Source organism: Serratia silvae (genome assembly GCF_023282985.1).
GTDB classification, from domain to species: domain Bacteria; phylum Pseudomonadota; class Gammaproteobacteria; order Enterobacterales; family Enterobacteriaceae; genus Chania; species Chania silvae.
Genome location: NZ_JAGQDC010000010.1, coordinates 1 through 168135, shown reverse-complemented (window position 1 = coordinate 168135; position 168135 = coordinate 1). Strand labels below are relative to the sequence as shown.

Annotated in this window: 144 protein-coding genes, 5 pseudogenes and 1 riboswitch; of the genes and pseudogenes, 71 read left to right on the top strand and 78 right to left on the bottom strand. The window is 53.8% G+C overall.

The window, feature by feature from the left end:
• From KAJ71_RS14095 to fes, 10 genes are all read right to left on the bottom strand, one after another.
• Positions 1 to 500, bottom strand: a 500-nt coding sequence (locus KAJ71_RS14095; protein ID WP_248946304.1) for a response regulator transcription factor, incomplete at its 3' end; no start/stop codon positions are given.
• A 348-nt stretch (positions 501 to 848) separates the two neighbouring features.
• Complete coding sequence (locus KAJ71_RS14090; RefSeq protein ID WP_248946303.1) at positions 849 to 1391, bottom strand: fimbrial protein; 543 nt, start codon at positions 1389 to 1391, stop codon at positions 849 to 851.
• 75 nt (positions 1392 to 1466) lie between these two features.
• Positions 1467 to 2642, bottom strand: a complete 1176-nt coding sequence (locus KAJ71_RS14085; RefSeq protein WP_248946302.1) for a fimbrial protein — start codon at positions 2640 to 2642, stop codon at positions 1467 to 1469.
• Between the two features lie 10 nt (positions 2643 to 2652).
• Positions 2653 to 5211 (bottom strand): fimbria/pilus outer membrane usher protein, encoded by a 2559-nt coding sequence (locus tag KAJ71_RS14080; protein ID WP_248946301.1) that lies wholly within the window; start codon positions 5209 to 5211, stop codon positions 2653 to 2655.
• A gap of 107 nt (positions 5212 to 5318) precedes the next feature.
• On the bottom strand, positions 5319 to 5996 hold the full coding sequence (locus KAJ71_RS14075; protein WP_248946300.1) for a fimbrial biogenesis chaperone: 678 nt from the start codon (positions 5994 to 5996) through the stop codon (positions 5319 to 5321).
• Positions 5997 to 6095: 99 nt separating this feature from the next.
• Positions 6096 to 6641, bottom strand: coding sequence for a fimbrial protein (locus KAJ71_RS14070; protein WP_248946299.1), 546 nt, complete (start codon positions 6639 to 6641; stop codon positions 6096 to 6098).
• Positions 6642 to 7137: 496 nt separating this feature from the next.
• Positions 7138 to 7686 (bottom strand): tyrosine-type DNA invertase, encoded by a 549-nt coding sequence (locus KAJ71_RS14065; protein WP_248946298.1) that lies wholly within the window; start codon positions 7684 to 7686, stop codon positions 7138 to 7140.
• A 358-nt stretch (positions 7687 to 8044) separates the two neighbouring features.
• Positions 8045 to 11992, bottom strand: coding sequence for an enterobactin synthase subunit F (locus KAJ71_RS14060; protein WP_248946297.1), 3948 nt, complete (start codon positions 11990 to 11992; stop codon positions 8045 to 8047).
• A 38-nt stretch (positions 11993 to 12030) separates the two neighbouring features.
• Positions 12031 to 12237, bottom strand: coding sequence for an MbtH family protein (locus KAJ71_RS14055; RefSeq protein ID WP_021178678.1), 207 nt, complete (start codon positions 12235 to 12237; stop codon positions 12031 to 12033).
• 10 nt (positions 12238 to 12247) lie between these two features.
• Positions 12248 to 13600 (bottom strand): enterochelin esterase, encoded by a 1353-nt coding sequence (fes, locus tag KAJ71_RS14050; RefSeq protein ID WP_248946296.1) that lies wholly within the window; start codon positions 13598 to 13600, stop codon positions 12248 to 12250.
• Between the two features lie 307 nt (positions 13601 to 13907).
• Between fes and KAJ71_RS14045 the strand changes: the two genes are divergently transcribed.
• From KAJ71_RS14045 to KAJ71_RS14035, 3 genes are all read left to right on the top strand, one after another.
• Positions 13908 to 16205 (top strand): TonB-dependent siderophore receptor, encoded by a 2298-nt coding sequence (locus tag KAJ71_RS14045; RefSeq protein ID WP_248946295.1) that lies wholly within the window; start codon positions 13908 to 13910, stop codon positions 16203 to 16205.
• A gap of 125 nt (positions 16206 to 16330) precedes the next feature.
• A complete protein-coding gene (locus KAJ71_RS14040) occupies positions 16331 to 16879 on the top strand; it encodes a nucleotidyltransferase family protein (protein WP_248946316.1) in 549 nt (182 codons plus the stop codon).
• A gap of 51 nt (positions 16880 to 16930) precedes the next feature.
• The gene (locus KAJ71_RS14035; protein ID WP_248946294.1) at positions 16931 to 17380 is read left to right on the top strand and encodes a FlxA-like family protein; all 450 of its coding nucleotides are present in this window, start codon (positions 16931 to 16933) and stop codon (positions 17378 to 17380) included.
• Positions 17381 to 17417: 37 nt separating this feature from the next.
• On the opposite strand, the gene KAJ71_RS14030 is transcribed toward KAJ71_RS14035, so the two are convergent.
• From KAJ71_RS14030 to zipA, 3 genes are all read right to left on the bottom strand, one after another.
• Positions 17418 to 17633: a DUF3820 family protein gene (locus KAJ71_RS14030; RefSeq protein ID WP_021178683.1), complete on the bottom strand. Its 216-nt coding sequence runs from the start codon at positions 17631 to 17633 to the stop codon at positions 17418 to 17420.
• The gene (ligA, locus tag KAJ71_RS14025; RefSeq protein WP_248946293.1) at positions 17633 to 19654 is read right to left on the bottom strand and encodes an NAD-dependent DNA ligase LigA; all 2022 of its coding nucleotides are present in this window, start codon (positions 19652 to 19654) and stop codon (positions 17633 to 17635) included. The genes KAJ71_RS14030 and ligA overlap by 1 nt, the downstream gene beginning before the upstream one ends.
• A gap of 77 nt (positions 19655 to 19731) precedes the next feature.
• The gene (gene zipA, locus KAJ71_RS14020; protein ID WP_248946292.1) at positions 19732 to 20688 is read right to left on the bottom strand and encodes a cell division protein ZipA; all 957 of its coding nucleotides are present in this window, start codon (positions 20686 to 20688) and stop codon (positions 19732 to 19734) included.
• Positions 20689 to 20910: 222 nt separating this feature from the next.
• Here zipA and cysZ point away from each other — a divergent pair, with 222 nt between their 5' ends.
• The 5 genes from cysZ (at position 20911) to crr (ending at position 25850) form a co-directional block, all read left to right on the top strand.
• On the top strand, positions 20911 to 21672 hold the full coding sequence (gene cysZ, locus KAJ71_RS14015) for a sulfate transporter CysZ (RefSeq protein ID WP_248946291.1): 762 nt from the start codon (positions 20911 to 20913) through the stop codon (positions 21670 to 21672).
• Between the two features lie 217 nt (positions 21673 to 21889).
• Complete coding sequence (gene cysK / locus KAJ71_RS14010) at positions 21890 to 22858, top strand: cysteine synthase A (protein ID WP_248946290.1); 969 nt, start codon at positions 21890 to 21892, stop codon at positions 22856 to 22858.
• A 401-nt stretch (positions 22859 to 23259) separates the two neighbouring features.
• Positions 23260 to 23517: a phosphocarrier protein Hpr gene (gene ptsH, locus KAJ71_RS14005; protein WP_024484477.1), complete on the top strand. Its 258-nt coding sequence runs from the start codon at positions 23260 to 23262 to the stop codon at positions 23515 to 23517.
• A 46-nt stretch (positions 23518 to 23563) separates the two neighbouring features.
• Entirely contained in the window at positions 23564 to 25291 is a 1728-nt protein-coding gene (gene ptsI, locus KAJ71_RS14000; protein ID WP_248946289.1) for a phosphoenolpyruvate-protein phosphotransferase PtsI, read from the top strand.
• Positions 25292 to 25340: 49 nt separating this feature from the next.
• A complete protein-coding gene (gene crr, locus KAJ71_RS13995) occupies positions 25341 to 25850 on the top strand; it encodes a PTS glucose transporter subunit IIA (protein ID WP_021178690.1) in 510 nt (169 codons plus the stop codon).
• A gap of 86 nt (positions 25851 to 25936) precedes the next feature.
• On the opposite strand, the gene pgtP is transcribed toward crr, so the two are convergent.
• On the bottom strand, positions 25937 to 27319 hold the full coding sequence (gene pgtP, locus KAJ71_RS13990; protein WP_248946288.1) for a phosphoglycerate transporter PgtP: 1383 nt from the start codon (positions 27317 to 27319) through the stop codon (positions 25937 to 25939).
• A 460-nt stretch (positions 27320 to 27779) separates the two neighbouring features.
• On the opposite strand from pgtP, the gene KAJ71_RS13985 reads away from it, so the two are divergent.
• From KAJ71_RS13985 to pgtA, 3 genes are read left to right on the top strand one after another with little or no spacing between them, the layout of a single operon-like run.
• Positions 27780 to 29015, top strand: coding sequence for an ABC transporter substrate-binding protein (locus KAJ71_RS13985; protein ID WP_283106770.1), 1236 nt, complete (start codon positions 27780 to 27782; stop codon positions 29013 to 29015).
• The gene (gene pgtB / locus KAJ71_RS13980; protein WP_248946287.1) at positions 29012 to 31015 is read left to right on the top strand and encodes a two-component system sensor histidine kinase PgtB; all 2004 of its coding nucleotides are present in this window, start codon (positions 29012 to 29014) and stop codon (positions 31013 to 31015) included. The genes KAJ71_RS13985 and pgtB overlap by 4 nt, the downstream gene beginning before the upstream one ends.
• Positions 31009 to 32253 (top strand): two-component system response regulator PgtA, encoded by a 1245-nt coding sequence (gene pgtA, locus KAJ71_RS13975; protein WP_248946286.1) that lies wholly within the window; start codon positions 31009 to 31011, stop codon positions 32251 to 32253. The genes pgtB and pgtA overlap by 7 nt, the downstream gene beginning before the upstream one ends.
• Positions 32254 to 32364: 111 nt before the next feature.
• Here the strand turns inward: pgtA and KAJ71_RS13970 are convergent, their stop codons facing one another.
• The 10 genes from KAJ71_RS13970 to KAJ71_RS13925 all read right to left on the bottom strand — a co-directional run bounded on the left by KAJ71_RS13970 (position 32365) and on the right by KAJ71_RS13925 (position 41835).
• Entirely contained in the window at positions 32365 to 33684 is a 1320-nt protein-coding gene (locus tag KAJ71_RS13970; RefSeq protein ID WP_248946285.1) for an ATP-binding protein, read from the bottom strand.
• A gap of 5 nt (positions 33685 to 33689) precedes the next feature.
• A complete protein-coding gene (locus KAJ71_RS13965; protein ID WP_248946284.1) occupies positions 33690 to 34370 on the bottom strand; it encodes a response regulator transcription factor in 681 nt (226 codons plus the stop codon).
• A gap of 225 nt (positions 34371 to 34595) precedes the next feature.
• Positions 34596 to 35477 carry a cysteine synthase CysM gene (gene cysM / locus KAJ71_RS13960; RefSeq protein ID WP_248946283.1) on the bottom strand — a complete coding sequence of 294 codons (882 nt, stop codon included), beginning with the start codon at positions 35475 to 35477 and terminating at the stop codon, positions 34596 to 34598.
• 118 nt (positions 35478 to 35595) lie between these two features.
• Complete coding sequence (gene cysA / locus KAJ71_RS13955) at positions 35596 to 36684, bottom strand: sulfate/thiosulfate ABC transporter ATP-binding protein CysA (RefSeq protein WP_248946282.1); 1089 nt, start codon at positions 36682 to 36684, stop codon at positions 35596 to 35598.
• Positions 36674 to 37549 (bottom strand): sulfate/thiosulfate ABC transporter permease CysW, encoded by an 876-nt coding sequence (gene cysW / locus KAJ71_RS13950; RefSeq protein ID WP_248946281.1) that lies wholly within the window; start codon positions 37547 to 37549, stop codon positions 36674 to 36676. The genes cysA and cysW overlap by 11 nt, the downstream gene beginning before the upstream one ends.
• Positions 37549 to 38382: a sulfate/thiosulfate ABC transporter permease CysT gene (gene cysT / locus KAJ71_RS13945; protein ID WP_248946280.1), complete on the bottom strand. Its 834-nt coding sequence runs from the start codon at positions 38380 to 38382 to the stop codon at positions 37549 to 37551. Before cysT ends, cysW begins: the two co-directional genes overlap by 1 nt.
• Positions 38382 to 39404, bottom strand: coding sequence for a sulfate ABC transporter substrate-binding protein (locus KAJ71_RS13940; RefSeq protein ID WP_248946279.1), 1023 nt, complete (start codon positions 39402 to 39404; stop codon positions 38382 to 38384). Before KAJ71_RS13940 ends, cysT begins: the two co-directional genes overlap by 1 nt.
• Positions 39405 to 39605: 201 nt before the next feature.
• A complete protein-coding gene (locus KAJ71_RS13935; protein ID WP_248946278.1) occupies positions 39606 to 40505 on the bottom strand; it encodes a Dyp-type peroxidase in 900 nt (299 codons plus the stop codon).
• 160 nt (positions 40506 to 40665) lie between these two features.
• A complete protein-coding gene (locus KAJ71_RS13930; RefSeq protein WP_248946277.1) occupies positions 40666 to 41250 on the bottom strand; it encodes an RpoE-regulated lipoprotein in 585 nt (194 codons plus the stop codon).
• Between the two features lie 120 nt (positions 41251 to 41370).
• Entirely contained in the window at positions 41371 to 41835 is a 465-nt protein-coding gene (locus KAJ71_RS13925; protein WP_248946276.1) for a DUF2919 domain-containing protein, read from the bottom strand.
• 158 nt (positions 41836 to 41993) lie between these two features.
• On the opposite strand from KAJ71_RS13925, the gene KAJ71_RS13920 reads away from it, so the two are divergent.
• Positions 41994 to 42392: a YgiW/YdeI family stress tolerance OB fold protein gene (locus KAJ71_RS13920; RefSeq protein ID WP_248946275.1), complete on the top strand. Its 399-nt coding sequence runs from the start codon at positions 41994 to 41996 to the stop codon at positions 42390 to 42392.
• 37 nt (positions 42393 to 42429) lie between these two features.
• On the opposite strand, the gene KAJ71_RS13915 is transcribed toward KAJ71_RS13920, so the two are convergent.
• Positions 42430 to 42855, bottom strand: a complete 426-nt coding sequence (locus KAJ71_RS13915) for a GNAT family acetyltransferase (protein ID WP_024527108.1) — start codon at positions 42853 to 42855, stop codon at positions 42430 to 42432.
• 226 nt (positions 42856 to 43081) lie between these two features.
• Here KAJ71_RS13915 and amiA point away from each other — a divergent pair, with 226 nt between their 5' ends.
• From amiA to mmuM, 5 genes and pseudogenes are all read left to right on the top strand, one after another.
• A complete protein-coding gene (gene amiA, locus KAJ71_RS13910) occupies positions 43082 to 43966 on the top strand; it encodes an N-acetylmuramoyl-L-alanine amidase AmiA (RefSeq protein ID WP_248946274.1) in 885 nt (294 codons plus the stop codon).
• Positions 43967 to 44034: 68 nt separating this feature from the next.
• Positions 44035 to 44955: an oxygen-dependent coproporphyrinogen oxidase gene (gene hemF, locus KAJ71_RS13905; protein ID WP_248946273.1), complete on the top strand. Its 921-nt coding sequence runs from the start codon at positions 44035 to 44037 to the stop codon at positions 44953 to 44955.
• Complete coding sequence (locus tag KAJ71_RS13900) at positions 44955 to 45410, top strand: YaiI/YqxD family protein (protein ID WP_248946272.1); 456 nt, start codon at positions 44955 to 44957, stop codon at positions 45408 to 45410. Before hemF ends, KAJ71_RS13900 begins: the two co-directional genes overlap by 1 nt.
• Positions 45411 to 45546: 136 nt before the next feature.
• Positions 45547 to 46850, top strand: a pseudogene (locus tag KAJ71_RS13895) (amino acid permease).
• Positions 46840 to 47778, top strand: coding sequence for a homocysteine S-methyltransferase (gene mmuM / locus KAJ71_RS13890; RefSeq protein WP_248946271.1), 939 nt, complete (start codon positions 46840 to 46842; stop codon positions 47776 to 47778). Before KAJ71_RS13895 ends, mmuM begins: the two are co-directional and overlap by 11 nt.
• 46 nt (positions 47779 to 47824) lie before the next feature.
• Here mmuM and maeB read toward each other — a convergent pair whose 3' ends face one another.
• The 9 genes from maeB to KAJ71_RS13845 form a co-directional block, all read right to left on the bottom strand.
• Positions 47825 to 50104 (bottom strand): NADP-dependent oxaloacetate-decarboxylating malate dehydrogenase, encoded by a 2280-nt coding sequence (gene maeB / locus KAJ71_RS13885; RefSeq protein WP_248946270.1) that lies wholly within the window; start codon positions 50102 to 50104, stop codon positions 47825 to 47827.
• Between the two features lie 190 nt (positions 50105 to 50294).
• Positions 50295 to 50696 (bottom strand): L-Ala D-Glu endopeptidase ChiX, encoded by a 402-nt coding sequence (gene chiX / locus KAJ71_RS13880; protein WP_248946269.1) that lies wholly within the window; start codon positions 50694 to 50696, stop codon positions 50295 to 50297.
• A complete protein-coding gene (locus KAJ71_RS13875; RefSeq protein WP_248946268.1) occupies positions 50686 to 51012 on the bottom strand; it encodes a phage holin, lambda family in 327 nt (108 codons plus the stop codon). Before KAJ71_RS13875 ends, chiX begins: the two co-directional genes overlap by 11 nt.
• 280 nt (positions 51013 to 51292) lie before the next feature.
• On the bottom strand, positions 51293 to 52255 hold the full coding sequence (locus KAJ71_RS13870) for a sugar-binding transcriptional regulator (RefSeq protein ID WP_021178715.1): 963 nt from the start codon (positions 52253 to 52255) through the stop codon (positions 51293 to 51295).
• Positions 52256 to 52354: 99 nt separating this feature from the next.
• On the bottom strand, positions 52355 to 53011 hold the full coding sequence (dhaL, locus tag KAJ71_RS13865; RefSeq protein ID WP_248946267.1) for a dihydroxyacetone kinase subunit DhaL: 657 nt from the start codon (positions 53009 to 53011) through the stop codon (positions 52355 to 52357).
• Positions 53012 to 53014: 3 nt separating this feature from the next.
• Positions 53015 to 54016 (bottom strand): dihydroxyacetone kinase subunit DhaK, encoded by a 1002-nt coding sequence (locus tag KAJ71_RS13860; protein WP_248946314.1) that lies wholly within the window; start codon positions 54014 to 54016, stop codon positions 53015 to 53017.
• 29 nt (positions 54017 to 54045) lie between these two features.
• The gene (locus KAJ71_RS13855) at positions 54046 to 54804 is read right to left on the bottom strand and encodes an SDR family oxidoreductase (RefSeq protein WP_248946266.1); all 759 of its coding nucleotides are present in this window, start codon (positions 54802 to 54804) and stop codon (positions 54046 to 54048) included.
• A gap of 22 nt (positions 54805 to 54826) precedes the next feature.
• Complete coding sequence (locus KAJ71_RS13850; RefSeq protein ID WP_248946265.1) at positions 54827 to 56086, bottom strand: MFS transporter; 1260 nt, start codon at positions 56084 to 56086, stop codon at positions 54827 to 54829.
• Between the two features lie 66 nt (positions 56087 to 56152).
• Positions 56153 to 57265 carry an MDR/zinc-dependent alcohol dehydrogenase-like family protein gene (locus KAJ71_RS13845; RefSeq protein ID WP_283106768.1) on the bottom strand — a complete coding sequence of 371 codons (1113 nt, stop codon included), beginning with the start codon at positions 57263 to 57265 and terminating at the stop codon, positions 56153 to 56155.
• 320 nt (positions 57266 to 57585) lie between these two features.
• Here KAJ71_RS13845 and rpiB point away from each other — a divergent pair, with 320 nt between their 5' ends.
• The 3 genes from rpiB (at position 57586) to tal (ending at position 59369) form a co-directional block, all read left to right on the top strand.
• A complete protein-coding gene (gene rpiB, locus KAJ71_RS13840) occupies positions 57586 to 58044 on the top strand; it encodes a ribose 5-phosphate isomerase B (protein WP_248946264.1) in 459 nt (152 codons plus the stop codon).
• The gene (locus tag KAJ71_RS13835; protein ID WP_248946263.1) at positions 58031 to 58294 is read left to right on the top strand and encodes a hypothetical protein; all 264 of its coding nucleotides are present in this window, start codon (positions 58031 to 58033) and stop codon (positions 58292 to 58294) included. Before rpiB ends, KAJ71_RS13835 begins: the two co-directional genes overlap by 14 nt.
• Before the next feature lie 124 nt (positions 58295 to 58418).
• Complete coding sequence (gene tal / locus KAJ71_RS13830; protein ID WP_248946262.1) at positions 58419 to 59369, top strand: transaldolase; 951 nt, start codon at positions 58419 to 58421, stop codon at positions 59367 to 59369.
• Between the two features lie 251 nt (positions 59370 to 59620).
• Here the strand turns inward: tal and nudK are convergent, their stop codons facing one another.
• The 8 genes from nudK to napF form a co-directional block, all read right to left on the bottom strand.
• Positions 59621 to 60196 (bottom strand): GDP-mannose pyrophosphatase NudK, encoded by a 576-nt coding sequence (gene nudK / locus KAJ71_RS13825; protein ID WP_248946261.1) that lies wholly within the window; start codon positions 60194 to 60196, stop codon positions 59621 to 59623.
• Positions 60197 to 60319: 123 nt separating this feature from the next.
• Positions 60320 to 60937, bottom strand: a complete 618-nt coding sequence (napC, locus tag KAJ71_RS13820; RefSeq protein ID WP_248946260.1) for a cytochrome c-type protein NapC — start codon at positions 60935 to 60937, stop codon at positions 60320 to 60322.
• 11 nt (positions 60938 to 60948) lie between these two features.
• Positions 60949 to 61398 (bottom strand): nitrate reductase cytochrome c-type subunit, encoded by a 450-nt coding sequence (gene napB / locus KAJ71_RS13815; protein WP_021178725.1) that lies wholly within the window; start codon positions 61396 to 61398, stop codon positions 60949 to 60951.
• The gene (napH, locus tag KAJ71_RS13810; RefSeq protein ID WP_248946312.1) at positions 61395 to 62303 is read right to left on the bottom strand and encodes a quinol dehydrogenase ferredoxin subunit NapH; all 909 of its coding nucleotides are present in this window, start codon (positions 62301 to 62303) and stop codon (positions 61395 to 61397) included. Before napH ends, napB begins: the two co-directional genes overlap by 4 nt.
• Complete coding sequence (gene napG / locus KAJ71_RS13805) at positions 62303 to 63055, bottom strand: ferredoxin-type protein NapG (RefSeq protein ID WP_161739004.1); 753 nt, start codon at positions 63053 to 63055, stop codon at positions 62303 to 62305. Before napG ends, napH begins: the two co-directional genes overlap by 1 nt.
• Before the next feature lie 10 nt (positions 63056 to 63065).
• Entirely contained in the window at positions 63066 to 65552 is a 2487-nt protein-coding gene (gene napA / locus KAJ71_RS13800; protein WP_248946259.1) for a nitrate reductase catalytic subunit NapA, read from the bottom strand.
• A complete protein-coding gene (gene napD, locus KAJ71_RS13795) occupies positions 65549 to 65815 on the bottom strand; it encodes a chaperone NapD (protein WP_024484511.1) in 267 nt (88 codons plus the stop codon). Before napD ends, napA begins: the two co-directional genes overlap by 4 nt.
• Entirely contained in the window at positions 65802 to 66299 is a 498-nt protein-coding gene (gene napF, locus KAJ71_RS13790; RefSeq protein WP_248946258.1) for a ferredoxin-type protein NapF, read from the bottom strand. Before napF ends, napD begins: the two co-directional genes overlap by 14 nt.
• A gap of 373 nt (positions 66300 to 66672) precedes the next feature.
• Here napF and narQ point away from each other — a divergent pair, with 373 nt between their 5' ends.
• Together narQ and narP are read left to right on the top strand one after the other, a co-directional pair.
• Entirely contained in the window at positions 66673 to 68355 is a 1683-nt protein-coding gene (gene narQ / locus KAJ71_RS13785) for a nitrate/nitrite two-component system sensor histidine kinase NarQ (RefSeq protein ID WP_248946257.1), read from the top strand.
• A gap of 125 nt (positions 68356 to 68480) precedes the next feature.
• On the top strand, positions 68481 to 69113 hold the full coding sequence (narP, locus tag KAJ71_RS13780) for a nitrate/nitrite response regulator protein NarP (protein ID WP_248946311.1): 633 nt from the start codon (positions 68481 to 68483) through the stop codon (positions 69111 to 69113).
• Between the two features lie 26 nt (positions 69114 to 69139).
• Here narP and KAJ71_RS13775 read toward each other — a convergent pair whose 3' ends face one another.
• Positions 69140 to 69418, bottom strand: coding sequence for a winged helix-turn-helix domain-containing protein (locus tag KAJ71_RS13775; protein ID WP_024484514.1), 279 nt, complete (start codon positions 69416 to 69418; stop codon positions 69140 to 69142).
• A gap of 287 nt (positions 69419 to 69705) precedes the next feature.
• Between KAJ71_RS13775 and acrD the strand changes: the two genes are divergently transcribed.
• A complete protein-coding gene (gene acrD, locus KAJ71_RS13770; RefSeq protein WP_248946256.1) occupies positions 69706 to 72834 on the top strand; it encodes a multidrug efflux RND transporter permease AcrD in 3129 nt (1042 codons plus the stop codon).
• Positions 72835 to 72959: 125 nt separating this feature from the next.
• On the opposite strand, the gene ypfM is transcribed toward acrD, so the two are convergent.
• The gene (gene ypfM, locus KAJ71_RS23650) at positions 72960 to 73019 is read right to left on the bottom strand and encodes a protein YpfM (RefSeq protein ID WP_138106377.1); all 60 of its coding nucleotides are present in this window, start codon (positions 73017 to 73019) and stop codon (positions 72960 to 72962) included.
• Between the two features lie 371 nt (positions 73020 to 73390).
• Between ypfM and KAJ71_RS13765 the strand changes: the two genes are divergently transcribed.
• Both KAJ71_RS13765 and KAJ71_RS13760 read left to right on the top strand, forming a co-directional pair.
• Positions 73391 to 73603, top strand: a complete 213-nt coding sequence (locus KAJ71_RS13765) for a hypothetical protein (RefSeq protein ID WP_248946255.1) — start codon at positions 73391 to 73393, stop codon at positions 73601 to 73603.
• Between the two features lie 127 nt (positions 73604 to 73730).
• Positions 73731 to 73952 (top strand): annotated as a pseudogene (locus KAJ71_RS13760) (transposase); the annotation flags it as partial.
• A 286-nt stretch (positions 73953 to 74238) separates the two neighbouring features.
• Here the strand turns inward: KAJ71_RS13760 and KAJ71_RS13755 are convergent.
• The 7 genes from KAJ71_RS13755 to KAJ71_RS13725 are packed head-to-tail and all read right to left on the bottom strand — an operon-like array spanning position 74239 to position 81243.
• The gene (locus tag KAJ71_RS13755) at positions 74239 to 75459 is read right to left on the bottom strand and encodes an MFS transporter (protein ID WP_248946254.1); all 1221 of its coding nucleotides are present in this window, start codon (positions 75457 to 75459) and stop codon (positions 74239 to 74241) included.
• Positions 75460 to 75492: 33 nt separating this feature from the next.
• Positions 75493 to 76662: an ATP-grasp domain-containing protein gene (locus tag KAJ71_RS13750; protein ID WP_248946253.1), complete on the bottom strand. Its 1170-nt coding sequence runs from the start codon at positions 76660 to 76662 to the stop codon at positions 75493 to 75495.
• A 31-nt stretch (positions 76663 to 76693) separates the two neighbouring features.
• Positions 76694 to 77935 (bottom strand): ATP-grasp domain-containing protein, encoded by a 1242-nt coding sequence (locus KAJ71_RS13745; RefSeq protein ID WP_248946252.1) that lies wholly within the window; start codon positions 77933 to 77935, stop codon positions 76694 to 76696.
• A 9-nt stretch (positions 77936 to 77944) separates the two neighbouring features.
• The gene (locus tag KAJ71_RS13740; protein WP_248946251.1) at positions 77945 to 79318 is read right to left on the bottom strand and encodes a pyridoxal phosphate-dependent aminotransferase; all 1374 of its coding nucleotides are present in this window, start codon (positions 79316 to 79318) and stop codon (positions 77945 to 77947) included.
• A complete protein-coding gene (locus KAJ71_RS13735) occupies positions 79311 to 80432 on the bottom strand; it encodes a hypothetical protein (RefSeq protein ID WP_248946250.1) in 1122 nt (373 codons plus the stop codon). The genes KAJ71_RS13740 and KAJ71_RS13735 overlap by 8 nt, the downstream gene beginning before the upstream one ends.
• A gap of 2 nt (positions 80433 to 80434) precedes the next feature.
• Positions 80435 to 80770 carry an HAD hydrolase-like protein gene (locus tag KAJ71_RS13730; protein WP_248946249.1) on the bottom strand — a complete coding sequence of 112 codons (336 nt, stop codon included), beginning with the start codon at positions 80768 to 80770 and terminating at the stop codon, positions 80435 to 80437.
• Positions 80767 to 81243, bottom strand: coding sequence for an HAD family hydrolase (locus tag KAJ71_RS13725; RefSeq protein ID WP_248946248.1), 477 nt, complete (start codon positions 81241 to 81243; stop codon positions 80767 to 80769). The genes KAJ71_RS13730 and KAJ71_RS13725 overlap by 4 nt, the downstream gene beginning before the upstream one ends.
• Before the next feature lie 324 nt (positions 81244 to 81567).
• On the opposite strand from KAJ71_RS13725, the pseudogene KAJ71_RS13720 reads away from it, so the two are divergent.
• The 5 genes and pseudogenes from KAJ71_RS13720 (at position 81568) to KAJ71_RS13700 (ending at position 85054) form a co-directional block, all read left to right on the top strand.
• Positions 81568 to 82399 (top strand): annotated as a pseudogene (locus tag KAJ71_RS13720) (IS5 family transposase).
• Between the two features lie 294 nt (positions 82400 to 82693).
• Entirely contained in the window at positions 82694 to 83071 is a 378-nt protein-coding gene (locus KAJ71_RS13715; protein WP_141132719.1) for an ArsC family reductase, read from the top strand.
• Positions 83068 to 84195 carry a succinyl-diaminopimelate desuccinylase gene (gene dapE, locus KAJ71_RS13710; protein WP_248946247.1) on the top strand — a complete coding sequence of 376 codons (1128 nt, stop codon included), beginning with the start codon at positions 83068 to 83070 and terminating at the stop codon, positions 84193 to 84195. The genes KAJ71_RS13715 and dapE overlap by 4 nt, the downstream gene beginning before the upstream one ends.
• On the top strand, positions 84192 to 84866 hold the full coding sequence (locus KAJ71_RS13705) for a M15 family metallopeptidase (RefSeq protein ID WP_248946246.1): 675 nt from the start codon (positions 84192 to 84194) through the stop codon (positions 84864 to 84866). Before dapE ends, KAJ71_RS13705 begins: the two co-directional genes overlap by 4 nt.
• 2 nt (positions 84867 to 84868) lie before the next feature.
• Positions 84869 to 85054: a YpfN family protein gene (locus tag KAJ71_RS13700; protein ID WP_021178743.1), complete on the top strand. Its 186-nt coding sequence runs from the start codon at positions 84869 to 84871 to the stop codon at positions 85052 to 85054.
• Between the two features lie 29 nt (positions 85055 to 85083).
• Here KAJ71_RS13700 and ypfH read toward each other — a convergent pair whose 3' ends face one another.
• From ypfH to dapA, 6 genes are all read right to left on the bottom strand, one after another.
• Positions 85084 to 85773: an esterase gene (gene ypfH, locus KAJ71_RS13695; RefSeq protein WP_248946245.1), complete on the bottom strand. Its 690-nt coding sequence runs from the start codon at positions 85771 to 85773 to the stop codon at positions 85084 to 85086.
• 107 nt (positions 85774 to 85880) lie between these two features.
• A complete protein-coding gene (locus KAJ71_RS13690; protein WP_248946244.1) occupies positions 85881 to 87890 on the bottom strand; it encodes a tRNA(Met) cytidine acetyltransferase TmcA in 2010 nt (669 codons plus the stop codon).
• A 56-nt stretch (positions 87891 to 87946) separates the two neighbouring features.
• Positions 87947 to 88816, bottom strand: a complete 870-nt coding sequence (gene ypfJ, locus KAJ71_RS13685) for a KPN_02809 family neutral zinc metallopeptidase (protein WP_248946243.1) — start codon at positions 88814 to 88816, stop codon at positions 87947 to 87949.
• Between the two features lie 199 nt (positions 88817 to 89015).
• A complete protein-coding gene (purC, locus tag KAJ71_RS13680) occupies positions 89016 to 89729 on the bottom strand; it encodes a phosphoribosylaminoimidazolesuccinocarboxamide synthase (RefSeq protein WP_248946242.1) in 714 nt (237 codons plus the stop codon).
• Positions 89730 to 89895: 166 nt separating this feature from the next.
• The gene (gene bamC, locus KAJ71_RS13675) at positions 89896 to 90948 is read right to left on the bottom strand and encodes an outer membrane protein assembly factor BamC (RefSeq protein ID WP_248946241.1); all 1053 of its coding nucleotides are present in this window, start codon (positions 90946 to 90948) and stop codon (positions 89896 to 89898) included.
• Between the two features lie 16 nt (positions 90949 to 90964).
• Entirely contained in the window at positions 90965 to 91846 is an 882-nt protein-coding gene (dapA, locus tag KAJ71_RS13670; protein WP_248946240.1) for a 4-hydroxy-tetrahydrodipicolinate synthase, read from the bottom strand.
• Between the two features lie 108 nt (positions 91847 to 91954).
• Here dapA and KAJ71_RS13665 point away from each other — a divergent pair, with 108 nt between their 5' ends.
• Both KAJ71_RS13665 and bcp read left to right on the top strand, forming a co-directional pair.
• On the top strand, positions 91955 to 92560 hold the full coding sequence (locus KAJ71_RS13665; protein ID WP_248946310.1) for a glycine cleavage system transcriptional repressor: 606 nt from the start codon (positions 91955 to 91957) through the stop codon (positions 92558 to 92560).
• Positions 92561 to 92562: 2 nt separating this feature from the next.
• On the top strand, positions 92563 to 93027 hold the full coding sequence (gene bcp / locus KAJ71_RS13660; protein ID WP_248946239.1) for a thioredoxin-dependent thiol peroxidase: 465 nt from the start codon (positions 92563 to 92565) through the stop codon (positions 93025 to 93027).
• A 182-nt stretch (positions 93028 to 93209) separates the two neighbouring features.
• Here bcp and KAJ71_RS13655 read toward each other — a convergent pair whose 3' ends face one another.
• Complete coding sequence (locus KAJ71_RS13655) at positions 93210 to 94286, bottom strand: AI-2E family transporter (protein ID WP_248946238.1); 1077 nt, start codon at positions 94284 to 94286, stop codon at positions 93210 to 93212.
• A gap of 475 nt (positions 94287 to 94761) precedes the next feature.
• Between KAJ71_RS13655 and bepA the strand changes: the two genes are divergently transcribed.
• On the top strand, positions 94762 to 96231 hold the full coding sequence (gene bepA, locus KAJ71_RS13650; protein ID WP_248946237.1) for a beta-barrel assembly-enhancing protease: 1470 nt from the start codon (positions 94762 to 94764) through the stop codon (positions 96229 to 96231).
• Between the two features lie 22 nt (positions 96232 to 96253).
• Entirely contained in the window at positions 96254 to 96607 is a 354-nt protein-coding gene (gene arsC, locus KAJ71_RS13645; RefSeq protein ID WP_248946236.1) for an arsenate reductase (glutaredoxin), read from the top strand.
• A 204-nt stretch (positions 96608 to 96811) separates the two neighbouring features.
• Here the strand turns inward: arsC and hda are convergent, their stop codons facing one another.
• Entirely contained in the window at positions 96812 to 97513 is a 702-nt protein-coding gene (hda, locus tag KAJ71_RS13640) for a DnaA inactivator Hda (RefSeq protein WP_248946309.1), read from the bottom strand.
• A 465-nt stretch (positions 97514 to 97978) separates the two neighbouring features.
• Here hda and KAJ71_RS13635 point away from each other — a divergent pair, with 465 nt between their 5' ends.
• Both KAJ71_RS13635 and KAJ71_RS13630 read left to right on the top strand, forming a co-directional pair.
• Complete coding sequence (locus KAJ71_RS13635; RefSeq protein ID WP_283106764.1) at positions 97979 to 98929, top strand: HAD family hydrolase; 951 nt, start codon at positions 97979 to 97981, stop codon at positions 98927 to 98929.
• Positions 98930 to 99077: 148 nt separating this feature from the next.
• Positions 99078 to 99575, top strand: a complete 498-nt coding sequence (locus tag KAJ71_RS13630) for an E3 ubiquitin--protein ligase (RefSeq protein WP_248946235.1) — start codon at positions 99078 to 99080, stop codon at positions 99573 to 99575.
• Positions 99576 to 99698: 123 nt separating this feature from the next.
• Here KAJ71_RS13630 and KAJ71_RS23645 read toward each other — a convergent pair.
• Positions 99699 to 99874 (bottom strand): annotated as a pseudogene (locus tag KAJ71_RS23645) (RNA-guided endonuclease TnpB family protein); the annotation flags it as partial.
• A gap of 437 nt (positions 99875 to 100311) precedes the next feature.
• Between KAJ71_RS23645 and KAJ71_RS13625 the strand changes: the two are divergent.
• Positions 100312 to 101112, top strand: a complete 801-nt coding sequence (locus KAJ71_RS13625; RefSeq protein WP_248946234.1) for a winged helix-turn-helix domain-containing protein — start codon at positions 100312 to 100314, stop codon at positions 101110 to 101112.
• On the top strand, positions 101102 to 101602 hold the full coding sequence (locus KAJ71_RS13620) for a YqeJ family protein (protein WP_248946233.1): 501 nt from the start codon (positions 101102 to 101104) through the stop codon (positions 101600 to 101602). Before KAJ71_RS13625 ends, KAJ71_RS13620 begins: the two co-directional genes overlap by 11 nt.
• A gap of 88 nt (positions 101603 to 101690) precedes the next feature.
• Here KAJ71_RS13620 and uraA read toward each other — a convergent pair whose 3' ends face one another.
• Positions 101691 to 102980 carry a uracil permease gene (gene uraA / locus KAJ71_RS13615; RefSeq protein ID WP_248946232.1) on the bottom strand — a complete coding sequence of 430 codons (1290 nt, stop codon included), beginning with the start codon at positions 102978 to 102980 and terminating at the stop codon, positions 101691 to 101693.
• Between the two features lie 120 nt (positions 102981 to 103100).
• Entirely contained in the window at positions 103101 to 103727 is a 627-nt protein-coding gene (upp, locus tag KAJ71_RS13610) for a uracil phosphoribosyltransferase (protein ID WP_024484908.1), read from the bottom strand.
• A 255-nt stretch (positions 103728 to 103982) separates the two neighbouring features.
• On the opposite strand from upp, the gene purM reads away from it, so the two are divergent.
• The 3 genes from purM (at position 103983) to speG (ending at position 106328) form a co-directional block, all read left to right on the top strand.
• Positions 103983 to 105020, top strand: a complete 1038-nt coding sequence (gene purM, locus KAJ71_RS13605; protein WP_248946231.1) for a phosphoribosylformylglycinamidine cyclo-ligase — start codon at positions 103983 to 103985, stop codon at positions 105018 to 105020.
• The gene (purN, locus tag KAJ71_RS13600) at positions 105020 to 105658 is read left to right on the top strand and encodes a phosphoribosylglycinamide formyltransferase (RefSeq protein ID WP_248946230.1); all 639 of its coding nucleotides are present in this window, start codon (positions 105020 to 105022) and stop codon (positions 105656 to 105658) included. Before purM ends, purN begins: the two co-directional genes overlap by 1 nt.
• A gap of 112 nt (positions 105659 to 105770) precedes the next feature.
• A complete protein-coding gene (gene speG / locus KAJ71_RS13595) occupies positions 105771 to 106328 on the top strand; it encodes a spermidine N1-acetyltransferase (protein ID WP_248946229.1) in 558 nt (185 codons plus the stop codon).
• Positions 106329 to 106482: 154 nt separating this feature from the next.
• Here the strand turns inward: speG and KAJ71_RS13590 are convergent, their stop codons facing one another.
• The 3 genes from KAJ71_RS13590 to KAJ71_RS13580 form a co-directional block, all read right to left on the bottom strand.
• Positions 106483 to 106860, bottom strand: coding sequence for a hypothetical protein (locus tag KAJ71_RS13590; protein WP_248946228.1), 378 nt, complete (start codon positions 106858 to 106860; stop codon positions 106483 to 106485).
• A complete protein-coding gene (locus KAJ71_RS13585; protein ID WP_248946227.1) occupies positions 106861 to 110940 on the bottom strand; it encodes an RHS repeat-associated core domain-containing protein in 4080 nt (1359 codons plus the stop codon).
• A gap of 75 nt (positions 110941 to 111015) precedes the next feature.
• On the bottom strand, positions 111016 to 113148 hold the full coding sequence (locus KAJ71_RS13580) for a type VI secretion system Vgr family protein (protein WP_248946226.1): 2133 nt from the start codon (positions 113146 to 113148) through the stop codon (positions 111016 to 111018).
• 977 nt (positions 113149 to 114125) lie between these two features.
• On the opposite strand from KAJ71_RS13580, the gene KAJ71_RS13575 reads away from it, so the two are divergent.
• The gene (locus KAJ71_RS13575) at positions 114126 to 114821 is read left to right on the top strand and encodes a bactofilin family protein (RefSeq protein ID WP_248946225.1); all 696 of its coding nucleotides are present in this window, start codon (positions 114126 to 114128) and stop codon (positions 114819 to 114821) included.
• 12 nt (positions 114822 to 114833) lie between these two features.
• Here KAJ71_RS13575 and pstB read toward each other — a convergent pair whose 3' ends face one another.
• The 3 genes from pstB to KAJ71_RS13560 are packed head-to-tail and all read right to left on the bottom strand — an operon-like array spanning position 114834 to position 119483.
• On the bottom strand, positions 114834 to 115646 hold the full coding sequence (gene pstB, locus KAJ71_RS13570) for a phosphate ABC transporter ATP-binding protein PstB (RefSeq protein WP_248946224.1): 813 nt from the start codon (positions 115644 to 115646) through the stop codon (positions 114834 to 114836).
• A 28-nt stretch (positions 115647 to 115674) separates the two neighbouring features.
• Complete coding sequence (pstA, locus tag KAJ71_RS13565; protein WP_248946223.1) at positions 115675 to 117327, bottom strand: phosphate ABC transporter permease PstA; 1653 nt, start codon at positions 117325 to 117327, stop codon at positions 115675 to 115677.
• Positions 117324 to 119483 (bottom strand): ABC transporter permease subunit, encoded by a 2160-nt coding sequence (locus KAJ71_RS13560; protein WP_248946222.1) that lies wholly within the window; start codon positions 119481 to 119483, stop codon positions 117324 to 117326. The genes pstA and KAJ71_RS13560 overlap by 4 nt, the downstream gene beginning before the upstream one ends.
• A gap of 256 nt (positions 119484 to 119739) precedes the next feature.
• On the opposite strand from KAJ71_RS13560, the gene ppk1 reads away from it, so the two are divergent.
• Both ppk1 and ppx read left to right on the top strand, forming a co-directional pair.
• Positions 119740 to 121803, top strand: coding sequence for a polyphosphate kinase 1 (ppk1, locus tag KAJ71_RS13555; RefSeq protein WP_248946221.1), 2064 nt, complete (start codon positions 119740 to 119742; stop codon positions 121801 to 121803).
• 10 nt (positions 121804 to 121813) lie between these two features.
• Positions 121814 to 123373, top strand: a complete 1560-nt coding sequence (gene ppx, locus KAJ71_RS13550; RefSeq protein ID WP_248946220.1) for an exopolyphosphatase — start codon at positions 121814 to 121816, stop codon at positions 123371 to 123373.
• 226 nt (positions 123374 to 123599) lie between these two features.
• On the opposite strand, the gene KAJ71_RS13545 is transcribed toward ppx, so the two are convergent.
• Positions 123600 to 125843 carry a sensor domain-containing phosphodiesterase gene (locus KAJ71_RS13545; RefSeq protein ID WP_248946307.1) on the bottom strand — a complete coding sequence of 748 codons (2244 nt, stop codon included), beginning with the start codon at positions 125841 to 125843 and terminating at the stop codon, positions 123600 to 123602.
• 529 nt (positions 125844 to 126372) lie between these two features.
• Between KAJ71_RS13545 and KAJ71_RS13540 the strand changes: the two genes are divergently transcribed.
• From KAJ71_RS13540 to KAJ71_RS13530, 3 genes are all read left to right on the top strand, one after another.
• Positions 126373 to 126540, top strand: coding sequence for a YfgG family protein (locus KAJ71_RS13540; protein ID WP_248946219.1), 168 nt, complete (start codon positions 126373 to 126375; stop codon positions 126538 to 126540).
• Between the two features lie 165 nt (positions 126541 to 126705).
• Entirely contained in the window at positions 126706 to 128139 is a 1434-nt protein-coding gene (mgtE, locus tag KAJ71_RS13535) for a magnesium transporter (RefSeq protein WP_248946218.1), read from the top strand.
• 229 nt (positions 128140 to 128368) lie between these two features.
• Positions 128369 to 131710 carry a diguanylate cyclase gene (locus KAJ71_RS13530; RefSeq protein WP_248946217.1) on the top strand — a complete coding sequence of 1114 codons (3342 nt, stop codon included), beginning with the start codon at positions 128369 to 128371 and terminating at the stop codon, positions 131708 to 131710.
• Here the strand turns inward: KAJ71_RS13530 and alkA are convergent.
• Entirely contained in the window at positions 131678 to 133186 is a 1509-nt protein-coding gene (gene alkA, locus KAJ71_RS13525; RefSeq protein WP_248946216.1) for a DNA-3-methyladenine glycosylase 2, read from the bottom strand. The genes KAJ71_RS13530 and alkA overlap by 33 nt on opposite strands.
• A 185-nt stretch (positions 133187 to 133371) precedes the next feature.
• Between alkA and yegD the strand changes: the two genes are divergently transcribed.
• A complete protein-coding gene (gene yegD, locus KAJ71_RS13520) occupies positions 133372 to 134724 on the top strand; it encodes a molecular chaperone (RefSeq protein WP_248946215.1) in 1353 nt (450 codons plus the stop codon).
• A gap of 40 nt (positions 134725 to 134764) precedes the next feature.
• Positions 134765 to 135316, top strand: coding sequence for a GNAT family N-acetyltransferase (locus tag KAJ71_RS13515; protein ID WP_283106763.1), 552 nt, complete (start codon positions 134765 to 134767; stop codon positions 135314 to 135316).
• Positions 135317 to 135358: 42 nt separating this feature from the next.
• On the opposite strand, the gene KAJ71_RS13510 is transcribed toward KAJ71_RS13515, so the two are convergent.
• Positions 135359 to 136312 (bottom strand): aldo/keto reductase, encoded by a 954-nt coding sequence (locus tag KAJ71_RS13510; RefSeq protein ID WP_248946214.1) that lies wholly within the window; start codon positions 136310 to 136312, stop codon positions 135359 to 135361.
• Between the two features lie 272 nt (positions 136313 to 136584).
• Here KAJ71_RS13510 and KAJ71_RS13505 point away from each other — a divergent pair, with 272 nt between their 5' ends.
• From KAJ71_RS13505 to baeR, 5 genes are all read left to right on the top strand, one after another.
• Positions 136585 to 137847, top strand: coding sequence for an MdtA/MuxA family multidrug efflux RND transporter periplasmic adaptor subunit (locus tag KAJ71_RS13505; protein WP_248946213.1), 1263 nt, complete (start codon positions 136585 to 136587; stop codon positions 137845 to 137847).
• Positions 137847 to 140966, top strand: a complete 3120-nt coding sequence (locus KAJ71_RS13500; protein WP_248946212.1) for an MdtB/MuxB family multidrug efflux RND transporter permease subunit — start codon at positions 137847 to 137849, stop codon at positions 140964 to 140966. The genes KAJ71_RS13505 and KAJ71_RS13500 overlap by 1 nt, the downstream gene beginning before the upstream one ends.
• Positions 140963 to 144043, top strand: a complete 3081-nt coding sequence (mdtC, locus tag KAJ71_RS13495) for a multidrug efflux RND transporter permease subunit MdtC (RefSeq protein WP_248946211.1) — start codon at positions 140963 to 140965, stop codon at positions 144041 to 144043. The genes KAJ71_RS13500 and mdtC overlap by 4 nt, the downstream gene beginning before the upstream one ends.
• Positions 144044 to 144268: 225 nt before the next feature.
• Positions 144269 to 145639 carry an envelope stress sensor histidine kinase BaeS gene (gene baeS, locus KAJ71_RS13490; protein ID WP_248946210.1) on the top strand — a complete coding sequence of 457 codons (1371 nt, stop codon included), beginning with the start codon at positions 144269 to 144271 and terminating at the stop codon, positions 145637 to 145639.
• Between the two features lie 12 nt (positions 145640 to 145651).
• Entirely contained in the window at positions 145652 to 146368 is a 717-nt protein-coding gene (gene baeR / locus KAJ71_RS13485; protein ID WP_248946209.1) for an envelope stress response regulator BaeR, read from the top strand.
• Positions 146369 to 146371: 3 nt separating this feature from the next.
• Here baeR and KAJ71_RS13480 read toward each other — a convergent pair.
• Positions 146372 to 146761: pseudogene (locus tag KAJ71_RS13480) on the bottom strand (type II toxin-antitoxin system VapC family toxin).
• A 3-nt stretch (positions 146762 to 146764) separates the two neighbouring features.
• Entirely contained in the window at positions 146765 to 147028 is a 264-nt protein-coding gene (locus KAJ71_RS13475) for an antitoxin (RefSeq protein WP_021178792.1), read from the bottom strand.
• 345 nt (positions 147029 to 147373) lie between these two features.
• Between KAJ71_RS13475 and KAJ71_RS13470 the strand changes: the two genes are divergently transcribed.
• The 16 genes from KAJ71_RS13470 (at position 147374) to gutQ (ending at position 163651) form a co-directional block, all read left to right on the top strand.
• Positions 147374 to 147712: a YegP family protein gene (locus KAJ71_RS13470; RefSeq protein WP_248946208.1), complete on the top strand. Its 339-nt coding sequence runs from the start codon at positions 147374 to 147376 to the stop codon at positions 147710 to 147712.
• Positions 147713 to 147890: 178 nt separating this feature from the next.
• Positions 147891 to 149243: a prephenate-dependent tRNA uridine(34) hydroxylase TrhP gene (gene trhP, locus KAJ71_RS13465; RefSeq protein ID WP_248946207.1), complete on the top strand. Its 1353-nt coding sequence runs from the start codon at positions 147891 to 147893 to the stop codon at positions 149241 to 149243.
• A 534-nt stretch (positions 149244 to 149777) separates the two neighbouring features.
• Positions 149778 to 150677, top strand: a complete 900-nt coding sequence (gene yegS, locus KAJ71_RS13460) for a lipid kinase YegS (protein WP_248946206.1) — start codon at positions 149778 to 149780, stop codon at positions 150675 to 150677.
• Positions 150678 to 151138: 461 nt separating this feature from the next.
• Entirely contained in the window at positions 151139 to 152353 is a 1215-nt protein-coding gene (gene manD, locus KAJ71_RS13455) for a D-mannonate dehydratase ManD (RefSeq protein WP_248946205.1), read from the top strand.
• Between the two features lie 14 nt (positions 152354 to 152367).
• A complete protein-coding gene (locus tag KAJ71_RS13450; RefSeq protein ID WP_248946204.1) occupies positions 152368 to 153381 on the top strand; it encodes a Zn-dependent oxidoreductase in 1014 nt (337 codons plus the stop codon).
• A gap of 107 nt (positions 153382 to 153488) precedes the next feature.
• Positions 153489 to 154883 (top strand): MFS transporter, encoded by a 1395-nt coding sequence (locus tag KAJ71_RS13445; RefSeq protein WP_248946305.1) that lies wholly within the window; start codon positions 153489 to 153491, stop codon positions 154881 to 154883.
• A 30-nt stretch (positions 154884 to 154913) separates the two neighbouring features.
• A complete protein-coding gene (locus tag KAJ71_RS13440; RefSeq protein WP_248946203.1) occupies positions 154914 to 156374 on the top strand; it encodes a mannitol dehydrogenase family protein in 1461 nt (486 codons plus the stop codon).
• A gap of 101 nt (positions 156375 to 156475) precedes the next feature.
• On the top strand, positions 156476 to 157162 hold the full coding sequence (locus KAJ71_RS13435; RefSeq protein WP_248946202.1) for a GntR family transcriptional regulator: 687 nt from the start codon (positions 156476 to 156478) through the stop codon (positions 157160 to 157162).
• A gap of 224 nt (positions 157163 to 157386) precedes the next feature.
• Complete coding sequence (fbaB, locus tag KAJ71_RS13430; protein WP_248946201.1) at positions 157387 to 158436, top strand: class I fructose-bisphosphate aldolase; 1050 nt, start codon at positions 157387 to 157389, stop codon at positions 158434 to 158436.
• A 241-nt stretch (positions 158437 to 158677) separates the two neighbouring features.
• Positions 158678 to 159226 (top strand): PTS glucitol/sorbitol transporter subunit IIC, encoded by a 549-nt coding sequence (srlA, locus tag KAJ71_RS13425; RefSeq protein ID WP_025121953.1) that lies wholly within the window; start codon positions 158678 to 158680, stop codon positions 159224 to 159226.
• A 15-nt stretch (positions 159227 to 159241) separates the two neighbouring features.
• Positions 159242 to 160222 (top strand): PTS glucitol/sorbitol transporter subunit IIB, encoded by a 981-nt coding sequence (srlE, locus tag KAJ71_RS13420; protein ID WP_248946200.1) that lies wholly within the window; start codon positions 159242 to 159244, stop codon positions 160220 to 160222.
• Positions 160223 to 160240: 18 nt separating this feature from the next.
• Positions 160241 to 160603: a PTS glucitol/sorbitol transporter subunit IIA gene (gene srlB, locus KAJ71_RS13415; RefSeq protein ID WP_248946199.1), complete on the top strand. Its 363-nt coding sequence runs from the start codon at positions 160241 to 160243 to the stop codon at positions 160601 to 160603.
• A gap of 10 nt (positions 160604 to 160613) precedes the next feature.
• Positions 160614 to 161393, top strand: a complete 780-nt coding sequence (srlD, locus tag KAJ71_RS13410; RefSeq protein ID WP_248946198.1) for a sorbitol-6-phosphate dehydrogenase — start codon at positions 160614 to 160616, stop codon at positions 161391 to 161393.
• A 77-nt stretch (positions 161394 to 161470) separates the two neighbouring features.
• Positions 161471 to 161827, top strand: a complete 357-nt coding sequence (gutM, locus tag KAJ71_RS13405; protein ID WP_248946197.1) for a transcriptional regulator GutM — start codon at positions 161471 to 161473, stop codon at positions 161825 to 161827.
• Between the two features lie 83 nt (positions 161828 to 161910).
• The gene (gene srlR, locus KAJ71_RS13400) at positions 161911 to 162687 is read left to right on the top strand and encodes a glucitol operon DNA-binding transcriptional repressor SrlR (RefSeq protein WP_248946196.1); all 777 of its coding nucleotides are present in this window, start codon (positions 161911 to 161913) and stop codon (positions 162685 to 162687) included.
• Positions 162680 to 163651: an arabinose-5-phosphate isomerase GutQ gene (gene gutQ, locus KAJ71_RS13395; RefSeq protein ID WP_248946195.1), complete on the top strand. Its 972-nt coding sequence runs from the start codon at positions 162680 to 162682 to the stop codon at positions 163649 to 163651. The genes srlR and gutQ overlap by 8 nt, the downstream gene beginning before the upstream one ends.
• Positions 163652 to 163721: 70 nt before the next feature.
• Here gutQ and KAJ71_RS13390 read toward each other — a convergent pair whose 3' ends face one another.
• From KAJ71_RS13390 to thiM, 4 genes are all read right to left on the bottom strand, one after another.
• Positions 163722 to 164180, bottom strand: coding sequence for an inhibitor of vertebrate lysozyme family protein (locus KAJ71_RS13390; RefSeq protein ID WP_248946194.1), 459 nt, complete (start codon positions 164178 to 164180; stop codon positions 163722 to 163724).
• Positions 164181 to 164264: 84 nt separating this feature from the next.
• Positions 164265 to 165290, bottom strand: a complete 1026-nt coding sequence (locus KAJ71_RS13385; RefSeq protein WP_248946193.1) for a Fic family protein — start codon at positions 165288 to 165290, stop codon at positions 164265 to 164267.
• 127 nt (positions 165291 to 165417) lie between these two features.
• The gene (gene thiD / locus KAJ71_RS13380; protein ID WP_248946192.1) at positions 165418 to 166218 is read right to left on the bottom strand and encodes a bifunctional hydroxymethylpyrimidine kinase/phosphomethylpyrimidine kinase; all 801 of its coding nucleotides are present in this window, start codon (positions 166216 to 166218) and stop codon (positions 165418 to 165420) included.
• Entirely contained in the window at positions 166215 to 167009 is a 795-nt protein-coding gene (thiM, locus tag KAJ71_RS13375; protein WP_248946191.1) for a hydroxyethylthiazole kinase, read from the bottom strand. Before thiM ends, thiD begins: the two co-directional genes overlap by 4 nt.
• Positions 167010 to 167045: 36 nt before the next feature.
• A riboswitch (TPP riboswitch) is annotated at positions 167046 to 167137 on the bottom strand.
• Between thiM and KAJ71_RS13370 the strand changes: the two genes are divergently transcribed.
• Positions 167127 to 167519 (top strand): tyrosine-type recombinase/integrase, encoded by a 393-nt coding sequence (locus KAJ71_RS13370; RefSeq protein ID WP_248946190.1) that lies wholly within the window; start codon positions 167127 to 167129, stop codon positions 167517 to 167519. (Overlaps the previous riboswitch by 11 nt.)
• 9 nt (positions 167520 to 167528) lie before the next feature.
• Here KAJ71_RS13370 and KAJ71_RS13365 read toward each other — a convergent pair whose 3' ends face one another.
• Positions 167529 to 167900 carry a hypothetical protein gene (locus KAJ71_RS13365; RefSeq protein WP_248946189.1) on the bottom strand — a complete coding sequence of 124 codons (372 nt, stop codon included), beginning with the start codon at positions 167898 to 167900 and terminating at the stop codon, positions 167529 to 167531.
• Between the last annotated feature and the right edge of the window lie 235 nt (positions 167901 to 168135).

Here is a 168135-nt window from a genome sequence, read left to right as displayed (position 1 = left end):
CGCTTATGGGTACTGACGGTGCGGACATCGCGGTGCATCATCAACGCGGCAGTGGTCACGCTTTTACCGGAAAACAGGTGCGCCAACACATCCAGCTCACGGGACGTCAAGGCTTTGCCAACGGCAGACTGACCGCTCAGCAATTGCCGTACCTTATGGCTATAGCTACGACAGCCCGACAACACCTGCTGTACGCATTGCGTCAACGCCACGGCAGGCTCCTGTTTGAGCACCAGCCCTTTGATGCCTGATGCGGTCAGCAATTGCAGCACCCGGGGATCGTCAAGTGCGGTACACACGACCATCGCCGTGGTGGGCCAATGCTCCAGACAAAGTGCAATCAGCCTTAAGCCATCCAGAACCGACTCTTCCTCACCGCACAGTTCCATAATCAACAACCGGGCCGGGCGATGGCGCATCAATCCCGGGATTTGTGCCAGATTACTGACCCGCTGCACCTCATCCGTCAGGCCACAGGACTGAGCCAAAATATTACGCATGCCGAGTGCCGTAATGGGACAAGACTCCATTACAATCACCCCGTCCCCCTTTAGTCCATAAGGGCTGGGGGAATGCGCACTCCCTCTCTGATAAGTATGAACCGTTGTCACAATTAAACCTCCCATTTCTGCCGAATTCCCTTTTTTACTTCCTTGATAACTTGGTGTGCAAAAATGTCATCCCCTCTCTTATTGATGAGAGTTATCTTTTTTTATTCTTATTGACCAAATAAAATTAAAATAAAGCCAGCGATAAACGATAAATAAGCCCCAAAGCGATTAACACAAAAGACACAGGTAAAGCTGCCATGAGAAAATGGGGCCAGGCTTTCTTATGGCTAGAGGGGATTATGGCTCGTATTCGTACACAAACCCTATTGTTACAGCGGCTGATATGCTGCCGGGCGTTACGTTACCGGCCGTACTATAGGCTCTAGCTCTCAAATTATAAATCGCTTGCTTAGGGGTAATAGCGCCAACCTCAACCTTCATCGTCGCTCCCTTGCCCAACTTTAGAGTTTCAGCTTTGTCTACCAATTCGATCTGAACAGAATCCGCATCGCCATCATTCTTGTACATGTTTGGGTTCTCATCTGCTGGTGTTCCACTGAACGTGGCAACGACCCGATTTGTTGCAGCAGGGCAGTCTTTTAGCGTGATGGTAAAATCCGCCCATCCAGAATGGGAATTATCAGCAAACAAATTAGAGGCTTGAATATCACCCAGAGGAACCGTTTTATTGGCGTCATCGGTGTCAATCACACAGGGTGATGCCTTAACCGTACCGGTAATATGCAAGGTTGCCTGGTTTGCCAGCGCAGCACCACTAATGCCCATCCCACCCAACGCCAGGCATAGCGCCGTCGTTTTAAACAACTTGTTTATATCCATTTATATGTTCCTTCCTATAGTTGGTCCGCACTTAATTACTGTTTACAAAGCACCCGGTTACCACAGCCCATCTCATCAATTTTTCGACTCCAAATGCACATTTAACGTCGCGGTCGCATTAAATTTCCCGACCTCTGGCGGCTTACCCGTCGTACTGATCGGATAGGCCAAAAACGATGTCTCACCCGTACTAATCAGTTGACCAAGGCCTGTCATTTTTACTGGCAGTAAACTAGCCGAGCTCGGCGCATCCTCTACGGATGGGGAGGGTATAATGACCGGTTCCCCGGGACTGACATTATTGATAAACCTGATGCCAATATCTTCATTCTCAGACCCGTCCTCCTTGGTCGTCCGTAATGCCGTCTTGTTATGAATATTAGGCTCCCCTTTCAGCGTCAGGTAGACTTCCACTCCGTTGGAAATATTGCCGCAGTCCATCGTCAGATGCCCCTTATACACATTATCAAAACCGACAGGCATCTCTCCGGCAACCTTGAAGCTCTCGGACATAATATCGCCAAAGTTTATAGGGATCGCGGCATTATGTATTTCGCAGCTTTGATGCACTTTGACCGTCCCATTTATCGTCACTTTTGCTACGGGATTACCACTAACACTACCTCCTGACTGCTTTGCAGCGATATAAATATCCAAAATATGCGCGTTAATTGGCATCACGCCGACAAATGGCTTAACAATCAATAGGTTAATCATGCCATTACCACCACTGGCATATTCTTTACCTTTAGATGAAGTGCCATCGCACGATGAGGTATCTCCTTCCCAACCATTGCTTACTCCCACAAACGGTACAGAGAAATGTCGATTTGTTGCACCGCCGATATATACCTGCGAAGCAATGGCAAGAGTCTTATTTGTACCCGGTACTAAATAAAAATTCCAACCGTCATCTGTATGTATAATTCCCCCCATTTCTTCCGTAGGCTGAGCCGAAATATAGGATGCACTCATCTGGTTGTTGCTGCATTGGCATTTAACAAGATATGGAGCAGCCCCGCTGCCTTTCCAATCATGGTCTATTTCCCCATCCTTGATCGGCGGCTTACCCGCTGCATTATCGTCTGGTCTTAACATTTCCTTATCAAAATTGACAGTATACTGATGAGGGGCATCGACTGGCCAACACGGACCCGTTCCTTCTGCCAATGCCTGTTGCATCGTCCCCAAGCCACCGACCAGGGCAATCCCCATTACCGACCTGCGTACTATCGACTGCACTTTATTCATCTTTAACCCTTTATAAACATTGGCCGTTCATCAAACGAATACCGCTAGCTTCTTTCTGCTCCGGCAGGCTGTAAGATACCTGGCACTGTTGTGAGGCGGCATTGCCCCACTTCACGTTCAACTTGCCACTGCCAGCCATCCCTGAGAGGAACACCTGACCGGCATCACCCACGATGCTGGCATTGTTATCACCACCGTTGCTATCGGTCACCGTTGCACCGAACGGCACCGGTGCACCGCCCTGCATCAGCAGGGTCATCAGCACACGCTGACCAATATTGGGTTTGAAATCGGCACGCACGATAGCGCCACGGGTTGGGATCACCGTCTGGCTGCTCAGGGTCATATCCACGTCATCCGGCAGGGTCGTGGTATCTATGGAAATCCTGTTTTTGCGATAGGCTGAACCGTAAGGCACCACCGCATAGCCGCGCCAGTCGGTGCTCACCCCGGTCTGGTTGCTAATGTTTATGCCTTTAGCTCCCGGCGCTCTGACTAGCACCGCCGAGTCACCCATTGGCTGCGACAGCGTCAGGCCATTCTCGTGCAACAGAATACCGCCCGCTAAACCGTAGTTGAGACGCTGCTGGGAACGGTTATAGCCATACCCCAGGTTCACCCGCCCCAGGCCACCGCGATAGTTGAGGTTGCTGTTACCGTAAGCCCCCGTGCCCTGGCTGGTATAACCCTGGCTGACGCTATAGCTCAGATTGCCATTTGGCAAGGCGGTACCGCTCAGGCCGACCGCATTACTGGTGCTACCGTTGCGGCTGGTATTCAGGTTGTAGGTCGCATAGGTGTTTGGCAGCCATTTGCTCAACGGCACGTTGACGTTGAAGGCAAAGATATGGTCATCATTGGTTAAACGATCGCCACGGCTGTCATAAGCGTTTTTGTTGTAGGTATAGTTCAGGCCATAGCTGATGCCATTCCAGCTATTGTTATAGCCGACGCTCGCCGACTGGGTGCGACGCCTGTCATTCCAGTAGTTTTCGTTATACAGACTGAGCGACACCCCTCCTGCCCCCTCCCATAGGCGCTGGTTCAGCAACAGTTCGGCACGACTCTTCTTGTGGCTATTGTTTGGCGAAGAGCGTCCCCCGGTGTAGGTATCCAGCGTTTCCTGCAGCGTATAGAAGCCCGCCGTTGAGTAGCGATAGCTCGCCAGGCTAAAGCTGGTTCCACTGTCGGTAAAGTTCTTGCCATAGCGCATACGCCATGACTGGCCGCTTTCTTTGTCTGCATATTCCGGCTTGGCCCACGCCTGCGTGACATCAGCTGAAAATGCCCCGATCGCCCCCATATTCTGGCCCCAACCGAACGCCAGCGACTGGAATTTGCTGGCTGCCTGCATGCCGCCATAGAGCGTAGCGCCCCACGGTAGGCCGTAGATCGCCGTGCCTTGGGTAAACGGCGTATCGTCCACGTAACTGTTGGATGAACGATATTGGCCGCTGGTCAGGCTGTATTTCAAGCGCCCCTGGCGCTGTAGCACCGGTACGGCAGCAAACGCCACCACGATGTTCTGTTCACTGCCATCGGCCTCTTTAACGGTCACGTTCAAGTCACCACTACCCGCCGTCGGGTAAAGATCGGTGATTTCAAAGGCCCCAGGCGGCACGTAGCTTTGATAAATGACATTGCCGTTCTGGCGGATAGTGACCTGGGCGTTGCTACGCGCAATGCCACGTACCGTAGGTGCATAACCTTTCATGCTGTCCGGCAACATCTCATCATCCGAAGCCAATTGGCCCCCGCGGAACGATACGCTGTCAAAGACTTCACCCGGCGAGCTACTGTCACCCAGGATCAGTTGGCTCTTCAGCGCGACGATGTCGCGTTGCAGATAGGTATTGATGGAATTCCAGTGATCTTGACCACCACTGCTACGGTTCCAGGTCGAGTAGTTGCGCAAGCGCCAGGCGCCGAGGTTAAGCCCTGAACGCAGGTTGAGGTAATAGCTTTCACTGTCTTTCTGTTTGCTGTTACGTGTCCTGTTGCTGGCGCCGCTGAAGCTATAGTTGACCAGTAATGCTGGGATACCCTGATCCCATTTTTCAGGTGCAACATAGCCACGGGCTGTCGTATTCAGCGCCGCCTGCGGGATACTCACATTCAGCCGTTGCTGGTTAAAACGGAACGTGGCCGATGCCGAGGGAATGACCTGCGCAAGATCGATGCACTGCCCGGTAGCCTGAATTGCGGGGAAGGAGGCGATCTTCACGCCCATGGCCTCCAGCATGTCGCTGCTCAGACAGGGCTGCAGGCTAATTTTACCCGCAGAATCGCTTTGCAAAGAGAAATCGATATCCTGCGTATCGTACATCTCACCGTTTAAATAGATATCAACCCGGTATTTACCTGGAGCCTGGGTTTTGCCTTCCTCAAAAACAGCCAGATCAGCACCCCGCAGAGACGGGCTATCAAGCTCCAGCAGGGCCGGGTTAAAGTAATCACGGGCCTGCACACCACCGGAAACCCCCATCAGCATGGCGACCTGACATGAGATCAGCCACGCCAGCGGGGTACGGTTAAATCCGCGAGAACCTATACGCTTCGGGTTTTTCATCCATTTAACTCCATTTATCAGCAATGCCAGCAAAATTCGGCAAGCCGCGTCCTTACCCCTGCCACTGCCTGTTACAGGGATGAACTGTACTTATCCTGATAAGCGCCTTATATATTCCCGATAAACGGTGCACTGGTGCCGCCGTAATCGTTGATAATCTCCCAGCTCAGCGCCCCACCGGTGGCACTTCCGGCCGGTAATTCAAAACGCCGGCTGGATTGCGGTGCGACCATGGTGGCGCTCTTCACTTCACGACCGTTAAGCTTGACCTTGTAGAAGGCGATGTAATAAGGCGATGAATTGGTGACCTGAAGTGCATTGCCGCTACGCTGCCAGGTCAATGCCTCGGCAGCTTCGTTCATTGAACCGGGCAAGCCCCGTGGCCGGTAAATCAGCTTGATGCTGGTTTTGACCGCAATTTGCAGGGTGTTGGCTTTTTTCTCTGCGGAAGGGATGGTCTTGATATTCAGCCAGAAAAGCGACTCTTTATCGTTCGGTAAATCGCCACCTACACGCACCACCCGCAGAATGTTGTTTTGCTCGCCATCCAACCGGAATAAGGGGGGGGTAATAATAAACGGAGCTTTAGAGGCCACCCCTTTAGGCGAGTCGACCCAAGACTGGATCAGATACGGCACTTTATCCGGGTTGCTGAGCCCCAGCGACGCTTCCTTTTTACCCCCGTCATAAATCAAACGGGTTCCGCCGATAATGACGCCTGCCTGCACCTGGGCACCACACGCCAACAGCAACGCGGCAACGATTGTGCTCCGCCAAACTTTCATTGCTTGTTCATCCCTAAACCATTGAGAGAATAGCCAGGGGTGGCTTGTGCCCCCCTGACCAGGTTTTATGCCCCAGTAGAGAACAGGGCGGATAAAAACTTAATCACGCTCATATTGAATGGTAAAAGCAGCCGCTGCGTTTGCAGTACCGGCCTCCACCTTCGCCGCCGTTGCGTAGTAACGTGCAACAAATTTCAGAACGTTTTCCTCAGTATGAGACAACGTAGTCATGGTTGAATCTTTGTGCATAGAAACAACCTTGTTCGCCGGATCGGTGATCTGGATACCTACGCCAGTTGCCACGCCAGCGCCTTGGGTCAGAGCCAGAACGCTGTCATTGCCATCAACGCTGACGCCATCGAAACGAACGGCCGCCTTGCTAACGGTAGTTGGGCAGTTGATCAGCCTGATCTTGAAGTCCCCGGAAGAAGCCGTATTACCTGTTGGAGTACTGCCTGCACCGTTGAATGCTGACGCGGCAATAGTTCCCATAGGAACAGTCAGGTCGTCTATGGTAGAAGACATTTCACAACCAGTTTCGATGATCGTGCCTGTAAAGTTAACAGTACCATCCGCAGCAATAACTGCCTGAGAGGTAAATGCAGAGGCGGCCAACACAGCAACAGCGATTAGATTCTTGTTCATACTACTTTCCTTTTAAATAATGCACTTCAATACGCGCACTTGTTTATTGTTGACATAACCCTATGTCACTCCTTTTTATTTAGTTCACAGACTGAAAACCACCTCCGCAAATAGCGATTGGGTAGCGTTACCTTTCCAGCCAAACGATTCATTTTGAACTAAAGTGACTCCTTTAGTTAAATGAGCCACGGATGGCTACCAGAAAGGAGTAGTTCAAATAATTACTCTTACAAAATAAAAAAAACAGCATAATTAACTGGGTGAAAATTTAGAAAATTTTAACATTGGTTTTTTTAGAGTTTAAAGCAAGAAAATACATAGAATTTACTTAAGGAGGGGCAGACAAAAAACAAACTTTAACGCATTGTTATTTAAGTATTTTTTACGAAACCATGAAATATTGAATAGTTAGTGTTGACATTATTTTGGTGTATCCTTAGAGTATGTTGCAATTTAGTTCAAAGTGACTCATTAGACATATTTTTCCATTCACCCATCACCATACTTCCCTGAACCTCCTGGCATTACTGGCCGTATAAAGCACCGTATTCTGAATATTCCTATGACCAAGAAAGTCCTGAATCAAACGCGTATCGATCCCACGGTCTGCCAGGGCAAAACCGCAGCCATGACGCAGCATATGAGGATGTGCATTAACTTCCAGGTTAGCCGCCTCACTGTAATTACGGATTAACCAATAAATACGCTGGCGTGATAAGCGGGAACCACGGTTAGAAAGAAACAACCACTCCGTGTCTGCACCACGGTACTGTTTTCTCTTGGCCAGCCAACGCTGCAGGCATTTACGTTCGCGCACGTACAAAGGGTGGACGGTTGAGAAGCCGTTCTTCAACCGATGGATATAGATATTACCGCCTTCCAGGTCGATATCGGCAAGCCGCCAACTGTTGATTTCACTCACCCGGCAGCCATGGATAAAACACATCCAGATCAAACAATAATCACGCTCAGGGTTTTTACCCTTAAGGGTTGCCTCAAGCAATTTTTCTACTTCGGATGGGGTTACATGTTTACGATTGGTCATAATGCCTCTTTACTTGTTACCAACAAATATGTGGATATTTCCTCCTTTTTAATTTCCACAACCGCATTCAGGGAGATAAAACCCTGCCTCTGGATAACATCCTGAATCCTGGCAGGAGTATAGCCGATAAGCACTTTTATAACAGCCAGGACATTAAGCCAGGAAAAATGCGGCTATTGCATAAATGCTGCTCAATTAAAACTTTATGTTCAATTCAGCCAGCGGATAGTAAACAACGTTAACTTATAAATACGAAAGGGGCGAGCCTCATTAGAGTTCGCCCCTTTCGTGGAGTATGGCCAGCGCTATGTTTATCACTGAGGATTCGATACCGGCAACTATTATTCCCCCGTCACTGTTACAGTGCTCGCAACACCCGGTTCAACAATGGCCCCAACACCTTAAACGAAGCCGGTGAAACAATATCCACATGCGCACAATCCAGCTCAAACACTTGCAACGCATCGACATATTCCGCCCAGGTCTGATGCACATCCATGCCTGCTTGTAAGGTGCGCTTAGCCACAAACAGCGTCGCCTGCCCCTGGAAATGCGCCGTATGGGTGTGTGACAGCAGCCTGACCGAATCCGCGTAGTTGGCTTCGATATTGTCAAACATAGCGACCCGCGTCTCGCCCAGCGCCGGATCGAGCGTATCTTCTGATACCGCCAGGAACTGCTCTCGCTCTCGCTGTACCTCCTTGAGCACGTTGTCGTCCAGCATCACGTCCCAGTTCTGGGTTTCTGGCGGATAGGTATCCAGCAAGCCAAGGAAAGCAACCTCCTCCCCACGCGCCTGCAAACGCGCTGCGATACCTTGTGCCAACGTTCCCCCCAAGGAGTAACCGATAAAGTGATACGGGCCGTGTGGCTGTACCTGTAATACCGTAGCCAGATGCGCATCGCAGACCTGATCCATATCCTCACCAAGCGCCAGAGGGCCATCCGGGCGTGGAGACTGAATGCCCACCAGCGACCAATGCTGATCGATATAACGCGGCAACACGCTGAACTGCCAGGAGAAGCCGGAAGCCGGGTGCAGGCAGAACAGCGTTGGGCCTTCGGTGACGCGCAGCGGCAGCACGCTGTCGAAACCGCATTGGTCGGCCTCTTCCTGCGTGCGTTCTTCCGCCAGTAGCTGAGCCAGTTGCTCCACTTTCGAAGCGACCATCACCTGACCAACCGACACCGCTTTACCCAAATCGCGCCGCAACTCGGCGGCCAGGCGCATCGCCAGCAACGAATGCCCGCCCAAGGCAAAGAAATCGTCATCGGCAAACACCTGTTCACGCTGGAGCAAACGGGCGAAGACGGTAGCAATCTCGCTTTCCAACCCGGGTTCTGGCTCGCGTCCGGCCTTTCCGGCACCGGTTTGCGGCTGCGGTAAGGCTTTGCGATCGAGCTTGCCGTTAGCGCTCAGCGGCAACTCGGCCATTTCAACCAGCGCGACTGGCACCATATGCGGCGGCAAGCGATCGGCTAGCGCGGCACGCAGGGTTTCGCTATCCAGATACACCCCGGGCTGCGGGACCAGATAGCCCACCAGTTGCCGAGCATCGCCACCCATCGCATCGGCGACCGTGCCCTCCAATACCAAGGCATGGGCCACCGCCTGACGTACGCCCGGCAGTGACAGCAAGGCATGGTCGATCTCACTGAGTTCAATCCGCTGGCCGCGAATTTTCAGCTGATCGTCGCTGCGTCCCAGATATTCTACCGCACCGTCTGGCAGCCAGCGGGCAACATCACCGGTGCGATACATCCGGCCACCGTTGCCTTGCGGATCGGCAACGAAGCGGCTGGCGGTCAGATCCGGTCTGGCCAGATAACCCTGAGCCAATTGCACACCGGTCAGATAAAGATCGCCTGCCACGCCCGGTGGTACTGGGCGTAAGCGCGCGTCGAGAATACGTAGACCGGTATTCCACACCGGCAGGCCGATGGGAACGTTAGCGCCAGTGACAGCAGCAAGGGCGTCACCAAAGGCCGGATGCCAGGTCACGTCCACTGCCGCCTCGGTAGGGCCGTAGAGGTTATGCAACGGTACCTGAGTGCGGCTCTGCCACAGACGGCACAGCTCTGCCGGTAACGCCTCACCGCTACAGAACACCTGACGCAGTGGCTGGCAATGGGCGATGGCGGTTGCACTGTCCAGCGCACCGACAAAGGCTGCCAACATTGAGGGAACAAAGTGCATCGTAGTGACTTTATGCCGATCAATCAGCGTTTGCAGTTGCTCGGGATCGCGGTGCGCCTCCGGTGGTGCCATCACTAACTGCGCACCCACCATCAGTGGCCAGAAGAATTCCCACACTGAAACGTCAAAGCTGCAAGGTGTTTTCTGTAGCACCACATCATCTGCCGCCAGCGGGTACTGATGCTGCATCCACAGTAAACGGTTAACGATAGCCTGATGCCCCACCAGCACGCCTTTCGGCCGCCCGGTTGAGCCGGATGTGAAGATGATATAGGCCGGATGATGCGGTGTCGGGCCTTGGATCGCGCTTGCAGCAGCAGCGGTGGCTGCCAATGGCGCATCGTATAACAGCACTTCTCCCTGCCCCACGAAACGCGCCTGCTGGGAGGCATCGGTGATAATCAGCCGTGGGGCCGCGTCTTCCAGCATCATGCTGAGACGCTCATCTGGATAGCCGGTATCCAGTGGCAAATAGGCCGCCCCCGCTTCCACTATCGCCATTAACGCCAGCGACAGGAAGACCGAACGCGGCAATGCCACCGCCACGATGTCTCCCGGCTGCACACCCTGAGCCACCAAACGCTGGGCCAGGGCGATCACTTGCTCGCGAGTTTCGCGGTAATTGAACCGGTAGTGCTCATCTGCCAACGCCGGAGCATCCGGGGTTTTATTCGCCTGCTCGGCCAGCAGACCGCTGAGGGTCTGTGCTGCCACCGGATAAGCGGTGTCGTTCACCTTGGCCAGCAGGGCGTGATCTTTTTCACTCAGTAAATCGGCTTCGCTTACCGGCAATGTCGGTTGGGCAGCAAACTGCCGCAGCAGCAGCGGCAAGCGCTGTAAGTGCTCCGTCAGTTCGGCCAACTGATAACGCTCGGCATTGGCCAATAGCTCAATCTTCAGCGTGCCAGCCTCGTCGATAAACAAGGCGATTTCCAAATCACGCACCGGACCAGAGGCCAGATCGTGGGTGATCCCTTTGATACCGGCAAAATCGAGCTGGTAGTCGAACATCTTGAAGTTGAAGACGGTGCCATACAGCGGCTGGCTGTCGCCAACCCGCCCCAGATCGCGCTGTACCTGTTCGGCATCATAGCGCTGATGGCGGCGGGCAAATTTCAGTTCACGGCTGATTTGCGCGGCGATATCGGCCAGCGTTGCCTGCGGCGCGACGTGCATCTCCACCGGCAGTACGTTAATCACTGGCCCGGTGGCACAAAGCGCAGCCGACCCCATGCGGCGCATAAAAATAAACCCGGCGCTGTAGCGGGTTTGGCCTGTCAGACGAGCCACCCACACGGCCACCAGCGCCATCGCCATATCGGCTGCGCTGAGCTGCTGTTGCTGGCCCACGCTGACTAGTGGCGCAAGATCCTGCGCGGCACAGAGTTGTGCCAAGCGGTGAATACGCGTCGAGGGTGCCTGCCCGGCCAACGGCTGCGGGCATAGGGTGGCTGGCGTGGGCAACTGCCGCGCCTTGTTCAACCAAAAATCGGCATCGCGCTGATAACCTGGGGAATGCTGGTACTGCTGATATTCGGCCACCACATCGCTAAAAGGCGTGAACGGCGTCGGCTCCGGCTGCGCGTGCTGATATAGGCGGGTATAAATATTGGCGATACGGCGGGCAATGGCGGTAAAGCTGAAGCCATCAACCACCAGATGATGATAACGCTGATACCAGAACCAGCGATCGTCGGCCAGACGCATCAGGATATGGCGATACAATGGCTTGCCGCTGCTCACCCGCAATTCGGCACCAAGGTCGATCTGCATCAGCGCATGGGCCGCCGCGTCAGCATCCGCCGAGTTGCTTAAATCAATCCATTCCGGCGCAGCCAACGGCATCGCGGCGTCGTAATACTGCATCGGCACACCATCACGCTCGACGAAACGCAGCCGTAAGGTGTCCACTTCGGCCAGGCCTAGTGAGATCGCCCGTAACAGATGGTCTTTATCCAGCGGGCCGTTCAGTTCGATATAATGGGCGACCGCATAAGCATTGCCATACGGTGAAATTTGATCGGCAACCCAAATACCGGGCTGCGCCGCCACCAATGGCAACTCAACGGTAACCTGTTGCCCGGTGGGTAAAATAGAGGTTTCTGACACGACGTTCGCTCCTGTTGTCGGTTCTTGCTGCGTCTCCATCACGCCTTACGCAGTGATGCGGGCCGCATATCCTGCCAATTCTGTTCTAGCCAGTGAACACAGTGCTCCCGGGAAGCTGGGCCAAAAACGCTGACCCAGCCTGCCGGGATGGCGCTGAAATCCGGCCACAGGCTGTAAAGCAGTTCTTCATTACGCAGGACGTAGCAAATTTGCTGCTCGTCATCGAACGGGTTTAAGGTTTCCATCACTTGCTCCTTAAGCATGAAGAGGGTTGGCGGACAGCTTCAATTCGGCACGGCGGTTGACCAACTCCGACCAATGCGCCTGCAAACCATCGAGTAAGCCGCCACGCCAGCACAGCGCATCGTGCCCGCCCTCCACCAGCCGATATTGCACCTGATGCCCCGTTGTGCTTAACAGGGCCGCCATGCGGTCATTAACCCGGTGGACCAGCTTTTCATGCGCCCCGGCCTCTAAAAACACTTTCAGCTTGCCGCGCCCCCCCAACTGCCGGTTTTCTACCTGGCGGATCAACCAGCAGGCATCCTCGGGCACGGTGGGCAGTTGCAACATATCGCGGCGTGGCCACCAGAAAGAGCCCGATTGGCTGATGGTGGCACCAAAATATTCCGGCCAGCGCAGGCCAGCATAGAGCGACCCCAGGCCACCAAAGCTTTGCCCTGCGACTACGGTGCTGGCAGCCTCACGGCTGTGCGGTGCCCAGTCGGCCAACTGCGGTAATAACTCTTCCTGTAGGGCCAACCAAAACTCATCATTGCAGGTCAGTTCCCTTGCGCGGTGTTGCTGGTCGATCACATCGATCAGCAGGTAGACCGCCTCTGGCAGTTGGCCAGTACGCGTCAGGTGCATCAGCGGATCCCAGACCGGCATCTGTTTGGCCCAGAATTGGCCGTCCAGCAAAATCGCTAATGGCCGCGCCGCCGGGTTACTTTCACCGGTGGAGTAAACCCAGACGTTGCGGGAGGAACCCAATCGCTGGCTATGCCAGGTATGCCGTTGCAGTTTGGCTGGGGGGGCTGGCGTACAACGGCCACTGGTCACCGCATAGTTGTCAAAGTCTCGCCAGGCCGTTTGTTGGGGAGCCTGCGGCATATGCAGGCCAGAGAGATAATGCCCTCCCACTCCGGGCCAGGCGCGGTAAGGATTGAGCAAATCGTGGGTTGCGCTGGCAAACACCTGGTGCCACCAGTGGCGTGTGGAATGCATGTTGGCATGAGTATTATCCCCCTGCGGTTCGAACGGACGATCATCCTTGCTGGGGATAAAACAGTAGCTACCGCGCCAGTCGCCTTGCAGCTCGGTTTGCCAATACCAAACGTCCGAGCCTGTAAGCCGTTGCAGGCTCTGCGGGGGCGACGCTTGATGATGATCGGTAAGGCAGTTGATATGGATCCAGACTCGCCGATAAGCCGAGGTCAATTCACCGCCCTGAGGGTCGCGCCACAAGAACGTCACCTTCCATCGCCCATTATCCTGCGGTTCCACCAAGGGGGTGCCACGCCGGGCGATATCCAGCCACCAACCGTGGCTCCCTGCATGCTTGCTCGCCAATAACGTACTGCTTGCTGGTTGTTGTTCAGTTTTCAAAACGCCCACTCATTGTGTTGTTGGCAAGGCACGCCGTGCGACTCACCGGTTCCCAAATGCCAAACGGCACAAGGAATACTATTGATAATTATTTGCATTTGCAATAGTGTAGAGAAGCTTGAAATAGAGCGGGCATTCTTCAACAGGGATGGATGCCGAATTATTGAACGGGATCTTGCTGCCAGTCAGCCTGGCCTCCGGGTCTCGTTACTATTTTCGACTACACAATAAAACTACAACAAACCGTTCCGTTACCGGTTGTCACACAGCGCCGCATCAGGAAGGGTTGTTAGGTAGGAACCTCAAAATGAATCGGAAGTTATCTCGTTATTCTTTAGCCACACTCATCGGGTTAGGATTGGGCACGTCTGCATTTTCCGTTACGGTCAATGCCGAGCAAACGGCCACCACCTCAGACAGCGCCGCGCTGGCTGAGAAAAGCAAAAAAGAATCCGCCTCTGAAGATGTCATCGTGGTCACCGCCGCTAAACAAAACCTTCAGGCTCCCGGTGTATCCACCATCACTGCCGAAGAAATCAAACGACGCCCTCCAGCTCGTGACATCAATGAGTTGATCCGTACCATGCCGGGGGTCAACCTGACCGGTAACTCCACCAGCGGCCAACGGGGCAACAACCGCCAACTCGATATTCGTGGCATGGGGCCAGAAAATACCCTGATCCTGATTGACGGCAAACCGGCCAGCAGCCGCAACTCGGTGCGCCAAGGTTGGCGTGGCGAGCGTGATACCCGTGGCGACACCGCCTGGGTGCCACCGGAGATGATCGAGCGTATCGAAGTACTGCGTGGCCCAGCGGCTGCCCGCTATGGCAACGGTGCGGCAGGTGGCGTGGTCAACATCATCACAAAAAAAGCGGGCCAGGATCTGCACGGCTCTCTGAATGGCTATTTCAACGTGCCGCAGCACAAAGATGAAGGCGCAACCAAACGTACCGATTTCAGCCTCTCCGGCCCGTTAAGCGATCAGTTGAGCTTCCGTCTGTTCGGTGGCTACAGCAAAACGCAGGCCGACGCCTGGGATATTAACCAAGGGCATCAGTCCGAGCGTACCGGTACCTATGCCAATACTCTGCCTGCCGGTCGTGAAGGGGTGGTCGACAAAAATATCGATGCCTTGCTGAGCTGGGAATTCGCCCACCTGCAGACCTTGGATTTCCAATATGCCTATGGCCGCCAGGGTAACCTGTACGCCGGGGATACCCAGAACACCAACACCAACGCGCTAGTACAGAGCAATTACGGTAACGAAACCAACCGTATGTATCGTGAAACCTATGCGGTCAATTATCGTGGCGCATGGGATAGCGGCGTCAGTACCAACAACTATGTCCAATTCGAGCGCACGCGCAACACCCGTTTAGCCGAAGGGCTGGCCGGGGGCACCGAAGGGATCTTCGCCAACGACAGTTTTAATACCACCCGTCTGGACGATTTCCTGGCCCACAGCGAAATCAGCATTCCGTTCGATATGTGGGTGCCACAAACCGCAACGCTGGGTACCGAGTGGAATCAACAGAAGATGAAAGATCCTTCTTCGACCACCCAGTCGCTGACCGGTACGAATACCGGGGGAGCGATCCCAGGCACCGATAGTAGCAACCGCAGCCCGTACTCCTCCGCGGATATCTTCTCGCTGTTTGCCGAAGATAATATCGAGTTGACTGATACCACAATGTTGACTCCAGGCCTGCGTTACGATCATCACTCCACGGCCGGTAACAACTGGAGCCCGTCGCTTAACCTGTCACAGGAATTGGGCGATCTGTTTACCCTGAAAATGGGTATTGCTCGCGCCTATAAGGCCCCCAACCTGTTCCAGAGCAACGGCGATTATATTCTCTACAGCAAAGGACAGGGCTGTGCCGCCAGCGCGACGGGGACCGGCTGCTATCTGATGGGTAACGACGATCTGAAGGCCGAAAACAGTATCAACAAAGAGATCGGACTGGAGTTCCACCATGAAGGTTGGCTGGCCGGTATCACCTACTTCCGTAACGATTATCGTAACAAGATCGAAGCGGGCTATTCGCCATCGGCCTCTATCTCCAGTAAAACCGATATCTATCGCTGGGAAAACGTGCCAAAAGCGGTGATCCAAGGTCTGGAAGGAACGTTGAACGTACCGGTGAGCGAAAGCGTCGCCTGGAACAACAACGCCACCTATATGATTGAGAACGAGAATAAAACCACCGGTGACTACCTGTCGATTATTCCCAAGTTCACCATCAACTCAACCCTAAGCTGGCAGGCCACGCAGGATCTGTCTTTGCAGACCACCGCAACCTGGTATGGCCGTCAAAAGCCGAAGAAATACAACTACCGTGGGGAACCAACCAGTGGCCCGGAAACTCGTGAGGTCAGCCCTTACGCGATCTTTGGCCTGAGCGGCACCTATGCGTTGACTAAAAATGTCAGCGTGACGACGGGGATCGACAACCTGTTCGACAAACGTCAGTTCCGTTCCGGCAACTCGCAAAACGTGGGTAACCCAATCACCGGGGCAGTCAATATCTACGGTGCCGGGGCAGCAACCTTTAACGAACCAGGTCGGACTTACTTTATGAGCCTGAACACCCAGTTCTGAATACGTGTTACCGAGTCAATCTCAGCGCGGCTTATGCCGCGCTTTTTTTTGCCGTTATCGCCATCACACTGCCGCCCGTTTCGGGTTACAGTAGCGCAAACAAAGGAGCATTGATGGCACTCTTGATGGCACTACAGCAACAGATTATTGATTGGTTACGCCAAGATAGCGAACGTATGCAGGCATTAGCGACCGCCCGGCGGCTCGGGCTGAACGATTGGTGCCTGGGTGCGGGTTTTGTGCGTAATCTGGTGTGGGACCGGCTGCATGGTTTTACGGCCAGCACGCCGCTCAACGATATCGATGTGATCCATTTCGATCCGCGCCACAACGATGCCGAGCGCGACCGGATGCTAGAGTCACGCCTGTTGGAGTGGTCGGCACAACCCTGGTCGGTAAAGAATCAGGCACGTATGCACCTGCGTAGTCACCGCGCGCCCTATCGCGACAGCGAAGACGCCATCAGTTATTGGACAGAGATCGAAACCGCCGTGGGTGCCAGATTGCAGGCCGATGGCAGTATCCAGCTCGTCGCCCCTTTCGGCCTACAGACGCTGTTTAACCACAGCATCACCTTCAACCCCAAGAGCAACAACCTGGCCGCTTTCGAACAGCGCGTGGTGGAGAAACAGTGGCTCAAACTCTGGCCACAGCTAAAGCTGACGCCAAGGTAAAGTTTTGCCGCGATTTGCCGATACCTCTGACAAGCTACCTGGGAGGATCGCATGTCGACCAACATTACCATGATTGTGCCCATCAAGAACCCGATTGCCGGAGTCCGCGAGGTGTTTACCGCCACCGGTAAAGGCGGGGCTGCCCTGATGTCGGCACCGGTTAACAATGCCCCAGAAGGGGGGAAGGCCAAGAAAACCGAGACTGATACACCGGTGACCCCAAAAGATAGCAGCGCGGCCTCGCGTATTTCAGCGCTATTTAAGCAGATCCAGAATCTGCAGCAAAAGCTCGTCGAGCTGCAAAACTCGGATGGCGACGCTAAACAGATCGAACAGCAAAAACAGCTGATCATGAGCCAGATCCAAATGCTCCAGGCTGAGATCGCACGCATCCAGAAACAAGAAATGGAAAAGCAGCAGGAAGAGCAGATGGCCAAGGCCATGAGCGGTGATGGCGTCAACCGCCCTACCGCCGCCAACGCCGTGGACGTTTATATCTAAACGTTGAAGGGCGCAACATGGCGTTACGCCCATCGACTCAGCTTTTCTTCAGGGGTTTGATCAAGTGATCCAACCCTTCAATTTTAATCGCCAACGTCATTTCCATCAGCATTCCCAGTCTGCCGTTGGGGAATTCACCCTTACGGGCGAACCACAGCAGATACTCTTCCGGCAGGTCGATCAGCACCCTGCCCTGGTATTTGCCAAAAGGCATCACGGTGTTGGCGATTTCAATCAGGTTCTCTTTTTCCATCAGGCCCCCAGCAGGCGGATCATCTCCGCCTCGTCGATCACCTCGATCCCCAGTTCCTGTGCCTTGACCAGCTTGGAACCGGCGGCCTCACCCGCGATCACCAGATCGGTTTTCTTGGATACGCTGCCGCTAACCTTGGCCCCCAGCGCCGTCAGCCGATCTTTGGCTTCATCACGGGAAAGCTGGCTGAGAGAACCGGTCAGCACCACGGTTTTACCGGCAAACGGGCTGTCGATCTCATCGCTAACCACCACTACCGGTGCTGGCCAGTTAATGCCGATTTCCGAGCTGATCAGCTCAGCGATCACCTGCTGGTTATGTGCTTCAGCAAAGAAGTTCACCACGTGGCTGGCTACCACTTCGCCCACGTCCGGCACCTGTTTTAACGCGTCCAGATCGGCCTCTCGCAGCTTCTCCAACGAGCCAAAATACGCCGCCAGACCGGCTGCCGTGGCCTCTCCTACCTCACGAATACCCAACGCATACAGGAAGCGCGCAAAGGTGGTCTGTTTGGCGGTGGTCAAGGCATTGACCAGATTCTGTGCCGATTTTGGCCCCATGCGATCAAGCCCGGTGAGAATACCGGCGGAAAGACGGAACAGGTCGGCTGGCGTTTTGACATATTCTTTATCGACCAACTGTTCGATGATTTTATCGCCCATGCCGTCAACGTCCATCGCCCTGCGGGAAACAAAGTGCTTCAGCGCCTCTTTACGCTGGGCACCGCAGATCAGCCCGCCAGTACAGCGCGCAATGGCTTCGCCTTCCACCCGTTCCACATCGGAACCACAAACCGGGCAATGCTGTGGGAATACCACTTCACGCGCGTCCTGCGGGCGGCGATCTTCGATCACCCCGACCACTTTGGGGATCACATCCCCGGCACGGCGTACGATCACCGTATCACCGATGCGCAGGCCAAGGCGTTCGATTTCATCGGCATTATGCAACGTGGCATTGCTAACCATCACCCCGGCCACCAGCACCGGCTCCAGGCGCGCGACCGGCGTGATGGCACCGGTACGCCCGACCTGGAATTCCACTTCCCGCACCACGGTGATCTGCTCTTGTGCCGGGAACTTGAACGCCGTGGCCCAACGCGGTGCGCGAGCAACAAAGCCCAGAGATTCTTGCAGATCGATATCGTCGATCTTCACCACTACACCGTCGATATCAAAGCCAAGATTGATGCGGTCTTGTTCTACCTGACGATAAAACGCCAGTACCTCATCGCTACCGGTACAACGTTTGACGCGATCGCTCACCGGCAAGCCCCAGGCTTTGAACTGCATCAGGCGTTGCCAATGGCTACGCGGCAACTCGCCCCCTTCCAGCAGGCCAACACCGTAGCAGAAGAAGGTCAACGGACGCTTGGCCGTGATACGCGGATCAAGCTGACGCAGCGAGCCAGCCGCCGCGTTACGCGGGTTGGCGAAGATTTTGCCGTCTTTGCGGCGCGCCTCTTCGTTCATCTGCTCAAAACCGGCATGCGGCATAAAAACTTCACCACGCACTTCCACCCGGCGCGGAATATTGTCACCAGTCAGGCGCAGCGGAATGGCGCGGATGGTGCGCACATTGGAGGTGATATTCTCACCGGTGGTGCCATCGCCACGCGTAGAGGCTCGCACCAGTTCACCATCTTCATACAGCAGACTGACGGCCAATCCGTCCAGCTTCAGTTCACAGCAGAAGGTCAGCGGCTCGCTGCTTTTCAGGCGATCCTGCACGCGCTTGTAAAACGCCAGGTAGCTCTCTTCATCAAAAACGTTGTCCAACGACAGCATCGGCACTTCATGGCGCACCTGATCAAACGCCGCCAAGGGGGCCGCCCCGACGCGCTGAGTCGGCGAATCGGCGGTGATCAGCTCTGGATGGGCTTCTTCCAGCTCACGCAGCTCACGCATCAGGCGATCGTATTCCGCATCCGGGATCTCCGGCGCATCGAGTACGTGATACTGATATTCGTGATGGCGCAATGAGGTGCGTAGTTGATTGATTGTTTCGTTAATCGATGCCATGGCTCACCATCAAAGATAAAAAACCCCCGGCTGGCGGGGGTTCTGGATTACGGACTATGCAGTGCACAGGCAACCGGTCAGGCGTTGTTTTCCAACACTTCACGGATGCGTGCTTTATAGGTTTCCAGCTTTTGCGGGGTCATCATGCGGCGCTCATCGTCCAGCACCACGCCACCCACATCATCTGCAATACGTTGTGCCGATTGCAGCATCAGCTTGAAGTTCTGATTGGCGTCGCCGTAAGACGGCACCATCATAAACATCGATACGCCCGGCGTAGAGAAATCAGACATCATTTCCGGATCGAATGACCCAGGTTTGACCATATTGGCCAGACTGAACAGCACGGGGCCACTGCCTGCCGGGCTGATATGGCGATGGAAGATACCCATTTCTCCAAATTGGAAGCCCGCCTGCAGTACGCTTTGCAGCAACACTTCACCACCGATCACGCCACCTTGATGGGCTGCAACGTGCAGCACCAATACGGTTTCCTGCAGTTTTGCCGGTTTCAACGGTTCCGGCGCTGGCTGCGGTTCATGCACAGGCTCTTCATGATGGAAGGCTGGCTCTGGCGCAGGTGCCGGAGGCATATCGTCAACGCGCGGCTCACGACGCACAGCAGGTTGCTGCGGCGCTTCGTCTTCTTCGTCCTGGGCATAGTTATCCAGCAGGATGTCATCATACACCGGCCGCTGGGAGAGCGGCGCGGGTTGGGCTGGCCGAGGCGCAGGTTGAGCTGCTGCAGGAGCAGGCCTTGGTGCAATCACCGGCTCTTCACGTGCGGCATCGATATGGCCCATTGATGGTTCATCCTCAGCTTCTGCGCGAGTGGCACGGATACGTACCTCTCCCACGCTTTCGGCAGGATCATCAAGTGGTATAGGTTCACGCTCATTTTTTGAGCGTTTGGCTGGGCGATCGCGAAAAAGGGACGAGCGTTCCTTACGGCTGGTCCACAGACCATGTAATAACAACGCTATTATGGCGATCGCGCCAACAACGATTAATATCAGACGCAAATCCTGCATCATTGCTATCTCTGTTGTTCCAAGACATTGCCACCGCGGCAAACATTCACTCTTTAACTCTATTTGCCCGCAGGCACAAGTGCAAGTCCGTGCTGAACTTTATGCCAATAAAGATGATTATTCGGCATTTTTTTGCTGTTTTTTCAGCCAAAGTGGCTCTAGCCAGTGGAAAATCAACCCTATATGATAGGTTAGCCTGTTAAGCCAAAGAGAAAATCTTAAGATATGTCCCATGTACCTCCCCCTGTCGGATCCACCAACGGCTTCCACTATTTTGCCCAAGGATGGCGCCTGATTTCGCGCCCAGGAATTAAACGCTATGTCGTCTTGCCATTGCTGGTGAACGTACTACTGATGGGTTCTGCCTTCTGGTGGCTGTTTAGCCAACTGGGCGACTGGATCCCCAGCATGATGAGCCACGTACCAAGCTGGCTGCAGTGGCTGAGTTATTTACTCTGGCCGATGGCGGTCATTTCCGTGCTCTTGGTGTTCAGTTACCTGTTCAGTACCATCACCAACCTGATCGCCGCCCCGTTTTGCGGGCTGTTGGCGGAACAGCTCGAAGGCAGCCTGACCGGCAAACCGTTGCCGGATACCGGTATGCTCGGCGTGGTCAAAGATCTGCCGCGCATCATGTCCCGTGAATGGCGCAAGCTGATGTATTACCTGCCGCGCGCGCTGGGCCTGCTGTTGCTCTATTTTATACCGGGCATCGGCCAAACGTTGGCACCGGTGCTGTGGTTCCTGTTCAGCGCCTGGATGCTGGCCATTCAATACTGCGATTATCCGTTTGATAACCATAAGGTCAGCTTCGCCGAGATGCGTCAGGCGTTGCGTCAGCACAAGACCGACAACCTACAGTTTGGCGCGTTGGTCAGCCTGTTCACCATGATCCCCATCCTCAATCTGGTGATCCTGCCGGTGGCGGTATGCGGTGCCACGGCGATGTGGGTAGACCGTTATCGTGCACAATTTGTTCGTCATTAATTGGGTAGGTAAGATTTTTTCTTGCACAAGGGCGCTTTTGGCGCCCATCCTGATGATGAGATTACCCTATGGATTTCAAGCTGTAGCTTGAAAGACGACGGGTATAAAACTTATTCTCTAATAACATATCGATATACCAATTCTTTACTTCCCTGCCGAGACCGTTAGCGTATGCTTTCGATGTTCCCTACATTTCATACAGTTATAAGGACGGGCCATGAGCAAGATTTATCAAGACAACTCATTAACAATCGGCCACACGCCGCTGGTTCGTCTGAACCGTATCGGCAACGGACGTATTCTCGCCAAGGTTGAATCTCGCAACCCAAGCTTCAGCGTCAAATGCCGCATCGGTGCCAATATGATTTGGGATGCCGAAAAACGTGGCATTCTGAGCGCAGGCAAAGAACTGGTGGAGCCAACCAGCGGCAACACCGGTATCGCCCTGGCGTTTGTTGCCGCGGCACGTGGCTATAAGCTCACGCTGACCATGCCGGAAACCATGAGCATCGAGCGTCGTAAACTGCTCAAGGCGCTGGGTGCCAATCTGGTGCTGACCGAAGGTGCCAAAGGCATGAAAGGCGCAATCGCCAAGGCCGAAGAAATTGTGGCCACCGATCCAAGCCGCTACATCCTGCTGCAACAGTTCAGCAACCCGGCCAACCCGGAAATCCACGAACAAACCACCGGCCCGGAAATCTGGGAAGATACCGATGGCGAGGTCGATGTTTTTATCGCGGGCGTCGGCACCGGCGGCACGCTGACCGGCGTCAGCCGCTTTATCAAGAACATCAAGGGCAAGGCCATCACCAGCGTGGCGGTTGAACCGACCGACTCACCGGTCATCAGCCAGGCGTTGGCAGGCCAGGAAATCAAACCAGGCCCGCACAAAATCCAGGGCATCGGGGCAGGTTTTATTCCTGGCAACCTGGATCTGAGCCTGGTTGACCGCGTTGAGCAGATCACCAACGACGAAGCCATCAGCATGGCACGCCGTCTGATGGAAGAAGAAGGCATCCTGGCCGGGATTTCTTCCGGTGCCGCCGTTGCAGCCGCCGTCAAACTTTCCGAAGAAGCCGACTTTACCGACAAGACAATTGTGGTTATTCTGCCTTCTTCAGGTGAGCGCTACTTGAGCACCGCTTTGTTTGCCGATCTGTTCACCGAACAGGAACTGCAGCAATAGCGCAAACAGTGCACAAATAGCTAAAAAAGCACCTATTTAGGTGCTTTTTTTGTGGACTGGATCAAAGTTTATACCACTCAACGATTGATTTTCGCCGCTGGCTTTAGTATTTAACCGGTCAATTATTTCGATGCGCAAAATTAATCACCTTCCTGCCATTGTTTGAGCTGAATCGATTTACTCATTTGTCGCTCCAGCGGAAAACACGGCATAATGGGAAGCTGATTGAAACAACGCCAGATGCTCGGATTTTTTGATCTGAAATACTTATAGCGTCGTTTTATGTTGCATCAACGCTCGCCCCTGTACCATAGTCAGGCGCTAACCAGACAAGCTAAAATCACGCCGTTAGGCTAAACTTTAGCTCCACAACCTTAATCCGATAAGTTGGGGAAACATCAATGTTCCAGCAAGAAGTGACTATCACCGCTCCGAATGGTCTGCACACTCGCCCTGCCGCTCAGTTCGTAAAAGAAGCCAAAGGCTTCACATCTGACATCACCGTGACTTCCAACGGCAAGAGCGCTAGCGCCAAAAGCCTGTTTAAGCTGCAAACTCTGGGCCTGACCCAAGGAACAGTAGTCACCATCGAAGCCGTTGGTGAAGACGAGCAGAAAGCCGTTGAGCACTTGGTAAAACTGATGGCAGAGCTTGAGTAATCGGCCCGTCTTTTTAGTTAACACCAGTCAAGAGTAAGGTAGGGTTATGATTTCAGGCATTTTAGTATCACCGGGTATCGCTTTTGGTAAGGCTCTCTTGCTGAAGGAAGATGAAATTGTCATCAACCGGAAAAAAATCTCTGCAGACCTTGTAGAGCAGGAAATCTCACGTTTTCTGGCAGGCCGCGCCAAAGCGTCTGAACAGTTGGAAGTGATCAAGACCAAGGCAGGCGAAACCTTCGGCGAAGAGAAAGAAGCGATCTTCGAAGGCCACATCATGCTGTTGGAAGACGAAGAGCTTGAGCAGGAAATCATAGCCCTCATCAAAGACGATCTGGCGTCTGCCGATGCGGCAGCCTACACCGTGATCGAAGGCCAGGCGAAAGCGCTGGAAGAATTAGATGACGAATACCTGAAAGAGCGTGCGGCGGACGTGCGTGATATCGGTAAGCGTCTGCTACAAAACATCCTGGGCCTGGCAATTGTCGATCTGACCGCCATTCAGGATGAGGTGATCCTGGTCGCGAAAGACCTGACGCCGTCAGAAACTGCACAGCTGAACCTGGACAAAGTGCTGGGCTTCATCACCGATCTGGGTGGCCGTACTTCCCACACCTCAATCATGGCTCGCTCCCTGGAACTGCCCGCTATCGTTGGCACCAGCGACGTGACCACCCAGGTAAAAAACGGCGATTACCTGATCCTGGATGCGGTTAACAACAAGATTTACGTCAACCCGACGGCCGAGGTGATTGAACAGCTGAAAGCGGTTCACACCCAATACGTCACCGAGAAAAACGATCTGGCCAAGCTGAAAGACCTGCCGGCGATCACGCTGGACGGGCATCAGGTTGAAGTCTGTGCCAACATCGGTACCGTGCGCGACGTCGCCGGTGCAGAGCGCAATGGCGCCGAAGGTGTCGGCCTGTATCGTACCGAATTCCTGTTTATGGACCGCGACTCACTGCCAACCGAAGACGAGCAGTTCTCGGCTTACAAGGCCGTTGCGGAAGCCATGGGTTCACAGGCAGTCATCGTCCGTACCATGGACATCGGCGGCGATAAAGACCTGCCGTACATGAACCTGCCAAAAGAAGAGAACCCGTTCCTGGGCTGGCGCGCGATCCGTATCGCGATGGACCGCCGGGAAATCCTGCACGCTCAGCTGCGTGCCATCCTGCGTGCCTCCGCTTTCGGCAAACTGCGCATCATGTTCCCGATGATCATCTCGGTGGAAGAAGTGCGCGATCTGAAGGGCGAACTGGAAACGCTGAAAGCGCAGCTGCGTGAAGAAGGCAAAGCCTTTGACGAAAGCATTGAAGTGGGCGTGATGGTGGAAACACCGGCCGCGGCAGTGATTGCTCGCCACCTGGCGAAAGAAGTCGACTTCTTTAGTATTGGGACAAACGATTTAACCCAGTATACTCTGGCAGTAGATCGCGGCAACGAGCTGATTTCTCATCTCTATAACCCGATGTCCCCATCAGTGCTTGGCCTGATCAAACAGGTTATTGATGCATCTCACGCAGAAGGCAAGTGGACCGGTATGTGCGGCGAGCTGGCTGGCGATGAGCGTGCTACACTGTTGCTTTTGGGCATGGGGCTGGATGAGTTCAGCATGAGTGCGATTGCAATCCCGCGCATCAAGAAAATTATTCGTAATACCAATTTCGAAGATGTGAAGGCATTGGCAGCGCAGGCCTTGGAACAACCAACGGCACAGGATTTGATGAACTGCGTCAATAAGTTCATCGAAGAAAAAACGCTCTGCTAAAATTCCACGACACTGGAACGCCGCCCAATTTAATGCTTAGGAGAAGATCATGGGTTTGTTCGATAAACTGAAGTCTCTGGTTTCTGATGACAAGAAAGACATGGGCACTATCGAGATCGTCGCTCCACTTTCTGGCGAAATCGTCAATATCGAAGATGTACCGGACGTCGTATTCGCTGAGAAAATCGTTGGCGATGGCATTGCTATCAAACCTGCTGGCAACAAAATGGTTGCTCCGGTTGACGGCACTATCGGTAAAATTTTCGAAACCAACCATGCGTTCTCTATCGAATCCGATAGCGGCATTGAGCTGTTCGTGCACTTTGGTATCGACACCGTTGAACTGAAAGGCGAAGGCTTCAAACGCATCGCGGAAGAAGGCCAGCGCGTCAAGAAAGGCGATGTGGTTATCGAGTTCAATCTGGCCCTACTGGAAGAGAAAGCCAAGTCTACTTTGACTCCGGTGGTTATCTCCAACATGGACGAGATCAAAGAGCTGATCAAACTGTCCGGCAGCGTCACCGTTGGCGAGACCCCGATCATCCGCATCAAGAAGTAATCGCGGTTCGATTGTAAAAATGGCGCCTTTATCGGCGCCATTTTTTTATCCAAAACTACAGATTCACTGTGTCATCAACCCAATCGTTACTGCGCTGCCAGTGGCTCCGCTGGTAACTCCTGTTGCTGTCTTTCACGCTCCAAAGCCAATACGCCACGATGTGACAGATAGCAGAACAAGATGCAGCACACTACGCCGCCCATCAGCAGATAAAAGCCCCCGTGCCACCCCATCCGATCAACCATCACGCCAAACAGGCTGGTGCCCAGCGTGGCCCCAAAGATATAGCTCATAAAGCCGCGCAAGCCAACGGCGGAGCCGACAGCAAAGCTGGGAACGATCTCCATCGTCTGTACCGAAGCCAAGAACTGTGGCACATAGATCAGGCAACCGACGATAGCGGCAAAGATGGTGACCATCAACAGCGAGTCACTCTTCCAGTAACCAATCAGGCAGATGAAAATCATCACCATGCAGATCATCGCCAGCGGCATACGGCGTCCCTTGAACAGCTTATCCGACAGCCACCCAGCCAACAGTGTGGAAGGGATCGCCGCCCATTCGAAGAACAGAAACGCAATGCTCATCTGCTCTTTGGAGAAATGCTTTTCGGTGAGCAGATAGATCGGCAACCAGCTGATCATGCCAAAGCGCACCATGTAGACAAATACATCCACCAGCGAGACATACCAGGCATTTTTATTACGCAGGACATAGGTACAGAAGATCTGGAAGGCGCTCATATTTTCCGGTGCCTGCTCCTGCACACCGGTTTTCACCCTGATGGTTTCTTCCGGCATCATTTGCTCCAAGGCAGGCAGACCTTCACTGCGCGGAGAACCTTTACCCAACCACAGCACCACCAGCGCAAACAGCACCGCCACGCCAGCGGGGACGATATAGCTGGCGCTTTGCCAGTGTTCACTGCCCAACACCGCAAAGGCCACGCCGACGATGGGGGCTACCACTCCGCCACCGATGTTGTGGGATATATTCCAAAATGCACCAACGCGGCCTCGCTCACGGCGTGGGAACCAGTTGGCGATGGTAATGAACGAAGGGCCTACGCCCATCCCCTGAAACAGGCCGTTGAACACCACCAAGGCGGCAAAGATCCAGAAGGCAGTGCTGAACCCCAAACCGACGTTGACGATGGCGCAAAGCACCAGGCCACAGGCCATAAACACCTTGGGATTGGCCTTATCGGCCAGGCTGCTCATCACCCCTTTGCTGATGCCGTAGGCAATCAACATGCAACTGCTCAACATGCCAATCTGCGTTGCGCTCAGGTCCAGATGCTCTTTCAGGTAGGGCGTCGAAAGGGTGAAGTTGTTGCGCACAATATAATAGGCCAGATAGCCCAAAAAGACGCTCAGTAACGCCTGCATGCGATAACGCTGGTAGGTTGCCTGCACCTGTTCTGGCGGAACACGCTTCGCCGCCGCGCCAGGTTTTAATAATGAAAACATGTTATTCCCCTGTGAGGTTTATCTGTACAGGCTAGATTCGCCTGCTATTTATTAATAACGCTCGCAGCGGATGGTGTAATTAATTCATTGATAAGACAAGCCCCGTAATATGTGTCAAAATTGACTCAAACCCAGATTAAATAAACCCAATTTTGACTCATCAATTAACAATACCGCTATTGACCAAAGACCCTTTCACTCACAGCTCCGTATTAGAGCGCTACAGCACTGCGTCTGTGTGCGCACAACCAACCTACAAGTGATGATGTTTTTGAAGGCGTTAACAGTATTGCTCGGCTATCGATGGTAATATTCTGACTTCATCAACGTTATAACCCCGACCAAACCTTATTGGTTCACAAAAAATATTTTTGTCCCAAATGTTTTGCGGGTTATTTTTATCGTCATTGCGATTTTATGAATAAGATCACAAACGATGAGGTCGAGGGAGAATTTTATTATGCGTGCAACGCTCATTTTTACGGCAATGGCCTGCTGGCTGTTATCCACTTCTGCCTACGCCAAAAGAAATGAACTGGTGATGGCCACCACCTTTTCACCAGAGGCAACCGCCTATATTATCAGCCGTTGGCAAGGCCAACCCCAGTCGGTGGTTATCCGCACGCTGAACCGCACCAGTTCCTCCCTGGAACAACTGCTCGACAGCACCGGCAGTGACAACGTCGATCTGGTGCTGACCTCGTCCCCCATGCTGCTCCAGCACCTGCAACAACATCAGCGTCTGACCAACTATGAAGGTGCCCCGGAACAGTCACAGCGTCTGGTACCTGAACCTATCCGCAATACCGCCGTGGCAGTGGCCATTTCGGGCTTTGGCCTGCTGATCAACCGCACTAATCTGACAGAGAAACGTCTGCCGCTGCCAGGCGATTGGGATGACCTGACCGATGCCCGCTACCAGGGTGCCCTGCTGATGAGCAGCCCTTCCCGCTCGGATACCAACCACCTGATGGTGGAGTCGCTGTTACAACAACGGGGATGGCAATCTGGCTGGCAAACAATGCTATCGGCGGCAGGTAACCTGATCACCATCTCTTCACGCAGTTTTGGCGTGGCGGATAAAGTCAAAAGCGGCCTGGGTTCCGTCGGGCCGATTATCGACAACTACGCCAATCTGCTGCTGGACGATCCGCATCTGGCTTTCCATTATTTCCCCCAGGCCGCAGCCTCCCCCACCTATATTGCCGTAACGAGCAACAGCCATTATCCCGTTGAGGCCCGGCGCTTTATTCAGTTTCTGCTCAGCCCACAGGGACAGCGGGTCCTGGCCGATACCAGCACGGGAAAATACCCGGTAGTTCCACTGCCTGCCGACAACCCACGCTTCGCGCAGCAGCAAAAATTGTTACAGCGGCCACCGCTGAATTACTCCCTGATCCTGCAACGTCAGCGCCTGGTACAAAAGCTGTTTGATACGGCCATCAGCTTCCGCCTGTCTCAGCTCAAGGACGCCTGGAAAGCGTTGCATGGAGCGGAGAGCCGCCTCAAGCGGCCTTTACCGGAGATCCGCGCGTTGTTGACCGCCATTCCTGTCACCCAGGCACAAAGCGAAGATCCGCAGTTCCTGAAACAGTTTGCGGCACGAAGCGAGAGCGAGCAGCAGGTCATGGAATGGCAACTGTTCTTTCAGCAGCAGCAGAGAACAGCCATCAAGGCGCTGGAAGAGTTAAAATGAGCCGTTTATTGCCGCGCTTCTTCAAACGCCTGACCATCAGCGCCTGCTTGCGGGGAGCCTTTCTCACCGGCGCGCTGCTGACGCTTACCGTCAGCGGGGTCAGCCTGTACTCCTGGCATGAGCAAAGCTCGCAGGTTCGCTATGCGCTGGATGATTACTTTCCGCGCATCCAATCTTCATTCGTGATCGAAAGCAATCTGAACACGCTGGTCGATCAGCTCAATGCGTTTTTACAGGCCGCCAATACCAATGCCCGCCTGCAATTAAGAAATCAGATCGTCGGTCATTTGGAGCAAATCGAGCAGGCCAGCATGCAGCTGGATAACCCTGAACGTCAGCAAATTCAGGCGACGCTGGCAGAGAGCCGCCAACTGTTGGGCCGATTGGACAACGCGCTGTACAACATGTTTATCGCCAGGGAAAAGGTTAATGAGATCGCCGCGCGCATCAGTTGGCTACATGATGATTTCACCACCGAGCTAAATTCGCTGGTGCAGGATTTCAGTTGGCAACAGGGGGCTTTGCTCGACCAGATGGAGACGGATTCTAGCCAGGTACTCCCCCGCTTACAGGCCAGTCTGCGCGAGGTGCAAAGTGAGCAGCAGCAAGTCTATGCCCTGGCACGCATTGAGAACCAGATCGCCGATGCTTTACGCGATCGCCTCAACGAGCTGCAATCTGGCAGTGAAGAACCGACTTCGGTTGCCGAGCATGTGCGTTACCTCGCCTATCTGCAAAAAACGGCCAACGAAAGTATGCAGGGGTTGCAGGCTCATCCCAGCACCATCACGCTACGGCAAACCATCGACGAACTGCTGGAGACCGGCATTGCCGAAAACAGTATGCCCGCGGCGATGAAAAACTATCACCAGGCACAACGGGCACTTACGCTGGCTACCCAGGCCAAGGAGGCCACGCTTGCCCGCTTCCGCACGCAATTGGAATCGCAATTGAGTAACAGCCACCGCCAGATGCAAACCTTTAACCACCGCCTGGAGCAGATCATCCGCGTCAGCGGCAGGCTAATTGTGATCGCCACCCTGTTGGCGATGTTATTGGTGTATTTGCTCAATCACTATTTTATTCGTTCCCGCCTGGTCAAGCGTTTTACCCTGCTTAACCAGGTGGTGGTGCGTATTGGCCTTGGGGAAACCAACGCGGCGATCCCGGTTTACGGTGGCGATGAACTGGGCCGCATCGCACGCCTGCTGCGGCGCACCCTGGGCCAGTTGAATCTGCAAAAATCCCGGCTGGAGCAGGAAATCACCGAGCGCAAGGGCATTGAGCAGCATCTACGTGCTACACAGGATGAGCTGGTGCAAGCCGCCAAGCTGGCCGTGGTTGGACAGACCATGACCACCCTGGCCCATGAGATCAATCAACCGCTGAACGCCCTGTCAATGTACCTGTTTACCGCTCGTCATGCGGTGGATAAACACCAGCCAGAGGCTGCCACGCTTGCTCTGACCAAAGCCGATGGCCTGATTGGCCGTATGGATGCCATCATCCGCATACTACGGCAATTCACCCGGCGAACCGAACAGGATAGCCCTTCTCAGCCAGTGGATTTACGCCAGTCATTACTTGCCGCCTGGGAGTTGCTGACTCTTCGCCACCAACCACTGCAGGGGGAACTGCGGCTACCGGAAGGTGCACCAAACGTGTTAGGTGACGAGGTGCGCATCCAGCAGGTGTTGGTCAATCTGATGAGTAACGCGCTAGATGCCTGCCAGGAGCGGCCACACTTGCAGATAAGCTGGCAACGCCATAAGTCCGGATGGCAAATCATGCTGTGGGATAACGGACCAGGCTGGCCGCTGGCGCGAGCAGAATCGTTACTTAAGCCTTTCACCACCAGCAAATCGGTGGGCTTGGGGATTGGCCTCTCCATCTCGCTCTCGCTGATGCAGCAAATGGGCGGTAGCCTGCATCTGGCCTCTACGCTGACGCAGAACGCCTGCGTCGTTTTACAGTTTCAACCGGTGGATGAACCATGTTAAGCCAACAAGCACAGATTCTGTTAATTGACGACGATGCTGACGTCCTTGACGCCTATACCATGTTGCTCAACCAGGCGGGCTATCAGGTGCAGGCCTGTAATAACCCGCTGAAGGCACAGGAAATGCTCGGCGAGGAGTGGCCTGGGATCGTCATCAGCGATGTCTGTATGCCTGGCTGTTCCGGGATTGAACTGATGGCGCTACTGCTCGCTCACGATGCCTGTTTGCCGGTGTTGTTGATCACCGGCCACGGCGATGTGCCGATGGCGGTTGAAGCGGTGAAAAAAGGCGCCTGGGACTTCCTGCAAAAACCGGTCAACCCAGCCCAGTTACTTGAACAGGTCGCCAACGCGCTAGCCCAGAGACGTTCTTACATTGCCCGTCGTCGTTGGCAGCAGGAACAGTTGCAGAGCAATCTGATTGGCCGCAGTGAATGGGTAAATCAGCTACGAGTGCGTTTGCAACAGGTAGCCGAAACCGATTTGGCGGTTTACCTGCAAGGCGAGTTAGGGGTCGGCAGGACGTTGGCTGCCCGCCATTTACACCGTATGAGCCATCGCAGCGAACAGCCGTTGATCGTGGGTGAATTGACGCCGGGAGGTGAGGCACCGTTAGAACAATGGATTGAGCAGGTAAGCGGCGGGACGCTGATTTTACGCCACCTAGAGCACTTGTCTATCGCCCAGCAGGCGCGGCTGACCCAGCTCCAGGGGCAAGACCCACTGCCCTTCCGGCTGATCGGCATTGGGGCTGCACCGTTGGTGGAACTGGCTGCCGGGCATACCCTCCTGCCCGATTTCTATTACTGCTTTGCCATGACCCAAATCGCCTGTCTGCCGCTTTCTCTTCGCCCCGACGATATAGAGCCGTTGTTCCGACACTATCTGCAGCAGGCCTGCCTGCGCCTTAACCACCCATTGCCAGATCTGCCAGCAGAGTTGATTAAGCGCTTGGTAAAAAGGGTATGGCCGAATAACGTGCGAGAGCTGGCCAATGCTGCAGAGCTGTTTGCCGTCGGGGTGATGCCACTGGCAGAGACTGCCAACCCACTACTGCACGGATCCGATCCCGCGCCGCTGGATCAACGTATCGAAGACTATGAGCGCCAGATCATTACCGAGGCGTTAAACCTGCATCAGGGGCGAATTAATGAGGTGTCCGAGTACTTACAGATCCCGCGTAAGAAGCTCTACCTGCGGATGAAAAAGTACGATCTGGATAAGCAGCATTATCGTTAAAATCAAGCTGCAAACATTCCTCAACTGGCCTAACGCGTAGGGGCGCAGCATGCAGCGCCCCGTCGTGAGCCCAGAGAGGGGGTTCAGCAGTCTTTATTTTGTCTGTAGCCTTTAGCTCCAGCGTGGCACCCGCAGCGTGATCACCAACCCACCTTGCTCACCATTATGTGCCTCGACCTGCCCACCATGTGCCGACACCACTTTGTGAGTGATCGCCAAACCCAGGCCATAGCCCTTACCAGACATCACCGATTTTACCCGAACAAAGGGATCGAAGATGCTGGAAAGCTTCGACTCCTCCACACCCGGCCCCTGATCGCTGACCTGGATCTGGAACAGCTGGTCGATACGCATCAGCGCCACCGTCACCCGCTGACCGTGACAGGAAAAGCGCAGGGCATTACGCACAATATTCTCAACCGCCCGGCGCATCAATTCAGCATTGCCCTTTACGGTGTATTCCACGTCGGAACTGGCCTGCAACACGATTTCTACGCCGGGGATCTGCGCCTCGTAGCGCGCATCGTTAACCACCGCGTCCACCAGACCATAGAGATCGAAATACTCCTCGTCATCCGACAGGCCGTTGTTCTCGGTGCGTGACAGCGCCAGCAGTTCGCCGATCATCTTGTCCAACCGCCCGGCTTCATGCTCAATACGCTGCAACGAGTTCTCCACGTTGTTCGGATTTTGCCGCCCTAGACCGATGGCTAACTGCAAGCGGGCCAACGGTGAACGCAACTCATGCGAGACATCATGCAGCAATTGCTCACGGGCACTGACCAACACCTCCAACCGCTCCGCCATACTGTCAAAGTCACGCGCCACTTCAGAAAGCTCGTCATGCCGCCGCCGCATCGCCGGGAACAGCCGCACCGCCAGATCGCCCTGCGCTACCCGCTCAAAACCGGCACGCAGTTGACGCATCGGGCGAGTCAGGTTCCAGGCCAACATGGCGCTGAACAGCAAGCCCCCAAGCCCACCGACCCACAGAATCGGCTCCGGAATATTCAGCAAGCGCCAGCGCTTGGCTGGCCGATATTCGGCCCACAGTCCTTCCACATCGAAGCTCAACAGGTAACCCTGGTTGTCTGCCCCCTTCACCCACTCCACCATCTGTTTCGGCCGTTCCGTTGCCTGGCTTTGCTCTGGCTCCTCGGCCGGTGGTTGGGCCGCAGGTGTAACGCTAAAGAAGCGACGCTCGACTTCAGGCCAGCCAGCGACCATCGCGTTCAACGCGGGCATGCCACCACGGTGTAATACGGAGGCCGCAGAGGTCAGTTGCAGATTGACAATGCGCCGAGCCATGCTGTTTTCCGGCGATTCATGGCGATTACCATAGAACGCGAACGTCACCCACAGCGCCTGGGTCATGATGATAAACGTCAGCCAGAAACCGAGCAGGATTTTCCAGAACAATCTTCCGCGCATCGGCATTACCTCATGCGATAACCGATGCTGCGCACGGTTTCAATGCTCAGCCGGTTATTCGTTAGCACGCCCAGCTTCTGGCGGATATTACTGATGTGCACATCCACACTGCGATCGTAAGCCTCGCGTGGCCGTCCCAGTCCTTTCTCAGACAGTTCATCTTTCGATACCACCCGCTCCGGTGAACGCAGCAGTAACTCCAGCAAATTGAACTCTGAGGCGGTGAGATCGAATGCCTTACCCTGCCACGCGCTGCTGCGGGTGGACGGGTTGAGCGTCAATTCGTTAAAGCTCAGGGTTGAGACTTTATCCACCGCTTCCGGTTGTTCTTCAAACCGGCGCAGCACCGCACGCAGGCGTGCCACCAGTTCGCGTGGGTAACAAGGTTTGGGAACGTAGTCGTCAGCGCCCATCTCCAGCCCGATCACCCGGTCGATATTGTCACCCTTGGCCGTCAGCATGATGATCGGCAAGCGGTTCTTTTTACGAACCTCGCGCAGCACGTCGATACCGCTCATGTCCGGCAGCATGATGTCGAGGATCATCGCGGTATAATCACCAGAAAGCGCCCCATCCACTCCGGCCTTGCCGGTCAGCACCAGGGACGCATTGAATCCTTCAGCCGTCAGGTATTCGCTCAGCATGGTGCCAAGTTCCAGATCGTCATCGACCAATAAAATTTTCATGCCATTCCTCCGCTGATTTACCGCCATTTTCGCGTCTATTGACGCCCTACGCAGCCAGTTTTACCTAATCTTTACACAATATGCGAACGCTGGCGGAATATCGAGTTGTTGCCATGGGGGAATGGGAGGGGAGAGTCGTAACAACAATAAACATCGGGTGGCTAACGAGGCCACTATTAGAAAACCGGTGGCGGGGTTAGCATCCCACCACCGATGAACGTTCGGCTAGGAAAATACGCCGGTGGACAGGTAACGGTCACCGCGATCGCAGATAATGGCGACAATCACGCTGCCAGGGTTGGCCGCAGCAACGCGCAACGCCCCAGCCACGGCTCCACCGGAGCTGACACCGCAGAAAATACCTTCCCGCTGCGCCAGTTGACGCATGGTCTGTTCGGCTTCGCTTTGTGCCATATCCAGTACCTGATCCACCAGTTCCGGGCGGAAAATCCCCGGCAGATAGGCCGGTGCCCAACGGCGGATGCCCGGAATGCTGCTGCCTTCAGCAGGCTGTAGGCCAATGATATTCACCTGTGGGTTTTGGCTTTTCAGGTAGCCGCCAACGCCGGTAATGGTGCCAGTGGTGCCCATGCTGGAAACGAAATGGGTAATACGACCGGCGGTCTGCTGCCAGATTTCCGGACCGGTGGTGGTGAAATGCGCGTAGGGGTTATCCAGATTGTTGAACTGATCCAATACCTTGCCCTGCCCCTGCTGCTGCATCTCCAGCGCCAGGTCACGCGCCCCTTCCATCCCCTGCTCACGGCTGACCAGGATCAGCTCTGCACCATAGGCACGCATCGCCGCCTGGCGTTCCATGCTCATGTTTTCCGGCATCAGCAGCTTCAGCTGGTAGCCCTTCATCGCACAGATCATCGCCAGCGCGATGCCAGTATTGCCACTGGTGGCCTCGATCAGCGTATCGCCCGGCTGAATTTTACCACGTAGTTCCGCCTGCTGGATCATCCCCAACGCGGCCCGATCCTTGACCGACCCCGCCGGATTGTTGCCCTCCAGCTTGAGCCAGATTTCACTGTCCAGCCCGTCGGCCAGTCGTTGTAGTTTTACTAACGGTGTATTACCGATGCATTGTTCCAGCGTGGTCACAATCATTGCCTGCGTATCATGTAAAAAGGCAACCCAAGGTTGCCTTAAAATGGGAAATTATATACCCGTCGCCTTTCAACCTGCTGCTTGAAATTCATAGGGTATAAATTACAAGTTATCAGGCGCTTTTAGCTAACGCAACCGGTTGTAACAGTTGTTCGCCAGCATAGAGGCGGGCATTCAGGCTGCCAACGTAGTAACGATCACCACGCGCCGGTGCGGCATGGCCTTCCGACATAATCACGCTGATAGGCTCCTGATGCCAACCAATTGGCTGCACGGTCAACTGCCAGAAATGGCCACGCGGGCTGACTTCCAGCACCTGCACCGGTAATGGGCAACGAGCGCTGCAATCGATGCCGATTTCCATTTCCCACGGGCGCAGGAACAGATCGACGCTGCCTTGGTGCATTGGCTGGAACGACAGCGGCCATTGGTGAGCGCCCACAAACAGCTGTGAACCCCGGATTTCGCCGTTCAAACGGTTAACTTCCCCCATAAACTCCAGTACGAAGCGGGTGGCGGGTTCACGCATGATCTCGGTCGGTGAACCTACCTGCTCGATATTCCCCTGGCTCATCACTACGATGCGGTCGGCGACTTCCATCGCTTCTTCCTGATCGTGAGTCACGAACACGCTGGTGAACTTCAGTTCTTCATGCAGTTGTCGCAGCCAGCGGCGCAGCTCTTTACGCACCTGAGCATCCAGCGCACCAAACGGCTCGTCTAACAGCAGGATCTGGGGTTCCACCGCCAGCGCGCGCGCCAAGGCGACACGTTGCTTCTGGCCGCCGGAAAGCTGTGAAGGGTAGCGGTTAGCCAGATGACCCAACTGCACCATCTCCAGCAACTGCTCCACTTTTTGTTTGATCGCCGCCGCATTCGGACGTTCGCGACGTGGCAGCACGCTCAGCCCAAAGGCGATATTGTCGAAAACCGTCATATGGCGGAACAGCGCATAGTGTTGGAACACGAAGCCGACACGGCGATCGCGCGCATGTACGCGGCTGACATCGGTGCCGTGGAAACCCAGCTTACCGCTGCTCTGGCTTTCCAGCCCGGCGATAATACGCAGCAAGGTGGTCTTGCCCGAACCGGATGGGCCTAACAGCGCCACCATCTCACCGGAAGGAATATCGAGCGAGATATCGTTCAATACCTTGGTACGACCAAAAGACTTGTTGATACCGTTAATCTCAATGCTCATGATTTTCCTCCCGCTCGAGACGCGCATCCTGACGCGCCAGGCGCCATTGCAGTCCGCTTTTCAGAAATAGGGTGACTATCGCCATCAGGGTCAGCAGTGCCGCAGCGGTAAACGCTCCGGCGGTGTTGTAATCCTGATGCAGTAATTCCACTTGCAGTGGCAGGGTATAGGTTTCGCCACGGATAGAGCCGGACACCACCGATACTGCGCCAAACTCGCCAATCGCGCGGGCATTGGTCAGCACCACGCCATACAACAATGCCCAACGGATGTTCGGTAAGGTGACGCGGCGGAACATCTGCCAACCGGAAGCACCCAACAGCACCGCGGCCTCGTCTTCCTGGCTGCCCTGGCTCATCATCAGCGGCACCAGTTCACGAACCACAAACGGGCAGGTCACGAATATCGTTACCAGCACCATGCCCGGCCAGGCAAACATCAGTTGGATATCATGGGCATCCAGCCAGCCACCAATCGGGCCGTTAGTGCCGTAAAACAGCAGATACAGCAACCCCGCCACCACCGGCGACACTGCAAACGGCATGTCGAACAACGTCAGCAGCAGTTGGCGGCCAGGGAAGGTAAAGCGCGTAACCAGCCAGGCCAGCAAAGTACCAAACACCAGGTTGACCGGCACGGTGATCAGCGCCACCAGCACCGTCAGCCAGATGGCATGCAGCATGTCCGGGTCAGACAGGTTATGCCACACGGCACCCACGCCGGAGGAGAATGCCTCGATGAAGATCATCACCATCGGCACGACCAGCAGCAGGATGGAGAACAGCGCACCGATGGCGATCAGCGTCCATTTCCCCCAATTCACGCGTGGGCGCTCTGCGCCGTTCAGGGCGGTAATATCGGCCATCAGTGCCCTCCTATACGGCGGCCAAAGCGGCTCTGTAAGGTATTAATCGCAAACAGCAGCAGCAATGATGCCGCCAGGATCACCGAGGCAATCGCACTGGCTGCCGGGTAATCGAACTCCTGTAAGCGCACAAAAATCATCAATGAGGTCACTTCGGTTTTCCAGGCAATGTTGCCAGCGATAAATATCACCGCGCCAAATTCCCCCAGGCTGCGGGTAAATGACAACGCCGTACCGGCGAGCAGCGCTGGCGCAACCTCTGGCAACACCACGCGGCGGAAACTCTGCCAACGGGTAGCCCCGAGCGTTTCGGCGGCCTCTTCATATTCTGGCCCCAACTCTTCCAGCACCGGTTGCACCGTGCGTACCACGAAAGGAATGCTGGTAAAGGCCATCGCCACCGCAATTCCCAACCAGGTGAAGGAAACCTTGATATCAAAATGAGCCAGCCATTGGCCGTACCAACCGGTGGTAGAAAACAGCCCCGCCAGGGTCAGGCCGGCCACCGCCGTAGGCAACGCAAACGGCAAATCCATCAGGCCATCCAGCAAGGAGCGGCCAGGGAACTGGTAACGGGTGAGGATCCATGCCATCAGCATGCCAAACACCGCGTTGAAAATGCTGGCGACTCCGGCCGCCAGCAGCGTCACCTTATAGGCCGCCACGACCTGCGGGTTGGTGATCACTTCCCAATACTGTGCCAGACTCATCTGCGCCAGCTGCATCACCAGCGCGCTGAGCGGCAACAGTAAAATCAGGCAGGTGAAAAGCAGGCTGCTTCCCAGGCTGAGAGTAAACCCAGGCAGAACCCGCTTACTGGCCATCGAAAACATTACTTATGCCCTACCGCTAACAGTTGATCCAATTCACCGCCCGTCGCAAAGTGGGCACTCATCACCTGCGGCCAACCGCCGAACTGATCTTCCACGCTGAACAGCTTGGTCTCAGGGAACTGGCCCTTAGCCTCCGCCATCACCTGCGGGTCATTGACGCGATAATAGAAGCTGGTGATTAACTTCTGGGCCGCCGGGCTGTAGAGATAGTTCAGGTACTCTTTTGCCACCTGCTCTGTGCCGTTTTTCTCGACGTTTTTGTCCACCCAAGCCACCGGGAACTCCGCTAGAATATCGACCGGCGGCACGATCACTTCATACTTGTCTGCACCGTACTGCTTGCGGATATTGTTCACTTCGGATTCAAAGCTGATCAGCACGTCGCCCAGGCCACGTTCGACAAAGGTCGTCGTGGCGCCACGGCCACCAGTATCAAACACCACCACATTTTTCAGAAAACGGGTCATGAACTCACGAGTCTTGGCCTGATCGTTACCATCAGCCTGGCTGGCAGCGCCCCAGGCGGCCAGATAGGTGTAACGGCCATTACCGGAGGTTTTCGGGTTCGGGAATACCAGCTTCACATCATCGCGCACCAGATCGCTCCAGGTGTGGATGCCTTTCGGGTTGTCCTTGCGCACCAGGAAGGCCATGGTGGAATAGAATGGGGAGCTGTTGTTCGGCAGACGTTGCTGCCAATCTGCCGGGATCAGTTGGCCACGATCATGCAGGATTTGTACGTCACTGACCTGGTTATAAGTGACCACATCGGCACGCAGCCCCTGCAAGATCGCCAACGCCTGTTTGGAAGAACCGGCGTGGGACTGTTTGATGGTCAGTTTGTCATTCGGATGCTGCTGATCCCACTGCTCTTCAAAGCCAGGATTCAGCGCGGCAAACAGTTCGCGGGAGACGTCATAAGAGCTGTTGAGCAATTCTGCCGCCGAAACTGTACCACTGGCTAACAATGCCGCCACCAGCCAACCTTTCAACAGCGTATTTTTAACCCGGGAATGTTTCATTCTGCACCTTATCACTGAGTCTTACCGCCGGGCTTCCGCCCTGATATTGACCAGTGTATTTATAACTTGATGCAGACCTGTAACGCTTTTATATACCGTTTAGTGATTTTCAAGCATCAAACGCTATAAGGCAGGAGGAGAGCGGTTCACCGCAGAGGGAGGGAAAACCCAGAGCCAGCGGAACTGGCCCCAGATGATGCATCAGAGTGACAAAAGACGTGTCAGCGAAGGTGCGAAGTAGTAGCTGCCAGTCACCGCGCGGCTGAAACGCAGCATCGCGTCGTGTTTGCCGTCCCGTTCGCCGAACATGCTTAACAGTTGCTGTTCGATGTTGTGCAGGCGTGCACAATAAGCGATGAAATACAGGCCATGTTTGCCGCTGGCGGTGCCATAAGGCAAGCTCTGGCGCAAAATTTTCAGCCCTTTGCCGTCTTCTTTCAGATCGACACGGCTGACGTGCGAGGTATCTGGCCGTTGCTCCGGCGGTAGTTCTTCGCTGTCGTGTTTGGTACGGCCAATGATCTGTTCCTGCTGTTCGGTGGTGAAACGCTGCCACTGACGCAGGTTGTGCTCGTAACGCTGTACCAGCACGTAGCTGCCACCCTCGTCTTCTTCGCCTGCGCCAATCACCGCCACTTCAGGACGCTGCTCGCCCTGCGGATTTTCGGTACCGTCGATAAAACCGCTCAGATCGCGCTCTTCTACCCAGCGGAAACCGTGCGTTTCTTCTTCAATGCGAATAGTGTTACCAAACGCGGCCAGGGCGGCCTGCGCCAGGGTGAAGTTAACGTCATGACGCAGAGATTGAATATGGATCAGCATATCGCGTTGGGTGGCCGGTGCCAGCCCCTTGCCCAGTGGTACGAAAGGCTTCAGCTCTTTGGCTCCCTGACCATTGGAAAGGTCATGCCAAACGTCGGAGCCAAAAGCGATAACTGCCCCTAAATGGGCATCTGGAAACTGTTGCTGCAACTCGCCGAGCACCTGGCAAAACTGTTTGCACCCCTGGCGCAGATCGACGAATTCGCCCTGCACCATCGCTTCCATAAAAATGCCAAAACGGCAGTGTTCCAGCAGGATGCCGCTCTGAACCTGTGTCATGTTGATTTCCTCAAGACCTGAATCGGGTAACAGGTTGCCCTGTTATAAACGCACAATATCATAACGTACAGCAGGCTGATTGCCTTGCCCGAACGCAAAGAAAATAGGGATTTAACGCCAAACGAGGCAGGCACACCGCAAGGTGCGCCCGTAATGAGAATTATTGTGCTTTGGCATGCCAGACGATCTTACTCACCGTCCAGCTCTGTAGAGTATCGTCCGGTGGGATCAGATCCTGTGGGCCAGCCCATTTGCCACTGAAGATATAGCTGACATTGCGGCTTTGCTGCGCCACGCACTCGACCTTGCCAACATCATCACCGTCGGCCGGTTTACAAGCACCATAGGCCTTGCTGAACAGTTCGCTAAACGGCGTACCCAGCTTGCTGCCCCATTCGGTGGCGATCTTGGCGTCCATCACGTCAACGCGCTGCACGTGGCCTTTAGGTTCCCCGGTGATCACCAGCTTCACGTCATCGCCGTCCAATGCCTGGAAGTAGGAAACGATCTGCCCTTGGTTGGTCGCCATCCCGCCACGCATGCGGTAGTTGTTATTCAGGCCCTTGCCAATCGCCGCCTCCGTCATGGGGGTACCGGCCCCCACATCACCGACACCTTTAGCGCTAACCTCTACGCTGCCGCCAAACCAGTTGAACGGCGACAGGCTGGACCAGGAGAAGTTTGACATGGTCGAACAGCCGGTCAACAACAGCGGTAGCCCTAACAGCAGTGGGCGAATATTCATTCATAGCTCCTTAACATCAAAGACATCGGCGATATGCAGCCTCTCATAACCGCTGGGGCTGCGCTATCAATTGCCAGGTTGGAGTGCGTAAATTGGGAAAAGTGCCGCAGTTTTCGGCAATTAATCTACCTCATCCTGCGGGATAAAACAGGCTTTCAAACGCCGATTCATTAACAGATACCCCATCGCCAGCACATCCAGCAGCGCCAGCAGGAGATCCAGCGGAGGTTCATTGCTGTCTTGCTGCCACAGGCTGTAAAGCGAACCGAGCAGCGCCGCCGCCAGCGAAACGAGCAGCACCCAACGCCAACAGCGCCACAGACGGGGCCAATGCTGGCGGCGGCCACCAATCAAAAAGGCCAACGCCGCTGGCAGCCCCAGCAGCATACCGTACCAAAAACGCTGGCTATCCGGGTAAAACAGCTGCAGCAAACCGCTGCCCTGATCGCGTGAGGTGCCCGCCATCACAAACAGTAGCCAGGTACGAGCCTGTAAGATCAGCACGCCCCAAAACCACAGCGGCAACCGTAGCATCCCGTGCTGATCGTAATCGTCCGGTGAAAACCGGTGTGTTGACGCCTTCAAATACTATTCCTTGCCGATGTTATGATTACCCTTGCAAATGGCGACAGTGGTCACCATTTTCAATCTCCAGCTTAAGAAGCTCTTAAGATCCTTATGGTTTAATCAGGTTATGTCCCGCTAACGGGAAGTCATTCAGACCACTGATAAGGAAGATCCAGATGAAAAAGATCGCTTTGCTCACACTCATCGCATTATGCAGCGCACCGGTTTTAGCTCAACAGGGCGGGTTTCCCAACCCCAATGCGACACCGGCTCAAACACAAACCAGCCCGCAAGGTGGCTTCTCCGGCCCTAGCGCCGCACTGACCACGGTAGATAAGGTCAAATCGATGAGCGATGACACCTGGGTGATGTTGCAGGGCAATATAGAACAGCGCGTGGGTGATGACACCTACACCTTCCGCGACGCCACCGGCACGCTGACGGTAGAGATCGACAGAAAGCGCTGGAACGGCCAGACCATCACGCCAAAAGACAAGGTACAGTTGGAAGGGAAAGTGGATAAGGACTGGAGTAACGTAGAAGTCGATGTGAAAAACATCAAGAAATTGCCTTAAACCAAAGCTTGGGCGGTGATAACCACCGCCCTGACGATCAATACTCCTGATCCTCGATCAGCCGTTTCCCCAGGCTGGTAATCGCCTGAATTTCATAGCCGAGCTTTTCATACATTTCGATCACGGTATCGTTGTCTTCCCGTACCATGAGCTGAATTTTTGGGCAACCGCGCGCAATCAGCTTTTTCTCCAGCCGATTAATCAACGCATTGGCAATGCCGCGCCCGCGATAGTCCGGGTGAACGCCCAGGTAATACGCCGAGCCACGGTGGCCGTCGTAACCGCCCATCACCGAGCCAACCACCTCACCACCCACTTCCGCCACCAAAAACAGATCCGGATCGTGGTTCAGTTTGCGTTCAATATCCATCTCGGGATCGTTCCATGGCCGCAACAGGTCGCAACGCTCCCACAGGGTGATGACTTCTTCAAAGTCGTCTTGCCGAAATACGCGAATTTCCATCGTTGCTCGCTACTGTTAATTAACTTATTTAATACCCTATGGATTTCAAGCTGCAGCTTGAAAGACGACGGGTATATCTGATTATTGCGTAATTATTAACTGATACCCGCAGTCTTTCAAGCTGCAGCGTTTTGCCAAGTAATAAATGGCAATAGTTATCAAGTCGATTAATGGGGATCAATACGCTATAACGTCGCGAAATAGATTGATCGAGTTGGAGTCGCGCGTGAAGAAAAAACAGAGCAAAACCTACCTCAATTTCAGCCCTCTCACCGCTTCATCGACCCGCCGCCAACTGCTGCTCTCCGGCCTGGCTTTGGCTCTGCTCGGGGGTAAAACCTCAGCCACCCAGGCCAATATGCTGCAACCAGAACCGCACAGTAAACCGCTACCCAAGGCAACGGGGAGCAAAAGGATGGTGATGATCGATCCCGGCCACGGCGGTATCGACTCCGGTGCCGTGGGCCATGAAGGCTCGCAGGAAAAACACGTGGTGTTGGAAATTGCCAACCATGTGCGTCGTTTCCTGCATGAGCACGAGCACGTTGAAGCCCGCCTGACCCGGGAGGAGGATGAGTTTATCCCGCTGTTCCAGCGCGTGGAGATCGCCCACCAGCATCAGGCCGATCTGTTTATCTCGATCCATGCCGATGGATTTACCAACCCGGATGCCGCCGGTGCCTCGGTATTTGCCCTTTCCAACCGCGGAGCCAGTAGCGCGATGGCACGCTATCTCTCCAATAAGGAAAATGCCGCCGATGACGTGGCGGGGGGCAAATACAAAGAACAGGACAACTATCTACAGCAGGTGTTATTCGATCTGGTGCAAACCGACACCATCAACAACAGCCTGACCCTGGGCCGCCACGTGCTGGGCCAGATCCGCCCGGTTCACCGCCTGCATAGCGAAAGCACCGAACAGGCGGCGTTTGCCGTATTAAAGTCCCCTTCTATTCCTTCGGTGCTGGTAGAAACCTCGTTTATCACCAACCCCGGTGAGGAGCGCCTGTTAGGCACCACCGCCTTTCGCGAAAAAATTGCCCGCGCCATCGCCGACGGTGTGATCAATTTCTTCCAATATTACGACGTTCACCAACGTAAGCCGCGCTAGACCTGCAAAATACGGGGCGAGAAGGTATACTTGCCGCCCTGTCCAGTTATCCATTGCGAAAAACCCGTATGAGTTTACCCACCATTGCCGCAGTAAAATCCTTCCTGCTGGCGTTGCAAGATAAGATTTGTGAGCAGTTGGCCCAGGCCGATGGCGCAGCCGGTTTTAAGGAAGATCGCTGGACGCGTGAGGAAGGCGGCGGTGGCCGTAGCCGAGTACTGACCAACGGTGCGGTGTTCGAACAGGCCGGGGTAAACTTTTCCCATGTTTCCGGTGCCACGCTGCCCGCTTCTGCTACCGCGCATCGTCCAGAACTGGCCGGGCGCAGCTTTCAGGCGATGGGCGTATCACTGGTGATCCATCCGCTCAGCCCCTATATACCTACCAGCCATGCCAACGTGCGCTTCTTTATCGCGGAAAAACCGGGCGAAGAGCCGGTTTGGTGGTTTGGCGGCGGCTTTGACCTAACGCCTTTCTATGGCTTTACAGAGGACGCCGTTCACTGGCACCGTACCGCACAAAGGCTCTGCGCCCCCTTCGGCGACGATGCGTACCCAAAATACAAGAAGTGGTGCGATGACTATTTCTTTATCAAACACCGTAACGAAGCCCGTGGTATCGGCGGCCTGTTCTTTGACGATCTGAATACCCCGGATTTCGAAAGCTGTTTCGCGTTTACTCAGGCGGTAGGTGAAGGTTTTCTGGAGGCCTATCTGCCGATCGTAGAAAGACGTAGAGCACTGCCTTGGGGCGACCACCAACGCCAGTTTCAGCTGTATCGCCGTGGCCGCTATGTCGAGTTTAATCTGGTGTGGGATCGCGGTACGCTGTTCGGCCTGCAAACCGGAGGCCGAACCGAATCGATCCTGATGTCAATGCCGCCACTAGTACGTTGGGAGTATAACTTCCAGCCCGCAACCGACAGCCCGGAAGCCGCGCTATACCGTGACTTCCTGCCGGTGCGCGACTGGTTACAGGAGCAAAAATAATGCAGATTTGGGTCGATGCTGACGCCTGTCCAAACGTGATCAAAGAAGTGCTGTTCCGTGCCGCAGACCGCGCAGCGATGCCGGTCACCCTGGTGGCTAACCAGCCTCTGCGCACACCCCCTTCGAAATTTATCCGCACCTTGCAGGTTGCTGCAGGATTTGACGTGGCGGATAACGAAATCGTGCGCCGCTGTGAAGTGGGCGATCTGGTGATCACCGCAGATATCCCACTGGCCGCCGAAGTGATAGAAAAAGGCGCTATCGCCTTGAATCCCCGCGGTGAGCGCTATACGCCAGACACCATTCGTGAACGTCTGAACATGCGCGATTTTATGGATACCCTGCGCTCCAGCGGCATCCAGACCGGGGGGCCGAATACCCTCAATCAGCGCGATCGCCAGCAGTTTGCCAATGAGTTGGACAAGTGGCTACAGCAGGCGAAACGGGCCAACTAGGACGAAGGGAGAATGAATTGACAGCATCTGGCGGCTAACACCTCTTTTTCGTTACCGTGTTTTGAGTTACGTTGATTTCGCATAATGGAACGGGTATAACTGATAGCCATTTAGACGTCTATATGGATAGAGTGTTATGCAACCTGCCGCTGAAGGGCAATTCAAACGCACCATGAAAGCCCGGCATTTGGTGATGCTGTCGCTGGGCGGCGTGATCGGTACCGGTCTGTTTTTCAACACTGGCTATATCATCTCTACGACCGGTGCGCTGGGCACCCTGCTGGCCTATTTGATTGGCGCTGTCGTAGTCTATCTGGTCATGCTGTGTCTGGGGGAACTGGCCGTCGCCATGCCGGAAACCGGCGCATTTCACGTCTATGCGGCACGCTATCTTGGCCCGGCTACCGGCTATACCGTTGCCTGATTTTCTGTCTGGCCATTTTTCTGCTTAATGTCATTACCACCCGCTTCTTTGCCGAAAGTGAATTCTGGTTCTCGCTGATCAAGGTGATCACCATTCTGGCGTTTATCGTGCTGGGTGGTGCAGCCATGTTTGGCCTGATCCCGATGAAAGACGGTACGCCAGCCCCCTTCCTGAGTAACCTGACTTCATCGGGTTGGCTGCCCAATGGGACGTTACCGATCCTGATGACCATGGTAGCGGTCAATTTCGCCTTCTCCGGTACTGAGCTGATCGGCATTGCGGCGGGCGAAACCGAAAATCCGGAAAAAGTGGTGCCCTGGGCCATCCGCACCACGGTGATCCGCCTGATGGTATTCTTTATCGGTACAGTATTTATTCTGGCAGCGCTGATCCCTATGGAGCAAGCCGGGATCGTGAAAAGCCCGTTTGTCCTGGTCTTTGAGCGCATTGGTGTGCCTTATGCCGCCGATATTTTTAACTTCGTGATCCTGACCGCCATTCTCTCGGCCGCCAACTCCGGGCTGTATGCTTCGGGGCGTATGCTGTGGTCGCTGGCCAATCAGCGTACTATGCCTGCCTATTTTTCACGGGTGAATGCACGCGGGATCCCGATGAATGCATTGACGTTCAGCATGCTCGGCGGCGTGCTGGCCCTGCTGACCAGCGTGATCGCGCCCGATACGGTGTTTGTGGCACTGTCTGCCATCTCCGGCTTTGCGGTCGTTGCCGTCTGGCTGAGTATCTGTGCCGCCCACTACGTTTTTCGCCGCCGCTACCTGCGCAGCGGTCAACCGATTGAAGGGCTGAAATACCGTGCACCAGGTTATCCGCTGACGCCTATTGTCGGCTTTGCGCTGTGTTTATTGGCCTGTATCGGTCTGGCATTCGACCCAGAGCAACGCGTGGCGCTGTATTGCGGCCTGCCGTTTGTGGCGATCTGCTATCTGGCCTATTACCTGACCCGGCGTTCCGGGCAGAAACACCTACTGAACACCGGAGAAGAACATGTCGGTTAACAACCCTCTGGCCGTCTTACTGGCCGATAACCGCACGTTGATTTTGGACGGGGCAATGGCCACCGAGCTGGAGGCCCGAGGTTGCGATCTCACCGATCCGCTGTGGTCGGCAAAAGTGCTGATTGAAAACCCGGAGCTGATTTATCAGGTGCATCTGGATTACTTCAAGGCAGGAGCACAGTGCGCCATTACCGCCAGCTATCAGGCCACACCCCAAGGTTTTTTACGCCGGGGCCTGGATGAGCCACAATCGTTGGCACTGATCGCTCAAAGCGTCCACCTGGCACAGCAGGCACGCGCCGATTATCTGGCCCAACGCTCGCAGCGATTGCCTTTGCTGGTCGCCGGTTCGGTCGGCCCTTATGGTGCCTACCTGGCGGACGGTTCTGAATACCGTGGCGACTACCATCTGCCGCAAGCAGAGATGATCGCGTTCCATCGTCCGCGTATCACGGCTCTGGCCAACGCCGGAGTGGATCTGCTGGCATGTGAAACGCTGCCTTCATTCGCCGAATTACAGGCCCTGCTGGCGCTGCTAAAGGAATTCCCAGCGCTGGGAGGGTGGTTCTCTTTCACTCTGCGCGATAGCCAGCATCTCAGCGATGGCACGCCACTGGCCGTCGTCATGGCTGAGCTTAACGATAACCCGCAGGTGCTGGCAGTAGGCGTCAATTGTATCGCGTTGGAAAACGTTACCCCGGCGTTGCAGCAGCTTGCCGCGCTGAGTGATAAACCGTTACTGGTTTACCCTAACTCTGGTGAACACTACGACGCGGTGAGTAAAACCTGGCATAGCTGTGGTAACCAGCAGCATCATCTGATTAACCAACTGGCTGATTGGCAGCATGCCGGTGCCCGCTTGATTGGCGGCTGTTGCCGAACCACGCCTGCCGACATTCAGGCGATTGCCGAACGCTGTCAGGCATAAAAAAACCCCCTGTGGCCGGAAGCCGCAGGGGGTCAGGTTCACGCTATCACAGCGGCTGGGTTTGTGCTTCTACCACTGCCAACGCCACCATGTTGACGATACGGCGCACCGAGGCGATCGGCGTCAGGATATGTACCGGCTTGGACACGCCCATCAATACCGGCCCTACCGTCACCCCTTCGGAAGAGGAGACACGCAGCAGGTTGTAGCTGATCCGCGCCGCTTCCATACTTGGCATGATCAGGATGTTGGCTGCGCCTTTCAGCGGGCTGTCCGGCATCAAATCTTGGCGGATACTTTCCACCAGCGCGGCGTCACCGTGCATCTCACCGTCAATCTCTAACTCCGGTGCCATCTGATTGACCAGCTCCAGCGTTTTACGCATTTTGCTCGCCGACGGGCAATTGGCAGAACCAAAGCTGGAATGGGACAACAGCGCCACCTTCGGTTCAATCCCGAAGCGCCGTACCGTGTCTGCCGCCATCAGGGTGATTTCCGCCAGCTGTTCCGGCGTTGGGTCATCGTTGACGTAGGTATCGGCGATAAAGGTGTTGCCGCTCGGCAGCAGCAAGGCGTTCATCGCCCCTGCCACATGTACCCCTTCACGGAATCCGAACACCTTTTCCACCACGTCATAATGCTCGTGGTAGCTGCCGACGGTGCCACAGATCATCGCGTCGGCCTCACCACGGTGCAGCATGATGGCAGCAATCAGCGTTGGGTTACCGATCACCGCACGGCGAGCCTGCTCCTGGGAGACACCACGGCGCTTCATGATCTGATAATACTCACCCCAGTATTCATTGAAACGCGGATCGGACTCGTTATTGACTACTTCAAAGTCTTTGCCCGGCGTCAGCTGCAGGCCGAGTTTCTGCAGGCGCATTTCAATCACGCTTGGACGCCCCACCAGGATTGGGTAAGCCAACCCCTGCGATACCAGCTCTTGGGTAGCATGCAGTACTCGCTCTTCTTCACCTTCAGCCATTACCACGCGTTTCACTTCTTTCTTCGCCTGGGAGAAGATCGGCTTCATAAACAGGTTGGTTTTGTAGACGAACTCAGTCAGCTTCTCCACGTAGGCATCAAAGTCTTCGATCGGGCGCATCGCCACGCCAGAATCCATGGCTGCCTTGGCGACCGCCGGGGCGATTTTAACAATCAGGCGTGGGTCGAACGGTTTTGGAATAATGTATTCCGGGCCAAAGGAGAGATCCTGATCGCCATACGCCGAAGCCACCACGTCGCTCTGCTCTGCCAGCGCCAGATCGGCAATGGCGTGCACACAGGCCAGCTTCATCTCTTCGTTGATGGTGGTGGCACCCACATCCAGCGCGCCACGGAAGATGAACGGGAAGCACAGCACGTTGTTCACCTGATTAGGATAATCAGAGCGGCCGGTACAGATGATCGCATCTGGGCGCACCGCTTTCGCCAACGGCGGCAGAATTTCCGGTTCCGGGTTAGCCAGCGCCATGATCAGCGGATCTCTGGCCATGGTTTTCACCATGTCCTGCGTCAGCACGCCAGGGCCGGAGCAACCCAGGAAAATATCGGCATTGGGAATGGCATCCCCCAGCGTACGCTGACCGTTATCCGCAATGGCATACGCCGCCTTGGTTTCTTCCATCTTGGCATCACGGCCCTGATAGATCACACCTTTGGAGTCGCAAACGATAATGTTCTGTTTGCTCAGACCCAGCGCGACCAGCAGGTTCAAACAGGCAATGGAGGCCGCACCCGCACCCGATACCACCAGGCGTACGTCAGAGATGTTCTTCTTCACCACCCGCAGGCCGTTGAGCACCGCAGCGGTGGTAATAATCGCCGTGCCGTGCTGATCGTCATGGAACACCGGGATCTTCATGCGCTCGCGCAGTTTCTTCTCAATATAGAAACACTCGGGCGCTTTGATATCTTCCAGGTTAATGCCGCCGAAGGTCGGTTCCAGCGCGGCGATCACGTCAATCAGCTTGTCGGGATCGAGTTCATCGACTTCGATATCGAACACGTCAATACCGGAAAACTTCTTAAACAGAACCCCTTTACCTTCCATGACCGGCTTACCGGCTAGCGCACCGATATTCCCCAGCCCCAGCACCGCGGTGCCGTTAGAGATCACTGCCACCAGGTTGCCCTTGGCGGTATATTTATAAGCGGCCAGCGGATCGGCGGCAATTTCCAGACAGGGCGCAGCCACGCCCGGCGAGTAGGCCAAGGCTAGGTCACGCTGCGTCGCTAGTGGTTTGGTTGGCGATACCTGGATTTTCCCTGGGACAGGAAACTGATGGAAATCAAGGGCACTCTGTTTGAGCTGTTCGTCCATTATGGGTTCCTTTGCTTTCTTCTTTTATGTTGAGGTAAGGCTTTAACGCTGAACTAGTATAGTGAGGGAATCGTCACAAACTTTGAAGCGTGCCATAACCTTGGGCAAAATTTGTAAATAAAAGTTAAAAGGAAGTTAGGCGAACAGAAAAGCAGCAGTTTTAATCACGCCAGAAATCACCATTGACCGCTCAAGCCGGATAATCCTTGAACGGTAATTGAAAATGTGGCCCATCTTTCAGCGTTTTCCATCCCCCGCCCCACTCGACATCAACACCGCACTCCAGCCCGGCACGCCGCACTGCCGAGGCAATCTGAGCATAATAATCCCATTCCCAGGACACCCTCCCTGAAGGCATGGCCACCACGTCAACCGCATGCCCGGTCAGGTGGCGGCTTCTCAGCGTTTGGCTTTTCCCCTCACGCAGCAAATCCCGCTGGCGAGCCATAGAGCGCAACCCTTCGGTGACGGTGAACGGCACCAGCGAATAACGCAGCGCCAAACGCATTACCCGCACCAGATCGGGGTGCACCCCGAGCAGGTTTTTCTCGCTGCGCGCGTTGAATTTAATCTCCGTGTTTTCACTTATCATTTTTAAATCCTGTTTTTTTGCCAATAAATCGTTTAATTAAATCGCCAAGATAATCCGCGCCGAGAAAACCAATTAATACGCTGATGGTATTAGCCCATGCCAACTCCAGCCCCATCAGCGATAACAGATCGCGAATGGTTAATGCCAACAAGGCACAAATACCGGCATTTAATAACCGGCGGCGTGATGGCATATTCAGATAGGCTCCCTTCAATAACGCCATGGTGCCCGCTAAAAGGGCATTAAAGACCGGTTGCAGATATTCACAGACTCGCTGAATGATTGCGCCAACAGCGTCTGGCTCAAAGCTGGACATGGCTCCTCCTGGTTATTATTAGCCGCATGAGCTTTTCAACCGCTCAATAAAATTAGGCGACGTAAACACTCCAACCAAATGACTGGAATAACATAAAATGATATCGCGCTTTAATGGTTGGGCAATTCAGAAGGATAATTATACCGACAACCTCAGCGCTGTCGTTTGCTTTGCGTTGTTGGAGCGCTCACAGGACAAGGGCCGGAGGTGAGTTTTACCTGGAGGGGGAAATGGCAAAGGGTTCAACCTGACGCAGTTAAACCCTTTTTTGCCGCAGCGATTACTGTGACATATTAAGAATGGTGCGAATGTTGAGGGCGCTGGTCGCGATAATATCGATCGCCCCGGTACGCAACGCGCCCAGAATAGCCAACGCTTTGGTATTCTCAGAGGCAATGGCGATCACACAAGGGATTTTCCGCAGTTCATCAATACTCAAACCAATGACGCGATCGTTCATCACCGTATCAACATGCATCCCCTGCGCATTGAAAAAGTCATAACCGGCGATATCACCGATCACTCCCTGATTCAGACTGGCATCAATGATCTCGTGGGGAGTAAACCAGCCAAGCTTTACCATATAGCTGTTTTCATTCATATCACCGATGCCCACCAAGGCCACATCGGCCTTGCGCGCCCGATCCAGGGTTTCCTTGATGGTGCCATTTTGCATAAACGCCTCTTTCAGCGCCCGGTTTTCTACATATGCCGGGGCATACAGCGTCTCGCTGCTACCACCAAACTTCTTCGCCAGACGGCGGCTGATGTGGTCGGCATTTATAGCGTCACCAGGGCGATGCGTTCCCCCAATGCCGCAGATAAATTTACAGTTTTTTGGCGCCACGCTGCCCACATGGTCGGCGATCGCGGCCACGTTACGCCCTTGGCCAACCGCCAGCACCATATCATCTTTCAGAGACATGGCCAGATAACCGGAAACCAATGCTGCTACCTGACGCCGCTGTTCTTCCTCATCCTGATGATCCAGCGCGATTAACGCCCGGCTGAGGGAGAAACGCTCCAGCATTTGCTGCTCCAGCCGGGTACTGAATACCGGATGATAGCGGACGGTGATCTCAACAATGCCTTCTTCTTTGGCCCGCTTGAGTAAACGCCCGACCTTAATCCGCGAAATACCGAACTTTTTTGCAATCTCCTCCTGAGTGATTTCGTCCTGATAATAAGCCACGGCAATTTCAGTCAGCAGTTCGTTATCCTGGGATCCTGTTTTTTTTTCCATCCGTTACACGTTTCCCCACGGCAGATTGGTCTTTTTCAATAGAAGATGGGTTCAGCATGCCGAACCCACCTTATCGCATTGCTCGCTAGTATAACCTGTTCAGGCTGCAACGGTATTCAAGCGTTGTTCTACCGCATCAGCCAGTTGGCATAAAAGTAAACAGCAGGATACCGCACCGGCATCCAGCACGCCGCGTGAACGTTCCCCCAACCGGCTCGCACGGCCAATCTTGGCAACCAGATCGCGGGTTGAATCACGCCCAGCCACGGCAGCCCGTTTCAGCTGTTCCAGCGCCCCACTGAAGCTATCGCCGCGCCGAACCGCCTGCTCATACCCTTCTATCGCAGGGATCAACGTATCCATCAGGCACTTGTCGCCGACGCCAGCACTGCTGATGTCCTGCAGTTCAGTGAGCCCATTGCGCAACATGGCCAGAAATACCTGTTTATCCAGTGCGGTTTTATCGCGCACGCTATCGGCCATGCCCATGAACAGGCTGCCATACAGCGGCCCCATCGAGCCACCAATCCCTTCCATCAGCGCGTCCGCTACCGCGTCGAAAGCCTGTGCCAACGACAGATTTTGGCCCTTGATGGCCTCACCACATAAGGTGAAGCCTTTTGACATATTAATGCCGTGATCGCCGTCGCCAATCGCACCATCTATTTCACTGAGATACTCGCGATTGCTGACAATCACGCCAATCAGCGCCGTGACGATCTCATTGCCATACTGCGTCGAAATTTGTGTGGTCATGATTCACTCCACCTGAGTTAGGCCCAATGAATGAGCAGGCATATCGAGCAACGTTTTCAATTGGTCGTCGAGCTTCATCAAGGTTAGCGTCACCCCCATCATTTCCAGTGAAGTAAAATAGTTACCCACATAGCGACGGTGAACCTTGATGCCACACTCCGTCAGCCGCTTTTCAATCTCGGCATAATAGATGTAGAGCTCCATCACCGGCGTGGCCCCCAGGCCGGAAATCAACAGGGCGACTTCCTGCCCCTTGTTCAACGGCATATCATTGAGCACAAAGTCGAGCATGGTGCCAGCCATTGCGGACGCCGACTGGATCGGTGAAACCTCGATCCCTGGCTCACCGTGATGACCAATCCCGATCTCCATTTGACCATCGGCAATATGGAAGTTGGGCTTACCCACCGCCGGGATGGTGCAAGAGCTGAGCCCGACGCCAATCGAACGGCAATTGCCAATGGCCTTTTGCGCCGCATCGATCACCCCGTCGAGATCGTAACCCAGCGCTGCGGCAGCGGCCCCGACTTTCCACATCAGAATTTCACCGGCGACGCCACGGCGTTTTTCAATTTCACTGGCGGGCGCGGAGGCAACATCATCATTTGCAACCACGGTTTTTACCGCGATGCCTGAGGCGCTGGCCTTCTTCATCGCCATTTTGACGTTCATATTATCGCCAGCATAGTTACCATACAGGCAGGCGACTCCCGCTCCGCTGTCTGCGGCCTTGAACGCATCCAGAAATGCCCCCGCCGTTGGCGAAGAGAAAATCTCACCGATGGCCACGGCATCAAGCATGTTCTTGCCAACATAACCCAGAAACGCTGGCTCATGCCCCGAGCCACCACCGGTAACAATCCCCACCTTGCCTTTGATCGGTGCAGCAGGGTATTTGAGGACTCGTGCATTATCGGTCACGGTGAAATATTCCGGATGCGCCTTCAGATAGCCCTGAATGGCATCTTCCACGACGTGATCGGGATCGTTAATGATTCTGTTCATCATGGCCTCTCTTTCGCCTGAGTGTCGAGTTATTGAATGGTGTAACCGCCGTCAACCACCAGATTGCTGCCGGTGATCATGCTGGCCGCATCGCTCGCCAAGAACAGTGCGCTGGCGGCAATATCCTCGGGTTCGGCAAAGCGCCTTAGGGGAATTTTCTGCTTCATTTGTTCTGCAACCTCGCCCGACCATGCTTTACGCCCCAACTCGGTCAGCACCACCGTCGGAGAAATGGCATTTACACGCACGTTATGCGGCCCCCATTCCAGCGCCAGAACCTGGGTCAAGCCAATCACGCCAGCCTTGCTGGCGCAGTAAGCCAGATGATTGGGCAAGGCGACGACTCCAGCCTGCGAGGCCAGGTTGATAATGCAACCACTCCCCTGACGAATAAAATAGTGACCCACGGCCTGACTGGTAAGGAACACCCCTTTCAGGTTCACCGCCATGGTATTATCCCAAGCGTCTTCGGGCAGTTCTTCCGCCGGATACAGCACGACAATCCCAGCGCTATTGACCAGCACATCCAACCGCCCGAAATGGACATTGGCCTGTGCAACCACCTGTTCTACCGAGGCTTTGTCGGTGACGTCCATGACGATGCCTAACGCCTGTTGCTGATCCAGTTGCTGTGCAATCTGCACCACCTGTGGAGCGCGATCCAACAGCACGACCTGCGCGCCGTTTTGCAGATAGCATTTGGCAATAGCTAAACCTATTCCCGCCGCGCCGCCGGTTATCAACGCCACTTTCCCTTGCAAGGCTCCCTTGCTTTGACCAGTAATCATAGAAAACTCCCTCAACTGTTAGTTACGCCAAGCTATGATGATTTTCTTCCACGGCGGCAGGCACGGCTTTAGGCAAGGTGACATATTTCATCAATACGCCGCTGAACAAATACAGGCCGGTGAAAATCCAAATCACCCCACTGCTCCCCAAGCTGCCGATAAACAACCCTACCACTGCCGGGCCAACGAAAGTGCTCAAACCCGCGCCGAGATTCAGGATCGACATGGCAGCACCTTTATTCTCCGGGGCCAGCATTGGCATAATGGCCGAAAGAGGCACAAAGGCCGCCAGGCAAGCACCGAACAGCCCGGCGGCCACGACGGTCAGCATAAAATTGGGGCCAAGGAAATAAGGCACGTAATAGAACATCAGCGTGGTGATGGCGCAGCCGACACAACCGAACCACATGACGACGTTACGCCAGCCCAAACCGTCGCTGATCACCCCAAAGATCAGGTTGAAAATAATGTTCACCGTCCACAGTGCCGCATACATCTGTAGCCAGTCAGTGCGGCTAAACCCCAGATCCATCATGTACATCGGCATAAACACCACGAATCCGTACGCCGCAGAGGTATTGATGGTGCGGACAATGCCACCCAGGCCGATTTTCGGGTTCTCAAACGCAATGGTGATCCCCTTTAGCACATAACTGAGGGAGGCTTTTTGCTTGTCCCCCACTTCGGTATGGCCAGGAGTGCGGTTAAGCATCAGTGCGATCATCGCCCCGAGTACCACAAAGATTAATGCGCTCCATAAGGTGTGAATTTCCCCCAAGAACGGCAGCATGATGCTGGAGTAGAGCACACCCAGTACGCTCAACCCACCGCTGTAAACAAACCAGAAAATCCCCACGGCAGAACCTAACCTTTCCGGCGGAGCCTCATAAGCGACCCACACCAGAAAACCATAGGCAAACAGGGGATAGCCCAACCCACGCAGCGCATAGGTCGGTATCATCACCGACAGGTTATTACTGGGTAATCCCCACACCAGAAAACACACCGACCCCAGCAAGAACAGCAACAATCCAGCCAGCATGACGCGGCGAGCGGTAAAGATTTCTGCCAGTACGCCGGAAAACCAGGCGGCTATTGCCGCAGCAAAGCCGTAAACGCTAAACAGCAGCGCAGACTCCTGAATGGTTAAGCCTTTGCCGATCAGATAAGGTGAAAGCCAGCCTTGTTCCAGCCCTTCCCCCATCATAAAGACCAACACACCGGCATAACCGAGCATTAATTTTGGTGAAAGACCAATGCGATGAATCAGTCCATTCAGCATAAAACACCCCAGCACATTGAATTGTGGAGGCGCAGGCTAGCCCGCACCCGAAGAATGATGCAGGCATTACAGATTCGGGTTGAGCACCACTTTGATTGAGCCGACGCCCCGTTTCATCATGGCGAAACCTTCAGCAAACTGTTCAAGCGGCAATGTTTGGGTGACGACGCCTTTGGTGGGCAGATCGCCATTGCGGATCCCTTCGATCACCAACGGATAACAATAAGGGCCCAGGTGCGATCCCAGCACGTCCAGCTCCTTACGATCACTGATGATGCTCCAATCGACGGTCACCGGATCTTTAAACACCGAGAACTCGACAAAGGTGCCCAATTTGCGGATCAGCATCAGCCCCTGTTCGACAGATTGCTGCGCGCCAGTGGCTTCAATGTAGATATCGCAGCCGTAGCCTTCGGTCATACCCTTAACGATCGCCATCACATCATCACGCAGGGGGTTCAGCACAACGTCGGCACCAAATTCTTTCGCCAACGCCAGGCGATCGTCAGACAGATCGAGCACCACCAGCTTTGATGGGCCGGATTTTTTAATCGCCCCGATCATCCCCAAACCCAGCGTTCCGGCCCCCGCCAGCACCACCACGTCACCCAGTTTGATGTTGGCGCGCTGTACCGCATGGAAAGAACAGGCATAGGGTTCGATCAGAATGGCGTCCTCGATCGGCATATCCGCAGGGACGTGATAGTTGATGGCCTCTTTGGTGAACTTCATGTATTCCGCCATGCCGCCATTAACGTTTTTCTGGAAGCCGTACAGATCGTGTTTCTCACACATCCAATACTGGCCACGGTTACAGAAGCGGCATTGCCAGCAGGGGACAATCTGTTCAGAGATCACCCGATCGCCCAGCTTAAATCCCTCAACGCCTTCACCATAGCCCACCACGTGGCCGATAAATTCGTGGCCAGGGATCATCGGCGCTTTGATGTAAGCCGGCTGTTTTTCATCCCCCCAAAAGCTGGCGGCCCCTTCAAACGCTTTAACGTCGCCGGCGCAAATGCCACAGGCTTCAACTTTCACCAGGATCTCTTTCGGGCCAATTTTCGGTACCGCCACAAGCTCCAGGCGATAGTCCTTCGGGGCATAGGCCACGACCGCTTTCATGGTTTCAGGAATGCCTTCGGCCATGTTTGCCGCTGTTACGCAGTTCTGACACATAGTTCTATCCTCGGGTAGGGTTTATTTTTATGATCATAAGAACATACAAGGAACAAATAAACACTACATACTCTCAACATGTTTGCCCACCACCAACCTTTGAAATTGTGATCCTGCTCAATAAGCCCTCTAAAAGTCATCTAAAAGGCCTTTAAGCCGATTTATTCGTGATATCAATCACCTTTAGTGGCCATCCCTCCCTAACAAAAACAAAAACAAATGAACATCAATTGAACATTTGATAAATCATGGTTATGGTAATAGTCATGACGCGCCACCGGGGATCGTCAGCCTTACCCTTGACCAGCAGGAGATGTGTTATGCAGCCTATTGCGATTGGCGCCGATGATGCCGCCATTGAACTGAAGAATGTGATCGTTGCGTTTCTGCAACAGCGCGATATTCCGGTCACCGACTACTCACCGGGAAGCGATACGGCCCCCATCGGTTACCCCGATATCGCCTTTCAGGTGGCGCAGCGCATTAAGGATGGGAAACACCAACGCGGCATTTTGCTGTGTGGCACCGGTATTGGCATGAGCATTGTGGCCAACAAGGTCCCGGGGATCCGCGCGGCACAGTGCCATGATACCTACTCGGCTCAGCGCGCACGTAAAAGCAACGATGCACAAATCATCACGCTTGGCGCACGCGTCATTGGCCAGGAACTGGCGAAATCGATCGTCGAAGCCTGGTTGAGCTCTGAATTTGAAGGAGGGGGATCGGCGCCCAAGGTGGCAAGGATCGGCTATTACGAACAGGTCGTTGGCCAACGCTGAACCCAATGCCGATAAAGCGTCAATGCGTGGGGGGCCCGCAGCCAGCCTGCATTTGCGCCCCTCCATTGTTTCTATCCATTGCAACAATCAGAAAAAGCGCATTTCATTCATCAGCCATATGATGCATGGTGTTTCACAATTAATGAAAATCGTTCTTATTTATCTTTACCCTATGGATTTCAAGTTGCAGCTAGGCGGCCAGTTCGCTCATCCCCAGGAGCTTACTTTAGTAAGTGACTGGGGTGAGTGATAAATCTGTCAGGAACAGATTTAAACGCTGCTTGCAGCGGCCCCGAAGGGGCGAGGCCCACGGATGGGCTGAGTTATGCAAACGCTGCAGCTTGAAAGACGACGGGTAAGCAAGGAGCTTATAAATGAACCAGTTAGACGCACTGAAACAGCTGACCGTGGTCGTTGCCGACAGCGGTGATATCGAATCCATCCGCCAGTTCGAACCGCAGGATGCCACCACCAACCCTTCGTTGATCCTCAAAGCCGCGGCGTTACCGCAGTATAAGTCGCTGATCACTGAAGCGCTGGAGTACGCCCGCCAGCAAGGCAGCAGCAAAGAAACCCAGCTGATTAACGCCAGTGACAGACTGGCGGTGAATATAGGGGTAGAAATTCTAAAAAGCGTGCCGGGTCGTATCTCCACCGAAGTGGATGCCCGTCTATCCTTCGATCGCGGTATGTGCGTGGCCAAAGCACGCAAGCTGATCGGCATGTATCAAAACCAGGGGATCGATAAATCCCGCATTCTGATCAAGCTGGCAGCCACCTGGGAAGGGATCAAGGCGGCCGAAGAGCTGGAAAAAGAAGGCATCAACACCAACCTGACACTGCTGTTCTCCTTTGCTCAGGCCCGTGCCTGCGCCGAAGCCGGTGTCTATCTGATTTCGCCGTTTGTTGGCCGTATCTACGATTGGTATCAGGCCAGACAGCCAATGACCGATTACGATGCCGAGCAGGATCCGGGCGTGAAGTCCGTCCGCACCATTTATGAATACTACAAACAGCACCGCTATCAGACCGTGATCATGGGCGCCAGCTTCCGTAAGGTTGAGCAGATCCTGGCGTTGGCGGGCTGTGACCGTTTGACCATTGCGCCAAACCTGCTGGAAGAGTTGAAGCAGAGCAATCAGCCTATCGAACGTAAATTGACGCCGTCTACCGAAGGGTTTTATCAGCCTGCGCCACTGGCCGAGGCGGAGTTCCGCTGGTTGCATAACCAGGATGCCATGGCGGTTGAGAAGTTGGCCGAAGGCATTCGCCTGTTCGCCGTCGACCAGCAGAAGCTGGAAGATATGCTGATAGCACAGCTGTAAGATTATGATAAATAAGCGAGATTAGCAATAAATCGCCCCTCACCCTAACCCTCTCCCACAGGGCTGTCTCTTATACACATCTCAAGTTGCGGTCAAATGGCCGTAATTTGAGAAACATAGTAGGCTGATTTTAAAGAGAAATTTTCCGAGTGCCCTATTGATGCGCTTGAAATAATTCCCATAAAAAACAGTAAGATGCCGAGTTGTGTATAAGAGACAGCTCCCTGTGGGAGAAGGTGGGGTGACGGAAACTACTCCATCACCCGATGGATCTGCAAATACTGCAACAGCATGATGGTTTTGCCATCCTTGAGGCGGCCATCGGCGATCATCGCGATTGCCTCGCTAAACGGCAGCTCCACCACTTCAATATCTTCATCCTCAATGCCACCGCCGTTGGTTTGACGCTCGTCATCCTGATACTCGGCAATAAAGAAGTGAAGGATTTCCGTCACGCCGCCCGGTGACATATAGGCCTCAAAGATCTTTTGCACCTTCGAAACCTGAAAACCGGTTTCCTCTACCGCTTCTCGGCGGGCGCACTGTTCTGGCTGATCGTCATCCAGCAGCCCGGCACAGGCTTCCAACAACATGCCCGTGGCATTGCCGTTGACGTAGGTCGGCATGCGGAACTGGTTGGTCAGCACCACGGTGCCCTTGGCGCGGTTATACAGCAAAATGGTCGCCCCGTTGCCGCGGTCATAGACCTCACGCACCTGTTCGATGGTTCCGCCATTTTTACGTTTTAACTCAAAGGTGTATTTATTCAATACGTACCAATTGTCCGATAACAGCTGCTTTCTGATATTTTCAATTTTTGACGACATATTCCCTTCTTCCGTTAGCCAACGCACTGCAACCTTTGGCCACTAGCAAAGCGCAGCCACGGCGGATTTGCAACAAAAAACCCCGCAGGCCTTGCAGCGCTGCGGGGTTCATATCCACCAGAGTTAGAATCCGGTAGGAACTCCGTGCATGTCCGGCAGTTTGTGTGCGATCCCTTTATGGCAATCGATACAGGTTTTGCCTTCGATTATCGCTTTATCATGCATCTTGGCCGCCACGGTTTTCTGCGCGGTGAAATCCATATACTCGAAGTTGTGGCAGTTACGACACTCCTGCGAGTTATTGGCCTTCATACGCGCCCATTCGTTGCTGGCCATGGTCAGACGATGCTCTTCGAACTTCTGCGGCGTGTCGATAATGCCAAACACCTTGGCGTACAGTTCTTTACTGGCCTTCAGCTTACGCAGCATCTTCGGTGCCCACTCATGTGGAACATGGCAGTCTGGGCAGGTGGCACGTACGCCACTGCGGTTGTTGTAGTGCACCGTCTCCATATACTCTTCATAGACATTTTCACGCATTTCGTGGCAGCTGATACAGAATTTTTCGGTGTTGGCCGCTTCCATACCGGTGTTGAAACCGCCCCAGAAAACGATCCCGGCGACAAAGCCCAACAGCAGCAAAGTCCCCAGGGCCAGCCTGCTCGGCCTGCGCCACCAGCGCCATAGACGACGGATCGGTCCGGCCTTTTTCTCGGATGTTGTGGTATTACGTTCGGCCATAGCTCCCCCGCTTAGTGCCCAAAGCCCTGCATAGGCTTGAAATCATTGCCGATGATTGGTGCCGCATCGGTTTGTGGTACGTGGCATTGCAGACAGAAATAACGCCGTGGAGCGACTTCCCCCAGCACCTTGCCATCGCTGTCCATAAAGTGTGTCGGGCTGATACGCGGTGCGCCGGTGGTGCGATAGTGCTCCACGCCGTGGCACTGCAAGCAGCGGTTAGTGTTTTTGCTAATCTGGTAGCCGTCGACGCTGTGTGGGATCATCGGCGGCTGATTGACATAGTTTAGCGCCATCTTTTCCTGCTGCTTGGGCATTTTTATCTGCCCTTCAGCCGTGCCGGAAACCTCTGGCGATTGCTTGAGATCGACATCACTGGCGGCAAACGCGGCACTGGCAACTACCAGTGTTAACAGTGCGCCCCACAGGGAAAGCTGCTTTTTCAGGACATTGCTGGTCATTTTTTGGCTCCCGAATAATGAAATTTGCTCTTAATTTCGAATACGTTTTCTGCACAAACGTCGATACAACGTCCGCAGGCAATACAGGCATCACTGGCAACCCGTGGTGTGCCTTTTTTTACTAATAACGGCTCACGCAGGATCTGCGGTTCTGGGCAAACATGAAAACAATCCATGCAGCGGGTACAGTTATCACGCTGCTCTGCGCTGATCTGCACCATGCCCTGGCTACCAATGGCGCCATACAGCGCACCCATTGGGCAAAGATGGCCACACCAGCCGTGTTCGACCACCAGCAGATCGAACAGAAACAGCGCCACAATCAGCCAGATGCCTGCACCAAATGCGGCACCCAACCCCTTCAGCCAAACTAATAGCCCCTCCCCACTGCCGTGGATCAGCCCGCGCCCCATCAGGGCAACCGGATTAATCCATTCCCAGATCAGCGTGCCACTTACGGCGCTGCCAACCAGCACGACAAGCAAGATGCCGTAGCGCAGGGAACGAGGCAGGCTGGCCGATTGGCGCAAACCTAACTTGCGCCGCAGCCAGGCCGCCAGATCGGTCACCGGGTTGACCGGGCAAACCCAGCCGCAAAACACCCGATTACCGATCAGACCATAAATCAGCACCACTACCGCGCCTACCCATACCAGCCAGGCTGGCCAATGCCCGGCCAACAGGCTTTCCAGCATCATCAACGGATCCGTTAACGGTACCGTCTCCGCCAATAGGCTGGCGCTGTAGTTGCCACGCAGGATCCAGATGCCCCACAGCGGCCCGGAGAGAAACATCAACAAGATCAACAGTTGGCTGCAACGGCGCAGGATCAGGAAGCGGTTGCTGCGCAACCAGCCATGGCGCAGACGCGCATCACGCCCGGCTTCAGCGACTGGATTAGCCATCATTCACCTCCCTTTACGCCACGTGCCGGCAATGTGAGGCCTTCCGGCACCAGTGAATGCCCTGCACGCTGCTTTTCCTGCCAGCCCCAGCGATAGTGTTCACCCAATTGGCCACGCGCCAGTTCCATCGGTAACACCTTGATCGCCGCCTGCTCAAGCACACAAGCCTGCTCACACTTGCCACAACCGGTACAATCCTGGCTGTGAACCGTCGGTAGAAACATGGCGTGCTTGCCGGTACGTTCGTTGTGTTGCAGTTCCAAGGTGATGGCCTTGTCGATCTGCGGGCAAACGCGGTAACACACATCGCAACGCAGCCCCTGCCAGTTCAGACAGTTTTCATGATCCAGCAACACCGCCAGCCCCATCCGCGCCTGATCGATATCCGTCAGGTTCGGATCCAGCGCACCGCTCGGGCAGGCCACCACACACGGGATGTCTTCACACATCTCGCAAGGGATATCCCGCGCCACAAAGTACGGCGTTCCTGCCGCCCTCGGCGACAACAGCGTCGCCAGTTTCAGCGTCTGGTACGGGCAAGCTTGCACACACTGACCACAGCGAATGCAGGCGCTATCAAACGCCCCCTCGGCCAGTGCTCCTGGCGGCCGCAGGGCCAGGCCATCACGTGCCTGAGACTGCTTTTGTTGCAGCCCCAGCAGTACGCCTATCCCTGCCAATCCCGCCACACTGCGAGCCGCATCCCGTAGGAAGCGACGCCGGGCCGGTGTTTTATCTCGTTGCTGGCTCATTCCGTTGGCCTTATACCTTCTCCAGTTTTACCGCACACTTCTTATAGTCGGTCTCTTTCGACAGCGGATCGGTGGCATCCAGCGTCAGGTTATTGACCAACTGCGCGGCATCAAAGAATGGCATATACACCAGACCTTTCGGCGGGCGGTTACGGCCACGGGTTTCGACGATGCTCACTACTTCACCACGGCGTGACAGTACCTTCACCTTGTCGCCACGGCGTAGATTACGGCTCTTGGCGTCCAGCGGATGGATAAACAGCACCGCCTCAGGGAAGGCTCTGTGCAGCTCTGGCACCCGGCGCGTCATTGAACCGGTGTGCCAATGTTCCAGCACGCGGCCAGTGGACAACCACAGATCGTATTCCTGATCCGGGCTTTCTGCCGCAGGTTCGAACGGCAGTGCGAAGATCACCGCTTTACCGTCTGGCTTGCCATAGAAGCGCACGCTTTCACCGGCCTTCACATAAGGATCGGTCCCTTCGCGGTAGCGCCACAGGGTTTCTTTGCCATCCACCACTGGCCAGCGTAAGCCGCGCGCCTGATGGTACATATCAAAGGCCGCCAGATCGTGACCATGACCACGGCCGAACCCGGCATACTCTTCAAACAGCCCCTTCTGAATATAGAAGCCGAACTCGCGCGACTCGTCGTTCAACTGGTCGGCCGGGATCTCTTCCAGCTTGTACTTGTTCACTTCACCATTGACGAACAACACGTCGTACAGGGTTTTGCCACGGTATTCCGGCTTCTGGTTTACCAGCTCCGCAGGCCAGACTTCTTCCACCTTGAAGCGTTTGGCAAATTCCACCAACTGCCACAGGTCAGACTTGGCCTCGCCCGGTGCTTTCACCTGCTGATGCCAGAACTGAGTACGACGCTCGGCGTTACCGTATGCCCCTTCTTTTTCTACCCACATCGCCGTAGGCAGGATCAGGTCGGCGGCCAATGCGCTCACCGTTGGGTACGGATCGGAAACCACGATAAAGTTGCGCGGATCGCGCCAGCCTGGCATGCGTTCTTCATTAATATTTGGCCCGGCCTGCATGTTGTTGTTACACATCACCCAGTAAGCGTTCAGCTTGCCGTCTTTCAGCGCACGGTCTTGCGCAACCGCGTGCAACCCTACTTTTTCTGGGATGGTGCCCGCTGGCAGTTGCCATTTCTGTTCGGCAATCTGGCGGTGTTTCTCGTTGGTCACCACCATGTCTGCTGGCAGGCGGTGGGAGAACGTCCCCACTTCACGCGCGGTGCCGCATGCGGAAGGTTGGCCAGTCAGCGAGAATGGCCCGCAGCCTGGCTTAGAGATCTTACCGGTCAGCAAGTGCAGGTTGTAGCACAGGTTATTGGCCCAGACGCCACGGGTATGCTGGTTGAAGCCCATCGTCCAATAAGACACGACCTTCACATTCGGGTCGGCATACAGTTTTGCCAGCGCTTCCAGTTGGTCTTTTGGCACGCCGCTCATTTCTGCGGTCTTTTCCAGCGTATATTCCGCCACAAAGGCCTTGTAATCTTCGAAGCTCATCGGCTCCGAAGCATCGCTGCCTGGGTTCTTCGCCGCTTTCTCCAACGGGTGGGTTGGGCGCAGGCCGTAACCGATATCGGTCACCCCTTTGCGGATATTGACGTGCTGCTTGAGGAAATCCTGGTCAACCGCGTTGTTCTGAATAATGTAGTTGGCGATGTAGTTCATGATCGCCAGATCGGTCTGCGGGGTGAACACCATGCCGTTATCCGCCAGCTCGAAGCTGCGGTGTTCAAAGGTGGAAAGTACCGAGACGTTGACCTTATCGTTGCCCAGGCGGCGGTTGGTAATGCGCGACCACAGGATCGGGTGCATTTCCGCCATATTAGAACCCCACAGCACGAAGGCGTCAGCCTGCTCGATATCATCGTAGCAGCCCATCGGTTCATCCATGCCAAAGGTGCGCATAAAGCCGACCACGGCAGAAGCCATGCAGTGGCGCGCGTTTGGATCGAGATTGTTGGAACGCAGGCCCGCCTTGAACAGTTTGGAGGCCGCATAGCCTTCCCATACCGTCCACTGGCCGGAGCCGAACATGCCAACCGCCTCTGGCCCTTTTTCTTTCAGGGCCCCTTTGAATTTTTCTTCCATGACGTCAAAGGCTTTTTCCCAAGTGATGGGAGTAAACTCACCTTCTTTGTCATACTGCCCGTTCTTCATGCGCAGCATTGGCTGTGTCAGTCGATCCTTGCCGTACATGATCTTGGGCAGGAAGTAGCCTTTGATACAGTTTAGGCCCCGGTTAACCGGAGCATCCGGATCACCCTGCGAAGCCACAATGCGGCCATTTTGGGTACCGACCAGAACGCCACACCCGGTGCCGCAGAAACGGCAAGGTGCTTTGTCCCATTTGATTTCGTCACCGCTGCCAACCACGGCTTGGGCGACCGTTGGGATCGTCAGCCCGGCTGCAGTGGCTGCAGCCACTGCGGCGTTCGCTTTCATGAAGTCTCGACGACTGAGTTTCATGGCATTACCTCACCTTGCTCATCCTGCTGGTGATAGACCAGCGACACTGCCAACACGCCTTCCAGATTGCGTACCGACTCAATTTTTTCCAGCAACGCATCGGAGCGTGCTGCTTGCATAACGACGACCAATTTGCCCTGCTGCTGATCCTGTGCCGGAATTTCCGTATCGGGAATTGCCAGCAGCGCCGAGATCAACGCCGGGAATTTGTCAGGCCGAGCCTGCACCATCAACCCGCTTACGTGCCATTCACTGCTCATTATTTTCACTCCGGGTTATTGCAATCGCCGAGATCGGGCAACCGGCAACGCAGGCACCACAACCATTGCACGCCGCCACCTCGAGCGCCGGTTGGGCTATGCCGCCTAACCGTGGCCGAAAACGGATTGCCTGCGTTTCACAACTGTCCTGACAACTGCGACATTCTACCCCCTGCATCGCCAGGCAAACGGCCGAAAACGACGCCACTTGTTGCCAGGGTTGATGCTGTGGTGGGTAAAACAGTGGGGCTTCGCAGGCATCTGCGCATTGTCGGCAAAAGGTACATTCCGCGCGTTGGAAATCGATTTCGGGATATCCGCCACTGCCGCTGATCAATACACCGGTTTCACAGGCGTTAACGCAGGCCTGGCACCGGGTACAACCCGCAAGGAAGAGAGGGGTTTCACGCGACCACGGGGGACGGATCGCATCAGTTTGATGACGCCATTGTCCGCTGAGCAATCTGCGTCGCGACAATTCGGCCATTCGGGTTATCCTTCAACGTTGGCAACACGCGCGCGTGTAAAAAATTATTATAGTGTGACTTTATTATTTTTGGTCTCGCACCTCAGGTAAGAGGCAAGGATAAAATAGGCTTATCGGAGGGGGTAGATAATCACCCTTAATAGGTAAAAGTGGGTATTACTTGCGCCAGATCAATCACTGACAACCGATATAGGGCATTTTGCCAACGGTAGGCTGCCCAATCGCTATTTACTTGATTATATAGCGAAGATTATTTTGGCGGCGAATGGGCCGCTTGCTCAAAATCGCCATGCTTTTTGCCAGTAAAAGTTATAATTTGACGGCGCATAATACTCGGCGGCCCAGATCGGCCAACAACCAGAAGGACGCTTAATTGCTCGTAAAACGCTCAGTAACAGGTAGCCTGGCGAAGGCGCTGATAGGTATCGTGATTCTTTCCGTGCTGTCCACCGGATTGGCACTAACCACAGTGGCGGGCAGCCTGCAAGATGCCGAAGCGGTAAATATCGCAGGCTCCTTGCGCATGCAGAGCTACCGGTTGGCATATGAGCTCACTAACGGTTCCGCTGAGGTGCAGCAGCACCTGGTGCAGTATCAGCAGTCGCTGATGGCTCCGGCCCTACTTAAACTCGATCGCTTTTATGTGCCTGACGATGTGCGGCAAAAATACCTGACGCTGCGCCAGGCCTGGCAGGTATTGGAAAAACAGATCCTGGCCGGGAACTCGGAAAACTATCAGGCCAACGTGGCCAGCTATGTCAATCAGATCGACCATTTTGTCTTGGCTTTGCAGCGCTACTCCGAACAAAAGCTGACCATCGTAGCGACAATCAGCGTGATGGGCTACATCGCCATCATTGCCCTGGTGCTGTTCTGCATCCGCTTTATGCGCCGCCAAGTGGTCACCCCGCTCAAACGCCTGGTGGATGCCAGCCTGCGTATGCAACAACGTGACTTTAATCATCCGCCACTCGACGTTTCATTGCCAAACGAACTGGGCGTACTGTCGCAAACCTTCACCACCATGTCTGGCGAATTAGCGAAGCTCTATCAGTCACTGGAACAGAAAGTGCAGGAAAAAACCGAGCGCCTACAGCAGGCCAACCGCACGCTGGAGGTACTCTACAGTTGCTCCCAGGCGCTGAGCGTTGGGCAGTTGGATCAGCGGGCGTTCGAGAAGGTCCTGCACATCATCAAGATAAGCGAACAATTGCATTGCATCCGGCTCAATGTGGAAGACAGCCTCAGCCAATGGCAGGTCAGCAGCGGTGAACCCGTGGCGGAACTGGCCTGGCATTCGCAGGTGATTATGCAAGACAACAAACCGTTGGGCAGCCTAAGCTGGCAACATGAGCAACAACCGCCTCATCCGCACCTGATGCAAAGCGTGACCAATATGCTCAGCCGTGGAGTTTACTTTAACCGCGCACAAAAGCAGCATATGCAGTTCCTACTGATGGAAGAACGCGCCACCATTGCCCGTGAACTGCACGATTCGCTGGCCCAGGCACTCACCTTCCTGCGCATCCAGCTGACCTTGCTCAAACGTACCTTGGCAGGTCACTCATCGCAGGCAGATGAAATCATTGATGATTTTGATCGGGCACTGGCGGATGCCTATCGCCAATTGCGCGAACTGCTCACCACCTTCCGGCTGAGCATTCAGGATGCCGATCTGAATGCCGCGTTGCAGCAGGTATTGGAACCATTAAAACTGCTGACCAGAGCGCGGATTCAGTTACACTGTCGGTTAGCCTCACAGGCGTTGAATGCCCAACAACAGGTTCATGCGCTACAGATCGTGCGTGAAGCCGTGCTTAATGCCATCAAACACGCCGATGCACAGGAGATTGTGATCCGTTGCGAAGTCTCCCCCAGCGGAGACAACGAGATCACCATTTGTGACGACGGCTGCGGCATCGACAGCCTGGATGAGCCGGAAGGCCATTACGGGCTAACCATTATGAGCGAACGCGCAACGCGCCTGAACGGTACGTTACAAATCAGGCGTGGCAATGCCGGGGGCACGGAGGTCTGTCTTAGCTTCCCGCCATAACGGCTAACTGCATTGCACGGCGGCCATTCGAGCCGAGCGACAATGCTAATTACTACTATATTTTAAGAGTCAGCTTTACTGCCTGCATTACGCAGTGGCTTTACTCGCTACAGGGAGCACGTTTTATTGTGATGAAAAATTACCGAGTAATGATCGTGGACGATCACCCGTTGATGCGACGTGGCATCAAACAATTGCTAGGGCTAGATCCTACTTTCACCGTGGTGGCAGAAGCCAGCAGCGGAGCTGAGGCAATCGCCATGACCGCGCAGTTCACGCCAGACGTGATCCTGCTTGATCTGAACATGAAGGGGCTTTCCGGGCTGGATACGCTGAAGGCACTGCGCGATGAAGGGGTGGATGCACGCATCATCGTGCTGACCGTTTCCGACTCCCGCAGCGACGTCTATGCGCTGATCGATGCTGGCGCCGATGGCTACCTGCTGAAAGACAGCGAGCCAGAACAGTTGCTGGAGCATATTCGCCAGGCCGCCGAGGGCCAGAACGTGATTAGCGATGCGGTTGCGGACTATCTTTCGTCACGCAGCGAGCAACACGATCCCTTTGCCGCTCTCACCGAGCGTGAACTGGATGTCTTGCAGGAAGTGGCGCGCGGCATGTCAAACAAGCAGGTCGCGGCGCAGTTGCATATTTCTGAAGAGACGGTGAAAGTGCACATCCGCAATATGCTGCGCAAGCTCAACGTGCGTTCGCGCGTGGCAGCAACCGTGATGTATCTGGAAGCGAAAAGTCAGTAATGCTTCCCCGGCATGCCGGGGAACATTCAACCAATAGCCGCCAGCAGCATCTCATGATGCTGATTAATCCAGCTTTGACTTAGCGGGCCCCAGTTTGCCAACTGGTAATAGCCATCGTTATTTCGCTTCCCCTGCTGCACAAACTGCAACTCCAGGCCCAGGCCTGGCAGTGCTTTTAGTACGTCCTGCAACGTACGACGCGGCCAACCGGTCAATTCCATCAGGCGCGGAACGTTAGGACGTTCATTGCTGCTGATCAGCCAACACAGATAAAGACGACGAGCAAATACCGGATTAATTTCCATGCTTGACTCCTGCTGCAGAAAACTTCCTGATTATTTCACCGTAACGCAATAAAATCGCCATAATGACGCATTTCGTTGTGGTGCAATGTGTAACTGTAGATTTCTACTACTGTTATTTACATTATCTCCTTTTTTTCTCCACGCTTTATCTACGCATGACGAGTAAAGTGCAGTAGCACCTTTGGGTACCATAAAATCCTGCGACAGCCCGGCCACCAACCAGCGCCAGGCATAAGCATAACTGATGCAGTCAAAAATAGAACAAGTCACAACGAGGTTCATGCCGCATGGCCAATTTTTTTATTGATCGCCCGATTTTTGCCTGGGTTCTGGCAATTATTCTTTGCCTGACGGGGACATTGGCGATTTTTTCTCTGCCTGTCGAACAATATCCGAACCTCGCTCCGCCAAACGTGCGTATCAGCGCCACCTATCCGGGGGCATCGGCGCAAACGCTGGAAAATACCGTTACCCAGATTATTGAACAGAGCATGACCGGCCTCGACAACATGATGTATATGTCGTCGCAGAGCACCAATACCGGCCAGGCTTCGGTTACTCTGACCTTTGAAGCTGGCACCAATCCGAACGAAGCGATGCAGCAGGTACAAAATCAGCTGCAATCCGCGATAAAACGATTGCCACAGGCGGTACAGCAGCAAGGCGTATCGGTGTCAAAATCAGGCGACACCACGCTGATGATGGTGGCCTTTGTTTCCAACGATGGCAGCATGGATAAGCAGGACATCGCGGACTACATCGTCTCAAACCTGCAAGACCCCCTCAGCCGCATTAACGGCGTGGGCAGCATGGACGTTTACGGTTCACAATACGCCATGCGTATCTGGCTGGATCCGAACAAGCTCACCAGCTACCAGCTCACCACGCAGGATGTGGTCAACGCCATCAGTTCGCAGAACGCCCAGGTGGCAGTGGGCCAGCTAGGCGGTTCCCCTTCCGTAGATCAGCAAGCGCTGAACGCCACCATCAACGCTCAATCCCAGTTACAAACGCCGGAGCAGTTCCGCCAGATCACGCTGCGCGTCAATCGGGACGGTTCGCTGGTCACTCTGGGTGACGTGGCCACGGTAGCGTTAGGCGGGGAAAACTATAATTACCTCAGCCGTTACAACGGTCTGCAGGCCGCCGGGATGAACATCAAGCTGGCCTCCGGTGCCAACGAATTGCAAACCGACCAGTTGGTGAAAGCCAAGATCGCCGAGCTTTCACAATATTTCCCCCACGGGCTGGAAGCCAAGATTGCCTATGAGACGACGCCGTTCGTGCAGGCTTCGATCCATGACGTGGTAAAAACCCTGCTGGAAGCCATTTTGCTGGTGTTTTTAGTCATGTACCTGTTCTTGCAGAACTTCCGCGCCACGTTAATCCCCACTATCGCTGTTCCTGTGGTGCTGTTGGGCACCTTCGCTATCCTTTCGGCCTTCGGCTACAGCATTAACACCCTGACGATGTTTGCCATGGTGCTGGCGATCGGCCTACTGGTGGACGACGCCATCGTGGTGGTGGAAAACGTGGAACGCGTAATGAGCGAGGAAGGGCTCTCACCCAGGGACGCCACCCGTAAATCCATGGGGCAGATCCAGGGCGCGCTGGTGGGGATTGCCATGGTGCTTTCGGCAGTATTTATTCCCATGGCCTTCTTCGGCGGCACCACCGGCGCCATTTATCGCCAGTTCTCGATCACTATCGTTTCCGCAATGGTGCTTTCGGTGCTGGTCGCCATGATCCTCACCCCGGCCCTGTGCGCCACTATTCTCCAACCGATCGCCAAAGGCCATCATCACGGCAAGCACGGTTTCTTCGGCTGGTTTAACCGCATGTTCAACCGCAACACCGAACGCTATGAACGTGGGGTAGCGCGCGTGCTGCATCACAGCGCCCGCTACATGGTGATCTATCTGTTACTGTTGGCCGGTATGGCAATGCTGTTTATCAAACTGCCGACCTCGTTCCTGCCGCAGGAAGACCGTGGTGTGTTCACCGTGCAGGTGCAGTTGCCTGCGGGCTCCACCCTGCAGCAAACCACCAAGGTGGTGGAAAAGGTCGAGCACTACTTCCTGACCGAAGAGAAAGCCAACGTGCTGTCGGTGTTCTCAACCATCGGTGCAGGGCCTGGCGGCAACGGCCAGAACGTCGCACGCCTGTTCTTGCGCCTGAAGGACTGGGATCTACGCAGTTCAGGAGCCAATAGTTCGTTCGATATCATCGAACGTGCCACCAAGGCCTTCAGCAACATCAACGAAGCACGCGTGATCGCCAGCAGCCCGCCAGCGATCACCGGGCTGGGGAACTCTTCGGGGTTCGATATGCAGTTGGAAGACCACGCAGGGCTGGGGCATAGCAAGCTGATGGAGGCTCGCAATCAGTTGCTGCAACTGGCTGGGCAAAACCCTCAGCTATCGCGTGTGCGCCATAATGGCCTTGATGACAGCCCGCAGTTGCAGATCGATATCGACCAACGCAAGGCACAGGCGCTGGGCGTGTCGATCGACGATATCAACAGCACCTTGTCAACCGCCTGGGGCTCTACCTACGTCAACGATTTTTTAGACCGTGGGCGAGTGAAGAAAGTGTACGTTCAGGCCGGAGCACCCTTCCGCATGCTGCCAGAGGACATAAACAAGTGGTATGTGCGTAACAACAGCGGTGGGATGGTGCCCTTCTCCGCCTTTGCTACCTCCCATTGGGAATATGGTTCACCGCGTCTGGAACGCTACAACGGTAACTCCACGGTAGAAATCGTGGGCGAGGCCGCCTCGGGCGTCAGCACCGGTACCGCGATGGATGAAATGGAAAAACTCGTCAGCCAGCTACCAACCGGTTTCGGCCTGGAATGGACCGCAATGTCCTACCAGGAGCGCCTGTCCGGTTCCCAGGCACCGGCGCTGTATGCCATCTCGCTGTTGGTGGTATTCCTATGTCTGGCCGCCCTGTATGAAAGCTGGTCGATCCCGTTTTCGGTCATGTTGGTGGTGCCGCTGGGGGTGATCGGTGCCGTCGCAGCCACCTGGCTACGCGGGCTGGAAAACGATGTGTACTTCCAGGTGGGGTTATTGACGATTATCGGGCTGTCGGCCAAGAACGCCATCCTGATCGTGGAGTTTGCCAATGAGCTGAACAATAAAGGCAGGGATTTGATGGCGGCAACGCTGGAAGCATCGCGCCTGCGCCTGCGCCCTATCCTGATGACCTCATTGGCGTTTATCTTCGGCGTTCTGCCAATGGCCATCAGTTCTGGTGCAGGTTCTGGCAGCCAACATGCGGTAGGTACCGGGGTGATGGGCGGTATGATTTCCGCCACCGTTCTGGCGATTTTCTTTGTGCCGCTGTTCTTCGTATTGGTACGCCGCCGCTTCCCTGGTAAAGCACTATCCCACAATCACGATAGCCAATAGCAGACGTAAAAAAAGCAGCTTCGGAACCGAGGCTGCTTTGCTAACGACTTGATATTGTGACCCTAGATGCTTTAAATAAAAACAAATCAAATAGCCTTATTCAAGCTTTAAACCCTATTACGGTGTCAGTTACCTAACATCTCATCAATAAAGTCTTTCCAGTTTGTTAACTCACGATCAACCATAGCACTTCACTACCTCCAGTTATTGGAGGCAAGCATTTTACGCCTGTTTTTTGAGCAAGTGAAGTATTTTGGGAACGATGCCAGCCAAGAAAACCTAGGGTGGAACATATTTTCAGATTAATCAAAAACCTACCCAGATGTTACATTGTCTTTAGCGTTCTGGAGCGTTAGCAAGGTAGCAGATACATACGTTAATTTGAATTTATCCTACAAAATTAACACACCAGTTTTTATCGCACGACAAGCAAGATAATTCTCAATAAAATAACCGACACTATCCTGTTATTAGCGCATTCCCTTTGCATGCGCTTGAAATTGCACCTTAGGTTGCTATTCTAGTATTTCATTAATACAAAACCAGGATGGATGCCGTGAAAAAAATAACTCATAAAAAGGCCACCAATGTTATTGGCGGTAATGATTTAGTTTGTGGTAAAACACGCTATTTATGGATAAGAGATGACGATGGTAGTGGTAACTATATCTGCATGAAGAGAGAGGAATGCAATACACCTGACAATGATAAATTCGGCAATTCTCAAATCCACTTTAACAGAGTAGCCTCTTCCTTCTGTGGGCGCTAATTAACACCCATTAATTTCTCCGGTGTCTTTTTATAGGTGCCGGATTATGAACTCTCGGCCTTATCCAAAAGTGATTGATGTTTACTCACAGATTTACCTTACACCTTGATTCGCTTTAATATCAATAAAGCACGGTAAGGAAAAGCGCCGCGTCTGGCGAAAACTGCACCTGGCCGTGGACGCCGATACCCACGAGGTTATCTGGGCTGACCTGTCACTGAACAACGTGACAGATGCGGAGGCATTCCCGGCGCTTATCCGCCAGACCCACCGGAAAATTAAGGTAGCTTCCGCCGATGGTGCTTATGACACAAAGCTATGCCATGACGAACTGCGGCGTAAGAAAATCAGGATAGCTCGTCAATTCGGGAAAGCTTTTGTCTCAATCCAATTTATTCAACAAAGCCGCTATAAACTATACTGTACCTACTGATCACGATACTTGGGGCCCACGATATAACATCGTCCCTGGCCCTAGTGCTCAAGTTCAGGTCATTCTTCAGCATAATGATCAGTTGCAGCTGGTGCCCATACATTGGGGAGAATCTTCATGCGCCAGCGCCGCTGGAGTGACGATGGCGACCGGTGGGGCCGATCAATCGCCCCGGTCGGTATCGTCCTGTGTTCGCTTTCCCTCACTTTTCAGATGCATTGGCAGACAGCACCGCACTGCGTTGTGCTCGACTGGCGCTCAGGCCAAGAGAGAAAAGCAGGCAGACCAGCACCAGGATGGTAACCCACGAGACAGCGACGACAAAAAGGTTGCCGACCGTGGACAAATAAGAACCGAATATGAACCCTATACCCAGGCCGATTGCACTCGTCATAAAATTGAACAATGTTATTCTCTGCAACGTATTTCCTGGTGTGTCGGTAATTAAATCCACAGCCAATTGGGGTACCAGATATTCACCGAGAGAGAAAGTAAAAGCTACAAAAGCTAATCCCAAATAGCCGGTCATCAGGGGTGTTGAAATCAATGATAGGCATGAACAAAAGCTACCAAAGGCCAAAAGGGATATTTTGGGAAGTTTATCAATTTTCCTTATCAATCTCCCTCCCCAAAAAGCAAGAGCAATCAGGAAAACTGAGTTCAATGTAAAAACATAGGCAACACCATCCTGAATATTATTCTCATTTATTTTTAACGTAATGAACGTGTATATCTGCGCTTCGAAGATATAATGAAAAAGTGCCCCCATAGAAATCAGTACAAAAACTTTGTCACGAATAACCTGAATCATGCCCTGAAACACATTTACAAACTGTGCCTGATGAGGTTTCTTCACCCCAGGAACAAACAGAAAAACTAATATGGCCGCGACCAAAAAAATGATCGAACAAAAAACTGATAAAGCGTCATACCCTCCATAATTGATGAGGGCTTGTCCAATAACTGGTCCGAGCCCGCCACCGACACTATTAATAAATTTTATATTAGAAAATAATCTTAACTTCTCGTGTTCTTTGTCAAGCGAGTAAATTTGATACGCACGTGAGATATTATAATAGACACCCACGGAAAACCGATAAAGTACAACACAACACAATAGAAGGACATACTGATAAACCGTGCTGGAGATATTGCTGACGAAGAAAAAACCAAAAGCGGACAAGGAGAACACCATCAGTGCCAGCGTAAATACAGGCTTGTACACCTTTTCAGACAAAAACATGCAAACTATGACAGAGGATAAATTGCCGGCAATAATACCCACTGACATCATGATACCCACATCAGCAGCAGTAAAGGCATAATGTCCTGTCAGGATAGTGACAAGGAAAGGGAAAAACGAAAACATGCTAACACAAGAGATTAGCATAACGAACATGAGTATATAGTTAGTTCTGCTCATTTTGCGTCCTGAATCATATTTGACTGTTCCCACTCAAATGTATATCGGTTTTATCAGGATTTGGCACAGGTCGAGCTTACTTTTCACATCCTCGGGTGTGCTGCAAATCACATAGCCATTACGTGAAAAAGAGTCGACAGGGCGGGAAAGGGGCGCATTGATGAGTTCAGGTAAACTTACGTCTTTGACGTAGGGTAAAAGTTTAACGCGTTGTTCACCGCAAAGACTACTGACCTGACCAGGTTCAAAATCAAAGAAAAGGATCCCACTATTATTGCTCACCGACTTGCGCGTATTATCCAAAGGCAGGCCTGACGCATCTTGTATCGCCAGTGAATACAGATCGACCCCCGTGGCATGGTAAACCAATTCAGGAATACTGTCGCCGCCGACCCGATTATGGGACTCAATGATGTGTATGGCACTCTGATCGACCTTCACTTCGGTATGGGTCGCGCCGGACTCAATCCCGATAAGGGATAAGAAGCCACAGACAAAATCATCGATCGCGGCAAAAAACTGTCCATCATTATTCTCCCTGGAGACAACATGTCCATGCTCAACAAACCGGGAGTCTTCATTATCAAACAGGGATTTCTCGGTGACCGCGTGAACGGTATGTACCCCATTGACAGAAAATGCCTCAACGGAATACTCCTTTCCCCCGATGTACTGTTCAGCGATTAATGTCTGCAGAACGTTTATCGTCGAAAGTTGCTTATCATCGACAACAAGATGAACATTTTCGCTTCCCACTCCCCGAGAGGGTTTCAGAATAAACGGAAAACCGAGCAGGGCAGCGGCCTGAGACAGATCATTCGCGGAATGGACCGCATGATAGTTGACATTACCGTAGGGGGTTCCCTTAAGCGTATCACGCATTAATATTTTATTTTTGACTATTTCAGCAATCGTACTATTTTTAGTATCGCACAATAATTCGTCATTTATCCATGCCGCTGCCAGCAAGGCTTTCTCAGAAAGCGTCAGGACCTTTTCGATGCCTTGCTCCCGTAAGAAATCCAATATCATCTTTTTATTATCAGCGGCATCATAGTCACACAGCAAAACGCTGTCTGCCAGCGCAATAGCTTCCATCGAAGCAAGTGACTGTTTTTGTATCAGTACCACATATAGACCAAACGACTTCGCCCTATCTAAAAGCAGTTTACCGCTGCCGATAAAACCAATTTTATTTCCCATACTCACCACCAAAATAAAATGTATTGTCAAGTCAGGACAATGCCGACTGAGTAATATTGAAACCATTACCATCGAGCAGAGCGTTAACACGCAGCTCAATCTGCTGATAACGGTCTTTATTTAAAATGACATACCCCAACCGATCTTCGCTGCTGCGCAACCCGTTCAGTGTTTTGGGGAGCGAAAAAATATTGATCCGGGAAAAAATGTCCCCATCACTCTCGACGGTAATATCGGTTATATGCCCACCGCGACTATCTGTGATATACACGATAGCCGCAGCATCCCCCTGTTCGTCGGTGTTTTCTATGCTTAAAGGATGATTGATATTCGCTTCCAACATCAGACCAGCTGCATCATACCCTTTCGCATTTTTCATGAGTTCGATAATCATGTCTCCCCCCAAGCGTGGATTGATTTCAATGACATCGAAGCGCCCATCGGAGAATTTAAATTCCATATGTACAAACGTATTTCGCAGACCAACATGTTCAAGTATACGGTTGGCATGCAGGCTCACCTGCTCTGAAAATTCACTGCCGTCTGCATACGGAAAAATATGGGCCTTTTCGACGCAAAATGGGGGGGGGGTAACAAATTTTTGAGTAACCCCAAGCAGTCTCCAGTCCTCATTTTCACAATCCCAAACCAACTCGGCACTGTATTCTTCCCCGGTAATAAATTCCTCAACCAAGATGTCTTTTGAAACGCTAAACCCGCGACCATTATATTTTGGCAGAGACAGAATATAGTCGATAGCCTCGTCAGACTCCGATTTTGAATGACAAACCTTGACACCGATGCTGCCACTTTCATCTACCGGCTTGATCACACACGGGTACTTCAATAACGCTTGATGGGCTGTGCTGTTACCCGCCAAACGTGTAAAGCCAATTGAATACGCAGTATTGTTGAGTTTTTCTCTTAACAAATGTTTAAATCGCACCGTCAATAATGCCTCAACAGCTGGCGCATGTGGCAGGTTAAGGAACTGGTTAATGATCGCGGCCTGTATCATTCTAAAGTCATCAAATGCCATGACAGCGTCAACCGTATCCGGGTAACTCTGGAAGAAGGCCAGCAGCTTGGCTATGTCATAAGAGTCAACAACGGCCACTTCATCCGCAAAGTCAATAGGATTAATCACGGCATTGGCGTATTCCGCTTTATTGCCACAGACGAAAAGCGTTTTATATCCCTTTAATTTGGCCGCCTGAATGACTAAGGCACCATTACCTGCTAGGTTTGACTCAAGAACAGCAATAACTGACATATCTATATCCTATTTTTTCAGTAAGTTAGCTAACGCAGTGCGCAAGGAATTTCTCAGCGAATGGTCCAGAATACCTCGGCCAGCATCAAAATAGTCGGTATGCTGTCTGCGAGGGACCCTCAATGCGGTCACTGGCACGCGGCCAATAGTGATGCTGTCCATTGCCACGTTGCGCTCATATTCGCTATCCAGGTAGGTCGACTTTAGCCCGACGGATGAGAAAGCAACCCTCACTTTACACCCGGTGAAACCAAGAGAATCTGCAGGGGACAGGGACAATTTCTGTTCTTTAAGCAAATACGCAACCAGATCGCAGCCTGACTTTATGCGCCCGTGCGTCGCCTTGATCAAATAGTCGAAATCGAGCAAAAATCCGTGCCCTGCGGCCGGTTTATGCGTGGTGTTTATCACCTGTTCCCCCAGAGAGTTATTGATGTCATAGACAGACGCATCAATAATGCGCGCACGTTGTGCACTTTCCAGATTGTTTTCTCTGATATATTCATGACAGTGTAGAACGCCGTACTTGACCATTTCCAGTGCCACATTTGAGATCGACGGGTTTTTCGCCGAACAGATATCACGCAGCGCTGCGATAATATTATCCCCACCACATGCCCAGCCCACCCTGACATTGGCCAGATTTAAAAATTTGGAAGCACTTTTAATCGTTACGATATTGTCAGGATACTGCGTAAAATATTTTGCCATCTGAGGAGTTCTCTCCTCATCGTTAAATTCCGTACCAGAAAATACACTATCTACAAAAACCGTTATATTAAATTCAATACACACTTTAGACAGTGCCATGAGCTCAGCATCTGTATAAATCGCACCGGTTTGCGTAGGATTAAACAAGAACAGTGTATCAATTTCTTTTTCTGATACCGATTTAGACAGTTCTTCCGCTGTCAGTTTGTAATCATTTTCAATCTTCGTATACTGGCACGTAAGATGTTCGTGATATAACGCTGACCACTTTATCAGGTTGTGATAGAACGAGGAGGGCACCAAATAACGACGTCCTTTTCCGATATAATAAGTAAATATGGCATCGAAGAGACTGGTCGAACCGTGTGACAGCACAATATTGTTGGCGAGACTCTCATGTATCCCATCCGCCTTGAAATCATCGATGATCCAGGTTTCCAACTCTGCATTATGCGTCATCACATGGTAGTCATCAGGGGAGTAACGATCATTGAGCAATGCTAAAACCCCCGCGGAAATAATGCCGCACTGCGGTCTTCTTGTGCCGTCGCCGTGAGAGAGAGAAACGACATCGCTGTCAAACATCCCCGGAAAGACTTTCATACCGGTTTCATCGTTTCCGGACAGGACGTTGCGCGCATTTTTGTATGCGTGGAAGAGAAGGTTAGACATGTTTACTCCTCAACGCTTGATAGCGCTGTACCAACTCAGCGGACACCTCACCGACCTCAGAAATATGGTATCCTCCGAGCCCAAATCCCATCAGGGCACTCATGACATCCGAGGATTCTTGCTTGAGCCGGATATAACCATCCTGGATACTGTCAATCCCATCATACCGCTGGCCTTTCTCATTGATGCCGATCGCGTCTGAGAGTGAAATATCGTCATTGAGCGCCACATCGAAAGTTCTCCTGCCAATCGTGACGGGATACCCTCCGACTAAGCCCCTGACACCTGGTGCATGTGCCGCTATCGTTTTATCACCGAAAAAGCCTTCAATAATTCTCACTGCCGAACTGGCAGTCACAAACATGCCGTCCTTTCCTCTTTTTCTTTTTAAATCTGTTTTGATGTGTTTGAATATTTTATCGTGCGGTAACATGTCCTGACTGACTTCTTCCCCGTTATTTTTTACGCTCAAATAATAAGGCGCGCCCTTTGCATGCCCTTCTGAGGGAATGGTATTGCCAACATAGTGATGAGCGACCATATTGACGGAGATTGAAGATATGTCACTGTTGAGTATCTGTGAAACAGCCTCGCGGATAGGCTGACAAATATTTGAGACATTGCCAATCCCGATATCCGGGGCAAGTGCTATGCCATTAAGCAACGGATTCACTGCATCGGGAAATGCCGCGTTGACTACCGTCGTTTTTACACCGGAGGCTTTTATTGCTTTCATCAACTGGAGTGCCGGATAGGCATGACACGCGGTCCAGGGGCCTACGCCAGCAGTCCATAATGCTTTGCTGATATGATCGGGCAGTTCTGAAACAACCCAAAATGACTGAACTGAAGCAGTATTGAAGATTAAATCAGGTTCAATATCACTAATGATCTCCGCCATCTCCTCAACGGAGTCAAGGTTTATTTTTCTTGACGATATATTAAATGTATGGCCAACATTCTCTGACGTGAATTTTATCAGGTTCACAATTTCGTCTGCAGCATTTTCATTCCTGGCAGCAATCGTTACCTGGCACGGAAAATTTCTCCAGGCCAACATCTCTGAAACCATCGTAGAAAGGACACCAGAACCAATGATAAGCACCTTATACATAATCACCCCTGTAGATTTAGAATATAATCATGCAACCCTTCATTTAATTCATCTTCGCTATACTGCAAACCACCACATCCAGCGACCAGTATGGTTTTAAGTGACGCAGAGTTTCCTCCAAAAATATCCGTTTCCAGCGAATCCCCCAACATGCAGGCATTTTCTTTTTTCACACCAATCCCTGCCAATGCGATATTAAAAATATCCGCACTAGGTTTGCCATACTCGTAAACGGTACCACCGGCTTCTCTCACTTTTTGACAGAAGTACCCCGCAGCCTTATGAATACGACCTCCAATATTGACAAATTTATCCGGATTCGTTGAATATACGATCAACCCCTCCCTAGGATTTTTCTTACTAACCTTTCGATCTCTTCATCCTTTTCATAAATGATGTTTGCAGCAATAACAAAATCACATGTTTCGATAGAAGAGACTTGTCGATCTAACATTGTAGTAAGCCAGTGGCATTCACCGGCGGTGCCCACTAGGATGAAAGTGTGTTGTGGATTGGTTGCGAAATGGCGAGTAATTCGCTCTTTGCACAGGCTTCCGGACGTGAAAATTCCATCAATAAATGTTTCTGAAATCCCTTTATCATTCAGTAAAACAGCCAGCTCTTCCGACGAGCGAGAGGTATTGCTCACGAGTGCGAGCCGGCCATGCATTTTCATTTTCCGGAGCAGATCATCAGCAATATGAGTTTTTGACTGACCATCGTATAAGACACCCCAGACGTCTACGAGATAACCTTCGAATACAGGCAATTCATCCACGCAGGCAAGGCACTTTTTATCTCTTTTCATCATGCATCCATTCATGGAATTGAAAATCATTCTCGTTTATTTATATGTAAATCTTGCTTAAATATGTAGCAGCACATATCGTATATGGGAAGTGTTTTTTGTTATTTAATTGTTACTATATAGTTACATTTTTATTAGTTATCTGAAATGTAATGAATTTAAAAAAGATAAGACCATTCATGATTCATAAAAATTCTTGGTGATATATGCATTTTAAGTACCTACCAAGCTGCATCGTCAGCCGTTCGTTGGCTTTGTTGAATAAATCGAACTTCTGACTGCAATCAGGATCAGATCACCACATTCCTGATCCTGGAGCGGTTTCCCGTGGCAAAGCAAAAGTTCAAGATCACTAACTGGGCGGCCTACAACAAGGCTCTCATCAATCGGGGTTCGCTGACATTCTGGCTTGATGAGTCGGCTATCCAGGCCTGATACGACGAGCCAAAAACCGCATCACGAGGGCGTCCACAACGTTATTCTACGTTAGCTATTTCCACCGTACTGATGCTCAAACGCGTCTTTCGCCTCACGCTACATGCCGCTCAGGGATTCATTGATTCCATTTTTACGTTCATGAAGCTCCCGCTTCGTTGCCCGGATCATTCCTACGTCAGCAGACGGGCTAAATCCGTGAGCATCCCTTTCAAGACCCCCACGCGCGGCGAGATTGCCCATCTGGTTATCGATTCCACCGGCTTAAAAGTCTTTGGTGAAGGCGAATGGAAGGTGAAAAAGCACGGTAAGGAAAACGAAAACTGCACCAGGCCGTGGACGCCGATGCCCACCGGAAAATTAAGGTAGCTTCCGCCGATAGCGCTTATGACACAAAGCTATGCCATGACGAACTGCGGCGTAAGAAAATCAGAGCACTTATCCCGCCGCGAACCCGGGCGGGTTACTGGCCGGAGGAGTATGCCGACAGAAATCAGGCGGTGGCGAGGCAAAGACTGACGGGAAGCAACGCCTATTGGAAATGGAGCACGGCTTACAACCGACGGTCAGTGGCGGAAACGGCAATGTACCAGGTTAAACAACTGTTCGGTGGCCACCTGACTCTGCGTGACTACAATGCGCAGGTCGGTGAGGCATGGCCATGATCCGTGCATTGAACAAAATGACGCGTGCAGGCATGCCAAAAAGTGTGCGTGTTGCCTGATGGCTCGTCAATTCGGGAAAGCTTTTGTCTCAATCCGATTTATTCAACAAAGCCGGACTTTTCTTGAAATGATCAGTTTTTTATCTACATCGTGCAATTCGACCTTATGTTCATCAAGTACAGACAAATACTTCATACACAAGAGGGGATTAGTTGTCTGGATCTAAGCCTAGTTTTACCGCATTATCTTTCACATAATCCAGTAGCATAGCCTCCTGACGGTCTAAGCCATCACCGCTGGCTTGCTTTTCTGTACTGATTCGAAGATATAGGTAGCACTTTCTCATGGTAAATATGGACTCAAAAAGTTTGTTTAAGCTCTATGGTATCAAAAATTGTGACACCATCAAAAAAGCTCGCCGCTGGCTGGAAGAACAGGGAGTGGCTTACCAATTTCACGACTACCGCGCAGACGGGCTGGACGAACAGCTGTTGCGTGATTTTGTCGCGCGCCTGGGCTGGGAACCATTGCTGAACACCCGTGGCACTACCTGGCGTAAACTGGATGAAGCCCAGCGCAATGCCTGCGACAATGCCGATGCCGCCATCGCCCTGATGCTGGAGCAACCGGCCATGATTAAACGCCCCTTGCTGGATGATGGTAAAGGACATGCCCTGCTAGGCTTCAGCAGCGAAAGCTATCAGCAATTTATTACCGAGGTTAATTCATGATCTGCCCTGTTATCGAACTGGCGCAACAGCTTATCAAGCGCCCTTCCCTCAGCCCGCATGACGAAGGCTGTCAGGAGCTGATGATTGCCCGCCTGAAAGCAATCGGCTTTACCGTCGAACCGATGAACTTTGGCGATACGCAAAACTTCTGGGCCTGGCGCGGCCAGGGCAGTACGCTGGCGTTTGCTGGCCACACCGATGTGGTACCTACCGGCGACGAGAAAAATTGGGATAACCCGCCGTTTGAACCCGTCATCCGCGACGGCATGCTGTATGGGCGCGGAGCCGCCGATATGAAAGGCTCCCTGGCCGCGATGCTGGTGGCAGCAGAACGCTTCGTTGCCGCCAACCCCGACCATCAGGGCCGCCTGGCGTTTCTGATCACCTCAGACGAAGAGGCCAGCGCCACTCATGGCACTGTGAAGGTAGTGGAAGCCTTGATGGCTCGCAACGAGCGCCTTGATTATTGCCTGGTCGGCGAACCTTCAAGCACCGAGCAGGTCGGAGACGTAGTGAAAAATGGCCGCCGTGGCTCGATCACCGCCAATCTGCGTATCCATGGTGTTCAAGGGCACGTCGCCTATCCGCATCTGGCGGATAACCCGGTTCACCGGGCTATGCCTGCGTTAAACGAACTGGTCGCCATTGAGTGGGATCAGGGCAACGAATTCTTCCCGCCAACCAGCATGCAAATTGCCAACGTGCAGGCCGGTACCGGCAGCAACAACGTGATCCCCGGTGAAATGTTCGTGCAGTTCAACTTCCGCTTCAGCACCGAGCTTACCGATACCCTAATCAAGCAGCGAGTGCAGGAACTGCTGGATCGTCATAACCTGAACTACAGCATCGACTGGTGGCTATCTGGCCAACCTTTCCTGACCGCACGTGGTGCCTTGGTAGATGCCGTGGTTAATGCAGTGGAACACTATGCCGAGCTCACTCCGCAACTGCTGACTACCGGTGGTACCTCTGATGGCCGCTTTATCGCTCAGATGGGAGCACAGGTGGTTGAGCTGGGGCCGGTCAACGCCACCATCCATAAAGTGAATGAATGCGTACATGCGGCCGATCTGCAGTTACTGAGCCGCATGTATCAGCGTATCATGGAGCAACTGGTCGCATGATCAGCGCAGAAATGCTCACCGGGCGCTCGACGGAGCATCTCACCGTACTGAGCGGCAATCATCGGCTGCAACCCGCTGCGGTGGTGGCCTTTCAGGCCATGCAGCAGGCGGCGAAAACGGCAGGCTTCGATCTGCAACCGGCCAGCACCTTTCGCGATTTTGACCGGCAACTGGCGATCTGGAATGGCAAGTTCTGCGGAGAGCGGCCAGTATTAGATCGCAATAGCCAGCCGATGGATATCCAGCCATTGTCCGCCGCCGAGCGTTGTGAAGCCATTTTGCGTTGGTCGGCCCTACCGGGTGCCAGCCGTCATCACTGGGGCAGCGATCTGGATGTTTACGATCCGTCGCTGTTGCCGGTTGGGCAAAAGTTGCAGTTGGAGCCGTGGGAATATGAAGCCGGTGGTTATTTCTATCCGCTGAATCTATGGCTGACTGCACATATGGCCGAGTTTGGTTTCTATCGCCCGTTTACCGCCGATCAAGGTGGAGTGGCGATGGAACCCTGGCATCTAAGTTATCGCCCGTTGGCGCAGGAGGCAGAGCATTTACTAACGCCCGAGCTGCTGCTGGCGGCCTGGCGAGATAAGGACGTTGCTGGCGCATCTTGGCTCTCAAGCCATCTGCCCGCGATATTCTCGCGTTTTGTTCGCCCTGAAGGAAAGGTGTAAACATGCATTGGTTAGCTGACTACTGGTGGATAATCCTGGTGATATTGGCAGGCATTATCATTAGCGGGATCAAGGAATTACGCCGCCTGGATCATCGAAAATTTCTGGCTAACAAGCCTGAGTTGCCGCCCCACCGCGATAACAACGCCAAGTGGGACGACGAAGATGACTGGCCGAAAAAGCCATAACCTCAGGGCGCACCTCAGCGCCCTGCTGTTTATTTAAAAGCGATCAGATCGCCTCGTTTGCCAAACATCGCCTCTTCCCAATAGCGCTGCGGCACATAGTAATGTAAGCGCTCCAGAGCAGCGTTCATCATGCCCGAGCTGATCGCATGCCCGACGCCTGGCTCAATATCCAACGTAACGTCCCCACCAACGGCTTGCAAACGATCCGCCGCCGCTTGCGCATGTTCCGCAGCAATAACGCCGTCCGTCTCACCATGGATCAGGTGTACCACGCTGTCACCAAAATCGGCTTGCGGTAACTGGGCAAAACGGCCGCTGAAGGCCACTACCCGCCCGGCCAGTTTGGCTTCGGCTTTTAACCCTTCCAGTGCCATAATCGAACCCTGCGAAAAACCAACCAGCGCGGTGCCCGCATAACCTACACCGCTATGTTGCTGCCAGTAGCGCACGGTTTCAACAAAGGTTGGCATCACTTCGGCAATACGCTGCGCGCGGTTGTCTTCGGTGATCCCCTGAACCGAGAACCATTGGCGGCCATCACCGTTCCCAAAAGCAAATGGGCCGCCAATGCTCACCACCAAAGCCTGTGGGAAGTCTTTGGCGAAGTAACTGCCAATCTCCCCCATTGCCACCGGGTTATCCCCCACGCCATGAAACAGCAGTATCAGTTGCTCTGCCGGTGTTGCAGGGCTTTGGACAACGAAATTCGAGTGTTTCATGGGGACTCCTCAGGTTAGAAACATCCGGGGCTTAGCCGGCAACAGCCCCTTACTATACGCCGCAGAGAAATCAGGAAAATCGGGTTTTATTGAACAACTCTTTCCATTTATTGCAACGACTGCGCCCACTCCTGCCAGTAACGACAATGTTGCGCATTAAGTTGTTGCAACGCCTGCCCTGCCTCTTGCCGCCAAAGTCTCAGCAAGGCTTTATGACCACTCAGGCCATGTTGTGCAGCACACTGGGCCGTGGTTTGTTGTTGCTGCAAATGTGCACGCAATGCCGCACAGGGCAATGAACTGGTCAACAGCAGACGTTGTAGCGCTCCCAGGCTGGCCTCCAAGGGCCGATGGGCAAAGGCAAAACCGGCCAGCTCGCGCCAATCTTCCTCATTTAATAGCGGATCGGCATCATCGTCGAACTCCAGCAACAGGTCGCTACGTTGCCGCAACCAGCGCCAATCCCGTGCCAGGTGCTTATGCGCCGCATGGCTCAGCGCCTCCCCTTGCTCGCTAATAGCTAGCAACGCCATGGCGGTATAACAGCCGCTGCTGGCCTCCGGTTTGTTGCCAATCCGCACCAGGGTGAAGCCACAAGATTGCCAAAACCGCCACAGCGGCTCGGTATAGCCAAAGCTGACAGAAAGAAAATCCAGCCCCTGTGAACCCCATTTTTGCTGTTCCACCAACCGGCTGGCGATCCCTTGCTGGCGTAACTCCGGCAACACGGCGATACGGGTAATGCGACGGGAACGCAGCGTAGGTGCCCACCATTGGCCGCTATGTGCCGCCAGAGATTGAGCGACCAAGTTGCCGCGCGGTCTTCTGCGGCCCGCCCAAACCTCGTGGGCCAGTTCAACCGATAAACCGCCCTCGTTCACCAACCACAATGCCCCAACCACCTCATCGCCCAGCGATGCCGCACTGAAGTGCATCCCGGGCGCATCCATCAGCCGGCGTAAATCCAGCGGTGAGGTTCGATAGTGTGCGCTACAGAGCAATGCATAGAAACGCCGTAACCGTTGGGGATCGGCGCACAGTTCAGCCTGTTCAATACAACCTAAAGTGGGTGACTGCCCGGCCACTGCCCATACCGGTTCCTCGTTGAACAGCAAGGCATGATCGATAATCCGCTCCAGGGGGTCGCCCGCTGCCCAACGCATCGGTTGCTGCAAGCTTAGCGGCTGCCACTGCGGCAACGTGGCGCAGAACTTTAGCAAAAAGCCGCGCCCCGTTCCTTCGTAACCCTGCACCGTGGTTGTCAGTAATACGCGCGGGAAATAGTCCATTAGCCGTTGCAGCAAGGGGCCAGGGATTGTTGCGGCCTCATCCACCAGCAGCCAGCCCCCCCCCTCTGCACCATGTTCAGCACAATGCTGTAGCAAAGCATCCGGTGCCCAAAACTGGGCCCGTCCTGCGGCCCACTCGCTGGCAACGTCAGTAGCGGCGCGGCTCGGGCCAGTGATCCAGCAGGTTAGCGGGCTGCTGGCCATCAACATTCCTGCTACCGTCGATTTCCCCCGGCCACGCGCAGCGGTTAATACCCAGATGCCTGACTCGGCCGCCAGCAACCGGGCCAAAATGGCCTGCTGTTCATCACTCGGATTACCCTGGGGAGCCTGCCAATCTGGCCGTGATGGTAAGGGAGCCAGGCACAACGGTTCACCTTGCCGCCAAATAGACACTTCGCTATCGGCCAGCAACTGTTGTTGCAGATGGTGGATAAAATGGGGCGTGGCGATCGGCTGTGGGCAATCACTCCAGCGCAGGCTGTCGCTATCTGGCTGCTTCGGCCAACTTTGCCAAGGTGGAACCAGCAACAGTAACCAGCTACCGGCTTGTAATGTCCCGCAGAGCTGGGCCAGCGCTTCAACGTCCAGCCCCGCTAACGCATCAAATACCGCATGCAACCGCTCTTGCCCCAACAGGGTTTTGACCGCGTTACTCGCCAACGCATCGATTCCTGCGGGCGTATCGTTACCGACCCAAGGCCAGTCGCCCAGCAACTGTGCCGCCAGTTGCTGCGCCTGATCTCGGCACCATTGCGGTTCGCCGCTGATCACCAACAGCCGCCGAGTACCCTGCCGCTGCATACGTTGCTGCATTTTTTGTAACATGAATATTGAGGCCTGAAAGCAGAGTGCCGGGCTCTAGGCACCGGCACTGAGTAATATCAACGGGAGGCGAAGGTGTTGCAGGTGTTAGGGTCGCCGCTATCGAACCCTTGCTTGAACCAGGTATAACGCTGCTGCGAGGTGCCATGCGTAAAGCTGTCCGGCACCACTCGACCCTGGCTTTGCTGCTGCAAACGGTCGTCACCAATCGCCTGCGCGGCATTCAGCGCTGCTTGCAGATCGCCCGCTTCCAGCATCTGCTGTTTCTCAGCGTAATGGCCCCAAACGCCAGCAAAGCAGTCTGCCTGAAGCTCCATTTTCACCGACAGACGGTTAACCTCTGCCTGGCTAGCCCCTTGCTGCATCTGGCGAACCTTGCGCTCAATCCCCAGTAGATTTTGCACGTGGTGGCCCACTTCATGCGCAACCACGTAGGCCTGAGCAAAATCACCGCCAGCATCCAGCTTGGTTTTCATATCCTGGTAGAACGAGAGATCGATATAGACCGTATCGTCCGCCGGGCAGTAGAACGGCCCCATCACCGATTGGCCAGTGCCGCAGCCGGTACGCGTCGCGCCCCGGTACATTACCAATTTGGGATCCTGATAGTTTTTCCCCATCTGCTTGAAGATCCCCTGCCAGTTATCTTCGGTAGAGGCCAGCACCACCGAGGTAAATTTGGCCAGTTGATCGTCTTGCGGGCTGATGCTAGCGCTTTGCTGCTGAGACTGCGGGGAAACATCTCCGCCATTCAGCAGCGGAGTCAGGTCTACCCCGTAGTAACCGGCAACCAGCACCACTACCAGAATGATCAGGCCACCTTTGCCGCCGATAGGTATCCGGGGGCCGCCACCGCCGCCGCCCAGACCTGAAGACTGCCCACGACGATCCTCGACATTGTCACTTTCACGACGCCCTTGCCAACGCATAAATAAACTCCAGATATGATTTTTAATAATCGTAGGAAACTTGCCCTGGTTACTATTATAAGGCGTTCGTGGCTAAGGGAATGCAGTAATTTTCTGGAAAGTAGGGAATGAGGGATGAAAGGCTCGGTTCAATGCTTTGCCCCTCACTCTAGCACTCTCCTATAGGGAAAGGGCTAGAGTGAGGGGCATGATTTAACGATTAGTCCAGCTTCACGCCAATACGGCGGGCGACTTCTTCGTAGGCTTCGATCAAACCACCCAGGCTCTGACGGAAGCGGTCTTTGTCCATCTTGGCAAGGGTATTCTTGTCCCACAGGCGGCTACCATCCGGTGAGAACTCATCACCCAGCACCACTTCACCGTTGAACAGGCCGAACTCCAGCTTGAAATCGACCAGGATCAGACCCGCATCGTCAAACAGCTTGCTCAGCACATCGTTAGCCATGTAGCTCAGCTCACGCATGCGCGCCAGATGCGCTTTGCTCACCCAGCCGAAGGTTTCACAATAGGATTCGTTCACCATTGGGTCATGCATCGCGTCGTTCTTCAGGAACAGATCAAACAGCGGAGGATTCAGCGGCAAACCTTCTTCAATACCCAAGCGCTTGACCAAAGAACCCGCAGCGCGGTTACGGATCACGCACTCAACCGGCACCATCTCCAGCTTTTTCACCAGCACTTCGTTATCAGACAGCAGGCGTTCCATCTGCGTTGGGATACCGGCCGCCTCCAGCTTGCTCATAATGAAATGGTTGAATTTGTTATTCACCATCCCTTTGCGATCAAACTGCTCAATGCGCTGACCATCCAGTGCTGACGTATCGTTACGGAATTCCAACACCAGCAGATCCGGGTTTTCGGTGGTGTAGACGGTTTTTGCCTTGCCGCGATACAGTTCAGCTAGCTTTTGCATCTTAACTTACTCCAATGAGATGGTACCTTCCGGCTGCCAGACAGCCTACTGGGCACAAAATTGACCTGATAAGTTCTTTGGTTTGCTGATAACTATTGTGCCAAATCTGCGACGCAAACGATACCGTATCAGCAAAACAAAAAGGGGCCGTAGCCCCTAGATGTGATTATTTAACGCTGGTTTTACTGAAAGCCGTCTGGAGAACCGCTACCAGCGCATCGTTCTGCGACTGGGTCAACGGCTTACCTTTGGAATCGATAAATTGCAAACTGGTACGGTTATTCAAATCACCGACCTGCAGTTTGTAATCACCTTCTTTCAGTTCAGGATCTTTCGCGCCCAACGCATCCCAATCACCGCTGCTCAGGGATTTGTAGGTTACGGCGACGGTACCCTGCGGACGGCTGCGGTCACCCACTTTCATCCCCAGTTTGTCCAGTGCCGGTGGCAAACGATCCCACACTACCGTGTACGGCGCACGCACGATCAGCGTCGGCAAACCGGTGTCATCCGCGCCGCTCTGCACGTCCAACACGCCAATACGGTTGGCGGACTGGCTGCTCGACAGGTTGTCCTGCTTGTCCAGGCCTTCAACGATGGTGTTCATCATCATACCGTTGTAGCGCTGAACTTCAGAAGGATCGGTGACCTTGTCGGTTTTCCCTTGCTGGCGCAGTTCGAGGGTTTTCACCACCAACGCTTGCTGGTAACCCTGTTTCTGTACCGTGATCTGGTAGCGGCCTTCGTACTGGTTGTCTTCATCCAGACGGTTCCACTTCACCCAGTCGGTGGTCAGCGTTTGGCTGGCATCCGTACGTGAGGCAATCGGAATATTTTTGCTCTGCAACAGGCTGGCTACGCGAGACCACAGGTTATCGTTCTGCGGACTGCTTTCCATCAACAGCGTGCCGCTGTCACCCGCATATTGACCACGGGAACCGCTCAACAGTGCCAGCGGCTGTACCGGTGGCCGGATATCCAGTTGCTTGCCAACAGCGCCTTTCTGCGCGTTTGCCGGAACTTCATAATTGCCGGTTTGTACCGGCAGGATCATGCCAGACGGCGCGCTCATCGATTTGAGCGGTGCGGCCTCAAGATAAGCCTCATCTCCGCTAACTTGGCGTTTGTAGCGCTGATCGGTAGAACAAGCCGCCAGCGTCATCACCAGCGCTAATCCCACGACCGTTGCTAGCGTCGACTTTTGCAATGAATAAGCCATCAAATCTCCCTAAGAGTTACAGCAAACCGGCGCTTTTCAACGCACGCTCCACGACAGGACGGGCAGCGTCGGTCAACGGCGTCATAGGCAGACGCATCGTATCGGTTGCCATCAATCCCAATGCCTTACAGGCCCATTTCACCGGAATTGGGTTTGCTTCTACGAACAAATCCTGATGCAAAGGCATCAAGCGCTGATTCAAACGGCGGCCTTCGGCAAAGTTGCCTTGCGCCGCCAGGCGGCAAAGTTCGACCATTTCACGAGCTGCCACGTTGGCCGTCACGGAAATCACCCCTTTGCCACCCAGTTGCATGAAGTCCAGACCGCTGGCGTCGTCGCCGCTCAGCAAAATGAAGTCTTCATCATCAACCAGCACTTGGATCTGACTAACACGACTTAAGTTCCCTGTTGCCTCTTTAACGGCAACAATATTCTTAATTTTGGCCAAACGAGCGATGGTTGGCGGCAGCATGTCACAACCAGTGCGCGAAGGCACGTTATAGAGGATCTGCGGCAGATCGGTGCTTTCGGCAATGGCTTTGAAATGCTGATACAGACCTTCCTGGGTCGGTCTGTTGTAGTACGGCGTGACCGACAGGCAGCCCACAACACCGGTATTGCTGAAACGCTGCGTCAATGAGATAGCCTCACTGGTCGCGTTGGCACCCGTGCCAGCGATCACCGGAATACGGCCTGCGGCCAGTTCCAGCGTCTGCAAGACCACATCCACATGTTCGTCATGGGGCAGCGTGGCGGACTCGCCGGTAGTTCCTACGGAAACGATCGCCGCGGTCCCACTGGCTACATGATAATCAATCAGTTTTTTTAGGCTCGCACGATCGACAGCACCTTTGGTGTCCATCGGCGTAACCAGTGCAACAATACTTCCCGTAAACATTGGCCGTCCCCTCCACAAACAAGTCACCCATGGTACTTTTGTCACCTATCCAAAAGCAAGCAAACAACGTGTCTAAGCGCTTGGCAGGCGGTTTTTTTTGTGTTTACCATGGTAACCCCATTCAGTACGACAGGAAGCTGCATTTTGCCTAAGCCTGATGAACACTATCTGGTGATCACCGCACTGGGCGCCGATCGCCCCGGTATCGTCAACGCCATCACCCGCCACGTCAGTAGCTGCGGGTGCAACATCGAAGATAGCCGTCTGGCCATGCTGGGTGAAGAGTTCACCTTCATCATGCTGCTTTCAGGTAGCTGGAACGCGATTACCCTGATCGAATCCACTTTGCCGCAAAAAGGCGCCGAGCTGGATTTACTGATCGTGATGAAACGCACAAACTCGCAAGAAAGACCGCCAATGCCGGCTACAGTGTGGGTACAGGTTGAGGTAAAAGACTCCCCGCATATCATCGAGCGGTTTACCGGCCTGTTTGATTCGAGCCAGATGAATATTGCCGAGCTGGTGTCACGGACTCAGCCAGCACAGGGTGAGCTGCCCTCCCAGCTCTATATCCAGATCACCGCTCACAGTTCTGGCGGTCAGGATGCCACAAATATTGAACAAGCCTTTTATCGCCTATGTACAGAATTGAATGCGCAAGGCAGTATTAGCGTAGTGAACTATCCACAGCATGATGAGAGAGATGGAGAGTAGTTATGAGCCCATTGAAAGCCGGTGATACAGCGCCGAAATTTAGTTTACTCGACCAGGATGGCGAGGAAATTAACTTGGCCGACTTCCAGGGACAACGAGTACTTGTTTACTTTTATCCCAAAGCCATGACGCCAGGTTGCACCGTGCAAGCCTGCGGGTTACGGGATAACATGGATGAATTGAAAAAGGCGGGCGTCGAAGTGCTGGGTATCAGCACCGATAAACCCGAAAAGCTCTCGCGTTTTGTTGAGAAAGAGCTGCTCAACTTCACGCTGCTATCCGACGAAGATCATCAGGTAGCTGAGCAGTTTGGTGTTTGGGGCGAGAAAACCTTCATGGGCAAAACCTATGATGGCATTCACCGTATCAGTTTCCTGATCGGCACCGACGGCAAGGTTGAGAAAGTGTTTGATGATTTCAAGACCACCAATCACCACGAAATCGTTCTGAACTACCTGCAGCAATAACAGAATCCATATACCCTATGGATTTCAAGTTACAGCTAGGCGCCAAGCTTGCTCATCCCCTGAAACTTACTTAGGAAAGTGACAGGGGCAAGGCCCGTGGATGGGTCGAGTTGTGCACACGCTGTAGCTTGAAAGACGATGGGTATAAGCGCAGCAACTGATGCTGCTGCGCTTTATTTCCCTTACTTCACCTCGTCACCCACATCCACCAGCATGTTATCCGGCCAGGCGTGGATCACGGCTTTCACCAATGTCGCCAATGGGATGGCGAAGAAGACGCCCCAGAATCCCCACAGGCCGCCGAAGATAATTACCGAGAGAATGATCACCAGCGGATGCAGATTGACCGCTTCGGAGAACAGGATCGGCACCAGCAGATTGCCGTCCAACCCTTGCACCACCAGATAAGCGATAATCAGCGTCCAGAAATCGGCACCAATGCCCCACTGGAACATGGCCACCACCACCACCGGGATCGTCACCAGTACCGCGCCGATGTAAGGGATCAGCACCGAGAGGCCAACCAACACCGCCAATAGCAGGGAATAACGCATATCCAGGATGAAGAACACCAGATAGGTCGCTACCCCAACGATCACCATCTCCAGCACCTTGCCGCGAATATAGTTAGTGATCTGCTGGTTCATCTCGACCCACACCTGCCCTGCCAGCCCACGGTTGCGCGGCAACACGCGGCGCACCGCATTGATCATCTGCTCTTTGTCCTTCAGCAGGAAGAAAGCCATCAAAGGCACCAGGATCAGGTAAATGGCCAGCGTCAACAGCCCAACCAGTGAGGCCAGCGAGAATTTAACCACCGACTCACCCATCCCCGACAGACGCTCACGCAGGTTCTGCGCCATCATATCGATGATGCCCGCATCCACCAGCGCCGGATAGCGTGTTGGCAAGGTCGCCGCATAGTTGTAGAACTGATTGAGCATACTCGGTAAATCGGTCATCAGGTTGATCCCCTGTTGCCAGGCGGTTGGCGCGACCACGAAGACCAACAACATGGCAATACCGCCAAACACGATCAACATAAGGCTTGCCGCCCAGGTGCGCGAACATCCCAGGCGCTGAAGGCGTGCGGTAGGCCATTCCAGCAGGTAGGCAAGCACTAGCGCCACCAGTAAGGGGGTCAAGATACCGTGCAAAAAATAAAGGATGCAGAACCCAGCAACCAAGATCACCAGCAAAGCAATAGCCTGCGGATCGGTGAAACGACGTCGGTACCACTGTAATAACATCTCCAACATCTGAGATTGCTCCTTATTCCATCAATGGGGGGTGAGGCTCGCCAATCCCTGTACGGCCGAGCAGGTATGACATGATTTTTAAATAATTTTAGCCCGGTTATCACCGTGCAAACGTTTCAATATGGGTTGTGGCTGGCTATGATGTGATAGCGTTATGCCGCTCAGGCGCACGATCCCTGAAAATGCATTTTTGTGAGCCAACGCACTTTCGTGATGATTGTACTGGAGAGTCTGGCATGGAAGAAGAACTCTTATCTGATGCTGGCGTCTATACCCTATGAATTTCAAGCTGCAGCTAGGCAACAAGCTATCTCATCCCCAGGAACTTACGTTTAGTAAGTGACTGGAGTGACAAATCTGTCAGGAACAGATTTGAACGCTGTACACAGCGGCCCCGAAGGGATGGGAAGAGTAGCTATGTGCAGGTAACAACGACGGGTAAAGTTGATGACTTTAATGAGGGAATAACCTGACTATGACCATCCGGTTGACTAAAACAGCGCTAACAGTCCTGTTGCTCGGCTCGCTTTGCACCTCTGCGTTGGCACCGGTTAACGCCCAAACGCAAGACCAACTACCGGATATGGGGACTTCCGCTGGGGGCACGTTGAGCATCGGCCAGGAACTGACCATGGGCGACTTTTACGTGCGGCAGCTGCGTGCTAGCGCCCCGTTGATCAACGACCCGTTATTAACCCAGTATATTAACCAGTTGGGTAACCGGCTGGTCGCCAGCGCCTATTCGGTGCGCACACCGTTCCACTTCTTTCTAGTCCGTAACGACGAGATCAACGCCTTTGCCTTTTTCGGTGGCAACGTGGTACTGCACTCTGCCCTGTTCCGTGAAACCGATAACGAGAGCCAACTGGCCTCGGTTCTGGCGCACGAAATTTCGCACGTGACCCAGCGCCATCTGGCCCGTGCAATGGAAGATCAGCAACGCAACGCACCGCTGACCTGGGTGGGCGCACTGGGCTCGATCCTGCTGGCGATGGCTAACCCAACCATGGGCATGGCGGCGCTGAGTGGTACGCTGGCGGGAACGCAGCAGGGGATGATCAGCTTCACTCAAGCGAACGAACAAGAAGCCGACCGTATCGGTATTCAGGTATTGCAGCGCGCCGGGTTCGATCCCGAAGCGATGCCAGACTTCCTGCAAAAGCTGGCCGATCAGTCCCGCTACGCTTCTAAACCACCGGAAATGCTGCTGACGCACCCGCTGCCGGACAGTCGACTTTCGGACGCCCGCAACCGCGCCAACCAAATGCCACGCCATCTGGTGCAATCCAGCCAGGACTATCTGCTGGCCAGGGTTCGTACACTGGGGATGTACAGCTCAGAAGGCTACGGCCTGAGCGAAGACGTACTGGACACTTACAGCAAGGGCAACATTCGCGAGCAAATAGCCGCCAAATATGGCCGGGCGATCCTGTTCTACGAAGCCAAAAAATACGACGAAGCGCGCGATCTTATTCAGCCACTGCTGGCAAAAGATCCGAAAAACGTCTGGATGCTGGATCTGCTAACCGACATCGATCTGGGTCAGAATAAGGCCGCTCAGGCCATTGCTCGGCTTGAGGCGGTCAATGCGGCACAAAGTAATAACTCAGTGTTACTGCTCAACCTGGCGAACGCTTACGTTGAGGGCAATCAACCCGCTAAAGCGTCAAAAATCCTCAACCGTTATACCTTTGCCCATCCAGACGATCCGAACGGCTGGGATCTGCTGGCTCAGGCCAGTGCCGCCCAAGGGCTACGCGATGAAGAACTCTCTGCCCGGGCAGAAAGCCTGGCGCTGGCAGGCCGCCTGGATCAGGCGATCGGCTTGCTCAGCAACGCCAGCTCATTGCAAAAGCTGGGCAGCCTGAAACAGGCTCGCTATGACGCGCGGATTGACCAACTGCGTCAGTTGCAAAGAACCTTCAGCAAGTTCCAACGCACTTGATTTGAACAAGGAAAGAGAAAAGATGAAAAACGTCACTATTTATCACAACCCACGTTGCTCGAAGAGCCGTGAGACGCTGGCACTGTTGGAACAGCATGGCATCGAACCGCAGGTGGTGCTGTATCTGGATACGCCACCTTCTGTCTCTGAGCTGAAAAAACTGCTGCTAGAGCTCGGTTTCGCTTCGGCCCGTGAACTGATGCGCAAGAAAGAAGATCTCTACAAGGAACTGAATCTGGCGGATAAAACCCTGGGCGAAGAGCAACTGCTGCAAGCGATGGTGACCCACCCGAAACTGATTGAACGCCCAATCGTGGTCAAAGACGGCAAAGCCCGCATTGGCAGACCACCGGAGCAAGTGCTGGAGATCTTGTGATCCCGTGACGGCTAGCCGGGTGCTCATCCGCCCGGCCACTGAAATTACAACGTGTATATGCTGAATATCTCATCCACCAGTTCCATACGAAACTCGTCTGCCAGCTCCCCCGCTTGCCGCCGCCAGTGCTGCACAGGCGCATATCCTGTCATTCCGCTGTGCGCTCGAGGGGTGAATAGTCTAAAGAGTGGGAATAGTGGCTAGCTACAGCCCCAGGATTTCCTTCACAAACGGAATGGTCAACTTGCGTTGCGCAGTGATCGACGCACGATCAAGCTGATCCAGCGTCATAAACAGCGTGCGCATTTCACGATCCAGGCGCTTGAGCAGGAAACGGCCCACGTCTTCCGGCAGTTCGAAACCTCGCAGTTTGGCGCGCAACTGCAACGCCTGTAGTTTCTCTTCGTCCGACAGTGGCTGTAGCTTGTAGATCTGCCCCCAATCCAGGCGCGAGGCCAGATCCGGTAAATGCAGATTTAGCTGGCGCGGCGGACGATCTCCGGTGATAAACAGGCGGGTGCGGCCGGTTTCCAGAATGCGGTTATAGAGATTGAAAATCGCCATCTCCCATTCCTCATCCCCGGCAATGCACTCGATGTTATCGATGCAAACCAACGCCAGCTGTTCCATGCCGTCCAGCACTTCGGGCACAAAATAAGCCCGTTTATCCAAAGGGACATAGCCTACTGCTTCGCCACACTGCGAGAGTTCGGCACAGGCCGCATGTAGCAAATGGCTGCGTCCCCCGCCTTCGCGTGACCAGAAATAGATATAGCTACCATGCTCCTGACGGACTGCGGATTGGATCGCGGCTAATAAGGATGGGTTCTCACCCGGATAAAAACTGGCAAAAGTTTCATCATCGGGTAGATAAAGTGGCAGTGAAAGCTGTGCCGGCGTATTCAGAAAAGCACCTCAACCAAAACTGGCAGGAAAACGCAGTCAGTCTAACACAAAAAGCGACTGCTGTTGAACCCACAGTGAGAACAACAGGTTCGCAGCCAGAGTTTGTTCACTTTTCAATCACTCAACTATTTACACGACTCACGTGTTCAAAAAATAGCCACCCCCGGCCATTTAAATATATCTCGAATACTGGGTTATATATTAAAGCCCAATCATTCACATCTTGAATTTAACATTAATCCTAGCATAATCCTCTCTATTTACTCTATTGCTAGAAATGCGATCAACACCCTATTTTTATTCAAATCAGCACCTATAATCGCAGCCAAATAAACATAAATAGAGGGTACCCTGATGTTTGGTTTTAAAAAAGTAATTGCTTTATTAATGACATTTATCGGCGCAATATCCGTATCCACAGTCAATGCAACAGAATTATCCGCTTGGCCAGCGGAACAGGCCAAGGTGCTAAGTCAACTGATTGCTGAACGAGCCAATAAAGGTGACTTTGCCGTGTTTGATATGGACAACACCACCTACAAAAACGATTTGGAAGAGTCGCTGCTCCCCTACCTGGAAAATAAAGGGCTATTGAAGCGGGAAAAAATCGATCCCTCATTAATTCTGATCCCCTTCAATGATAGCCTCGGCGAACCTGAAAGCCTATACAGCTACTATCATCGCCTGTGCGAAATGGACGATTTGATCTGCTATCCCTGGGCGGCGCAGATATTTTCCGGCTTTACCTTACGGGAGTTAAATCAACACGTTAATGACTTGATGGCGCTGAAAGAGAAAATACCGGCCAACTTTATTCAGGACAATAAACTGCACCAAAAGAATGTAGAACCGCCACGCCTGTTGCGCGGTATGCAGCAGCTGTTTGCCAAACTGCAAGAAAATGGTATTGAGGTCTACATCATGAGTGCCGCACACGAAGAGCTGGTACGCATGGTTGCCAGCAATCCGAAATATGGCTACAACGTCAAACCGCAAAATGTGATTGGCGTAAATACTCTGTTGGTAAACCGCAAAACCGGCGAATTGACTACGGCACGTAAGCAGATAAAGGCAGGAAACTACCACCCAGAAAAAAATCAGGACTTGACGATGACGCCGTATATTGTCAACCCAATGACCTGGTTTGAAGGCAAAGCGGGCAGTATTTTAGGCTATATCGACCAGTGGAAAAAACCGATTTTAGTCGGCGGTGATACCCTTTACTCCGATACCTATATGTTATTAAACAGCACCGATGCGCAAATCGGCCAACGACTCTGGATCAGCCGAAATCCGGCAACGTTAAAACAGTTGGAACAACTGCAACAAGATGCTGCCGCCCAGCAGAAAAAAGCGGGTCAGCCAGTTACCGCCGATAAAAACTGGATCGTAGTTAATCAGCAAGATATTGAGTAACGGTTGAGCAGATAGCACCACGATGGTGGCGAAAAATCAGCCACCATCGACGGTAAAAAGGTTTATTTTGATGCGAGATTTGTCTTATATAGTCAAGCTGTTCTAAGATCAATCCCACAAACACAAGATAACCGAAAGGAGCTAGACCGTGAAATCGTGGAATAAAGTGCTATTGGCCTCAATGGTGGGCTTGCTGCTGGTGGGCTGCGATGATGCCAAGGTTGATTCCCATCTGGATAAGGCCAAAGACAGTGCCGAGCAAATGAAAGATGCGGCGGCAAAGAAAGCGGATCAACTGACTGACGATGCCAAAGCCAAAGCAGATGAGATCAAACATGCCGCGGCGGCCCAGACGGAACAGCTGAAAGACCAAGCCTCCGCCATTAAAGATGACGCAGCCAAGCAGGCAGATGCCCTTACTGATGAGGCCAAAGCCAAAGCAGCAGCGATCAAACAGGATGCAGACAAACAAAGTCAGCAGCTGATCGACCAAGCCAAAAACATCAAGGCCGATGCAATTAACGGAGCTAACGATCTGGCGCAGCAAGCCAAGGAAAAAACCGAACAGCTCAAGAACAGCATGGACAGTAAGACTCAACAGGCTGACGGTAAAAACGAACAACCGGTCCAACCCACCAATCAATAAACAGATTTGGTCTGTAGGGCGCAATGCAGCGCCCGTTTGGCTACCCGCCTATCATTTCTTTCATTTCCCGGTTGCACGACGACGACTCAGGGTGAGGTTTTTAACTCACCTGCCATGTCACTGCAGACTAGCCTCTATCGGTAATAACTTGGGTATTTTTGATGGCCGCGTCGAGTACCTTCACACCAACGCAATGATAACTGGACTTGTTTGCCATATTGATTTGAACGCGGGAAATCATGATCTCAGCGTCGGATTAAAGACGTTGGAAAAACCCTATCGAGGTTAATCACAGCCTGTTACATTATTGAAACAATAACATCGGGATATCAAACGTATTATTTTATATAAGCATGAATCTAGAATGTTCTTAACAAAGGATAGGATCTCTGCCTAATAACAGGAGGTTCAGGAAATGAGCAGACTCAGACCGATACCGACGATGGTCGCCAGCGCCACACCTTTCAACTCCGCCGCAATCACCAGGTGGTCGATGTGCTCGCCAATGCCGCAGGCAGAATGGTGTTGATGAGTAACGTGGGTACCTCATTGCATCATTCTGTCCCATTTGAATTAGATCCTCTTAAGCTTTACCTATCAAAGTGAAATCAAAAAACAGACACAAGCACAGTATTTTACACTCATGATAGGTTCCAAACTAAATCAGGATAAGACTTTACAGCAAACAAGAACAATCCTATTATGTTAGATGACTTTAATTGCTCAGAGGATTGAGATGATTGGTTACTACATGATAGATAAAAAGATAGTCTATAATATTGATAACGGGGAAATTTTCAACCTTAATAAGTCAGAAGTAAAAGTAAAGCTTTCTAAGCCTGCAGCTAAATGCTTACAAAAACTCATTGATGCCGATCATCAAATTGTCCCTCCAGATGAGCTTATCAATGACATTTGGAGACAGAAAGGCGTCGTTGTAAGCGCTAATACTCTCTATCAGCATATTTATATCCTGAGGAAACACCTTTGCTCTCTGGGATTAGATAAAAACATTATTAAAACGACTCCACGTTCCGGATTCAATATTCCATTAGAATTTACTATTGAGCCATTCAACGAGAAGTTCGAATACGTAAAGCAACAAGAAAATCAAAATCAGCACCAAAAAACTGACAAAGAACTGACTTCACCATTAGAAAAAAATGACTTACCAAAAGTAAGCAATAGGTTAATTAAAAGACGAATATATCGATATTCTTACATTTTTACTGCCATCATTATTATTTTATCGATTTATATTTACGCTTCAATAAAACCGTTAGAGGATAATTATCCTTTATTGGGTCAATATGAAAACTGTGAAATATATGGTGAATCTAAAAATTTAACATTTTCATATGTAAAATCAAGAGCGTCCAAGAGGGAAGTAATTTGCAGCCACGTTAAAAAACATTATTTATATTATTTCGGCAATAATGAAGTCAAAAGAGAATCAATTATTTTGTGTGATAACAAAATTGACGGGAATTTAAAAAGCAACTGCAAAACATATCATTGGACCGGTTATGAAGACTAAGAATATCATTCCTTTAGTAATATTAACCTGTGCTACTCTGGCATCGGCGTATTATTTGATTTACGTAAAAAACAAAGCGGAATCTATATCTTGCGAATCAACGCTTTATTACAAAATTTTCGTTCCAAAACCTGGAATGATATCCGACCAACATATCATCATGAATTTAAAAGGAAACAATAGCCGAGATGATGGGAAAGGACGAATTTCATTGACTGCAAAATATCATACTGGAAATGACACATACTATGTCAGGCGTGATATTATTATCAGCTATCAAGTTGATAACAATGGATTATATTTCTTTAAAACCCTCTACATTAATAAATATGCCAGAGATACCATTCCTGAAAATATCGAAAAACAGCTACTTCCAGATATTTTCTCTAAATTAAATAGCTTAACCGGCTACACCATTCGCCCGGCAGGTAAGCAAGGATATCTTATCTATATTACCGATACGCCCATTCTTTTCTGTAATCGGTTATAATCGTGCAACATTTCCATGCATAAAGCCAATGTTCCTCACCATTGAGGAGAGTAACACTGGCTCCATCATGCTGATAAGCACTTGCCTGTTATTGATGATCAAGCCGCTCTTCCGGCACATCGATCACTTCTTCTTCCTTACGGTACAGGCTGATCAGTTTGAACAGCAGGCTTAGGCCAACACCGACGATGGTCGCCAATGCCATACCTTTCAGCTCCGCCGCACCGATATGCACTTTCGCGCCACTAACGCCGATAATCAGGATCACCGAAGTCAGGATCAGGTTCTGCGCCTTGTTGTAATCCACCTTGGATTCGATCAATACGCGGATACCCGAAGCGCCAATCACACCGTACAGCAACAGGGAAACGCCGCCCATCACTGGCACCGGCACCACCTGGATCGCCGCCGCCAGCTTGCCTACGCAGGAAAGTAGAATGGCCAGAATAGCCGCTCCGCCAATCACCCAGGTGCTGTAAACCTTGGTGATGGCCATAACACCAATGTTCTCACCATAAGTGGTATTTGGCGTTGAGCCGAAGAAACCAGAGATCACGGTAGAAATCCCGTTGGCAAACATTGAGCGGTGCAGGCCTGGATCGCGCAGCAGGTCTTTTTTAACGATATTCGCCGTGACCACCAGGTGACCAACGTGCTCGGCAATCACCACCAATGCCGCAGGCAGAATGGTGAAGATGGCGAACCACTCAAAGCGTGGCGTGTAGAAGGTCGGCAAGGCAAACCAGTGCGCGTCACGGATTGGCGTCAGATCCACTACGCCCATAAAGAACGACAGCGCATAGCCTACCAACACCCCAACCAGAATCGGGATAATCGCCAAGAAACCGCGGAACAACACCGAACCTAAGACGGTCACCCCCAGCGTCACCAGCGAAATGGTGATGGTGGTGCTGTCTGCGGAGGTGCCTTCCGCCGGTAACAGCCCGGCCATATTGGCCGCCACGCCCGCCAGCTCCAAACCGATGACGGCAACGATTGCGCCCATTGCCGCAGGCGGGAACATCACATCCAGCCAACCGGTTCCCGCCTTCTTGACGATCAACGCCACCAGGCAGAACAGTACGCCACACATGATAAAACCACCCAGAGCGACCTCATACCCCAGCGGCAACAGCAGCAACACCGGTGAAATAAACGCAAAGCTGGAACCCAGATAGGCCGGTATCTTGCCCTTACAGATAAACAGATACAGCAATGTCCCCACGCCGTTGAACAACAGCACCGTCGCCGGGTTGATCTTGAACAGGATTGGCACCAGCACGGTGGCCCCGAACATGGCAAACAGATGCTGGAAGCTGAGTGGGATAGTCTGGAACAGCGGCGGGCGTTCACTAACGCCGATGGCGCGACGGGTCATGGGGTGTTTTTCCTCTGAGTCGTTGTCATTTGTGTAAGCTGGGTTATCTATGCCCAATGGATTACCAGACTCGGCAATACTGAGAGCATAAAAAAGCCGACTCTCAGGTCGGCTTATTGATTACTTGGTACCAAATATCTTATCGCCTGCATCACCCAGGCCAGGCACGATGTACCCTTTGTCATTCAGACATTGATCGATCGAAGCGGTATACAGCTCAACATCCGGATGCGCTTTCTCCAGCGCGGCGATCCCTTCAGGAGCCGCAACCAGCACCAGCACCTTGATGCTGCTGCAACCGGCTTTCTTCAACAGATCGATAGTGGCGATCATCGAACCACCGGTAGCCAGCATTGGGTCAACCACCAGCGCCATACGCTCATCGATGTTGGAAACCAGTTTCTGGAAATAAGGAACAGGCTCCAGGGTTTCTTCATCACGATAAACCCCAACCACGCTGATACGAGCGCTCGGTACGTGCTCCAGCACCCCTTCCATCATGCCCAGACCGGCACGCAGGATTGGCACTACGGTAATTTTTTTCCCTTTAATCTGCTCAACTTCAACCGGCCCACACCAGCCCTCGATGGTGACTTTCTCTGTCACCAGATCGGCGGTCGCTTCATAGGTCAGCAAACTACCCACTTCAGAAGCCAGCTCACGAAAGCGTTTGGTGCTGATATCATGTTCGCGCATCAGACCAAGCTTGTGCTTAACCAGCGGGTGCTTCACCTCAACGATCTTCATCATTTTTCTCCTATTAAGGTGGTTGACGGCCAAAAAAATCGCCGGATTATACCGCCTTTTGCTCCCAACGCCACTACCAATAGCCGGATCGAGATCAACAAAAGAGTGATCAACAGTATAGAAGACGAAATGTTCGAGCGGGCTCACATGGTTCTCGCAAACGTTTGCTTGCGCTGTTAGAATTGCCGCGCCTGGTTCCGGCATCACCGCCGGAAGCACCGTTCTCAAACCGCAAACCGTCGTGGGGATCGCGCAGTGACCGACAAAACCTCTCTCAGCTATAAAGACGCAGGTGTCGATATCGATGCTGGCAACGCATTGGTAGACCGCATCAAAGGTGTAGTGAAACAGACCCGCCGCCCGGAAGTGATGGGTGGGCTGGGCGGTTTTGGCGCCCTGTGCGCGTTGCCGCAGAAATACCGCGAGCCGATACTGGTTTCCGGCACCGACGGCGTGGGCACCAAGCTGCGTCTGGCGATGGATTTAAAACGCCACGACACCATCGGTATCGATCTGGTGGCGATGTGTGTTAACGATCTGGTGGTTCAGGGTGCTGAGCCGCTGTTCTTCCTCGATTACTTCGCCACCGGCAAGCTGGATGTGGATACCGCTGCCAGCGTGATCACCGGGATTGCCGAAGGCTGTAAACAGTCCGGCTGTGCATTAGTCGGTGGTGAGACCGCCGAAATGCCCGGCATGTACCACGGTGAAGACTACGACGTCGCCGGTTTCTGCGTGGGCGTGGTTGAGAAATCCGAAATCATCGACGGCAGCAAAGTACAGTCTGGCGATGCACTGATCGCTCTAGGCGCTTCAGGCCCGCACTCCAACGGTTATTCGCTAGTGCGCAAGATCCTGGAAGTGAGCAAAACCGATCCCACCACCACCGACCTGGCGGGAAAACCGCTGGCAGACCATCTGCTAGAACCGACCAAGATTTACGTCAAATCGGTACTGGAATTGATCGAGAAAGTGGAAGTGCACGCGATTGCTCACCTGACCGGCGGCGGTTTCTGGGAAAACATCCCACGCGTATTGCCAGAGGGGATGCTGGCGGTGATCGACGAATCGAGCTGGCAGTGGCCTGCCGTGTTTAGTTGGTTGCAGCAAGCGGGCAACGTGAGCCGTCATGAAATGTACCGCACCTTTAACTGCGGCGTCGGTATGGTGATTGCACTGCCACAGGGATCGGTAGAAAAAGCCATCGCAATATTAACCGCTGCGGGTGAAAAAGCCTGGCAGATTGGTAAACTGACCGCTTCTTCTGACGAACAACAAGTGGTCATCCAGTGATGAAAAAGATTGTGGTGTTGGTCTCCGGCCAGGGGAGTAATTTCCAAGCGCTGATCGACGCCTGCCAACAGGGCCGGATCGACGCCACTATCGTGGCGGTATTGAGCAATAACGCGCAGGCTTATGGCCTGCAACGTGCCGAAGCGGCTGGCATTGCCGCTCAAGCGCTGGATGCCAAAGCCTTTGCCGATCGTGAAGCCTTTGACGCCGCGCTGGCACAAGCCATCGACCAATACCAACCCGATCTGGTGGTGCTGGCCGGTTATATGCGCATCCTCAGCAACACCTTTGTGCAGCACTATGCCGGGCGCTTGCTGAATATCCACCCTTCCCTGCTGCCGAAATACCCCGGATTGCATACCCATCGCCAGGCTATCGACAACGGCGACGCCGAACATGGCACCTCGGTGCATTTCGTCACGGAGCAGCTCGACGGTGGCCCGGTGATCCTGCAAGCCAAGGTACCGATCTTCCCCGGTGACGAGGAATATGAGGTCATTGAGCGGGTACAGACCCAGGAACACACCATTTACCCTCTGGTGGTGAGCTGGTTTATCGAAGGGCGGCTGGCAATGCGCGACAACGCCGCCTGGCTGGACGGCGAACGCCTGCCAGCACAAGGTTATGCCGCCGACTGACCCGCCATTTACCTGCAATCTAAACGGTGCCTTTCACGGTGCCGTTTTTTTTCGCCTTGGATCAGCTCCTGGGGTTATACTTTTGCCAGATTATTGATACCGAGGAGAATGTATGTCGAGCACCACCAACGTCAGGCTACGCCCGCTGGAGCGGGAAGATTTGGCGTTTGTTCACCAGATGGATAACAACGCCAGCGTCATGCGCTACTGGTTCGAAGAGCCTTATGAAGCCTTTGTTGAGCTTTCCGATCTGTACGATAAGCACATTCACGACCAGAGCGAACGGCGTTTTATCATCGAGCATGAAGGGGCCAAGGTCGGGCTGGTTGAACTGGTCGAGATCGACCATATCCACCGCCGCGCCGAATTCCAGATCATCATCGATCCGGCGCATCAGGGCAAAGGCTACGCCAGCACCGCCGCCAAACTGGCGATGGACTACGGCTTCTCGGTACTCAACCTGTATAAGCTGTATCTGATCGTCGATAAAGAAAACCCGAAGGCGATCCATATTTACAGCAAGCTGGGCTTTGAGGTGGAAGGCGAACTTATTGACGAATTCTTCGTTAGCGGCGCATACCGCACCGTGCTGCGTATGTGCATCTTCCAGCCGCAGTATTTGGCGAAGTTCAAGACGGCCCAGCCTGGTGATAAACCGCTGGTGAAGTAGCCTGTTTTGTCACTGAAGCAGCCCTAAAGGGCTGCTTCGAATTGCTAATCAAATCTCAACCGGCTTTTTAGGTAGATCAGCGGTGATAAATATCCTCACAGGAGAAAAAATAGCCCTCTTTATCAAAATAATAAAACTCTTTCATTTTTCACGGCTATGCCTGTCGATTTTTTATCAAAAAATATAATGTATCACATAGAGCAACATCGCTTTTTGATAGTTGAAAAGAATCTTTATTTTCATTTAACTTGTTAAATGATATTACACCAGATTCATTACAAGAAATGGAACTTAATTCTGAAGTAAATTTAATTTTTGGAGCATAGCTTTTAATATCATATGACCAATCAGATAAGTTCGAAGATTTCTCTAGAAATACTTCCTTTACTTTATTGTCAGAAATAACACCTTGTCTTACAATTCCCCCTGATTCATATATAAAGTACGAGTATGATTCAGATAAAGAATCCATTGATACATTAGTCTTGCACCAAGGTATAAAGCTTAACACAAAAAAAATAAAGTTATTCATTTAAAAAAACCCTCTAATACTCTCAATTATACTATTAAACTTATCTTTTACTCTTTTTTTAATAACCATGCGAACAGCTTCATTATACTCACTATTTGAATAAGTTCTGCAATTATTAAAAGCAACATTATATGAACCTGTTTTTCCTATCTGGCCCTCTAAATAATGTTTTATTAAAGCATCCTCTTCTGGTGTCGTTTTGAATGACTCAGCTATTTTTATAGCGTTATCATTGTCTACATATACCATCCCATCTCCGGCTTTTCCTGCGTTGGGCATACCTGATGGGCTTCCCGATATGCTAGGATCTTGAGTATAGACGCCAAAGCTTATACCATAAGTTCCAGCTCCATCATCAACCTCAACTTTTCTGTGCCAACCACCTACTGCGTGAGTATTTACCAATCTGACATCAAGCCCCAATGGGTCACCCCATTGAAGCGGATTCAACGGGTAACTATATAAATTCATCCCACCTAATAACCCAATCGGATCCTGATTGATATACCGCCCCAGCATCGGATCATAGTAGCGATGGCGGTTGTAATGCAGCCCCGTTTCCTCGTCATAGTGCTGCCCCTGCATACGGATCGGCTGGTACAGGCGCTGCGGATTGCGCCCTGCAACCTGATTGCCCCAGGCATCAAATTCAGCCTGCCAATCTACACCCCCCTGCTGATTGATCAGCGCCAACGGAGTGCCCAGATGGTCACAGTGGTAGAGGTGAACTAACGGGGTTGCTCGTTCCGGCAACGGTTTCAGCATCGCCAGTAGTTGTTCCTGGTTCAGTTGCGCATGGTTCAGCCATTGCTGGCTATGTGTGCTCAGGGTACCCTCACGCAGTTCCTGTTCTAACCGATGTAGTTGGTCGCAGACCTCCGGCTCGAAACGCATACCCGCGTCCTGCTCCAAGGTCTGGACCAGCGTCTGCACCACCGGTGGCGCATCACCTTCAATACGTAACAATGGCACAAAACTGCCCGGTTGATAGAGCGTATGAACACGCTGCCCGTCACTTTCAGTAAGTACCAATCTGTCACCATCCCAGCCGTACCACGTCACACATGCATCTTCACGAGGTATGCCCTGCGGGCTAAGGTGAAGGATGCGTTTACCCACCCGACGCCCCAGCGGATCATAGATGTAATCCCCCTGAGTGGTACCGTGGCCGTCACTCCAGCTTAGCGTGTAAGCATAGTGGATCAATCGGTGCTTGCTGTCATAGCCGTAGCGGTGCACTTCGCTGTCATTGGCATGACAGCGCTTCTCTACCAGATTGCCGTAGACGTCATGCCGATAGATAAAGGTTTCGTCTTCCTGCAGGCGGTTGTCCAACAGTGCCGGATGGATCGGGCTGCGCTCATGTGGCTCAAAAGAGGCCGGGGAACGCATTCGTGGCAGACGGTTTCCTGCCGGATCGTACTGATACTGTGACGGGTAGACACCGAGTTCTTCACTCAGGCGATTAGCCTCATCATAGACAAAATGACGCATGTCACCAGCACCGTTACTGATATGGGTCAACAGCCCACGATTATCGTACCGGTGTTCACGATTGAGTGGCGAGGTTGGCTGGCCTGCCAGGGCAAAGCGGCTTAAACGGCCTGCCGCATCGTAGTCTGTTTGTCGGGTGGTAGCACCAAAACGGCGGCTGCTTTCACGGTGCAGCGCGTCACGTTCAAACTCCAACAGCGGTTTGCCATCCAAAGCAACGCCCAGTAGGTGACCAGGGCCGTAAGTCAGCCAATCAATCGCCGGCAGGCCATCCGGCAGGGTTTGCGCCAATCCCCCTCGCGCCTGATAGCTGTGGCCAATGGTATGGCTCCAGCGAACCTGTTCGTGCGGATCGAGCACCTTCTGAGACTCCCTGATTACTCGCCCGGTTAGATCGCGCTGCCACAGCACACTCACCCGGTGACCGGCACTGTGGTGTTCTAGGCTCTGCAACAGGCCGTTTTCGGTGTAAGACCAGTTCATCTCATCTGGGCTACCGTCGGTCAGCGAGGGACAGACACTCTTTATCACCCGTCCGGCAGAGTCATAATGCCAATCCGTGGTCAGCCCGCAGTCGTCACTCTGAGTCAGTTCGCCCCCCACATTGTAGTGATACGACTGCTGACGCCCATCAAAGCCAGTTTCCTTCACTAAGCGATCCCGCTCGTCGTATTCAAAAAGCGTCTGTGCGCCGTTTTCGTTGATAATCGCCCGCAACCGCCCGGCCACATCGTGGCGGAACTGCTGAATCAGGCGGCCGCTAGCCAGTAAGCTGCGCTGCACCCGTCCCCATTCATCATATTCGCTATCTTCATACCCTCCGTCGGGGAAGGTTGTGCGCACATGATCACCCGCCTCGTTGTACTGATAATGCGTGCTTTCGCCAGTGGCGGTAGTGAATCGAGTCAAACGCCCACGATCATCATAGGCCCGCGTGATTGACAGCCCCTCTTCATAGGTGACTCGAGTCACCTCCCCCCACAAATCATATTCATAATCCGTGGCGCATCCAGAACAGTCGGTGTAGCGTTTGAGCTGATCGTATTCGGTCCACGCCAGTTGCTGGCGTCCACCGTCCGGCACCTCAATGGCGACCAATTGATCGGAAACATCGCTGGCGTAGTGATAGCGAGTCGTCTGCTGCAAGGCATCGCTTTGCGCCATCAACCGCCCCAGATCGTCATATTCTTTCGTGATTTCGCTGCGATCCGGCTGAATGACCCTGACGACTTGATGCTGGGCATTGTAGCTATAGCGGGTCTGCTTGCCATCCGGTGCCGTGATACAAGACAGATTGCCGTTCGCCACGTCCAGCTCAAACTCGGTTTTGCGCCCTAGGGCATCAACCGTAGCGGTCAAGCGACCACTGCCGTCAAATTCGTTGAGCGTAAAGCCGCCATCTGCGTTCTGATGTTTTACCAGCCGGCGCAATCCTCCTTCACCAGTAAAATGGTAAATCTCTTCACGCCCCAGGCTATCGGTGACTCTGGTGAGCTGTGGCTCATAGACAAAGTGATAATCCAACCCGCCAGGGTTGTGTTGAGTGGCCACCTTACCTTCATCATTATAGATATAATGGGTGGCAGGGCGACCAGCGTAGCGGTGAGCTACCATTCGTCCAAGATAGTCAGGGTGCCACTCAAACTGCCGCACGGGATGGTCGGCCCGGTCATACACTACCGCTAATTCTCCACGCGGGTTGTACTCATAACGCACCAGCGGAGCGCTGGGCAGATCGGCAAACCCTGGAGCCGAGACCAGATATACCGCAGACAAGCGTATGCCGTCATCGGTGCCATAGCCGCTCACGCGGGTAAGGATCAACGGGGGAATTTGAGTCAGCTCTAGCCGGAAGCGCCGCCCAGCGCCATCTACCACACCGGTGATTTTCCCGGCAAATGTACCGTCGGCATCGCGCAAATAATGCAGTTGGTGGCCATTGCGCTCGGCCAGCCCCCACAACGGGCGGTGGATCGGCAATGGTTCAGGTAACACGGCGTCAACCGCAGGAACGGTCTGCACATAGCCGAACACCCACCACGGCCCCAGCGGGTCATTCGCCACAAAGTAGTAATGAGTGTCTTCACGCAGGCTCAGTGGTAAAGAGTGCCAGAGTGGAGCCAACGCATGACTCTCGTTAAGCTCAGCTACGCCACCCCGGGCCAACCACAGTTTTTCACTGCGGCTGTAGACGATATCTCCGGCCTGCAATGACTCAAAGTGCAGGCTGCGCCCACCATTGTCATTGAGGATGAGTACATCTGGGTGTACCTGCAGGCTGACGTCGAATGCCCCTTGCCAACCCGGCCCGAACAGGCCAATCGGGGCTGGAGTCGGGGTCTGATAGCTGCTGTAGCTACGGTTTATCACCAACCGGGCGGGGCCTGGCAAGGCGACATCCGTTTCGCCGGGTAACACTTTGGCACCCAACGATGGGTTCACCGGATTACCCGTGGTGATACCGCCGGGGCAGACAGAACAGGCAATGCCAGTAGAACTGCCAATTAACACGCTGGCCGCCCCCTGAACTATCGGGCCTCCCTTTAGGGTTGCATCCCCTTGGCGGGCTGCGGGTTTTCCACTCATGTTAACGCTCCTTGTCTGAAATCGGTCTAACCATCGCTATCAAAATAACAGGCGAAATATCGGGCATATCAGGGGTTAATCTCCCCCCTCTTCGGGTAAAGGCTCACTTTTTGGGGAGTCCGGTGCTTTTTGTGACGCCCCGCAGTTCCACTGCACCATGTCGCCATCACCGTGCAGGCCACTTTTGCTCTGCAATTCAATGTGCTGCCCATTGAGGAAAATGCCCCCGTCTTTCGTCAGCACTAACCGGGCCTTGCCGCAAACCAACTCCAGGTGTTCCCCGGCGGAGTAAATGGCTACCTTGCCGGCGCTTTGCTCTATGCGCTCGCCCACGCTCACGCTCATTTTCTTACCCACATCAATGTGGTAACTCTGCCCCACCAGCAACGATTTGGTGAGCCCCACCTGGGAAGACTGGGAAACACCGACCGAGGTATTCATCGCCATACCCACCGTGGTCTGCCAGGCCATGCCAACCGTCAACGCTTTGGCAATGCCAATGGTCTCGGCCTTGTTCATCCCCACGGTTTCCGTCTGGTTCATCCCAACCAGCAAGCTCTGGTTCATATCTACCGTTTCTTTCTCATTCATGTGCACAGCAATGGTCTGGTTCTTATCCACAGTCACCGACTGGTGGCCTAAGACATGCTCGCTGTGATCGTTATCTACACGGGTACTGCGGTTATGCAGTACTTCTGTTCGCATGTCTTTCTGCGCATGCAGATACAGCTCCTCCGCCCCGGTTGCATCCTCAAAGCGCAGTTCATTGAACCCCTGACTCTTGTAGGATTTTGATCGAATAGACATCTGGGTTTTTTTGGCAGGTAAACCGTTAGGCACTACGTTATTGGCATGGTACGTCCGCCCGGTCACTATCGGCTGATCTGGGTCGCCACCCAGAAAATCGACAATCACTTCCTGACCGATACGCGGAATGGCAATAGCCCCCCAACCTTCGCCAGCCCAGGCTTGTGATACCCGCACCCAGCAGGAACTAGTGTCGTCACCTTTGGCCTCACGATCCCACGGGAATTGCAGCCGTACACGACCATGCGCATCGGTATAGATTTCTTCACCAGCCGGACCTACGACTTTGGCTATCTGTGGCCCATCCATTACCGGCTTAGGGAGGGGCGACGGACGCCAGGTCTGTTGGTCTGGGATAAAACTGAATTGGCAACTGAGCGTGGTGCCCTGGCCACCAGAGGAGGTGAGCAGCGCCTGAGGCTGTGAGCCGCGATGGATAACCTGCACCGGCTGCCAGCAGGTGTTCAAATCTTCCCGGGGGTGGGCACCGAGGGTAAAGCGGATCCCCGGCTGCAAGGCAAAACAATTACTCTCCCCGTAGCCTTGATGGGCATCGTTGCGCAGACCATCAAGGCGATACCGGGCAAACTTTTCCCCAATACCATCCTTAAACCGCCCAGGATAGTCGTAGTGTTCGTAAACCTGTTGCTGGTTCTGCAGATCGCGGCCCATTCGGTCGTACTCTGCACGCCAAATGGGGTCTTTAAAAGTGTAATCCTTAAGCGTCACTGAGGTTGGCCGGATCCGGCTGCTCAGGCGCAGTGAACTGATGCAGAGCTCAGGGGAAGCTACTGCATTAGTTGCGTTGTAGGGGAGTTCAAGACCGATTTGCAGCGCGAAGATATCGTCGGTAAATACCAGGGTATGGCCTTTCTCATCAAACTCAAAAAAGTAGAAGATACCTTCCTCGGCAATAAGCCGTTGGATAAAACTCAGGTCATTTTCAGAGAATTGGACGCAGAACTCACGCTGCGGATGCGGATATCTAAACGCGTAGTCTACTTTTGTAATCCGGTTTTCTTTCATCAGCGTAGCAAGGATAGTCTGAATATCCTGCAACTGGAAAATACGCGAGTTCTGCCGCAATGACGCCCGCCATAGTTCAGGGCGTATCACCATTTGGTATTGTGTTTGATGCAGCCCGGTATCCCCTTGCTCAAACGAGGAAACAATGCCGCTGATCGAGCGCTGAACCACACCGGCCAGGGTTACCGTCAGCGTCGCGGTATTATCCATGACCGCCGCAAAATCTACCGCAGGATCGGCACTGACCAGGCATACTTCCAGGGCATAAGGGGTAGAAAAAGCCTCCTGCAATTCAAAGCTCACCACCGCAAAGGTCGTTGCTGGCAAACTGGCTGAAACGAGTGTGAAATTAAGCCCGGTCAGGGAGGACAACATAATCATTCACCTCTATGTGGCCGAAGAAACATTTACCGGACAAGCCGCAGTGTTACCTGAGATCCCGGCTAAAAAAAAGCAAAATAGAACCATTTTCCGTTAAACCCTGTCGTTAACTCATCAATAGATAATGACAGGCTAATCATTGATACCGGTGATATCACCTTGAGACTTTAGCGATTATAATAATGTGCACTGCTAACAGAATAACAAACTTCTTATTAGCATCATCAAGGGAAATACCATTACAATGAATTATTAAGTTACCGAATCAAATACCATCCAAATCACAGGGCTATCCTATATGAATTAATATCAATCGCAAAAGTCAGGAATATTCTCAATCAGACAACAAAGTAATATCTTATTATTTTTGTAAAAATAGAGGATAGCACTGGGTTTTTATACCATACATAAATTAAAATTAATTTTATATGCAAAAACAAAATAAATAAAAAACACAACCGCATGAAATTAAATGCTTTTTATAAAATTAAGCAAAAAAAATCTTATGATCATAAGCCCCCATCCAAAGAGACAGCGACATCAAGCCGATTTAATTGACTATTTTCGCCCTTAATACGTATTGCCTTAGTGCTACGGCATCAGCCAAAAAACGGCAATCCGGAGGGATAACAGCCCCCCGGAAATCTCAGAATTACTTAGCGCCCAGATAATCCCATTTTCCCACTTCCGCACCCATATTCATTCAAAAAATCAATTTAACTTTAAATATCATATAAATAATTGATTGATTTAGCCGGTTAAGATTTACCCTGATTGACTAACCGAGTGGTGAATTAGCTCGCATTATTAGGTATCATCCCCGTTACTACGGATAGCCCTACAGGAACCGTCACGCTGGTTGCCGGCAGAAAACCTCTGGCATCCCACACTTTCGCGTAGAATGGACTTCAAACGGCCTGAAAAACATGCGTAATTACAACTTATTATGGTGTGTATGGGGATTATGGGCATTGTCCATCGTTCTCTGGCTGACAGGGATCAGCTTCACCGGAGTCTACTTTAAACGCGCGCTGCTGGCCGCCTTGGTTCTGGCACTGCTGGCAACGCTGGCGTTTATCTACAAAATAACAAGGATGAAGAAAATGTTGTCATTCAATAAGAAGAATAAATTGCTGGCTGAAGAAAAGGCGCAGGAGCTGATCGATCAGCCCGTACCATTTTTGGCTACCCACTCCGAGCCAAACCCGTCAAGCGATGCTGTTGACGCCATCAAGCCAATCCGCGCCAAGAAAGACACCTTTATCTCCAATGGTGCACTGTTCACCGGCGTGATCGAAGGCGATGGCAATATCATCGTCGAAGGTCGGGTTGAGGGAAACATCATTTGCAGCCACATGGTGCGTATTGAAACCAGCGGCCATGTCAAAGGTGAGATCCGCGCCCAGCAGATCATGATCAATGGCGCGGTTGAAGGCCGTTGCTTTACAGACTCGATGTCAATCCAGCCTAAAGGCAGCATGCGCGGGGATATTTTCGCCGACGAAATCTCCATCGAGAAAGGCGGTCTGTTTATTGGCCAGTCGCAACTGATGCAAAAAACGCCTACTCAGGCCCAGCCCGCTCAAGCAAAAGTGACCGCGCTGAAAAAGGTTGAAACTGAACAGCAGGAACAACCGACTCCACAGCCGAGCAAGCAAGCCAATTAAGCCCCTCGCCCGTCAACCATAGCGGCCAGTGATGTAATCCTCTGTGCGGCGTTGACGTGGCGAAGTGAAAATCGCGTCGGTATCGTTATATTCCACCAGCGTCCCCTGGTGGATAAACGCCGTATAGTCGGAAACCCGCGCGGCCTGCTGCATGTTGTGGGTCACCAGCACCACGCTGTAGCGCTGTTTCAGCACCGAAATCAACTCCTCGATGGTTAAGGTGGAAATCGGATCCAGCGCAGAGGTCGGCTCATCAAGCAGCAACACTTCCGGTTCAACCGCGATCGCCCGTGCAATCACCAGCCGCTGCTGTTGGCCGCTGGATAGGCGGAACGCATTTTCCCGTAGCCGATCTTTCACCTCATGCCACAGCGCAGCGGCTCGCAAGGAACGCTCCACGGCTTCATCCAGAATGCGCCTGTCACGGACGCCCTGTAAGCGCAGGCCGTAAACCACGTTTTCGTAGATCGATTTCGGGAACGGGTTTGGTCGCTGGAATACCATGCCAACGCGCCGCCGCAAAGCGGCCACGTCAATCTGCGGGCCGGAAATGGTTTCGCCATTAAGCTGCAGTTCGCCGTCAATCCGGCAACGATCCACCAGATCGTTCATCCGGTTAAAACAGCGCAACAGCGTCGACTTGCCACAGCCTGAAGGGCCGATCAGCGCCGTCACCCGGTGTTTGGGAATACGCAGGGAAATATTGTGCAGCACCTGCTTGTCACCATAAAACAGATCCAGGCCATTTACCGCCAGCGCGGTATGCTCATCGGCCAACTGCTGGACATCCAGCCGGGGTGGGCTGCCCGGCGTTATCAGGCTCATTTGGCACTCCCCAAAAGATTCAACTGTGTTACTGCGACCATGCTTTATATCGCTCCCTTAGCGAATGCCGAATGCCCATTGCCGTCAGGTTCAGCCCAACGACGATCAGCACCAGCAGAAATGCCGTGGCAAACACCAGTGGCCGCGCCGCTTCTACGCTAGGACTCTGAAATGCCATATCGTAGATCTGGAAGCTCAGATGCATGAATTTACGTTCCAGGTGCAAATAGGGGAAAATATCGTCCACCGGCAACACCGGTACCGATTTCACCACGCCAACCAGCATCAGTGGTGCCGTTTCACCCGCCGCGCGCGCTACGGCCAGGATCAGGCCGGTCATCATCGCCGGTGCCGCCATCGGCAGCACGATCCGCCAGAGGGTTTCCGCCCGGGTAGCTCCCAAAGCCAACGACCCCTGGCGCAGCGAAACGGGAATACGCGACAACCCTTCTTCGGTGGCGACAATCACTACCGGCAAGGTCAGTAAGGCCAGGGTCAATGCGGCCCACAGCACGCCCGGTGTACCAAACGTCGGGTTCGGCAGGGAGTCGGCGTAAAACAGCCTATCGAGCGAGCCCCCCACCATATAGACAAAGAACCCCAGACCAAATACACCGTAGACGATCGACGGCACCCCCGCCAGATTCACTACAGAGATGCGGATCAACCGCGTCAGCAGATTATTACCGGCATACTCGTGTAGATAGACAGCTGCAATCACGCCAAATGGCATCACCACGATCGACATCAGAACCACCATCAGCACGGTACCAAAGATCGCCGGGAATACCCCACCTTCGGTATTGGCTTCCCGTGGGCTGTCGGTCAGGAATTTTTGTATTTGCTTGGCCCAGTGCACCAACTTCTGCCCGCTGCTCATGTCGTTGGGATACCAGGCATCGCGCACCTGGCTCAGGGCAATGGTGTGAACCTGCCCGTGCATGTCGCGCAGCAGCAAGGCATCACGCTGGCGATCACGGTCCAACCCTTGCAGTTTGCCAGAAAGCTGGCGGTATTGGCGTTGCAACTCCTGCCGTTCGGCACGGATAGAGGCTTGCCAGCGCGCATCCAGCTTATTCTCACGCTGCAGGCTCTTTTCATGCAGGCGTAAATGCTCAAATTGTTCGTTAATCCGCGCCATATCGCGGAACTGAATATCGCGTGCCTGGCGTGTCAGCGCCGCGATCTGCGGCAAGCGCTGTTGTAACGCCTGGCTCAGATCGCTGCCGGTCAACGGTTGGCCATCTTCCAGTAAACCAGCCAGGTAGCCGTACGCGGTGCCGTTACTGTTACGCTCCAACACTAATAAATCGCGAGGGGTGGTCATTCTACTGACGTCACTGGCCAGCAAAGTACGGAAATCCTGCCCTTCGCTTTCCCGATTCCCCACTTTGATCAAGTAACGAATAAAGCTTTGCGCTTCCCCTGGCGGCAACGCAACACCAGCGTCTTGCAATTGCTGGCGCGAGATCGTCTGCCGTTGATACAGCTCCCCCACCACCGTTACCGGGCCTGCGGCCGTCTGATTCAGCTCAAACTGATAGACAGGGCTGGGCCAGAAATAACGCGTCCCCTGCCCGGCCAACAGCAGCAAAATGCCGATCAGCGCCAGCAGGCTGATGGCCACCGAAGCCGCCGTCAACCAAATCCACGGGGAGCCGCTTTTCACCCAGCTTCTCATGGTGTCTCCTGGTTGAGCGTATAACGCTTACGCAGGCGTAAACGTACCGCCTCCGCCAGCGTGTTGAACATAAAGGTAAAGATAAACAGCACCAGCGCAGTCAGGAACAGTACCCGATAATGGCTGCTGCCCGTGACGGCCTCTGGCATTTCGATGGCGATATTGGCCGCCATCGCCCGTAAGCCCTGGAACAGGCTGCCGTCAATCAACGGCGTGTTGCCGGTGGCCATCAGCACGATCATGGTTTCCCCCACCGCACGGCCAAAACCGATCATCAGCGCGGAGAAAATACCAGCACTGGCGGAGGGCAACACCACACGCAATACGGTTTGCCACTGGGTGGCCCCCAGGGCTAATGAACCCCGGCTAAGCGAGGCAGGCACGCTGAACAACGCATCCTCTGCCAGCGAAAAGATAATCGGCACCAGTGCGAAGCCCATCGCCACGCCCACCACCAGCGTATTGCGCTGATCGAAATCCTCGCCCAACCAGAAGTGCAACGGCTCGCCAAACAGCTTAAGCTCCAGCCAAGGCCCAACGGCAAGCGCCAGCCAAACGGTCACCACCACCACCGGTAGCAGCAACAGTAAATCCCAACCCGGTGACCAAGACCGCGCCGTAAATCGGTTAACCAGCCAACTACATAACAGCACAACCCCGGCCAACAGGAATGGTAAAGCCAACACGGCCAGCAGATAACGCTCAATCATCGGCGCCAGCCAGATACCTGCCACCAGCCCAATCACCACCGTTGGCAATGCGCCCATCACTTCGACCGCCGGTTTGACAACCCGCCTTAACCCTGCCGACATAAAGCAGGCGGTATAGATCGCCCCGGCCAGCGCCAACGGGATGGCGAATAACATGGAATAAGCCGCCGCCTTGAAAGTGCCAAAGATCACCGGCATCAGGCTGAATTTAGCCTGGTAGCTATCTTCACCCGAAGTGGATTGCCACACATAGGCCGGTTCAGGGTAGTTCTCATACCACAGCCGCTGCCATAGCGAACGCCAGGTGACATCTGGATAGAGATTATCCACGGCGTAATGCTGCCAACCCTGGGCCGTTTCCAGCAATAGTCCGTCGCCACGTGGGGCAAATGCCATTTGTTGCACGTTGGCGGGGAGCTTGTCCTTCAGCAACGGCTTGGACTGGATACTGGAAAACAAGGCGAATTCGCCTTGCGACTGCAAGGTTGCGAACACCCGCCGATACGGCTCGGAAGCCAGCAACTCCTGCGAGGTAGTATGATGGGTAAATTGCTGTATCGGCGCCAACTGGTAGCACTGGTTTTTCTCCACGTCAAACCATTCACGCAGGCTACCGTCGCCGGCCTGGATTAATAATGCGCTCCCCCCTGGCAACGCCGTCAGGCGATAGGGAGGATGTTCACCCAGGGTTCGCGTCTCTCGCAGCTGCGGCTGTGCCCCTTCGATCTGATAGCGGGCCAGTTGGTTGCCGGTTAACAGATAAAGCTGGCGGCCATCCGGCGTTAGCAGCAGTTGTTGTGGCACAGTGGCCAAAGGGATTTCCGTGGGTTGCCCCTGAAGTGTCGGGTTGAAACGCCCAAACAGCAACCGGTTGTCATCCGTTACCGCCGCCAGCAGGACATTGCCCTGGCGAACTTGCGCCAGACTTAGCAATGTCAGTGTATGCCCATGGGGATCCAACCCAAAGGGATCCTGCCCCAATGGAAAACGCCACTGCGGTTCACCACCGCCCGCCGGTGCAAAATCGGCTTGGACAACCATCAATCTGCCATCCGCCCGCGCTAGAGCAAACAGATCACGCTCCCCAACCGCCTGAGCCAATAATGTAGGTTGACTCAATAACATTTGTTGCACCGAGTTACTGTCCGGCGGCTGTAGCCGATAAAAACGCCCTTTCCCCTGGTTATCAATGCGATAACCAATACGCTGTTGTACGTCCATCCCGATGGCCAGCGCCGGGGAGGTATGGCTTATTGGCAATACACGTGAAGTACCTAGCGAGGCCGGTTTGAACAGCGGTAAAACCGAAAGCAAGAGATAGACAAAGATCAGCATCAGCGTCATCAATACCAGCAGCCCGCTGACGGTCACGGCTCCTTGTACGCCACGATCAACGTGCGCACGCGAGCGATCCCGGGGATGTTGATTAAGCGTTGTCTGTGCCATTTGCCTGTCGTCAGTTCCGTTGTCGGGCTTGCGCCCAAAGATAACCGGGCATCTTATGTCAGTTTTGTGACGTTTGCATGACAAAGTTGCCGAGCGTCACGCGGGATGAATGCCAATTTGCGGTGAGCGATGCAGCAGAGATAACTCCGCAGATATGTTGGACATTGTTGTCAATCTCTCGCAATAATGAAGAAGGACACTAGAGCGGTATTCGGCACTAAGTCCGATCCTTTTCTAAAATTGAACTGGAGTAGCAATGGGTCAGGAAAAGCTCTACATCGACAAAGAATTAAGCTGGTTATCCTTTAATGAACGCGTGTTGCAGGAAGCCGCAGATAAGAGCAATCCCTTGATTGAGCGCATGCGATTTCTGGGCATTTACTCCAATAACCTGGATGAATTCTATAAAGTCCGCTTTGCCGATCTGAAACGACGCATCTTGATCAGCGAAGAACAGGGTTCAGGTGGCGCTTCACGTCATTTGCTGAAAAAAATTCAGGCCAAGGTGCTAAAGACCGATCAAGAGTTCGACAGCCTGTACAACGATCTGCTGTTGGAAATGGCGCGCAACCAGATCTTCCTGATCAACGAGCGTCAGGTGTCGGAGAACCAGCAAATCTGGCTGCGGCAATACTTCAAGCAGCATTTACGCCAGCACATCACGCCGATCCTGATCAACCACGACACCAATCTGGTGCAGTTCCTGAAGGACGATTACACCTATCTGGCGGTGGAGATCATTCGCGGTACGCGCATCGATTATGCGTTACTGGAAATTCCATCCGACAAGGTGCCCCGTTTCGTCAACCTGCCGCCGGAAGCCCCCCGCCGCCGCAAGCCGATGATCCTGCTGGATAACATCCTGCGCTACTGCCTGGACGACATCTTCAAAGGCTTCTTCGACTATGATGCGCTCAACGCTTATTCGATGAAAATGACGCGCGATGCGGAATACGATCTGGTGACCGAAATGGAATCCAGCCTGTTGGAACTGATGTCGTCAAGCCTGAAACAGCGCCTGACCGCCGAGCCGGTACGCTTTGTGTATCAGCGCGATATGCCCAACGAGATGGTAGAGCTGCTGCGTAACAAGCTGGGGATATCCAACTACGACTCGGTGATCGCCGGCGGCCGCTACCATAATTTTAAAGACTTCATCAGTTTCCCAAACGTCGGCAAGGCCAATCTGGTCAACCGCCCGCTACCGCGCCTGCGGCATATCTGGTTCGATAAATTCCGCAACGGCTTCGATGCCATCCGCGAAAAAGACGTGCTGCTGTACTACCCGTATCACACCTTTGAACACGTGCTGGAGCTGCTGCGTCAGGCATCGTTCGATCCCAGCGTGCTGGCGATAAAAATCAATATCTATCGGGTAGCCAAAGACTCACGCATTATCGAATCGATGATCCATGCGGCGCATAACGGCAAAAAAGTGACCGTGGTGGTGGAGCTACAGGCACGCTTCGACGAAGAGGCCAACATCCACTGGGCCAAACGCTTGACCGAGGCCGGGGTGCACGTCATTTTCTCCGCGCCAGGGCTGAAGATCCACGCCAAACTATTCCTGATCTCGCGCCGTGAAGGCGACGATATTGTGCGCTATGCTCATATTGGTACCGGCAACTTTAACGAAAAAACTGCCCGTATCTACACCGACTACTCGCTGCTGACCGCCGATTCGCGCATCACTAACGAAGTACGCCGGGTATTCAATTTTATTGAAAATCCGTACCGGCCGGTCTCCTTCGACAACCTGATGGTTTCGCCGCAGAACTCCCGCCGCATGTTGTACGATCTGATCGATCGTGAAATTGCCAACGCATTAGCCGGTGAAAACGCCGCTATTATGTTGAAAATAAATAATCTGGTGGATAAAGGGCTGGTAGATCGGTTATATACCGCTGCCGCGGCCGGCGTGAAAATCCGTCTGTTGGTGCGCGGCATGTGTTCACTGATCCCCAACCTGCCGGGAATTAGCGACAATATTCAGGTTATCAGCATCGTCGACCGTTATCTGGAACACGATCGGGTATACGTTTTCGAAAACAAAGGTGACAAACGGGTTTATCTCTCTTCCGCCGACTGGATGACCCGCAACATAGATTACCGCATCGAAGTGGCAGTATCGCTGCTGGATCCGGCGCTCAAGCAGCGCGTTCTGGACATTCTGGAGCTGCTGTTTAGCGATACGGTCAAGGCCCGCTATATCGATAAAGAACTGAGCAACCAGTATGTACCGCGTGGCAATCGCCGTAAGGTACGTGCACAGGTGGCCATTTATGAGTATTTAAAAGCTCTGGAACAACCGGACAACTAGGCCAGCAACTATGCCGCTAAAAAGCACCGCAACCAATAATAAGCCACAGGAAATCGCTGCCATCGATCTTGGCTCGAACAGTTTCCATATGGTGATCGCCCGCGTCGTTAACGGCGCCTTACAGGTGTTAGGCCGTTTAAAACAGCGTGTACACCTTGCCGATGGATTGGACAGCGAAAACGTGCTCAGTGAAGAAGCCATGGAGCGGGGCTTGGCCTGCCTGGCGCTGTTTGCCGAGCGATTACAGGGTTTCCCAGCAGATAACGTCACTATCGTGGGTACCCACACCCTGCGTCAGGCGGTGAATGCCGAGGTGTTCCTCAAGCAGGCGGAAAAAGTGATCCCTTATCCGATCGAAATCATCGCTGGCCAGGAAGAAGCCCGTCTGATTTTTATGGGGGTCGAACATACTCAGCCGGAAAAAGGCCGCAAGCTGGTGATCGACATCGGCGGTGGCTCTACCGAACTGGTGATCGGGGAAGATTTCGAGCCTCTCTTGGCAGAGAGCCGCCGCATGGGTTGCGTGAGCTTTGCCCATCTGTTCTTCCCTGAGGGTGAGATCAGCAAAGCCAACTTTAAACGCGCCCGTCTGGCTGCCGCACAAAAGTTGGAAACCCTGGCCTGGCAATACCGCATTCAGGGCTGGCAATATGCCTTGGGGGCATCTGGCACCATCAAGGCCGCCCACGAAGTTTTGGTGGCCATGGGTGAAAAAGACGGTTTGATTACCCTTGAGCGGCTGGAGTTACTGGTCGAGCAGGTGTTGCAGTTTAAAAACTTCAGTGCCCTGAGCCTGCCTGGCCTGTCGGAAGATCGTCAATCGGTGTTTGTGCCAGGGCTGGCGATCCTGTGTGGGGTGTTTGATGCGCTGGCGATCCGCGATCTGCGCCTGTCCGACGGTGCCTTGCGCGAAGGCGTGCTGTATGAAATGGAAGGCCGCTTCCGCCATCAGGATATTCGTAGCCGTACGGCCAAAAGCCTGGCCGATCACTATAATATCGACCGCGAGCAGGCCAAGCGCGTGCTCGAAACCACCGAGCTGTTATACGCACAGTGGATGGCGCAAAATACCAAGCTGGTGCAGCCACAGTTGGAGGCGCTGTTAAAATGGGCCGCCATGCTGCATGAAGTGGGTCTGAGCATCAACCATAGCGGTATGCACCGCCATTCCGCCTATATTCTACAAAATACCAACCTGCCAGGCTTCAACCAGGAGCAGCAGTTGCTGCTGTCGGCGCTGGTGCGTTTCCAGCGTAAAGCGATCAAGCTCGAAGAGTTACCCCGCTTGAACCTGTTCAAGAAGAAATATTATCTGCCGCTGATCCAGCTGTTACGCTTGAGCACCCTGCTTAACAATCAGCGTCAGGCCACCACCACACCGGAAACCCTGCGCCTGGCAACGGATGATAATCACTGGACGCTTCGCTTCCCGGCGGGCTATCTGACTCAAAACAACCTGGTACAACTTGATTTTGAGCGTGAGCAGGAATACTGGAATGACGTGGTTGGTTGGAAACTGGTGATAGAAGAAGAAGGCGAGCAGGACGCAGACGCAGAACCTGCGGCTTAATTCATTGAATTTCTGGTGATATCCTGATGGAGCATAACCGTTTGCTCCCCCTCACCCCAACCCTCTTCCACAGGGAGAGGGAGCTGACCGGAGCGCTTGGTTGGCCTGTGCTGCTTCGGGAAATGCGGAGTAAGTAGCACAAGGATGAGGTATGGCGCAGAAAAATCAGCGTACTCGATCGATCCCCTTTCCCTTTGGGAAAGGGTTAGGGTGAGGGGCCATGCTCTCAGTCAGACTCTTCGTCTTCGGGCTGCTCAACCATCGGCACCAAAGACGCCAGCGGCTGGGGTTTACCGATAAAGTAGCCCTGCATATAATCCACGCCCAGGCTTTTAAGCGCATCGCGCTGCTCGGCCGACTCGACATATTCCGCCACAATCGACAACCTTCTCATCAGCGCCACCTTACAGATTGACGAAATGATCTGGTAATCCACCTTGCTGGTCAGCATATCCTGCACAAAACTGCCGTCGATCTTCAAGATATCTACATGCAGCTCTTTAAGGCGATCGTAGGTGGCATAGCCGGTACCGAAATCGTCCAGGGCAATGCGGCAACCTAACTGGCGCAGCTCTTTCAACGAGTTCTGGGCATATTTCACGTCCTGTACCAGATGAGACTCCGTCACCTCCAGCACCAGTTGATAAGGCTCAATCTGGTATTGCCGCAAGGCATCGCGCACGTCTTGGCACAGGCTCGGGCGACACAGCGAGGACGGCGACAGATTCACGGCAAAGCGCGCGCTAGGCATGCCTTCGCGATGGAGCTCCATAAACTGCAAGGTTTGGCGCAGTACCCACATATCCAACTGGTAAGCTAAACCAAACTCATGCACCACCGGTAGAAATTCGTTGGGAGGAATGACGTTGCCTTCATCATCCAGCATGCGCAGCAGGATCTCGTGGTAAGAATCTCCGCGAACCCCGATGATCGGTTGAGCCATCAACATGAAACCGTCGTTATCCAGCGAGCGTTGCACCCAGTGTAACAAGGCGACCTTGCGCTTGATTTCATCCTGTACCACATGATGATCGTTCTGCACGTTTTCAGGCCGCCCGCTGGTCAGCGACATTTCCGCCAACGAGCTCAATTCTCCCAGCAGCAGATGCAGGTGCTCCACTTCCGAATAGACGCCGCAGTAGCTAATCCCCAACGGTGGATGGATTGGCAGACCGTTCCACACCAGACGAAACTTCTCCAACGTGCTCTGGATTTTGGCCACCCGGGCCTCACCGTCGGAACCGTTGAGCCGCAGCACCAGATCGTACCCCGGCAGGTGATAGACGTCCTCTCCCTCGTCCAGCACCGTGCGCAGGCTGCCCGCCAGTTTCTGTTTGAAGCGAATACGCAGCTGCATGCCATAGTTACGGCTGAGCAAATCCAGCTCAGAAATTCGCAGAAAACACAGCGTAGAGCGCGGGGCCTTGGCCAAATCTCGCTTCAGTGCACGCAGGTTGGGTAAGCCAATAACCGGATCTTTCAGCGAGGCGTTTTGCGCCTTGGCATGATCCATCCGTTGACGAGTATGCACCGCAGAGGTCAGCAAAATACTGAGGGTGAACGCCAGCATCATTGACGAGATCATGGTCAGGTTATGCAGCAGGCTGTCCCACTGCACATAACCCGGATAGTTAAAGAACAGCAGCAGCAAGGTAGCTGCCCAGATAATACAGTTGAACAGGTAACCAAAACGCATGGCGCTATACAGCATCACCGGCAATAACAGCGTCAGGCTGTAGTCGGGCACCTGCATCGCGTTGGTATCTGCCGTGTGGTAGGCAAGCACCGCCACCAAGGCAATCAACACCACCAACCACAGCTGCAGCTCGCTCTTTTTGACCGACGGCGCCATCTCACGACTGATCCGCCCCCACAGTACACGGGCAAATTTGGGGTTCTTAACGATCCGCAGAGCGAAATAGAACAACTGCATGGAAGACAGGCAGCCAATCAGGATAGCCTGGAAGTTGATCAGGGCATGCAGATGATTACCACTACCGGAAAGCATGCCGAGTTCGTCCGGCAACAGATCGAGGCCGATCGTCAGCTGCAAGCCAAAGATAAACAGCATTGGGGGCATCAGCACCAGCCAGATCAGCCGATGTTTCCCCAGCTTCAACTCGGTTAACCCCACGCACCAACGGCGCTGCGACTGGCAGCGGTAACCCCACCAGCAAATGCCCAGACATCCCACATACAGCAACGTCATAATCACGTCGACTTCGCTGCTGGAACGGTTGGAGTAGCGAACAAAGATAGCCAAAGCTATGCCAGGCATGGCACGCCAGTCATAAACCATCAGTAAAGAAAAGCAGACCACCAGCGGTAGATAGACCAGATACACTTTGCCATCAGGCAGCATCAGTCGTGGCGATAGCCAGCCTGCAAGCGGCACTAGCAGCAGGCTCAACACTATAGGTTGCCCCCACCAACGGTCACGTAAATTATTCCAGAACTTTAAAATACCCATCAAGACACTGTATCCGCTAAGGCGTGATTCACTTCGTCGCTTAAGCGCTTTTAAATCGCAGAGAAGGTAGGATCCGATCCCACCACAGAACCATTCGGGGAGCAAGCTGAGACATGCGGTTCCAACATCAAGAATGGCTGTAAATTCTATTCTCTGCGATAGCTTAAGATTTGACCACGATCAATTAATTAAGAAAAGGCTAATAAAAATCCATAAAACATCTCATGAACAGATAATAACCTATTAATACACAACAAAAAATCAGATAAAATCTATATCCCGTTGATTTCGAGTGACCGCTTAAAAAGTGATAGACATAAACCTCAGCTAAATTACTCGGCCAAACGCACGGAAATAAATGGACATCTTTTGTCATCAGAGCCTAGAATTCTGTTTACAATTTTAATCAATGTTAGCCGCGGCAGGCATGCGTCAAACAACAGTAATCGCCACCATCATTTTCCAGCGGCAGCCCCCAACACGGTGCTTTAACAATGCCTAGGGGAAAAACCGACGGGCTCAATGAACCATGAGAAAAACCACGACCGGGCGCATGACCAAAGTAGTGCTGCTGATCAGTTTCATCATTCTAGTCGGTCGCCTGTTGTATGCCGCCATTGCCGCTATCCCCCATCATCAGGAAAAAAGATCGCTGCCTGAGCCGCAGACCCAGGAAGCCCGCGTGGATGATCGGTGATTATCCAACCCGATCAAACGACCATCACCCCGAGTCACTGGCACGTCAAAGCTGCTGACCCTGCATAATCAGATTGATAAAAATCACGCCAGCCGCCGCTATGCTCTATCTTTTAAAGATAGTCTAAAAGGAACCCGGTGTGCCAAGTCAGCGTTAAGGAACTCCATGTCCGCCGCAACACATAACGTCAAAAAAGTCGCTGAGTATCGTCAGCGTATTCTGAGCCTGCTGTTAAATAACACCCCTTTGGTTGACGGCATTCTTGGCCGCACAGGGGATGAAAAACAGCTCAGCGAAGGCGAACTGCTTAATCATACCGCCGAAATCACCCACCTGCTGCAAGATATGCACGCCGCTGATCTGGCGGACCTGCTGGAGGCGTTGCCGCAAGATGAACGTCTGGCGCTGTGGCGGCTGGTGGATAACAACAAACGTGGCCAAACCTTGGTGGAAGTGGCCGAACCCGTCTGGGATAGCCTGATCGAAGAGATGAGCGATAAAGACCTGCTCAAGGCGATCAAAACCCTGGATGTCGATGAGCAAGCCTATCTGGCGCAATACCTGCCACGTAACCTGATGGGCCGCCTGCTGACCTCACTGGAGCCAGAGCGGCGTGAGCAGGTGCGCGAGATGGTTCATTACGGCAAGGATACCGTCGGCTGGATGATGGACTTCGAACTGGTCTCGGTACGCCCGGATGTCTCTTTGGGGGCCGTACATCGCTTCCTGCGTCAACGCAAGACCATCCCGGACGCCACCGATAAACTGTTCGTCACCGACCGCAAAAATACCCTGCTAGGCGAACTGCCGCTAACCGCGATCCTGCTTAACGATCCACAAACCCCGGTGTTTAAGGTGATGGACAGCGATCCCACCACCTTCCAGCCAGAAGACAAAGCCGAAGCTGCGGCCAGCGCGTTTGAACGTTATGACCTGATCAGCGCCCCGGTTATTGATGCCAAGGGCAAACTGATGGGCCGGTTAACCATCGAAGAAATCGTTGACGTAGTTAACGAAGAGAGCGATACCACCCTGCGACGCATGGGCGGGTTAAGCCCGGAAGAAGACGTGTTTGCCCCGGTCAGCAAGGCGGTGAAAACCCGTTGGGCCTGGCTGGCGATCAACCTGTGTACCGCCTTTATCGCCTCCAGGGTCATTGGCCTGTTTGAACACACCATTTCGCAGTTGGTGGCGCTGGCCGCCTTGATGCCCATCGTTGCCGGTATCGGAGGCAATACCGGCAACCAGACTATTACCATGATCGTGCGGGCGCTGGCGCTGCATCAGATCGAAGAGGGGAATATTTCGCGCCTGTTGTTCAGAGAGCTGGGCGTAGCCATCATCAACGGGGTAGTCTGGGGCGGCATCATGGGGCTGGTCACCTATCTGCTGTATGGCGATCTGGCAATGGGGGGCGTAATGACGCTAGCCATGATGCTCAACCTGCTGGTCGCGGCGCTCATGGGGGTGATCATACCGATGACCATGCTCAAACTAGGCCGCGATCCTGCCGTAGGCTCCAGCGTACTGATCACCGCCCTGACCGATACTGGCGGCTTCTTTATCTTTCTGGGGCTGGCGACCGTGTTCCTGCTTTAGTCAGTGTCACCGCTCAGTGGACCAGAATAAATCGTGGTTCCCTGTTCCTGTGGAAGAGGGCTAGGGTGAGGGTGAGGGACTAACGGAGGAGCCAAGTTATGCGCAACACTGTGGCTTGTAACCAGACAAGTATATACTTGGGTAGGTATTACTCATCCGTTGTACTACCCTCTAGTGAGTAAAATGGCGGCAGGTTTTCGTGGTCGATAGCACACAGCGAAGGTTACCGATGGATCTCAGCGCAGCGCAGCACCCACTCAAAGCTAAGGGTACCTTGTTCACCTACTCGTTGCTGAGCGCACTGATTGTGTTTCTGCTGGCCTACCTGTGCCTGACGCTGTCTGCAGAATCCAGCCACTTTACCCCGCTGTGGTTCCCAACGGCGGCAATCGTCATGCTGTTGTACCACCAGCCACCGCGCAGTTGGACGCTACCGTTGCTGCTCAATGGCGTCGCCATCTGCTCCGCCAGTTTTGTCCTGTTCGGCCCCAGTTGGTTTCCCGTCAAACTGACGCTGATTAACCTACTTGAAGCCGGCGTCTGTACTTTATTGTTACGCCGGATATTACAGCCGAACGATCCGCTAAACGGTTTGGCCAGTTGGGTAAAATTTTTCGTCTGCGCGGTGATATTCACACCGATGTTCAGCGCATTGCTGGCGGCCTCGCTGGTCTCCGAGGCTGGGCAAGCATTCTGGCGGCCGTTCAGCACCTGGTTTATTTCCGAAGCGATCGGCGTGCTGGCCTTGACCCCGATAGGTCTGGTTTATCGCCGTTCGATGTTAGCCACCTTGAATCTGTTCGAACTGCTGTTAGCAATGATGGCAACCCTCGCCTTCAACTATCTGGCACTAACCCATCTGCCCTTCCCCTTTACCTTCGTGATCCTGCCGTTACTGTGGGCTGCGATCGGTCTGCCACGGCTCGAAGCCTTTATCCTCTGTTTTACCATTACCCTGATGATTACGGTGATGATTTCGCTCGAGCTGCTGCATTTTCAGGATCGCAGGCAGTTTTTAAGCGATGTGGAAATCTACCTGCCGCTGATGTTGATCCTGATCCCGGCCCACGCCATGGCGATGGTGATGCACGCTTTCCGGGTGGAAAAAGAGCATATCGTAGAAAGCGAAGCACGTTTTCGTAATGCGTTGGAGTATTCGGCCATCGGCATGGCGCTGGTGTCACCAGAAGGGAAATGGTTACAGGTCAATCAGGCGCTGTGCAAACTGCTGCGTTATCCCCCAGAAACCCTACGCCGCCTGACGTTTCAAGAGATCACCCATCCTGATGATTTAAATGCCGACCTGACACAGTTACAAGACCTGCTTGATGGCCACATCAGCAGCTACACCATGGAAAAACGCTATATCCGCAGCGATGGTGCGAGCGTCTGGACACTGCTGGCGGTATCCCTGGTGCGCGATCCGCAGGGCCAACCGCTGTACTTTATTTCTCAAGTAGAAGATATCAATGAACTAAAACGTACCGAGGCTGAGAACCGCAGCCTGATGGAACGCATTACGCTAGCCAATCAGGCCGGCGGGATCGGCGTGTGGGAATGGAGGCTGAACGGGGATAAACTCACCTGGGACAAGCGGATGTTTGAGCTGTATGAACTGACGCCGGATCAAACCCCCACCCTGGCACTGTGGAGCTCTTTGCTGTTGGAAGAAGATCGCGAACGCATCGAGCGGCAAATGGCGACACTCACAAACCGGCACCAGCCGTTTGTGATGGAGTTCCGCATCAAAACCCGGTTAGGGGGCGTTCGCCATATTCGCAGCCAGGGTAATACCATCCTCGATGAGAACGGTGTACCGAGGCGGATGATCGGTACCAATATCGACATGACCGAAATCAAATCGCTGGCCGAAGCACTGCATGAAGAGAAGGAACGCCTACACATTACACTGGACGCCATTGGCGAAGGAGTGATCTCCACCGACCGCGACATGCGCATCACCTTTATGAACCCGGTAGCAGAACAGATGTGCGGTTGGCCGCTGGAGATGGCGCTCGGTATGCCGATTAACGGCGTGGTGCGGATGACCAACGGCCAGGATGGCCCAGAGATAGAAAATCCGGTGCAAAACTGTCTGCAAGAGGGCCCCCCCTTGCCAGCAGAATACGCGCTGGTACTGCATAGTCGCGACGGCCGCAGCTTCGACGTACAGGAATCGGTATCGCCACTGAAAACCATCGAGGGCGAGGTGATGGGGGCGGTGATGGTGTTGCAGGACGTCAGCGCCTCGCGGGAACTGATGAAAAAGCTCAGCTACAACGCCTCACACGATGCGCTGACCGACCTGAAAAACCGTACCAGCTTCGAAAAGCGGCTGAAAGGTGCCATTGCCAGCGCGGCCGAAAACCAGCAACAGCACTCGCTGGTGTTCCTCGATCTCGACAGGTTCAAGGCGGTTAACGATAGCGCCGGACACGCGGCAGGCGATGCCTTGCTCAGAGAGATTGGCCAGTTGATGCAACGCCAGCTGCGTAACAGCGACTGCCTGGCACGGCTAGGTGGCGACGAATTTGGTCTGATCCTGTTCGACTGTTCGTTGGAGCAGGCCAAGCTGCTGATGCAACAGATGATCGAGCAGATCGGCGAATACTCATTCTGCTGGGCAGGCAAGATTTATCATGTTGGCGCCAGCGCCGGTATTACACCAATCAGTGCCACCAGCGGCAAGAGCAGCGAGCTATTGGCACAGGCCGATATCGCCTGTTATACCGCCAAGCACCACGGCCGCGGCCAGGTTTATATTTATGAAGCCCGGCAAAAACAGCAGATGGAGCGCAGACATGAGTTACTAACGCGCCAGGAAGTGCTGAATATTATCGATAATCAGCAATTGCTGTTACGCGTCAGGGCAGCCTCGCCGCCTAAAACGCCGCAGGCGGTCTGTTTCTATCAGTTAAAGCTGCACGTTAACCCACCCGATGATCGCCTGCTGGCCTCTGAATCCTTCCTCGCTGCCGCCCAACTCTACGGCCTGCTGCCGGATATCGATCGCTGGTTGGTAAGCCAGGTACTGGAAAAACACGCCGAAGCTCTACGCCGCAAGGGGCTGGTCATTGCGCTGCCATTGGCCACAGACAGCGTGCTAGATCTCGATTTTCAAAATTATTTGCTGGAGTTACTGGCGGCTTCCGTGCTGCCAGCCAGTACCCTGTATCTGATGGTGGACGAGACCATCGTGCTCGATCACCCAGAGGACGGCGGCACCTTTATCCGCCGTTTGCAGCAGATGGGCTGCAAGCTGATCGTCAATGGTTTTGGCCGCAACCTGAATGCCTTCGATCAGTTAAATGGCCAGAGTATCGATTACATCCGCATCGACGAGCATTTTATCACCGACGTCCACCGCAACCAAATGGATGAACTGATGGTTTCGATGATCCATGGTGCCGCCCATCGTATTAATACCCAAACTCTGGCCGGGCCAGCACATCAACAGGTTACGCTAAGTGCGCTGACTGCCATCGGGGTCGATCTGGTAGATGGTGACACCGTTGCGCTGGAGCTACCGCTGAGCGATTTACTCAGCGGCGGCTACTTCGGTATTCACTGAAGGTGCCCAACGATCATTATGCCACAGATGCAAGGTGGCGTAGGAGCGCCAAGGCCGCCAGCGTTCGGCATAGCGCTCAATCTGGCGCGGCGTCATGCCAGGGAAACGCTGTTTGATCAGATAGTCCCCCGCCAGAAAAACATCCGGCCATGACCAGGCCCGCATTGCGATATAGCTGGCGGTCCAACTGCCTATCCCCGGTAGTGCAGTTAACTCCTTGATACCCTGTTCGATATCCAGCACGTTATCCAACTGCAAACGCCCTTCTATCACCCTGCGTGCAATTTCAATCAGCGCCGCCGCACGCTTCAGTTGTACGCCCAATGGACGTAGCTCTTCCGGTTGCAGCTGGGCGATCCGCGCCGCCTGCGGAAAAACATGAGTGATATCACCATACGGTTGCTCCAGCGCCGTTCCCCAGCGTTCTGCCATCCGTCCGGCAAAGGTAGCCGCCATCTTGACGCTGACCAACTGCCCCAAAACCGCACGCGTAGCCTGCTCAAAGCTGCTGACGCAGCCTGGCAAACGTAAACCGGGCGCATCCGCCGCTAGCGCGCCTAACGCCTCGCAAATGCGGTCCGGCGCGGCGTCCAGATCGAACAGTTGGCGAATGCGCCGCAGGACTTCGGTCGTCACTCGGCTGAGCGATGGCGCTATTTCCACTCGCACCCGGTTACGCGCCTCTTCCGGCTGGACGCTCACCCAACCGCAATATTCGACGCCGCCCTGATCCACCGCGATCGAACGGCAGTATTGTTGACCGGCAACGCTTTCCACACCGCTGACCGCACGCACCTGTAAGAACCCCAACATACGTACCCAATCGTAAGGTGGCCGATACCCCAGATGAAATACCAGCCCACTGGTGGCGGCACGCTCACTGCGGCCAGCAGTGCTGCGCAATACCGAAGGGATCAGGCGATAACGGGCTTTAAACAGCTCATTGAAACGCCGCAGGCTGCCAAACCCGGCGGCAAACGCCACTTCGCTCAGGGGCAAATCGGTATCCGCCAGCAGCCGTTTAGCCTGCAACAGACGGTGCGACTGGGCGTAATCAATGGGGGAAGCGCCGAACTGCTCGGCAAAAATGCGCCGCAGATGGCGATCAGAAATCCCCAGGCGAGTAGCCAGCTGTTCACAGCTGTGCTCTGAAAGATAACCTTGCTCGATCAACTGAACCGCCACCTGAGCATAGCGATTGCCCAGATCGATCAGCGCCAGCCCTGGAGCCAATTCGGGACGACATTTCAGGCAGGGGCGAAAACCAGCCAGTTCGGCGGCGGCGGCGCTGGGGTAAAACGTACAATTTTCGATTTTCGGCGTGCGGGCGCTACATACCGGCCTGCAATAGATACCGGTGGAGGAGACACCGACAAAAAATCGCCCGTCAAACTTACGGTCACGCGCACTCAGCGCGCTATACAGCGCCTGTTGTTGATTCTTCATGGCATCGCTCGGAGTCAGTTTTTTGTTCATTATGGCGTTCGGACCTGTTGCTGACGTGCGGGAATCGGACATTAACCTGTTTGACATTACTGCAATCAAGTTAACCATGCCGACGCGATTGCCGCTAAATTTTTCGCCAGTTAGCGGCCCACTCGTTGCTCGGCAAGACAGTCTCGGGTAAAGTCGCCCCCCTTCATCGGCATGGGGAACAAAAAATGTTTATTGGCTTCGATTATGGCACTGCCAACTGTTCTGTCGCCGTTATGCGCGATCAGGGCCCTGAATTACTGACGTTGGAAAACAACGAACCCTATCTCCCTTCGATGCTGTGCGCACCGACGCGTGAGGCGGTGAGTGAGTGCCTGCATCGCCACTGGCAGGTGCCAACCGGCAGCGAGGAAAACCAGCAACTGCTGCGCCGCGCCATCACCTTCAACCGCGAAGAAGATATTCCGGTCAACGGCGACAGCGTGCTGTTCGGCCTGCAGGCGCTGGCCCACTACATCGAAGATCCGGAAGAAGTGTATTTTGTCCGTTCGCCTAAATCCTTCCTTGGGGCTAACGGCCTGAAGCCGCAACAGATTGCGCTATTTGAAGATCTGGTGTGCGCCATGATGTTCCACATCAAGCGCCAGGCGGAAGGTGTGTTACAAACCAGCATCGATGAGGCCGTCATTGGCCGTCCGATCAACTTCCAGGGCACCGGCGGTGAAGAAGCTAACCAGCAAGCGCAGGGGATTCTGCACCGAGCTGCGCAACGGGCCGGTTTCAAAGAGATTGAATTCCAGTTCGAGCCGGTTGCCGCCGGGCTGGACTTTGAAGCGACGCTGAACGAAGAGAAAACCGTGCTGGTAGTCGATATCGGCGGTGGAACCACCGACTGCTCGGTGCTGCTGATGGGGCCACAATGGCGCGATCGTGCCGATCGCCAACAGAGCCTGTTGGGGCACAGCGGTTGCCGCGTGGGCGGTAACGATCTGGATATCATGCTGGCGTTCAAACAGTTGATGCCGCTGTTCGGTATGGGCGGTGAAACCGAGAAAGGCATAGCCATGCCTGCATTGCCTTATTGGAACGCGGTAGCAACCAACGATGTTCCGGCCCAAATCGATTTTTACAGCACGGCCAATGGCCGTATGCTACGCGATCTGATCCGCGATGCTGCCGAACCCGAGAAAGTGAAACGCCTGCTGAAAGTACACCAGCAGCGCCTGAGCTATCGGCTGGTACGTGCGGCGGAAGAGAGTAAAATCGCGCTATCTGGTCAGGCAAGCATCCGCGCTCAACTGGACTTTGTGCAGCCGGAGCTGGCAGAGACGATCAGCCAGGAGCAGCTGGCCGAGGCCATTGCACAACCTCTGCTACGCATCCAGGAGCAGGTTAGCGCTGCCCTGGCCACCAGCCAAAGCACGCCGCAGGTCATTTACCTTACCGGTGGTAGCGCACGCTCACCGCTGCTGCGAACCGCGCTGCAACAGCAGTTGCCGGGGATCCCGATCGTCGGGGGCAACGATTTTGGCTCGGTCACCGCCGGGTTGGCACGCTGGGCGCAGACGCTGTTTCGTTGATTAACAGAGGGGCGGTTAACGCCCCTGGCAATGGAGCATTATGGCTATCATCAGTTGTGAAACACCCAGATTGCTGCTGCGCAGATGGCAAAATAGCGATCTGCCCACCTTTGCCGCGCTGAATGGCGACCCAGAGGTCATGAAATACTTCCCGGCAGCGCTAAGCCGCGCTGAAAGCGACGCCCAGGCCAATCGCATCCGCCAATTTATGCAACAGCACGGTTGGGGGCTGTGGGCCGTTGAGGTGAAGCATCAAACTGCCTTTATCGGCTTTGTCGGGTTGGCCATTCCGGGTGACGATCTGCCCTGCTCGCCCTGCGTGGAAATAGGCTGGCGATTGGCAAAAGAACATTGGGGCCAAGGCTATGCCAGCGAAGCGGCACGTTGCGCGCTGGACGTGGCTTTCAATACGCTACAACTGCCAGAGGTGGTGTCCTTTACCGCTGAAATTAATCTCCCTTCCCGCCGGGTAATGGAGCGCATTGGGATGACCTTCAGCGGTGAAACCTTCGAGCATCCCCGTTTACCGCCGGGCCATCCGCTACGCAAACATGTGTTGTATCGCAAGCTGTCGCCAAAAAATGAAGTTTAATTATAACTTATTGAATAATAGTTAATATCCCCTCCCCCCAACTTACCAGGCACTAACCTCATCTAACGTTTTGATATCCTCAACAGCCAATTGCAGGTGTGTGGCACTCACCAACTCATCCAACTGGGTTAACGAGGTGGCGCTGACGATGGGTGCGGTGATGCTTGGGCGAGCAATCAGCCAGGCCAACGAAATCTGTGCGGGCGTGGTCTGGTGCTTCTCTGCCAGCAGATCGAGCGCCGCCAGAATGCGGAAACCGCGCGGATTCAGATAACGCGATACGACGGTATCCCCGCGCTGGCTCTTGCCCACATCCTGTGCGCTACGGTATTTGCCGGTGAGGAAACCACTGGCCAGTGAGAAGAAGTTGATCACCCCTAACCCCTGTTGCTGCGCCACCGCTTCCAGCGCCTGCTCATAACCTTCACGGGCATACAGATTGTATTCCGGTTGCAGGGTTTCATAACGCGCCAGCCCGTTTTGCTCGCTGACTTTCAACGCTTCCACCAGCCGATCTGCCTGATAGTTTGAAGCGCCTATGGCACGCACTTTCCCGGCCTTGATCAGTTCATCAAACGCCGCCAGGGTTTCCGCCAGCGGGGTATCCTGGTCGTCATCATGGGACTGATAAAGATCGATATAATCGGTTTGCAGACGGCGCAACGAATCCTCTACTGCCTGACGAATATAGCGTGGCGACAAGCCTTGTTTGCCCTCGCCCATCGGTTTTCCCACCTTGGTTGCGATGATCACCTGGCCACGCTTGCCGCTTTTCTTCAGCCAGTTACCAATCACTGTTTCTGATTCACCGCCTTGATTGCCCGGCGCCCAGCTCGAATAGACATCGGCGGTATCGATAAAATTCAACTGATTGGCTACCAGCGCATCCAACAGGCTGAAAGACGTGGCAGCGTCAACCGTCCAACCAAACACGTTGCCGCCAAAGGTCAGTTGTGGGATCTGAATGCCTGAACGACCCAACGGTTTCTTACTCATGATGTGGCTCCTGAGGGAAAAGAAAAAATTCGCTCTCAATTATTAGCGCGAAAGCGGCTGTAACGCTAAAACGAATCGGTTATATGTCAGAAAATGTCTAGCTAAGCGTTGTTTTGGTTAAAAATACATTCTCTGCCGACAAACCTGACGTTTCCTCCATATTTCCTTCATTTTTACGCCGTGACAGCTCGCTAAACTAGTATCCTGTAAGGAGTATCACTTTTGGCAATTGATTGCCCGCACGACTGTCTCTGGAGAGAATGTCCAACGCCATGAATACAAAACCAAAACGCCGCTCTCGGTTCCTACGCCTGTTAGCCCTCGTTATCGCGGTGCTTGCCGCCATTCTGATCTGGCGTCACTTTAGTGTGCCACAGGCTACCGATGCAGCACCGGGGGCGCACCAGGCAGGTTCAAGCCCAGCAGGAGCCGCAGGCAGAGCTGCTGGTAGACGAGGGGTACCGATGTCTCCGGTACAGGCCGCCACCGCCACAGTGCAGAGCGTGCCGCGTTTCCTCTCGGGATTGGGCACCGCCACCGCGGCCAACACCGTGACCGTCACTAGCCGCGTCGATGGCCAACTGATGGCGATCCACTTTACCGAAGGCCAACAGGTCAAGGCGGGAGAGCTGCTGGTTGAGATCGACCCACGCCCTTACGAAGTGCAATTAACTCAGGCTCTGGGGCAGTTAGCCAAAGATCAGGCGACGTTGGCCAATGCCAAACGTGACCTCGCCCGTTACCAACAGTTGGCGAAAACCAATCTGGTATCGCGCCAGGAACTGGATACTCAAGAGTCGCTGGTTCGCCAGACCGAAGGGGCGATCAAGGCCGACCAAGGGGCTGTAGACAGCGCCAAACTGCAAATAACCTACAGCAAAATCACCGCACCGATTGATGGGCGCGTGGGCCTTAAGCTGGTTGACGTGGGCAATTACATCGCCAGCGGCAGCACTACCGGCATCGTGGTGATCACCCAAACGCATCCGATCGATGTGGTCTTCACCCTGCCGGAGAGCAATATCGCCGATCTGGTCAAAGCGCAGAAAGCTGGCCCCGTGAGCGTCGAAGCTTGGGACCGCACCAACCAGCAGTTGTTAACCACTGGTGAGTTATTGAGCCTGGATAACCAGATCGATACCGCTACGGGCACCATCAAACTGAAGGCGCGTTTCGATAATCAGGAAGATGCGCTGTTCCCGAACCAGTTCGTTAACGCCCGGCTGAAGGTCGCCACCCTGCAAAATGCAGTGGTGATCCCTACCGCCGCGCTGCAAATGGGCAACGAAGGCAATTTCGTCTGGTTGCTGAGCGCAGACAATAAGGTCAGCAAACATCGGGTTAGCGCCGGTATTCAGGATAGCCAGCAAGTGGTCATTAGCGCCGGTGTCAATGCGGGCGACCGCGTCGTTACCGACGGCATCGACCGCCTGACCGAAGGCATGCAGGTTGAAGTGGTGGCGCCTCATAACACGGCGGCCACCCCGAATGCAGAACAACCGAAACACCGCGCTAAACCTCAGGGGAATTCCTGATGCAGTCGATGTCCCCCCATAGCGGCGGTGGGCCTTCCCGCCTGTTTATTCTTCGCCCGGTAGCCACCACGCTGTTTATGCTGGCTATCATGCTGGCCGGGATCATTGGCTATCGTTCACTGCCAGTTTCCGCCCTGCCGGAAGTGGATTACCCAACCATCCAGATCGTCACGCTCTATCCTGGCGCCAGCCCGGATGTGGTCACCTCGGCGATCACCGCGCCGTTGGAGCGCCAGTTCGGCCAGATGTCCGGCCTCAAACAGATGGCCTCGCAGAGCTCCGGTGGCGCATCGGTGATCACCCTGCAATTCCAGCTTGAACTGCCGCTGGACGTTGCCGAGCAGGAAGTGCAGGCGGCCATCAACGCTGCCACCAACCTGCTGCCCAGCGATCTGCCCTACCCACCGATTTACAGCAAGGTTAACCCGGCCGATCCACCTATCCTGACGCTGGCCGTCACCTCAACCGCCATGCCGATGACCCAGGTAGAAGACATGGTGGAAACCCGGGTGGCGCAAAAGATTTCGCAGGTTACCGGGGTCGGTCTGGTCACCATTTCTGGCGGCCAGCGTCCGGCCGTGCGGGTGAAGCTCAATGCCACGGCGGTGGCCGCCTATGGGCTGGATAGCGAAACCATTCGCACCGCCATCAGTAACGCCAACGTCAACTCGGCCAAAGGCAGCCTGGATGGCCCGACGCGGTCGGTCACGCTCTCTGCCAACGATCAGATGAAAACCGCTGAGGATTACCGTCAGCTGATTATTGCCTATCAGAACGGCGCGGCCATCCGCCTGCAAGATATTGCCACCATTGAACAAGGTGCGGAGAACAACCGCCTGGCGGCCTGGGCCAATAAAGATCAGGCCATCGTGTTGAATATTCAGCGCCAGCCGGGTGCCAACGTCATCACTACCGCCGACAGCATCCGCGAGATGCTGCCGGAGCTGATCAAGAGCCTGCCAAAGTCGGTAGATGTGAAGGTGTTGACCGACCGCACCACCACCATCCGGGCCTCGGTCAGCGACGTACAGTTTGAGCTGTTGCTGGCGATCGCCCTGGTCATCATGGTGATCTACGTCTTCCTGCGTAACGTGCCCGCCACCATTATTCCGAGCGTGGCGGTGCCGCTTTCCCTGGTAGGCACCTTTGCCATCATGTATTTCCTCGACTTCTCCATCAACAACCTGACGCTGATGGCGCTGACCATCGCCACCGGCTTTGTGGTGGATGACGCCATCGTGGTGATCGAGAATATCTCGCGCTATATCGAAAAAGGTGAAAAACCGCTCGACGCGGCGCTGAAAGGGGCCGGAGAGATCGGCTTTACCATTATCTCGCTGACCTTCTCGCTGGTAGCCGTGCTGATCCCGCTGCTGTTTATGGGCGATATCGTTGGCCGCCTGTTCCGTGAGTTTGCGGTGACGCTGGCAGTGGCTATCCTGATTTCCGCGTTGGTGTCGCTGACGCTGACGCCGATGATGTGCGCCCGAATGCTTAGCCACGAGTCGCTGCGTAAGCAAAACCGTTTCTCCCGCGCGTCCGAGCGTTTCTTTGACCGGGTGATCGCCCAATACGGCGTCTGGTTGAAAGTAGTGCTGAACCATCAGTGGCTGACGTTAGGCGTCGTCTTCGGCACTATGGCGCTGACCGTGTTGCTGTATCTGCTGATGCCGAAAGGCTTCTTCCCGGTGCAGGATAACGGCATTATTCAGGGCACGCTTCAAGCCCCACAGAGCGTTTCATTCAGTAACATGGCCGAGCGCCAACAGCAGGTTGCGGCCGAAATCCTCAAGGATCCGGCGGTTGAGAGCCTGACGTCCTTTGTCGGTGTGGATGGCAGTAACGCCACGCTCAACAGCGGCCGTTTGCAGATCAACCTGAAACCGCTGAGCGAACGTAGCGATCGCATCCCAGCGATCATTACCCGCCTACAGCAACAGACGGCGCAGTTCCCCGGCTTGAAGCTGTATCTGCAACCGGTGCAGGATCTGACCATCGACACCCAGGTGAGCCGCACGCAGTACCAGTTCACCCTCCAGGCAATGTCACTGGATGAACTCAGCCTGTGGGTGCCGAAGTTGATGGCCGAATTGCAGCAGGCGCCGCAACTGGCCGAAGTGACCAGCAACTGGCAGGATCAGGGGCTGGTGGCCTATGTGAATGTGGATCGAGACTCGGCCTCGCGCCTTGGCATCACCATGAGCGATGTCGATAGCGCCCTGTATAACGCCTTCGGTCAGCGTCTGATCTCGACCATTTACACCCAGGCCAACCAATATCGGGTAGTGCTGGAGCATGATGTCTCCACCACTCCAGGGCTTTTCGCGTTAAACGATATCCGCCTGACCAGCAGCAACGGCACCATCGTGCCATTAAGCACCATCGCCAAAATAGAAGAGCGTTTCGGCCCGCTGTCGATCAACCATCTCGATCAGTTCCCGTCAGCTACCGTGTCGTTTAACGTGGCCGGTAATTACTCGCTCGGGGAAGCGGTAGAGGCGATCACTCAGGCTGAGAAAGACCTCAATATGCCCAAAGACATCACCACCCAGTTCCAAGGGGCCACGCTGGCGTTCCAGGCTGCACTTGGCAGTACGCTGTGGTTGATCCTGGCGGCAGTGGTAGCGATGTATATCGTGCTGGGCGTGCTGTATGAAAGCTTTATCCACCCGGTGACCATTCTTTCTACCCTGCCCACCGCCGGTGTCGGAGCCCTGCTGGCGCTGATGCTCTCTGGACATGAGCTGGATGTAATCGCCATTATCGGTATCATCTTGCTGATCGGTATCGTGAAAAAGAACGCCATCATGATGATCGACTTTGCGCTGGCCGCCGAGCGTGAGCAAGGGATGACGCCGTACGACGCCATCTATCAAGCCTGCCTGCTGCGTTTTCGCCCGATCCTGATGACTACGCTGGCCGCGCTGCTGGGGGCATTGCCGCTGATGCTGAGTACCGGTGTCGGGGCCGAACTGCGCCGCCCGCTGGGCGTCTGTATGGTCGGTGGCCTGGTGATGAGCCAGATCCTGACGCTGTTCACCACGCCGGTGATTTACCTGCTGTTTGATAAATTGGCGCGCAATACCCACCGCCAGCCAGAACCGCAGGAGCTGCCGTGAAATTCTTCGCCCTGTTTATCTATCGGCCGGTCGCCACGACGCTGTTGACGCTGGCGATCGCCATCGCCGGGATGATTGGCTTTCTGCGGCTGCCGGTATCGCCGCTGCCGCAGGTGGATTTCCCCGTCATTCTGGTGAGCGCTTCGTTGCCTGGTGCCGATCCGGAAACCATGGCCTCCTCGGTGGCGACACCGCTGGAGCGGGCCTTAGGCCGGATCGCCGGGGTTAATGAAATGACCTCGACGAGTTCACTTGGCAGCACCAGGGTGATCCTACAGTTCGATCTCAATCGCGATATCAACGGGGCTGCGCGTGACGTACAGGCAGCGATTAACGCCGCCCAAAGCCTGTTGCCTACCGGGATGCCAAGCCGCCCCACCTATCGCAAGATCAACCCATCCGACGCACCAATCATGATCCTGACGCTGACTTCGGATACCTACAACCAAGGTCAGCTGTATGACTTCGCTTCCACGCAGTTGGCGCAAAAGATTGCCCAGACGGAAGGCGTAGGCGATGTCTCGGTCGGCGGCAGTTCCCTACCTGCTGTACGCGTGGAACTTAATCCCGGTGCCTTATTCAACCAGGGGATTTCACTGGATGCGGTAAGGCAAACCATTGCCAACGCTAACGTGCGTCGCCCACAAGGCGCAGTGGATGATCCACAGCAACGCTGGCAAATCCAGGCCAACGACGAATTGAAAACCGCGGCGGCCTACCAGCCATTGGTTATTCACTATAACGACGGCGCGGCGGTACGGCTGAGCGACGTGGCCAACGTTATCGATTCGGTGCAGGATGTACGCAATTCTGGGATGACCAACGCCAAACCGGCCATCATTCTAACCATCAGCCGCGCCCCCGGTGCCAATATCATTCAAACCGTGGATCGTATTCGCGCCGAGTTGCCTGCATTGCGGGAGAACATCCCCGCCTCGATCGAACTGAGTATTGCCCAGGATCGCTCACCGACGATCCGTGCCTCGCTGGCCGAAGTGGAGCAATCCCTGGCGATCGCCATCGGGCTGGTGATCCTGGTAGTTTTCATCTTCCTGCGCTCTGGCCGCGCAGCACTGATCCCCGCAGTAGCCGTACCGGTTTCCCTGATCGGTTCCTTTGCCGCCATGTACCTATGCGGCTTCAGCCTGAACAACCTGTCGCTGATGGCACTCACCATCGCCACCGGTTTTGTGGTAGATGACGCCATCGTGGTGCTGGAAAATATTTCACGCCACGTCGAGGCTGGGATGAAACCGATCAAAGCCGCCCTGCAAGGGGTGCGTGAAGTCGGCTTCACCGTGCTTTCCATGAGCGTGTCGCTGGTGGCAGTGTTTATCCCCTTGCTGTTTATGGCCGGTTTGCCGGGCAGACTGTTCCGCGAGTTTGCCGTGACGCTTTCGGTCTCGATCGGGCTTTCATTGCTGATTTCGCTGACGCTGACGCCGATGATGTGCGCCTATCTGCTGCACTACCAGCCACCGCGCGAACAGCGGCGTATTCGGGGTTTTGGCCGCATGTTGCTGGGTTTACAGCAGGGCTATGGTCGCTCACTCAACTGGGTGTTGGGCCATTCCCGCTGGGTGTTGGCAGTGTTCCTGGCCACGATTGCTCTCAACGTCTGGCTGTACATCAGTATTCCAAAAACCTTCTTCCCCGAGCAGGATACCGGCCGCCTGATGGGCTTTATCCAAGCCGACCAGAGCATTTCGTTTCAGGCGATGCGCGGCAAACTGCAAGACTTTATGAAGATCGTGCGGGAAGACAAGGACGTGGATAACGTCACCGGTTTCACCGGCGGTTCACGCACCAACAGCGGCTCAATGTTTATCTCCCTCAAGCCACTTTCGGAACGCACCGATGATGCCCAGAAGGTGATCGCCCGCCTGCGTGCCAAACTGGCGAAAGAACCGGGGGCCAGCCTGTTCTTGATGGCGGTGCAGGATATCCGCGTCGGTGGGCGGCAGGCCAACGCCAGCTATCAATACACGCTGTTGGCCGACGATCTTGGCGCACTGCGTGAATGGGAGCCGAAGATCCGCACCGCACTGGCGGCGTTGCCAGAGCTGGCGGACGTCAACTCCGATCAGCAGGACAAAGGCTCTGAAATGGATCTGACCTACGATCGCGAAACCATGTCGCGGCTGGGCATTTCGGTCAACGACGCCAACAACCTGCTCAATAACGCCTTTGGACAGCGCCAGATTTCTACCATCTATCAGCCACTCAACCAATACAAAGTGGTGATGGAGGTGGCTCCGCCCTATACCCAGGACGTTAGCTCGCTGGACAAAATGTTTGTGATCAACAGCAGCGGCCAGGCGATCCCACTGTCTTACTTTGCTGAATGGAGGCCAGCCAACGCACCGCTGGCGGTGAACCATCAGGGACTGTCGGCAGCCTCCACTATATCGTTCAACCTGCCGGACGGTGGCAGCCTGTCTGAGGCAACAGCGGCCGTAGAACGTACCATGACGCAGTTGGGGGTTCCCTCCACAGTGCGAGGTTCGTTTGCAGGTACCGCGCAGGTGTTCCAGGAAACGCTGAAATCACAGCTGTTCCTGATTGCGGCGGCCATCGCCACGGTGTATATCGTGCTGGGTATTCTGTATGAGAGCTATATCCACCCGCTGACCATCCTGTCCACGCTGCCTTCTGCCGGGGTCGGGGCGTTGCTGGCGCTGGAACTGTTTGACGCACCGTTTAGCCTGATTGCGCTAATCGGGATTATGCTGTTGATTGGTATCGTCAAAAAGAACGCCATCATGATGGTCGACTTTGCCCTGGATGCGCAACGCAACGGCGGGATCAGCGCCCGCGAGGCGATTTTCCAGGCCTGCCTGCTGCGTTTTCGCCCCATCATGATGACGACGTTAGCGGCCTTATTTGGCGCTTTACCGCTGGTTCTGACCAGCGGCGACGGAGCAGAGCTGCGACAGCCGTTGGGGATCACCATTGCCGGGGGGCTGCTGATGAGCCAATTGTTGACGTTGTATACCACGCCGGTGATATATCTGTACTTTGATCGCTTACAGATGAAGTTCCGTCGCGGTAAAAAATTGACGCCGCTGCCTCACTGAACGGCGACAACGCGGGAGAAAAGGGCCTATGAGATGAACATCAAACCCAGCGCCCCGCCAGGGTCCACCTCGGTGCAATGGCAGCTGTGGATCGTGGCTTTCGGCTTCTGCTTGGTTCGCCCGTTCAGAAAGCTTAAGTAAGCTGGTGGCCTCCCGCGTACTGGCCGACATCGCCCCCAACCGCACGTTGACCAAAGAGCCGGGCACCGGCTCCACGAGGACACTATGAGAATTGGCATTACCGGCAAGCTGTTTATGGCGATCTTCGCCACCTGCATGTTGGTGTTGATCACCATGCACTGGGGCGTACGCATCAGCTTTGAACGGGGTTTTATCGATTACATCAAGCACAGCAATGAGCAACGCATCAGCATGCTCGGCGACGCGTTGGAAGATCAGTATCGTCGCCACGGTAACTGGAAGTTTCTGCGTAACAATGATCGGGTGGTGTATCAGATCATGCGCTCGTTTGAACAGAACAGCGACAGCAGCCACAATCTGCCCCCCAAGGGTTGGCGCACCCAATTCTGGGTGGTGGACAACCAGTATAACCGGCTGGTCGGTCATTCCGGCCCGATCCCTAAAGAAAGCACCCGACACCCCATTCATTACAACAATCAGATCGTCGGTTGGGTGGTGGCGACCCCGCCGGAAAAACTGACGCGCAACGCGGACATCAACTTCGATCGCCAGCAGCGGCGCACCAGCTGGATGATCGTTGGGTTATCCACCTTGTTGGCAGCGGCAGTAACCTGGCTGATGTCGCGCGGCCTGCTGGCACCGGTTAAACGTCTGGTAGGCGGCACCCATCGGCTGGCGGCGGGGGATTTCAGCGCTCGGGTAGCGGTCAGCAGCCAAGATGAGCTGGGGCGACTGGCGCAGGATTTCAACCAGCTTGCCACCTCGCTGGAAAAGAACGAGCAGATGCGGCGGGCACTAATGGCGGATGTTTCCCACGAGCTGCGTACCCCACTGGCGGTACTGCGTGGCGAGTTGGAGGCACTGCAAGACGGCGTTCGCCAACCCACACCGGCTTCGCTCAGTTCGCTACAGGCGGAAGTCTCAACCCTCACCAAATTGGTGGACGATCTGCACCAACTGTCACTTTCCGATCTCGGCGCCCTCGCCTACCGTAAACTACCGGTAGATTGCGTGCATCTGGTGCAGATCGCCGTGGCGGCCTTCCATGAACGTTTTCATGCCAAACAGGTGGAAATCGTCACCTATCTGCCGGAACAGATGCCACTGTTTGGCGATCCTGACCGACTGCTCCAGTTATTCAACAACCTGTTGGAAAACAGCCAGCGTTATACCGATGCCGGTGGCCGGTTGGAGATCGGTATCGAACGCCTGCCGGGAACGGTGCGGATTTACTGGCAGGACAGTGCCCCAGGCGTGAACGACGAACAGCTGGCTCTGATCTTCGAACGCTTTTATCGCACCGAAGGATCGCGTAACCGCGCCAGCGGGGGGTCGGGGCTGGGGCTCTCCATCTGTCAGAACATTGTGGAGGCACACGGCGGCGAGATCAGCGCACAACACTCGCCTTTCGGCGGCGTGCGCATTACAGTAGATTTCCCCATCTCTGGTGAATAACAAGGTTGTTTGATGGAAAACCAAAATCAGCCACTACAGATCATGATTGTGGAAGATGAACCCAAGCTGGGTCAGCTGTTGGTAGATTATCTGCAGGCTGCTGGCTACACCACCCACTGGCTGAATAACGGCAGCGAAGTGATCCCGGCGGTGCATGAGCATCCACCGGCGCTTATTTTGTTGGATTTGATGCTGCCAGGCTGCGATGGCTTAACCATTTGCCGTGAACTACGCCGCTTTACCGATATCCCCGTTATCATGGTGACCGCAAAAATCGAGGAGATCGACCGCCTGCTGGGGCTGGAGATCGGGGCGGATGACTACATCTGCAAACCTTATAGCCCACGCGAAGTGGTTGCCAGAGTGAAAACCATTTTGCGCCGCTGCTATCGGCCCCTGGAACAAAGCGACGATGAGTCTCTGCTACATATTGATGAGCCGCGCTTTCAAGCCAGCTATCAGGGCCATATCCTGGATCTGACGCCAGCGGAATTCCGCCTGCTGAAAACCCTGGCCTGCCAGCCGGGCAACGTATTTTCACGCGAACAGCTGCTGAACAATCTTTACGACGATTACCGGGTGGTGACCGATCGTACCATCGATAGCCATATCAAGAACCTGCGCCGCAAGCTGGAGCTGATCGACGGTGACAAGGCGTTTATCCGTTCGGTCTATGGGGTGGGCTACCGCTGGGAAGCCGAACAGTGTCGGCTGCTCAATGGGCTGTGACGCTTACTGCGTCCAGTCTTCCACCTCAAGCTCCGCGACCATAGTGAAAGCCCGATCGCTGGTCACTATGGTTGCACCACGGCTTACCGCATGTGCGGCAATCAGCTGATCCAATGCCCCCATCGGTTTGCCTTGTTTTTCCATGCTTGCACGCATGACACCATAGCAATGTGCCGCCGCAGAGTCCCAGGAGTAAACGGTGACGGCGTCCAGGAACATCATCACCGTCTGTTTTAGCGCTTTATTCTGCCGCTTGGCTACGCCATAAAGCAGCTCCGCCTAGGTGATACTGGAAATACACACCGACGATGGCGGCACCCGCCCCATCGCAGCAAGCAGCCGGGGATGTTGACGAAAAAGCTGGCTCACCGTGTTAGTGTCGAACATATACATGACTTACTGTTCCTCCTTGAACGGATCCCGCTCTGCGACCCCTTGCTGGCGATCGTCAGCAGTCAGGAAGTCAGCAGGAACCGCCACGTTTTGCAGCATGGTCAGCAGCGGTTGCCAGGAGTCCAATTTCATTGGATGCTTCGACAAGATCACGTTGCCCTGTTCATCCCGGCGAATATAAACCTGATCGACATCGAATTCGAATTCCACTGGCAATCTCACCGCCTGATTTCTACCGTTTTTAAAAAGCTTGGCAACTCTTTCCATATTGCACCTCCTCACGCTGGCATAGGCCAAAGCATATGCCTATTTTGAGTGAATGCCAAGGCCAAGCTGCCTGTTTTTTGTTCGCATAAGGAATGCGGATATCACTCACCCTATCCCCTCAACGTAGCAAAATCATCTGCCGTCGAACGTTTTGTGCCAACGATGCGAACCGTCACGCAATCGCCAATGTAACCAGGGCAACTGCCCCCCGCCCAACCTGGCCAAAAGCACAAAAAGCCACCCATTTCTGTGCACTGGTACGCATTACTTCACCGTTAAATAAAACGCTCGCTGAGACATTAGCTACACTTATCTCACTTATTGGCACTAATCAGGAGCAGGATCATGGCAAGCGGACATTATGAGCTGACAAAATCGAGCAACGGGCAGTATCACTTCAACCTGAAGGCCAGCAATGGCGAGATCATTCTCTCCAGCGAGATGTATGCCAGCAAAGCCTCGGCGGAAAACGGGATTGCGTCCGTGCAAACCAATTCACCTCATGAGGCGCAGTTTGAAGTGAAAATCAGCGGCAACAACAAACCCTATTTCGTGCTGAAAGCCAAAAACCATCAGGTGATTGGCACCAGCCAGATGTACAGTTCGGATAGCGCAGCGAAAAACGGTGTTCAGTCAGTGATAAAAAATGGCCCTACCACCGACGTGCGCGATTTAAGCGCATAAATTTCATCCGGCCTGCGCGGTATCCGCTACCGCGCGGCTTTTCTGATGATGAAGATCAATCTCCCTTGAAAATTTCCGGTTAATTGCTGATTTCTTGGCGGGCTGCCGCTACAATCCCCCGCTTTTACTGCGCCATTGGGTGGCGCGGTGCTGACCTGAAATCAGACCGAGAATCACTATGTTTACACCAGAACTCCTCTCCCCGGCGGGAACGCTGAAAAACATGCGTTACGCCTTTGCCTATGGGGCCGATGCGGTTTACGCTGGCCAGCCGCGTTACAGCCTGCGCGTACGTAATAACGAATTTAACCACGAGAACCTACAGCTTGGGATTAACGAAGCCCATGCGCTAGGCAAAAGATTCTACGTGGTGGTTAACATCGCGCCACACAACGCCAAACTGAAAACCTTCCTGCGTGACCTGAAACCGGTGATCGACATGGGCCCGGACGCGCTGATCATGTCCGACCCCGGTTTGATCATGATGGTGCGCGAAGCCTTCCCGCAGATGGACATTCACCTCTCGGTGCAAGCTAACGCGGTCAACTGGGCAACGGTGAAGTTCTGGCAGCAGATGGGCTTGACGCGAGTGATCCTTTCCCGCGAGCTGTCGCTGGATGAAGTGGCTGAAATCCGTAGCCAGGTGCCAGAGATGGAGCTGGAGATCTTCGTTCACGGCGCGCTGTGCATGGCCTATTCTGGCCGCTGCCTGCTTTCCGGTTACATCAACAAACGCGATCCCAACCAAGGCACCTGCACCAATGCCTGCCGCTGGCAGTACAAGGCAGAAGAAGGCAAGGAAGACGATACCGGCAGCATCGTGCATATGCATGAGCCTATCGCGGTACAAAACGTCGAGCCAACGCTGGGCATTGACGCACCAACCGATAAAGTCTTTATGCTTTCCGAAGCGCAGAAACCCGGCGAGTACATGAGCGCGTTTGAGGACGAACACGGCACCTACATCATGAACTCAAAAGATCTGCGAGCCATCCAGCACGTAGAGCGGCTCACCCAGTTGGGCGTACATTCGCTGAAAATTGAAGGCCGTACCAAGTCGTTTTATTACTGCGCCCGTACCGCACAGGTTTATCGCCGTGCCATCGACGATGCCGTAGCCGGTAAACCCTTCGATCCTAGCCTGCTAACCACGCTGGAAGGCCTGGCTCATCGTGGCTACACCGAAGGTTTCCTGCGCCGCCATACGCACGATGCCCACCAGAACTATGATTACGGCTCCTCCATTTCCGAACGGCAACAGTTTGTCGGGGAATTTACCGGAGTGCGCCGTAACGGTTGGGCAGAAGTGGATGTAAAAAATAAATTCCTGGTCGGTGACAGCGTAGAAATGATGACACCAGGGGGTAACGTGTTGTTTACCCTGGAAAGCCTGCAAAACAAGAAGGGCGAGACGATCGATGTCGCCCCGGGCAATGGTCATATCGTTTATTTGCCGATCCCCGAGGATATCGACCTCAATTATGCGTTGTTGATCCGCAATTTGCCGCAGGATAACAGCCAGATCGGATAAGATTTTTATCGCCACCCGCCTGGGTGGCAATTTTTGGCAAATATTAGAATCAGATCACATCAATGAGCTCGCGGCTTGGTTATTATCAGGCTGCTTAAAACTAACAACGAAAATATTTGCATAGCAATACTAGGAACCACCTCCTTAGCCAGCCCAATCTCCCTTGGGTTGGCCTTTTCTTTTTTATCCCCTTTAATTTCAATTAGCTGAAAATTTCATTGGCATTTTTAGGATATTTCTTGCATTACGCCAAGCGGCTTATCATTTCCCCTGCAATATATAAATTATTCTATAGCGATTAATAAGGTCGTTAATACCAACGCTTAACTCGCGTGAGAGAAAGGTATTACCCCCATTGGGCATTGACTCTATAAATACCCTGTAGCAGCCAAACTCGGCATTACCTGAATATTCTTATGGCCCGCCACTGGCTTGTGGTTTATCGTTAACGACTTGGGTTAGGGGTTTAGCTACAGGGAAACCCACCTGGCCCCCCTTTGACAGCCGATTCATTTTTCGCCACAAGGATCAGGAATGCACCAATATGCACCAGCACTACTTATCATCAATGGTAAAAGCTCAGGCAACGAGGAAGTTCGCGCTGCGGTGAACATGCTGCGCCATGAGGGCCTGACCCTGCATGTCCGCGTCACCTGGGAACTGGGGGATGCCGCTCGTTACGTCAAAGAGGCCAGCCAACTGCGGGTGGCAACCGTGATCGCCGGTGGCGGCGACGGTACTATCAACGAGGTTGCTGCTGCATTGGCACAACTCCCAGCAGAGTTTCGCCCAATACTAGGCATACTGCCGCTGGGCACCGCCAACGACTTTGCGACCGCCTGCTCTATTCCCCTACAGCCAGATTTGGCCTTGCAGTTAGCCATCAAGGGCCGAGCGGTGCCGATCGATCTGGCCAAGGTCAATGACGAGCGCTATTTCATCAATATGGCGACCGGCGGGTTTGGCACCCGCATCACCACCGAAACCCCGGAAAAGCTGAAGGCCGCGCTGGGAGGCGTTTCTTATTTCATCCACGGGCTGCTGCGCCTGGATGCGCTAAAAGCCGACAGCTGCGAGATCCGCGGGCCAGATTTCCATTGGCGTGGGGAAGCGCTGGTGATCGGTATCGGTAACGGCAGGCAGGCCGGGGGTGGGCAGAAACTTTGCCCTGGCGCACTGATCAACGATGGTTTATTGCAGGTACGCCTACTGACCGCCGAAGAGTTGATTCCTACGCTGGTCAATATCCTGTTCAGCGGTGAGGAAAACAGCAACGTAGTTGATGCCGCATTGCCATGGCTAGAGATCGCCGCACCGCATGAAATTACCTTTAACCTGGATGGCGAACCGCTGAAGGGCCGGAATTTCCGCATTGAGGTACTGCCTAATGCTATTGAGTGCCGCTTACCGCCAAATTGCGATCTGCTGGAATAAGCAAATAAGCAACGTGCTCAGATCGAGCAGGCTTTAGCCCGGCGTAACTCCACTCACCCTAGCCCTCTCCCCAAGGCTGTCTCTTATACACAACTCGGCATCTTACTGTTTTTTATTGGAATTATTTCAAGCGCATCAATAGGGCACTCGGAAAATTTCTCTTTACAATCAGCCTACTATGTTTCTCAAATTACGGCCATTTGACCGCAACTTGAGATGTGTATAAGAGACAGCCCCAAGGAGAGGGGACAGTACGTGCTACAAATTAGCTCCCACTCCTGAACACACCTGCGAACCAACCACCCTCTTTTTACCTCAAGATAAAACCGCCACCCCCACGTCTGCTATCCACGAATAAATGTGATCTCAATCGGCAATTCTCACAAGTCATACTTGTATGGTAGTCAGTTCAAGGTTAATTTCCGCCCATACGTTATCAGCATAAACAGGATGTGGAAGTCATGAAAATTATTAAGGCCGAGGTGTTTGTCACCTGCCCAGGGAGAAATTTCGTCACCCTGAAGATCACGACCGACTGCGGGCTAACCGGGATCGGCGATGCAACCCTGAATGGCCGCGAACTACCGGTAGCGTCTTATCTGGAAGATCACGTCTGCCCGCAGCTGATTGGCCGCGATGCTCACCAAATTGAGGATATCTGGCAGTACTTCTACAAAGGTGCTTACTGGCGCCGTGGCCCGGTGACCATGTCGGCAATCTCTGCGGTGGATACGGCACTGTGGGATATCAAGGCCAAAGCGGCCAATATGCCGCTGTACCAGTTGCTGGGTGGCGCTTCACGTACCGGCGTCATGGTGTATTGCCACACCACCGGTCACTCGATTGACGAAGTCCTGGACGATTATGCCAAGCACAAGGAGCTAGGCTTCAAGGCGATCCGTGCACAATGCGGTGTACCAGGGATGAAAACCACCTACGGCATGGCCAAGGGCAAAGGCCTGGCATATGAGCCAGCCACCAAAGGTAACTGGCCGGAAGAGCAGCTGTGGTCAACCGAGAAATACCTCGATTTCACCCCTAAACTGTTTGAAGCCGTACGTAGCAAATTCGGTTTTGACGAACATCTGCTGCACGACATGCATCACCGTTTGACGCCGATCGAAGCCGCCCGCTTTGGCAAAAGCGTCGAGCAATACCGCCTGTTCTGGATGGAAGATCCCACCCCAGCCGAAAACCAGGAGTGCTTCCGCCTGATCCGCCAGCATACCGTGACCCCGATTGCGGTCGGTGAGGTGTTCAACAGCATCTGGGATTGCAAGCAGCTGATTGAAGAGCAGTTGATCGATTACATCCGTACCACCATCACCCACGCTGGAGGCATCACCGGTATGCGCCGTATCGCCGATTTCGCTTCGCTGTATCAGGTGCGTACCGGCTCCCACGGCCCTTCCGATCTTTCGCCAATCTGCATGGCAGCGGCGTTGCACTTTGACCTGTGGGTGCCGAACTTCGGCGTGCAGGAATATATGGGTTACTCCGAACAGATGCTGGAAGTGTTCCCTCATAACTGGACGTTCGACAACGGCTATATGCATCCGGGCGAAAAACCAGGGTTGGGCATCGAGTTTGACGAAAAACTGGCGGCCAAATATCCCTACGATCCAGCCTACCTGCCGGTAGCACGCCTGGAAGACGGCACCCTGTGGAACTGGTAACCCGAGGAATTTCCATGAAAAGCATTACTGTTCAACAGCCAGGGCAACTAGTGATTGAAGAATGTCCGTTGCCATCGCCGCTACAAGGTGAAGTCCGGATCCGTGTGGCTAGCGCCGGGATCTGCGGTTCCGACGTGCATATCTATCGCGGCCATAACCCGTTTGCCAAATATCCACGCGTGATCGGCCATGAATTCTTTGGCCATATCGACGCTATCGGCGAAGGTGTAGACCCGTCACGCATCGGAGAACGCGTGGTGGGTGATCCGGTTGTCAGCTGTGGCCATTGCTATCCCTGCTCGGTGGGCAGGCCAAACGTCTGCACCGAACTGCAGGTCATTGGCGTGCACCGTGACGGCGGATTCAGCGAATATGTGACGCTACCTGCCCAAAATGCCCATCGGGTGCCGGACAGCATTCCAGATAACGAAGCCACTATGGTCGAACCCTTCACCATTGCTGCCAACATCTGTAGCCAACTGCAACCTGGCCCGCTAGATGTAGCATTGGTGTATGGTGCAGGGCCGATGGGCCTCACCTCTATTCAGGCGCTGCGCGGCGTTTACGGCGTTAAACAGATTGTGGTGGCTGACCGTATCGATGAGCGCCTGGCGATGGCCACCGCCAACGGCGCGGATGTAGTGATCAACAACAGCCAGCTTGATTTGGCCAGCGAGTTACAAAAACTCGGCATCCGGCCAACGCTGATCATCGATGCAGCCTGCCACCCTGCCATTCTGCCAGAGGCAATCGACTTGGCTTCTCCCGCTGCACGCATTGGCATTATGGGCTTCTCTGCCGAGCCCTGCGTGATCAGCCAGCAAGCCATTACCAGCAAAGAGATCTCGATTTACAGTTCACGCCTCAACAGCAACCGCTTCCCGCAGGTGATTGCCTGGATGACGCAACGCCAGATCCAACCAGAGAAACTGATCACCCATCAGTTTACGTTTACGCAAGTGATTGAAGCGATGGAGATCTTCGAAAAAGACCAAAAGCAGTGCTGTAAAGTTTTACTGAAATTCTGACCTGACCACTTTCCAGCTACGGCCTGCTGTAGCTGGAAAGAAACAGGGGCTTCTGAACCTCATCTTTGCCGTCCTTACAACAACAATTTGCAGAGAACAGAACAATGATGAACGCAAAAATTGACAACACTCAGCCGGAAAGAAGTACCTCGGATCTGATCAAGGCGGCCGTTTCTGGCTGGCTTGGTACCGCACTGGAATTTATGGATTTTCAGCTTTATTCGCTAGGTGCAGCATTAGTCTTCCATGAAATATTTTTCCCGGAACAATCCGCCGCCATGGCGTTGATCTTGGCGATGGGCACTTACGGCGCTGGTTATATCGCCCGTATCGCGGGTGCCTTCTTCTTTGGACGCATGGGGGATACCATCGGCCGTAAAAAGGTGCTGTTTATTACCATTACCATGATGGGGATCTGCACCACCTTAATCGGCGTACTGCCAACCTATGCGCAAATCGGTATTTTCGCCCCCTTGTTACTGGTGTTACTGCGTATTATTCAAGGGCTGGGTGCCGGTGCGGAAATATCCGGAGCCGGCACCATGCTGGCGGAATATGCACCTAAAGGTAAACGTGGGATTATCTCCTCACTGGTTGCCATGGGCACCAACTGCGGCACACTGTCGGCAACCGCTATCTGGGCTGTGATGTTCTTCTTCCTGTCGAAAGAAGAGCTGCTGGCCTGGGGCTGGCGCGTACCTTTCCTGGCCAGCGTGGTCGTCATGCTGTTCGCCATCTGGCTGCGTATGAACCTGAAAGAAAGCCCAGTGTTTGAAAAGGTGAACGACGACAGTACCACCGCAACACCGGCTAACGCCGTGGCTGACAATACCCATTCGCTGTCGGCAATGTTCAGCAGCAAATCCTTCTGGCTGGCTACCGGGCTGCGTTTCGGCCAGGCAGGCAACTCCGGTCTGATCCAGACCTTCCTGGCCGGTTATCTGGTGCAAACCCTGCTGTTTGAGAAGGCTATCCCAACCGACGCCTTGATGATCAGCTCCGCCATTGGCTTTATTACTATCCCGTTCCTTGGCTGGCTCTCAGACAAGATCGGCCGCCGGGTGCCTTATATCCTGGTCAATATCTCCGCCATCATTCTGGCTTACCCAATGATTTCGATGATTGTGGATAAGACCAATGAGGTGAACGTGATTATGGCCTCGATCATTATTATCCATAACGTCGCGGTGCTGGGCCTGTTTGCACTGGAAAATATCACCATGGCGGAAATGTTTGGTTCACGTAACCGCTTTACCCGCATGGCGATCTCCAAAGAGGCCGGTGGTTTGGTGGCGGTCGGCTTCGGCCCGGTATTAGCCGGTATCTTCTGCAATATGACCGACTCCTGGTGGCCAATTGCAACCATGATGATCGTTTACTCCGTTATCGGTTTGCTGGCAGCGATATTGATGCCAGAGATAAAAGATCGCGACCTGAGCCTGCCGGAAGATGCCGCGGAAAGCCCAGCGCTGCCGATAGCCCAGCACGTCAGCAGTCATTAATCCCCTTCACATCACACAGTGAGTTTTAACATGGATACCAAGCTGTTAGCCGCCAACGCCATTGTTCCGCAATACGATCGTAGCAAACTGGTTCCACGCCTGGTTCATTTGGGCTTTGGTGCCTTTCATCGCGCCCACCAGGCGATATACGCAGATATTCTGGCACAGGAGCACGGCAGCGACTGGGGTTACTGCGAAATCAACCTGATCGGCGGCGAACAGCAAATCGCCGATCTCAAACAACAAGATATGCTCTACAGCGTGGCCGAGATGTCAGCCGATGCCTGGCGATGCCGGGTGGTGGGCATAGTAAAACAAGCGCTGCATGCACAAGTCGACGGGCTGGACGCCGTATTCCAGGCCCTGGCCCAGCCCGAAGTGGCGATTGTGTCCATGACCATCACCGAAAAAGGCTACTGCCATTCCCCCGCCACAGGCCAGTTGCAGCTGGATCATCCGCTAATTGTGCGGGATCTGGCTAATCCGCATTACCCGCAGAGCGCCGTTGGGGTCATCGTCGCAGCCTTGGCGCAGCGTAAAGCGGCCGGGCAACCTGCGTTCAGCGTAATGTCTTGCGACAATATGCCGGAAAACGGCCATGTGACCCGCAACGTGATCACCACCTATGCCAAAGCGCTCGATCCGGCGTTAGCCGCGTGGATCGAAACGCACGTCACCTTCCCTTCCACCATGGTCGATCGCATCGTGCCTGCCGTGACGCCAGACACCCTGGCCTTGGTCGCACAGCAAACCGGCGTGCAGGATCCGGCAGCCGTGGCCTGCGAACCATTCCGCCAATGGGTGATTGAGGACAACTTCGTGGCTGGCCGCCCGGCATGGGAACAAGCCGGTGCCGAACTGGTCAGCGACGTCTTGCCGTTCGAAGAGATGAAGCTGCGTATGCTGAACGGCAGCCACTCGTTCCTGGCCTATCTGGGTTATCTGGCCGGTTACCAACACATTAGCGACTGTATGCAGGATGAGCATTACGTCAATGCTGCCCGCCATCTGATGCTGGCAGAACAGGCTCCCACGCTGAACACGCCGGGAACCGATCTGGAGAAATACGCCGATTCCCTGCTGGCACGTTATCGCAACACGGCGTTAAAGCATCGCACCTGGCAGATCGCTATGGACGGCACGCAAAAGCTGCCGCAACGCATGCTGGATTCGGTACGCTGGCATTTGGCCAACGGCAGTGATTTTGACTGTCTGGCCCTGGGTGTGGCGGGCTGGATGCGTTACGTCGGGGGTAAGGATGAACAGGGTCAGCCGATCGACATCAGCGATCCATTACGTGAGGAAATTGCGCAGCGCGTCGCCAATAGTGCGGAAGGTGAGGCTCGCGTGATGGCGCTACTGCAAATGACCTCAGTGTTCGGACGCGACCTGCCGGATAATCAACGCTTCGTTGAGCTTGTGACCCATGCTTATCTGGCGCTGTTGGCGCGGGGAGCTAAAGCGACGATGGCAAGAGTGCTTGCACGTTAATAGAAACGCATAGAAAGCGGGTGGATTTATCCGCCCGCTTTCACAGGGTAATCTGCTAGTATGGTGGAATTCACCATTACCCTTACATATTAATTGTCGCCATGTCAGAATCGTACATCCTCACGAATAACGTCCCGGTCAATCAGCAGATCTATCGTTTCCTGCGCAAAGATATTGTCGATTGCACCATCCCACCGGGCACGTTGCTTTCCGAGAAAGAGATCTCCACCCGTTTCAGTGTTTCACGCCAGCCGGTGCGCGAAGCCTTTATCAAACTGGCTGAGGCGGGGCTAGTGCAGATCTTGCCGCAGCGCGGTACCTTTGTGATGAAAATCTCCGCCAAACGGGTGGCCGACGGACGCTTTATCCGTCAGGCGGTGGAATGTGCCATCGTGCGGCGCGTTGCCACCAGCATCACCCCCGAGCAACTGATGACGCTGGAGCATAATCTGCATCGCCAAGAGCTGGCGGCACAGAATAATCAGATCCGCGAATTTTTGGCACTGGACGACGAATTCCACCATCTGCTGACGCAAATGGCCAACTGCGCCCTGGCTTGGGAAACCATCGAGACCATCAAAGCGACGATGGACCGGGTGCGCTTCCTCAGCCTGAGCGAAGTGTCACCGCCGGAGAATCTGATCCACCAGCATTACCGTATTTTTGAGGCACTTAAAGCCCAGGATCCGGATGCGGCGGAGCGGGCTATTCACGAGCATTTGCAGGAAATGATCTATTCGATCACCCCGATTGCCCTGCAAAACACCGACTGGTTTGAAGCCGAGTAAAAGCTGTTCCCCTCTCCGACCAGGAAAGGGGACGCCATCAACAAACGCTCACTCGCAAATTTTGCCTTCTAAATAGCATTTCTTCTCAATCGCACCTATTGTCTCTTCGCACCATCAGGTTTTGATTAGTATCTTTTGCATAGCTTCAATCACCGCTTTTGACTACGCCGGTGGCCAAATACCCAGACTTACCGGTGTATAGGAAGCTTTAACGGGAGTGAATCATGACGGATATTGCACAATTGTTAGGTAAGGAAGCGGAAGACTTATTGCAACACCGCTGCACCACCATCCCTGCTGAAAATCTGTACCTGCCCGGTGGCGACTTTGTTGATCGGGTGATGATCGACAACAACCGTCCAAACAGCGTGCTGCGCTCAATGCAAACCTTGCTGAACCATGGCCGCCTGGCAGGCACCGGTTACCTGTCGATCCTACCGGTCGATCAGGGCGTGGAGCACTCTGCCGGGGCCTCGTTTGCCGCCAACCCGCTCTATTTTGATCCAAAAAATATCGTTGAACTGGCGATCGAAGCCGGGTGTAACTGCGTGGCCTCCACTTACGGCGTGCTGGCTTCGGTCTCCCGCCGCTACGCCCACAAGATCCCGTTCCTGGTCAAACTGAACCACAACGAAACCCTGAGCTATCCAACGCAATACGACCAAACCCTGTATGCCAGCGTTGAGCAGGCATTCAACATGGGTGCGGTGGCCGTTGGTGCAACAATTTACTTCGGTTCCGAGCAGTCACGCCGCCAGATTGAAGAGATCTCGATCGCCTTTGAGCGCGCTCACGAACTGGGCATGGTGACCGTATTGTGGGCCTATTTGCGTAACCCGGCCTTCAACAAGGATGGTGTAGACTATCATTCCAGCGCCGATCTGACCGGCCAAGCCAACCACATAGCCGCTACCATCGGTGCCGATATCGTTAAACAGAAAATGGCCGAGAATAACGGCGGCTACCGCGCGGTGAAATTCGGTTATACCGATGATCGCGTCTATGACAAGCTGACCACCGATCACCCGATCGACCTGGTGCGCTACCAGCTGGCAAACTGCTACATGGGCCGTGCCGGTTTGATCAACTCTGGCGGCGCGGCAGGGGAAAACGACCTGCAAGAGTCAGTGCGTACCGCAGTGATCAACAAACGGGCCGGTGGTATGGGACTGATCCTGGGACGTAAAGCGTTCAAGAAATCGATGAAGGATGGCATTGCCTTGATCAATGCCGTGCAGGACACCTATCTCGACAACAGAGTCACCATCGCTTAATCTTTATTTATCAAATAATTAGCATTAAAGGCTCAGCTCTGCTGGGCCTTTTTCATTCCCCACCCCCCTATCCTTGTGTTGATATTTGTTTTTCTTTCAAATTAATCTTTCACAATAAAATATTTATCTTTCAAAATGTGATCTATTTAAAACAAAAATAGCTATAAAGTGATTACTGTAGGGCCATGGCGACAGAGCCGCACTTCGCTCCAGGCCATAGCATCCATCACAGGAGAATAAAATGATTGAGCTAATAACCCATGGAGCCGAATGGTTTATCGGTCTGTTCCAAAAAGGCGGAGAAGTGTTTGTCGGTATGGTGACCGGCATTTTACCGTTGTTGATCAGCCTGTTAGTTATCATGAACGCGTTGATCAAGTTTGTTGGCCAGGAACGTATCGAACGTTTGGCACAGCGCTGTGCCGGTAACCCGGTTTCACGCTATCTGCTGCTGCCGCTAATCGGCACCTTTGTGTTCTGTAACCCAATGACCCTCAGCCTCGGGCGCTTTATGCCAGAGAAATATAAACCGAGTTACTACGCCGCCGCCTCTTACAGTTGCCACTCCATGAACGGCCTGTTCCCGCATATCAACCCCGGCGAACTGTTTGTCTACCTCGGTATCGCCAGCGGGCTGACCACGCTTGGCCTGCCGCTGGGGCCGTTGGCGGTGAGCTATTTCCTGGTGGGGCTATTTACCAACTTCTTCCGGGGTTGGATCACCGATCTCACCACCAGCGTGTTTGAACGCAAGATGGGCATCCAACTGGATCGTCAGGTTCAACTTTAATTTGTGGAGTGCAGCATGAGTGCTTATATCCGTATCGAGAAAGGTGCCAGCGGCTGGGGTGGTCCACTGCAATTGCCCATTGAGCCTGGCAAGAAGATCGTCTATATCACCGCCGGAACTCGCCCGGCTATTGTCGACAAACTCAGCGATTTAACCGGCTGGCCTGCCGTGGACGGTTTCAAAGAAGGCGAACCGCCAGCAGAAGAGATCGGTCTGGCGATTATTGACTGTGGTGGTACCTTGCGTTGCGGTATCTATCCTAAACGCCGTATTCCAACCATCAATATCCACGCGACCGGCCAGTCTGGCCCGCTGGCACAGTTTATTCTGGAAGATATCTACGTTTCTGGCGTGCGGGAAGACAACATCAGTCTGGTCGAGGTTGCCGAGAGTTCTACGGCTCCCCTACCCCAACTGCAGCCGAAAGCCCGCGACTACGATACCAGCAAGAAAATCACCGAGCAAAGCGATGGTTTGTTGGCCAAGGTTGGCATGGGCATGGGCTCGGTGGTGGCGGTATTCTTCCAGGCCGGACGTGACACCATCGACACCGTGTTAAAAACCATTCTGCCGTTTATGGCCTTCGTCTCGGCGCTGATCGGCATCATCATGGCCTCTGGTCTGGGTGACTTTATCGCCCACGGCCTGACGCCGCTGGCCAACAGCCCAATCGGCTTGGTGACATTGGCGCTGATCTGTTCCTTCCCACTGCTTTCACCGTTCCTCGGCCCGGGCGCCGTCATCGCTCAGGTCATCGGCGTGTTGGTGGGCGTACAGATTGGCCTTGGTCATATCCCCCCTCAGTTGGCACTCCCGGCACTGTTCGCCATTAACGCCCAGGCCGCCTGCGACTTTATCCCGGTGGGTCTGTCCTTGGCAGAGGCCAAGCAGGATACGGTGCGTGTCGGCGTCCCTTCGGTTCTGGTCGGGCGCTTCCTCACCGGCGCACCAACGGTACTGATCGCCTGGGCCGCATCGGCCTTTATTTATCAATAAATTGCCCGGAGGAAAACCATGAACACCATTTTCCAGACCACCATCACCCAGATTGGCGGCTGCGCCCGTGACGCTCTGTTGGATAACATGCTAATCACCTTCCGCGAAGGTGCCCCAGCAGATATTGAAGAGTACTGCTTCATCCACCAGCACGGCGATACCGCTGGTGAATTACAAACCGGGGGCGTGATGGAACTTGGCAATCGGCGCTACCCCATCACCGCCGTCGGAGAGGTTGCCACCCAGAACCTGCGCGAACTGGGCCATATCACCGTGCGTTTTGACGGCGAAACTCAGGCCGAATTCCCTGGGACGATCCACGTAACAGGTAGCACGCCCGCCGATGTCCCGTTAGGCAGCACACTGAAATTTATCGCATAAGGAGTAGATCATGTCTGAAGTAGCTGTAGTGATTGGCGGTGGCCAAACGTTGGGTGCTTTCCTGTGCCATGGCCTGGCTGAAGCGGGGTATCGCGTTGCAGTGGCCGATCTGAATGCCGACAACGCCAATCTGGTGGCACAGCAAATCAATCAGGAATTCGGGGCCGATCGCGCCATCGGTTTCCAGGCCGATGCCACCGATGAGGCCAGCGTTATCGCGCTGGCTAATGCGGTTGACCGGGCTTTTGGTCAGGCAAACCTGTTGGTGTACAGCGCCGGGATTGCCAAAGCCGCGCCGATCACCGATTTCCAACTGGGTGATTTTGACCGCTCCTTACAGGTGAACCTGGTGGGTTATTTCCTGTGTGCCCGCGAGTTCTCCCGCCTGATGATCCGCGACGGTATCGCCGGACGCATCATTCAGATCAATTCTAAATCCGGCAAGGTCGGCAGCAAGCATAATTCCGGCTACAGCGCTGCCAAGTTCGGTGGCGTTGGGTTGACGCAGTCGCTGGCTCTCGATCTGGCCGATTACGGTATTACCGTACACTCTCTGATGCTCGGCAATCTGTTGAAATCGCCGATGTTCCAGTCACTATTGCCGCAATATGCCCAGAAGTTGGGCATCAAGACGGAGGAAGTCGAGAAGTATTACACCGATAAGGTGCCGTTGAAACGCGGCTGTGACTATCAGGACGTGCTGAACACGCTGCTGTTCTACGCCAGCGATAAAGCCTCTTACTGCACCGGCCAATCGATCAACATTACTGGCGGACAGGTGATGTTCTGATTTACGAGCTGACATTAGGGATAAGGGGAAAAAAGCATCTAGCTCTCCCCTTTATTTTCACACAGGAGAACAACCGTATGACCAGCGCACTAATCACTTTCGCCGTTATCGCCTGGCTGATGCAAATCGCTCTGGGTTGGTGGCAGATCCAGCGTTTTAACCACGCATTCAATCGTCTATGTCTGTTGGGCACCGTCGGCGTTGGCCGCTCTGGGGGGCGGTTCAAACCCCGCGTGGTATTGGCACTGGCGTTTGACGCCCAACAGCGGGTATGTGGCAGCATGCTGATGCGCGGCCTGACCATCTTCGCCCAGCCTAAACAACTCAAGCAGTTACATGGCATGCATCAGCAACAACTTTGCCCAGATGTGATCTTCCCTGAGGATCAGGCATGCCAAACTGCACTATCGTTAGCGATCGCACCGAAATCATGATATTTTCACATTAAAAGACATTACCTTTCATAGTGAACTATCTAACCGAGAGGAATGGTCCACTCTTGTGAACAGGGATCTGTATGAAACCAAAGCAGCGGCAAGCCGCTATCCTCGAATACCTGCAGCGGCATGGCAAAACGGCAGTGGATGCCCTAGCAGAGCATTTCTCTACTACCGGTACCACCATCCGTAAAGATCTCACCTTGCTGGAAGAAGAAGGCGAGGTGATCCGTACCTATGGCGGTGTGGTGCTTAGCCGTGACGATGGCGATCAGCCCATCGACCGTAAAACCCATATCAACACCGAAAAGAAACGGCAGATCGCCTATGCCGCCATCAAGCTGATCGACGATGGCGATTCGCTGATCTTTGACGCAGGCAGCACTGTATTGCAGATGGTGCCACATCTGGCGCAGTTCAATAACATCACCGTGATGACCAACAGCCTGACTATCGTCAACGCGCTGGTGGAACTGGATAACGATCAAACCATCCTGATGCCCGGCGGCACCTACCGTAAAAAATCCGCCTCCTTTCACGGCAGCCTGGCGGAGTCGGCATTTCAGCAGTTCAGCTTCGACAAGCTGTTTATTGGTGCCGACGGTGTCGACCTCAATGCTGGTGTCACCACCTTTAATGAGGTGCATAATGTCAGCAAGGCGATGTGTGAAGCCGCCAGCCGCATTGTGTTGCTGGTCGATTCCTCGAAGTTTGGCCGCAAAAGCCCCAACGTGGTGTGCGATCTGAGCGTCGTGGATACCCTGATCACCGATAACGGCATCAACCCGGATTACCTGGCTGCGCTACAGGCCAAAGGTATCAATATCATTCTGGTAGGAGACCCCACTGATGAGTAACGCCACAGCCCTGCTCAATTTTGCCCGTGAAACGTTGGAGATTGAGCTGACCGAAGCGCAACGCCTGCTGGCACGCCTGGATGACAACTTTGTCCGCGCCTGCGAACTGCTGCTCAACTGCCGTGGCAAGGCGGTGATTTCCGGTATCGGCAAATCCGGCCATATCGGCAAGAAGATTGCCGCTTCGCTTGCCAGCACCGGCACTCCGTCGTTTTTCGTCCATCCGGCGGAAGCCTTACATGGCGATCTGGGGATGATCGGTGCCGATGATGTGGTGATCTTTATCTCCTATTCAGGCCGCGCCAAAGAACTGGATCTGATCCTGCCCCTGCTGGCAGAAAGCAAGATCCCGGTGATTGCCATGACCGGTGGCAAAGAGTCGCCACTGGCGCTGGGGGCCGCCTGTACGCTGGACATCAGCGTCGAGCGAGAAGCCTGCCCAATGGGCCTGGCGCCAACTTCCAGCGGAGTGACTACGCTGATGATGGGGGATGCATTGGCAATGGCCCTGATGCGCCAGCGTGGTTTTAATGCCGAAGATTTTGCCCGCTCCCATCCAGGTGGCAGCCTGGGTGCTCGCCTGTTGAATCGCGTCCATCATTTGATGCGTACCGGCGATCGCCTGCCGATGGTGCAAGAAAGTGCCAACGTGATGGAAGCCATGCTGGAGTTGAGCCGTACCGGCCTAGGCCTGGTAGCCGTATGCGATGCACAGCAAAAAGTGGTGGGTGTGTTTACCGACGGCGACCTGCGCCGCTGGTTGGTGAAGGGCAATAGCCTCAATGATGGCCTCAGCCCGGCGATCACGCGCCCCGGCTACCGGTTGCCAGAACAGTGGCGTGCCGGGGAAGCTCTGGCTGCGCTGCACGAACAGCACATCAGTGCCGCTCCGGTGGTGGATATCGATGGCGTGCTGGTAGGGGCAATCAATCTGCACGACCTGCATCAAGCAGGGATCGGCTGAACTGTCCGTAGGGCGTAGCATGCTACGCCCACTTTACTGCCTTGGCGCGTAGCTTTTCCCCTCAGCAACGTTATTTCCAGTCTGGATTGCCCTCAAACTGTTTCTTCAGCAATGCTTTCATCTGATCATCCGGCTTACCCAGCCATTGATATTTGGCGTATTTCTTCGGATGGTCGATTGCCTGCGGCTTATTGGGCACTTCAACCCGCACACCCCAGGCCTGGGACTTGTCTGCTTTAAAGGCCACAATCATAAAGTTATTAGCGCAGTCATGCTGCTTGCAGATGTTACCGATCTGGTAGCTTTGGCCCTTCCAGGTGACGGTTTCGGCGGGTGTGGAAGTACCGACCCCTTTGCGCGCCCAACCCGGTAACTGGGCCTGGCCCTTCACCATATTCTTCCAACTGGTTTGGTAGCCTGGTTGCTGGATCAAATCTGAGGCAGTAATAATCTGTTCGGCAAAACTGCCGATGCTAAATCCAAGCAGAGTTGCAACCATGGCTCCCCGCAAGCTCTTTTTTCCTATCATGGTCTTCTCCCTCGGGAAATCAAAAGCATAGTTCCAAGTAGTTCAGACCACAATTAAGCGAGAAAGTTGGCTCAGCGTTTTTCGTCAGACAACCTGCCAATACCCTTTTTTGGTTGCCCCAACCCTGATTAACCGCTTTCCTTCCTGGAGAACCTTGAGGCTTCGCTCAATGGTACGGCTGCTCATCGCCAATGTTTCCGCCAATTGGACAATGGTGACGGAGGGATTGGCAGCAATAATGGCCAAGATACGTTCAGTCGTTCGACTAAGCGGTGGTAAATTTTCTTCCGACATTTCTTCCGACATTTCTTCCGACATTTCTTCCGACATTGTGGCAAACTTCCCCTTCTGCCCGCCAATACCTTCGGCTAATGCCGCCACCAGTTTCTCCAGCATGAAGTCAATAAATGCGGTGCAATCGCTAGCCCGATCACAGACTCCCAGAACTCGGTAATAGTCCTGCTGCTGATTATGGATCAGGGTTTCAACCGGTAGCCATGCCAGCTCTGAACGCCATTCACTGAGGATCAACGTTTGCCATAAACGCCCCATTCGCCCATTACCATCGGCAAAGGGATGAATAAATTCGAATTCATAATGAAAGATAGAGCTGGCGATAAGTGGATGAATATCGGTGTGCTTTAACCACGCCAGCAGATCGCCAACCAAACGCGATAGTTGGCTGGCAGGTGGTGCCATATGGATAAGTTGTTTATCCCGATATACCCCAACATTACCGCTGCGTAGCTGCCCCGGAGCATCGACCAGCCCTCTCATTAAAAAGCCATGTGCCGCCAACAAATCCTCAAGGCGATGACTTTGCCAGCTTGGCAATTTTTCATAGGTAAGAATGGCGTTACGGACTTCTTGAATATCTTTTGCCGGTGCCAACACCCGCTTACCGTCCATGATCGCAGTCACCTGCTCAGTAGACAGGCTATTATGCTCAATGGCCAATGACGCCTGGATGGTGCGGATACGGTTCTCTTTGCGTAACAAAGGTGAAGATTGCCCAGCTTGCGCGGCCCAATGCCCCAATAGCTCGCCCACCTCAATCACGTGATTCAGGATAGCCGGAGTAATGGTATAAGGAGGTTGATAACCAGCCATCTTGCTTCCCTTTGTTCGCATAAATCAATCAGTCTGAGCCGCATTGGGCTTGGATCCCGATCATGGAGGGCTTGGTGGAAAATATCAAGCAACTGACCAAATAGCATCGGCTAGTGGAAAAGTTGGCTCACCACCAGGCATGGAAATGGTGTACCGGCCCAATCCCCTGCCCCACCTCCAGACTATCGGCCTGCTGTAAGGCCTGTTGCAGGTAGTTTTTTGCCGCAGTCACGGTATCGGCCCAATTTGGGTGACGCGGGCGCAAGGCTGCCAGTGCCGCAGATAAGGTGCAGCCAGTGCCGTGAGTGTGCCTGGTCGCTATGCGTGGCGCACTAAAGCGCTGCTCAAAGCCGGGGGTAAATAGCCAATCAGGGCTTTCGTCTTCACTTAGGTGCCCCCCCTTCATCAACACCGCCTGACAGCCCATCGCTAACAATGCCAGGCCCTGCTCGCGCATTTGCGATTCGTTTTGTGCCGGAGCGCAAGCCAACAAAGCAGCGGCCTCTGGCAAGTTCGGCGTGATAATGGAAACCAACGGCATTAGCTCACTGCGAATGGATTCCACCGCTTCCGATGCCAGCAACGGGTCACCGCTTTTAGCCAGCATCACCGTATCCAGCACCACATAAGGTAGCTTGTAATGGCGTAGGCGCTCGGCCACTGCCCGCACGATATCGGCATTGGCCAACATGCCAATTTTAGCGCTGTCGATGCGGACATCGCTGAGTACCGAATCCAGCTGGGCGGCCACAAATGCCGGCTCGATGTGATACACCGACTGCACGCCACGGGTATTCTGCGCCACCAGCGCAGTGATCACGCTGGTGCCATAAGCCCCCAACGCAGAGAAGGCTTTCAGATCGGCCTGAATGCCAGCCCCGCCACTGGGATCGGTGCCAGCGATGGTGAGTGCGTTAATCCGTTTCATAGCAGATCCTCCATCCGCAGTTGGTGGAGGGCATCCAGGAAGGCAGCAGTAAAGCTGCCAGGGCCAGAACACTGCGCCGTGGCCCTTTCACCACATAGCGCCATCACCCGACAAGCGGTGGCAACGTTATCCAACCGATCGCCCGGCAAACTGCAAAATGCTGCCACGACGGCAGAAAGCGCGCAGCCCGTTCCCACCACGCGCGTCATCAATACATCGCCACCCGTGACGGCCCAGTCTCGCTCACCATCGGTGATGTAATCTGTCTCACCGGTGACGGCCACAATGGCCCCGCAATTACTTGCCAATACGCGTGCTGCGGGTAACGCCACCAGAGAGTCATCCTGACTATCTACGCCACGGGCGCTGGTCTGCAGGCCACTCAAGGCAATGATTTCCGACGCGTTGCCACGGATCGCCGCAGGCCGCAAGGTGAGTAAACGGCGGGCGAAGGTAGCGCGATATTCCAATCCCCCAACGGCAACCGGATCCAGTAACCAGGGTTTATCAGCACGATTTGCAGCCTCGATGGCGGCTAACATCGATTCTGCTCGCGATGCGTGCAGGGTGCCTATGTTGATCAACAGCGCATCGGCCACGCGGCTGAACTGCGCGGCCTCTTCCGGTTCCACCACCATCGCCGGGGAAGCACCCAGCGCCAGCAGCACGTTGGCCGTCAACTCTTGCACCACTTCGTTGGTCAGGCAGTGGATCAATGGAGGTTGGCGTTTAAATTGGTTAAAGCAGGCCGCGGCACGGGTGCCGGGTAACACATCAGGTCGAGTAAACATAATGCTCCCAACCGGCGTTCAAGAAGGCGGGTACCGGCTGAGATACCGCGACATCCCTACGCTGGCATAATCCAGATCAGGTAATACGGGTAATTTCTCAGCCCCTAAGGGCACCCCGTGTCGACGTTTGCCATTATTGGGGGTGCGGCCAGTGAGGTCAATCATAGTAAACAAGTTATGCATTTCAGAACTGAAGAGCATGGGCGCAAAACCGTTACAACCTTTATCGGTAAAATTCGTGAAAACTGCCTGAGTACAAAACAGTACCACACTCTCTGGCACTGCCTTGGCGATACTCCATCACATGCAGCAATGCGTTTTCTGATGGTCACGGGGGCCAGGAAGAGTGAAGTAACTAAGATGACATGGTCCGAGCTGGATCTGGATGCCCAAATCTGGACTCTGCCCACCACGAGGACAAAAACCCGGCAAGAACGCACCTACCCACTCCCAGCGGTACTCATTAAGTTGTTAAAGGAATGGTCTTGGACTCGAAAAGGCAGCGATTGATCTTACCCACTAACAATCGACATAAGATGACCAGAGTGGCATATGATAGTGCTTTCTCAGGGGGGTATTGGCTAGCAGGTTGAAGCCTTGCTGACAGCCCGTGCAGTAGAATTGCGGGCGGGCATGGATACGGTAGCAATATTGTCCACACTCCGAACAGTCAGCCGTTTGGCTGAACTCAAGCTCATGTAGCCAGGCTTTGAACTGTGCACATTGCTGATTCACCTTGTCGGGTGGTTCTACAAATTCCCGCTGCTGACGTGGGAACCACCACGCATACAACGTGGGATAGTCCACACGCATTATCTCGGCGATGACATTATCACGATGGTAAACACCAGCTATCGAAATATTCAGGCGTTCACTAATCTTGGCGGTCATCATCCCTGAAAGGCGATAAACAGCAATGTGGGGCCATAACGGAATAAACTCCTGTCGACATCTTGCCAGTGGCGTTCCATACAAACGATTGAATCCTCCATCACAGCTATAACACCTATAGTTTTTGATGGTTTTGTCTCGCTTGCTGGCCCGGTTGTCTGATCTTACCCACTAACAATGGACACACGACTAAGCGAGGGTCTGGTTTTCAAATTGTTCCGGGCTGAGTCCGCCA

Excerpts from the sequence above, each read along its gene's own strand:
- KAJ71_RS14090 (WP_248946303.1), bottom strand. The coding sequence starts at position 1,391 with ATGGATATAAACAAGTTGTTTAAAACGACGGCGCTATGCCTGGCGTTG.
- KAJ71_RS14085 (WP_248946302.1), bottom strand. The coding sequence starts at position 2,642 with ATGAATAAAGTGCAGTCGATAGTACGCAGGTCGGTAATGGGGATTGCC.
- KAJ71_RS14080 (WP_248946301.1), bottom strand. The coding sequence starts at position 5,211 with ATGAAAAACCCGAAGCGTATAGGTTCTCGCGGATTTAACCGTACCCCG.
- KAJ71_RS14075 (WP_248946300.1), bottom strand. The coding sequence starts at position 5,996 with ATGAAAGTTTGGCGGAGCACAATCGTTGCCGCGTTGCTGTTGGCGTGT.
- KAJ71_RS14070 (WP_248946299.1), bottom strand. The coding sequence starts at position 6,641 with ATGAACAAGAATCTAATCGCTGTTGCTGTGTTGGCCGCCTCTGCATTT.
- KAJ71_RS14065 (WP_248946298.1), bottom strand. The coding sequence starts at position 7,686 with ATGACCAATCGTAAACATGTAACCCCATCCGAAGTAGAAAAATTGCTT.
- KAJ71_RS14055 (WP_021178678.1), bottom strand. The coding sequence starts at position 12,237 with ATGGAAACCTTAAACCCGTTCGATGACGAGCAGCAAATTTGCTACGTC.
- KAJ71_RS14045 (WP_248946295.1), top strand. The coding sequence starts at position 13,908 with ATGAATCGGAAGTTATCTCGTTATTCTTTAGCCACACTCATCGGGTTA.
- KAJ71_RS14040 (WP_248946316.1), top strand. The coding sequence starts at position 16,331 with ATGGCACTACAGCAACAGATTATTGATTGGTTACGCCAAGATAGCGAA.
- KAJ71_RS14035 (WP_248946294.1), top strand. The coding sequence starts at position 16,931 with ATGTCGACCAACATTACCATGATTGTGCCCATCAAGAACCCGATTGCC.
- KAJ71_RS14030 (WP_021178683.1), bottom strand. The coding sequence starts at position 17,633 with ATGGAAAAAGAGAACCTGATTGAAATCGCCAACACCGTGATGCCTTTT.
- ligA (WP_248946293.1), bottom strand. The coding sequence starts at position 19,654 with ATGGCATCGATTAACGAAACAATCAATCAACTACGCACCTCATTGCGC.
- zipA (WP_248946292.1), bottom strand. The coding sequence starts at position 20,688 with ATGATGCAGGATTTGCGTCTGATATTAATCGTTGTTGGCGCGATCGCC.
- cysZ (WP_248946291.1), top strand. The coding sequence starts at position 20,911 with ATGTCCCATGTACCTCCCCCTGTCGGATCCACCAACGGCTTCCACTAT.
- cysK (WP_248946290.1), top strand. The coding sequence starts at position 21,890 with ATGAGCAAGATTTATCAAGACAACTCATTAACAATCGGCCACACGCCG.
- ptsH (WP_024484477.1), top strand. The coding sequence starts at position 23,260 with ATGTTCCAGCAAGAAGTGACTATCACCGCTCCGAATGGTCTGCACACT.
- ptsI (WP_248946289.1), top strand. The coding sequence starts at position 23,564 with ATGATTTCAGGCATTTTAGTATCACCGGGTATCGCTTTTGGTAAGGCT.
- crr (WP_021178690.1), top strand. The coding sequence starts at position 25,341 with ATGGGTTTGTTCGATAAACTGAAGTCTCTGGTTTCTGATGACAAGAAA.
- pgtP (WP_248946288.1), bottom strand. The coding sequence starts at position 27,319 with ATGTTTTCATTATTAAAACCTGGCGCGGCGGCGAAGCGTGTTCCGCCA.
- KAJ71_RS13985 (WP_283106770.1), top strand. The coding sequence starts at position 27,780 with ATGCGTGCAACGCTCATTTTTACGGCAATGGCCTGCTGGCTGTTATCC.
- pgtB (WP_248946287.1), top strand. The coding sequence starts at position 29,012 with ATGAGCCGTTTATTGCCGCGCTTCTTCAAACGCCTGACCATCAGCGCC.
- pgtA (WP_248946286.1), top strand. The coding sequence starts at position 31,009 with ATGTTAAGCCAACAAGCACAGATTCTGTTAATTGACGACGATGCTGAC.
- KAJ71_RS13970 (WP_248946285.1), bottom strand. The coding sequence starts at position 33,684 with ATGCGCGGAAGATTGTTCTGGAAAATCCTGCTCGGTTTCTGGCTGACG.
- KAJ71_RS13965 (WP_248946284.1), bottom strand. The coding sequence starts at position 34,370 with ATGAAAATTTTATTGGTCGATGACGATCTGGAACTTGGCACCATGCTG.
- cysA (WP_248946282.1), bottom strand. The coding sequence starts at position 36,684 with ATGAGCATTGAGATTAACGGTATCAACAAGTCTTTTGGTCGTACCAAG.
- cysW (WP_248946281.1), bottom strand. The coding sequence starts at position 37,549 with ATGGCCGATATTACCGCCCTGAACGGCGCAGAGCGCCCACGCGTGAAT.
- cysT (WP_248946280.1), bottom strand. The coding sequence starts at position 38,382 with ATGTTTTCGATGGCCAGTAAGCGGGTTCTGCCTGGGTTTACTCTCAGC.
- KAJ71_RS13940 (WP_248946279.1), bottom strand. The coding sequence starts at position 39,404 with ATGAAACATTCCCGGGTTAAAAATACGCTGTTGAAAGGTTGGCTGGTG.
- KAJ71_RS13935 (WP_248946278.1), bottom strand. The coding sequence starts at position 40,505 with ATGACACAGGTTCAGAGCGGCATCCTGCTGGAACACTGCCGTTTTGGC.
- KAJ71_RS13930 (WP_248946277.1), bottom strand. The coding sequence starts at position 41,250 with ATGAATATTCGCCCACTGCTGTTAGGGCTACCGCTGTTGTTGACCGGC.
- KAJ71_RS13920 (WP_248946275.1), top strand. The coding sequence starts at position 41,994 with ATGAAAAAGATCGCTTTGCTCACACTCATCGCATTATGCAGCGCACCG.
- KAJ71_RS13915 (WP_024527108.1), bottom strand. The coding sequence starts at position 42,855 with ATGGAAATTCGCGTATTTCGGCAAGACGACTTTGAAGAAGTCATCACC.
- hemF (WP_248946273.1), top strand. The coding sequence starts at position 44,035 with ATGAGTTTACCCACCATTGCCGCAGTAAAATCCTTCCTGCTGGCGTTG.
- KAJ71_RS13900 (WP_248946272.1), top strand. The coding sequence starts at position 44,955 with ATGCAGATTTGGGTCGATGCTGACGCCTGTCCAAACGTGATCAAAGAA.
- mmuM (WP_248946271.1), top strand. The coding sequence starts at position 46,840 with ATGTCGGTTAACAACCCTCTGGCCGTCTTACTGGCCGATAACCGCACG.
- maeB (WP_248946270.1), bottom strand. The coding sequence starts at position 50,104 with ATGGACGAACAGCTCAAACAGAGTGCCCTTGATTTCCATCAGTTTCCT.
- chiX (WP_248946269.1), bottom strand. The coding sequence starts at position 50,696 with ATGATAAGTGAAAACACGGAGATTAAATTCAACGCGCGCAGCGAGAAA.
- KAJ71_RS13875 (WP_248946268.1), bottom strand. The coding sequence starts at position 51,012 with ATGTCCAGCTTTGAGCCAGACGCTGTTGGCGCAATCATTCAGCGAGTC.
- KAJ71_RS13870 (WP_021178715.1), bottom strand. The coding sequence starts at position 52,255 with ATGGAAAAAAAAACAGGATCCCAGGATAACGAACTGCTGACTGAAATT.
- dhaL (WP_248946267.1), bottom strand. The coding sequence starts at position 53,011 with ATGACCACACAAATTTCGACGCAGTATGGCAATGAGATCGTCACGGCG.
- KAJ71_RS13860 (WP_248946314.1), bottom strand. The coding sequence starts at position 54,016 with ATGAACAGAATCATTAACGATCCCGATCACGTCGTGGAAGATGCCATT.
- KAJ71_RS13855 (WP_248946266.1), bottom strand. The coding sequence starts at position 54,804 with ATGATTACTGGTCAAAGCAAGGGAGCCTTGCAAGGGAAAGTGGCGTTG.
- KAJ71_RS13850 (WP_248946265.1), bottom strand. The coding sequence starts at position 56,086 with ATGCTGAATGGACTGATTCATCGCATTGGTCTTTCACCAAAATTAATG.
- KAJ71_RS13845 (WP_283106768.1), bottom strand. The coding sequence starts at position 57,265 with ATGTGTCAGAACTGCGTAACAGCGGCAAACATGGCCGAAGGCATTCCT.
- rpiB (WP_248946264.1), top strand. The coding sequence starts at position 57,586 with ATGCAGCCTATTGCGATTGGCGCCGATGATGCCGCCATTGAACTGAAG.
- tal (WP_248946262.1), top strand. The coding sequence starts at position 58,419 with ATGAACCAGTTAGACGCACTGAAACAGCTGACCGTGGTCGTTGCCGAC.
- nudK (WP_248946261.1), bottom strand. The coding sequence starts at position 60,196 with ATGTCGTCAAAAATTGAAAATATCAGAAAGCAGCTGTTATCGGACAAT.
- napC (WP_248946260.1), bottom strand. The coding sequence starts at position 60,937 with ATGGCCGAACGTAATACCACAACATCCGAGAAAAAGGCCGGACCGATC.
- napB (WP_021178725.1), bottom strand. The coding sequence starts at position 61,398 with ATGACCAGCAATGTCCTGAAAAAGCAGCTTTCCCTGTGGGGCGCACTG.
- napH (WP_248946312.1), bottom strand. The coding sequence starts at position 62,303 with ATGGCTAATCCAGTCGCTGAAGCCGGGCGTGATGCGCGTCTGCGCCAT.
- napG (WP_161739004.1), bottom strand. The coding sequence starts at position 63,055 with ATGAGCCAGCAACGAGATAAAACACCGGCCCGGCGTCGCTTCCTACGG.
- napA (WP_248946259.1), bottom strand. The coding sequence starts at position 65,552 with ATGAAACTCAGTCGTCGAGACTTCATGAAAGCGAACGCCGCAGTGGCT.
- napF (WP_248946258.1), bottom strand. The coding sequence starts at position 66,299 with ATGGCCGAATTGTCGCGACGCAGATTGCTCAGCGGACAATGGCGTCAT.
- KAJ71_RS13775 (WP_024484514.1), bottom strand. The coding sequence starts at position 69,418 with ATGGAAATTAATCCGGTATTTGCTCGTCGTCTTTATCTGTGTTGGCTG.
- acrD (WP_248946256.1), top strand. The coding sequence starts at position 69,706 with ATGGCCAATTTTTTTATTGATCGCCCGATTTTTGCCTGGGTTCTGGCA.
- KAJ71_RS13755 (WP_248946254.1), bottom strand. The coding sequence starts at position 75,459 with ATGAGCAGAACTAACTATATACTCATGTTCGTTATGCTAATCTCTTGT.
- KAJ71_RS13750 (WP_248946253.1), bottom strand. The coding sequence starts at position 76,662 with ATGGGAAATAAAATTGGTTTTATCGGCAGCGGTAAACTGCTTTTAGAT.
- KAJ71_RS13745 (WP_248946252.1), bottom strand. The coding sequence starts at position 77,935 with ATGTCAGTTATTGCTGTTCTTGAGTCAAACCTAGCAGGTAATGGTGCC.
- KAJ71_RS13740 (WP_248946251.1), bottom strand. The coding sequence starts at position 79,318 with ATGTCTAACCTTCTCTTCCACGCATACAAAAATGCGCGCAACGTCCTG.
- KAJ71_RS13735 (WP_248946250.1), bottom strand. The coding sequence starts at position 80,432 with ATGTATAAGGTGCTTATCATTGGTTCTGGTGTCCTTTCTACGATGGTT.
- KAJ71_RS13725 (WP_248946248.1), bottom strand. The coding sequence starts at position 81,243 with ATGATGAAAAGAGATAAAAAGTGCCTTGCCTGCGTGGATGAATTGCCT.
- KAJ71_RS13715 (WP_141132719.1), top strand. The coding sequence starts at position 82,694 with ATGGACTCAAAAAGTTTGTTTAAGCTCTATGGTATCAAAAATTGTGAC.
- dapE (WP_248946247.1), top strand. The coding sequence starts at position 83,068 with ATGATCTGCCCTGTTATCGAACTGGCGCAACAGCTTATCAAGCGCCCT.
- KAJ71_RS13705 (WP_248946246.1), top strand. The coding sequence starts at position 84,192 with ATGATCAGCGCAGAAATGCTCACCGGGCGCTCGACGGAGCATCTCACC.
- KAJ71_RS13700 (WP_021178743.1), top strand. The coding sequence starts at position 84,869 with ATGCATTGGTTAGCTGACTACTGGTGGATAATCCTGGTGATATTGGCA.
- ypfH (WP_248946245.1), bottom strand. The coding sequence starts at position 85,773 with ATGAAACACTCGAATTTCGTTGTCCAAAGCCCTGCAACACCGGCAGAG.
- KAJ71_RS13690 (WP_248946244.1), bottom strand. The coding sequence starts at position 87,890 with ATGTTACAAAAAATGCAGCAACGTATGCAGCGGCAGGGTACTCGGCGG.
- ypfJ (WP_248946243.1), bottom strand. The coding sequence starts at position 88,816 with ATGCGTTGGCAAGGGCGTCGTGAAAGTGACAATGTCGAGGATCGTCGT.
- purC (WP_248946242.1), bottom strand. The coding sequence starts at position 89,729 with ATGCAAAAGCTAGCTGAACTGTATCGCGGCAAGGCAAAAACCGTCTAC.
- bamC (WP_248946241.1), bottom strand. The coding sequence starts at position 90,948 with ATGGCTTATTCATTGCAAAAGTCGACGCTAGCAACGGTCGTGGGATTA.
- dapA (WP_248946240.1), bottom strand. The coding sequence starts at position 91,846 with ATGTTTACGGGAAGTATTGTTGCACTGGTTACGCCGATGGACACCAAA.
- KAJ71_RS13665 (WP_248946310.1), top strand. The coding sequence starts at position 91,955 with ATGGTAACCCCATTCAGTACGACAGGAAGCTGCATTTTGCCTAAGCCT.
- bcp (WP_248946239.1), top strand. The coding sequence starts at position 92,563 with ATGAGCCCATTGAAAGCCGGTGATACAGCGCCGAAATTTAGTTTACTC.
- KAJ71_RS13655 (WP_248946238.1), bottom strand. The coding sequence starts at position 94,286 with ATGTTGGAGATGTTATTACAGTGGTACCGACGTCGTTTCACCGATCCG.
- bepA (WP_248946237.1), top strand. The coding sequence starts at position 94,762 with ATGACCATCCGGTTGACTAAAACAGCGCTAACAGTCCTGTTGCTCGGC.
- arsC (WP_248946236.1), top strand. The coding sequence starts at position 96,254 with ATGAAAAACGTCACTATTTATCACAACCCACGTTGCTCGAAGAGCCGT.
- KAJ71_RS13625 (WP_248946234.1), top strand. The coding sequence starts at position 100,312 with ATGATTGGTTACTACATGATAGATAAAAAGATAGTCTATAATATTGAT.
- KAJ71_RS13620 (WP_248946233.1), top strand. The coding sequence starts at position 101,102 with ATGAAGACTAAGAATATCATTCCTTTAGTAATATTAACCTGTGCTACT.
- uraA (WP_248946232.1), bottom strand. The coding sequence starts at position 102,980 with ATGACCCGTCGCGCCATCGGCGTTAGTGAACGCCCGCCGCTGTTCCAG.
- upp (WP_024484908.1), bottom strand. The coding sequence starts at position 103,727 with ATGAAGATCGTTGAGGTGAAGCACCCGCTGGTTAAGCACAAGCTTGGT.
- purN (WP_248946230.1), top strand. The coding sequence starts at position 105,020 with ATGAAAAAGATTGTGGTGTTGGTCTCCGGCCAGGGGAGTAATTTCCAA.
- speG (WP_248946229.1), top strand. The coding sequence starts at position 105,771 with ATGTCGAGCACCACCAACGTCAGGCTACGCCCGCTGGAGCGGGAAGAT.
- KAJ71_RS13590 (WP_248946228.1), bottom strand. The coding sequence starts at position 106,860 with ATGAATAACTTTATTTTTTTTGTGTTAAGCTTTATACCTTGGTGCAAG.
- KAJ71_RS13585 (WP_248946227.1), bottom strand. The coding sequence starts at position 110,940 with ATGAGTGGAAAACCCGCAGCCCGCCAAGGGGATGCAACCCTAAAGGGA.
- KAJ71_RS13580 (WP_248946226.1), bottom strand. The coding sequence starts at position 113,148 with ATGTTGTCCTCCCTGACCGGGCTTAATTTCACACTCGTTTCAGCCAGT.
- pstB (WP_248946224.1), bottom strand. The coding sequence starts at position 115,646 with ATGAGCCTGATAACGCCGGGCAGCCCACCCCGGCTGGATGTCCAGCAG.
- pstA (WP_248946223.1), bottom strand. The coding sequence starts at position 117,327 with ATGAGAAGCTGGGTGAAAAGCGGCTCCCCGTGGATTTGGTTGACGGCG.
- KAJ71_RS13560 (WP_248946222.1), bottom strand. The coding sequence starts at position 119,483 with ATGGCACAGACAACGCTTAATCAACATCCCCGGGATCGCTCGCGTGCG.
- ppk1 (WP_248946221.1), top strand. The coding sequence starts at position 119,740 with ATGGGTCAGGAAAAGCTCTACATCGACAAAGAATTAAGCTGGTTATCC.
- ppx (WP_248946220.1), top strand. The coding sequence starts at position 121,814 with ATGCCGCTAAAAAGCACCGCAACCAATAATAAGCCACAGGAAATCGCT.
- KAJ71_RS13545 (WP_248946307.1), bottom strand. The coding sequence starts at position 125,843 with ATGGGTATTTTAAAGTTCTGGAATAATTTACGTGACCGTTGGTGGGGG.
- KAJ71_RS13540 (WP_248946219.1), top strand. The coding sequence starts at position 126,373 with ATGAGAAAAACCACGACCGGGCGCATGACCAAAGTAGTGCTGCTGATC.
- mgtE (WP_248946218.1), top strand. The coding sequence starts at position 126,706 with ATGTCCGCCGCAACACATAACGTCAAAAAAGTCGCTGAGTATCGTCAG.
- KAJ71_RS13530 (WP_248946217.1), top strand. The coding sequence starts at position 128,369 with ATGGATCTCAGCGCAGCGCAGCACCCACTCAAAGCTAAGGGTACCTTG.
- alkA (WP_248946216.1), bottom strand. The coding sequence starts at position 133,186 with ATGAACAAAAAACTGACTCCGAGCGATGCCATGAAGAATCAACAACAG.
- yegD (WP_248946215.1), top strand. The coding sequence starts at position 133,372 with ATGTTTATTGGCTTCGATTATGGCACTGCCAACTGTTCTGTCGCCGTT.
- KAJ71_RS13515 (WP_283106763.1), top strand. The coding sequence starts at position 134,765 with ATGGCTATCATCAGTTGTGAAACACCCAGATTGCTGCTGCGCAGATGG.
- KAJ71_RS13510 (WP_248946214.1), bottom strand. The coding sequence starts at position 136,312 with ATGAGTAAGAAACCGTTGGGTCGTTCAGGCATTCAGATCCCACAACTG.
- KAJ71_RS13505 (WP_248946213.1), top strand. The coding sequence starts at position 136,585 with ATGAATACAAAACCAAAACGCCGCTCTCGGTTCCTACGCCTGTTAGCC.
- KAJ71_RS13500 (WP_248946212.1), top strand. The coding sequence starts at position 137,847 with ATGCAGTCGATGTCCCCCCATAGCGGCGGTGGGCCTTCCCGCCTGTTT.
- baeS (WP_248946210.1), top strand. The coding sequence starts at position 144,269 with ATGAGAATTGGCATTACCGGCAAGCTGTTTATGGCGATCTTCGCCACC.
- baeR (WP_248946209.1), top strand. The coding sequence starts at position 145,652 with ATGGAAAACCAAAATCAGCCACTACAGATCATGATTGTGGAAGATGAA.
- KAJ71_RS13475 (WP_021178792.1), bottom strand. The coding sequence starts at position 147,028 with ATGGAAAGAGTTGCCAAGCTTTTTAAAAACGGTAGAAATCAGGCGGTG.
- KAJ71_RS13470 (WP_248946208.1), top strand. The coding sequence starts at position 147,374 with ATGGCAAGCGGACATTATGAGCTGACAAAATCGAGCAACGGGCAGTAT.
- trhP (WP_248946207.1), top strand. The coding sequence starts at position 147,891 with ATGTTTACACCAGAACTCCTCTCCCCGGCGGGAACGCTGAAAAACATG.
- yegS (WP_248946206.1), top strand. The coding sequence starts at position 149,778 with ATGCACCAATATGCACCAGCACTACTTATCATCAATGGTAAAAGCTCA.
- manD (WP_248946205.1), top strand. The coding sequence starts at position 151,139 with ATGAAAATTATTAAGGCCGAGGTGTTTGTCACCTGCCCAGGGAGAAAT.
- KAJ71_RS13450 (WP_248946204.1), top strand. The coding sequence starts at position 152,368 with ATGAAAAGCATTACTGTTCAACAGCCAGGGCAACTAGTGATTGAAGAA.
- KAJ71_RS13445 (WP_248946305.1), top strand. The coding sequence starts at position 153,489 with ATGAACGCAAAAATTGACAACACTCAGCCGGAAAGAAGTACCTCGGAT.
- KAJ71_RS13440 (WP_248946203.1), top strand. The coding sequence starts at position 154,914 with ATGGATACCAAGCTGTTAGCCGCCAACGCCATTGTTCCGCAATACGAT.
- KAJ71_RS13435 (WP_248946202.1), top strand. The coding sequence starts at position 156,476 with ATGTCAGAATCGTACATCCTCACGAATAACGTCCCGGTCAATCAGCAG.
- fbaB (WP_248946201.1), top strand. The coding sequence starts at position 157,387 with ATGACGGATATTGCACAATTGTTAGGTAAGGAAGCGGAAGACTTATTG.
- srlA (WP_025121953.1), top strand. The coding sequence starts at position 158,678 with ATGATTGAGCTAATAACCCATGGAGCCGAATGGTTTATCGGTCTGTTC.
- srlE (WP_248946200.1), top strand. The coding sequence starts at position 159,242 with ATGAGTGCTTATATCCGTATCGAGAAAGGTGCCAGCGGCTGGGGTGGT.
- srlB (WP_248946199.1), top strand. The coding sequence starts at position 160,241 with ATGAACACCATTTTCCAGACCACCATCACCCAGATTGGCGGCTGCGCC.
- srlD (WP_248946198.1), top strand. The coding sequence starts at position 160,614 with ATGTCTGAAGTAGCTGTAGTGATTGGCGGTGGCCAAACGTTGGGTGCT.
- gutM (WP_248946197.1), top strand. The coding sequence starts at position 161,471 with ATGACCAGCGCACTAATCACTTTCGCCGTTATCGCCTGGCTGATGCAA.
- srlR (WP_248946196.1), top strand. The coding sequence starts at position 161,911 with ATGAAACCAAAGCAGCGGCAAGCCGCTATCCTCGAATACCTGCAGCGG.
- gutQ (WP_248946195.1), top strand. The coding sequence starts at position 162,680 with ATGAGTAACGCCACAGCCCTGCTCAATTTTGCCCGTGAAACGTTGGAG.
- KAJ71_RS13390 (WP_248946194.1), bottom strand. The coding sequence starts at position 164,180 with ATGATAGGAAAAAAGAGCTTGCGGGGAGCCATGGTTGCAACTCTGCTT.
- KAJ71_RS13385 (WP_248946193.1), bottom strand. The coding sequence starts at position 165,290 with ATGGCTGGTTATCAACCTCCTTATACCATTACTCCGGCTATCCTGAAT.
- thiD (WP_248946192.1), bottom strand. The coding sequence starts at position 166,218 with ATGAAACGGATTAACGCACTCACCATCGCTGGCACCGATCCCAGTGGC.
- thiM (WP_248946191.1), bottom strand. The coding sequence starts at position 167,009 with ATGTTTACTCGACCTGATGTGTTACCCGGCACCCGTGCCGCGGCCTGC.
- KAJ71_RS13365 (WP_248946189.1), bottom strand. The coding sequence starts at position 167,900 with ATGACCGCCAAGATTAGTGAACGCCTGAATATTTCGATAGCTGGTGTT.